Annotated in this window: 223 protein-coding genes, 4 tRNA genes and 15 pseudogenes (2 of these 242 running past the window's edge); 155 read left to right on the top strand and 87 right to left on the bottom strand. The window is 60.2% G+C overall.

The window, feature by feature from the left end; translation table 11 throughout:
• A protein-coding gene (gene argA, locus KAQ61_RS09440) for an amino-acid N-acetyltransferase (RefSeq protein ID WP_154163923.1) crosses the window boundary here: on the bottom strand, nucleotides 1-92 show its beginning. Its footprint begins 1255 nt before the window's first position; 92 of the gene's 1347 nt are visible here — the first part of the coding sequence; it begins with the start codon at nucleotides 90-92; the stop codon falls past the left edge of the window.
• A 163-nt stretch (nucleotides 93-255) separates the two neighbouring features.
• Complete coding sequence (locus KAQ61_RS18960; protein ID WP_267970562.1) at nucleotides 256-384, bottom strand: hypothetical protein; 129 nt, start codon at nucleotides 382-384, stop codon at nucleotides 256-258.
• A 459-nt stretch (nucleotides 385-843) separates the two neighbouring features.
• Here KAQ61_RS18960 and KAQ61_RS09435 point away from each other — a divergent pair, with 459 nt between their 5' ends.
• The 3 genes from KAQ61_RS09435 to phnE all read left to right on the top strand — a co-directional run bounded on the left by KAQ61_RS09435 (nucleotide 844) and on the right by phnE (nucleotide 4232).
• A complete protein-coding gene (locus KAQ61_RS09435) occupies nucleotides 844-1725 on the top strand; it encodes a putative selenate ABC transporter substrate-binding protein (protein WP_042412857.1) in 882 nt (293 codons plus the stop codon).
• A gap of 132 nt (nucleotides 1726-1857) precedes the next feature.
• Nucleotides 1858-2673, top strand: a complete 816-nt coding sequence (locus KAQ61_RS09430) for a phosphonate ABC transporter ATP-binding protein (RefSeq protein WP_210931632.1) — start codon at nucleotides 1858-1860, stop codon at nucleotides 2671-2673.
• Nucleotides 2673-4232, top strand: a complete 1560-nt coding sequence (gene phnE, locus KAQ61_RS09425) for a phosphonate ABC transporter, permease protein PhnE (protein WP_210931630.1) — start codon at nucleotides 2673-2675, stop codon at nucleotides 4230-4232. Before KAQ61_RS09430 ends, phnE begins: the two co-directional genes overlap by 1 nt.
• Nucleotides 4233-4286: 54 nt before the next feature.
• Here phnE and KAQ61_RS09420 read toward each other — a convergent pair whose 3' ends face one another.
• Nucleotides 4287-5210, bottom strand: coding sequence for an alpha/beta fold hydrolase (locus KAQ61_RS09420; protein WP_210931628.1), 924 nt, complete (start codon nucleotides 5208-5210; stop codon nucleotides 4287-4289).
• Nucleotides 5211-5387: 177 nt separating this feature from the next.
• Between KAQ61_RS09420 and KAQ61_RS09415 the strand changes: the two genes are divergently transcribed.
• Entirely contained in the window at nucleotides 5388-5918 is a 531-nt protein-coding gene (locus KAQ61_RS09415; protein WP_051519558.1) for a MarR family winged helix-turn-helix transcriptional regulator, read from the top strand.
• Complete coding sequence (locus KAQ61_RS09410; RefSeq protein ID WP_210931626.1) at nucleotides 5915-7996, top strand: FUSC family protein; 2082 nt, start codon at nucleotides 5915-5917, stop codon at nucleotides 7994-7996. The genes KAQ61_RS09415 and KAQ61_RS09410 overlap by 4 nt, the downstream gene beginning before the upstream one ends.
• Nucleotides 7997-8033: 37 nt before the next feature.
• Here the strand turns inward: KAQ61_RS09410 and KAQ61_RS09405 are convergent, their stop codons facing one another.
• Nucleotides 8034-9206 (bottom strand): metallophosphoesterase, encoded by a 1173-nt coding sequence (locus KAQ61_RS09405; RefSeq protein WP_210931624.1) that lies wholly within the window; start codon nucleotides 9204-9206, stop codon nucleotides 8034-8036.
• Between the two features lie 229 nt (nucleotides 9207-9435).
• Between KAQ61_RS09405 and KAQ61_RS09400 the strand changes: the two genes are divergently transcribed.
• Both KAQ61_RS09400 and hrpA read left to right on the top strand, forming a co-directional pair.
• Nucleotides 9436-9792 (top strand): hypothetical protein, encoded by a 357-nt coding sequence (locus tag KAQ61_RS09400; protein WP_210931622.1) that lies wholly within the window; start codon nucleotides 9436-9438, stop codon nucleotides 9790-9792.
• A 186-nt stretch (nucleotides 9793-9978) separates the two neighbouring features.
• Nucleotides 9979-14028 carry an ATP-dependent RNA helicase HrpA gene (gene hrpA, locus KAQ61_RS09395; protein WP_210931620.1) on the top strand — a complete coding sequence of 1350 codons (4050 nt, stop codon included), beginning with the start codon at nucleotides 9979-9981 and terminating at the stop codon, nucleotides 14026-14028.
• Between the two features lie 57 nt (nucleotides 14029-14085).
• Here the strand turns inward: hrpA and KAQ61_RS09390 are convergent, their stop codons facing one another.
• Nucleotides 14086-14547 (bottom strand): DUF4260 domain-containing protein, encoded by a 462-nt coding sequence (locus KAQ61_RS09390; RefSeq protein ID WP_244983044.1) that lies wholly within the window; start codon nucleotides 14545-14547, stop codon nucleotides 14086-14088.
• Nucleotides 14548-14754: 207 nt separating this feature from the next.
• Here KAQ61_RS09390 and panD point away from each other — a divergent pair, with 207 nt between their 5' ends.
• The 4 genes from panD (at nucleotide 14755) to KAQ61_RS09370 (ending at nucleotide 19078) form a co-directional block, all read left to right on the top strand.
• Nucleotides 14755-15135 (top strand): aspartate 1-decarboxylase, encoded by a 381-nt coding sequence (gene panD, locus KAQ61_RS09385; protein WP_210931615.1) that lies wholly within the window; start codon nucleotides 14755-14757, stop codon nucleotides 15133-15135.
• A 120-nt stretch (nucleotides 15136-15255) separates the two neighbouring features.
• The gene (gene panB, locus KAQ61_RS09380) at nucleotides 15256-16149 is read left to right on the top strand and encodes a 3-methyl-2-oxobutanoate hydroxymethyltransferase (protein WP_210931613.1); all 894 of its coding nucleotides are present in this window, start codon (nucleotides 15256-15258) and stop codon (nucleotides 16147-16149) included.
• A gap of 37 nt (nucleotides 16150-16186) precedes the next feature.
• The gene (panC, locus tag KAQ61_RS09375; protein WP_210931611.1) at nucleotides 16187-17035 is read left to right on the top strand and encodes a pantoate--beta-alanine ligase; all 849 of its coding nucleotides are present in this window, start codon (nucleotides 16187-16189) and stop codon (nucleotides 17033-17035) included.
• A gap of 192 nt (nucleotides 17036-17227) precedes the next feature.
• Nucleotides 17228-19078 carry a DUF4153 domain-containing protein gene (locus KAQ61_RS09370; protein ID WP_210931609.1) on the top strand — a complete coding sequence of 617 codons (1851 nt, stop codon included), beginning with the start codon at nucleotides 17228-17230 and terminating at the stop codon, nucleotides 19076-19078.
• A gap of 141 nt (nucleotides 19079-19219) precedes the next feature.
• Here the strand turns inward: KAQ61_RS09370 and KAQ61_RS09365 are convergent, their stop codons facing one another.
• Nucleotides 19220-19417, bottom strand: coding sequence for a hypothetical protein (locus KAQ61_RS09365; protein WP_210931607.1), 198 nt, complete (start codon nucleotides 19415-19417; stop codon nucleotides 19220-19222).
• A 234-nt stretch (nucleotides 19418-19651) separates the two neighbouring features.
• Here KAQ61_RS09365 and KAQ61_RS09360 point away from each other — a divergent pair, with 234 nt between their 5' ends.
• From KAQ61_RS09360 to KAQ61_RS09350, 3 genes are all read left to right on the top strand, one after another.
• Entirely contained in the window at nucleotides 19652-21343 is a 1692-nt protein-coding gene (locus KAQ61_RS09360; protein WP_210931605.1) for a long-chain fatty acid--CoA ligase, read from the top strand.
• 203 nt (nucleotides 21344-21546) lie between these two features.
• Nucleotides 21547-22317, top strand: a complete 771-nt coding sequence (locus KAQ61_RS09355; protein ID WP_210931603.1) for a 2OG-Fe dioxygenase family protein — start codon at nucleotides 21547-21549, stop codon at nucleotides 22315-22317.
• A gap of 109 nt (nucleotides 22318-22426) precedes the next feature.
• Nucleotides 22427-22864, top strand: a complete 438-nt coding sequence (locus KAQ61_RS09350) for a universal stress protein (RefSeq protein ID WP_042412834.1) — start codon at nucleotides 22427-22429, stop codon at nucleotides 22862-22864.
• Nucleotides 22865-22993: 129 nt separating this feature from the next.
• Here KAQ61_RS09350 and KAQ61_RS09345 read toward each other — a convergent pair whose 3' ends face one another.
• Together KAQ61_RS09345 and KAQ61_RS09340 are read right to left on the bottom strand one after the other, a co-directional pair.
• Nucleotides 22994-23587, bottom strand: a complete 594-nt coding sequence (locus tag KAQ61_RS09345; RefSeq protein ID WP_210931601.1) for an energy-coupling factor transporter transmembrane component T family protein — start codon at nucleotides 23585-23587, stop codon at nucleotides 22994-22996.
• Between the two features lie 2 nt (nucleotides 23588-23589).
• Nucleotides 23590-24333: an energy-coupling factor ABC transporter ATP-binding protein gene (locus KAQ61_RS09340; RefSeq protein WP_210931599.1), complete on the bottom strand. Its 744-nt coding sequence runs from the start codon at nucleotides 24331-24333 to the stop codon at nucleotides 23590-23592.
• Between the two features lie 137 nt (nucleotides 24334-24470).
• Between KAQ61_RS09340 and KAQ61_RS09335 the strand changes: the two genes are divergently transcribed.
• A complete protein-coding gene (locus KAQ61_RS09335; protein ID WP_210931597.1) occupies nucleotides 24471-25022 on the top strand; it encodes an NADPH-dependent FMN reductase in 552 nt (183 codons plus the stop codon).
• A 133-nt stretch (nucleotides 25023-25155) separates the two neighbouring features.
• Here KAQ61_RS09335 and KAQ61_RS09330 read toward each other — a convergent pair whose 3' ends face one another.
• Nucleotides 25156-25518, bottom strand: a complete 363-nt coding sequence (locus KAQ61_RS09330; RefSeq protein WP_210931595.1) for a hypothetical protein — start codon at nucleotides 25516-25518, stop codon at nucleotides 25156-25158.
• A 358-nt stretch (nucleotides 25519-25876) separates the two neighbouring features.
• Here KAQ61_RS09330 and KAQ61_RS09325 point away from each other — a divergent pair, with 358 nt between their 5' ends.
• The 7 genes from KAQ61_RS09325 to KAQ61_RS09295 all read left to right on the top strand — a co-directional run bounded on the left by KAQ61_RS09325 (nucleotide 25877) and on the right by KAQ61_RS09295 (nucleotide 31136).
• Entirely contained in the window at nucleotides 25877-26863 is a 987-nt protein-coding gene (locus tag KAQ61_RS09325; protein WP_042412828.1) for a TRAP transporter substrate-binding protein, read from the top strand.
• 214 nt (nucleotides 26864-27077) lie between these two features.
• The gene (locus KAQ61_RS09320) at nucleotides 27078-27593 is read left to right on the top strand and encodes a TRAP transporter small permease (RefSeq protein WP_043384769.1); all 516 of its coding nucleotides are present in this window, start codon (nucleotides 27078-27080) and stop codon (nucleotides 27591-27593) included.
• Between the two features lie 27 nt (nucleotides 27594-27620).
• Nucleotides 27621-28904 carry a TRAP transporter large permease gene (locus KAQ61_RS09315; protein ID WP_045266966.1) on the top strand — a complete coding sequence of 428 codons (1284 nt, stop codon included), beginning with the start codon at nucleotides 27621-27623 and terminating at the stop codon, nucleotides 28902-28904.
• 15 nt (nucleotides 28905-28919) lie between these two features.
• Nucleotides 28920-29060 carry a hypothetical protein gene (locus tag KAQ61_RS09310; protein WP_210931594.1) on the top strand — a complete coding sequence of 47 codons (141 nt, stop codon included), beginning with the start codon at nucleotides 28920-28922 and terminating at the stop codon, nucleotides 29058-29060.
• 160 nt (nucleotides 29061-29220) lie between these two features.
• The gene (locus KAQ61_RS09305) at nucleotides 29221-30411 is read left to right on the top strand and encodes a tyrosine-type recombinase/integrase (protein WP_210931592.1); all 1191 of its coding nucleotides are present in this window, start codon (nucleotides 29221-29223) and stop codon (nucleotides 30409-30411) included.
• An 81-nt stretch (nucleotides 30412-30492) separates the two neighbouring features.
• Nucleotides 30493-30783 carry a nucleotidyltransferase family protein gene (locus tag KAQ61_RS09300; protein WP_088166946.1) on the top strand — a complete coding sequence of 97 codons (291 nt, stop codon included), beginning with the start codon at nucleotides 30493-30495 and terminating at the stop codon, nucleotides 30781-30783.
• Nucleotides 30780-31136 carry a HepT-like ribonuclease domain-containing protein gene (locus KAQ61_RS09295; RefSeq protein ID WP_210931590.1) on the top strand — a complete coding sequence of 119 codons (357 nt, stop codon included), beginning with the start codon at nucleotides 30780-30782 and terminating at the stop codon, nucleotides 31134-31136. The genes KAQ61_RS09300 and KAQ61_RS09295 overlap by 4 nt, the downstream gene beginning before the upstream one ends.
• A 217-nt stretch (nucleotides 31137-31353) precedes the next feature.
• Here KAQ61_RS09295 and KAQ61_RS09290 read toward each other — a convergent pair whose 3' ends face one another.
• Nucleotides 31354-32223, bottom strand: a complete 870-nt coding sequence (locus tag KAQ61_RS09290) for a hypothetical protein (protein ID WP_210931588.1) — start codon at nucleotides 32221-32223, stop codon at nucleotides 31354-31356.
• 218 nt (nucleotides 32224-32441) lie between these two features.
• Between KAQ61_RS09290 and KAQ61_RS09285 the strand changes: the two genes are divergently transcribed.
• Both KAQ61_RS09285 and KAQ61_RS09280 read left to right on the top strand, forming a co-directional pair.
• A complete protein-coding gene (locus KAQ61_RS09285; RefSeq protein WP_244983043.1) occupies nucleotides 32442-32723 on the top strand; it encodes a helix-turn-helix transcriptional regulator in 282 nt (93 codons plus the stop codon).
• 275 nt (nucleotides 32724-32998) lie between these two features.
• The gene (locus KAQ61_RS09280; protein WP_210931586.1) at nucleotides 32999-34174 is read left to right on the top strand and encodes a hypothetical protein; all 1176 of its coding nucleotides are present in this window, start codon (nucleotides 32999-33001) and stop codon (nucleotides 34172-34174) included.
• 669 nt (nucleotides 34175-34843) lie between these two features.
• Here KAQ61_RS09280 and KAQ61_RS09275 read toward each other — a convergent pair.
• Nucleotides 34844-35776 (bottom strand): IS5-like element ISAav2 family transposase, encoded by a 933-nt coding sequence (locus tag KAQ61_RS09275; RefSeq protein ID WP_043387407.1) that lies wholly within the window; start codon nucleotides 35774-35776, stop codon nucleotides 34844-34846.
• A 46-nt stretch (nucleotides 35777-35822) separates the two neighbouring features.
• On the opposite strand from KAQ61_RS09275, the pseudogene KAQ61_RS09270 reads away from it, so the two are divergent.
• The 3 genes and pseudogenes from KAQ61_RS09270 to KAQ61_RS09260 form a co-directional block, all read left to right on the top strand.
• Nucleotides 35823-36086 (top strand): annotated as a pseudogene (locus KAQ61_RS09270) (integrase core domain-containing protein); the annotation flags it as partial.
• 138 nt (nucleotides 36087-36224) lie between these two features.
• On the top strand, nucleotides 36225-36524 hold the full coding sequence (locus KAQ61_RS09265; RefSeq protein ID WP_168941930.1) for a hypothetical protein: 300 nt from the start codon (nucleotides 36225-36227) through the stop codon (nucleotides 36522-36524).
• Complete coding sequence (locus KAQ61_RS09260; RefSeq protein WP_210931584.1) at nucleotides 36521-37399, top strand: site-specific integrase; 879 nt, start codon at nucleotides 36521-36523, stop codon at nucleotides 37397-37399. Before KAQ61_RS09265 ends, KAQ61_RS09260 begins: the two co-directional genes overlap by 4 nt.
• A 351-nt stretch (nucleotides 37400-37750) precedes the next feature.
• On the opposite strand, the gene KAQ61_RS09255 is transcribed toward KAQ61_RS09260, so the two are convergent.
• Nucleotides 37751-38116 carry a helix-turn-helix domain-containing protein gene (locus tag KAQ61_RS09255; protein ID WP_210931582.1) on the bottom strand — a complete coding sequence of 122 codons (366 nt, stop codon included), beginning with the start codon at nucleotides 38114-38116 and terminating at the stop codon, nucleotides 37751-37753.
• Between KAQ61_RS09255 and KAQ61_RS09250 the strand changes: the two genes are divergently transcribed.
• Nucleotides 38117-38443, top strand: a complete 327-nt coding sequence (locus tag KAQ61_RS09250; RefSeq protein ID WP_244983042.1) for a helix-turn-helix domain-containing protein — start codon at nucleotides 38117-38119, stop codon at nucleotides 38441-38443.
• A gap of 276 nt (nucleotides 38444-38719) precedes the next feature.
• On the opposite strand, the gene KAQ61_RS09245 is transcribed toward KAQ61_RS09250, so the two are convergent.
• Together KAQ61_RS09245 and KAQ61_RS09240 are read right to left on the bottom strand one after the other, a co-directional pair.
• Complete coding sequence (locus KAQ61_RS09245) at nucleotides 38720-39613, bottom strand: ion transporter (RefSeq protein WP_210931580.1); 894 nt, start codon at nucleotides 39611-39613, stop codon at nucleotides 38720-38722.
• A 162-nt stretch (nucleotides 39614-39775) separates the two neighbouring features.
• Nucleotides 39776-40714 carry an IS5 family transposase gene (locus KAQ61_RS09240; protein ID WP_210931578.1) on the bottom strand — a complete coding sequence of 313 codons (939 nt, stop codon included), beginning with the start codon at nucleotides 40712-40714 and terminating at the stop codon, nucleotides 39776-39778.
• A 33-nt stretch (nucleotides 40715-40747) separates the two neighbouring features.
• Here KAQ61_RS09240 and KAQ61_RS09235 point away from each other — a divergent pair, with 33 nt between their 5' ends.
• Genes KAQ61_RS09235 through KAQ61_RS09225 form a run of 3 tightly spaced genes read left to right on the top strand, consistent with a single transcriptional unit; the run spans nucleotide 40748 to nucleotide 42719 of the window.
• The gene (locus tag KAQ61_RS09235) at nucleotides 40748-40987 is read left to right on the top strand and encodes a hypothetical protein (protein WP_210931576.1); all 240 of its coding nucleotides are present in this window, start codon (nucleotides 40748-40750) and stop codon (nucleotides 40985-40987) included.
• A gap of 13 nt (nucleotides 40988-41000) precedes the next feature.
• Nucleotides 41001-41417: a TetR family transcriptional regulator gene (locus KAQ61_RS09230; protein ID WP_210931574.1), complete on the top strand. Its 417-nt coding sequence runs from the start codon at nucleotides 41001-41003 to the stop codon at nucleotides 41415-41417.
• Between the two features lie 6 nt (nucleotides 41418-41423).
• Nucleotides 41424-42719, top strand: coding sequence for a Y-family DNA polymerase (locus KAQ61_RS09225; RefSeq protein WP_210931571.1), 1296 nt, complete (start codon nucleotides 41424-41426; stop codon nucleotides 42717-42719).
• Nucleotides 42720-42954: 235 nt separating this feature from the next.
• Here KAQ61_RS09225 and KAQ61_RS09220 read toward each other — a convergent pair whose 3' ends face one another.
• The 3 genes from KAQ61_RS09220 to nhaR (KAQ61_RS09210) are packed head-to-tail and all read right to left on the bottom strand — an operon-like array spanning nucleotide 42955 to nucleotide 45261.
• A complete protein-coding gene (locus KAQ61_RS09220) occupies nucleotides 42955-43818 on the bottom strand; it encodes a mechanosensitive ion channel family protein (protein ID WP_168943198.1) in 864 nt (287 codons plus the stop codon).
• Nucleotides 43819-43823: 5 nt separating this feature from the next.
• Nucleotides 43824-44324, bottom strand: a complete 501-nt coding sequence (locus KAQ61_RS09215) for a phosphate-starvation-inducible PsiE family protein (protein WP_210931569.1) — start codon at nucleotides 44322-44324, stop codon at nucleotides 43824-43826.
• Entirely contained in the window at nucleotides 44311-45261 is a 951-nt protein-coding gene (nhaR, locus tag KAQ61_RS09210) for a transcriptional activator NhaR (protein WP_081770874.1), read from the bottom strand. Before nhaR (KAQ61_RS09210) ends, KAQ61_RS09215 begins: the two co-directional genes overlap by 14 nt.
• A gap of 107 nt (nucleotides 45262-45368) precedes the next feature.
• Here nhaR (KAQ61_RS09210) and KAQ61_RS09205 point away from each other — a divergent pair, with 107 nt between their 5' ends.
• The 6 genes and pseudogenes from KAQ61_RS09205 (at nucleotide 45369) to KAQ61_RS09180 (ending at nucleotide 49005) form a co-directional block, all read left to right on the top strand.
• Nucleotides 45369-45707, top strand: coding sequence for an HPF/RaiA family ribosome-associated protein (locus tag KAQ61_RS09205; protein ID WP_168943196.1), 339 nt, complete (start codon nucleotides 45369-45371; stop codon nucleotides 45705-45707).
• A 1-nt stretch (nucleotide 45708) separates the two neighbouring features.
• Entirely contained in the window at nucleotides 45709-46290 is a 582-nt protein-coding gene (locus KAQ61_RS09200; protein WP_051519707.1) for a hypothetical protein, read from the top strand.
• A gap of 32 nt (nucleotides 46291-46322) precedes the next feature.
• Nucleotides 46323-46874 carry a DUF3616 domain-containing protein gene (locus tag KAQ61_RS09195; RefSeq protein ID WP_210931567.1) on the top strand — a complete coding sequence of 184 codons (552 nt, stop codon included), beginning with the start codon at nucleotides 46323-46325 and terminating at the stop codon, nucleotides 46872-46874.
• Nucleotides 46831-47313 (top strand): DUF3616 domain-containing protein, encoded by a 483-nt coding sequence (locus KAQ61_RS09190; RefSeq protein ID WP_210931815.1) that lies wholly within the window; start codon nucleotides 46831-46833, stop codon nucleotides 47311-47313. Before KAQ61_RS09195 ends, KAQ61_RS09190 begins: the two co-directional genes overlap by 44 nt.
• Nucleotides 47314-47386: 73 nt before the next feature.
• Nucleotides 47387-47797: pseudogene (locus tag KAQ61_RS09185) on the top strand (transposase); the annotation flags it as partial.
• A 60-nt stretch (nucleotides 47798-47857) separates the two neighbouring features.
• Nucleotides 47858-49005 (top strand): IS3 family transposase gene (locus KAQ61_RS09180; protein ID WP_210929257.1). Its coding sequence is split into 2 segments (ribosomal slippage): nucleotides 47858-48119 and nucleotides 48119-49005, totalling 1149 coding nucleotides; the frame shifts between segments, so codons are not numbered across the junction.
• Nucleotides 49006-49329: 324 nt separating this feature from the next.
• Here the strand turns inward: KAQ61_RS09180 and KAQ61_RS09175 are convergent.
• The 3 genes from KAQ61_RS09175 to nhaR (KAQ61_RS09165) all read right to left on the bottom strand — a co-directional run bounded on the left by KAQ61_RS09175 (nucleotide 49330) and on the right by nhaR (KAQ61_RS09165) (nucleotide 51093).
• Entirely contained in the window at nucleotides 49330-49848 is a 519-nt protein-coding gene (locus KAQ61_RS09175; protein ID WP_210931565.1) for a YqhA family protein, read from the bottom strand.
• Between the two features lie 35 nt (nucleotides 49849-49883).
• Entirely contained in the window at nucleotides 49884-50045 is a 162-nt protein-coding gene (locus tag KAQ61_RS09170) for a hypothetical protein (protein WP_210931562.1), read from the bottom strand.
• Between the two features lie 115 nt (nucleotides 50046-50160).
• The gene (gene nhaR, locus KAQ61_RS09165) at nucleotides 50161-51093 is read right to left on the bottom strand and encodes a transcriptional activator NhaR (RefSeq protein ID WP_210931560.1); all 933 of its coding nucleotides are present in this window, start codon (nucleotides 51091-51093) and stop codon (nucleotides 50161-50163) included.
• Between the two features lie 139 nt (nucleotides 51094-51232).
• Between nhaR (KAQ61_RS09165) and KAQ61_RS09160 the strand changes: the two genes are divergently transcribed.
• The 13 genes from KAQ61_RS09160 to KAQ61_RS09100 all read left to right on the top strand — a co-directional run bounded on the left by KAQ61_RS09160 (nucleotide 51233) and on the right by KAQ61_RS09100 (nucleotide 62805).
• Entirely contained in the window at nucleotides 51233-51622 is a 390-nt protein-coding gene (locus tag KAQ61_RS09160; protein ID WP_276514462.1) for an HPF/RaiA family ribosome-associated protein, read from the top strand.
• Nucleotides 51619-52299 (top strand): Bax inhibitor-1/YccA family protein, encoded by a 681-nt coding sequence (locus tag KAQ61_RS09155; RefSeq protein WP_210931556.1) that lies wholly within the window; start codon nucleotides 51619-51621, stop codon nucleotides 52297-52299. Before KAQ61_RS09160 ends, KAQ61_RS09155 begins: the two co-directional genes overlap by 4 nt.
• A 306-nt stretch (nucleotides 52300-52605) precedes the next feature.
• On the top strand, nucleotides 52606-53616 hold the full coding sequence (locus KAQ61_RS09150; protein WP_210931554.1) for a TerC family protein: 1011 nt from the start codon (nucleotides 52606-52608) through the stop codon (nucleotides 53614-53616).
• 383 nt (nucleotides 53617-53999) lie between these two features.
• On the top strand, nucleotides 54000-54506 hold the full coding sequence (locus KAQ61_RS09145) for a universal stress protein (RefSeq protein WP_210931552.1): 507 nt from the start codon (nucleotides 54000-54002) through the stop codon (nucleotides 54504-54506).
• A 174-nt stretch (nucleotides 54507-54680) separates the two neighbouring features.
• A complete protein-coding gene (locus KAQ61_RS09140; RefSeq protein WP_210931550.1) occupies nucleotides 54681-55619 on the top strand; it encodes a sodium-dependent bicarbonate transport family permease in 939 nt (312 codons plus the stop codon).
• Nucleotides 55620-55647: 28 nt separating this feature from the next.
• The gene (locus tag KAQ61_RS09135; RefSeq protein ID WP_210931548.1) at nucleotides 55648-55938 is read left to right on the top strand and encodes a P-II family nitrogen regulator; all 291 of its coding nucleotides are present in this window, start codon (nucleotides 55648-55650) and stop codon (nucleotides 55936-55938) included.
• A 36-nt stretch (nucleotides 55939-55974) separates the two neighbouring features.
• Nucleotides 55975-56160, top strand: a complete 186-nt coding sequence (locus KAQ61_RS09130; RefSeq protein ID WP_210931546.1) for a hypothetical protein — start codon at nucleotides 55975-55977, stop codon at nucleotides 56158-56160.
• Nucleotides 56161-56172: 12 nt separating this feature from the next.
• The gene (locus KAQ61_RS09125) at nucleotides 56173-56880 is read left to right on the top strand and encodes a universal stress protein (protein ID WP_276514467.1); all 708 of its coding nucleotides are present in this window, start codon (nucleotides 56173-56175) and stop codon (nucleotides 56878-56880) included.
• Between the two features lie 152 nt (nucleotides 56881-57032).
• The gene (locus tag KAQ61_RS09120) at nucleotides 57033-58346 is read left to right on the top strand and encodes a site-specific integrase (RefSeq protein WP_210931542.1); all 1314 of its coding nucleotides are present in this window, start codon (nucleotides 57033-57035) and stop codon (nucleotides 58344-58346) included.
• A 42-nt stretch (nucleotides 58347-58388) separates the two neighbouring features.
• Nucleotides 58389-61382 (top strand): Tn3 family transposase, encoded by a 2994-nt coding sequence (locus KAQ61_RS09115; protein ID WP_210931540.1) that lies wholly within the window; start codon nucleotides 58389-58391, stop codon nucleotides 61380-61382.
• Between the two features lie 123 nt (nucleotides 61383-61505).
• A complete protein-coding gene (locus KAQ61_RS09110; RefSeq protein WP_210931538.1) occupies nucleotides 61506-61679 on the top strand; it encodes a hypothetical protein in 174 nt (57 codons plus the stop codon).
• Between the two features lie 284 nt (nucleotides 61680-61963).
• The gene (locus tag KAQ61_RS09105; RefSeq protein WP_210931536.1) at nucleotides 61964-62218 is read left to right on the top strand and encodes a hypothetical protein; all 255 of its coding nucleotides are present in this window, start codon (nucleotides 61964-61966) and stop codon (nucleotides 62216-62218) included.
• Nucleotides 62219-62451: 233 nt separating this feature from the next.
• The gene (locus KAQ61_RS09100) at nucleotides 62452-62805 is read left to right on the top strand and encodes a hypothetical protein (protein ID WP_210931534.1); all 354 of its coding nucleotides are present in this window, start codon (nucleotides 62452-62454) and stop codon (nucleotides 62803-62805) included.
• 55 nt (nucleotides 62806-62860) lie between these two features.
• On the opposite strand, the gene KAQ61_RS09095 is transcribed toward KAQ61_RS09100, so the two are convergent.
• Complete coding sequence (locus KAQ61_RS09095) at nucleotides 62861-63787, bottom strand: IS5 family transposase (protein ID WP_042419979.1); 927 nt, start codon at nucleotides 63785-63787, stop codon at nucleotides 62861-62863.
• A gap of 171 nt (nucleotides 63788-63958) precedes the next feature.
• On the opposite strand from KAQ61_RS09095, the gene KAQ61_RS09090 reads away from it, so the two are divergent.
• Complete coding sequence (locus KAQ61_RS09090; protein WP_210931532.1) at nucleotides 63959-64255, top strand: hypothetical protein; 297 nt, start codon at nucleotides 63959-63961, stop codon at nucleotides 64253-64255.
• 111 nt (nucleotides 64256-64366) lie between these two features.
• On the opposite strand, the gene KAQ61_RS09085 is transcribed toward KAQ61_RS09090, so the two are convergent.
• A protein-coding gene (locus tag KAQ61_RS09085; RefSeq protein WP_210929257.1) for an IS3 family transposase occupies nucleotides 64367-65514 on the bottom strand; the annotation gives its coding sequence in 2 pieces (ribosomal slippage) (nucleotides 64367-65253 and nucleotides 65253-65514; 1149 coding nt in all).
• Between the two features lie 150 nt (nucleotides 65515-65664).
• Here KAQ61_RS09085 and KAQ61_RS09080 point away from each other — a divergent pair.
• From KAQ61_RS09080 to KAQ61_RS09065, 4 genes are all read left to right on the top strand, one after another.
• A complete protein-coding gene (locus KAQ61_RS09080) occupies nucleotides 65665-66576 on the top strand; it encodes a DUF3732 domain-containing protein (RefSeq protein WP_210931530.1) in 912 nt (303 codons plus the stop codon).
• Between the two features lie 512 nt (nucleotides 66577-67088).
• Nucleotides 67089-67436: a type I restriction endonuclease subunit M gene (locus KAQ61_RS09075; RefSeq protein WP_210931528.1), complete on the top strand. Its 348-nt coding sequence runs from the start codon at nucleotides 67089-67091 to the stop codon at nucleotides 67434-67436.
• A gap of 56 nt (nucleotides 67437-67492) precedes the next feature.
• Nucleotides 67493-68059, top strand: coding sequence for a hypothetical protein (locus tag KAQ61_RS09070; protein ID WP_244983041.1), 567 nt, complete (start codon nucleotides 67493-67495; stop codon nucleotides 68057-68059).
• Between the two features lie 199 nt (nucleotides 68060-68258).
• Nucleotides 68259-69125, top strand: a complete 867-nt coding sequence (locus KAQ61_RS09065) for a hypothetical protein (RefSeq protein ID WP_244983040.1) — start codon at nucleotides 68259-68261, stop codon at nucleotides 69123-69125.
• A 144-nt stretch (nucleotides 69126-69269) separates the two neighbouring features.
• On the opposite strand, the gene KAQ61_RS09060 is transcribed toward KAQ61_RS09065, so the two are convergent.
• The 4 genes from KAQ61_RS09060 to KAQ61_RS09045 form a co-directional block, all read right to left on the bottom strand.
• Nucleotides 69270-69360 (bottom strand) — tRNA-Ser (locus tag KAQ61_RS09060).
• 62 nt (nucleotides 69361-69422) lie between these two features.
• Nucleotides 69423-69513 (bottom strand) — tRNA-Ser (locus KAQ61_RS09055).
• Between the two features lie 81 nt (nucleotides 69514-69594).
• Nucleotides 69595-70512 carry an SPFH domain-containing protein gene (locus KAQ61_RS09050; RefSeq protein ID WP_154163044.1) on the bottom strand — a complete coding sequence of 306 codons (918 nt, stop codon included), beginning with the start codon at nucleotides 70510-70512 and terminating at the stop codon, nucleotides 69595-69597.
• A gap of 57 nt (nucleotides 70513-70569) precedes the next feature.
• Complete coding sequence (locus KAQ61_RS09045) at nucleotides 70570-70995, bottom strand: NfeD family protein (RefSeq protein ID WP_043387088.1); 426 nt, start codon at nucleotides 70993-70995, stop codon at nucleotides 70570-70572.
• A 151-nt stretch (nucleotides 70996-71146) separates the two neighbouring features.
• On the opposite strand from KAQ61_RS09045, the gene KAQ61_RS09040 reads away from it, so the two are divergent.
• The gene (locus KAQ61_RS09040; protein WP_210931524.1) at nucleotides 71147-73573 is read left to right on the top strand and encodes an arginine/lysine/ornithine decarboxylase; all 2427 of its coding nucleotides are present in this window, start codon (nucleotides 71147-71149) and stop codon (nucleotides 73571-73573) included.
• 135 nt (nucleotides 73574-73708) lie between these two features.
• Here KAQ61_RS09040 and KAQ61_RS09035 read toward each other — a convergent pair whose 3' ends face one another.
• The 5 genes from KAQ61_RS09035 to fabI form a co-directional block, all read right to left on the bottom strand.
• On the bottom strand, nucleotides 73709-74581 hold the full coding sequence (locus KAQ61_RS09035) for a DNA ligase (RefSeq protein ID WP_210931522.1): 873 nt from the start codon (nucleotides 74579-74581) through the stop codon (nucleotides 73709-73711).
• Nucleotides 74582-74898: 317 nt separating this feature from the next.
• A complete protein-coding gene (locus KAQ61_RS09030) occupies nucleotides 74899-76776 on the bottom strand; it encodes a potassium transporter Kup (RefSeq protein WP_210931520.1) in 1878 nt (625 codons plus the stop codon).
• Nucleotides 76777-77250: 474 nt separating this feature from the next.
• Entirely contained in the window at nucleotides 77251-77772 is a 522-nt protein-coding gene (locus KAQ61_RS09025) for a superoxide dismutase family protein (protein WP_210931518.1), read from the bottom strand.
• 134 nt (nucleotides 77773-77906) lie between these two features.
• Nucleotides 77907-78836 carry a ZIP family metal transporter gene (locus KAQ61_RS09020; RefSeq protein ID WP_210931516.1) on the bottom strand — a complete coding sequence of 310 codons (930 nt, stop codon included), beginning with the start codon at nucleotides 78834-78836 and terminating at the stop codon, nucleotides 77907-77909.
• A 203-nt stretch (nucleotides 78837-79039) separates the two neighbouring features.
• On the bottom strand, nucleotides 79040-79840 hold the full coding sequence (gene fabI, locus KAQ61_RS09015; RefSeq protein ID WP_042418303.1) for an enoyl-ACP reductase FabI: 801 nt from the start codon (nucleotides 79838-79840) through the stop codon (nucleotides 79040-79042).
• A 97-nt stretch (nucleotides 79841-79937) separates the two neighbouring features.
• On the opposite strand from fabI, the gene KAQ61_RS09010 reads away from it, so the two are divergent.
• The 5 genes from KAQ61_RS09010 (at nucleotide 79938) to KAQ61_RS08990 (ending at nucleotide 86137) form a co-directional block, all read left to right on the top strand.
• On the top strand, nucleotides 79938-81785 hold the full coding sequence (locus tag KAQ61_RS09010; RefSeq protein ID WP_210931515.1) for an extracellular solute-binding protein: 1848 nt from the start codon (nucleotides 79938-79940) through the stop codon (nucleotides 81783-81785).
• A gap of 3 nt (nucleotides 81786-81788) precedes the next feature.
• Entirely contained in the window at nucleotides 81789-82817 is a 1029-nt protein-coding gene (locus KAQ61_RS09005) for a microcin C ABC transporter permease YejB (RefSeq protein WP_042418308.1), read from the top strand.
• 3 nt (nucleotides 82818-82820) lie between these two features.
• A complete protein-coding gene (locus tag KAQ61_RS09000; RefSeq protein ID WP_210931513.1) occupies nucleotides 82821-83939 on the top strand; it encodes an ABC transporter permease in 1119 nt (372 codons plus the stop codon).
• The gene (locus tag KAQ61_RS08995; protein WP_210931813.1) at nucleotides 83939-85552 is read left to right on the top strand and encodes an ABC transporter ATP-binding protein; all 1614 of its coding nucleotides are present in this window, start codon (nucleotides 83939-83941) and stop codon (nucleotides 85550-85552) included. The genes KAQ61_RS09000 and KAQ61_RS08995 overlap by 1 nt, the downstream gene beginning before the upstream one ends.
• Nucleotides 85553-85693: 141 nt before the next feature.
• Nucleotides 85694-86137 carry an RcnB family protein gene (locus KAQ61_RS08990; protein ID WP_244983038.1) on the top strand — a complete coding sequence of 148 codons (444 nt, stop codon included), beginning with the start codon at nucleotides 85694-85696 and terminating at the stop codon, nucleotides 86135-86137.
• A 211-nt stretch (nucleotides 86138-86348) separates the two neighbouring features.
• On the opposite strand, the gene KAQ61_RS08985 is transcribed toward KAQ61_RS08990, so the two are convergent.
• Complete coding sequence (locus KAQ61_RS08985) at nucleotides 86349-87035, bottom strand: lipocalin family protein (protein ID WP_083215311.1); 687 nt, start codon at nucleotides 87033-87035, stop codon at nucleotides 86349-86351.
• 272 nt (nucleotides 87036-87307) lie between these two features.
• On the opposite strand from KAQ61_RS08985, the gene KAQ61_RS08980 reads away from it, so the two are divergent.
• The 13 genes and pseudogenes from KAQ61_RS08980 (at nucleotide 87308) to KAQ61_RS08920 (ending at nucleotide 102170) form a co-directional block, all read left to right on the top strand.
• Nucleotides 87308-87475 carry a hypothetical protein gene (locus tag KAQ61_RS08980; RefSeq protein WP_162858917.1) on the top strand — a complete coding sequence of 56 codons (168 nt, stop codon included), beginning with the start codon at nucleotides 87308-87310 and terminating at the stop codon, nucleotides 87473-87475.
• 170 nt (nucleotides 87476-87645) lie between these two features.
• Nucleotides 87646-88038: a thioredoxin family protein gene (locus KAQ61_RS08975; RefSeq protein ID WP_210931511.1), complete on the top strand. Its 393-nt coding sequence runs from the start codon at nucleotides 87646-87648 to the stop codon at nucleotides 88036-88038.
• Nucleotides 88039-88230: 192 nt separating this feature from the next.
• Nucleotides 88231-88809 carry a ribosome maturation factor RimP gene (rimP, locus tag KAQ61_RS08970; protein WP_043387104.1) on the top strand — a complete coding sequence of 193 codons (579 nt, stop codon included), beginning with the start codon at nucleotides 88231-88233 and terminating at the stop codon, nucleotides 88807-88809.
• Nucleotides 88810-88890: 81 nt separating this feature from the next.
• Nucleotides 88891-90378, top strand: a complete 1488-nt coding sequence (nusA, locus tag KAQ61_RS08965) for a transcription termination factor NusA (RefSeq protein WP_210931509.1) — start codon at nucleotides 88891-88893, stop codon at nucleotides 90376-90378.
• Nucleotides 90379-90402: 24 nt separating this feature from the next.
• Nucleotides 90403-93249, top strand: a complete 2847-nt coding sequence (infB, locus tag KAQ61_RS08960; RefSeq protein WP_210931507.1) for a translation initiation factor IF-2 — start codon at nucleotides 90403-90405, stop codon at nucleotides 93247-93249.
• A gap of 92 nt (nucleotides 93250-93341) precedes the next feature.
• Nucleotides 93342-93725, top strand: coding sequence for a 30S ribosome-binding factor RbfA (gene rbfA / locus KAQ61_RS08955; RefSeq protein WP_042418332.1), 384 nt, complete (start codon nucleotides 93342-93344; stop codon nucleotides 93723-93725).
• A gap of 2 nt (nucleotides 93726-93727) precedes the next feature.
• Entirely contained in the window at nucleotides 93728-94693 is a 966-nt protein-coding gene (truB, locus tag KAQ61_RS08950; protein ID WP_043387110.1) for a tRNA pseudouridine(55) synthase TruB, read from the top strand.
• Between the two features lie 24 nt (nucleotides 94694-94717).
• Entirely contained in the window at nucleotides 94718-96544 is a 1827-nt protein-coding gene (gene typA, locus KAQ61_RS08945) for a translational GTPase TypA (protein ID WP_210931505.1), read from the top strand.
• 174 nt (nucleotides 96545-96718) lie between these two features.
• On the top strand, nucleotides 96719-97732 hold the full coding sequence (locus tag KAQ61_RS08940; RefSeq protein ID WP_210931503.1) for a Bug family tripartite tricarboxylate transporter substrate binding protein: 1014 nt from the start codon (nucleotides 96719-96721) through the stop codon (nucleotides 97730-97732).
• A 48-nt stretch (nucleotides 97733-97780) separates the two neighbouring features.
• Nucleotides 97781-98446: a response regulator gene (locus KAQ61_RS08935; protein ID WP_042418343.1), complete on the top strand. Its 666-nt coding sequence runs from the start codon at nucleotides 97781-97783 to the stop codon at nucleotides 98444-98446.
• Nucleotides 98427-99901: pseudogene (locus KAQ61_RS08930) on the top strand (sensor histidine kinase). Before KAQ61_RS08935 ends, KAQ61_RS08930 begins: the two are co-directional and overlap by 20 nt.
• A 13-nt stretch (nucleotides 99902-99914) precedes the next feature.
• Nucleotides 99915-100970: a Bug family tripartite tricarboxylate transporter substrate binding protein gene (locus KAQ61_RS08925; protein ID WP_210931501.1), complete on the top strand. Its 1056-nt coding sequence runs from the start codon at nucleotides 99915-99917 to the stop codon at nucleotides 100968-100970.
• Between the two features lie 102 nt (nucleotides 100971-101072).
• On the top strand, nucleotides 101073-102170 hold the full coding sequence (locus tag KAQ61_RS08920; RefSeq protein ID WP_210931499.1) for an enoyl-CoA hydratase/isomerase family protein: 1098 nt from the start codon (nucleotides 101073-101075) through the stop codon (nucleotides 102168-102170).
• A gap of 235 nt (nucleotides 102171-102405) precedes the next feature.
• Here KAQ61_RS08920 and KAQ61_RS08915 read toward each other — a convergent pair whose 3' ends face one another.
• On the bottom strand, nucleotides 102406-104019 hold the full coding sequence (locus KAQ61_RS08915; RefSeq protein WP_210931497.1) for a methyl-accepting chemotaxis protein: 1614 nt from the start codon (nucleotides 104017-104019) through the stop codon (nucleotides 102406-102408).
• 325 nt (nucleotides 104020-104344) lie between these two features.
• A complete protein-coding gene (gene smpB, locus KAQ61_RS08910; RefSeq protein WP_042418352.1) occupies nucleotides 104345-104818 on the bottom strand; it encodes an SsrA-binding protein SmpB in 474 nt (157 codons plus the stop codon).
• 151 nt (nucleotides 104819-104969) lie between these two features.
• On the opposite strand from smpB, the gene KAQ61_RS08905 reads away from it, so the two are divergent.
• Both KAQ61_RS08905 and KAQ61_RS08900 read left to right on the top strand, forming a co-directional pair.
• A complete protein-coding gene (locus tag KAQ61_RS08905) occupies nucleotides 104970-105410 on the top strand; it encodes a type II toxin-antitoxin system RatA family toxin (RefSeq protein WP_042418355.1) in 441 nt (146 codons plus the stop codon).
• Entirely contained in the window at nucleotides 105403-105732 is a 330-nt protein-coding gene (locus tag KAQ61_RS08900; RefSeq protein ID WP_210931495.1) for an RnfH family protein, read from the top strand. Before KAQ61_RS08905 ends, KAQ61_RS08900 begins: the two co-directional genes overlap by 8 nt.
• A gap of 122 nt (nucleotides 105733-105854) precedes the next feature.
• Here the strand turns inward: KAQ61_RS08900 and KAQ61_RS08895 are convergent, their stop codons facing one another.
• Nucleotides 105855-106415, bottom strand: coding sequence for a DUF4124 domain-containing protein (locus KAQ61_RS08895; RefSeq protein ID WP_210931493.1), 561 nt, complete (start codon nucleotides 106413-106415; stop codon nucleotides 105855-105857).
• 96 nt (nucleotides 106416-106511) lie between these two features.
• On the opposite strand from KAQ61_RS08895, the gene guaB reads away from it, so the two are divergent.
• The 5 genes from guaB (at nucleotide 106512) to KAQ61_RS08870 (ending at nucleotide 111067) form a co-directional block, all read left to right on the top strand.
• The gene (gene guaB, locus KAQ61_RS08890; protein WP_043386395.1) at nucleotides 106512-107987 is read left to right on the top strand and encodes an IMP dehydrogenase; all 1476 of its coding nucleotides are present in this window, start codon (nucleotides 106512-106514) and stop codon (nucleotides 107985-107987) included.
• A gap of 178 nt (nucleotides 107988-108165) precedes the next feature.
• Complete coding sequence (locus KAQ61_RS08885) at nucleotides 108166-108426, top strand: type II toxin-antitoxin system Phd/YefM family antitoxin (RefSeq protein ID WP_045266945.1); 261 nt, start codon at nucleotides 108166-108168, stop codon at nucleotides 108424-108426.
• A complete protein-coding gene (locus tag KAQ61_RS08880; protein WP_210931491.1) occupies nucleotides 108423-108857 on the top strand; it encodes a type II toxin-antitoxin system VapC family toxin in 435 nt (144 codons plus the stop codon). Before KAQ61_RS08885 ends, KAQ61_RS08880 begins: the two co-directional genes overlap by 4 nt.
• Nucleotides 108858-108892: 35 nt before the next feature.
• Nucleotides 108893-110509 carry a glutamine-hydrolyzing GMP synthase gene (gene guaA, locus KAQ61_RS08875; RefSeq protein WP_210931489.1) on the top strand — a complete coding sequence of 539 codons (1617 nt, stop codon included), beginning with the start codon at nucleotides 108893-108895 and terminating at the stop codon, nucleotides 110507-110509.
• A gap of 210 nt (nucleotides 110510-110719) precedes the next feature.
• The gene (locus tag KAQ61_RS08870) at nucleotides 110720-111067 is read left to right on the top strand and encodes an Arm DNA-binding domain-containing protein (RefSeq protein ID WP_210931487.1); all 348 of its coding nucleotides are present in this window, start codon (nucleotides 110720-110722) and stop codon (nucleotides 111065-111067) included.
• Here the strand turns inward: KAQ61_RS08870 and KAQ61_RS08865 are convergent.
• A complete protein-coding gene (locus KAQ61_RS08865; RefSeq protein ID WP_210931485.1) occupies nucleotides 111030-111995 on the bottom strand; it encodes an IS481 family transposase in 966 nt (321 codons plus the stop codon). The two genes, KAQ61_RS08870 and KAQ61_RS08865, sit on opposite strands and share 38 nt — an antisense overlap.
• Between KAQ61_RS08865 and KAQ61_RS08860 the strand changes: the two genes are divergently transcribed.
• Nucleotides 111994-113199, top strand: a complete 1206-nt coding sequence (locus tag KAQ61_RS08860) for a tyrosine-type recombinase/integrase (protein ID WP_210931483.1) — start codon at nucleotides 111994-111996, stop codon at nucleotides 113197-113199. The genes KAQ61_RS08865 and KAQ61_RS08860 overlap by 2 nt on opposite strands.
• A 19-nt stretch (nucleotides 113200-113218) precedes the next feature.
• The gene (locus KAQ61_RS08855) at nucleotides 113219-114172 is read left to right on the top strand and encodes a hypothetical protein (RefSeq protein ID WP_210931481.1); all 954 of its coding nucleotides are present in this window, start codon (nucleotides 113219-113221) and stop codon (nucleotides 114170-114172) included.
• A gap of 263 nt (nucleotides 114173-114435) precedes the next feature.
• Here the strand turns inward: KAQ61_RS08855 and KAQ61_RS08850 are convergent, their stop codons facing one another.
• On the bottom strand, nucleotides 114436-114660 hold the full coding sequence (locus KAQ61_RS08850) for a hypothetical protein (RefSeq protein WP_210931479.1): 225 nt from the start codon (nucleotides 114658-114660) through the stop codon (nucleotides 114436-114438).
• A gap of 573 nt (nucleotides 114661-115233) precedes the next feature.
• Nucleotides 115234-115389 (bottom strand): hypothetical protein, encoded by a 156-nt coding sequence (locus KAQ61_RS08845; RefSeq protein WP_210931477.1) that lies wholly within the window; start codon nucleotides 115387-115389, stop codon nucleotides 115234-115236.
• A gap of 111 nt (nucleotides 115390-115500) precedes the next feature.
• Here KAQ61_RS08845 and KAQ61_RS08840 point away from each other — a divergent pair, with 111 nt between their 5' ends.
• The 3 genes from KAQ61_RS08840 (at nucleotide 115501) to KAQ61_RS08830 (ending at nucleotide 117316) form a co-directional block, all read left to right on the top strand.
• The gene (locus KAQ61_RS08840) at nucleotides 115501-115734 is read left to right on the top strand and encodes a helix-turn-helix transcriptional regulator (RefSeq protein ID WP_080747131.1); all 234 of its coding nucleotides are present in this window, start codon (nucleotides 115501-115503) and stop codon (nucleotides 115732-115734) included.
• Entirely contained in the window at nucleotides 115731-116084 is a 354-nt protein-coding gene (locus KAQ61_RS08835; protein WP_210931474.1) for a hypothetical protein, read from the top strand. Before KAQ61_RS08840 ends, KAQ61_RS08835 begins: the two co-directional genes overlap by 4 nt.
• 266 nt (nucleotides 116085-116350) lie before the next feature.
• Nucleotides 116351-117316 (top strand): IS5 family transposase, encoded by a 966-nt coding sequence (locus KAQ61_RS08830; protein WP_129324623.1) that lies wholly within the window; start codon nucleotides 116351-116353, stop codon nucleotides 117314-117316.
• A gap of 277 nt (nucleotides 117317-117593) precedes the next feature.
• On the opposite strand, the gene KAQ61_RS08825 is transcribed toward KAQ61_RS08830, so the two are convergent.
• On the bottom strand, nucleotides 117594-118520 hold the full coding sequence (locus KAQ61_RS08825) for an IS5 family transposase (protein WP_042419979.1): 927 nt from the start codon (nucleotides 118518-118520) through the stop codon (nucleotides 117594-117596).
• Nucleotides 118521-118565: 45 nt separating this feature from the next.
• Here KAQ61_RS08825 and KAQ61_RS08820 point away from each other — a divergent pair.
• The 8 genes and pseudogenes from KAQ61_RS08820 to KAQ61_RS08785 all read left to right on the top strand — a co-directional run.
• Nucleotides 118566-118763, top strand: a pseudogene (locus KAQ61_RS08820) (IS3 family transposase); the annotation flags it as partial.
• Between the two features lie 54 nt (nucleotides 118764-118817).
• Complete coding sequence (locus KAQ61_RS08815) at nucleotides 118818-120542, top strand: sensor domain-containing diguanylate cyclase (protein WP_210931472.1); 1725 nt, start codon at nucleotides 118818-118820, stop codon at nucleotides 120540-120542.
• A gap of 216 nt (nucleotides 120543-120758) precedes the next feature.
• Nucleotides 120759-121751, top strand: coding sequence for an ion transporter (locus tag KAQ61_RS08810; protein WP_210931470.1), 993 nt, complete (start codon nucleotides 120759-120761; stop codon nucleotides 121749-121751).
• A gap of 85 nt (nucleotides 121752-121836) precedes the next feature.
• Nucleotides 121837-122421 carry a hypothetical protein gene (locus KAQ61_RS08805; RefSeq protein ID WP_210931468.1) on the top strand — a complete coding sequence of 195 codons (585 nt, stop codon included), beginning with the start codon at nucleotides 121837-121839 and terminating at the stop codon, nucleotides 122419-122421.
• Between the two features lie 325 nt (nucleotides 122422-122746).
• Nucleotides 122747-123793, top strand: coding sequence for a methionine ABC transporter ATP-binding protein (locus KAQ61_RS08800; RefSeq protein ID WP_210931810.1), 1047 nt, complete (start codon nucleotides 122747-122749; stop codon nucleotides 123791-123793).
• 11 nt (nucleotides 123794-123804) lie between these two features.
• Nucleotides 123805-124470, top strand: a complete 666-nt coding sequence (locus tag KAQ61_RS08795; protein ID WP_042419617.1) for a methionine ABC transporter permease — start codon at nucleotides 123805-123807, stop codon at nucleotides 124468-124470.
• A 294-nt stretch (nucleotides 124471-124764) separates the two neighbouring features.
• Nucleotides 124765-125286 (top strand): cupin domain-containing protein, encoded by a 522-nt coding sequence (locus KAQ61_RS08790; protein ID WP_210931466.1) that lies wholly within the window; start codon nucleotides 124765-124767, stop codon nucleotides 125284-125286.
• 308 nt (nucleotides 125287-125594) lie between these two features.
• On the top strand, nucleotides 125595-125933 hold the full coding sequence (locus KAQ61_RS08785; RefSeq protein WP_210931464.1) for a hypothetical protein: 339 nt from the start codon (nucleotides 125595-125597) through the stop codon (nucleotides 125931-125933).
• Nucleotides 125934-126114: 181 nt separating this feature from the next.
• On the opposite strand, the gene KAQ61_RS08780 is transcribed toward KAQ61_RS08785, so the two are convergent.
• From KAQ61_RS08780 to ygfZ, 5 genes are all read right to left on the bottom strand, one after another.
• Entirely contained in the window at nucleotides 126115-127506 is a 1392-nt protein-coding gene (locus KAQ61_RS08780; RefSeq protein ID WP_244983037.1) for an APC family permease, read from the bottom strand.
• A 523-nt stretch (nucleotides 127507-128029) separates the two neighbouring features.
• Nucleotides 128030-128821, bottom strand: a complete 792-nt coding sequence (locus KAQ61_RS08775) for a MetQ/NlpA family ABC transporter substrate-binding protein (protein WP_210931462.1) — start codon at nucleotides 128819-128821, stop codon at nucleotides 128030-128032.
• 116 nt (nucleotides 128822-128937) lie between these two features.
• Entirely contained in the window at nucleotides 128938-129288 is a 351-nt protein-coding gene (locus KAQ61_RS08770; protein WP_042420047.1) for a single-stranded DNA-binding protein, read from the bottom strand.
• 101 nt (nucleotides 129289-129389) lie between these two features.
• A tRNA-Pro gene (locus KAQ61_RS08765) sits at nucleotides 129390-129466 on the bottom strand.
• Between the two features lie 174 nt (nucleotides 129467-129640).
• Nucleotides 129641-130549, bottom strand: coding sequence for a CAF17-like 4Fe-4S cluster assembly/insertion protein YgfZ (gene ygfZ / locus KAQ61_RS08760; RefSeq protein ID WP_210931460.1), 909 nt, complete (start codon nucleotides 130547-130549; stop codon nucleotides 129641-129643).
• Nucleotides 130550-130642: 93 nt separating this feature from the next.
• Here ygfZ and mltG point away from each other — a divergent pair, with 93 nt between their 5' ends.
• The 6 genes from mltG to KAQ61_RS08730 all read left to right on the top strand — a co-directional run bounded on the left by mltG (nucleotide 130643) and on the right by KAQ61_RS08730 (nucleotide 135272).
• Entirely contained in the window at nucleotides 130643-131590 is a 948-nt protein-coding gene (gene mltG / locus KAQ61_RS08755) for an endolytic transglycosylase MltG (RefSeq protein WP_420839409.1), read from the top strand.
• A gap of 74 nt (nucleotides 131591-131664) precedes the next feature.
• On the top strand, nucleotides 131665-132333 hold the full coding sequence (gene tmk, locus KAQ61_RS08750) for a dTMP kinase (RefSeq protein ID WP_045266927.1): 669 nt from the start codon (nucleotides 131665-131667) through the stop codon (nucleotides 132331-132333).
• The gene (locus tag KAQ61_RS08745) at nucleotides 132330-133337 is read left to right on the top strand and encodes a DNA polymerase III subunit delta' (RefSeq protein WP_210931455.1); all 1008 of its coding nucleotides are present in this window, start codon (nucleotides 132330-132332) and stop codon (nucleotides 133335-133337) included. Before tmk ends, KAQ61_RS08745 begins: the two co-directional genes overlap by 4 nt.
• Before the next feature lie 19 nt (nucleotides 133338-133356).
• A complete protein-coding gene (locus tag KAQ61_RS08740) occupies nucleotides 133357-133716 on the top strand; it encodes a PilZ domain-containing protein (RefSeq protein ID WP_043386360.1) in 360 nt (119 codons plus the stop codon).
• A 75-nt stretch (nucleotides 133717-133791) separates the two neighbouring features.
• Entirely contained in the window at nucleotides 133792-134601 is an 810-nt protein-coding gene (locus tag KAQ61_RS08735) for a TatD family hydrolase (protein ID WP_210931453.1), read from the top strand.
• Nucleotides 134598-135272: an ankyrin repeat domain-containing protein gene (locus KAQ61_RS08730; RefSeq protein WP_210931451.1), complete on the top strand. Its 675-nt coding sequence runs from the start codon at nucleotides 134598-134600 to the stop codon at nucleotides 135270-135272. Before KAQ61_RS08735 ends, KAQ61_RS08730 begins: the two co-directional genes overlap by 4 nt.
• Nucleotides 135273-135449: 177 nt before the next feature.
• On the opposite strand, the gene msbA is transcribed toward KAQ61_RS08730, so the two are convergent.
• Nucleotides 135450-137222: a lipid A export permease/ATP-binding protein MsbA gene (gene msbA / locus KAQ61_RS08725; protein WP_210931449.1), complete on the bottom strand. Its 1773-nt coding sequence runs from the start codon at nucleotides 137220-137222 to the stop codon at nucleotides 135450-135452.
• Between the two features lie 138 nt (nucleotides 137223-137360).
• Here msbA and tolB point away from each other — a divergent pair, with 138 nt between their 5' ends.
• From tolB to KAQ61_RS08675, 10 genes are all read left to right on the top strand, one after another.
• Nucleotides 137361-138683 (top strand): Tol-Pal system beta propeller repeat protein TolB, encoded by a 1323-nt coding sequence (gene tolB / locus KAQ61_RS08720; protein ID WP_210931447.1) that lies wholly within the window; start codon nucleotides 137361-137363, stop codon nucleotides 138681-138683.
• Between the two features lie 72 nt (nucleotides 138684-138755).
• Complete coding sequence (pal, locus tag KAQ61_RS08715; RefSeq protein ID WP_043386342.1) at nucleotides 138756-139280, top strand: peptidoglycan-associated lipoprotein Pal; 525 nt, start codon at nucleotides 138756-138758, stop codon at nucleotides 139278-139280.
• A gap of 30 nt (nucleotides 139281-139310) precedes the next feature.
• Nucleotides 139311-140036: a tol-pal system protein YbgF gene (ybgF, locus tag KAQ61_RS08710; RefSeq protein WP_244983036.1), complete on the top strand. Its 726-nt coding sequence runs from the start codon at nucleotides 139311-139313 to the stop codon at nucleotides 140034-140036.
• Nucleotides 140036-140884 (top strand): tRNA threonylcarbamoyladenosine dehydratase, encoded by an 849-nt coding sequence (locus tag KAQ61_RS08705; RefSeq protein ID WP_210931443.1) that lies wholly within the window; start codon nucleotides 140036-140038, stop codon nucleotides 140882-140884. Before ybgF ends, KAQ61_RS08705 begins: the two co-directional genes overlap by 1 nt.
• 62 nt (nucleotides 140885-140946) lie before the next feature.
• Nucleotides 140947-141022, top strand: a tRNA-Lys gene (locus KAQ61_RS08700).
• Nucleotides 141023-141308: 286 nt separating this feature from the next.
• Nucleotides 141309-142403, top strand: coding sequence for a tyrosine-type recombinase/integrase (locus KAQ61_RS08695; protein ID WP_210931441.1), 1095 nt, complete (start codon nucleotides 141309-141311; stop codon nucleotides 142401-142403).
• Between the two features lie 552 nt (nucleotides 142404-142955).
• Entirely contained in the window at nucleotides 142956-143267 is a 312-nt protein-coding gene (locus tag KAQ61_RS08690) for a DNA-primase RepB domain-containing protein (protein ID WP_210931440.1), read from the top strand.
• The gene (locus KAQ61_RS08685; protein ID WP_210931439.1) at nucleotides 143264-143566 is read left to right on the top strand and encodes a hypothetical protein; all 303 of its coding nucleotides are present in this window, start codon (nucleotides 143264-143266) and stop codon (nucleotides 143564-143566) included. The genes KAQ61_RS08690 and KAQ61_RS08685 overlap by 4 nt, the downstream gene beginning before the upstream one ends.
• A gap of 5 nt (nucleotides 143567-143571) precedes the next feature.
• Complete coding sequence (locus KAQ61_RS08680) at nucleotides 143572-144798, top strand: IS256 family transposase (RefSeq protein WP_210929736.1); 1227 nt, start codon at nucleotides 143572-143574, stop codon at nucleotides 144796-144798.
• Nucleotides 144799-144856: 58 nt separating this feature from the next.
• On the top strand, nucleotides 144857-145615 hold the full coding sequence (locus tag KAQ61_RS08675; RefSeq protein WP_210931437.1) for a hypothetical protein: 759 nt from the start codon (nucleotides 144857-144859) through the stop codon (nucleotides 145613-145615).
• Between the two features lie 205 nt (nucleotides 145616-145820).
• Here the strand turns inward: KAQ61_RS08675 and KAQ61_RS08670 are convergent, their stop codons facing one another.
• From KAQ61_RS08670 to KAQ61_RS18790, 3 genes are read right to left on the bottom strand one after another with little or no spacing between them, the layout of a single operon-like run.
• Nucleotides 145821-147512: an integrase family protein gene (locus KAQ61_RS08670; RefSeq protein ID WP_244983035.1), complete on the bottom strand. Its 1692-nt coding sequence runs from the start codon at nucleotides 147510-147512 to the stop codon at nucleotides 145821-145823.
• A gap of 4 nt (nucleotides 147513-147516) precedes the next feature.
• Nucleotides 147517-148968 (bottom strand): hypothetical protein, encoded by a 1452-nt coding sequence (locus KAQ61_RS18795; protein WP_244983034.1) that lies wholly within the window; start codon nucleotides 148966-148968, stop codon nucleotides 147517-147519.
• A gap of 31 nt (nucleotides 148969-148999) precedes the next feature.
• Nucleotides 149000-150109, bottom strand: a complete 1110-nt coding sequence (locus KAQ61_RS18790; protein WP_338026779.1) for a DEAD/DEAH box helicase — start codon at nucleotides 150107-150109, stop codon at nucleotides 149000-149002.
• 42 nt (nucleotides 150110-150151) lie between these two features.
• On the opposite strand from KAQ61_RS18790, the gene KAQ61_RS18785 reads away from it, so the two are divergent.
• Nucleotides 150152-150370, top strand: coding sequence for a hypothetical protein (locus KAQ61_RS18785; protein WP_244983033.1), 219 nt, complete (start codon nucleotides 150152-150154; stop codon nucleotides 150368-150370).
• Between the two features lie 26 nt (nucleotides 150371-150396).
• Here KAQ61_RS18785 and KAQ61_RS08660 read toward each other — a convergent pair whose 3' ends face one another.
• The 9 genes and pseudogenes from KAQ61_RS08660 to KAQ61_RS08620 all read right to left on the bottom strand — a co-directional run bounded on the left by KAQ61_RS08660 (nucleotide 150397) and on the right by KAQ61_RS08620 (nucleotide 156918).
• Nucleotides 150397-151110 carry a PIN domain-containing protein gene (locus KAQ61_RS08660; RefSeq protein WP_210931435.1) on the bottom strand — a complete coding sequence of 238 codons (714 nt, stop codon included), beginning with the start codon at nucleotides 151108-151110 and terminating at the stop codon, nucleotides 150397-150399.
• Entirely contained in the window at nucleotides 151110-151691 is a 582-nt protein-coding gene (locus tag KAQ61_RS08655; protein WP_210931433.1) for a hypothetical protein, read from the bottom strand. Before KAQ61_RS08655 ends, KAQ61_RS08660 begins: the two co-directional genes overlap by 1 nt.
• Before the next feature lie 261 nt (nucleotides 151692-151952).
• Nucleotides 151953-152744, bottom strand: coding sequence for a hypothetical protein (locus tag KAQ61_RS08650; RefSeq protein WP_210931431.1), 792 nt, complete (start codon nucleotides 152742-152744; stop codon nucleotides 151953-151955).
• On the bottom strand, nucleotides 152737-153228 hold the full coding sequence (locus KAQ61_RS08645; protein WP_210931429.1) for a hypothetical protein: 492 nt from the start codon (nucleotides 153226-153228) through the stop codon (nucleotides 152737-152739). Before KAQ61_RS08645 ends, KAQ61_RS08650 begins: the two co-directional genes overlap by 8 nt.
• Complete coding sequence (locus KAQ61_RS08640; RefSeq protein ID WP_210931427.1) at nucleotides 153212-153670, bottom strand: hypothetical protein; 459 nt, start codon at nucleotides 153668-153670, stop codon at nucleotides 153212-153214. Before KAQ61_RS08640 ends, KAQ61_RS08645 begins: the two co-directional genes overlap by 17 nt.
• A 127-nt stretch (nucleotides 153671-153797) precedes the next feature.
• Nucleotides 153798-154193: pseudogene (locus tag KAQ61_RS08635) on the bottom strand (type I restriction endonuclease); the annotation flags it as partial.
• 59 nt (nucleotides 154194-154252) lie between these two features.
• On the bottom strand, nucleotides 154253-155311 hold the full coding sequence (locus tag KAQ61_RS08630; protein ID WP_210931423.1) for a Fic family protein: 1059 nt from the start codon (nucleotides 155309-155311) through the stop codon (nucleotides 154253-154255).
• Nucleotides 155312-155434: 123 nt separating this feature from the next.
• A complete protein-coding gene (locus tag KAQ61_RS08625) occupies nucleotides 155435-155980 on the bottom strand; it encodes an McrC family protein (protein ID WP_210931421.1) in 546 nt (181 codons plus the stop codon).
• On the bottom strand, nucleotides 155962-156918 hold the full coding sequence (locus KAQ61_RS08620; protein ID WP_210931419.1) for a DUF927 domain-containing protein: 957 nt from the start codon (nucleotides 156916-156918) through the stop codon (nucleotides 155962-155964). Before KAQ61_RS08620 ends, KAQ61_RS08625 begins: the two co-directional genes overlap by 19 nt.
• Between KAQ61_RS08620 and KAQ61_RS19075 the strand changes: the two genes are divergently transcribed.
• Both KAQ61_RS19075 and KAQ61_RS08610 read left to right on the top strand, forming a co-directional pair.
• Nucleotides 156836-157240 carry a transposase gene (locus tag KAQ61_RS19075; protein ID WP_420839398.1) on the top strand — a complete coding sequence of 135 codons (405 nt, stop codon included), beginning with the start codon at nucleotides 156836-156838 and terminating at the stop codon, nucleotides 157238-157240. The genes KAQ61_RS08620 and KAQ61_RS19075 overlap by 83 nt on opposite strands.
• A gap of 692 nt (nucleotides 157241-157932) precedes the next feature.
• Nucleotides 157933-158940 (top strand): transcriptional regulator domain-containing protein, encoded by a 1008-nt coding sequence (locus tag KAQ61_RS08610; RefSeq protein ID WP_210931417.1) that lies wholly within the window; start codon nucleotides 157933-157935, stop codon nucleotides 158938-158940.
• 34 nt (nucleotides 158941-158974) lie between these two features.
• Here KAQ61_RS08610 and KAQ61_RS08605 read toward each other — a convergent pair whose 3' ends face one another.
• From KAQ61_RS08605 to KAQ61_RS08575, 7 genes are all read right to left on the bottom strand, one after another.
• A complete protein-coding gene (locus KAQ61_RS08605; protein ID WP_210931415.1) occupies nucleotides 158975-159691 on the bottom strand; it encodes a M48 family metallopeptidase in 717 nt (238 codons plus the stop codon).
• Entirely contained in the window at nucleotides 159691-160347 is a 657-nt protein-coding gene (locus tag KAQ61_RS08600; RefSeq protein ID WP_210931413.1) for a hypothetical protein, read from the bottom strand. The genes KAQ61_RS08605 and KAQ61_RS08600 overlap by 1 nt, the downstream gene beginning before the upstream one ends.
• Nucleotides 160348-160388: 41 nt before the next feature.
• Nucleotides 160389-161210 (bottom strand): IS3 family transposase, encoded by an 822-nt coding sequence (locus KAQ61_RS08595; RefSeq protein WP_210931411.1) that lies wholly within the window; start codon nucleotides 161208-161210, stop codon nucleotides 160389-160391.
• A complete protein-coding gene (locus tag KAQ61_RS08590; protein ID WP_003074457.1) occupies nucleotides 161207-161524 on the bottom strand; it encodes a DUF1153 domain-containing protein in 318 nt (105 codons plus the stop codon). The genes KAQ61_RS08595 and KAQ61_RS08590 overlap by 4 nt, the downstream gene beginning before the upstream one ends.
• Nucleotides 161475-164045, bottom strand: a complete 2571-nt coding sequence (locus KAQ61_RS08585; protein ID WP_244983032.1) for a type I restriction endonuclease subunit R — start codon at nucleotides 164043-164045, stop codon at nucleotides 161475-161477. The genes KAQ61_RS08590 and KAQ61_RS08585 overlap by 50 nt, the downstream gene beginning before the upstream one ends.
• A gap of 328 nt (nucleotides 164046-164373) precedes the next feature.
• Nucleotides 164374-165630, bottom strand: coding sequence for a restriction endonuclease subunit S (locus KAQ61_RS08580; RefSeq protein ID WP_210931409.1), 1257 nt, complete (start codon nucleotides 165628-165630; stop codon nucleotides 164374-164376).
• Nucleotides 165621-166253 carry a hypothetical protein gene (locus KAQ61_RS08575; protein WP_210931407.1) on the bottom strand — a complete coding sequence of 211 codons (633 nt, stop codon included), beginning with the start codon at nucleotides 166251-166253 and terminating at the stop codon, nucleotides 165621-165623. The genes KAQ61_RS08580 and KAQ61_RS08575 overlap by 10 nt, the downstream gene beginning before the upstream one ends.
• Nucleotides 166254-166465: 212 nt before the next feature.
• Here KAQ61_RS08575 and KAQ61_RS08570 point away from each other — a divergent pair, with 212 nt between their 5' ends.
• The gene (locus KAQ61_RS08570; RefSeq protein ID WP_210931405.1) at nucleotides 166466-166669 is read left to right on the top strand and encodes a hypothetical protein; all 204 of its coding nucleotides are present in this window, start codon (nucleotides 166466-166468) and stop codon (nucleotides 166667-166669) included.
• Nucleotides 166670-166689: 20 nt separating this feature from the next.
• Here KAQ61_RS08570 and KAQ61_RS08565 read toward each other — a convergent pair whose 3' ends face one another.
• The 3 genes from KAQ61_RS08565 to KAQ61_RS08555 all read right to left on the bottom strand — a co-directional run bounded on the left by KAQ61_RS08565 (nucleotide 166690) and on the right by KAQ61_RS08555 (nucleotide 169083).
• A complete protein-coding gene (locus tag KAQ61_RS08565) occupies nucleotides 166690-168135 on the bottom strand; it encodes an IS1182 family transposase (RefSeq protein ID WP_210931403.1) in 1446 nt (481 codons plus the stop codon).
• A 111-nt stretch (nucleotides 168136-168246) separates the two neighbouring features.
• Complete coding sequence (gene cadR / locus KAQ61_RS08560) at nucleotides 168247-168729, bottom strand: Cd(II)/Pb(II)-responsive transcriptional regulator (RefSeq protein WP_210931401.1); 483 nt, start codon at nucleotides 168727-168729, stop codon at nucleotides 168247-168249.
• A gap of 15 nt (nucleotides 168730-168744) precedes the next feature.
• Nucleotides 168745-169083 carry a YnfA family protein gene (locus tag KAQ61_RS08555; protein WP_210931399.1) on the bottom strand — a complete coding sequence of 113 codons (339 nt, stop codon included), beginning with the start codon at nucleotides 169081-169083 and terminating at the stop codon, nucleotides 168745-168747.
• Nucleotides 169084-169199: 116 nt separating this feature from the next.
• On the opposite strand from KAQ61_RS08555, the gene KAQ61_RS08550 reads away from it, so the two are divergent.
• The 11 genes and pseudogenes from KAQ61_RS08550 to KAQ61_RS08500 all read left to right on the top strand — a co-directional run.
• A complete protein-coding gene (locus KAQ61_RS08550) occupies nucleotides 169200-169832 on the top strand; it encodes a cation efflux transmembrane domain-containing protein (protein WP_210931397.1) in 633 nt (210 codons plus the stop codon).
• Nucleotides 169833-169845: 13 nt separating this feature from the next.
• Entirely contained in the window at nucleotides 169846-170559 is a 714-nt protein-coding gene (locus tag KAQ61_RS08545; protein ID WP_210931395.1) for a transglutaminase-like domain-containing protein, read from the top strand.
• A gap of 64 nt (nucleotides 170560-170623) precedes the next feature.
• Entirely contained in the window at nucleotides 170624-171046 is a 423-nt protein-coding gene (locus KAQ61_RS08540; RefSeq protein ID WP_210931393.1) for a hypothetical protein, read from the top strand.
• Between the two features lie 143 nt (nucleotides 171047-171189).
• Entirely contained in the window at nucleotides 171190-172503 is a 1314-nt protein-coding gene (locus tag KAQ61_RS08535; protein ID WP_210931806.1) for a TolC family protein, read from the top strand.
• A gap of 41 nt (nucleotides 172504-172544) precedes the next feature.
• On the top strand, nucleotides 172545-173099 hold the full coding sequence (locus KAQ61_RS08530; RefSeq protein WP_210931391.1) for a hypothetical protein: 555 nt from the start codon (nucleotides 172545-172547) through the stop codon (nucleotides 173097-173099).
• The gene (locus tag KAQ61_RS08525) at nucleotides 173096-174208 is read left to right on the top strand and encodes an efflux RND transporter periplasmic adaptor subunit (RefSeq protein ID WP_210931389.1); all 1113 of its coding nucleotides are present in this window, start codon (nucleotides 173096-173098) and stop codon (nucleotides 174206-174208) included. Before KAQ61_RS08530 ends, KAQ61_RS08525 begins: the two co-directional genes overlap by 4 nt.
• Before the next feature lies 1 nt (nucleotide 174209).
• Complete coding sequence (locus KAQ61_RS08520) at nucleotides 174210-177329, top strand: efflux RND transporter permease subunit (protein WP_210931387.1); 3120 nt, start codon at nucleotides 174210-174212, stop codon at nucleotides 177327-177329.
• A 47-nt stretch (nucleotides 177330-177376) separates the two neighbouring features.
• On the top strand, nucleotides 177377-177754 hold the full coding sequence (locus KAQ61_RS08515) for a hypothetical protein (protein WP_210931385.1): 378 nt from the start codon (nucleotides 177377-177379) through the stop codon (nucleotides 177752-177754).
• Nucleotides 177755-177767: 13 nt separating this feature from the next.
• A complete protein-coding gene (locus tag KAQ61_RS08510; RefSeq protein WP_210931383.1) occupies nucleotides 177768-178331 on the top strand; it encodes a hypothetical protein in 564 nt (187 codons plus the stop codon).
• A gap of 30 nt (nucleotides 178332-178361) precedes the next feature.
• Complete coding sequence (locus KAQ61_RS08505; protein WP_274754046.1) at nucleotides 178362-179417, top strand: DMT family transporter; 1056 nt, start codon at nucleotides 178362-178364, stop codon at nucleotides 179415-179417.
• A gap of 710 nt (nucleotides 179418-180127) precedes the next feature.
• A pseudogene (locus KAQ61_RS08500) lies at nucleotides 180128-181543 on the top strand (CHASE domain-containing protein); the annotation flags it as partial.
• Nucleotides 181544-181621: 78 nt separating this feature from the next.
• On the opposite strand, the gene KAQ61_RS18780 reads toward KAQ61_RS08500, so the two are convergent.
• Nucleotides 181622-182821, bottom strand: coding sequence for an IS256 family transposase (locus KAQ61_RS18780; RefSeq protein ID WP_244983031.1), 1200 nt, complete (start codon nucleotides 182819-182821; stop codon nucleotides 181622-181624).
• A gap of 70 nt (nucleotides 182822-182891) precedes the next feature.
• On the opposite strand from KAQ61_RS18780, the pseudogene KAQ61_RS08495 reads away from it, so the two are divergent.
• Nucleotides 182892-183200: pseudogene (locus tag KAQ61_RS08495) on the top strand (transposase); the annotation flags it as partial.
• A 280-nt stretch (nucleotides 183201-183480) separates the two neighbouring features.
• Here the strand turns inward: KAQ61_RS08495 and KAQ61_RS08490 are convergent.
• A pseudogene (locus tag KAQ61_RS08490) lies at nucleotides 183481-183612 on the bottom strand (IS5/IS1182 family transposase); the annotation flags it as partial.
• A 206-nt stretch (nucleotides 183613-183818) separates the two neighbouring features.
• Here KAQ61_RS08490 and KAQ61_RS18775 point away from each other — a divergent pair.
• Nucleotides 183819-184160 (top strand): transposase, encoded by a 342-nt coding sequence (locus tag KAQ61_RS18775; RefSeq protein WP_244983030.1) that lies wholly within the window; start codon nucleotides 183819-183821, stop codon nucleotides 184158-184160.
• A 35-nt stretch (nucleotides 184161-184195) separates the two neighbouring features.
• Complete coding sequence (locus KAQ61_RS18770; RefSeq protein ID WP_244983029.1) at nucleotides 184196-184576, top strand: transposase; 381 nt, start codon at nucleotides 184196-184198, stop codon at nucleotides 184574-184576.
• Between the two features lie 131 nt (nucleotides 184577-184707).
• Here the strand turns inward: KAQ61_RS18770 and KAQ61_RS08480 are convergent, their stop codons facing one another.
• The 3 genes from KAQ61_RS08480 to KAQ61_RS08470 form a co-directional block, all read right to left on the bottom strand.
• Entirely contained in the window at nucleotides 184708-185064 is a 357-nt protein-coding gene (locus KAQ61_RS08480; protein WP_244983028.1) for an integrase core domain-containing protein, read from the bottom strand.
• Nucleotides 185065-185147: 83 nt separating this feature from the next.
• Nucleotides 185148-185360: a BrxA family protein gene (locus KAQ61_RS08475; protein ID WP_210931379.1), complete on the bottom strand. Its 213-nt coding sequence runs from the start codon at nucleotides 185358-185360 to the stop codon at nucleotides 185148-185150.
• Nucleotides 185357-186256: a helix-turn-helix transcriptional regulator gene (locus KAQ61_RS08470; RefSeq protein WP_210931377.1), complete on the bottom strand. Its 900-nt coding sequence runs from the start codon at nucleotides 186254-186256 to the stop codon at nucleotides 185357-185359. The genes KAQ61_RS08475 and KAQ61_RS08470 overlap by 4 nt, the downstream gene beginning before the upstream one ends.
• A 221-nt stretch (nucleotides 186257-186477) precedes the next feature.
• Here KAQ61_RS08470 and KAQ61_RS08465 point away from each other — a divergent pair.
• Nucleotides 186478-187131, top strand: a pseudogene (locus KAQ61_RS08465) (IS3 family transposase); the annotation flags it as partial.
• A gap of 156 nt (nucleotides 187132-187287) precedes the next feature.
• Here the strand turns inward: KAQ61_RS08465 and KAQ61_RS08460 are convergent.
• Complete coding sequence (locus tag KAQ61_RS08460) at nucleotides 187288-187659, bottom strand: hypothetical protein (RefSeq protein WP_210931375.1); 372 nt, start codon at nucleotides 187657-187659, stop codon at nucleotides 187288-187290.
• Between the two features lie 378 nt (nucleotides 187660-188037).
• Between KAQ61_RS08460 and KAQ61_RS08455 the strand changes: the two genes are divergently transcribed.
• Nucleotides 188038-188397 (top strand): hypothetical protein, encoded by a 360-nt coding sequence (locus tag KAQ61_RS08455; RefSeq protein WP_210931373.1) that lies wholly within the window; start codon nucleotides 188038-188040, stop codon nucleotides 188395-188397.
• A 52-nt stretch (nucleotides 188398-188449) separates the two neighbouring features.
• Here KAQ61_RS08455 and KAQ61_RS18955 read toward each other — a convergent pair whose 3' ends face one another.
• The 4 genes from KAQ61_RS18955 to KAQ61_RS08440 form a co-directional block, all read right to left on the bottom strand.
• A complete protein-coding gene (locus KAQ61_RS18955; RefSeq protein ID WP_276514461.1) occupies nucleotides 188450-188755 on the bottom strand; it encodes an HGGxSTG domain-containing protein in 306 nt (101 codons plus the stop codon).
• 46 nt (nucleotides 188756-188801) lie between these two features.
• On the bottom strand, nucleotides 188802-190028 hold the full coding sequence (locus KAQ61_RS08450) for a plasmid recombination protein (protein ID WP_210931371.1): 1227 nt from the start codon (nucleotides 190026-190028) through the stop codon (nucleotides 188802-188804).
• Between the two features lie 86 nt (nucleotides 190029-190114).
• Nucleotides 190115-190324, bottom strand: a complete 210-nt coding sequence (locus tag KAQ61_RS08445; RefSeq protein WP_042419516.1) for a hypothetical protein — start codon at nucleotides 190322-190324, stop codon at nucleotides 190115-190117.
• A gap of 200 nt (nucleotides 190325-190524) precedes the next feature.
• On the bottom strand, nucleotides 190525-191193 hold the full coding sequence (locus KAQ61_RS08440) for a hypothetical protein (RefSeq protein WP_210931369.1): 669 nt from the start codon (nucleotides 191191-191193) through the stop codon (nucleotides 190525-190527).
• A 400-nt stretch (nucleotides 191194-191593) separates the two neighbouring features.
• Between KAQ61_RS08440 and KAQ61_RS08435 the strand changes: the two genes are divergently transcribed.
• Both KAQ61_RS08435 and KAQ61_RS19020 read left to right on the top strand, forming a co-directional pair.
• On the top strand, nucleotides 191594-192934 hold the full coding sequence (locus tag KAQ61_RS08435) for an integrase family protein (RefSeq protein WP_210931367.1): 1341 nt from the start codon (nucleotides 191594-191596) through the stop codon (nucleotides 192932-192934).
• A gap of 136 nt (nucleotides 192935-193070) precedes the next feature.
• A pseudogene (locus KAQ61_RS19020) lies at nucleotides 193071-193196 on the top strand (helix-turn-helix domain-containing protein); the annotation flags it as partial.
• A gap of 47 nt (nucleotides 193197-193243) precedes the next feature.
• On the opposite strand, the pseudogene KAQ61_RS08425 reads toward KAQ61_RS19020, so the two are convergent.
• Nucleotides 193244-193477: pseudogene (locus tag KAQ61_RS08425) on the bottom strand (transposase); the annotation flags it as partial.
• 67 nt (nucleotides 193478-193544) lie between these two features.
• On the opposite strand from KAQ61_RS08425, the pseudogene KAQ61_RS08420 reads away from it, so the two are divergent.
• A pseudogene (locus KAQ61_RS08420) lies at nucleotides 193545-193754 on the top strand (ATP-binding protein); the annotation flags it as partial.
• Nucleotides 193755-193809: 55 nt separating this feature from the next.
• On the opposite strand, the gene KAQ61_RS08415 reads toward KAQ61_RS08420, so the two are convergent.
• Both KAQ61_RS08415 and KAQ61_RS08410 read right to left on the bottom strand, forming a co-directional pair.
• Entirely contained in the window at nucleotides 193810-195225 is a 1416-nt protein-coding gene (locus KAQ61_RS08415) for an FAD-binding oxidoreductase (RefSeq protein WP_210931365.1), read from the bottom strand.
• Between the two features lie 5 nt (nucleotides 195226-195230).
• Entirely contained in the window at nucleotides 195231-195902 is a 672-nt protein-coding gene (locus tag KAQ61_RS08410; RefSeq protein WP_210931363.1) for an aspartate/glutamate racemase family protein, read from the bottom strand.
• 127 nt (nucleotides 195903-196029) lie between these two features.
• Between KAQ61_RS08410 and KAQ61_RS08405 the strand changes: the two genes are divergently transcribed.
• From KAQ61_RS08405 to KAQ61_RS08365, 9 genes are all read left to right on the top strand, one after another.
• Nucleotides 196030-196968, top strand: coding sequence for a LysR family transcriptional regulator (locus KAQ61_RS08405; RefSeq protein ID WP_210931361.1), 939 nt, complete (start codon nucleotides 196030-196032; stop codon nucleotides 196966-196968).
• Between the two features lie 98 nt (nucleotides 196969-197066).
• A complete protein-coding gene (locus tag KAQ61_RS08400) occupies nucleotides 197067-198014 on the top strand; it encodes a dihydrodipicolinate synthase family protein (protein ID WP_210931359.1) in 948 nt (315 codons plus the stop codon).
• A 13-nt stretch (nucleotides 198015-198027) separates the two neighbouring features.
• Nucleotides 198028-198807 (top strand): SDR family oxidoreductase, encoded by a 780-nt coding sequence (locus KAQ61_RS08395; protein ID WP_210931357.1) that lies wholly within the window; start codon nucleotides 198028-198030, stop codon nucleotides 198805-198807.
• Nucleotides 198808-198818: 11 nt separating this feature from the next.
• Nucleotides 198819-200297: a dihydropyrimidinase gene (gene hydA / locus KAQ61_RS08390; protein WP_210931355.1), complete on the top strand. Its 1479-nt coding sequence runs from the start codon at nucleotides 198819-198821 to the stop codon at nucleotides 200295-200297.
• Nucleotides 200294-201259, top strand: a complete 966-nt coding sequence (locus KAQ61_RS08385; protein ID WP_210931353.1) for an N-carbamoyl-D-amino-acid hydrolase — start codon at nucleotides 200294-200296, stop codon at nucleotides 201257-201259. The genes hydA and KAQ61_RS08385 overlap by 4 nt, the downstream gene beginning before the upstream one ends.
• A gap of 11 nt (nucleotides 201260-201270) precedes the next feature.
• Nucleotides 201271-202119 (top strand): transporter substrate-binding domain-containing protein, encoded by an 849-nt coding sequence (locus tag KAQ61_RS08380; protein WP_210931351.1) that lies wholly within the window; start codon nucleotides 201271-201273, stop codon nucleotides 202117-202119.
• 80 nt (nucleotides 202120-202199) lie between these two features.
• Complete coding sequence (locus tag KAQ61_RS08375) at nucleotides 202200-202946, top strand: amino acid ABC transporter ATP-binding protein (protein WP_276514460.1); 747 nt, start codon at nucleotides 202200-202202, stop codon at nucleotides 202944-202946.
• Nucleotides 202947-202951: 5 nt separating this feature from the next.
• Nucleotides 202952-203644, top strand: a complete 693-nt coding sequence (locus KAQ61_RS08370) for an amino acid ABC transporter permease (RefSeq protein ID WP_244983027.1) — start codon at nucleotides 202952-202954, stop codon at nucleotides 203642-203644.
• 15 nt (nucleotides 203645-203659) lie between these two features.
• On the top strand, nucleotides 203660-204325 hold the full coding sequence (locus KAQ61_RS08365; protein WP_210931349.1) for an amino acid ABC transporter permease: 666 nt from the start codon (nucleotides 203660-203662) through the stop codon (nucleotides 204323-204325).
• Nucleotides 204326-204630: 305 nt separating this feature from the next.
• Here KAQ61_RS08365 and KAQ61_RS08360 read toward each other — a convergent pair.
• Both KAQ61_RS08360 and KAQ61_RS08355 read right to left on the bottom strand, forming a co-directional pair.
• A pseudogene (locus tag KAQ61_RS08360) lies at nucleotides 204631-204900 on the bottom strand (integrase core domain-containing protein); the annotation flags it as partial.
• A gap of 103 nt (nucleotides 204901-205003) precedes the next feature.
• Nucleotides 205004-205978, bottom strand: a complete 975-nt coding sequence (locus KAQ61_RS08355; protein WP_210931347.1) for a quinone oxidoreductase family protein — start codon at nucleotides 205976-205978, stop codon at nucleotides 205004-205006.
• Nucleotides 205979-206049: 71 nt separating this feature from the next.
• Here KAQ61_RS08355 and KAQ61_RS08350 point away from each other — a divergent pair, with 71 nt between their 5' ends.
• From KAQ61_RS08350 to KAQ61_RS19070, 4 genes and pseudogenes are all read left to right on the top strand, one after another.
• Nucleotides 206050-206499 (top strand): hypothetical protein, encoded by a 450-nt coding sequence (locus tag KAQ61_RS08350; protein ID WP_244983026.1) that lies wholly within the window; start codon nucleotides 206050-206052, stop codon nucleotides 206497-206499.
• A gap of 126 nt (nucleotides 206500-206625) precedes the next feature.
• Entirely contained in the window at nucleotides 206626-207045 is a 420-nt protein-coding gene (locus KAQ61_RS08345; protein ID WP_210931345.1) for a helix-turn-helix domain-containing protein, read from the top strand.
• Entirely contained in the window at nucleotides 207045-208352 is a 1308-nt protein-coding gene (locus KAQ61_RS08340; protein WP_210931343.1) for a type II toxin-antitoxin system HipA family toxin, read from the top strand. The genes KAQ61_RS08345 and KAQ61_RS08340 overlap by 1 nt, the downstream gene beginning before the upstream one ends.
• A 151-nt stretch (nucleotides 208353-208503) precedes the next feature.
• A pseudogene (locus KAQ61_RS19070) lies at nucleotides 208504-208620 on the top strand (integrase core domain-containing protein); the annotation flags it as partial.
• Nucleotides 208621-208698: 78 nt separating this feature from the next.
• On the opposite strand, the gene KAQ61_RS08330 reads toward KAQ61_RS19070, so the two are convergent.
• Nucleotides 208699-209670, bottom strand: coding sequence for an IS5 family transposase (locus KAQ61_RS08330; RefSeq protein ID WP_210931339.1), 972 nt, complete (start codon nucleotides 209668-209670; stop codon nucleotides 208699-208701).
• Nucleotides 209671-209879: 209 nt separating this feature from the next.
• Here KAQ61_RS08330 and KAQ61_RS08325 point away from each other — a divergent pair, with 209 nt between their 5' ends.
• The 7 genes from KAQ61_RS08325 to KAQ61_RS08295 all read left to right on the top strand — a co-directional run bounded on the left by KAQ61_RS08325 (nucleotide 209880) and on the right by KAQ61_RS08295 (nucleotide 217208).
• Nucleotides 209880-211613 carry an acetolactate synthase catalytic subunit gene (locus KAQ61_RS08325; protein ID WP_210931337.1) on the top strand — a complete coding sequence of 578 codons (1734 nt, stop codon included), beginning with the start codon at nucleotides 209880-209882 and terminating at the stop codon, nucleotides 211611-211613.
• A 27-nt stretch (nucleotides 211614-211640) separates the two neighbouring features.
• Nucleotides 211641-212387 (top strand): SDR family NAD(P)-dependent oxidoreductase, encoded by a 747-nt coding sequence (locus KAQ61_RS08320; protein ID WP_210931335.1) that lies wholly within the window; start codon nucleotides 211641-211643, stop codon nucleotides 212385-212387.
• A 122-nt stretch (nucleotides 212388-212509) separates the two neighbouring features.
• The gene (locus KAQ61_RS08315; RefSeq protein WP_210931333.1) at nucleotides 212510-213265 is read left to right on the top strand and encodes an SDR family NAD(P)-dependent oxidoreductase; all 756 of its coding nucleotides are present in this window, start codon (nucleotides 212510-212512) and stop codon (nucleotides 213263-213265) included.
• A gap of 58 nt (nucleotides 213266-213323) precedes the next feature.
• Entirely contained in the window at nucleotides 213324-214286 is a 963-nt protein-coding gene (locus KAQ61_RS08310; RefSeq protein WP_210931331.1) for a Bug family tripartite tricarboxylate transporter substrate binding protein, read from the top strand.
• Nucleotides 214287-214361: 75 nt separating this feature from the next.
• Nucleotides 214362-215108 carry an SDR family oxidoreductase gene (locus KAQ61_RS08305; RefSeq protein WP_210931330.1) on the top strand — a complete coding sequence of 249 codons (747 nt, stop codon included), beginning with the start codon at nucleotides 214362-214364 and terminating at the stop codon, nucleotides 215106-215108.
• 31 nt (nucleotides 215109-215139) lie between these two features.
• Complete coding sequence (locus KAQ61_RS08300; RefSeq protein WP_210931328.1) at nucleotides 215140-216105, top strand: Bug family tripartite tricarboxylate transporter substrate binding protein; 966 nt, start codon at nucleotides 215140-215142, stop codon at nucleotides 216103-216105.
• Between the two features lie 86 nt (nucleotides 216106-216191).
• Nucleotides 216192-217208: an NAD(P)H-quinone oxidoreductase gene (locus KAQ61_RS08295; RefSeq protein ID WP_210931326.1), complete on the top strand. Its 1017-nt coding sequence runs from the start codon at nucleotides 216192-216194 to the stop codon at nucleotides 217206-217208.
• A 4-nt stretch (nucleotides 217209-217212) separates the two neighbouring features.
• On the opposite strand, the gene KAQ61_RS08290 is transcribed toward KAQ61_RS08295, so the two are convergent.
• Nucleotides 217213-217965 carry a GntR family transcriptional regulator gene (locus tag KAQ61_RS08290; RefSeq protein WP_210931324.1) on the bottom strand — a complete coding sequence of 251 codons (753 nt, stop codon included), beginning with the start codon at nucleotides 217963-217965 and terminating at the stop codon, nucleotides 217213-217215.
• Nucleotides 217966-218188: 223 nt separating this feature from the next.
• Between KAQ61_RS08290 and KAQ61_RS08285 the strand changes: the two genes are divergently transcribed.
• Nucleotides 218189-219631, top strand: a complete 1443-nt coding sequence (locus KAQ61_RS08285) for an NAD-dependent succinate-semialdehyde dehydrogenase (protein WP_210931798.1) — start codon at nucleotides 218189-218191, stop codon at nucleotides 219629-219631.
• A 68-nt stretch (nucleotides 219632-219699) separates the two neighbouring features.
• Here KAQ61_RS08285 and KAQ61_RS08280 read toward each other — a convergent pair.
• The 3 genes and pseudogenes from KAQ61_RS08280 to KAQ61_RS08270 form a co-directional block, all read right to left on the bottom strand.
• Nucleotides 219700-219792: pseudogene (locus KAQ61_RS08280) on the bottom strand (IS5/IS1182 family transposase); the annotation flags it as partial.
• A gap of 108 nt (nucleotides 219793-219900) precedes the next feature.
• On the bottom strand, nucleotides 219901-220815 hold the full coding sequence (locus KAQ61_RS08275; RefSeq protein ID WP_307902412.1) for a LysR family transcriptional regulator: 915 nt from the start codon (nucleotides 220813-220815) through the stop codon (nucleotides 219901-219903).
• 69 nt (nucleotides 220816-220884) lie between these two features.
• A complete protein-coding gene (locus KAQ61_RS08270; protein ID WP_045266628.1) occupies nucleotides 220885-221907 on the bottom strand; it encodes a Bug family tripartite tricarboxylate transporter substrate binding protein in 1023 nt (340 codons plus the stop codon).
• Nucleotides 221908-222019: 112 nt separating this feature from the next.
• On the opposite strand from KAQ61_RS08270, the gene KAQ61_RS08265 reads away from it, so the two are divergent.
• On the top strand, nucleotides 222020-222030 hold the start of the coding sequence (locus KAQ61_RS08265; protein WP_210931319.1) for an IlvD/Edd family dehydratase. 1747 nt of this gene lie beyond the right edge of the window; only the first 11 of its 1758 coding nucleotides appear in the window; it begins with the start codon at nucleotides 222020-222022; its stop codon lies off the right edge, out of view.

Genomic DNA, 222030 nt, shown 5'->3' with positions numbered 1-222030 from the left:
CCCACCACAAAGGTTTGGTGTCGGAACTTGTGGATGTACGGGGCCACAGACCGGAACCAGGGAACAAAGGTGAAGTTGAAGACAGTGGACATGGGCGGCGGGAAAGCAGGCGTCAGAAGGGAAAAAAGGCTTGTCATTCCGTGGGGAATGCAAGCCAGTGCGAAGTGTAGCCGCGTGGATCAGGGTGCAGCGCTTTTTTGCGAGCGTGGGAGGATCGTGGATGGCGAAGCGTGCCGGCGTGCCGCGCCGCTGTGTTCAGGATGCACGCAGGAACCACAGGGCCACCGAGGTGGCAAAGCCTGCCAGACCTGCGAGCAGCAGCAGGGGGCTGCCGTAATACACCACCGCCTGGAGCAGGGGGTGCAGGGCGTCGAACTCGGTCATTGCGGCCTCCTTGCAGAAAGCTGGAATCACTTCATCTTCCACCGCCGGGGCCGCAGCGCGCGGCGCCCGGTCTGAAGCCATGGTTCCACGAAGCGCGTGCCGGGGGAAGGGGGGCAGGCTAAAACCCTGGTGTTGTCAGGGTGTCCTGCTGCTTTTCAAAAAAGAGAGCTTGATGCGCTGAATTCATCTTGGTTTGGCAAACAATTGGCTGTCAAAGCCTTGATTTCTATGCGCTGAGCGCTTTGATTGCCATAGCGCTGTGCCGGGCAGGACCGGCTGATGGTGCAGCGGTCTGCTGCGGCAACTGGCTTGACGGCGCTCAAGCCTGGCCCATGGGTGCGAGAATTCCGCCCAGCGGTCTGTCGTACCGCCCTTGCACCGAGGGTGCCCAGCGTGCTGGAGCACCGATTAAACCGCCGAGCAATTCCGTCCGGCGGTGGCTTTTGAAACGGAAACCACATGTCCATCTCTTCCCCACGCCGCTTGGTGATCAAGCAGGCGCTGCTTGCCGTGGCCGCCACTTCCGCGTTGGCCTCCTTCTCCACCTCCGCCGCCGAACAGGTGCTGCGCGTGTCGGCCATCCCCGACGAGGCCCCCACCGAACTGCAGCGCAAGTTCAAGCCCCTGGGCGAGTACCTGTCGCAGGAAACCGGCATGAAGGTCGTGTTCACCCCCGTGAGCGACTACGCCGCCGTGGTCGAATCGCTGGCCACCGGCAAGCTGGACATGGCCTGGCTGGGCGGCTTCACCTACGTGCAGGCCAAGATCCGCACCAAGGGCACGGCCAACCCCATCGTGCAGCGTGCCGAGGATGCGGTGTTCACCTCGCGCTTCATCACGGCCGATCCGTCGATCAAGACCCTGGAAGACCTGAAGGGCAAGACCTTCGCCTTTGGCGCGCCTTCGTCCACCTCGGGCAGCCTGATGCCCCGCTACTTCATCCAGAAGGCCGGCATCAACCCCGAGAAGGATTTCAAGAACGTGGCCTACTCCGGTGCGCACGATGCCACCGTGGCCTTCGTGGCCGCCGGCAAGGCCGACGCGGGCGTGTTGAACACCTCGGTGTGGGACAAGCTGGTCGAGACCAAGAAGGTCGACCCCGCCAAGGTGCGCGTGTTCCACACCACGCCCGAGTACTTTGACTACAACTGGACCGTGCGCGGCGACCTGGACCCCGCCATCACCAAGAAGCTGACCGAGGCCTTCCTGAAGCTGGACCCCGCCAAGCCCGAGCACAAGGCCATCATGGACCTGCAGCGCGCCTCCAAGTTCATCCCCTCCAAGCCCGAGAACTACGTGGGCATCGAAGAGGCCGCCAAGGCCGCAGGCCTGCTGAAGTAAGCCAGTGGCCGCAGCGCCGCCGCGTGGCCTGCCCGGTGCAGGCACGCGGCGGTGTGCTGCGCATATTCAGCAAAATTGGCTGGCAGCGCGCATCCATGTTGCGCTGACAGCTACAGTTTGCAGAGCATCTGTATGAGTTTTTCATTGCATGGCCTGGGCTTGGCCCATGCCAACGGCCATGTCGCCCTGGCGGACATCGACCTGCAGGCGCAGCAGGGCGAAAGCATCGCCCTGATCGGCCCCTCCGGCGCGGGCAAGACCAGCCTGCTGAACACCATTGGCACGGCGCTGCAGCCCACGGCGGGGCAGCTGACCGTGCTGCAGCAGCCGGCCTGGGCGTCCGCCGCCGCGCTGCGCGCCTTGCGCGCACGGATTGGCACCGTGCACCAGTCCGCCCCGATTCCGCCGCGCCAGCGCGTGGTGACCGCCGTGCTGGCGGGCAAGCTGGGCCAGTGGCCGGCGTGGAAGTCGCTGGCTTCGCTGCTTTACCCCCAGGACCTGCCCGGCGCGCGCCAAGCGCTGGAGCGCGTGCACCTGGCCGACAAATTGTTCGTGCGCTGCGACCAGCTGTCCGGCGGGCAGCTGCAGCGTGTCGGCATCGCCCGCGTGCTGTACCAAGAGGCGCAACTGATCCTGGCGGACGAGCCGGTGTCGGCCCTGGACCCCACGCTGGCCCTGGACACCGTGCAACTGCTGGTGCAGGAAGCCAAGGCCCGCAACGCCACCCTGGTGGCCAGCCTGCACGCGGTGGAGCTGGCGCAGCAGTGCTTCGAGCGCCTGGTGGGCATCCGCGGTGGGCGCATCGTGTTTGATCTGCCGGCCCGCCAGGTCACGCCGGCCCAGTTGCAGGCCTTGTACGCCGCCGAGGGCCTGCAGGCGCCGCCGCCACAGGACCTGCCACCCACCGCGGCCGCCAGCACGCTGGCGGCGGTGCGCAGGGGGTGCTGATGCGGGCGCTGCAACGGCCTTTGTCCGACCCGGCGGCGCGGCCCCGCCTGTGGGGCCTGCTGGTGGCCCTGGCCGTGCTGTGGCCCCTGTGGCAGGGCGCCGGCGTGCAGCCGGGGGCCTTGTTCGACCCCAACAACCTGCACGTCATCGGCGGCTTTCTGGCGGGCTTCTTGCCGCCGGACACCAGCGCCGAGTTTGGCGGCTATCTGTGGCAAGCCACGCTGGAGACGCTGGCGATCGCCACCATCGGTCTGCTGCTGGCCTTTGTGCTGGCCGTGCCGCTGTCGTACTGGGCCACCAGCGCCGTCCGCGAAAAAGCCACGCAAAACCCCATGGTCCGCGCCATCCTGACCATCCTGCGCGGCATTCCCGAGCTGGTGTGGGCGCTGGTCTTCGTGCGCGTGTTTGGCCTGGGGCCGACCGCCGGGGTGCTGGCCCTGGGGCTGACCTATGGCGGCATGCTGGGCAAGGTCTATGCCGAAATCCTGGAAAGTGAGGACGGCACCGCTGCCCGGGCCCTGGTGCGCAGCGGCAGTCCGCGCGCCCTGGCGGTGCTGTACGGGGTGCTGCCCCTGGCCTCCAAGGAACTGGTGTCCTACACCGTCTACCGCTGGGAATGCGCCATCCGCGCGTCCGTGGTCATGGGCTTTGTGGGCGCCGGCGGCCTGGGTCAGCTGATGGACCAGGCGATGAAGATGCTCAACGGCGGTGAGGCCTGCTCCATCCTGCTGGTGTTCGTGCTGCTGGTGCTGGGCGCGGATGCGTTGTCGAATGGCTTGCGCCGGGCCCTGGATGCGACGCCTGCGCCCCGCGCGGCGCCCTGGGGCAGGCGCAGCGCGGCGGTGCTGCTGGCCGTGTCGGCCGCCATCGTGGCCAGCTGGCAATTGTTGGGCATGGACTGGTCGCAGCTGTTCACCGGCCAGGCGGCCGCCGCGGTGAGGGACTTCGTCACCGGCTTCTTCCCACCGGACACCAGCGCAGCCTGGCTGTGGGCCGTGCTGGTGGGCATTGGCGAGACGCTGGCGATCTCGGTGGTGGGCACGCTGCTGGCGGCCGTTGCCGGCCTGTTGCTGGCCCTGCCCAGGTTCCGCGCGCCGTGGAACGTGGTGCTGAACCTGCTGCGCTCCGTGCCGGAGCTGGTGTGGGCCACCATCACCGCCCTGGCCGTCGGGCTGGGTCCGTTTGCTGGGGCCCTGGCCCTGGCTTTGCACACGGCCGGGGTGCTGGGGCGGCTGTATGCCGAAGCGCTGGAGAACGCCCCGCCGCAACCGGCCGAGGCCTTGCGCCGGACTGGTAGCGGGCGGGTGTTGGCCTTTCTGTACGGCACCTTGCCCGGTGCGGCGCCGCAATTGCTGGCCTACACCCTGTACCGCTGGGAAATGAACATCCGCATGGCTGCCATCCTGGGATTTGTCGGCGCCGGGGGGCTGGGGCAGCTGCTGTACGTCAAGCTGTCGCTGTTCCACTACGCCGAAGCCAGCACGGTGATCCTGGCCATGCTGGCGCTGTCGGTGGTGGTGGATCAGACCAGCGCCTGGTTGCGCCGCGCCATGCGCTGAGGGGCGCGCTGTCCAGGCTTGCAAGGCGCTGCTGGCAGCGCCTTTTTTTTCGTGTCAGCGTTGGGCATCGCGCACATGCGGCACGATCAGCTCCAGCAGCGCCGGGGTGATGGCGGCATCCAGCTGGTGCCGCATGCCGACCAGGGTGTGCAGTTGCGCCCCCGAGATGGCGCGCGCCGTGGCCTCACCGCCGCTGGGGTGGACGATGTAGTCGCGGTCACCGTGCAGCACCAGGGTCGGGGCCTGGATGCGGTGCAGCAGGCCGGTGCGGTCGCCGGAGGCCACGATGGCGGTGACCTGGCGTTCGTAGCCCTGCAGCGACAGCTCGGGCGTGGTGCGCTGCCAGGCCAGGGCCATGTGCTGGCGCCACAAGGCCTCGACGCCGGGCACCTCGGGGTTGCCGATGTGGCGCATCAGCTGCACGAACTTGTCCTGCGCCTGCGGCAGGGTCCAGGCGGGCCGGTTGGTCAGCATGCGCCAGATGGTCGACGCGGCGGGCTTGCCCACCTGCTTGTTGCCGGTGGTGGAGAAGATGGAGGTCAGCGACAGCACGCGCTGCGGGGCCTGCGCGGCCACGTTCTGGGCAATCATGCCGCCCATGGACATGCCCAGCACATGCGCCTGCTCGGCCCCCAGGTGGTCCAGCAGGGCGATCACGTCGTTGGCCATGTCGCTGATCAGGTAGTGCCCGCTGGGGATGCGGTCCAGCAGCAGCCGCCAGCGCGCCGGCGGGGTCTGCGGCAGGTAGCTGGAGCGGCCCATGTCCCGGTTGTCCAGCGTGATGACGAACAGGCCCTCGGCCACCAGACCGTCGATCAGGGCCTGGGGCCAGGACACCAGTTGCAGGCCCAGGCCGGCAATCAGCACGATGGGTGGGTGATCGGGGTGTCCATAGGTGCGAAAGCACAGTTGCAGGCCATTCGGCAGATCGGCGAAACGGTCCAGCGCGGGATCGGCCGGGGGCAGGTGGTGGTTCATGGGCCAGGGCAGCGTCCAACAAAGCCGCCAGTGTCGCGGCAACGGCGTGCGAACTCAAGCCGTGCACGGTGCCCACGCCCTGGCGCGCGCAGGGGCTTGCAGACAGGCGCTGCATGCGCAAGAGCAGTTTTCTAAAATAGTTGGCATTGCAAATCATTTATCTTGCAAAGAGTCTGCATGAACCTATCTGATGCCACGATGAACTGCCAGCCGCCGTCCTGCGACGCTGCCGATGCGCCGCAAGCGGTGCCGTTTTTTGGTCATTTGCTGGTCAGTGTGAGCCACCACTGGCGCCGTGTGCTGGAGATGCGCCTGGCGGAGCTGGGCTTGACCGATGCCACCTGGCGCCCGCTGTTTCACCTGCACCAGGCCGGCCAGGCGCTGAGCCTCAAGCAACTGGCGCAGCGCATGGGCCTGGACAGTTCCAGCCTGGTGCGCGTGGTGGACCTGCTGGAAGACCGGGGCCTGGTGCTGCGGGTCACCGATGCGGCCGATCGCCGCAGCAAGCAATTGCTGCTGACCGCCGATGGGCAGGCCATGGTGGCCGACGTGCACGGCAAGCTGCAGCGGGTGGAGCAGCAACTGCTGGAAGGCCTGCCCGCCTCGGCGGTGCAGGCCCTGGTGGCCGGACTGCTGCAACTGGACCGGCGCCTGGTGCAGGCGTCGCAGCCCCCAGCGGTCGGCACGTGCGATCCGGAGGCACCATGAGCGCATCCACCGCCACCACCTGGGCGCGGGCCCTGGGCTTTCACACCCCGGTGCTGGCGTTTGCCCTGCGCACGGCCCTGGCGGCCTTCGCCGCGTTGCTGCTGGCCTATGCCCTGGGGCTGGAGCACCCGCACTGGGCGGCCATGTCGGCCTGGGCCTGCAGCCAGCCGATGCGTGAGCATTTGCTGTCGCGCGGCATCTACCGCTTCGCCGGTTCGGTGGTCGGCGTGGCATTCGCCGTGGGCCTGGTGCTGCTGGCGCAGGAGTCGATCTGGGTGCTGGCCCTGGGCCTGGCCGCATGGAGCGCGCTGTGTGCCTTCCTGGGCAACCTGCAGCGCGGCTACATGGCCTACGGCTGCATGCTGGCGGGCTACTCGGCGGCCATGGTGATCTTGCTGCACGTGGGGCCCGTGGCTGCGATCTGGCCGTTTGCCTGGGACCGTCTGCTGACCGTGGTGACCGGGGTGCTGACCGCCGTGTGCATTTCCTGGTGCTTCGCCCCCCGGCGTCGCACCGCCGTGCTGATTGCCCAAAGCCGCCATGCGCTGGCCGGTGTGCTGCAGGCAGCCATCGCTCCGCTGCGCCCGCACGCCGCGCCTGCGCCGGCCCCGATGGCCGCGCTGCTCAGCCGTCTGGCCGAGGTGGAGGAGTTGCTGGAGCTGTACCCCGAAGGATCGCGCACGGCCCGCCACACCTCCAGGGCCATGCACTGGCAGCAGCACAGTGCCCTGGATCTGGTCTACCACCTGGGGCTGCTGCAGCGCGTCGAGATGGCGGTGGACCTTGCCCCTGAGGGCCCGGCAGAGCAGCTGGTCCAGGCGCTGGAGTCGCTCGTGCAGGCGTTGCAGGCCGCGCCCGAGTCCCAGCAGGCCCAGGCCTTGCGCCAGTGCTTGCAACAGGCGATTGCGGCCTGCGAAGCGGCGGTGGCCGCCGTGCAGGCAGCCGGGCAGGCCGTCCCGGAGGTGCTGCATGCCCTGTACCTGCTGCTGCAGGCCATGCACAGTGGCTGGGAGGCCGAGCAACGGGATCTGCAAGGCCGGCACCGACCTGTGGCCCACGAGCGGCGCATGGCACCCTTGCCGCTGCACCGCGACTGGGTGGGTGCGCGCCAGGCGGCCGTGCGCGCGGGCGGCACCTTGTTGCTGCTGGGCATGGTGTGGGCGCTCACGGAATGGCGCCTGGTGGCCTTTGGCATGCTGGGCCTGTCGGTCATGCTGCTGGTGTTTTCGGGCTTCGAGAGCCCGCACCGCACCATGGCCTTCGTGCTGCGGGGGCAGTTGATCGGCGCCGCCCTGGCGCTGCTGTGCCAGACCCTGGTCTGGCCCTGGGCCCAGTCGGGCTGGCAGATGGTGTGGATGCTGTTGCCGTTTGCCCTGCTGGGCGGGCTGGTGTTTGCCCACCAGCGCACGGCGGCGGGCGCCATGGACACCAACATGGCCATGTTCATCCTGCTGGCGCCGGTGTTTCCGCAAACCGGGGGGTGGACCCAGCACCTGAGCATGGCGCTGGCCGTGGTGTCCGGGCCGGCCCTGGCCTGGCTGGTGTACCGCGGGGTCTATCCCACCAATGCCCAGCGGCGCCTGCACACCCTGGCGCGCATGATGCTGGCCGAGGTGCCGGCCCTGGCGCGCCGCCTGCTGGAAGAAGGGCGGCCCGCCCTGTGGCCGGGCGGCTCTGCCGCCGCTGCGCTTTGGCAGGCCCAGTTGCACCACCGCCTGCTGCGGCTGGTGCGCTGGGCGGACAAGACGCAGTGGCCCGCGCGCGGGCAGCTGCACGATCTAGGGCTGTCACTGCGCGCCATGCAGACCGCGCTGCTGCAGCTGCAGCAGTGGCGCCGCGACACCATCCTGGCCACCTCGGCCTTGCGCCGCACTGAGCGGCTGGCGGTGCTGGCCCTGCAACGCACGGCAGCCTGGGGGGGCGTTGCGCGCGCCCCCCGGCAGCAGGTGCGGCTGCAGGCCGCATGGCGGGCCTTGTCGGCCCAGCCCGGGTTGCCGCCGGAGCTGGCGGCCCAGGCGCTGCAGGTGGCGCAGCGGGATATTCCGGCGCTGGAAGCCCTGCGCCAGCAGCTGCCGTGATGGCCGCCTGCGCGGCGCGCGGGTTTTGGCGCAGGTCTTACGGCGCCGCGCGGCGCAGCACCAGCACGTCGATCGAGGACGGCACGCCCAGGCGCACGGCAAATCCCGGCCACAGGCCGGCGCCGCTGCTGACGAACAGGCGCATGGCGCCCACCTCGTAGAGACCGCGCACAAAGCCATCGTTGGCCGGTGCCACGATCCACTGGTCCATGCCCCGGATGTGGCCGCCATGGGTGTGGCCGGCGATCTGCAGGTCGATGCCGTGGGGCGCATAGCTGCGGGCCATCTTGGGTTGGTGGCCCAGCAGGATGTGCAGCTCGGCGCCACCGGCCTGCGCCTGGCGGGCCACCGTTACCACATCGGGCGGCACGCCTTCGGCCACCTGCGGGTCGGCATTCTGCTGCGACAGGCGGCCGTAGGCCGGATCGCCGACGCCCGAGATCGCCAGCCTGTGCCCGCGCACGTCCAGCACCCGGGCCTCGTTGGCCAGGTAATTCAGGTTCAGGCGCTGGAACACGCGGGCCCAGGCGTCATAGCCGCTGTAGTACTCGTGGTTGCCGGGGGCCGACCACACGCCCAGCGGGGCCTGCAAGCCCGCCAGCGGCGCGATGTTGCCGGACTGCGTGGGCGCATCGCCATCGATCAGGTCGCCGGGTAGCACCACCATGTCCGGCCGCGCGGCGTTGGTGCGCTCCACCAGCCCTTGCACATAGGTGGCGTCGTTGACGGGTGTGGCGTGGATGTCGGCCAGCACGGCAATGCGCAGGCCGTCCAGGGCTGCCGGCAGGCGGGGCAGGGTAACCGTGTGCTCACGCACTTCGGGCAGCCGCGTGCCCTGGATGGTGCCGTAGGTGCTCAGCAGCACCAGGGCGACCATGCCCGTGGCCGTCCAGCGTGGCCGGCGCCAGGGCGCTGCGCTGCGGGGGCCGCGCCAGGCCCGCACGGCCAGCCACAGCAGGTCGCGCGCGATGCACAGCACCAGCCCCAGTGCGATGGCCGCGAACAAGGTGCCGCTGACCAGCTGCAGGTGCGACAGCAGGCCGAAATCCAGCACTTCGTTGCGCATGGCATAGATCAGCAGCGCGGGGGCGGTGCCCAGCACGGTGGTGATGGCCACGCACCACCAGAACGCACGGCGGTGGGACGGAATCAGTGGAGACCAGAGCCAGAGGGACAGCAGGGGCGCCAGCAGCGCAAGCAAAGAAACCATATCGAGCAGAGAAGGTGCCGCACACGGGCAGGGGATGGGGGTGCCCGCAGACACGGGCTGCAACCAGCATAGCAAGCCGATGTTGCCGCCAGATGGCTGGGCTTAGACCCTGTAAGGAAATGCGTGTGGCGTCTTGTCCGACAGGCATGCAAGGCGTGCAGGAAGGATGGGCGGCGTGGTCATCCCCAGAATGGGTCACCCACAACGCAACGACATCAGGAGGTTATGCATGCGATCACGAATCTGGATCCTCACCGGCTGCGCCCTGGCCGCCGCCACCCTGTCCACGGCGGCCCTGGCGGATGTGGGCTGGGGCGCTGGCCTGACCTGGACCTTTGGCGGGCCCAAGCCCGTCTCCGGCCCGGCGCTGGGCGTCAAGATGTTCTCCACCGACAAGGAGGACAAGGCCGCGGCGACGCTGGGCGTGGATTACTCCTTCGCCGACCGCAGCCTGCGCCCGAACGTGGGTGTGGCCTATCTGGGCAAGGACAACATCTACCTGGGCGGTGATGTTGGTTACTCCTTCGGCCAGCAGGGCCTGAACTTCGGCCTGGGCGCGGGCTACGTGGACACCCGCAAGAAATAAGCGCGCAGGCACCGCGCCCCGGCAGTGGGGGCACGCGGTCCTCGTAGCCGCCGCAGTCGAAGGGTGGGTATGACTGGAAGGCGTGCCCCCTCTCCGTACCGACCTGGCCCTGCCTGACCCGCAGGGCCTTTGTTTTGCCGCGCTGGCCTGCAGCGCCGGGGCAGTACGGGGATAATTGCGCCCCTTATGTCCTTGAAGATCACCTTTCCCGAGTCACTCCCAGTCTCCAGCCGCCGCGCCGAAATCATGGAGGCCATGGAGCGCCACCAGGTCATCATCGTCTGTGGCGAGACCGGCTCGGGCAAGACCACGCAGTTGCCCAAGATTGCCCTGGCGCTGGGGCGGGGCAAGCTGAATGCGCAGCCCGATGCCCACGGCCAGGTGCGCGGCCACCTGATCGGCCACACGCAGCCGCGCCGGATTGCGGCCAGCTCCGTGGCCAAGCGCATTGCCGAGGAACTGAACACCCCGCTGGGCGAGGTGGTGGGCTACAAGGTGCGCTTCCAGGACACGCTGCAAAAGGGCGCATCGGTCAAACTGATGACGGACGGCATCTTGCTGGCCGAGACGCAGACCGACCCCTTGCTGCGCGCCTACGACACGCTGATCATCGACGAGGCGCACGAACGCAGCCTGAACATCGACTTCCTGCTGGGCTACCTCAAGCAGATCCTGCCCAAGCGCCCGGACCTGAAGGTGGTGGTGACCTCGGCCACCATCGACGCTGACCGCTTTGCCAAGCACTTCGAAAGCGCCCAGGGGCCTGCGCCGGTGATCATGGTCTCGGGCCGCACCTACCCGGTGGAGATGCGCTGGCGGCCCTTCGAGGAAAAGAAGGACTACGACCTGCACGACGCCATCGCCGAGGGCGTGGACGAGCTGTGGCAGGGTGGCGCAGGGGGCGACATCCTGGTCTTCCTGCCGGGCGAGCGCGAGATCCGCGAGGCCGCCGACCACCTGCGCAAGCACCTGCAGAACTACCCGGCGTTGCGCAGTGCCGAGGTGCTGCCGCTGTTCTCGCGCCTGTCGCAGGCCGAGCAGGACCGCATCTTTGATGGCCACACTGGTCGGCGCATCGTGCTGGCCACCAACGTGGCCGAAACTTCGCTCACGGTACCCGGCATCCGATACGTGATTGACGCAGGCACGGCGCGCGTCAAGCGCTATTCCTTCCGTAGCAAAGTGGAGCAGTTGCTGGTCGAGCCCATCAGCCAGGCGGCCGCCAACCAGCGCGCCGGCCGTTGCGGCCGCGTGGCCCACGGCATCTGCATCCGCCTGTACGACGAGGCCGATTTCACCAGCCGCGCCCGCTTCACCGACCCGGAAATCCTGCGCAGCTCGCTGGCCGGTGTGATCCTGCGCATGAAGTCGCTGGGCCTGGGCGATGTGGTGAACTTCCCGTTCCTGGAAGCGCCCTCGGGCCGCGCCATTGCCGACGGCTACCAGCTGCTGGCCGAGCTGGGCGCGGTGGACGAACGCGGCCACCTGCTGCCCATGGGCCAGGAGCTGGCCCGCCTGCCGCTGGACCCGCGCGTGGGGCGCATGATTCTGGAGGCGCGTGCGCGCGGTGCCGTGGCCGAGGTGCTGGTGATTGCCTCGGCCCTGTCGGTGCAGGACGTGCGCGACCGGCCGCTGGAAGCCCAGCAGCAGGCCGACCAGCAGCATGCCAAGTTCGATGACGAGAAAAGCGAGTTCACCGGCTACCTGCGCCTGTGGAAATGGCTGCAGGACGCGCGCGGCGGCAAGGTGGTGGCCAAGACGCGCGCGGAGATGGCGGCGCAGCACAAGCCCGCGGCCAAGCCTTCGGCGCGCAACCAGGCCTTTCTGCCGGTCAGCCAGCGCGCCAGCGGCGCGCAGCCCGAGGGCACGGTGGAGGAGCGGCTGGCGCTGTTCAACCCATCCGAAACGGTGGAGGACGCCACGCACAAGCTCAGCAACCGCCAGTGGGAACAGTTGCTGCGCCAGAACTACATCAACATCCGCCGCGTGCGCGAGTGGCGCGACATCCATTCCCAGCTGCTGACGGTGGTCAAGGAGCACCGCTGGCAGATCAACACCGAGGCCGCCGGCTACGACGCCGTGCACCTGTCCATGCTGTCCGGTCTGCTGGGCAACATCGGCTACAAGGGCGAGGAGAGCGATGCCTACCTGGGCGCGCACGGCATCAAGTTCCACCCGCACCCCGGCGCCCACCTGAGCAAGAAGCCCGGGCGCTGGATCGTGGCGGCCGAGCAGGTCGAGACCTCGCGCCTGTATGGCCGCGGCATTGCCGCGATTGAGCCGCAGTGGCTGGAAGAGGTGGGCGCGCACCTGCTGAAAAAGCAGCTGCTGGACCCACACTGGTCCAAGAAGCAGGCCGACGTGGTGGCGCTGGAGCGCGCCACGCTCTACGGCCTGGTGGTCTACAGCGGCCGCCGCGTCAGCTACGGCCGGGTCGATCCCGATGCGGCGCGCACCCAGTTCATCCGCCAGGCGCTGGTGGAGGGCGAGTGGGACACGCACTGGCACTTCCTGGCCGCCAACCTCAAGCTGGTGCGCAAGGTCGAGGAGCTGGAGCACAAGAGCCGCCGCCAGGACGTGCTGGTGGACGACGAGCTGATCTTCGCCTTCTACGACCAGCACCTGCCGCGCGATGTGTATAGCGGCGCCACCTTCGACCAGTGGTTCCGCGCCGCGGGCAAGGGCCAGCCGGAGCTGCTGCGCCTGTCCAGGGACGAGCTGATGCGCCACGAGGCCGCCGGCATCACCACCGACAACTTCCCCAAGGTGGTCAAGCTGGGCGGTGTGGACTGCAGCGCGGCCTACCTGCACAGCCCCGGCGATGCGCGCGATGGCGTCACCGTCACCGTGCCGCTGTTCGTGCTCAACCAAGTGTCCGAGGAGCGCGCCGAGTGGCTGGTGCCCGGCATGCTCAAGGACAAGATCCAGGCCCTGCTCAAGAGCCTGCCGCAGCGCCCGCGCAGCCGTTTCGTGCCGCTGCCCGAGAACGCGGCGCGCCTGGCCGAGCTGTTCACGCAGTCCGAGCGCTGGGCCAAGGGCGGGCTGATCGAGGCCCTGCTCAAGCAGGTGCGCGACGAGACCTCGCTGGACGTCAAGCGCGCCGACTTCAAGCTGGACATGCTCAGCCCGCACCTGTTCATGAACTTCCGCGTGATCGACGAGCACGGCCGCCAGCTGGGCCAGGGCCGCAACCTGGCTTCCCTCAAGGCCGAGTGGGGCGCCAAGGCGCGCGGCGCCTTCCAGGCGCTGGCGGCGCTCAAGGTCAGCAGCACCGTCGAGGTGCCCAAGCCTTTAGAGCAAAAACAGCCTCCAGCGCAGGGGGGGAAAGCACAGGCAGCTCCTAAAAACGACAAGACCGCACCGCCCAAGTCGCCGGCCCAGAAGGCCGAGCAGCGCTACACCGCCTGGAGCTTTGGCGAGCTGCCCGAGCTGATGGAGATCAGCAAGGGCAGCACCACCCTGATCGGCTTTCCCGCGCTGATCGACCATGGCAGCGAGGTCGGCATCGAGGTGTTCGACGAGCCCGAGGTGGCAGCCGCCCGCCACCGCGTGGGCCTGCGCCGCCTGTTTGCGCTGCAGATCAAGGACGCGCTCAAGTACCTGGAAAAGAACATCCCCGACCTGCAGAAGATGGCCGTGGCCTACATGCCGCTGGGCACGCAGGAGGAGCTGCGCGCCCAGATCATCGATGTGGCGATCGACCGCGCCTTCCTGCAGGAGCCCCTGCCCGCGAATGCGGCGGATTTCCAGCAGCGCGTGCAGGACGGGCGCGGGCGCCTGACCCTGATCGCCAACGAGGTGGCCCGCATGGCCGGCACCATCCTGACCGAGTACGCCGCTGCGGCGCGCAAGATCAAGGACACAAAAAATGCCCCGGAAGCCACGAAGGACGCGGGTGAGCAGCTACAAAAGCTGATGCCTAAGAACTTCATCGCCGTGGCCCCCTGGGCGCAGCTGGGGCATTACGCGCGCTACCTCAAGGCCATCACCACACGCCTGGACAAGTACCGTGCCGATCCGGCGCGCGATGCCGCCAAGCTCAAGGAACTGCAGCCGCTGGAGCAGCGCTACTGGCGCCTGGTGGCCGAGCGCAAGGGCCAGGTGGATGCGCGCATGCAGGAGTACCGCTGGATGCTGGAGGAGCTGCGCGTGAGCTTTTTCGCGCAGGAGCTGCGCACGCCGTACCCGGTCAGTGCCAAGCGCCTGGACAAGGTCTGGGGCCAGCTGCAGCAGTGAACGGGGGCGGGGCGCCGCGTGCGCTCCGGCCCCTGTTGCGGTGGCCGGGGCCATGCCTCAGCGCTGCGCGGTGGCGCTCGGGGCCTGCGGCACAGCCTTTGTGGCCCGTGCCTGCTTGCCGATCAGGCCCAGGTGCGTGAAGCCAAAGCCTTGCGCATATTTCAGGCCGTAGCCCAGGGCCCGGTCAAAGCCGATGTGCACCGCCCAGATCAGGCCGGCCGCCAGCCACAGCGGGTGTGGCAGCAGCACGCCGGCCAGCAGGCAGGCCAGGGCGCCGATGTAGGAGTGGCTCAGGTTGTAGGCGATGGCGCCCACGCGGGCCCCGGCCAGGTAGCCCAGAAAGGCCAGGTCCGGCACCAGGAACAGCGCGGCAAACCAGCCCCAGCCCTGGCCGTAGCGGGCATAGCAGGCCGTGGCGACCAGCAGCACGCACAGCCCTTCGAGGCGCAAGGTGGTGCGCAGGGCGCCGGTGACGGCCCCGGTCATAGGGGGCGCAAGGGAGTCGGTATGGATGGACATGCCCCGCATCCTAGCGGGCCGGTGGAGGGTGGCCGCGCCATATCGCTGCACCAGCGTCAAGCTTGGCCGTCACAAACCTGGGTGTTTTGGGCTTGAGCCCCGGGGCCGGCGCGTGCACAATGCGGCGGCGCAACAAGGGACGCCGCGCAAGTGGGTGCTTGGTGACAACCCGCAGCGGCGTGCCACAGACACAGACAGGGAGACACCATGTTCCGCACACTTTTGAAGTCCAAGATCCACCGGGTCAAGACCACGCAATGCGAGCTGCACTACGAAGGCTCGTGCGCGATCGACGAGGATCTGCTGGACGCAGCCAACATCGCTGAGAACGAGCAGATCCACATCTGGAACATCGACAACGGCGAGCGCTTCGTCACCTACGCCATCAAGGGCCAGCGCGGCAGCGGCATGATTTCGGTGAATGGCTCGGCCGCGCGCCGTGCCGCCGTGGGCGATCTGCTGATCATTGCCGCCTTTGCCCAGGTGCACGAAAGCGATGTCGCGGAGCACCAGCCCCAGTTGGTGTTCGTCGACGAACACAACCGCCAGACCGAGCTGCGCCACCAGGTGCCGACGCAGACGCTGTGAACCGGCGCTGAGCCGCTTTCCATGTTCCCCGGGCGCTGGGTGCCCGGGGGCTTCGTTGAACCAGCCCGGGCGGGCAGGGCGCCAGCGCCCCCGCCACCGTGGCGCAACTGATTGGCCGACATGACTTCATTGCACATAGAGGGCGGTGTCCCCACGGGCACGCCGTACGGAACCATCCCCCCCGCATCCCCCATGCCGGCCCGCAAGCCGGTCAGCCTGCCGCGCCTGGCGCACATGCGGGCGCAGGGCGAGAAGATCGCCATGCTGACGGCCTATGACGCCACCTTCGCGGCCGTGGCCGATGCGGCGGGCGTGGACTGCATCCTGGTGGGCGACTCCCTGGGCATGGTCTGCCAGGGGCGGCACAGCACCGTGGGCGTGTCTGTGGAGGACATGGTCTACCACACGGCCAGCGTGGCGCGCGGCCTGCACCGCAGCCAGGGCACGACCTGGCTGGTGGCCGACATGCCGTATGGCAGCTACGCCGAGAGCGCCGAGCAGGCCATGCGCAATGCCTGCGCCCTGATGCAGGCCGGCGCGCACATGGTCAAGCTGGAGGGCGGCGGCTGGACGGCCCGCACGGTGGAGTTCCTGGTGGCGCGCGGGGTGCCCGTGTGCGCCCACCTGGGGCTGACACCGCAGACCGTGTACGCCCTGGGCGGCTACCGCGTCCAGGGCAAGGACGAAGCCGCCGCGCAGCTGCTGCGCCAGCAGTCGCTGGAGCTGCAGAACGCCGGCGCGGCCATGCTGGTGCTGGAGATGGTGCCGGCGGCCCTGGCCGCCAGCATCACCCAGGAGCTGGCGCACTGCCACACCATCGGCATTGGCGCCGGCAACGGCACGGCCGGGCAGGTGCTGGTGCTGCACGACATGCTGGGCATGAACCTGGGCAAGATGCCCAAGTTCGTGCACAACTTCATGCAGGAGGCCGGCAGCATCAAGGGGGCCATGCAGGCCTACGTGCAGGCCGTGAAGGCCGGCAGCTTCCCGGACAACCAATTGCACGCCTGGTAAGCCACCGGGCGTTTCCCACCCCAGAGAGATTGCTGCCATGCAGATCGTTCACACCGTCGAGGCCTTGCGCCAGACCCTGGCCGGCCGTGGTCGGCCCGCCTTTGTGCCCACCATGGGCAACCTGCACGACGGCCACCTGTCCCTGGTGCGCCATGCGCGCGGGCATGGCGATGTCACCGTCGCCAGCATCTTCGTCAACCGCCTGCAGTTCCTGCCGCACGAAGACTTCGACAGCTACCCGCGCACCTTCGAGGCCGACTGCGCCAAGCTGCAGGCGCAGGGCTGCGACGTGCTGTTCGCCCCGCTCGAGCCCGACCTGTACCCCCAGCCCCAGACTTTCAAGCTGCAGCCCGATCCGGCGCTGGCGGACATCCTGGAAGGGCATTTCCGCCCGGGCTTCTTCACCGGCGTGTGCACCGTGGTGATGAAGCTGTTCGCCTGCGTGTTCGGTGCCGCGGGCGGCGGGGTCGGGGTCTTTGGCAAGAAGGACTACCAGCAGCTGCTGGTGATCCGCCACATGGTGCAGCAGTTTGCGCTGCCGGTGCAGATCGTCGGGGTGGACACGGAGCGGGCCGGGGACGGTCTGGCCCTGAGTTCGCGCAATGCCTACCTCAGCGCCGAGCAGCGGGCCCAGGCCCGCGCGCTGTACGCGCAGCTGGAGTGGCTGGCCATCCAGGTGCGCCAGACGCAGCAGCCCCTGGCGCAGCTTGAAGCCCAGGCCATGGAACGCCTGACGGCCCTGGGCTGGCAGCCCGACTACCTGAGCGTGCGCCAGCGCGACGACCTGCTGCCCCCGGCCGCCGGCGCGGCCCCGTCGTCGCCGCTGGTGGCCCTGGGTGCCGCCCGCCTGGGCAGCACCCGCTTGATCGACAACCTCGAGTTCTAAGCACTACGTACCCCAGCCCGGGCCACCGTGGGGTGACGGGGCTTTCTGCGGCAGGCCCGCTGCGGCCTGCCAGTTGGCGGGTCGGGGTGGTGTCAGGGCCGGGCATCTGAGCGCCTGTCCGCCATGTCCCAGCGTTGGCGCACATCGCCTGTTGGTTGGCGTGGCACGGCAGGGCTGCTACGCTGGCGCACTGTGTCATCTGTCCCCGGCCCGCGCCTCTCGGCGCGGGCCATCGCCTTGCCCATGTCCTTTGCCCCATCCTCTGCCCCGGTGTCCCCGGAGGCCACGTCCTCCCTGCCTGCCTTGCCGCGCCTGACGCGCGAAATGCTGGTGCTGACCGGCTTGCTGCAAGGCGGGCTGGTCTATGCCTTTGTGCAGGGCTGGCTGGGCAGCGAGCCCCAGGTGCGCGCGCCCTGGCTGTCGCTGCTGCTGGCGGTCTCGCTGTTCGCGATGATGTCGGCGCTGCAGTTGCGCGACCGCCTGTGGTGGGCCAGCCTGGCCGTGGTCGGCGCCGTGACGGTGGGGCTGAACTTCAGCGTCGTGTGGTTCATGGGCGATCGCTGGCTGCCCCGCATCTGGTGGCCCTGGCTGCTGGCCCAGGGCGCGCTGCTGCTGGTGGCCCTGGCCTGGGTGCAGGCGCTGCTGCAGCACCGCAGCCTGCGCCACGTGCCGTATGCCAGCTTGTTCACGCACGCCTGGAACAACGCCATGGTGATTGGCTTTGTCACCAAATTTGTGGGGCTGTGCTGGTCGGTGCTGGGGCTGTGGGCGGGCTTGTTCGCGCTGCTGAAGGTGAAGTTGTTTGTCACCACCTTCACGCAGCCGCTGTTCGTCTGTCTGGCGACTGGGGGCATGGTCGGCGTGGGCCTGGTGCTGGCCCGCGGCCAGCCCAAACCGTTGCGCATGCTGTTGCAGTTGGCGCTGGCGCTGTGCAAGCTGCTGTTGCCCTTGCTTTCGCTGGTGGTGGTACTGTTCGTGCTGTTCCTGCCTTTCACGGGGGTGCAAAGTCTGTGGGAGACGCGCAAGGCCGCGCCGCTGCTGATGGGCGTGTGGCTGTGGATGCTGCTGTTTGTGAACGCCGTCTACCAGGACGGCGCGGCGAGCGAGGAACCCTATCCCGCGCCAGTGCGGGCCCTGATCGGTGCCGCCCTGGTGGCCATGCCGGTGCTGGCAGGGCTGGCCCTGTGGGCCGTCTGCCTGCGTGTGCAGCAATACGGCTGGACGCACGAGCGCGTCTGGGCGGTGGTGATTGCCGCGGTGCTGCTGGTGTATGCGCTGGGCTATGCCGTGATGGCGGTGCGCAGCTGGCAAGGTCCCTGGCTGGAGGGCGTGCAGCGCCTGAATCCGGCGATGTCCTGGCTGGTGCTGGCGCTGCTGGTGCTGCTGCACACGCCGCTGCTCGATCCCTACCGCCTGGGCGCGGCCAGCCAGCGCGAGCGCCTGCGGCAGTCCACGGCCCCGGTGTCCCTGGCCGATCTGGACAGCCTGCGCTGGGACCATGGCCGCCATGGTCTGCCCGCCCTGCAGTCCTTGCAGTCCGAAGCGCGCTTTGCCACCGGGGAGGTCGCGCAGTGGCTGGCCCAGGTGCTGGTGGCGACAGAGCGCATGACGCGCGCGCCGCGGCCCGAGGCCCCGCCGCAGCCGCTGGCCGGCCACCTGGAGCTGGCGCCAGGGCACGAACGCCCGGCGCAGGACTGGTGGGCCGCCATCGAAACGCCGCCGCTGCGCGACCATCTGGCGCATTGCCCGCGTGAGGATGTGCGCTGCCTGGTCTTGCAACTGCCGCTGGAGCGCCAGGGCCCGCCCTTGCCACTGGTCTGCCGTCTGGGGGGCTATACCACCAGCTGCCAGGTGTTTGGTCCGCAGGCGCAGGGCGGCTGGAAGCGGGTGGGGCAGTTGGCCTGGGGCGGACTGTCATCCGAGGGGCGTGCGCAGCTGGCCCAGGCCGTGCAAGAAGGTCAGCTGTCCGTGCAGACCCCGCGCTGGAACGATGTGGTGGTGACGGGGGCGCAGGACCTGCCGGCAGGGCGCCTGCGTGATTGAGGCCGGGCCGGTGTGCAACCGCCGGAGCGTGCGGCCACGGCTACGGGCTGGCAGTGGCTGTGCTGGTGGTTGATGAGCTCCTGGTTGTGTAGCTGTTAACGCAATACAGATGCGCTGCTGAAGCCGTTTTGGTCATTGAAATCAACCGGCATACAGCAGCAGGGCCAGGTGGGGCCACAGCACATACAGGTACACCGGGTGCGGGCGCCATGGGGGGCGCACGCCCGGTGCGCGCGGGCGGGGCGGAGGGGCAGGTAGCGCCGCCGCGGGATTGAGGTCCGCAATGCTGAGCAGCGAGGCCATCCAGAAACGGCAGGCTTGCGCGGGGTCGGTCACCATGCGGGGGCTCCATGCTTCAACTTGGATAGCGCATGCTGCGCCGCATATGTGACAGTTTGTCGAAGCCCGTGCCGATCGCGGCGTTGGATGACAGCGTGTTCGGTCGCAGGTTCCGCAGGGCGAAACCCGAAAACGGGTCACGCACGCGACCCCGGGTGGGGACCTACCCGAATGCGCCGCCCGGGTGGAGGCGATAGTTTCAGGGCATTCGCAACCCTCTCACGGACCTGCTTCATGCGCGCACACTTCCAACACTGGCCCCGTCGCACCCCCCGGACCTTGATGCCTCCCGCCACCTCGTTGTGGGACAACCTGGCGATCAGTGCGCGCCGTTACCCGTCCAAGCCCGCGCTGCACTTCTTTGGCCGGACCGTCAGCTACCGCGAACTGGCCGAGGGGGCCGAGCGCCTGGCCGCCCACCTGCACAGTGCCGGCGTGCGCCAGGGCGATCGCGTGATCCTGCTGATGCAGAACCTGCCCCAGCTGGTGCTGGCGCACTTTGCCATCCTGCGCGCGAACGCCGTGGTGGTGCCGGTGAATCCGATGAACCTGGCCGAGGAACTCAAGCACTACATCACCGACGGCGAGGTCCGGGTGGCCATCACCACGGCCGACCTGGGGGCGGAGCTGGTCAAGGCCAGCAATGCCTTGCCCGCCGGCCAGGGCCTGCAGCAGGTGGTGGTGACGCAGCTGGGCGACTATCTGCTGCCGCCCGCGCAGCGCGAGCCGGTGCCCGAAGTCTGGCAGGCCTGGCTGACCATGCAGCGCCCGGCCCTGCAGCTGGATGGCGGGCAGGTCGTGTCCTGGGAGCAGGCGCTGGCCTGCACTGCGCCCGCACCGGCGCTGACGGTGGGCCCGCAGGACCTGAGCGTGCTGCCCTACACCAGCGGCACCACCGGCTTGCCCAAGGGCTGCATGCACACGCACGCCAGCATCATGTTCAATGCTGTGGCCAGCGCGGTGTGGGGGGCGGCCACCAGCGAGAACGTGACCCTGGCGGTCATCCCCATGTTCCACATCACGGGCATGGTGTCCATGATGCATTCCACCATCTACGCCGGCGGCAGCATGGTGCTGATGCCGCGCTGGGACCGGGAGCTGGCCGGGCGCCTGATCTCGCAGTACAAGGTCACCAACTGGACCAACATCCCGACCATGGTGATCGACCTGTTTGCCAGCCCGAACTTCCAGCAGTTTGACCTCAGCAGCCTGACCTACATCGGCGGTGGCGGCGCCGCCATGCCCCAGGCGGTGGCGCAGCGGCTGTTGGAGGCCTATGGCCTGCGCTACCAGGAGGGCTACGGGCTGACGGAAACCGCCGCCCCCTCGCACAACAACCCGCCCGAGCATGCCAAGCAGCAGTGCCTGGGCATTCCCTTCATCAGCACCGATGCGCGCGTGGTCGACCCCGACACGCTGCAGGAAATGCCCGTGGGCGAGCAGGGCGAGATCGTGGTGTGCGGCCCGCAGGTCTTCCAGGGCTACTGGCGCAACGAGGCCGCGACCCGCGCGGTGTTTGTGGAGATCGACGGGCAGCGGTTCTTCCGCACCGGCGACCTGGGGCGCGTGGACGAGGATGGCTATTTCTTCATCACCGACCGCCTCAAGCGCATGATCAATGCCAGCGGCTTCAAGGTCTGGCCGGCCGAGGTGGAGGCGCTGATGTTCCGCCACCCGGCCATCCAGGAGGCCTGTGTGATCGCCGCCAAGGATGCCTATCGCGGCGAGACGGTCAAGGCCGTGGTGGTGCTGCGTGCCAGCCACCAGGGGCAGGAGACCGAGGAAAGCATCATCGCCTGGTGCCGCGACAACATGGCCGCCTACAAGGTGCCGCGCCTGGTGTCCTTTGTTGACGCCCTGCCCAAGAGCGGCAGCGGCAAGGTGATGTGGCGCCTGCTGCAGGAGGCCGAGACCGCCACCGCCTGAGGCCGGCGCCGGGCACCTCCAGACGAGGGTGGGCCCGGTGCGTGCAGTGGTTGGCGTTTTTCATAGCTGCCCACGCAGGTGGGGTGTGCGCTGGCAGCCATTTTCATTCAAAGGCGACATCCGCCCCGCGGCTGCGGCAGATCAAGCATTTTCTGGCGCGCCAGCCCGGCGGGGCCGCTGCCGAGGAGTAAGCTTGGGGCGCTATGGCCCATGTCACTTTTCCCCCTCCCTACCATTCCCCCAACCGCGTCGCCGACCAGTTGCGCGACCATGGCTACGCCGTGCTGCAGCCCGCGGACACAGCGGCCTGGATTGGCTGCGAGGTGGCGGACCTGATGGCGCTGACCCCGGACTGGGCGTCCCTGCCGCCCGATGAATTCCTGCGCGACGGTGGGCGCTATCGCTTTCGCCGCCATGCCAGCTTCCGGGTCCAGGGCGATGCCGTGCAGCAGGTGCCGCACCGCGCGCACTGGCAGCCGGTCAAGTACAACGCCTTGCACGGCGGCATGGAACGCTGGTTTGCGCCCATGCTGGCCCACACCACGCAACTGGCCGTGTGGCCGCAGCTGATCGCCAGGCTGGCCCAGCTGTCGCAGCAGCTGTTTGCGCCCGATCCGGCCGAGCCCTGCTTTGTGGAGGCGCACCAGTTCCGCATCGACACGGCCAGCGGCATCGGCCGCCCGACGCCCGAAGGTGCGCACCGCGACGGCGTGGACCTGGTCGCCGTGTTCCTGGTGGGGCGCGAAGGCGTGAAGGGGGGCGAGACCCGTGTGTTCGAGGCCAGCGGCCCCAGCGGGCTGCGCTTCACCCTGACCGAGCCCTGGTCGCTGATGCTGCTGGACGATGCCCGCATGATCCACGAATCCACCCCCATCCAGCCCCTGGACGAGGCCCGCCACGGCGCGCGCGACACCCTGGTGGTGACCTGCCGCCGGCAGTGCTTCCAGGGCGATGAGGGCAAGAATCCAGTCTGAGTTCCTGTCTGATTTGACACGCGTCAAGACAGTCGGTGTACTACAGGGGCAGACTGCATCCATGGGCTGGCACATGCCAGCCCCTGTTTCACACAACGAGGAGTTATCCATGTTCAAGCACATTCTGGTTCCGGTGGACGGTTCGGCCACTTCCATGCTGGCCGTGACCAAGGCCGCCGAGTTGGCCAAGGCCTTTGGCAGCGAAGTCACCGCCGTCTACGTGCTCGATCCCTATCCCTTCACGGGCGTGGGCGCCGACTTTGCCTATGGCCAGGCCCAGTACCTGAGCGCGGCCACCGCCGAAGCCAACAAGGCGCTGGAAGACGTGCAAAAGACCATGGCCGACGCCGGTGTGGCGGTCAAGACCCTGGTGGGCGAGGGCCATGCCGTGCACGAAGGCATTGCGCGCGTGGGCGAGAACGTGGGTGCCGACCTGATCGTCATGGGCTCGCACGGCCGCCGTGGCCTGGAAAAGCTGGTGCTGGGCAGCGTGGCGCAGCGCGTGCTGCAGACCGCCCACGTGCCGGTGCTGGTGGTGCGCGACTGAACACGCACACCCCGCCCCAGGCCGGCCTCATGGGCCGGTGGGGGCGAGTTGCTTGCACAACGCTGCTTCGGCAGCGTTTTTTTATGGCGGGATGGGGGACGGTGGGCCGCCGCTGCAGGCCGGGTGAACCTACTGGCCCAGGCGGGCGTACAGCGCGTCGGCCACGCGCCGTGCGGTTTGCAGCATCTGGATGCTCAGCGGGGCCAGCAGGCGGATGCCGCCGCCCTTGCCGGTGCGCAGGCGGTGGGCCTCGTCCAGGAGCTTCCACTGCACGAAGAAATGCTCGATGAAGCGCAGCATCAGCGCCAGCTGCAGGGCAAAGCGCTCGGAGGGAAAGCCCAACCGGCCCAGTGGCGCCAGCAGCTGTTCCAGCAACTGCAGCAGCTGGGTGGGGTGGGTGCTGACCGTCAGCGCCACGCCCAGGGTGGAGGCGCAGGCCAGGCGCAGGGCGCTGACGGTTGCCAGCGCGTAGTGGCCCATGACGGCGTGGAAGACGGCGATCAGCGCAGCGGCGATCAGCACCGAGGCGATCAGGCGCCGCGCCACGCGCGTGGCCGCCCCCAGGCTGAACCACAGCACGGCACAGCCTATGGCGCACAGCCCCAGGGCCCAGGGGGCCTGCAGCAGGAACAGCCCGGTGCTGAGCACGGCCATCAGCCCCAGCTTGAGGCCGGGGCGCAGGCCGTGCAGCCAGGTGTGGTGTTCGCTGTAGAGGCTGCCCATGCTCAGTTGCCCAGGGACTGCAGACGCTGGCGCACATCGGCCTCGTAGGCCGCGCAGACCGTGGCGCCGGGGCCGTCGGCACGCAGCTGGCCCGCATCCAGCCAGAGCACGCGCTCGAAATGGCGCACATGCTCCAGCAGGTGGGTGGAGACGATGATCTGCTGCGGTGCCTGCGCCATGTCGCGCGCCAGGCGTGCCTGGCCCGGCAGGTCCAGGCTGGCGTAGGGCTCGTCCAGCAACAGGCTGCGCGGGCCGGCCAGCAGCAGCGCCAGCCAGCACACCTGCTGGCGCTGGCCCTGACTGAGGCTGGTGACCGCGCGCTCGGCCCAGTCCTGCAGGCCGCGCTGCTGCAGGAAGGCCAAGGCCTGCGCCTGGGCCTGCTGCTTGCTCAGTCCCTGTGGCCGCAGGCCCAGGGCCAGCTCCTCCAGCACGGTGGGGAAGATGATCTGGTCGTCCGGGTTCTGAAACATCATGCCGACCCAGCGGGCGCGCTGGCTGCCTGCGGCATGCAGGTCCTGGCCCTGGCTCAGCACCCGGCCGGTGTCGGGCACTTCCAGGCCGCACAGCAGGCGCAGCAGACTGGTCTTGCCGGCGCCGTTGTCACCGATCAGGCCGATGCGCGGCTCGGCCAGCGACAGGCTCAGTCCGTCGAACACCGTGGTGCGGCCACGTTGCAGGCGCACCTGCTGCAGCGCCAGGTGCGGCGCAGGGGCAAAGTCGGGGGCGGCAGCGGCGGTCACGGTCATGCAGATGGGGCGAAGGGCAAGGCAGGGCGCATTGTGCCCGATGGCCCGGGCCCGGGCGGCCATGTAGGACGGTGCCCACGCGCTGGGCGCGGGTGGCTGCCCATAATGGTTGGCATTCCCAACCCAGGAGTTTTGTGATGAGCCAATACCAAATTGCGGTGATCGTGGGCAGTCTGCGCAAGGCATCGTTCAACCGCCAGTTGGCGCATGCCTTGATCAAGCTGGCCCCTGCGCAGGTGCAGTTCAAAGAGGTGGCGATCGGGGAGCTGCCCTTGTACAACCAGGACGCCGACGGCCACGAAGTGGCCGTGGTCCAGCAGTTCCGCGATGCCATCCGCAGCGCCGATGCGGTGCTGTTCGTGACGCCGGAGTACAACCGCTCCATGCCCGGCGTGCTCAAGAATGCGCTGGACCAGGGGTCGCGCCCCTATGGGCACAGCGTCTGGGACGGCAAGCCGGCTGCGGTGATCGGCATGTCGGTCGGCGCCATCGGCACGGCGCTGGCGCAGCAGCATTTGCGCAATGTGCTGGCCTACCTGAACATGCCCACGCTGGGGCAGCCGGAGATGTTCCTGCAGGCCAAGGACGGCTTTTTCAACGCCGATGGCAGCGTGGGCGAGCAAAGCCGTGCGTTCCTGCAGAAGTTTGTCGAACTGTTCGCCGGCTGGGTGGCGCAGCACAAACGTTAGGCCGACGGGCGCAGTCGCTCTGACGCGGCCCTAAAAAAAGAGCTGCCAGCGCAGGTGTTGTGTGCCTTTGCAGAGGGTTTCTCTGTAAAAAGCAGCAACCACCAGCGCTGGCAGCTCTTCTTTTTTAGTGTGTTTACGGGGCCTTGGCGCTGTCGATGGCGTCGACGATGGTCTTGCCCGTGCTCTGCACGCCAGGGCGGTTGAAGCCGGGGCCGGGGGTGACGGCCGGGTGGTCCAGCAGGTACTGGCGCACTTGCTGGGCCTGGGCCGCGCGCGATGGGGCCTCGGGCGCGGGCGACGGGGTGTTGCGCGTGTTGTACAGGTAGGTTTCGTACACGTCCGCCTGCTGGCGCAGCTCGGCCTGGTCGGCACGCTGCTGCTGCATCCAGTAGCCGCCGAGCACCAGTGCGCCGACCAGGATCGCGACGCTCAGCATCAGAAAGGAAGCCAGTTGGGAGTCATTGCTGCTGGAGGCAGCGGGTTTGCGTGCGGCCATGGTGAATGTCTGAAAAACTAGGGTTAGCCCGAATCATTGTAGACGCTGGAAACACTGTGTAACTATTTGTGGTGCGATCGGGTGGGGCTTTGTGCACACCCAGCGGGTACCAGCCTTCGTGTTTGGCTATGTGCGTACTTCTACTTAGGTGGCCAAAATCACTGTTTTGGTGCGTGCAAGTGCCTGTTTTTGCTGGTGATTTGTGGCGAATTTCCAGGGTTTGCGCCTAATCTTGGTGCGGGCCAATATTTTTAAAATGTGTGTCACATTGCTGCGGCCTGCCGCGCGCGTTCTGTTTTGCAGATGGCGTAGCTGCAGCCCCTGGCTCCACCGATTACTACCGACAACAAGGACTCCCATGGTCATGATTCGCCGTACTTTTATTGCCGCCTGCGCCACCGCTGCGCTGGCGACCGCAGCAGGCACCGCAGTGGCCGCCCCCAAAGAAGTGAAGATGGGCTATGCGCTGGCCGTGAATTCGCACTACGGTGCTGCGGCCAAGGCCTGGACGGAATCCGTGGAAAAGGCCACCGGTGGCGCCTTTGCCATCAAGCAGTTTCCTTCCAGCGCGCTGGGCGGTGAGCGCGAGTTGATCGAAGGCCTGCAACTGGGTACGGTGGAAGCCGCAATTGTCTCCACCGGTGCGCTGAGCAACTTTGTGGGCGATGTCGGTATCGTGGATATTCCCTTCCTGTTCCGTGACACCAAGCACGCCCGTGCCGTGCTGGACGGCAAGTTTGGCCAGGACCTGCTGGGCAAGTTCAAGCAGCGCGGCCTGGTGGCACTGGCCTGGGGGGAGCAGGGCTTTCGCCACCTGACCAACAACAAGGTGGCGGTCAAGGGCGTGCCCGATATGAAGGGCCTGAAGATCCGCGTGACCGAGAACCCTGTGCACATCACGGCCTTCCGCACCCTGGGTGCGTCGCCCACCCCCATGTCCTGGCCTGAAGTGATCAGCGCCCTGCAGCAGGGCACCATCGACGGCCAGGAAAATCCCATTTCCGTGCTGACCTCCTCCAAGCTGTGGGAAGTGCAAAAGCACCTGTCGCTGACGGCCCACGTGTATGCGCCCATGGTGCTGATCCTGTCGCCCACCTTCTGGGGCAGCCTGACCGACGCGCAAAAGGCCGCCTTCACCGAAGGTGCCAAGGCCGGTGGCGTAGCGTCGCGTGCCTTCGTGGACGACGTGGAAACCAAGGGCGTGGAAATGGCCAAGAGCCATGGCATGCAGGTGGTCGAGAAGGTCGACACGGCTGCCTTCCGCACGGCCCTGGAGCCCGCGTACAAGCAGTACGCGAAGAAGTTCGGCCAACAGACGCTGGATGCGATTGCCAACGTGAAGTAAGCCAGCACGGCTTGCGCGACGCCAGACCTGGCATCGGAGTGCCTGCGTGAGCCCCAGGGCCGCGCAGGCTTTTTGCCTTAGTGCAGGTGGCGCAAGACCGTGTTTGGGTGCCCGGGCAATGAAGTCCTTGCATGCCCGGGGTGTCTGCACTCTTTTCGAGAAAGAGCCGCGTGCAGGGTGGGCCGGTGGCCCGCCCCCCACGCTCTATCGACGTATGCTGAATTGCATTGAACGGTGGCTGGTGGCCGCCAACCGCTGGATTTTGATCGTGCTGCTGCTGGCCATGGCTGGCATCATCTTCACCAACGTGGTGCTGCGCTACACCACGGGCGACTCCATCATCTGGGCCGAAGAGGTGGCCCGCCACATGATGATCTGGGTGGCCTTCCTGGGCGCCGGCCTGGCCCTGCGCTTTGGCGGCCATGTCGCCATCGACAACCTGCACCGCGCCGTGAGCACGCGCATGGCGCGCGTGATGCGCTCGCTGGTGCTGCTGGGCCTGTCGGCCTTCTTCATCTTCATGGCGGTGGCCTCCAGCGACTATGTCTGGCGCACGCGTTTCCAGAGCACGGCCGCCACGGACATTCCGATTTCCTTCATCTACGCCGCGATGCCAGTGGGCTTTGTGCTGATGCTGGTGCACCTGCTGCTGATTGCCCGCCGTTATGTACTGGAGGGCGACTATGCGCGCTCCGAAGAGATTGATGGCGAAGCCGCAGGCTCGCTGTAAGCCAGGTCGGGACAGGGATTCAAAAAAATGACTTTGACTTTGATTGTGGGCCTGGTGCTGTTGATGGTGTTGGGCTTTCCGGTGGCCTTTGCCTTGGCCATCGCTTCCGCCATCGCCGTGTTTGTGGGGGGCAAGTACCCCCAACTGGTGGTGTTCAAGGAAATGTTCACCGGCATCGACAGCTTTCCGCTGATGGCCGTGCCATTCTTCATCTTTGCGGCCGAGCTGATGTCGGGCGGCGCGCTGACCCAGGTGCTGCTGCGTTTTGCCGCGCAGTTCGTGGGGCACCTGCGTGGTGGCCTGGGCTATGCCAACGTGGGGTCGTCGGTGCTGTTTGCAGGGATCTCTGGCTCTGCCCTGGCCGATGCAGCCGGGCCCGGCGCCATGATGACCAAGATGATGACCAAGGCCGGCTATGACCGTCCGTATGCGGCCGCGTTGACGGCCAATTCGGCCATCATCGGTCCCATCATTCCGCCGTCGATCAGCATGATCATCTACTCTTTGCAGGATGAGAACGTCTCGGTGGGCGCCCTGTTTATCGCGGGTTTTGTGCCGGGCCTGCTGATTGCCGCAGCGCTGTGTGCGGTGAATTGGTGGGTGAGCCGGCAGCGCGGCTACCGTTCCACCGAAGCACGTCCGTCCGGCAAGGATATGCTGCTCAACACCATCAAGGCGATCCCCGTGCTGCTGCTGGTGGCCTTGATCATCATTGGTATCCGCTTCGGGGTGTTCACCCCCACCGAGGCCTCGGTCGTGGCAGTGGTGTACGCCTTCATCTGCGGCAAGTGGATCTACCGCACGCTGCACTGGAGTGCGATCCCTGCCATCACCTCGCGTTCGGCGTTGCTGACGGCGTCGGTGTTGCTGGTGATGGCGGCCTCCCAGCCGTTCGCTTGGATTCTGACGGTGGAGGGCGTGCCCCAGTACCTGTCCGAGCTGATCATCAGTTGGGAGCTGTCGCCCATCATGTTCCTGCTGGCGGTGAACGTGCTGCTGCTGATCTTCGGCATCTTCATGGAACCACTGCCCGGCATCATGATTCTGGTGCCCATCCTGGCGCCGATTGCGAACGCCCTGGGCATCGATCCCATCCAGTTCGCCATGGTGGTGGTGGTCAACCTGACGCTGGGCATGATCACGCCGCCGGTCGGGGGCTTGCTGTTCGTGACCTGCGTGGCGACGAAAACCTCGCTGTCCGAACTCAACCGGGAGCTGCCGATCTTCCTGGTGGCTCAACTGATCGTGCTGCTGCTGCTGACCTTCGTGCCCGCCCTGTCGGTGTGGCTGCCGCACTCCCTGGGCTTCTAAGCCGCGCACCGCACCATGCAAAACGCCCGGATGTTCCGGGCGTTTTTTATGGAAGGTGGATCGCGCAAGGGCAATAAAAAAGGTCTTGATTGCTCAAGACCTTTTAAATTGGCGGAAGGGGCGGCAGTCGAACTGATGTTTCATTTTGCATCATGAAATATCAAAATTCAAAGTTTTTTCAATAGAAAACAATGAGTTATGATTTTGTTTGTCTCAAGCTGACTCATTGTGCATCGCACAATATTCTGTTTTTTCCGTATACGATTCCGTATAACGAGAGCAAAATGGACCTCCAGTTTCCGTCGAACTTAAACGTATGGTGAAAGCGAATAAATTGACGCAATTGCAAGCCAGCCGAATCAAGGTTGCTGGCATGCATGGTGATGGTGCAGGGTTGTGGCTGAAGGTCACCGAAGGGGGCTCAAAATCCTGGATCCTGCGCTACACGATGGCCGGGCGCGAGCGTTGGACGGGGCTTGGGCCGTACCCCGATGTTTCGCTGGCCGAAGCACGGGACAAAGCCATGGCATGGCGCAAGCAGGTGCGTGAAGGCGTTGATCCGATGAAGGTCAAGCAGGAGGCCATGGCGACAGCACGAGCGGAGCAAGCTAAAAAGGTCACGTTCGCCTGGTGTGCTTCGCAGTACATCGAGTCGCATCGTGCTGGTTGGAAAAATGCCAAGCATGCAGAGCAGTGGGTCAGCACGCTGGCCATGTACGCTGAACCTGTGATGGGCAAGATGGATGTGGCTCTGGTGGAGACCGAACATGTGGTGCGCGTGCTTGAGCCTATTTGGAACAGTAAGCCGGAAACGGCTTCTCGTTTGCGAGGGCGCATTGAATCCATCCTTGGCTGGGCCAGTGCCCGCCGCCTGCGCAGTGGAGACAACCCAGCGCGTTGGAAAGGGCACCTTGACTCGCTGTTTCCTGCCCGCACCAAGGTCTCTCGGACGCGCCACTTCGCGGCACTTCCGTGGAAGGACATGCGGCCGTTCATGACTTCGCTGGAGGCGCAGGCCGGAGTTGGTGCATTGGCGTTGCGCTTCACCATCCTCACTGCTGCTCGATCCGGTGAGGTGCGAGGCATGGTATGGGACGAAGTGGACTTGTCAGCTCGTCTGTGGGTTGTACCTGCTGAACGCATGAAGGCGGGGCGCGAACACCGAATTCCATTGTCAGATGCTGCCGTGGCCTTGCTGCGTCAGCAGGAACAAGTGCTTTTGGCTGGCACGAACGTCGTTTTCCCAAGTGTGCGGGACCATAAGCCTCTTTCGGATATGACGCTCACGGCGGTGCTTCGCCGGATGCAGCGCAATGATTTGACGGTGCACGGCTTTCGCTCGACCTTCCGTGACTGGGCTGCGGAAGCGACGGACTATCCCCAGGAAATGGCTGAGATGGCGCTGGCACACGTGGTCAGCAACAAGGTAGAAGCAGCTTACCGGCGAGGCGACATGTTGGAGAAGCGTCGTGAGATGATGCAGAAATGGGCTGAGTTCATTCTTTAGCGCTAAGGCTTGGGAAGTGATCGCCAGCCTTTTCTTCCCTGTGGCGCATTGCGCATAATTGAGTAGAGCAAGGAGCTTCTCATGCGACCATCACAAGCACTTGAAATTAGGCGTAGCGATGTACGCGCTGCAGTGGGCCGTTATCGCACTGAAAACCCGCGTGTATTTGGCTCCGTCGTGCATGGAACCGATCAAGAAGGCAGCGACTTGGATTTGATCGTTGATGCTCTTCCGGGTGCCACTCTCTTTGATCTGGGGGGCTTGCAGGATGAATTGGAGAGCATCCTTGGTATTCAGGTCGATTTGCTGACCCCCTACGATTTACCCGCCAAATTCCGCGATCAAGTCCTTTTGGAGGCCCGGCCTGTATGAATATGAACAGGTTGCCTGATTACATTGATCATATGCAGCAGGCGGCTGCAGATGCATGTGGCTTTGTTGTGGGCATGACCCGAGACGAATTTGAGGCAGACAAGAGGACGCAGCAAGCGGTCATCATGAGCCTCATCATTCTTGGCGAAGCAGCCACCAAGGTCATGGATGGTTATGGTGATTTTGCAGCAGCGAATCCTAATGTTCCTTGGAGAGCTATGCGCGGGATGCGCAATCGCATCGCCCATGGATATTTCGATATCAATCTAGATGTGGTCTGGGATACCGTACAAACAGCATTGCCTGAATTACAGAAACAACTAATCGCAGTTGGAAAAAATACTGATTTATGATTTCTATGTGAGTTGAATATAATTTTCAGTACTAATCTTCAGAAAAAAGGGACACATTTTGTGTCCCTTTTTTGTTTGTAAGTTATTTAAATTTCTCAGCCTGAAGGCTAAGTTTTTCGTCTGAAAATTCTTATAAATTGGAATCACTACAGCTGAAGAAAAGAGGTGTATTTTTGAGAATATAGCCATGAAATGATTGACTTAAGTGATTGTGAGATTAAATTTCATGTATTGATTTTAATGGTGTTAAAGGTTTTGTTTTTCTAAGTTTGATGATTTGAATCTGAGCAGAAGATAGATTGCATTTTTTCCGAGTCACGTTAACTAATTTAGATGAGGCTTGGCAATATGATTTGTAAGTGATGTCTAAAGAATATTTTTCAACTAATATATTGTATAGATCTTCTCTTTTTCCATAAAATAAATGTTTACCTTTATCGTGCCCATGATATGGGAGAAGATTTTTTATTTGCATATTTAAGGCGGCCTTTTTCATCATTTCTTCTAGTTTTATGAAAGCTGGCTCTCCAATATTGCAATATGGGTCTTTTTCCTTTTTTGTCTTTTTTGCGACTGTTCCTTTAATTTCTTCAAGGTGCCACTCGGAAGTTTTTAAAATTTGAGGAATCCTCTTATAACCTGTCTGTACTAGGAAGAGATCAAAAGGGATATTTTCCGATTTGCCTTTGCTTATTTTTGGTGAATAAATCAATTGTAGGTTTTTACCCTCGTCATTACGCCACTTTGAGTAATGCTCTATAACACTATCAATATTGATTTGGTATTGGTTGTGAAGAATAAATGCGATTCTCATCCAAAAAATAATAGGCAAACTCATTTCTGATGAAATGTGCGCTATGGTATTGGATAGCACTCCTACGATTCTTTCAGCCGATTCTGCTAGACAAGTATCGACTTCGTCAGGTGGCTGATAAAAATTTTCGGTAACTCTATTTTTTTTGATCTCATGAAGAATATGCTTTCTAAGCTGTTCGTCATGGATGGGTATTTTAGTTTTAATGACGATTAATCGAATGAATTCTTCAAGTGACCAGTGATGAATATCATGCTGAAAGATTTTTGTCATGGTTTTATTGGATGAATATTTTTATCTTGTTGAGCTATGAAGATCGGTACCTAACACTGTGCCTAACAGATGGCCTAACACATACCTAACAATCGTACCTCACACCTAACAGTTCAGCAAAGCAAGCACCTGCCTTGCCTGCAAATTTTCTAAATCTGTAAAGCCTGGTAGCTGGGCGACTGCATCCTGCATGTCGTCCGTAGCACTAGGAGCTTGCTATGGCATATCGCCAAAAACCTATCCTTGCTACAGGCGCTGACTGCGCAGCTGCCTCAACCAAGCTTGCCCGTCCACGCCTTGATCCTTTGCTGGACTTCGATCAGCTTCCCAATTCCGCCCATGTCCGCATAGATGTGGTGCAAGGGCTGTATGCGTGCTCACGCGCAACCGTTTGGCGTCACGTTAAAGCCGGTCATATCCCTGCCCCTGTGAAGATCTCAACGCGCATAACTGCTTGGCAGGTTGGCTCGTTGCGTAAGCACCTGATGGAGATAAATTGAGGCGAATTCATTCCCTGACTTTTGCATGTGAATAGCTGTAAAAGTCAGGTATTGAAAGGCCGCATAAATATCAGTTTTATGGCTAATCGATTAGGCGATACAGCTAGTTATAAGCCATAAAAAATAAACGAAACACTGCAGGAATAGTGGTTTATTAAGGCGATACAGATGATGGGTTGTTATCAATGATGCTACTGACACATTGAGCTAGTAATAGTGTAAATATCGTATAGCTGTAAACCACTAACCAAAACCAATTTACGAAAAGAAGAGATATGACTGATACGCTTCACATGTTGACAAAAAATAAGCCTATACCAATTAAGTTGGCTTCCAAGATGTTCGGTATTGATTTTTGGAAATCATTCATCAATGACGATGTCAGTGGGGGGAAGGTTATGACTTTGAAATCGCCTGTGACAGGGGCTGGCTTCAAAGTAACCCCTTGGCTGGATAAAGAGAAAAAGCACCTTGTTGGCTTCTTAATAAAAATCAACGTGCCAGCCTGTGTAGTAGGAAACAACGCATTTTTGCATGTACTGGTCTACGAGTCTGCAAAGCTAGCCTTGATGCTTCTAAAAGAGCATTTCAAAAGCAATGGAGTTAGTCCTAAGTATTTAAATATGATTAACTTAAAGCATGCTGTGATCAAGTACTTGGAGCTAACCTACTTGCTCAAGTGCGATGATATTGATGATGCAATGCTTAAACGCAATGAGCTTGAAGCACGTATTAATGCCATCTACCATTACATAGCTACAAAATATAGAAATCATCAAGGTGAAGGTTATGATAGAACTGTATATTTGGATCTTCGTAATCATCCATTTGTGCGTGCATACATTAAATGGCATGACATTAAGGAGAATAAGAAATACGGTTTATATGATGGTGCGGATTATTTGGGCGAAGATATAAAAGAAAAGATTTATGCTTTAAGTCAATCTGGTTTGCGTATTGAGTTGGGTGTTAGTGAAGCCTATTTGGAGAAGCATCATCCGGGTATGAGTCGCGTTATGGCTTGGAAAGATAAAGCTAAATCAGATGATGTAATTGGTAAGGTTTTTGAGAGTTTTCGGTCTATGCTTCGGTTGAACGATAACCTTCGCCACAACAAGCATCGTCCCAATGATTTGGCTAAGTTTGATCAAAAGACGCAGGATTTTCTTAAAATTTACTACGCTGGCGAGGCAGGGCCTTATCTTGAAGGGCTAACGAAAAATCAGCGCTATGAACTGAAAAAGAAGATTTTGAATGTTGCGCGGATTGACCCTAGTATTCCTCCATCTAAACATAAGCAGCTGACGCATATGAAGTGGTGTAATCAACCTCCAGCCCCAAAGTTGTTAAAAAAACATCGTGAAATTTGGCCCTATGTTTTTAATATGGAAAACATGCCAATGTTTTACGAAAATATTAAGCAAGCAGGTTTGAAATTGAATATTAAATAATTTGATGATGGTACTTCAGATATCTCAGACTTGATGGGTGATAACCATGTAGATGAGAAAGAGAAGACGATTAAATCGGAGCCTTATCGTGGCTTTGGAAGTTTGAATATTCCCAATATTTCAAATTTGGCTGATGATTGATAGGCGGATTATTTGAATTTGATGGCATGTGACCTGGCGGTTGCATGCCATTTTTTGTTTTGCAGCTTGTCGTTACTTGCTTGACGCAATACATGTCGCAATTCAAGTATTGCGTCATTTGTATTTGGAGGCTCCCAATAGTTTATGGTGCTGAGGGTGTCTGGGTAGTTGGGCAAGAGGATTCAGTGCTCTACGAGCACGGTTGTATCGCCCCTGGTGTCGCGGGCCGATGCTGCTTGAGTCAAGGTCCGTGGGCAAAGGCAAGCAAAGCGTGTGCACTACTTCCTTGGCAGACTTAGGGCCCTGTTTGCGATTGCTTCAGCAGGGGGGACAGTGCACAGGGCTCGCCTGGGACTTTTAAATCAATGAGATAGCTGCGGAATGGATGCAACCCCCGTAGGTTCAGGCACAAATGCCGCTACCATTCCGAGAGAATGAACTGCTCCCTCCAAAAAGGGGGTGTCCGAATTTTTGGGCTTTGTTGCATAAATCGGCCATAGGCCAAGGCATCCCCAATCCCAAATAGATTTACGCAGCAGCGACTGTCTGGGGCGTGCCCAGAGCGGTAAATTGATTGAGGATTGAAGCTCGGATGTGCAGCTCGGTCACCTGGCGCTCAAACGTCCTGGCCATGACCTTCTCGCCCAGGCGCTTGAAGCAATTCATCTTGGTCTCCACCAGTGACCTTCGGTGGTAGCCGCTCCAGCGTTTCCAGATAGCCCGCCCCAACTGCCTACACGCCTTGACCGCTTCATTGCGGTGAGCAAATGCCAGCCCTTTGCGCAGCTTCGCTCCTTTGCGCGGCGGGATGATTGGAATGGCTCCCCGCAGGTAGCACGCCTTATGTACATCCTGCGTGTCGTACGCCCCATCACCGGTAAAGCTAGCTATCTCTTCATTGCTTGGAATTTGACCTAGCAGGTCTGCTGCCATGGGCGAGTCGCCCACTTCATTGGTTGTTACTGCGATGGCCCGAATCTGCAGTGTCTGGGCATCAATACCCAGATGCACCTTGCGCCACTGGCGGCGGCGCTCGGCACCGTGCTTTTTGGTTTTCCACTCACCTTCGCCCAAGAACTTGATGCCCGTGGAGTCGGCCAGCATGTGCAAGCCTTTGTCACTTGCACGGTAGCGCACCTGCACATCCAAGCTCTTTTGCCTGCGACACACCGTGCTGTAGTCGGGCACTGGCCAATGCAGGCCTGCCATACCCAATAGCGACTCAACCAGGCCCAGTGTCTGGCGCAAGGGCTGGCCAAACAAGCACTTGATGGTCAGGCAAAACTGGATGGCCGCATCTGAGAACTTCTGGCAACGACCACGCTTGCCCGTGGGCCGAGCTAGCCACTGCATATCCCTATCGAGCCAAATGGTCAGCTCACCTCGCGCCTTCAACGCTGCGTTGTAAGCCTTCCAGTTCGTTGTGCGGTACTTAACCCGACCCCAGCTCGTCTCTCTCATCTCCCGAGCCTACCTCAGCTGCGACCGGCATTTGTGCAACAACGCCTCTGTGGGTAGCACTGGCGACTCCTATGACAACGCCTTGGCCGAAACCATCAACGGCTTGTACAAAACGGAGGTTATCTACAAACGAGGGCCGTGGAAAACAAGGGAATCACTGGAGCTGGCAACGCTGCAATGGGTGCACTGGTTCAACCATGACAGGCTGCTGGAATCCATAGGGCATATACCGCCAGCGGAAGCTGAGGCAAACTACTGGCGGCAAGTTGCCAATACCGTGCAGGCTAACGCCTGCACTTCAACAAACTAGCCTCCACCAAACCCGGTGTGATTCAGTTAGTTATTTGATGTGATCCCGGAGGGTGTTGGGTTTGGGTTTTTGGGGTTGATTTTCTCGTCTCTATGAGACGAGTAGCAGGAGGGGGGCCGGGGGGAGGAGTCGGCACAAATGGCATCTGTGGATAACTTGACGCTGTTGCGATGGCGGGAGATGGAGTCGATCCATGTCCTGCGCCTGTTGGCCGACCACATCAAAGAAGACCCGTCATTCCATCCTCGATCGAGTCATCGGACGACTCGTTGGCACGTATATGTAGCAGGCCGCGACTGGGAGTTCTTGTGCACCGGCCCGAAATTCTGGGATGTACGCGTGGAGCGTGGCGGTGGTGGTGCCATCGATCTGGTCATGCATCTCTATACAATCAAATTCAAGGCAGCTACGACGCTCCTGAAAGAGAGAGGTGTATGAAACTTGTCATGGCAACTGCGGATTTCTTGGTTGCTGGCCGAACTTTTGCTGGGTTTCCGTTGCTGCTCGATGATGACGGCTGGCCCATGGAACCGGCACAGTCGTTTTTATGGCACACGTTAATTACCCATGGTGGTGTCGAAAGCACACTCACCTGGGAAGCCTATGGGCGGCGTCTGTACGACTATTTTGCCTTCCTTGCTGCGAATGAACTTCAGTGGGATGAGGCGCAAAAGCCGCACGGTCTAAGTGTGGTGATGCGGTATCGCGATTGGTCGCTCGGTGAGCTGGCCCTAAGTCCCAACACGGTCAACAAGCGATTGAATTTGATCGTGCGGTTTTATGACTGGTGCAAGCGCCAGGGATACATCACCCAGCTGCCATTTGGCGTGCGCGATGTGCGAACACCCGCGCATCAGGGAATTCTTGCCCATGTTGATCGATCTGGCGGCGTCGTGCAAAAGCCAGCCATTATGGCGCGCGAGCGCAAAGCCACAATCAAATTGCTGACCAAGACGCAGGTTCGACAATGTCTCGGGACCCAACTTGACCCAAGCCACGCGCTTCTATTCAATCTGATGGTCCGCACCGGCATGCGATCGTGCGAAGCGCGCTCATTTCCTCTTGCCTATGTCTTTAATCCCAGAGCCCGCTCGGATCTGCGCACCGGCCAGATAATCCGCATTCTGCTGGAGCCTGCGGATATGCATATCAAATACAGAAAGCCCAGGAGTGTCGATGTGCCCTGGTCTCTGATGGAAGATATGTGGTCGTATTCCTTGCACCAGCGCGAGATGCGGCGTCGGCGATCCGGATTGACTCCGGCGGCCTTGGTATTGACTGAGCTTGGAAACCTAAATCTTGTAAGTCATTGATTTTAAATGACTTTTTCAAAACAAAGCTCCCCCAACCCCACGCTTCGAGGTTAAATTAGCTTTGTATTCTAACCATGAAATGCAATCAAATTGGGATTTCCCAAAGATTTCGTACTAGACAACATATCAGGACGAAACCTAGAAATACCTTAGGTTCTGCGTGACCTCCTTACATATCCAAGCCTACAAGCCCATCGTATTGATGACCTCAAAATCTCACAGCCAGTTGTAAGGCAGGCAAATTGATCAATCAATACCGCCGCTCTCACCACTCCCATATTCGGCTGCTCGAAACCCTAAAACCGCAACCCGCAAGAGGTAGAACCTCAGGAGCGCATCCTGATGCGTATATCAACTTCTACCCCGGTAGTTCAGCACGCTATCGACCTTTCTTGGTCGTCCAATCTTCTTTTGTTCTACTGGCTGCTCTTGAACAAGTTGCACTTCGCCCGTGCTTGCAGCCATCTCTTCAATCGGTGCAATAACTTCACCCATATCAGGTTGCGCTCCTGATGCATCCAAATACCTAGCAAGTTCCATAACCGTCACACGAATACGTGAGCCGGGCAATTTTGCAAAAGGAAGGGAATTCCTCGAACTCTGCACGTAGATCCACTGCTTGCTGCACCCCAACACCTTTGCAACCTCATCAATGTCCAGCACAAATTTTTCTGGAAACATCTCCCTTAGCAGTTTCAAGTGGCTTGTATCAGTCATATGCTGAAACAGCATACATCAAAATCCCAAAATGGGATATCCCGAAATGGGTTTCATGCTAACTGGATGACGCGCCCGCCCAATCATCCGAAACTTGTAGCACTGCGAAATCTCCTAGCCAAAATTCGCAAGGAGAAATCAATACTTCAAAAAGATCTTGCAACAGCCCTAGGCCGCCCACAATCTTATGTTTCAAAATATGAAAATGGCGAAAGAAGCATTGACATAGTTGAATTCATAGAAATTTGCAATGCAATGAAGTACGATCCTGAGGAAATTTTTAAAAAATATTTAAAAGCAGCATATCAAACTGATAAATATTCATAAGCCGATCATAAGATAAATATTTATTATTATATCTATCTTAAAGAAATCAAATAGATTATACTTTTTATGCCTTCACAAAGTTTTTCAAATTAATTATCCATCTGCAATTGAAGAGAAATTCTTATAAATAATTTAATTCAATTATTTAACATCATCAACTAAGCTCAACCATTTTATTAATCAAATAAATAATTAAAATATATTAATATTTTAAAGGCCTCTAATTTTCTCCATCAATCCACATAGAGATCTTCTAAAAATCATAACCTTCAATAATTATTTTTTTATAATTTCATTGCCACAGATTTTACAAAAATTCGCATCTTTATCATGCAGTTTTTCATGGCATTTATCACATTCATATTTCATACCATCAGGTCTATAGGACATATTTCTATAAAACTCCGCACCAACCAACCCTGTTGGCACAGCCAAAATACCCCAACCTATCAACATCATTATCGAAGCAAAGAAACGACCTGCACCTGTGCTAGGCGTTATATCACCATAACCGACCGTTGTAACCGTAGAAATTGCCCAGTAAATTCCAACAGGCACACTAGTAAACCCATTCTCTGGGCCTTCAATTATGTATATAAGGGTTCCCATAACAAACACAATTACTGCAACAACAGAAAGAAATACAAATATCTTTCTAGCACTACTTTTTAGTGCCCTACCAAGAAATAGATAGTCTTCCATAAACCCTTTTAGCAAGGGAAATACATGAAACGTCCTAATTAGGCGCAATGCTCTTATTGCTGATAAATAATGAGCATCAGGATAGAATATTGAAAGATAGGCTGGAATAATCGAAAGAAAATCAACAACTCCGTAGAAGCTAAAGATATAGCCCACAGGCTTTCTAACAGATATAATTCTTAAAATATACTCAGCAGTAAATATAATAGTAAAAAACCACTCCAAGCCGCTTAGTAGATTTTCAAAACTTGATTTCTGAACACTTGGCACACTATGAAAAATCAAGACCAAAAGACTTAGAGCAATTAAGATAGTAAGTATTCGGTCAAAATTCCTCCCTAATTTCGTATTGCTTTCAAATATAGTTACATAGATGCTTTTCCTCCATTTTGCAACCGGCACGCCAAGCCTCTCAGCAGAAGGGTAGCGCTGCGAAAATCTATCGATCCATTTATCAAAATTTGTCATATAAAAAAGGCCATTTATAATGAACTTTTAATTTAATTTATTGAATTTTATTTATTAAGACTTTGCTAATAGCTCCATCTTTAATTTCCGTAACTTCAAACTCCCACCGGCCTTGTTGCACAACTCCCGTCGGAGACGGCATGACCCCAACCCCAGACGGACTTACCCCAAGGCCACTGTCACCGGGCGCCCGAGTTGGCTGAATCGGTTGAGCAGCGCCACGCGGATGTGCAACTCCGTCACCTGACGCTCGAACGTCCTGGCCATGACCCGCTCGCCCAGTCGTTTGAAGCAATTCATCTTCGTCTCCACCAGGCTGCGTCGGTGGTACCCGCTCCACTTCTTCCAAATCCGGCGACCCAGCCGCTGGCAGGCACGCAGGGCTTCGTTGCGTGAGCTCGCCCCGGCTTGCGTGCCCTTCCATGCTCGCGCATTCTTGCGTGGCGGGATGATGGCTTGCGCATTGCGCAGCGCTATCGCTGCATGGCATGCCTTGGTGTCGTAAGCACCATCGCCGCCGACACTGGCAATGGGTTCATCTGGCGGTATCTGGCTGAGAAGTTCCGGCAACATGGGCGCATCGCCCGTGCCGTTGTCAGTGACCTCGATGGCACGGATGTCCAGCGTGCGGGCATCAATGGCCAAGTGTACTTTGCGCCACTGGCGCCGGTACTCGGCACCGTGCTTTTTACACTTCCATTCGCCTTCACCCAGGAACTTGATGCCGGTGCTGTCGACCAGCAAATCCAGTGCCGTTGTGCTGGGTCGGTAAGGCAGCTTAACGCTCAAGTCTTTCTGGCGCCGGCACACGGTGCTGAAGTCTGGCACCCGCCAGTCCAGGCCCGCCAAGCGCAACAGACTTTCGACCAGCCCCAAGCTTTGACGCAGGGCCAGTCCGAACAAGCATTTGATGCTCAGGCAGAACTGGATTGCCGCATCGGAGAAGGTGCGTTGACGACCACGTTTGCCGCTGACAGTGGCGTACCACTGCATGTCCTTGTCCAGCCAAACTGTCAGTGAACCTCTGGCCTTGAGTGAGGCGTTGTAGTCCGCCCAGTTTGTCGTCTTGTACTTGCCACGCGGGCGCTTACTTTCACTCATGACGTCACCCTACCAGCTGTTGCCGCTGGTTTTATGCAACAACGCCGCGCCGGACTGTACGAAGCGAGTCGATGTGTCGATTGCAGAAACGCCGTCATTGACGAGTCATTTGCCGATGTCTGGCAAGACCTCTATCAGCAGCAGCGCGAATTACTGGCCATCGACGATGCGGGGCCGGCAGTTAGGCAACGAGCCGAACGTGATGTTCGGTGGGCGCATCAGGTCATGAAAGATCTTGGTCTGCTTGCGGAATCGTCCAAATTCACAACATAGACAGGGATAGACAATGGGTGACCGAAAGGTGCACAACCGAAAACAGACGATCGACGGCATCGAGCAGGCCATTGAACAGTTACAGGCAAGCCAAGGTAAGTTGTCGATTTCCGCTGTGGCGAAGATGGCCGGGGTTACTCCTGCACTGATTCACAACACGTATCCCGATCTCGCCGAGAAGATTCGGGGCTTGGTGGGCAAGGCAACACGAACCCAGCGGGATGCCAAACATAGCGCACTGGTTCGCGAACGCGAGATCAATCGGACGCTACGGCAGGAACTTGTCGAGACTAGGGCAACAATCGCGAAGCTTGCGTCGGTCAATCAAACGTTGCTGAACGAGATGGCCGTGCTGAAAGGCATCGCCACGGGCAAAGTGGTCGCAATCCTGCGTGCTCGTGAACCGAGCAGTGAGTCCTCGCCAAGGTAGCCAGCCATGTTCGCCTTGGTAGATGGCAATAATTTCTATGTCAGTTGTGAGCGAGTATTCCAGCCCAGTCTTCAAGGACGTCCTGTCGTTGTATTGTCGTCAAATGACGGATGCGCGATTGCACGCAGCAATGAGGCGAAAGCACTGGGCATCAAGATGGGGGCCCCTTGGTTTCAGATCCGGCATCTGGAGAAGGAGGCCGGTCTGATCGGTCTGTCAGCGAACCTCGCTCTGTACGGTGACATGAGCACGCGCATGATGCGGATCACCTCGGAGTTAGGCCCGACGCAGGAGATCTACAGCATTGACGAATCATTTATCGGATTGCATGGTGTGCGCGATGACTTGGGGATGCGGGCATGGACTGTGCGCAATCGGATACTCAAATGGATCGGCATTCCGTGCGGAGTTGGGATCGGTCCGACCAAGACGCTGGCAAAACTCGCCAATCATGTCGCAAAAGCTGCGGAGCGCAAGCCAGGCAGCTACCCATCGGAGTTCGCCACGGTATGTAACCTGGCGGTCTTGTCATTGGCCTCCAGAGAGGCCCTGATGGCGGCAACGGAGGTTGGTGATGTCTGGGGTGTCGGCCCTCGGATCAGCAAGCAGTTGCGGGATGCTGGCGTATTGACGGCCCTCGATCTGGCGCGAATAAACCCAGCCTTGGTACGCGAGCGATGGAGTGTAGTGCTGGAACGTACCGTTCGCGAGTTGCAGGGTGAGTCCTGTCTGGCAATTGAGGATGCTCCGGCCCCCAAAAAGCAGATCGCCCATACACGAAGTTTCGGCCACCCGATCAGTGATCTGGATGGACTGATTGACGCAGTCAGCAGCTTCACGGTGCGTGCTGCGGAAAAGCTTCGCCAGCAAGGGAGCGTGACCCGGCATGTGAGCGTGTTCGCGCATACCTCGCCATTTCGTTCGGGGCCGAACTTCTCACGTAGCATGGTGGTTGCATTGCCACGACCAACATCTGACACCCGTGTTCTTGTCCTGGCGGCTATACGCGGGATCAAGCGGATTTACCAGCCCGGCTTCCAGTTAAGCAAGGCAGGTGTCATGCTGCTTGATCTAGCACCGGAGTCGGTGAGTCAGGGGGAATTGTTTGAGCAGAACGACTCCATCGATTCGATGGGTATTTCGAAAACGCTGGACGTGATCAATGCGCGCTTTGGACGCGGCGCAATTCAGCTGGGTTCGTCAAGCTTGAAAAATGTAAGGCGAGACTGGTCGGTAACGCGAGGGCGTCTCAGCCCGCAATACACGACCCGATGGGAGGACTTGCCGATCGTACGCGCGTAGCCCGCACGGATAGTGGCCGGGTGCGGCCAGAAGCGGCCCAAGGGCTAACTGGAGCCAACGTCTGCAACGAACCTATTGCCGCCGTTGGCGTGATGGCGTCACTGTTTCGGTAACCCAGACCGTGCCTTTCTTCGCTTCAGCCATCAGTTGGCTCAGCCCGTTGATTTGGGCAATCTGGGGCTTGGGTGCACTGGTCTTGTTCATCTTTGCAATCGCCGGACACTGGCTGGTCGGATCATTCAGCAAGACGCCCCGGCCCTGAGTCACTGGACTGAGTTAACCTCAACGCCCGCCAGGTATCGCGAAACACCGCCTGTTCGACTTTCAATCGCAAGTCACTCGGACAGGCTACCCTGACCACGAGCATCAGTTTGTCGGGGTCGGAAAAGTCCCACAGCACCTTGTTGCGACCTGACGGAAAGGCGATGAAGCTTTCGACCGAAATCCTGCGGAAATGGGCTTGGGCATCTGCCTGCCAGGCCTGGGTCGCCTGATCGGCGGCCGCCAATGCAGCAGCCTCGACTTTGTCGAGATCGTCCGTTGCTTCCTGAGGGATGGGCATGCGGAAGAGATGCAACACATATTCCCCCGTCAGGGAGGTGTTCTTCAACGGCGTCGTCAGCAACAAACCATTGGGAAACTCTGCCACCTTTCCGGTCTGTTGCCCGCCATAGCCCAGTTCAGCCAAGGTGGTGGCAAATATATCGATGTCGATGACTCGCCCGCTCAGTTGGTTGATTTCAACAAGATCGCCAACTTTGAATGGTCGAACGAAGGTGATGTAAAGGTAGCCGAGTACGCACATCAGCAGTTCCTTGCTGACGATCAGTACCGCGCCAGCCACTGCCGCAAGAGAGAGCGCAAAACCGGCGATTGTCGATGCCCAGACGGAAATGATGATGAACAAGACCAGAAACCAGATGACGTTTCTGGCCCAGACCAGATGTATCCGCCGTTTTTCCGCTGAAATCTCTCCCCGTGCCAGATAGCGTGCCCAAAGATGGGAAAGGGCCATGCCGAAGGCGATCAGTAAGAAGGTCGCGATGACCTTTTCCCATTGGCCGGGAATGGCGACAAACAGGTCATTCAGCGTGGACATGGGCGTCAACCGTTAGCAGAAGGAATGATGCTGCGTGACATTCGGCGCTTTGCGCCTTGCGCACGAATCACGATCAGGTAGTAGCCCACGGACAAGGCCAGAGTCACGGTTGCCGTCGCATAAACGTGACCAGCACCGACTTCGTTAAAGTCAAGCACGATGACTTTGCGAGCAATCGCCATCAATGCTGTTCCGAGAACAATTTCGACAGCCAGTTGCTGATTGTGGTTGTCTTCGACATACAGAATGATGTTGTGAAAAATTTCAATGGCAATCAGCACCGCCATAAAGGCACCAAATGTCGCCATGATGTCCTTGATTTCTAGCAGCATGAAGGGCGGTGCGATCAAACGCTGATGGAGCACATAAACCACATCTACCACTCCCCAGATGATGACCATCACCATGATTGCGGCAAGGACTCGGGAAACCTGGGCGATCACCCGGTTAAAGAACAACAAGACGGGGTCTTTCGTTTGGTGAGTCGAATTTTCATTTGCTTGCATGAGGGTCTCCGATTGGGCTGGCTGAAGTGCCTGGATGTTGATGGGATAGATCGGGAGTGAGTGCTGTACGGGCGGAATCGATGATCGTCGCGATTGATGGATGGCTGATCCGCCGCTCGGCGGTAATCGCCCAGAAGCTTTCATGAATCTCCTCTACGCGACCGACACAAGGCGTGTTGTAGCGTGAGTGGATCTCATCAGCCAGCACCGCCGGCCCCGGGAAGAAACCGGCACCGGCTTGCCCGAATGCCTTCATTAGCGCGCCATCATCGAACTCGCCCATCAACCGTGGGGTTAGCCGCTGGTCACTGAACCAGCGATCAATCAGGCCACGAACTGCGGCATGCCCGCCGGGCAGGAGTAGTGGTGCATTGTTCAGACATTCCGGGAAAGCGGGCGGCTCGGGGCACAGGGATTCGGCCGCAAAAAAGGCCAGGGCGCTTTCACCCAGCTTATGGCTGTGACCGCGAATGGCCAGTCCCGATGGCATCGGGCGATCGGCCACGACCATGTCGAGGTGGTGCAGGGCCAGTTCGGCGAGCAGCATGTCGATACTGCCTTCCCGGCAAACCAGTCTGACCGGTTCCGGCAGTTTGCCAACGGGGGCCAGCAAGCGGTAGGCAAACGATTTCGGGACAACATCTGCGATGCCGATGCGCAGGATCGGCATCGGGCGTTGCTGGCGCGCCAGCAACGCCTGCTTCATCTCGCTTTCGAGATGCAGTATTTCATCGGCGTAGGACAGAGCCATCCGTCCGGCATCGGTCAGTTCAAGACCGCGGCCTGAAGGGCGGAAAAGCGCGGCCCCCAATTCATTTTCAAGCTGACGCAGTTGCCCGCTAATGGTTTGTGGCGTGAGGTCAAGTTGCTCCGCCGCCCGGCTGACGCCACCAAGCCGGGCTACCGTCCAGAAGTAATGAAGGTGTTTGTGATTCATGCTGACATTTCGGAAATTTACGAAATATTATCCACAAAAAATTGTGTTTTTTAAATATTCGTCCTTGTTTATCTTGAAGCCCTATTTCACTATCTGAGGAACAGGGAATGAAGATCGACATCCGCAGCCAAGGGATCACAGTGTCTGACGATTTGCGAGAGCACATCGAGCGTTGTGTGAATTTTGGTCTGGATTGGGCCGAGCACGATGTCGATCGAATCGTCGTCAGCCTGTCCGACATCAATGGTCCGCGTGGCGGCAACGACAAGCGCTGTCATCTGCGTATTCCGCTGTCGCGGATGCGGGATGTGGTGATCGAGGAAGTTGCCTGCGATCTGCAGGCGGCGATTGCGCATGCCGTCGATCGTGCCGCAGGCAGCCTCGAACGCCGCTTGTCCCGGCAACGGGAGTTTGGGCCGACCCCCGTGTTTTCGGCGGAGGAATGACGTGAGCCCATTATCCAATCCCCTCTTGCGCGGTCTCCTGAGCCGTATCTTTTCGATCAGCCGCCGAACCTGGATTTTCCTGTCGGTGACCTTTCTGGTGCTTGTCGCATTATTCATCTGGGCGGCGATCAGCACTGCCGGATGGTTGTTCGGTATGGCCAGAGATGGGGTCAACGCTGCACCGGAAGCTGTACGTGCCGCCACCGCTCAGGTCGAGCAGGTCATCCCGGGCGTCCAGGAAAAACTGGGCGTCCTGGTTCCAGGATTCAAGCCGGAAAGTCCGCTGCGCGAAGTCTCGGGTACCGATCCGGCGCCGGTTGCACGTTATCCCGGCCTGGCGCGAGTTCAGTGGCAACGCGATGAGCAGCAAGTGCAAGTGCGTTACCAGGGCAAGGCTGATTTCACCGAAGTTCTAAACCACTATATCCAGGGCTTCGCCGCACTGGGGTACCAGCAGACGCTTCGCTCAGCCTCACCCTCGGAAGAGCGCCATGAGTTCGTCAAGGACGGCGAGCACTTCACACTGGTTTTTTCGGTCCAGGAGAAAGATGTTGTCACCATCGACCTGAGCTCTCGCCGATGACCGTTTTAGATAACGCAAATTAAGGAAAGATCATGATGACCTTGCAAGCCCGTGAGTGGTCAAATCGCACCCCGCAGCTGACGAATAAGCCAACCGAAGATGGCACTTGTCAATCAGTAGGGCGACCAACGCAACATCTTTTCCAGAAACCCCATCCCATGCCCAAAACCCGAATCCCGAATGCCGTTCGTCTTGAGTTCGCACCTGACTCCCTGGTTCATAACAACCTGTCGGGAGCAGCCTTCACCGGCGATTGGCTCTGGGTGGCAGGCGACGAAGCCAGTGGTCTGGATCGCCTGCGCCGCCTTGACGCCGTAGGCGGCGAGTCCTTGCATTTTGGCGAAGTCCGCGATTTTCCGCTGGCTGAGCTGCTGGACCTGCCCGGTGCAGACGATGATGAGGCCGACCTGGAAGGCATGGCGGTGGCCGATGGCTACCTCTGGGTGGTTGGTTCGCATGGCCTCAAGCGCAAGAACATCAAGCCGGACCGAGGTCACGCCGACAACGCCAAACGGCTGGCAAAAGTGACGCTCGACGCCAATCGCCAGCCTGCTGGCATGTCTGCCCATCGAGCCCGATGCTAAGGGTGAGCCCTGCCTGGTACGTCAGGCTCAAGACGGCCGCCAGGCACTGCGGCTCAAAGGCGATGCGCAGGCGAACCTGCTCACCCGCATCCTGGCCGACGATCCCCACTTTGGCCCCTACATGGCGATCCCGGGCAAGGACAACGGCTTTGACATCGAAGGTCTGGCGGTGGACGGACAGCGGCTGCTGCTCGGCCTGCGTGGCCCGGTGCTGCGCGGCTGGTCGGCGTTGCTCGAAATCGCAGTCGAGGCGCATCGGGATCAACTCCGCCTGGTACCCCTTGACGAGAGCGGCACGCTGCTGCGCAAACATTTCCTGCAACTTGACGGCCTGGGCGTGCGCGACCTGCATTTCTCCGGTGACGATCTTTACATCCTGGCCGGTCCGACAATGGTGCTCAATGGTGATATCCGTGTCTTCAAATGGCCATTCTGTTGATTTCCAACCAGAATTGACCCACTAGCCCCCGGTGGAGATGCGGACAAAAACTTGGACTACCAGGAGGTAGTTCATGTACTCATACGCAGACAGGATTCGTGCAGTTGAGCTTTGCATCAAGCTTGGCTTGCGTGTCAGGGCCACGATCCGCCAGTTGGGATACCCAACGAAGAACGCATTAAAAGGTTGGTATCAGCAGTACCTGAAGCATCAGGATTTGCCTGAGAACAAAGCACCAAGAGCGCAGAAATACTCACTGGAGCAAAGACAGGCGGCAGTCGCTTATTACCGTGCCCATGATCGCTGTATTGCTGCAACGATGAGGGCTTTAGGCTACCCAGGCCGAGGTACGTTGACTGCCTGGGTTCGGCAAGACTGTCCTGAGACGAGCAAATCGATAGTGGGTAGAGCTTGGCCGGCTGCCAAGCCTGATGCGCTGATGTGTGAGGGGGTTGTGCAACTGTGTGCCCGGCAATCGACAGCTGGGCTGCTGCCGGTTTCAAAGACACCTTGTTAAGGTGGAAGATGAAACCGGAGGTGGTTCATGGAGACAAGAAGGACATTCAGCCGCGAGTTCAAGCTCGAGGCGGTCAGGTTGGTCACCGAGCGTGGCGTGGCTGTGGCCCAGGCAGCCAAGGACCTGGACGTTCACGAGAACGTGCTGCGCAAGTGGGTTCGTGAGTTGCGAGAGGAGCCCCAGGAGGCGTACCCTGGCAACGGCAAGCAGAAGGCCCAGGACGCGGAGATAGCGCGACTGCGCAAGGAGGTTGCCAAGCTCAAGATGGAGCGCGACATCCTGAAAAAAGCCGCGGCCTACTTCGCGAAGGAGTCGATGTGAAGTTCGGCTTCGTGGCGAAACACCGAGGGGCCTGGCCGGTCAATCTGATGTGCGAGGCGCTCGGTGTCTCGCGGGGTGGCTTCTACGCGTGGCTCACACGGCCCAGGAGCCAGCGCAGCCTCAGCGATGAAGTGCTGGGCGCGCAAGTCCACCAGAGCTTCGTGCGCAGCGACCGCACCTACGGCGCGCGCCGTGTGTGGCACGACGTGCTGGAGCAAGGTCAAGCCTGTGGTCTGCACCGCATCGAGCGACTCATGCGAGAGCAGGCACTACGAGCCAGGCCCCGACGACGTGGACTGCCCAAGGACCGGGGCACGCGCAGCGCGGTGGCCGACAACGTGCTGGACCGCCAGTTCCGGGCCGATGGCCCGAACCAGAAGTGGGTAGCCGACTTCACCTACATCTGGACAGCCGAGGGCTGGCTGTACGTGGCGGCGGTGCTGGACCTGTACTCGCGGCGCATCGTGGGCTGGTCGATGCAGGAGAGCATGACCTCGCAGCTCGTGGTGGATGCGCTGATGATGGCAGTGTGGCGTCGAGGCAAGACGGTGGCCTTGTTGCATCACTCGGACCAGGGCAGCCAGTACACCAGCGAGCACTTCCAGAAGCTGCTGGATGAACAAGGCATCACTTGCAGCATGAGCCGGGCTGGTGAGGTCTGGGACAACTCGGCCATGGAGAGCTTCTTCAGTTCCCTCAAGACCGAGCGCACGGCCAGGAAGGTGTACCGCACACGAGGGCAGGCCCGTTCAGATGTGTTCGACTACATCGAGTGCTTCTACAACCCGACGCGCCGGCATTCGACGCTCGGCTATCTCAGTCCCGTACAGTTCGAGAAAGCTCAAGAAGCTTAGGTCGGTGTCAACGGAACCGGCAGCAGCCCATTCCTCCACACTGGTTGCGTAGAACAAGCATCGGGCTCGCGTCGCGTGCCCGATGATGGCCGAACATCGAGAGGAAAAAGCACGGGATTACTCGACATCTGCAGGAGGCGCACGCTGAGGCCTTCGCCAGGTTGAGTCCAAGGCAGCGATCCCTGCTGCTGCAACATTCGTCGGCTGAGTTGGCCCGAAGCGAAATGAACTTTCAAACAATCACGACGCGCAAAACTTGTTCGCGTCGGGCAGACCATGGGTGGTTCAGTCTGCGCGTGTGTTGAACACGATTTCGAGAAGCCTCTATGCCTTTTCTCGCGTCAACCGCTCGGCAAAAGAGATTCCTATGGCGGAAAGTACGAACATAAAGTGGATCACAGCCACCATCGTCACGACCTGTATGTTTTCCAAACTCAGATCGCCACTCAAGTAGGTCTTCAATGCATGTACGCCTGAAATAGAAATGATGGCGAAGGCAAGCTTCAGCTTGAGGTTGTAGGTATTGACGTGGTCCAGCCAGTCAGGCTTCTTCATGTCGTTCTTGTCAAAGTGCCCGGTGGTCACAAAGAGCGATACACCCGCCAGCGCCACAACCCAAACAAGCTGCGCCACCATCGTCATGTCCACCAGTTCAAGCACCTTGATGATGAGGTCGATCTTTTCGAGTTGGCCAAACAGCAAGGTATTCATCAGCTTGTAGGTTTCCAGGAGGAACTTTCCCAGAATGCCGAAAATGATCGCTACCAGACCCACATAGAAGAACAGCATGGTGAATCGCATGCCGTAAAGCAGCGACCCGACCCCTGATAGTAGTTTTTTCATTGTTAATTGCCTTGAAACAGAGCTGACAGGGTACATCAAGCAGCGGTGTGGCCGCAGCTTCCTGCACCATCCGCCACTATGCCCATGCGTTTGGAGCATACCGGGCCACACGTTTCAATCGTGGCGCAGCAGACGTACAGCACGAGCCAGCGCGCCTTGCCGCCCGGCAGCGCCGGCAGTCGCAATGTCTTCGGCATGGGTGGTCCTACTTCCGTACGGAGGGACGACGTCTTGGAGCTGCCGAACCGGATGGTCCTCTCCTGTGCGATGCCTTTTTGCTAAGTCTTGTGTGGGCACTGGTGCCTGACGCGCTCAGGCCGACGCTCGGGCGGACGGGCGCCGCCGCGTCGGAGGCGCGAACAACTCATTGCGTGCCGCCTCGGTGATGGCGGTCACACACGGGTGAGTGATGCGGCGTTCGACGGAGATTGCGAAGAACTCCTCAACGACTTCGTGCGTCGCGCCGATCGCGCGAACGCCGTATTGCTTTTCGATGTCACGTTGGAGCACGGTTGGACCCGCGAAGATGCCCATTCCTCGTCGCCCAAACTCCTTGGCCAGGGCACTGTCATCGCACTGGCCCACCACCCTGGGGTGCAGCGACCGCGCATGCAGCCAGGCACGAAGGCGCTGGCCAACTGCGGATTCCTCCGCTGGCATGATCAGGGGTGCGCCGTCCAGACAGCCCGGAAATCTTCCGGTGCACCACGCGAGTATCGAAGGCGCTGCGAAGAAGCTCACTCCGCAGCTGCCCAGCTTGTGATTGAAGGCGCGGATGCTGACGGTGGAGGGAATCGGCGCATCGGAGATCACGAGGTCGAGACGGTGCAAGGCCAACTCGCCCAGCAACGTGTCCAGCTTCCACTCGCGGCATACGATGCGAACCGGCTCTGGCAATTGAGAGGCTGGCTCGATCAGTCGGCAGGCGATCGTCTTCGGTACAGCGTCTACCACACCCACTCGAAACTCAAGCAGCATGTCTTTGCGGGGGTGCTCACGCACGGCTTCCTCGAGCTCGGCCCCCGTCGAGAAGATGTCCTCGGCATAGCCAAGCGCCACACGTCCGACATCGGTAAGCACCAAGCCGCGTCCGCTCTTGGAAAACAACGGCTTCCCAAGCGCCTCCTCAAGCAACTGTATCTGCCCGCTGATGGTCTGCGGTGACAGGTGCAGCCGCTCGCTGGCACGCTGCACGCTGCCGAGTTTGGCGACCTGCAGGAAGTAGTGGAGGTGCTTGTAGTTCATGATCCGGGCCCGGACGCTTGCTGACGCAATTGTGCCGTTTTTTCGGATGATGGCTACAAAACAATCTGATTTTCAAGCGCAACGCCCGGCCCTAAATTCTGGGCATCTTCACTAACGACGAAACGCGAGGTGCAAATTGATGGTTGACATTCATTCTCAAGGATTTGCGATGACGGATGCGTTGGCCCAGCACGTGCGGCGTCGGCTTGGCTTCATGCTGACACGCCACAGCCACCGCATCAAACGGGTCCTGGTCCGTATCGGGGACGAGAACGGGCCGCGTGGCGGGCCCGACAAGTTCTGCCGAATGCAGGTCTACCTGCTCAATGCGTCGGCCGCCGTGGTCGAAGAGGTCGGCGTCGATCTTTACGCCACCATCGACCGGGCCGCCGAGCGCGTCGGGCGGGAGGTGGTCAAGCACCTCGATCGCACCCATCCGCTGCGAAACACTTCACGCCAAGGTCCTCGGCCCTCACGCAACCGGTACGTGCCCCTTGATACCGTCTACCTCCAAGGAGACAGGGCATGACCAGTGAGCGCGCCCAAACTTTGGTTGTTTCCCGGCAGGACACGCCGAGCCTGATCAGCACGCATGCCGTGCTGCGCAACACCTACGGCCTGTTGTCCCTAACGCTTATTTTCAGCGCCGCGACGGCTGGGGCAAGCGCGAGCTTGGGGCTCCCGCACCCCGGCCTGATGCTGACGCTGGTTGGCTTCTTCGGCCTGCTGTACCTGACCAACAAGCTGCGTGCCAGCGGCTGGGGTGTGCTGTCGATGTTCGGGCTCACAGGCTTCATGGGCTACACCCTGGGTCCGATCCTCGGGCAGCAGTTGGCGTTGCCCGACGGGCATCAGGTAGTGATGATGGCCATGGGTGGCACTGCGACCATCTTCCTCGTGCTGTCAGCCTATGCACTGATCACCCGCAAGGACTTCAGCTTCATGGGTGGGTTCCTGCTGGCAGGCATCGTGGTGGCATTCCTGGCTGGCCTGGGAGCACTGCTTCTTGACGTGCCAGCGCTGTCGCTTACCGTGTCAGCCGCCTTCGTTCTCCTGATGGGCGGTCTGATCGTGTTCGAGACCAGTCGCATCGTCCACGGTGGCGAAACCAACTATGTCCTGGCCACCGTCGGGCTCTATGTCGCCATCTTCAACCTGTTCACGAGTCTGCTTAGCCTCTTCGGCATGGGTGGCTCGAATGAATGATCCCTCCAGAAGGAGTGTTACTTGAAATGCGCAACCCGCCCTGACACGGTGCTCACACAACTGCCGTTCGCGGATTCTTGCTTTGAGCACCGCCGAAGTCGGCAGGACAGCGCAGGCATTGCTGGCTGAGCGACACATTTCTTATCTGCGCCGTGACAGATGGGTCCCTCGCATACTGGTGTGCGCATATCGCGGGTGCAACCCAAGAGTCAGCGCTTGGGCCACGAACCTCTATAATCGCCCGTCCTGTCCCCGTCGTCGTTCTCAAATCTGGGCGACTCTCTGCAACTCACTTCAATGGCGGTCATGCAATCTATCGGCTCTCCACTCATGTGGTCCTTGTTCACGGCTTTTGTGCTGGTCGCACTGCTGGTCGATTTCTTTGCGATGAGCAAACAGGGCGCACACCGCGTCAGCACCCGCGAGGCTGCCATCTGGTCGCTCGTCTGGGTCGGCGTGTCTTTCGTCTTCATGGGATGGCTGTGGTGGCACCTTGGCGGCACCGGAACGGATGAGGCCGCGCGCTCGCTGGCCAATGCCAAATCGCTGGAGTTCCTGACCGGCTACTTGATCGAAAAGGCGCTTGCTGTCGACAACATCTTCGTGTTCTTGATGTTGTTCACCTACTTCGCAGTGCCGGCAGAGTTCCAAAAGCGCGTACTCATGATCGGCATCCTCGGCGCGCTCGTGCTGCGCGCGGTGATGATTCTCGTGGGCGCCTGGCTGATTGCTCAGTTCCATTGGATCCTGTATCTGTTTGGCGCCTTCCTGCTGTTCACTGGCATCAAGATGTGGTGGGCCGCCGGCCAAGAGCCCGACCTGGACAACAATCCAGCTCTCAAGTGGATTCGCAGCCGCTTCAAGATTGCGCCGGACTATGACGGCGAGAAATTCTTCACCATGTTTGGCGGCGTCAGGATGGCCACGCCTTTGCTGGTGGTGATACTGCTCATCGGTATCGTTGACATTGTGTTCGCAGTGGACTCGATCCCGGCCATCTTTGCGATCACGACCGACCCATTCATCGTGCTCACCTCCAACGTGTTTGCGATCCTGGGCCTGCGCGCGATGTACTTTCTTCTGGCCAACATGCACGAGCGCTTCCACCTGCTCAGCTATGGGCTGGCGATCGTACTGGTGTTCATCGGTGCAAAGATGTTGTTGATCGACGTCTATAAGATCCCGGTGGTTTTTTCGCTCGGATTCACCGCAGTCACGCTGGCAGTGACGATGATCCTGTCACTCAAGATTCCGCCCAAGGGGACACCAGGCGGCGCCTATCCGTTTGATGTGAAGAAGCGGGATGACCAGGCATAAGAACCGACGGACGCGCGGTAGCGTTCGTGACGCGCGCGCATCCTCCATGCTTGACATGAGCCGCCAGCAGCCATGTCGCGCAGCCACGATTGATGGCTCTGCTTTTTCGGATACTTGCATCAGAACAATCTGATTTTCATGATCCCCCGATCACATTAAATTCAACCAGACAGCACAGTCAACAAATCGCAAGGTGTAGAGAGACGATGAACACTCAGGCTCACGGTTTCACTGACAAGCGGGCGCTGCCCCAGAACCTTCGGCGACAGCAGCAATTGGATGCCTGCGATCACGCTGCCAATAACGGCGGCGTGAGCTCACCTACAGCGATGGGATCGTGGGGCAAGCACCCAACCAAATAAACAGCTTATGTAAAGATCTCCATGGCCACGCTCCTGCTACCTTGCGACGGAACAGCCAGCGCGCTGCTTGCCGTGCGGCATGTCATATCTGCATACTCTTGCGGCGAAGTGAGGATGATTCACTTGCTGAACGTGCAGCCGCCTTTCTCTCCCAACGTTGTTCGCCACATCAGTCGCGATCAATGCGCTGAATTCCAGCAAGAGCGCGCGGATGAGGCGCTCGCCGTCGCGCGGCAGCTTCTCGATACTGCCGGCGTCCCTTACCGCGCTCATCTGGAAATTGGTGACAAGGCTCACTGCATCGCCGCCGCCGCCCGCCACCTGTGTTGCCACCGCATCGTCATCGGCACGGCGCGCAAGAGTGCATTCGTGCGCGCTGTCCAGAATTCGCTCACCAGCCAGCTCATGGAGAACTGCACGGTGCCTGTCGAGGTGATCAGCGGGGCACCCGCGGGACTCCTGGAGCGAGTCGGGATCCCCGCCAGCGTGGGCACAGGCATGGCATTGGCATGGGTGGGTGAATCGTGAACCCGCGTCTCGCCTCACGGGCCGTTATCTTCCGATCCCAGTCTTCACCATCTTCGCCTCCCATGTTCTCGTACAGCTTGATAGCTACGAAGTCGCTTCACCCCGACTCGGAGGCCTACATAGTCGCGTATCTCGGCATCTTGCCGGTGCTGATCGCGCGTTGATCGCTACACGATGCCGCACTTCGAACCCGTTATCCTTTTCTTCCTCCTTGGGGTGCTGGCCGGTTTCGTGCGGTCGGACCTGCGCATCCCTGGCGTCCTCTACGAGTCGCTGAGCATTTTCCTGCTCCTGGCCATCGGCCTGAAGGGCGGGGTGGAGTTGGCGCGCCATCCGCTCTCTTCCGTTGCGCTGCCCACCCTGGTAGTGGTCGCTGCGGGCGCGCTGATCCCGCTGGTGGCCTACCCGGTGCTGCGCCGCCTGGGTCGGCTGTCCCGCGCCGACGCCGGTTCGATCGCCGGCCACTACGGATCCGTTAGCGTGGTCACGTTTGCAGTCGGCACAACCTACCTCGCCCGCCTTGGCCAGGAGTTCGAAGGCTACATGACGGTGCTTCTGGTGTTGTTGGAGTTTCCGGCCCTGGTAATCGGCGTCCTGCTCGCGCGGCGCGGCGAGCTTGGCACACCCTGGGGCAAGGTGCTTCATGAAGTGTTCGCGGGCAAAAGTATTGTGTTGCTGCTCGGCGGGTTGGCGATCGGCTGGATCGCTGGGCCAGGTGGCATCGAGCCACTGGACCTCTTGTTCTTCGACCTGTTCAAAGGCGTGCTCGCTTTCTTCTTGCTCGAGATGGGCTTGGTGGCAGCGAGCCGCTTCGGCGAGTTGCGCCGTGCCGGGCCGTTCCTCCTTGTTTTCGCGACCGTTATGCCACTCTTCTCCGCCGGCCTGGGACTGGTGACCGGCACGTTGCTGGGCTTGTCCGTCGGTGGCGTTACGCTGCTGGCCACGCTTTACGCCAGCGCGTCCTACATCGCAGCACCTGCTGCCATGCGTCTGGCAGTTCCACAGGCCAATCCAGCCCTATCAATCGGTGCGGCGCTGGGCATTACCTTTCCCTTCAACCTGTTGGTCGGCATCCCTCTGTATCACCGGCTCGCACAGCAAGTCGTACAGTGAGGACGCACGGCCAATTGAGGAGACTTGAATGATCAAACTGGTGACCGTCGTGTGTGAAGCCACGCTTGAGACCACACTCCTGCGCGACTTGGAGACGTTGGGTGCGCGTGGCTACACGGTGACAGAGGCTCGCGGCAAGGGAAGTCGAGGCCGGCGCGACGCCACCTGGGGCCCGCACGCCAACATCCGGATTGAGGTGCTATGCAGTGCGCACATCGCCGTCGCAATCGGCGAGGCACTGCGGGAGCGCTACTACGACAACTACTCGATGGTGATGTTCATCGCCGACGTCGAGGTGCTTCGACCCGAAAAATTCTAGGCCGTCCATTCCATCCAATCAACCAAAGGAGTTCCGATGCGTATCCTCATGCCTGTCGATGGCAGCAAGTACAGCAAATCTTCCGTAGCGTTCGTCGCGTCGCGCACCACCTTGCTAAAAACGCCTACCGAAGTTGAACTGGTCAATATTCAGTATCCCGTGCCCCCACGCGCGGCGCGTGCACTGGGGCGAGAGATGGTGCACTCGTTCCACGAGGCATAGGCCGCTAAGGCGCTGAGATCCACAGTAGCGACACTAAAACGCGCCGGCGCGAACGCCACGGCACGGTACGTTGTTGGCAACGTCGCGCGGGAGCTGACGTCAATCGTTGCAAACGACCGGGCCGATCTGATCGTGATGGGATCACACGGCGATACAGGGCTGAAAAAGCTGCTGCTAGGCTCGGTGGCTAGCGCGGTGGCGCTCTCGTGCACCAAGCCGCTGCTCATCATGCGCGGGGCCGCAATGAACAAGCGCGATTCACTCAAAGTCGGCATTGCGCTGGATGGTAGCCCCTACGGACTGGCCGTCGCGCGCTTTGTGGCCAGCAACCGCGACCTTTTCGGCGCGTCGCCCTCGGTGAGCCTGATCCACGTCGTTCCTGACCTGACGAAGATCACTGTGCCAGGGTGGATAGAGCGGGAGGTTCCGACCGGCATCAAGCCGGAGCAGGTCAATGCCATGCAAATGGCTGCGTTCGAGAATGTATTCAAGCCGGCCCATGAACTGCTTGCCCGCGTCGGCATCACGGCGGGAGAAGTGCGATTGATCGGGGCAGATCCAGGCGCTTCAATTGCCGCACAGGCCGGCAAAAGCAGATGGGATGTGCTGGCGATGGGCTCACTCGGCTTTGGAACAGCACGGCACACCTTAATGGGCTCGGTTGCATCACGCGTGGCCTCACGTTGCAAGACGGCGCTTCTATTGGTGCGGGAGAAGTAGCGGAATTGGCCCCAACTCATGACCACATGAAGCCAATGCAAAGTTGCGTGGTTACGCCTTGCTTCGGCAAGTGCGCTCCATAGCCTGATGCGATGGCTCCGCAAAAACCATCGACAGGCGCCGGACGTACTGACGGAGCAACATCCCTGACGATGGGTCTTGCCCAATACATCGAGGCAGCCGAGAGCGACAACACGCGCCGAAGCTACGCCTCGGCGATTCGCCACTTTGAAGTCGAGTGGAAAGGTTTGCTGCCATCCACAGCGGACGCCATGGCCCGCTACCTGGCCGACCACGCGGCTACCCTGGCCATCAACACCCTGCGCCAGCGGCTGGCGGCGTTGTCGAGGTGGCACACCGATCAAGGCTTTCCCGATCCCACCAAATCGGCCTTGGTGCGCCAGGTCCTCAAAGGCATTCGCGCTGTCCACAGCGTGCCAGAAAAGCGTGCCCGCCCGCTGGAACTGACCGTGCTTCAGCAGATCGATCAGTGGCTCGATACCGCCATCAGCAATGCGCAGCGGTCCGGCGACCGGCCAGCCGTTCTGCGCCACACGCGCGACCGCAGCCTGATGCTGCTGGGATTTTGGCGTGGGTTCCGCTCCGACGAACTGGTCAATCTGCGTGTGGAGAACATCGAGATCACCACTGGCCAGGGCATGGCCTGCTACCTGGGCCGCAGCAAAGGCGACAGGCAACTGCAGGGCCGTGTCTTCAAATGCCCGGCGCTGACCCGCCTGTGTCCCGTGACGGCATTCAATACCTGGATCAGTCTCGCTGGATTGACCGGGGGCCCTGTGTTCCGAAAGATTGACCGCTGGGGTCATGTGGCCGAGGGGAGCTTGCACGTCAACAGCCTGATCCCCTTGCTGCGCAGCCTGTTCGCCGTATCCGGCGTTGCGTCGCCAGAAGAATACAGCAGCCATTCCATGCGCCGCGGCTTTGCCGGATGGGCCCGCGCCAGCGGCTGGGACATCAAGGAGCTGATGGAGTACGTCGGCTGGAAGGATGTCAAATCGGCCATGCGCTACCTGGATGCATCGAGCTCAAGTCTGCAGGCGCGTTTCGAGCAGGGACTGACTGCATTGGCGCAGCAAGCTCAGTTGCTACCGCCACCATTGCTCCTGGTGACTTCGCAAGCGGGCGCTGCACACCCACCCGCCCAAGAAGCAATGCCTGTGGCTGTCCTGCATGTCACGATGACCTTGGCTCGGTTCAGCAAACACTCGCGCGGCCTGGCCCGCTCCCACCGGCTGATCGAGCAGACCTGCTTTGAGCGTTTTGCGATGCAGCGACTGAACAAGGAAGGCACGCTGTACGAGCTCTCGATTCCTCATTTGTCCCGCGACGCACTGGACGAGGTCATCGCCACGCTTTTGGACGATATGTACCGCATCGCCGAAGACAACCAGTGCCTGTTGGAAACCTCGTTTCATGAGCCGGCGACCGATTCGCACTGGGATTGAGGCGATGGGTAGACAAGCATCCAGGCGGGGCAGTCCCCGCCCATGACCACGCTCCATGAGACGGCCTATCCCAGCCTGCGGCCCGATCCGACACCCCGTGAGTTGGCGGAGCTTTACACGCCGTCCGCAGAGGAACAACGCTTGGCTTGCGACATCGGCAAGCGCGCCTTGCTGCGCATGGCGGCGCTGATCCACCTGAAGGTATTTCAGCGTCTGGGATATTTCATCCCACTGACCGAGGTGCCCCAGGTGATTCGAGAGCACATTGCGCTGCAGGCGGGCGTGATTCGGCCACCCTTGATGGCAGACCTCAAGCGCGTAGAGGCCTCGGGCGCTCGCTCGGCGCTTTTCATGGCGTTGCGCCGCCACCTGAATGTGAGGCCGCTGGACCCTGCAGGCCATGACTGGTTGGCCGTCGTGGCGGACGCAGCGGCCGAGACGAAACATGCCGTGGCCGACATCATCAACGTGATGCTGGAGGAGTTGGTCCACCATCGCTATGAATTGCCCGCCTTCTCGACGCTGGACCGGATGGCGTTTCGCGCCCGGGAAAAGAGCAATAACCAGTATTTCTCCGCCATCGCGGGTCAGCTGACCGCACAGACCAGGGCCCTGATCGACGGTTTGCTCAAAACTTCCACGGGCGAGTCGGTGTCTCCCTGGCAGATGCTCAAACGCGAGCCCAAGAGGCCCACCAACAAGGAGACGCGTACCTACATCCAGCACATCCGACGCTTGCAGCACCTGGTAGAGCAGCTTCCAAAACCCGACGTGCCGGTGCCCAAGCTCAAGCAGTTCCGACTCCTGGCGCGTGCCCTCAATGCGACCGAGATGGCCGAGCTCAAGCCACAAAAACGTTATGCGCTGGCGGTAATCTTGATCCGGGCTCAGCATGCCCAGTCTCTGGACGATGCCGCAGACCTGTTCATCCGCCTCATGCAGAACCTGGAGAACAATGCCAGGCAGAAACTGCTGTCGTTCCAGCAGGAGCGCGTCCACAAAACCGACATGCTGGTTGGCCAACTCCGGGACATCCTGGGCGCGTATCAGTTGAAGGGCTCGGACGAACAGCGCGTGCAAGCCATCAGCACGGCCTTGGTGGGCGAGGTGGACGAGTTGCTCAACGAATGCGACCAGCACCTGGCCTACGCCGGACGCAACCACCTACCGTTCCTGCTGCAGCCGTTCAAGATGGTGAGAGCACAGTTGCTCAACTGCATCGACATCGCCTCCCCCAAAGCCAGCAGCGAGGACCTGGTGGTTGAGCGTTTGATTCAGGCCCTTGCCACACTGCGCGACAACCGTGCTGACACCGTGCCCCTGGCCATGCTGGGCCTGAGCGAAGAGAAAGATATTCGCTGGATGTCAGCGCAGTGGAGAAAACTGGTGTTGGTCAAGCCAGTCGGCAAGGGCCGGCCCGAGGCTGTCCACCGCCGGTATTTTGAGCTGGCGGTCATGCATGCGGTCAAGGACGACCTGAAGTCGGGCGACCTCTTCATCAAGTACGGGGAGCGCTACGACGACTACCGCGAGCAGTTGGTCGATGACGAAACCTATGAAAAGGAAGTGGGCGACTATGGTCAGGTTACGGGCATCGAGACAGATCCCAGCGTCTTTGTGTCAAAGCTGAAATCAGCCCTGTCTCAGCGAGCGAAGGAAATCGATGCAAATTTTCCGGAGAACGCCCATGCAGAAATCGTCGATGGACGTCTGATCCTCAGCAAGCCGCCGCGCTCCGACATCGTCGAGGCGGCCGCGCGCATCGACGGCATGATCACCGAAAGGATGAAAGCAGCCAGCATCGTGGACCTCATGATCGACACCGAGCGCTGGTTGGACCTTCACAAGCTGTTTCGCCCACTGGCGGGGACCGACAGCCGCCTTGAGGACTTGCGCATGCGGGTGATCACGACCTTGTTCTGCTATGGCTGCAACCTGGGCCCCGTTCAGACCGCGAAATCGATCAAAGGGCTGAGCCGGCGCCAGATCTCCTGGTTGAACCTGAAATACGTCAGCGAAGACCTTCTGGACAGTGCCATCGTCAAGGTGATCAAAGCCTACAACAAGTTTGAACTGCCCGGGTACTGGGGCACGGGCAAACACGCATCGGCCGATGGCACCAAATGGAACCTGTACGAGCAGAACCTGCTGTCTGAGCACCACATCCGCTATGGCGGCTACGGCGGCATCGGCTACTACCATGTCTCCGACAAGTTCATCGCGCTCTTCAGCCACTTCATCTCGTGTGGCACCTATGAGGGCATCCATATCCTCGACGGACTGATGAGCAACGAGTCCGACATCCGGCCCGACACGATCCACGGGGACACACAGGCCCAGAGTTACCCGGTTTTTGCGCTGGCTCACTTGCTTGGCATCCAGCTCATGCCGCGCATCCGGGGCATCCAGGACCTGAAATTCCATCGCCCGGAGTCGAGCGCCGCTTACCAGAACATCAATGCGTTGTTCAGCGACGTGATCGACTGGGCGCTGATTGAACTGCATTTGCCGGCGATGTTGCGAGTGGCTGTGTCCATCAAGACCGGCAAGATAACGCCGTCGGCCATCCTGCGCCGGCTCGGCACTTACAGCCGCAAGAACAAGCTGTACTTTGCGTTCGTCGAACTCGGCAAAGTCATCCGCACCATGTTCCTGCTCAGCTACATCGGCGATGTCGGATTGCGCAAGGTGATCCACGCCGAGACCAATAAGAGCGAGCAGTTCAACGGCTTTGCCGGCTGGTCCTTCTTTGGGGGCGAGGGGATCATTGCCGAGAACATCCGACACGAGCAGCGCAAGGTGATCAAGTACAACCACCTCGTGGCCAACATGATCATCCTGCACAACGTGGTGGGCATGACACGTGTACTGCGAGAGCTTCGCGACGAAGGTACCGAGATCACGCCGGAGATCCTGGGTGGTCTCGCTCCGTTCCGCACGGCACATATCAACCGGTTTGGGGACTACACGCTCGACTTCCGGCGGAAAATCGGGCCGTTGGATTTTGATGTCAGCATATTTCCAATGAAATCATAGAGTTATATCCATTTCTGCTGTCTTTTACATGAATCCCTGCCGACCCTCAATGGCTATCCTGTGTTGTCACACTCACTAGGGTGCCATTTGGTCGGTGCAGGGAAGTTGCAAAAGCATCTACGAGTGAATGTCTCTGATGACCCTCATGGCTGGATCTTTTTGGAAGAAAAGGATGTCCGTCGCTCCACCTTTGCCGGTGATGTGATGGTGATCCAAGATGACAGTGGCAAGCCAATTACTTTCGAGATCCGAAAGTGGCGACAGTCGGGCGACTTTAAGCCCCTCGGTACAAATTAGCCTGGCCACAGCGCACGGCGGTGCACAGTTCCCACTGTGCACCGTTCCTGCATAGGCATGAATCTACATTACATGAAGTAGGTACTCTTGCCTAAAAACCTTCACCTCATTGGTGCACACCTGCTTGTAGTCCGGCTGCAGGGGCTCCAGGCGAGGGCAGAGCAAGCTAAAAATTGGGGCACATATCGTTAATTCGCCGTTCAGGGCATTAAGAGAGAGTGCCATTTGAATGGAGCTCCGCAGAATAGGTCATCACGAACTATGACCGTCTAAGGATGCAAGGAATGAACGATAGCTCTAAGCCAGCTAGTCAAATACTGTTTGTTGAGCGAGGCTCTCCCGTATGGAAGAAGCTTGGTACAGCATTGGCTCAGATGCCTATTAATGAAGGTGACAAAGTCTGCTTCAACTCAGTTTATGACGCCTGTTGGGAGTACCTTGGCTTTTGGAGTTCTGAACATCACTTCAAGCACAAGATGCATCCAAAAACCAAAAAAGTCGAAACAGTGAGTTTTTCAGAATTATCACTAGGCCATTAAAAAAACTCGGAGCAAGTTCAAAGCTTGCTTTTCAATGCAACCCGATGCATCGAAAAGTTAGTTTTGTTCCCTAGGAACGAAGTGAGAACGCGGATCTCTTAAATCACCCGCTTTTACTTTGCATTTGTCACTTTCGTGGCTTTTGCATTTCATCGCTTTGCAGCTTTGCAAAGTTTCTCCCAACCGGGGTCTACGCCCGGCAGGGTGTGGCTCCGTTCTACTGGAACTTAACCATGCCTACTGTCAAAACTGGGCTCTTAGAAGAGTTCTTGCTTGCGCAATTAAGTTTCGATTTCGAAGCCGATTGCAGTATTCAAGAACCTACTCATCCATCTTTACCTACCCGGTATGAGTGGACTGACGATGACATAGACAAATTGCGTTTTGGAATTCTCCAACAAACAATTTCGTCTGTAGCTGACCAGAGAACTTCACAGCAAGTACGTGATGAAGCATATGAATGGGTAATGTCTGATGATATGCACCTGCCATTTTCATTCCGTGTGTGTTGTGCTTATGAGAATCTGAACTATCAAAAACTCAGGGACGGTGTTCTTGAAGTGATACGTCGCAATTCTCGTTCTTAACGGCGCTGTTGCATAAATCCAATTTGAGGCGATTGACCCCAACCCCCAGCCGTGGCTATGCCACGGCTGCCGTCTGAGGACGGCCAAGTTCAGTAAATCGATTCAAGATGGCTGCTCGGATATGCAGCTCGTTCACTTGGCGTTCAAAGGTGCGGGACATCACCCGCTCGCCCAAACGTTTGATGCAGTTCATCTTGGCTTCCACCAAGCTTCGCCGGTGGTAGCCAATCCAGCGTTTCCATATACTTCGCCCCAGCCGCCTGCACGCAGCAATCGCTGCATTGCGGCGCTCGAACACAGCACCCCTGCGCACTCGTGCATTCTTGCGGGGAGGAATGATGGGGATTGCACCGTGCCTGATGACCGCTTCATAGGCGGGCTGTGTATCGTAGGCGCCATCACCGATAAGACTTTGAAGCGTTTCATCGGGCGGCAGTTGCTCCAGCAAGTCGCTGAGCACTGAGGCATCACTGACGTTATTACTCGTCACGCAGATGGCCCGAATCTGCAAGGTATCCGCATCGATACCAATGTGCAGCTTACGCCATTGACGGCGGTATTCAGCGCCGTGCTTTTTGCATTTCCACTCGCCTTCACCCAGAAACTTGATGCCTGTCGAATCAACCAGCAGGTGCAAGCCTGCTTTACTGCGGGTGTACGGAATCTGGACATCCAAATCTCGCTGCCGCCTGCACAGGGTGCTGAAGTCTGGAGAGGACCAGGCAAGGCCACACAGTTGCAGCACCGACTCCACCAAGCCTGTAGTTTGTCTCAGCGCCAAGCCAAACAGGTTCTTGAGCGTCAAACAGAATTGAATGGCAGCATCCGAGAACTTCGGGCTTCGCCCGCGTTTGCCGCTTGCAGCGGCAAACCAACACATGCGCTTGTCCAGCCACACCGTCAAAGAGCCGCGGGCCTTGAGAGCTGCGTTGTACTGTTTCCAGTTTGTGGTGCGGTAGCGGGGCTTACGGGAGTGGCTCATGCCGCAAGCCTACCGCTTGCTGAGCAACGATTTATGCAACAACGCCGTTCTTAACTAAACCCTATAGGGGCTCCTTGCGAGCCCAATTTAACTATCCATGAGGGGGTTTCATTAAGTCCCCGTTGGGGACTTATTGAAGCCCCTTTACTGGTTTCAAACTTGGAGATCATCATGGCTCAATATGACAAGAAAGAAGTTTTGGAGCGAGTAGAGGGTAAATGGATTTACGTCTATTCAAGCCTTGCTCCCCAATTGCACACTGCACTTTCCCGCATTGGTAGGCACGTTCCGTGTCCTAAAAACAATCAAGGAAAAACCCGCTTCCGTTTACTTCCAGCTGTGAATGAAACTGGGGCGGGGTTCAGTAATGATGGTGGTGTTGGTATCCGTGGGTTTATTTCTAGTGGCGTTGATATGCTGATGTGGCTTAATGAATCGCACCGGCTTCCGTGGAGGCTCAACTCCTGAGAGGATTGAGTCATGAACACTAAAGCTGCTCGTTTTAGCCCTGAGGTACGTGAACGTGCCGTACGTTTGGTGCAGGAATGCTGGGCTGCTGCCGGTTCCGTTGACACCGACCTAAGCTTCTTGAGCTTTCTCGAACTGTACGGGACTGAGATAGCCGAGCGTCGAATGCCGGCGCGTCGGGTTGTAGAAGCACTCGATGTAGTCGAACACATCTGAACGGGCCTGCCCTCGTGTGCGGTACACCTTCCTGGCCGTGCGCTCGGTCTTGAGGGAACTGAAGAAGCTCTCCATGGCCGAGTTGTCCCAGACCTCACCAGCCCGGCTCATGCTGCAAGTGATGCCTTGTTCATCCAGCAGCTTCTGGAAGTGCTCGCTGGTGTACTGGCTGCCCTGGTCCGAGTGATGCAACAAGGCCACCGTCTTGCCTCGACGCCACACTGCCATCATCAGCGCATCCACCACGAGCTGCGAGGTCATGCTCTCCTGCATCGACCAGCCCACGATGCGCCGCGAGTACAGGTCCAGCACCGCCGCCACGTACAGCCAGCCCTCGGCTGTCCAGATGTAGGTGAAGTCGGCTACCCACTTCTGGTTCGGGCCATCGGCCCGGAACTGGCGGTCCAGCACGTTGTCGGCCACCGCGCTGCGCGTGCCCCGGTCCTTGGGCAGTCCACGTCGTCGGGGCCTGGCTCGTAGTGCCTGCTCTCGCATGAGTCGCTCGATGCGGTGCAGACCACAGGCTTGACCTTGCTCCAGCACGTCGTGCCACACACGGCGCGCGCCGTAGGTGCGGTCGCTGCGCACGAAGCTCTGGTGGACTTGCGCGCCCAGCACTTCATCGCTGAGGCTGCGCTGGCTCCTGGGCCGTGTGAGCCACGCGTAGAAGCCACCCCGCGAGACACCGAGCGCCTCGCACATCAGATTGACCGGCCAGGCCCCTCGGTGTTTCGCCACGAAGCCGAACTTCACATCGACTCCTTCGCGAAGTAGGCCGCGGCTTTTTTCAGGATGTCGCGCTCCATCTTGAGCTTGGCAACCTCCTTGCGCAGTCGCGCTATCTCCGCGTCCTGGGCCTTCTGCTTGCCGTTGCCAGGGTACGCCTCCTGGGGCTCCTCTCGCAACTCACGAACCCACTTGCGCAGCACGTTCTCGTGAACGTCCAGGTCCTTGGCTGCCTGGGCCACAGCCACGCCACGCTCGGTGACCAACCTGACCGCCTCGAGCTTGAACTCGCGGCTGAATGTCCTTCTTGTCTCCATGAACCACCTCCGGTTTCATCTTCCACCTTAACAAGGTGTCTTTGAAACCGGCAGCAGCCCAATTGGCTCAACGGCGAGCTTAGGTTGTCTGCGTATGCACGAGAGGGCTTCGGTCAAGAACGCCGTGAGATCGACGAGTCGATTAAGACCGTGCGCAAAGCACTGCGGCAGGTAGAGAACACGTTGCGGCCTCTAGAGCAGGAAGCCGACCGCCTGAAGCGGTCTAAATCCGCCGACGCTGCAGCACAAAAGGCCAAGCTTAAGTTGGAGCTAGCGATTGAGCGAAGGATTGACAATCCTCCCACAGAGACCACTGAGCTGGTGCGGACGCTCTCGGAGCGGGTCGCAGTGCTGAAATCGAAGAAGGCGCTGTTCGATGTCGCGCCTAAGCTGGTGGCGTTGCAAAACAACATCAACAAGCGTATGGCCATCATTGGCCCACATTTCGACTTCGAGGAATCCTACAAAACTGGTGCCTTGAAATTCGACATCGATTCCTTCGATCTTTGGCACGAGACGCCTGGGGTGAACGGAGCTCCCGCCAAGAAGGTATACCTGCGGTCCATGGGCAGCGGGGCTAACTGGCTCTATTCTCACCTGACGCTGTTCCTGTCCTTGCACTATCAGTTTGCCGCCTATGCCGACAGCAAGCTGCCACCGGTGCTGTTTCTCGACCAGCCGACGCAGGTGTATTTTCCCTCGGCTGATCATGGAGCTGAGTTCATTGCAGCCAAGTTGCGCGGCAACCTAGAAGACCCGCAGCCTGTGGATCCATCGACCGAGCCGGCTGGCACGGCCTCAGGCGCCCCCGCACCCGCACCCGCAGGCGCGGTGCCAGGTCAGGCTGTCAGCGCTGCGTCCACTACACCCGACGACGACCTAGACGCCGTCGCTAGGATGTTCACCGTCCTGGCCAAGTTTTGCGATGACACCGCAAAGGACGTTGGCAACAAGCCTCAGATCATCGTCTGCGACCATGCAGACAATCTGAAGTTGGGCGAAGGCTATGACTTTGAGAGGCTCGTAGCAGCCAGGTGGCGTGACCGGGGCTTTATCGTCTGAGTCTTGCCGTTTGCATATTCCCCACAGTTAGACAATCGGGTGCGATGCTGGGATAAACGGCATAAAACGTTGCACAGTGGGCAGTATTTGATTCACTTTGACTGACTGCTAAGTGCCTACAGCCTTCTCCCGATTTGTTTCGCTAAATGGCTCATATCAACTTGAAGCGGCCTTTTAGCCTGCTTCCCACTGGTCAACTTTGTTTTAAATATCCATTTAAATATATCAAATATATTTGATATGCAAATATTGGCATTGTTTATAATAAGTATGCGCTTGTATTGCATAGCGCAATCGGCCGCTCGATCATTGATCAGCTGCTTCTCTCGCTCGACATCCTGAGCTTCCCTCCCCCCGTTTTGTGCGCCTGATTTGATCAGGTAGCTTGCTAGCGCATGCGTTTTGAACGCTTGTGCGGCGTAGCCATGCCTGTCAATTTGGGGTCGTGAGCCTCGGGGAAGTATTTGGCAGCACAGGGCATTTCTTTCCCACTTTTCATTTTGGAGCTTTCTATGACTGATACAGGTCAGGCCGCCGCATGCCCGAACGATTCTTCTCCTGCTTCTCGACACAAGGTTGATGCTGGTACGCCCTTGTTTGCCTTGGGCCAGGTACTGGCCACACCTGGGGCATTGGAGCTATTGGAAACCCATGAACTGACAGCACTGCCGTTTGTGCTGCGCCATGTGTCGGGTGATTGGGGTGATATCTGCGCCGAAGACAGGCAAAGTAATGCTGATGCTTTGCAGTACGGCTACAGGCTGATGTCGGTGTATGAGCTTTCCAAGACAGAACGCCTGTGGATCATCACAGAAGCTGACCGCAGTAGCACCACGCTGTTGTTGCCCGAGGAGTACTGATGCTGGGGCGGCACTTTGTGGTGCACTCGCAGCTGAGTGTTGGCCGCTCAGGTGCAATGGCCTATCAAAACAAGCTGCTGCTGCGCCAGGGCGAGAACGACATGGCTTGCGGGCACCACTGCGTGTTGATGGCCTTGATGCTGTTGGGCCAGGTGTCACGCGATGACCTGTATGAAAGCGACCTTGATGCACGGCTGATGGAGGTCAGCGCCATGGGCCAAGCTTTGTACTTTAGCGGCTGTAGCAGTGCAGCCATCAGAGAGCAGTTTGCACCGTTTTCTGAGCAACTGCAGTGCCGCCAACTGCGCCGCAATGTCGAGGCCCGCACGGTGGCTGCGCTGGAATCTGACCATGTGTGCCTGGTGCGTTTTACTTCGCCCAGCTACAGCCATTGGGTGCTGGCAGTGGGTGTGATGTATGCCGATGGCAAGCCACATTCCTTGCTGGTGCTCGACCCCTTGATGGAAGGTGTGCCGCTCACTCCCTGGAATGCCTTGCTGGAGCATTGGGGCAGCAAAAAGCTGCGCAACACCAACGCCCGCTGGTCAGAAAAAGCCACCTTGGACAAGGTGGTGCAAGTCGGATTGCGCAGTCGCCGTGGCACAACCATTGCGCTGGCTTGAGTTTCAGTTTCTCGCTCTCTTTTTCCTGATTTCCCTTTGTGCACGTTGTGCGCCTGGTGCTTGGCTTTTGAAGCTGCACTCAGGTGCCGTTGCGGCGTGCCTGTTTTGAAAGTTTGACCATGCACCCTTATCACTTGAGGTGGTACCGCTACCGGCGTTTGTTGGCGGCAGTGATGACATTGCCTGCACTGGACAGCGTTTGCGCCGCCTGGTCGCATTCTTGCAAAGCCAGGGCATCACGGATGCAGCCCGTTGGTTGCAGTGGCGGGATTCGGCAGATGCGCAAGCGGTTGTGCTTGGTGCGCCGCATCAAGCACCAGAAACGATCCACGCTTTGCTGTGGCACTTGGACAGCGGGCGCTGTGATGTGCCTTGGGTGCTGATGTTTGCAAGGCGGGTGCTCGGTCAAGCTCCTGCGCATGGTCACGTCATGCTCGCTATTCAAGAAATGGCTGAGGCCATGAACCTGAATGCCAAGGCTTTAGCCAGGCGCATTGCTTGGCATGAACGGCTGTTTCAAGCTTTGGGCGATGTGCCTGAGCTGCTGCTGGCGTGGTGGCGGTGCGTGAAGCGCACTTTGCAAGCCCAACTGACCAACACCACGTCGGCCAAACTGCAAGTGCAGGGGGTGAGAGATCCCGTGCCGCTGTCACTGGCCGTGCACCTGCACCAGGGGCAACCCATGCTGACGATTCAGCTGCCCCGTGCATTTGGTGCTGCGCCAGCATGGCCCAACTTGACCATGGTGCAGCTACGGCAAGAGGGCTGGGGGACTGGGCTGGGGCTACGCTTGCTGCTGCAAGGCGAAGGCGTGTTGCCAGCTCAGCTGCAGTTGGACATAGCCAAACGCTGGAAAGCAGCGCAACTGCAGCAGCCCGTGTTTGAGCGCATCAGTGCCACCAAGTGGGAAATCAGCTGCTGTTGGTGCGATGGGCTGTGGAAGCCTTCAAGCCTTGATCATGCTGAAGTTACGACTTGGGCCATCGACACGGCGCTGCAGGTGTTGGAATATGTGCTGGTGCTCAAGGGCATGCTCACCGAGTTTCAGGCAAGAAAAAAGCCCTGAGCGGTCGGGGCTCAGGGCTTTGCTTGCACGGTAGCTAAGGAATGGTTGCTTATATTTTATGCAAACAATTCCGTATAACCAAGCGTATAACGGTATGTTGATTTTTAAAAATATCGTTATAAATCAACAAATTACACTGGATCTTGGCGGAAGGGGCGGGATTCGAACCCGCGGTGGGCTATTAACCCACACACGCTTTCCAGGCGTGCGACTTAAACCGCTCATCCACCCTTCCTGGCTGCACAGCCAGGCTGTGAGCTGAATTGAAAAGCCAAGCATTTAGCTTGGCTTGCTATCTGGCGGAGAGGGCGGGATTCGAACCCGCGGTGGGCTATTAACCCACACACGCTTTCCAGGCGTGCGACTTAAACCGCTCATCCACCTCTCCGTGAAGCTGGAATTCTAACCTGCTTTTGCAGCCTCAAATGGAGAAAGCCGCAAAACTTTGCAGGCGGCCGCGATTTCGCATTCAGCCGCGCGAGCCGCCTTGCTGCACCACGCGCATGGCGGAAGCGATGAGGCCGGAGACTTCGGAGATGTTGCTGGGCACGATCAGCGTGGTGTTGGCATCCTGGGCCACCTTGCTGTAGGCATCGACGGCACTTTCGGCCACCTTGAGTTGCACGGCCTGCTCGCCACCCGGTTGCTGGATGGCCTGGGCCACACGCTCCAGCGCCTGGGCGGTGGCTTCGGCGACGGTGGTGATGGCGGCGGCTTCACCCTGGGCCTTGTTGATGGCGGCCTGCTTTTCACCTTCGGAGCGGGCGATGAAGGCTTCGCGTTCGCCGGTGGCGATGTTGATCTGCTCCTGGCGGCGGCCTTCGGAAGCCGCGATCAGCGCGCGCTTCTCGCGCTCGGCGGTGATCTGGGCCTGCATGGCGCGCAGGATTTCGTTGGGCGGGGTCAGGTCCTTGATTTCGTAGCGCAGCACTTTCACGCCCCAGTTCAGCGCGGCTTCGTCGATCGCATTGACGACCTGGGCATTGATCATGTCGCGCTCTTCAAAGGTCTTGTCCAGTTCCAGCTTGCCGATCACGCTGCGCAGCGAGGTCTGGGCCAGCTGCGTCACCGCCATGATGTAGTTGGACGAGCCGTAGCTGGCGCGCATGGGGTCGGTCACCTGGAAATACAGGATGCCGTCGACTTGCAGCTGCGTGTTGTCGCGCGTGATGCAGACCTGGCTGGGCACATCGAGCGGGATTTCCTTGAGGCTGTGCTTGTACGACACCTTCTCGATGAAGGGGATGATGATGCGCAGACCGGGGCTCAGCGTGCCGGCATATTTGCCGAAGCGTTCCTTGATCCAGGCGTGCTGCTGGGGAACGATCTTGACCGACATGCTGATGAAGATGGCGGCAATCACTAAACCGATGATGGCAATTTCCATGGTCCAAACCTTTTGAAGAGAAAAACGAAAGACAACAAAACAAGGGACCAGGCCAGGTCAGGCCTTGTCCACGATCAGGCGGTTGCCCTGTACCTCGATCACGCGGTACAGGCCTGTCGACGGCAGGCTGCCGGGGCGCAGCACCACGGTCCATTGGCTGCCGCGGTAGGGGATGCGCGCCGTGCCGTCGCTGTTCCACTCGGGCACGTGCAGGGTTTCGCCAATGTCCAGATTCAGGTCGGGGTTGGCAGCGGCAGGCAACTCGGGCATGCGGCGGCCACGGATGCGGCGGCACAGCAAAACGGCCAGCACGCCGATGATGGCGGCCGTGCTGATCTGTGCGGGCAGGCCCAGCCCCAGGTGGGCGGCGATGGCGCCCGCGGCCAGCCCGGTGGAAATCATCAGTAGGTAGATGCCCCCCGTCAGAAGCTCGGCGGCAATCGCAATGCCGGCCAAAATCCACCAAATAGTACTTGCCTCCACGGCGTCACTCCCTAGGCTATGTGTGCGGCGCAGTGGTGAAACTGCCCGTAAATTTAGGAAAAGCGTCTGCAATTTGCAGGCTGAACCTAGATATTACTTACACTGCGCGCCTATCTGACTTTTATTGGTTCCCGACTGCAAGGGGTTGCGCATGAAATTCCGTTTTCCCATCGTCATCATCGACGAGGATTACCGCTCCGACAACACGTCTGGCCTGGGCATCCGTGCCCTGGCGCAGGCCATTGAGGATGAGGGCTTTGAAGTCCTTGGGGTGACCAGTTATGGTGACCTGAGTCAGTTTGCGCAACAGCAAAGTCGTGCCAGTGCGTTCATCTTGTCGATCGACGACGAAGAGCTGACCGGCGACAACGACGACCCCATCATTCACAGCCTGCGCAGCTTCATTGGCGAAGTGCGGCGCAAGAATGAAGAGGTGCCGATCTACATCTACGGCGAGACCAAGACCAGCCGCCACCTGCCCAACGACATCCTGCGTGAGCTGCATGGCTTCATCCACATGTTCGAGGACACGCCCGAGTTCGTGGCCAAGCACATCATCCGCGAAGCCAAGGCCTACCTGGAAAGCGTGCAACCCCCATTCTTCAAGGCGCTGCTGGACTATGCCGAAGACGGTTCGTACAGCTGGCACTGCCCCGGTCACTCGGGGGGTGTAGCCTTCCTGAAGACGCCCGTGGGCCAGATGTACCACCAGTTCTATGGCGAGAACATGCTGCGCGCCGACGTGTGCAATGCCGTGGAAGAGCTGGGCCAACTGCTGGACCACAACGGCGCGATTGGTGAGTCCGAGCGCAATGCCGCACGCATCTTCAATGCCGACCACTGCTACTTTGTGACCAACGGCACCTCCACCTCAAACAAGATCGTCTGGCACCACACCGTGGCGCCCGGTGACGTGGTGGTGGTGGACCGCAATTGCCACAAGTCCATCCTGCACTCCATCATCATGACGGGTGCGATTCCGGTGTTCTTGAAGCCCACGCGCAACCACTTCGGCATCATCGGCCCGATCCCGCAAAGCGAATTCAGCATTGCGTCGATCCAGGCCAAGATTGCCGCCAACCCCTTGCTCAAGGGCGTGGACGCGCAGGCCGTCAAGCCGCGCGTGCTGACGCTGACGCAGTCCACCTATGACGGCGTGCTGTACAACACCGAGACCATCAAGACCATGCTGGATGGCTACGTGGCCAACCTGCATTTCGACGAGGCGTGGCTGCCGCACGCGGCCTTCCACCCCTTCTATGGCACCTACCATGCCATGGGCAAGAAGCGCCAGCGTCCCAAGGAGTCCGTGGTCTACGCCACGCAGTCCATCCACAAGCTGCTGGCCGGTATCAGCCAGGCCTCGCACGTGCTGGTGCAGGACTCGCAGAACGAGAAGCTGGACCACCACCTGTTCAACGAGGCGTACCTGATGCACACCTCGACCAGCCCGCAGTACAGCATCATTGCCAGCTGCGACGTGGCGGCCGCCATGATGGAGCCGCCCGGCGGCACGGCGCTGGTGGAAGAGTCCATCCTGGAGGCACTGAACTTCCGCCGTGCCATGCGCAAGGTGGACGACGAGTTCGGCGACGACGACTGGTGGTTCCAGGTCTGGGGTCCGGAGAAGCTGGCCGAAGAGGGCGTGGGCCGTGCGGACGACTGGATCATCCGCGGCAAGGATGCCGCGCCCAAGACCAAGTCCAAGCAAAAGAACGGCAAGGAATTCGACAACTGGCACGGCTTTGGCGACCTGGCCGATGGCTTCAACATGCTGGACCCTATCAAGTCCACCATCGTCACGCCCGGCCTGGACCTGGACGGTGACTTTGCCGACACCGGCATTCCCGCCTCCATCGTCACCAAGTACCTGGCCGAGCACGGCGTGGTGGTGGAGAAGACCGGTCTGTACTCGTTCTTCATCATGTTCACCATCGGCATCACCAAGGGCCGCTGGAACACCATGCTGACGGCGTTGCAGCAGTTCAAGGACGACTACGACCGCAACCAGCCGCTGGCGCGCATCCTGCCGGAGTTCGTGCAGCAGCACCGCCGCTACGAGCGCATGGGCCTCAAGGACCTGTGCCAGCACGTGCACGAGCTGTACGCCAAGTACGACATCGCCCGCCTGACGACGGAGATGTACCTGTCGGACCTGCAGCCCGCAATGAAGCCTTCGGACGCCTACGCCCACATTGCCCAGCGCAAGACCGAGCGGGTCGAGATCGACCACCTGGAAGGCCGCATCACCGTGGGCCTGGTGACGCCTTACCCTCCCGGCATTCCGTTGCTGATCCCCGGCGAAGTCTTCAACAAGAAGATCGTGGACTACCTGCTGTTCGCGCGCGAGTTCGCCAAGGAGTGCCCCGGCTTTGAAACCGACATCCACGGCCTGGTGGAGATCGAGGACGACCAGGGCAATGTGCGCTTCTACGCCGACTGCGTGGTGCAGGCCCAGCCGGCCCAGGCTGCGCCCAAGCCCCGCGCAGCACGCGCCAAGGCGGCACCGGTGGCCAAGCCTGGGGTGAAGGCGGCCACGACCAAGGCTGCCGCCAAGACCGTGGTCAAGAAGGCCTGAGTCTGGATGAGCGGACCCTGGCCACGGCCGTGGCGGAGTCCATGAAAAAGAGAGCAAGCAGCGCACGTTCTGCCTGGGATTAGGATGTCAAACCATCTGAAGTCCTTGCAAAACGAGCGCAAGCAGCTCTCTTTTTTATGGCTGATCGCTTGTGCGCAGCCGCCAGTAGCGCGCAAAGCGTGGCAGGCCGCTGGGGTGGGTGCCGTTGAAGCGGTAGGTGATGGTGCTGCCAATCGGCGGTGGCTGGCGGCGGTCGGCATCGCTCAGGCCGCTGCCCAGCTTGAAACGCTGCCCGCCGGGGGCCTCGACCAGCAGCGCGCCGGTCATGCCGCGGTATTTGCCCTGGCCCGGCAGGTGGGCCACGACCACGGCCTCGGCGTCCTCGAACAGCTTCAGCTTGATCAGGTCCTCGCTGCGCCCGCCCCGGTAGGGCGCCTGGGCGTGGCGCAGCATCAAGCCCTCGGCGCCCGCCTGGCTGTAGCTGCGAAGCTGGCGCTGCAGGGCGTCATGGCTGGGCACCTGCCATTGCGGGGCCACCTGTACCCAATCCTGGCCGATGGCTGCCACGGTGCGCTGCAACTGCTGCTGGCGCTGGGTGAACGGCCCGGGGTGCTGGGGCACATCAAACACCATGTAGCGCAACCGACGCCAGCCAGCATCGTCCTGCGCGCCCTGGGCCACGGTCGATTGCACCGCGGCAAACTGGCCGCGCCCGGCCCACAGCTCGCCGTCCAGCGGGGTGCGCGGCCAGCCGCGCACAAACCAGGCAGGCGCTTCGATCGGCAGGCCCTGGCGGCTGAGCAGTTGCTGGCCCGTCCAGTGCGCACGGATGCCGTCATATTTCTCGCTGACCCAGTAGGCCTGGATGTCCAACTGGCGGTGGTAGGGGGCGGCCAGGGTCAGCGTCTGGCCCCAGGCGCCGGAGAGCGCCAGCCACCCGCCGAGCAGCAGGGCCCATGCCGCGCGCCGGACCGCGCGCGGGCGTGTGAGGCGGTCGGCAAACGGCATGGCGGGCCTAGGTCCGCGCCAGCAGTTGGACCGCACGGCAGGGGCGGACATTGCGCCCAAGGCGTGTGAACACTGCCGAATCACGGGCTTGGTATGCCCCAGTAGGGGGCAAGAGGGTGGCATTCACCGCATCGTGGGGCGGCGCTGTGCGGAAGGTGTCGCGCATGGTGTCTCCACAGCCAAGGGTGGCAGACAGCATAGCCGGCACCGGCCTGTGCAGGGCGGCCTTGCATCGGGGTGGATGACCGCACCTCGGTCAGCCGGGGGCGGATCGATCCAGGCCGGGGGCGCGCTGCACGGGACAGGTGCCCCGGGGTTCAGATCACGATCTGGCTGCCCAGCTCCACCACGCTGCGGTGTGGCAGGTGCAGGAAGTCGGCGGCCGAGCCGGCGTTGCGGTACATCTGGGCGAACAGCTTTTCGCGCCACAGCACCATGCCATGGCCGCGTTGCGCCACGATGATGTCGCGCGACAGGAAGTAGCTGGTCTCCATGTCGCTCAGCGAAGGGATGGTCTGGCGGCTGGCCAGCAGGTACAGGGCGGCCGGGACATGCGGTTCGTCCTTGAAGCCGAAGTGCAGGATGACCTGCCAGCACTCGTGGCCCAGGTCGGTGGCGTTGAAGCGCTGCGACACCGGGATGTGCGCGACCTCGTGGTGGCGCACGGTCACGAACAAGTTGCGCGCGTGCAGCACCTTGTTGTGCTTGAGGTTGTGCAGCAGGGCACTGGGCACGGTGCCGGCCTGCGACGACAGGAACACCGCCGTGCCGGCCACGCGCGTGACGTTGCTGTCATGGCGCAGCATGTCCAGAAAGCTGGCCAGCGGCAGCGCGTGGTGCTCCATGGCCGCTGTGATCAGCTGGCGCCCGGTGTGCCAGGTGCGCATCAGCACGAACATGGCGCCGCCAATGGCCAGCGGGAACCAGCCGCCGTCCGGCAGCTTGATCAGGTTGGAGGCAAAGAAGCTGACATCCACGACCAGGAAGAACAGCGTGGCGGCGGCCACGGGCAGCAGGGGATAGCGCCAGCCCCAGCGCACCACGAAGAAGGTGAGGATGGTGGTGATCAGCATGTCCAGCGTCACGGCAATGCCGTAGGCGGCGGCCAGCGCGCCGGAGGACTGAAAGAAGATCACGGCCAGGGCGATGCCCACGCACAGGCCCCAGTTGACCAGGGGCATGTAGATCTGTCCGGTGTCAGTCTCGCTGGTGTGCAGCACCTGCAGGCGCGGCAGATAGCCCAGCTGGATCACCTGCTTGGTCACGCTGAAGGCGCCGGTGATCAGTGCCTGGGAGGCAATCACCGTGGCCGCCGTGGCCAGCACCACCAGGGGCAGCAGCAGCGCGCGTGGTGCCATGGCGAAGAAGGGGTTGCTGACGGCCTCGGGTTGTTGCAGCAGCAGGGCGCCCTGGCCCAGGTAGTTCAGCAGCAGCGCGGGCATGGCCACGCCAAACCAGGCGTGGCGGATCGGGCGTTTGCCAAAGTGGCCCAGGTCGGCATACAGGGCCTCCGCGCCGGTGACGCACAGCACCACGGCACCCAGCAGCAAAAAGGCAATGCCGGGTTCGTCCCAGATGAACTGCAGCGCATGGTGCGGGCTCAGCGCCCACAGGATGGTGGGGTGGTGGGCGATGTGCCAGATGCCCAGACCGGCCAGGCTCAGGAACCACACCAGCATGATCGGGCCAAACCACCGGCCGATGCCGGCCGTGCCGCGTTTTTGCACGGCGAACAGGGCCAGTAGGATGGCCAGGGTCAGCGGGACCACCGAGGATTCAAAGCGGGGCGACAGCACGGCCAGGCCTTCGACGGCCGAGAGCACGGAAATGGCCGGGGTGATGACCCCGTCGCCATAGAACAGGCAGGTGCCAAAGATGCCAATCGCCATCAGCACCTTGCGCAGGCGGGGGTAGCCTTCGACCGCCTGGGCCGCCAGGGCCAGCATGGCCACCAGGCCGCCTTCGCCGCGGTTGTCGGCCCGCAGCACCAGCGTGACGTATTTGAGGGAAACGATGACCGTGACCGTCCAGACCACGAGCGACAGCACGCCGTACACATGCTCGGGTGTCAGGCTGATGTGGCCGGAGTTGAAGACTTCCTTGAGCGCGTACAGAACGCTGGTGCCGATGTCGCCATACACCACACCGAGGGCGCCCAGGGTGAGGGCTGTGAGAGAAGATTTTGCGGAGTGCACAAACAATGCGGACAACTGAGATGTGCGCGATTGTGCGAGTTCGCCAAATACGCGTCGATTCCAGGTCAAACCTGTGCACGCAGCATGGACATCGCTTGACGGGGCTTGCAGTCTGTGGATTTTTTAAAAATAGAGCAGTCTGCGCTTGCCTGGTGTGCGTTGGAGGCCAAAAACACTGCTAAAAATCTGTGCATCCCGCATCGGTCTGGGGGGCTTGCGCCTGAATTTGTGGTTGGCGATGCCGCTGTTGCACGCCCAGCGCACACGGTGGCTGCTGTGTGCACTCGCCTGGAATGTGGCGAGTCGCCCACGTCACGATGCATGAACCATCCCGCCTCCGTGCAATGCTGCGGTGTGACCTGGGCGGTGCCGTCATTCAAGGCTGTAAACACCACCGGTGCCGGTTGCCAGGCGCCGGTGGACAAGCCGGGAGCCGACGCACGGTGGCGTGCAGCGGTCGGGTGCGAGGGGGCTTTACTGGCGCTTGATGACGGCGCAGGCCAGGCGGGCACCGGCGTTGCCGGTGGGCTGGGTGGTGTAGTCGTCGGGGTTGGCGTGCACGATCAGGCCACGGTCCGTGACGTCGTTGTCGCCGCTGCCCAGGCTGATCTGGGCGGTTTCATAGTTCACGATGGCCACGCCATCGGCGTTGGCACGCAGGCTGGGCAGGTCGCCGGCGTGTTGGGGCGCATGGCCGTACTTGCCGTGGGCGGTGTTGCCGGGGTTGAAGTGCCCGCCCGCGCTGGTGCCGTCGGGGCTGGAGCAGTCACCCTTCTCATGGATGTGGAAGCCGTGCTCGGAGTTGGGCTTGAGGCCGCTGATCTGGCCGGACACCTTGACCATGCCGTGCTTGTGCTGCATGAAGTGCACTTTCCCCGTCACCGTGTTGCCGGCTGTGGGTTGCAGCTCTGCGGTGGCGGCCGGGTCATTGGCGAGGCCTGCGCAGCCGGCCAGTGCTGCTGCGGCGATGCTTGAGAGCAAAAGGCGGTAGGTCATAGGATTTCCTTGGGGTGTGGTGGTTGCTGATAGCAGCAATTTTTCACGTCGAAGCGGGTTGTCGCGTGCGCCGTGTCTGAGCTTGGCGTAGTGTTTTGTCCTATTCCGGCCCGGCGCTGCCTCCTGCCGGCACGCTAGCCCAGTGCGGTGTCCATGACCATCATCAGCACAAAGCCCAGCATCAGTCCCCCGGTGGCAAAGGTCTCGTGACCCTTGCGGTGGGATTCGGGAATGATTTCATGGCTGATGACAAACAGCATCGCCCCTGCCGCAAACCCCAGCCCCCAGGGCAGCAGCCCCAGCGAGGTGCTGACCACGGCCGCGCCCAGCACGGCGCCGATCGGCTCCAGCAGGCCGCTGAGCATGCCCAGGGTCACGGCCAGGCGCCGGCGGTAGCCTGCGGCCAGCAGGGCCACGGCCACCACCAGCCCTTCGGGCACGTCCTGGATGGCAATGCCCATGGCCAGCGCGTTGGCCGCCAGGCTGTCGTTGCCGGCGTAGCCCACGCCAATCGCCAGCCCTTCGGGCAGGTTGTGCAGGGCAATCGCAAATACAAACAGCCAGGTGCGCTGCAGCTTGCGGGCCGTGTCGGCGTCGCGGCCTTCGCGGCCCTTGATGAAGTGCTCGTGGGGCAGCAGGCGGTCCATGCCTAGCATCACGGTCGCCCCGAGCAGGATGGCGGCTGCCAGCACGCCGGCGGCCATCCAGTCGGAGCCGCCTTGCTGGCGCACGGCCTCCATGCCGGGCAGGATCAGCGAGAACGCGCAGGCGGCCAGCATCACCCCGGCGCCAAAACCGTACATGGTGTCCTGGGTGCGATCGCTCATGCTCTGCGACAGCATCACCGGCACGGTGCCCAGCGCAGTCGCCAGTGCGGCGACCATGCCACCCCCCAGTGCCTGCAGCACGACCGGTTGCGTCTGGGCGAAGGCCCAGAACTGCGCAAACAGTGCCCAGATGCCCAGCGCGGAAATGGCAAAACCAATCCACAGGCGCACGCTGTGCCGGGCGCCAGGCACACCCAGGGCATGCGGCAGGGGGTGATCGGGGTCGGTATGTTTCATAGGCCAGGGCGCAGGCGGTCGGTTGGGTACAGGGTGCGACGGACCATCCCCTGCGGGTGTCAGTCAAGCACTGATTTGCAATGCATGAGAATTATTCTCATTATCAAATTTCAATGCAAATTGCCGGTGAATGGGCCGCGCCGGGCATGAAAAAACCCCGCAGGCCTTGCGACCTGCGGGGTGGGCTGTGCAGCGCGGGGGGCTTACACCTGGTCGGCCGACAGACCAGCAGTCTGGCTGAAGCCGCCGTCCACGTAGGTGATCTCGGCGGTCACGCCCGAGGCCAGGTCGGACAGCAGGAAGGCGGCGACATTGCCCACGTCTTCAATCGTGACGTTGCGGCGCAGGGGCGCGGCATCGGCCACGCGGCCCAGCAGCTTGCCGAAGTCCTTGATGCCCGAGGCGGCCAGGGTCTTGATGGGGCCGGCGGAAATGCCGTTGGCGCGGATCGCGCGGCCGTCGGCGGTGCGGCCCACGGCCTCGGCCAGGTAGCGCACGGAGGCTTCCAGGGACGCCTTGGCCAGGCCCATGGTGTTGTAGTTGGGGATGGAGCGCAGGGCACCCAGGTACGACAGGGTCAGCAGCGAGGACTTGTCGTTCAGGTAAGGCAGGGCGGCCTTGGCCATCGCGGGGAAGCTGTAGGCGCTGATGTCGTGGGCGATCTTGAAGGACTCGCGGCTCAGGCCGTCCAGGAAGTTGCCGGCAATCGCTTCGCGGGGGGCGAAACCGATGGAGTGCACGAAACCGTCGAACTTGCCCCAGGCGTCGCCCAGGCCCTTGAACATGGCTTCAATCTGTGCGTCATCCGAGACGTCGCAGTCGAAAATCAGCGTGGAATTGAATTCGGCGGCGAATTCGGTGATGCGGTCCTTGAAGCGCTCCCCCACATAGCTGAAGGCCAGTTCGGCGCCTTGCTCGTGGCAGGCCTTGGCGATGCCGTAAGCGATGGAACGGTTGGACAGCACGCCCGTGATCAGCAGCTTCTTGCCGGTCAGAAAACCCATTGTTCTTCTCCTAGAGGAAATTCAGTGAAGGCCACTCCCTGCGTTGGCGTTGTCGAAAAAGCCGGGTGGGAGGGCCGCCGTGGTGCAGAATTGTCGCATGCGCTTTTGGAAGTTCTGTTGCTTGCTCGCAGGAGCCTCTGTGGTTGCCCCGGCTTGGGCCGACCATGCCTATGCCTTGTGGGGCCAGCCCAAGTACCCCCAGGGTTTTGCGCACTTTGACTATGTCAACCCGCAGGCCCCCAAGGGCGGCGAGCTGCGGCTGGTCAGCAACCTGCGCACGTCCACGTTCGACAAGTACAACCCCTTCACCATCAAAGGCAGTGCGCCCGCCTACCTGTCGGACCTGCTGTTTGACACCCTGCTGGCTGGCAGCATGGATGAAACCGCCACCGGCTATGGCCTGTTGGCCGAGGACGTGCAGGTGGCGGCCGATGGCCTGTCGGCCAGCTTCCGCCTGCGCCGCGAGGCGCGCTTTCACAACGGCAAGCCGGTGCTGGCGCAGGATGTGAAGCACAGCTTCGACACCCTGGTGGGGCCGCACACCTCACCGGCCTACAAGACCATGCTGGCCGAGGTGGTGGCCTGCGAGGTGGTGAACGAGCGCACCGTGCGCTTTGTCTTCAAGGCCCCCAACCGCGAGCTGCCACTGCGCGTTGGTGGCCTGCCCATCTTCAGCCGCGGCTGGGGGGCGGGCAAGCCCTTCAACGAGGTGGTGATGGAGCAGCCTATCGGCAGCGGGCCTTACAGAATCGGCCCCGTGAACTTCGGCAAGGACATCACCTATGTGCGCGATGCCCAATACTGGGCCAGGGATTTGCCGGTGCGCCGCGGCTCGGCCAACTTCGACCGCATCAGTGTCAAGATCTACAAGGACAACACCGCCCGGCTGGAAGCGCTGAAAGCGGGCGAGTTTGACCTGATGCGCTTTTTCAGCGCCGGCGACTGGGCGCGCCGCGTGACGGGGCGCAAATTCAACACCGGGGAGCTGGTCAAGGGCGAGTTCACGCACAAGCAGCCCACGGGGTTCCAGAGCTATGTGCTCAACACCCGCCGCCCGCTGCTGCAGGACGTGCGCGTGCGCGAGGCACTGGGCCTGGCCCTGGACTATGAATGGATGAACCGCCAGATGTTCTACGGCGCCTACCAGCGCGTGAACGGCATCTTTGGCAATACCGTGTGCCAGACCAGTGGCCTGCCGGGCACGCAGGAGCTGGCGCTGATGCAGCCCTTCGGCAAGGATTTGCCGCCTGCTGCGTTCGGCCCCATGACCGTGCCGCCGCGCACCGATGGCGACGGCAGCCTGCGCGCCAACTTGCGCAAGGCCCAGGGCCTGCTGGCTGCTGCCGGCTGGACGGTGCAGGGTGGTGTGCTGCGCAACAGCGAAGGCCAGGCCATGGTGCTGGAGTACATGGACAGCGGCGAGGGCGGGCAGCGCACCGTGGCCCCCTGGCAGCGCAATCTGCAGAAGCTGGGCATCACGCTGCAGTACCGGTCGGTGGACTTTGCGCTGTACCAGCAGCGCCTGCAGAAGTTCGACTTCGACATCACCTCCATTGCCTACCAGGGCACGAACAACCCGGGCCAGGAGTTTGCCGACCTGTTCGGCAGCGCGGCGGCGGATCAGGAGGATTCGGGCAATTTCCCCGGTGTGAAAAGCCCGGCGGTCGATGCCTTCATCCGGGCCATGGTGTCGGCCAAGACACAAGAGCAGCTCCTGCCTGCCTGCCATGCGCTGGAGCGGGCGATTGCCCACGGCCATTACCTGATCCCCCAGTGGTCGGCCAACACGCACCGCATGGCCTACAACGCCTGGCGCCTGGCGCACCCGAGCATCATCCCGCCGTACTCGAATGGCGAAGGCTGGGTGATGGACACCTGGTGGGCGCGCATGCCGCCCTTGAACGCGCAGACCGCCCCGGCGGTGCTGGCGCAGGAGGGCTCCTGAGCCATGCTGGCCTATATCCTCAAACGCATCTTGCTGATGGTCCCGACGCTGCTGGGCGTGCTGTTGCTCACCTTCGTGGTGATCCAGTTTGTGCCCGGCGGGCCGGTCGAGCAGTACCTGGCCGAGGCCAAGGCCGGCCTGGGCGGCAGCGCCGAAGGCGGTGGCATGGCCTACCGTGGCGCGCAGGGGGTGGACCCGCAGCGCATCGAGCAGATCAAGGCCTTGTATGGCTTTGACAAGCCCGCGCACGAACGGTTTGTGCAGATGCTGGGCCAGTTCGCGCGCTTCGACCTGGGCCAGAGCTTCTTCCAGAACAAACCGGTGTGGACCTTGATTGCCGAGAAGCTGCCGGTGTCCATCAGCCTGGGGCTGTGGACCTTCTTCATCAGCTACCTGGTGGCCGTGCCCCTGGGCATCGCCAAGGCGGTGCGCGCCGGCTCGCGCTTCGATCTGGTGACCACGCTGTTGATCCTGGTGGGCTATGCCATCCCGGGCTTCGTGTTGGGCGTGGCCTTGCTGGTGATCTTTGGCGGGCAGCTGCAGTGGTTCCCGCTGCGCGGGCTGACGTCGGCGAACTGGGACGAGTTGACGCTGCTGGGCAAGGTGGTGGACTACCTGTGGCACATCGCGCTGCCGGTCACGGCCATGGTGGCGGGCAGCTTTGCCGTGACGGCCATGCTGACCAAGAACGCCTTCCTCGAGGAAATCCGCAAGCAGTACGTGCTGACGGCCAGGGCCAAGGGCCTGTCCGAGCGCCAGGTGCTGTGGAAGCATGTGCTGCGCAATGCGCTGATTCCCATCATCACCGGCTTTCCGGCGGCCTTCATCGGGGCCTTCTTCGCCGGCTCGCTGCTGATCGAGACCCTGTTCTCGCTCGACGGGCTGGGACTGCTCAGCTATGAGAGCGTGATCCGCCGCGACTATCCGGTGGTGCTGGGCTCGCTCTACCTGTTCACCCTGATCGGCCTGGTGACCAAGCTGATCAGCGACCTGTGCTACGTCTGGGTCGATCCCCGTGTGAAATTTGATTGAAATATGGCTCCAGCGCCCACCCAGTCTGCGCAAGCAGCTACTTCTTTGCAAGCGCCAGCATTGCTGCCGGCCGCTCCGGTGTCGCCCAGCCGGCGCGCCTGGCAGCGCTTCAAGCGCAACCCGTTGGGCTTTTACAGCCTGGTGATCTTTGGCGTGCTGCTACTGCTGAGCCTGTGCGCCGAGCTGGTCAGCAACGACAAGCCGCTGCTGGTGCGCTATGAGGGGCAGACCTATGTCCCCCTGCTCAAGGACTATCCCGAGACGGTGTTTGGTGGCGACTTCGAGACGCCCACCGACTACCTGGACCCCTTCATCCAGCAGCAACTGCGCACCGGCAGCAACTGGGCGCTGTTTCCCCCCAACCGCTATGGCGCGGGCACGATCAACTACTTTGCCGAAGCCCCCAATCCCGCGCCGCCATCGGCCGCCAACTGGCTGGGGACGGACGATCGCGGGCGTGACCTCTTGGCGCAGCTGATCTACGGCTTTCGCGTCAGCGTGCTGTTTGCGCTGGCGCTGACGGCCGTGGGCGTGGTGCTGGGTGTGGTGACCGGGGCCATCCAGGGCTTTTTCGGCGGCAAGACCGATCTGGCCTTCCAGCGCTTCATCGAGATCTGGGGCTCCATGCCCGAGCTGTACCTGCTCATCATCTTCAGCGCCGTGCTGGCGCCCAGCATCAGCCTGCTGCTCATCCTTTTGAGTCTGTTTGGATGGATGGGGCTGTCGGACTATGTGCGCGCCGAATTCCTGCGCAACCGCCAGCTCGACTACGTCAAGGCCGCGCGCGCCCTGGGCGTGCCCAACGGGCAGATCATCTGGCGCCACATCCTGCCCAACAGCCTGACGCCGGTGGTCACCTTCCTGCCGTTCCGCATGAGCGCGGCCATCCTGGCGCTGACCTCGCTGGACTTCCTGGGCCTGGGCGTGCCGCCGGGCACCCCCAGCCTGGGCGAGCTGCTGAGCCAGGGCAAGAACAGTATCGACGCGTGGTGGATCTCGCTGGGCACCTTTGCCGTGCTGGTCACCACCTTGCTGCTGCTGACTTTCATGGGCGATGCGCTGCGTGATGCGCTGGACCCGCGCAAGGCCCAGGTGAGCGAAGCGAAAGAGGGGGCACGATGATGCACGCACCCCAAACCCCGGTGCCCCTGCTGTCGGTGCACGAGCTGTCGGTGCGCTTTGGCCACAAACAGGTGGTGCAGGGCGTGAGCTTCGAGGTGCAGGCGGGCGAGAAGCTGGCTCTGGTGGGCGAGTCCGGCTCGGGCAAGACCATCACGGCGCTCAGTTTGCTGCGCCTGGCCGGTGATGCTCAGATCAGCGGCCAGGCCTTGCTGAACGGGCGTGACCTGCTCACATTGCCGGAGCGCCAGATGCGCGCCGTGCGCGGCAGCGACGTGGCCATGATCTTCCAGGAGCCGATGACCGCGCTCAACCCGCTGATGCCCGTGGGCGCGCAGGTGGCCGAGGTGCTGCAGCTCAAGCAAGGGCTGAGCCAGGCCCAGGCCTGGGCGCAGTCGGTGGAGCTGCTGGCCACCACCGGCATCCCCGATCCGCAGCGCCGCGCCCAGGCCTATCCGCACCAGCTCAGCGGCGGCCAGCGCCAGCGCGCCATGATCGCCATGGCCCTGGCCTCGCAGCCCAAGCTGCTGCTGGCCGACGAGCCCACCACGGCGCTGGACGTGACGCTGCGCACGCAGATCCTGGAGCTGCTGGGCGACCTGCAGCGGCAGACCGGGATGGCGATCGTGCTGATCACGCACGACCTGCACCTGGTGCGCCGCTTTGCCGACCGCGCCGCCGTCATGGAGCAGGGCATGCTGGTGGAGCAGGGCCCGGTGGCGCAGCTGTTTGAGCACCCACAGCACCCCTACACCCACAAGCTGCTGCACAGCCAGCCGGTGCGCGAGGTGCAGCCGCCCCATCCGGATGCCAAGCCGGTGGTGCAGGCCACAGGCCTGCGCGTGGCCTACCCGGTGGCGCTGCCCGGCATCCGCGGCTGGTTCCGCAAAGGTGAGTTTGTAGCCGTGCAGGGCGCTGATGTCTGCCTGCGCGAGGGGCAGACCCTGGGCGTGGTGGGCGAATCCGGCTCGGGCAAGTCCACGCTGGCGCAGGCCATCCTGGGCCTGCTGCCCAGCCAGGGGGCGCTGCAGATCACGGGCCACAGCTGGCAGCAGCCGGCCATGCGCAACACCGCGGCCAACCAGGCGCTGCGCCGCCAGGTGCAGGTGGTGTTCCAGGACCCGTTTTCCTCGCTGTCGCCGCGCATGACGGTGGAAGAGATCGTCGGCGAGGGCCTGCGCGTGCACGCCCCGGACATCAGCGAAGCCGGGCGGCGCGAGCAGGTTTTGTCCGTGCTGCTGAGCGTGGGGCTGAGCGAGCAGCAGTTCCCCGGCCTGCTGCAGCGCTATCCGCACGAGTTTTCCGGCGGCCAGCGCCAACGCCTGGCCGTGGCGCGCGCGCTGATCCTGCGGCCCAAGGTGCTGGTGCTGGACGAGCCGACCAGTGCGCTCGACGTCACCATCCAGAAGCAGGTGCTGGGCCTGCTGCAGCGACTGCAGCGTGAGCTGGGCCTGAGCTATGTGCTCATCACCCACGACATGGACGTGATCCGCGCCATGGCGCACGAGGTGATGGTCATGCACAGCGGCGAGGTGGTCGAGGCTGGCCCGGTCGACGAGGTGCTGCTGCGCCCGCAGCACCCCTACACCCTCCAGCTGGTGCAGGCCACCTTGTAGGCGCGCTCCTGCACGCTGCCCAGCAATTGGCGGAGGTGCCGTGTCGGCGGCGGGCGCCTGGGTTTGTGCCCGCTGGCTGGCAGGCGGCGGGATTGGCATGCCTAGGATGGCGGCATGCATGTTCACAAAGAAAGGCAGTTTATGCAGATCCCGAAAGCAAGCGTGTGGGCCATGGCTCTGGCGATGGGTCTGGGCAGCGTCGCCGCGGTGGCGCAGCCTCGCCACGGCCAAGGGCAGGGCCAAGGCCCCGATGGGCCCCAGCAGCGCCACGGGCACGGCGGCAAGGGCTCCGGGCCCAAGCACCAGCAGGGGCCGCACATGCAGGCACAGCCTGGCCACCCCGGCCATCCCCACGGCATGCCGCCCGGGCAGGCCAAGCGCATGGGCGCCGGGCCCAACCACCAATGGGTCAAGGGCAGCCGCGTGCCGGCGCAGTACCGCACCTCGCACTACGTGGTGGCCGACTGGCGCGGGCATGGTCTGCGCCAACCCCCACGTGGCTACCACTGGATGCAGTACGGCGGGGACTACCTGCTGGTGGCCATCGGCTCGGGGGTGATCCTGCAACTGATCCTGAATGACTGAACCTCGCCACGGCGATGGCCGGAAGGTGGTCCTCCAACGGTTGCAGGGTGAGTGACTGTGGCCAGCTATAAAAAACGGTGCATGGCACCGTTTTTTATAGGGCAGCACAGCGATGTTTTTATTTTTTAGAGCATCTGGCGCACGTCTATCAAGGATGTTGCGCAGATAAATCGATAAGCGCCTGAAACAGCAAACGCCATATGCTCATTTTTTAGGAATAGCTGCCCGTGGGGTTGACGCCATCCTGGTGCACCCACACCAGTTTTTGCGTATCCACGCCCAGGCGCTCGGCCTGGCGCACCAGGCGGCCTTCCACCCCGTCGGGCAAGGTCGGGGTGCGCGACAGGATCCAGCAATGTTCCAGGCTGGAACCGATCACCATCGCCCACTGGTAGCTTTCGCCCAGGGCCACGACGTTGTAGCCCCCATAGAACGGGCCGAAGAACGTCACCTTCAGTGCGGCCACATCGGGGGCAATCGTGGGCTTGGCCTTGCCGTGTGCCACCTTCCATTCGCCGCGCCGGGCATCGAAGCCGCGGTTGATGACCTGCACGCTGCCATCCGGGCGGCGGCTGTATTCGGCCTGGGTGCGCTGCAGGCCTTTTTCGAAACTGTGCTCGATGCGGGCCAGCTCGTACCATTTGCCCAGGTAGCGGTCCAGGTCAAACCCCTCGACTGGGTGCACACCCTCGGGAATGCGGGGATTGCGTGCGGCATAGATGGCGCCGCCGGCCAGCGCAGCCAGACCGATCGCGCACCACACGGCGGTGCTGGTCTTGGCAGGCAGGTGGCTGGACAAGGCCTGCTGGCGTTGCTCCAGCACGGTCTTCAGGTGCTGCACGGCATGGTGCAGTGTGTCCGGGTGGTCGGTCTTGCGAGAGCGGTCGAAGAAGGACATGGGCAAAAATCCTGTAGCAAAAGACACAAACGCAGGGCGAGGGCCTTGCGCTGGATGCACTGAGTATTTGTAGCAGAAGGAGGGCCTGGTTGTAGGTCGCGCACGTGAATGTGTGTCCTGATGGCCCGGGGATGTGGCATTCGTGCTTAAAAAATCAGCAAATCCCAGGGTTTGCATCACCGCGGGACAAATTTTTGGGCCTTGCTGCCACGCAACATGGCAGTGTGTGGAAAAATGCAGGGCTTACTCAAACCTCAACTGGAGAGATTGCCATGGGCAACAAGATCGTTACCGAAGCTGATCGCAAGCGCACACCCCGTCCCGTTGCTCCCAACGGCGTGACTCTGCTGGCCCAAGGCCGTGGCCAGCGCCTGAGCCTGGAGCGTGGTTCGCACACGCGCAGCAAGAAGAACCCTGGCAAGCGCGCCCACTCGGGTTGATTGCTGCTGCAGCTCGGGCTGGAATCCGCCCGGGCCTGCCTTCCGAAGCCCCAGGCCCTGCTTGGGGCTTTGTCGTTTGGGGTGTGCGGCCGGGTTCCATGCGGGGCGGCCGCTACCATGTGCGCTGGTGAAGCCAGTAAAACTGCCGGGAGCAGTGGGAGTGAGTCGGTATGAGCAGTGACAAGCTGGTCGAGGTGGTGCAGTCGGTGGCCGTGCCCAGCGCGCAGGCGTGGAGCGTGGTGTGTTTGTGTGCTGCGTGGTGCGGGGTCTGCCGCCAGTACGAGGTCGACTTTCGTGCGCTGCAGCAGCAGTTCCCGCAGGTGCGCTTCGTGTGGCTGGATGTGGAGAATGAGGAGGAGCTGGTCGGTGACCTCGACGTCGAAACCTTCCCCACACTGTTGATCGCACACCTGGATCGCCCCATGTTTCTGGGGCCGCTGCTGCCGCAAATCAAGGTGCTGGAGCGCTTGCTGGCCTCGCTGCAAGAGGCGCAGGCCGCTTCCCCAGGGCTGCCTGCCGAGGCGGCCGCGCTGTGGCGCCGCATTGCGGCGCAGCTGGCTTGAATCCTCTTGGTATTTGCAACGCTTGACATTGCGAATCAATGCTTTGCGGCTACAATACGGCATTCACGACCAAACGGGCGGGTATTCACCGCCCTTTTTTTTTGGTCGCTTGCATTTGGAGCTCGAAGCCGCCGGCAAGCAATTGCAGGATGGTTATCGGGTTTTTTGTACTTCCGGGATTGAACTGAACACGTGGCACTACAGCAAATTGTTGAACAAACCGTGACGGGTCTGGGCTATGACCTGGTGGAGATCGAGCGGTCCGCAGGCGGGCTGCTGCGCATCACCATCGACCTGCCTTGGCAGGCGCCAGCAGAGGATGCTGAGCCTGTGCCCGAGGCCTTTGTGACCGTGGAAGACTGCGAGAAGGTCACGCGCCAACTGCAATTTGCGCTGGAAGTGGATGGTGTTGACTACAACCGGCTGGAAGTGTCTTCTCCCGGCATTGATCGCCCGTTGCGCCATGAAATGGACTTTGTCCGATTCGTCGGTGCCGAAATCGACATTACCCTGAAGGAAGCGATTGGTGCGGCCGGCGGTGGTGTGGTGAATGCCAATCGCAAGAAATTTCGGGGCACGCTGGAGCGTGCGGAAGCCGGTGGCTGGCAGATCGTGTGGAGCGACGAGCCCCCACGCAAGCCCGGACAAAAGGTGAGCAAAAAGCGTGAGCCCGCGCCCCTGCAGGCCATGGGTTTCACGCTGGATGAATTGCGCGAGGCGCGCCTGGCCCCCGTTGTGAACTTTAAGGGGCGTGGCGCCAAGCCCGCGTGACAGGCAAGTCAGTTAGCTAACAAGGTGAAGGTGCCTGTCCGGTGCCACCGCTTGAAAGATTGAAATTAGGAGAGTCATCGCATGAACCGCGAACTGTTGATGTTGGTTGAAGCCATTTCGCGCGAGAAGAACGTAGAACGCGATGTGGTGTTTGGCGCAGTGGAGCTGGCCTTGGCGCAAGCGACCAAGAAGCTGTACGAAGGCGAAGTGGACATCCGCGTGGCGATTGACCGCGAAAGCGGTGAATACGACACCTTCCGCCGCTGGGTGGTGGTGCCGGACGATGCCGGCCTGCAAAATCCCGAAGCCGAGGAAATGCTGATGGATGCCGAAGAGCGCGTGCCCGGCATCCAGGTGGGTGAGTTCATCGAAGAACAGATCGAATCGCTGCCCATCGGTCGCATTGGTGCGATGACTGCCAAGCAGGTGATCCTGCAGAAGATCCGCGATGCCGAGCGCGAAATGCTGCTCAATGAATTCATGGCCCGCGGCGAGAAGATTTTCACCGGCACCGTCAAGCGCATGGACAAGGGCGACATCATTGTCGAATCCGGTCGCGTGGAAGGCCGCCTGCGCCGCAGCGAGATGATCCCCAAGGAAAATCTGCGCAACGGCGACCGCGTGCGCGCCATGATCATGGAAGTGGACCTGACCCTGCGTGGCGCACCCATCGTGCTGTCGCGCTCGGCGCCCGAGTTCATGATCGAGCTGTTCCGCAACGAAGTGCCAGAAATCGAGCAAGGTCTACTGGAAATCAAGAGCTGCGCACGCGATCCCGGCAGCCGTGCCAAGATCGCGGTGATTTCGCACGACAAGCGCGTCGATCCCATCGGCACCTGCGTGGGCGTGCGTGGTACCCGCGTGAACGCTGTGACGACCGAGCTGGCCGGTGAGCGCGTGGACATCGTGCTGTGGTCGGAAGACCCCGCACAGTTCGTGATCGGTGCGCTGGCCCCCGCGAATGTCTCTTCTATCGTTGTGGATGAAGAGAAGCACGCGATGGATGTGGTGGTGGATGAGGAGAACCTCGCCATCGCCATCGGCCGTGGTGGTCAGAACGTGCGCTTGGCTTCCGAGCTGACCGGCTGGAAGATCAACATCATGGACGCGGCGGAGTCGGCGCAAAAGCACGCGGAAGAAACCGATTCCGCACGCAAGCTGTTCATGGAAAAGCTGGACGTGGACGAAGAGCTGGCTTCCATCCTGGTGGAAGAGGGCTTCAGCAGCCTGGAAGAAGTGGCCTATGTGCCGCTGTCCGAGATGCTGGAAATCGAGGCTTTCGATGAGGAAACCGTGAGCGAGTTGCGTGCCCGTGCCAAGGATGCGCTGCTGACCATGGAAATTGCTCAGGAAGAAAGCGTCAGCGAGGTCTCCCAGGACCTGCGTGAGTTGGAGGGTCTGACACCTGAGCTGGTGGCCAAGCTGGCCGCTGGTGGCGTGCAGACACGTGATGATTTGGCCGATTTGGCCATCGATGAACTGACCGAATTGACCGGTCAAACCGCTGACGAGGCCAAGGCCTTGATCATGAAGGCGCGTGAACATTGGTTCACGGACGGTCAGGAATAAGGGTCAGGGAGGATCGAACGGAGTATGTCTTTGAACACTGTTGCAGAGTTCGCCAGCGAACTGAAAAAATCCCCTGAGACCCTGTTGGAACAACTGAAGGCCGCCGGAGTGGCCAAGAGTTCCAGCACTGACGCCTTGACCGATACGGACAAGCAGATGCTGCTGTCGTACCTGAAGGCCAGCCATGGCTCCGAGGCCGATGGCAAGAAGAAGATCACGCTGACCAAGAAGTCCACCAGCGAGATCAAGCAGGCCGATGCCACTGGCAAGGCCCGCACCATCCAGGTGGAAGTGCGCAAGAAGCGCACCTTCATCAAGCGCGACGACACCCCCGAGGTAGCTGCGGAAGCGGCCGCCCGCTCTGCACAAGCTGCGCAAGTCACCCAGGACCTGGTTCGCCGGGAAGAGGAAGTGCGCAAGCAGGCAGAGATGATCAATCAACAGGAACAGGAATTGGCCAAAGAACGCCAAGAACGCGAAGAGCGCGAAGAGCGCGAACGCAAGGAACGCGAAGCTGAAGAGCGTGCGCGCGCCTATGCCGAAGCTGAGGCTGCCAAGCAGCGTCAAGCCAAGGAAGCCCAAAAGGAAGCCGCTGCAGGCAACGCAGCGTTTGCAGAAGCCCGTGCCAAGGCGCAAGCCGATGCCCGTGCCAAGGCCGACGAAGAGTCGCGCCTGCGCCAGGCCGAAGAAGCGGCACGTGCCAAGGACCTGGAAGACCGTCGCCGCAAGGCGCTGGCTGAGGCCGAAGCTATCCGCGCCATGATGGCTGCCCCCAAGAAGGTGCTGGTGGCCAAGAAGCCTGAAGAGCCCAAGAAGGCAGCCCCTGCGGCCGATGCCAAGAAGGCCGCGCCGTCCAAGGATGCCAAGCCCGCAGTGGCTGGTGCCGCCAAGGACAAGGATGCGGCCGGTGCAGCGCGCGGTGGCAAGGACAAGGAAGTTAAGTCGTCCAAGCTGTCTTCGAGCTGGAGCAACGATGCGCCCGGCAAGAAGAAGGAAATCAAGACCCGTGGCGACAGCTCCGGTGGCGTGGGTGGCCGCTCCAACTGGCGCGGTGGTCCCAAGGGTCGCCGTGGCGATCGCAACGACCAGCAGCAACAGCAGCAGCAAGAATTCCGCGCACTGGAAATTTCCGTGCCCGAGACCATCACCGTGGCCGAATTGGCCCACAAGATGGCCGTGAAGGCGTCCGAGCTGATCAAGGTGCTGATGAAGATGGGCCAGATGGTCACCATCAACCAGCCGCTGGACCAGGACACCGCCATGATCGTGGTGGAAGAAATGGGCCACACCGCGAAGATCGCGGCGCTGGATTCTCCGGAAGCCTTCAGCGAAGAGGACACCTCCAAGTACACCGGCGAGCTGCTGCCACGCGCTCCTGTGGTGACCGTGATGGGCCACGTGGACCACGGCAAGACCTCGCTGCTGGACTACATCCGTCGCTCCAAGGTGGCGTCGGGCGAAGCCGGTGGTATCACCCAGCACATCGGTGCCTACCACGTGGAAACACCCCGCGGCATCGTGACCTTCCTGGACACTCCCGGCCACGAGGCGTTCACCGCCATGCGTGCCCGCGGTGCACAGTCCACGGACATCGTGATTCTGGTGTGCGCGGCCGACGACGGCGTGATGCCCCAGACCAAGGAAGCCATCAAGCACGCCAAGGCAGCGGGTGTTCCCATCGTGGTGGCCATCACCAAGGCCGACAAGCCTGAAGCCAACCCTGACAAGGTCAAGCAGGAGCTGGTGGTGGAAGAGGTGCTGCCCGAAGAGTACGGCGGTGACTCGCCCTTCGTGGCCGTGTCGTCCAAGACCGGCATGGGCATCGACGAGCTGCTGGAGCAGGTGCTGCTGCAGGCCGAAGTGCTGGAACTGCGCGCCCCTGTGGACGCTTCCGCCAAGGGCCTGGTCATCGAAGCCCAACTGGACAAGGGCCGCGGCTCCGTGGCCACCGTGCTGGTGCAGTCGGGTACGCTGAATGTCGGCGATGTGGTGCTGGCCGGTCAGACCTATGGCCGTGTGCGCGCCATGCTGGACGAAAACGGCAAGAACACCAAGTCGGCCGGTCCTTCCATCCCCGTGGAAATCCAGGGCCTGTCCGACGTGCCTTTGGCCGGCGACGACTTCATGGTCATGGCCGACGAGCGCCGTGCCCGTGAAATCGCCACCTACCGTGCCGGTAAGTTCCGCAACACCAAGCTGGCCAAGCAGCAAGCCGCCAAGCTGGAGAACATGTTCTCCGACATGACCGCAGGCAACGTGCAGACCCTGCCGCTGATCATCAAGGCCGACGTGCAAGGCTCGCAGGAAGCGCTGGCGACCTCGCTGCTCAAGCTGTCGACCGACGAAGTCAAGGTGCAGATCGTCTACTCCGGCGTGGGAGGTATCTCCGAATCCGACGTCAACCTGGCGCTGGCTTCCAAGGCCATCATCATCGGCTTCAACGTGCGTGCCGACGCCCAGGCCCGCAAGACGGCCGAAGGCAATGACGTGGATCTGCGCTACTACAACATCATCTACGACGCCGTGGATGAGGTGAAGTCCGCCATGTCCGGCATGCTGGCCCCCGAGAAGCGCGAAGAGATCATCGGTATGGCCGAGATCCGCACCGTGTTCGTGGCCTCCAAGATCGGTACCGTGGCCGGTTCGTACATCACGCAGGGTCACGTCACCCGCAGTGCGCACTTCCGCCTGCTGCGCGACAACGTGGTCATCTACACGGGCGAAATCGAATCGCTGCGCCGTCTGAAGGACGATGTCAAGGAAGTCAAGGAAGGCTTCGAGTGCGGTATCAAGCTGCGCAACTACAACGACATCCGCGAAGGCGACGTGCTGGAAGTGTTCGAAATCAAGGAAATCGCGCGTACGCTGTAAACCATAGCTGCCAGCGCTGATGAATAAAGGGTTTGAAGGTCGAAAGACTTTCAAACCCTTATCTGACTAGCGCTACAAGCTCATAATTTTTAATGGCACCCAAACGTAAATCTGCTGCCCCCAATCGCAGCTTCAAAGTTTCCGACCAGATCCAGCGTGATCTGGCGGAGCTGATCGCGCGCGAGTTGAAGGACCCGCGCGTGGGCATGGTCACCCTGCAAGGCGTGGAAGTCACGCCCGACTATGCGCACGCCAAGGTGTACTTCAGCCTGCTGATCGGTGATCCGGATGAGACGCAGGCTGCGCTTAATCAGGCCGCAGGCTTTCTGCGCAACGGCTTGTTCAAGCGCCTGCACATCCACACCGTGCCCACCTTGCATTTCATCTACGACCGCACGACCGAGCGGGCCGCCGACATGAATGCCTTGATTGCCAAGGCTGTGGCGTCACGCGGACCGGAAGACGAGGTCCAGTAAGCATGACTGCCACTCGCACACGGGTGCAGCGGCGCCCTGTGCACGGGGTGGTGCTGCTCGACAAACCGCTGGGCCTTTCCAGCAACGACGCTTTGCAGAAGGTGAAGTGGTTGTTGCGTGCCGAAAAGGCCGGCCACACTGGAACTTTGGACCCCCTGGCCACCGGCGTGCTGCCGCTGTGCTTCGGGGCGGCCACCAAATTCAGCCAACTGCAGCTGGACGCGCCCAAGACCTATATCGCCATCGCCCGCCTGGGACAGACCACGACCACGGCCGATGCCGAGGGCGAGGTGCTGCGTGAGCGTGCCGTGGACCTGCCCGCCATCACCCCCGAGGTGCTGGCCCAGGTGCGCGCGCGCTTCACCGGACCCATCCAGCAAGTGCCGCCCATGTACAGCGCACTGAAGAAGGATGGCAAGGCACTGTATGAATATGCGCGCGCCGGCATTGAAATCGAACGCCCTGCACGCGACGTGACCATTCATGCACTGGACATCGTTTTGTGCAAGGATGCCGACGGTCGGGATGCGTTGCAACTGACCGTGACCTGCAGCAAAGGCACATACATTCGTACGCTGGCAGAGGACGTGGGCGAGGCGCTGGGTTGCGGCGCTCACCTGCGTTCGCTGCGTCGTACCGATACGGGCGGCATTGGTGTCGATCGTTGCATCACTTTGGATGCCTTGATCGCCATGCCCGAAGCAGAGCGCATGCACGTGGTGCAGCCGGCAGATTGCCTGCTGCATGCCCACACCCGCATCACGCTCGATGCGCGCGAAAGCGGCCGGTTTCTGACCGGGCTGCGTCGCCGTGGTGATTGGCCCGATGCCGAGGCCGTTGCCATTTACGGAGATGAACCGCGCGCCTTGCTGGGTGTGGGGCACATCACAAGTGGGGAGCTGATACCCGATCGCCTGCTCAGCCCCCTAGAAATTCAACAAATTTTGGAAGGCACGCCGCGCGCATAAGTGCCGTGGCAATTTGGAAACCCTATGAGCAAAGAAATCCGCAACATCGCCATCATTGCGCACGTTGACCATGGCAAGACCACCATGGTGGACCAGCTGCTGCGCCAGTCCGGTACTTTCGCCGAGCACGAAAAAGTCGTCGACACCGTGATGGACAACCACGCCATCGAACGTGAGCGCGGCATCACCATCCTGGCCAAGAACTGCGCCGTGTCCTGGAAGGACACCCACATCAACATCCTCGACACACCCGGCCACGCGGACTTCGGTGGTGAAGTGGAACGTGCCCTGTCCATGGTGGACGGTGTCGTGCTGCTGATCGACGCGCAGGAAGGCCCCATGCCCCAGACACGCTTCGTGACCAAGAAGGCCCTGGCCCTGGGCTTGCGCCCCATTGTCGTGGTGAACAAGGTGGACAAGCCCGGTGCCAACCCCGACAAGGTGATCAACGCCGCGTTCGACCTGTTCGACAAGCTGGGTGCCACCGACGAGCAGTTGGACTTCCCCGTGGTGTATGCCTCGGGCATCAACGGCTGGTCCTCCAAGGTCGAGGGTGAGCCCGGCGCCAAGTGGGGCGAGGACATGTCCGCCCTGTTCGACACCATCCTGGAGCACGTGCCTTCCGTGAAGGGTGACGCTGCGGCGCCGCTGCAGCTGCAGATCTCGGCGCTGGACTACTCCACGTTCGTGGGCCGTATCGGCGTGGGCCGCATCACCCAGGGCACGATCAAGCCTGGTCAGCAAGTGACCGTGATGGCGGGCCCTGAAGGCAAGCCCTACACCGGCAAGATCAACCAGGTGCACACCTTCCAGGGTCTGGACCGCGTGCAAGCGGCTGAAGCCGGTCCTTCCGAGATCGTGCTGATCAGCGGTATCGAAAACATCGGTATCGGCGAAACCGTGACCGACACGGCCAATCCCCAGCCTCTGCCGATGCTGAAGATTGACGAGCCCACGCTGACCATGAACTTCTGCGTGAACACCTCGCCCCTGGCCGGTCGTGAAGGCAAGTTCGTGACCAGCCGCCAGATCTGGGACCGCCTGCAAAAGGAACTGCGCTCCAACGTGGCCCTGCGCGTCAAGGAAACCGACGAAGACGGTATCTTTGAAGTGTCTGGCCGTGGCGAACTGCACCTGACCATCCTGCTGGAAGAAATGCGCCGCGAAGGCTACGAGCTGGCCGTGTCCAAGCCCCGCGTCGTGATGCAAACCATCAATGGCGAAAAGCACGAGCCCATCGAGCTGGTGACGGCCGACATCGAAGAAAGCCACCAAGGCGGCGTGATGCAAGCCCTGGGCGAGCGCAAGGGCGAGCTGGTGAACATGGAACCCGATGGCCGTGGTCGCGTCCGTCTGGAATACCGCATCCCTGCGCGTGGTCTGATCGGTTTCACCAACGAATTCCTGAACCTGACCCGTGGTTCCGGCCTGATCGCCAACATCTTCGACAGCTACGAACCCCACAAGGGCGACATCGGTGGCCGCAAGAACGGCGTGCTGATTTCCATGGACGACGGTGAAATCTTCACCTACGCCCTGGGCAAGCTGGACGACCGTGGCCGCATGTTCGTCAAGGCCGGCGACCCCGTGTACGAAGGCATGATCATCGGCATCCACAGCCGCGACAACGACCTGGTGGTGAACGCCACGCGTACCAAGCAGCTGACCAACTTCCGTGTGTCCGGCAAGGAAGACGCGATCAAGATCACGCCCCCCATCGACCTGTCGCTGGAATACGGTGTGGAATTCATCGAAGACGACGAGCTGCTGGAAATCACCCCCACCAGCTTGCGCGTGCGCAAGCGCCACCTGAAGGAACACGACCGCAAGCGCGCCAGCCGTGAATCCTGATCTGGGGCCTGAACAGGCCGCAGCATCGTTACGGTAACGGAACGACACTCCCAACGCCATGCAACCGCATGGCGTTGTGCTTTGTGGGGGCAATGCGGGGGGGGGGCTGACAGCTTCCAGACAGCACGGCATCGGCAAGATGGAACTCCTATAAGCATATTTGGAGACAACGCCATGCAGCCTTCGAGCATTTCCCCTTTGCATACCTTTTCCCAGCAACGTCGCGACTGCCTGCGCGCCGGTGGTGCCTTGGCCTTGGGCGGCTTGCTGCCTGGCGTCCATGCCGAAGAGTCGTGGCCCAGCCGCTCGGTGCGTTTTGTGGTGCCGTTTGCGCCCGGCGGAAGCTCGGAAATCGTGGCCCGGTCCACGGCGGTGGAGCTGACCAAGACCCTGGGGCAGAGCGTGTTCGTGGACAACAAGCCCGGCGCGGCAGGCAACATCGCGATGTCGGAGGTGGCGCGCAGCACTGACCAGCACACCCTGGTCCTGGGGCATATCGGCACTTTGGCGGTGAATCCCTACATCTTCCCCAAGCTGCCCTACGATCCGGTCAAGGACTTCAAGCCGGTCAGCTTGCTGGCGAAGGTGCCCAGCCTGTACGTGGTGCATCCGGACTTGCCGGTGAAGAACCTCAAGGAGTTCATCGCGTACGCCAAGGCCCGCCCCGGCAACCTCAGCTACGGCTCGGCAGGGAATGGCAGTGCGGGGCATCTGGCGTTTGAATACCTCAAGATGACGGCCGAGATCTTCATGCTGCACGTGCCCTATCGCGGCACCGGCCCGATGGTGAACGACCTGCTGTCCGGGCGTGTACCGGCTTCGGCCATCGGCGCGGCAGCCGTCATTCCCTTCATCAAGGCGGGCAAGCTGCGCTGCATTGCCACGGGCTCGGTCCAACGCCTGCCCCAGTTGCCCGACGTACCGACGGTGGCCGAGCAAGGGTTCCCGGGCTTCGAAATGACGCAGTGGTACGGGATGATGGCGCCGTCCAATCTGAGCGATGCACAGATCGCCAAACTGTCGGCGGAAACCATGAAGGCGGTGAAGGCGCCGGAGGCACTCAAGCGCTTGACGGGCGACGCCGCCGAGGCGATTGGCGGAACGCCAGAGCAGTTTACGCAGTTCATCGCCAGCGAACAGGTGCGCTGGAAGAAGGTGATCGCGCGCGCCGCCATTCAGCCGAGCTGATGTGGCCAGTCGCGTGCGCGCAGCCACCAGGCATTAGCATTGCCATCTATGCGAATCCTGCTGGTTGAAGATGAACAAGCCCTGGGCACCTGGCTGAGCAAGGCGCTGGAGCATGCGGGGATCCAGGTCGACTGGCTGGACAACGGCCTGCTGGCCGATCGCGCCCTGCAGCACGGCGATTACGACGCCTTGGTGCTGGACCTGGGGCTGCCCAGCATGGATGGCCGCATGGTGCTGCAGCGCCTGCGGGCGCGTGACCAGCGGCTGCCCACGTTGATTTTGACGGCACAGGATGCGCTGGACATCCGGGTGGCCGCGCTGCATGCGGGGGCGGACGATTTCCTGCTCAAGCCTTTCGCCCTGGCGGAGCTGGAGGCACGGTTGCACGCCTTGGTGCGCCGTGCCCGGGGCAGCGAGCATGCGCGCCATGCCTGCGGCCCCCTGATCTACGACAGTGGCCGCAAGCAGTTCCAGCTGGCCGGGCAGGTGCTGACTTTGTCGCCCCGCGAGCTGAGCGTGCTGCGGGTGCTGATCCTGCGCAGCGGTGAGCCACTGTCCAAGGCGCAGATTCTGGAGCGCGTGTTTTCCGACGACGAGGATGTGCACCCGGAAGCGGTCGAGGTTTTCATCTACCGGCTGCGCAAGCGCCTGGACGGCAAGGGCGTGCGCATCGTCACGCTGCGGGGGCTGGGCTATGTGCTGGAAGCGGATTAAGCGTCCGGCACAGTCCACCGGAGGCTGGTGGCTGCAGCGTTGGTGGCGGCGCAGCACCCTGTGGCAGCGCCTGGCGCTGTGGCTGTTGCCGGCCTTGCTGCTGGTGATGAGCCTGGAGCTGTGGATGACACGCCAGGATGCCTTGGCGGCGGCCAATGCGGCCTATGACCGCTCTTTGCTGGGGGCGCTCAAGTCCATCGATGCCAACATCTCCACGGCCTCGGGGGGACTGTCGGTGGAGCTGCCGTACCGCATGTTCGAGTTCTTTGAGCTGACGGCCAGTGGCCAGGTGTTTTTTCGGGTGGCGACATCGGACGGCCTGGTGGAACTGGGCAGCGCCGACCTGCCCGAACCCGCGCAACCGCCTGATCTGGCAACCCCCGTGTTCTATGACGCCGTGTACTTTGGCGAGCCCTTGCGGGTCGCCGCTTATCGCCGCGCCTTGGGTGGCGTGCAGGACGCGCCCAGCCAGGCCAGCGTGTTGCTGCAGATTGGCGAAAGCACGCGCTCGCGCCAGGAGTTCAGCGACCGCTTCGTGCGCGGTGCGATGCGCCACGATGCCCTGGTCTTGCTGCTGCTGCTGTGTGGCTCGGCCGTGGTGCTGATGGTGGCCTTGCGGCCATTGGCCCGCTTGGCGCGCGAGGTGCAGTCGCGCTCGGCGAATGACCTGACGCACATCGATGATGGCGACCTGCCCGCCGATGTGCGGCCCCTGGTGGCGGCGGTCAATCAGCAGATGCGGCGCAGCCAGGAGCTGATCGCCGTGCAGCGCGAATTCCTCGACGATGCGTCGCACCAGCTGCGCACCCACCTGACCACCTTGCAGATGCAGGTGGACTACGCGCGCCGCACGGACGATGCGGCGCAGGTGCGCACGGCGCTGACGCGCTGGCCAACGAGATCGGCCGGGCCACGCGCAGCGCCCAGCAGTTGCTGGCCTTGGGGCGCAGCGATACGGCGGCGGTGGCGATGGGGCCCGTGGATCTGCAGGCACTGCTGCGGGCTGTGGCCCTGCAGTGGTTGCCGCAGGCGCGGGCCAAACGCATCGATTTGGGCTTGCAGCCGTCGGCAGCGCCTGCGCTGGTGGCCGTGGGCGATCCCGGCCTGCTGCACGAGGCCCTGTCGAATTTGGTGGCCAACGCGATTGCGTACACCCCGGTGCAGGGTAGCATCACCTTGTCTGCGGCCGCCGATGCCCATGACTGGTCTCTGCAGGTGGAGGACAGCGGGCCAGGTCTGACGGAGGCCGAACGCGCGGCGCTGGGGCAGCGTTTCCGGCGCGGTTCGAATGCCGGGCAGGGCGGTTTTGGCCTGGGCTTGTCGATCGTGCGCACAATCGCCCAGCGCCACGGCGGCCACCTGCTGCTGGCGGCCCGCAGCGCAGGCCCAGGGCTGCATGCCATGATCGTGTGGCCACGCAGCACCGCCGCTGCCGATACAGTCGCTGCACCTTGACGTCCGCTTGCCCATGCCGAAGCAATCACTTTCCATTGACCACCCGTCCCGCCGTCGCGTGCTGCGTGATTGGGCGCTGCTGCCATGGGCCGGCAGCTGGGTGGCGGCGCCAGGCCTGGCACAGGCGCAGAGCGCCGCAGCGGTCGACCCCAGTCTGCTGGCTGCCGACTGCGTGATCCCGGCGCGTGCCGGGGGCGGCTTCGCCTTGACCTGCGCCCTGGCGCGCGATGCCTTGCAGGCGGTGCGCCCGCAGCGGCCGCCGTTGGGGCAGCGTTACCTGCCCGGGGGCATTGGCGCCGTGGCGTTCGACCGGGTGGCGTCGGGCCAGCTGGGCGGCAGCCACACGCTGGTGGCGTTTTCCAGCGGCTCCTTGCTGAATCTGGCCCAGGGGCGTTTTGGCCCGCATGCGCCGACGGCGGTGCACTGGCTGGTCACGCTGGGCACGGACTATGGCGTGGTGGCCGTGCACCAGGATGCGCCGTGGAAAACATTGCAGGAGTTGTTGGCGGCACTGCGCCACGATGTGTCGCGCGTGGTGTTTGGCGCTGGCGGCACCGTGGGCAGCCAGGACTGGGTCAAGACCGCCTTGCTGGTGCGGGCAGCAGTCCGGGACCACAAGGCCATGCGTTTCGTGGCCTTTGAAGGCGGGGGCGAGGCCTTGGAGGCCTTGCAAGGCAAGCATGTGCAAGTCTGCTGCGGGGATGCGGCCGAGGTGCACCAGCGCATCAGGGGCGGTGCCCCCATCCGTTTGCTGGCGGTGTTTGCCCCCCAGCGGTTGCCGGGTGACTGGGCGGCTGTGCCAACGGCCCTTGAGCAGGGGGTGGAGCTGGTGTGGCCCACGGTGCGGGGGCTGTACCTGAGTGCCAATGTGTCTGCCGAGGTGGCGCAGGCTTGGACGCGGGCCTTCCAGGAGGCCGTGACCGCACCCGGCTATGCGCGCCTGCAGGCGCGCCATGGCCTGTTCCCGCTGGAGCTGACGGGCAAGCCCTTGCAGAACCACGTGGAAAACCAGCTGCAGTCCTTTCGCCAACTGGCCGACGAACTGGGGCTGCGGCGCTGGGCGCGCTGAAGGCGCGGCGTGGGTCCTGGTGCGTCGGAGACGTGCAGCCCCTGGGCGCTGGGGCACAATGCGGGCCACTGATTCCCCCTGAACAAGAACCAAGGAGACACAATGCGCGAGGTTGAGCAACATATCGTCAGTGAAGTGCACGGGCAGGTCGGCTTCATCACCCTGAACCGCCCCAAGGCCATCAACGCCCTGTCCCTGGGCATGGTGCGCGACCTGTTGGCCCAGTTGCTGGCCTGGAAGGACGACCCCACCGTGCTGGCCGTGGCCATCCGCGGCAGCCACAAGGAAGGTGTGTTCGGCCACTTCTGCGCCGGCGGCGACATCCGCTTCCTGCACCAGGCTGGCAGCACGGGCAATCCGCAGCTGGAGGACTTCTTCACCGAGGAATACGCCCTCAACCACCTGATCTTCACCTACCCCAAGCCCTACATCGCCTTCATGGACGGCATCGTCATGGGCGGTGGCATGGGCATCAGCCAGGGCGCCAGCCTGCGCGTGGTGACCGAGAAGACCAAGATGGCCATGCCCGAGACCATCATCGGCCTGTTCCCCGATGTGGGCGGCGGCTACTTCCTGTCGCGCTGCCCCGGTGCCGTGGGCGAGTGGCTGGCGCTGACGGGCGACACCATCGGCGCGGCCGAGGCGATCGCCTTCCAGCTGGCCGATACCTACCTGCCTGCGAGCGAGCAGGGCGCCGTCTGGGAGGCCCTGGCGCAGCAGACCTTTGCCAGTGGCGAGGCCGTGCAGGCCTTTGTGCAGTCCCGCACGCAGGCCCAGGCGCCCGGTGCGGTGCGCAGCACGGCCGACATCGACCGCGTGTTTGGCCTGCCCACGCTGCAGGCCATGATCGACACGCTGGAGGCCGACACCGCCAGCGAGTGGGCACAGGCCACGGCCGCGGCACTGCGCAAGCGTTCGCCCCTGATGCTGTGGGTGGTGCTGGAACAGATCCGCCGCGCGCGCGGCATGGATGTGGCCACCGACCTGCGCATGGAGCGCGACATGGTGCGCCACTGCTTCTACCTGCGCCCCGGCCAGTCGGAAACCGTAGAAGGCATCCGCGCGCTGGCCGTGGACAAGGACCAGAGCCCGCAGTGGAACCCCGCGCGCATCGAGGACGTGCCCGAGGCCCTGTGGCGCGCGTTCTTCGTCAGCCCCTGGCCGGCGCATTCGCACCCGTTGGCCAGCCTGAAGGACTGAGGCGGCCACACCCCGCCGCACCACGGCCCCGGCGGCCAGCCCCCACGCGGGTGCCGCTGTGCGCGGCCCGCGCCTGGCCGGCCCGCTGTGGCCTGGGGCGTGGCGTTAAAAAAGCCACGCGGCGCGGCCGGTGGCTAGGCTATTAATTCTGTGAGCGGTTGGCGCTTGTCTGGCAAGGGTTTCAGGGCTTTTAGCGGCTGAAACCTTGTGCCGGCAAGCGCCAGCCGCTCATTTTTTATCCTGACAGCAACGCGGGCTCGCGGCTGCGGGGCAGGGTGGGCGCGTGCTGCGCCGTGGGCTGCTGCGACAGCTTGAAGGCCTCGACCACCTCGCGCAGCTGGCTGGCCTGGGCGTGCAGGTGGGCGGCCGCGGCGTTGGATTCTTCGACCAGGGCGGCGTTCTGCTGCGTCATCTGGTCCAGCTGGGCAATCGCCTGGTTGACCTGGGCCGCGCCCTGGCTTTGCTCGTTGGTGGCGGCGTTGACCTCGGCCACGATGTCCTGCACGCGGTTGACGTTGTCCAGGATGGCCTGCATGGCCTGGCTGGCATCGTGCACCTGCGCGGTGCCGGCGCTGACGCTGTGCAGGTTGGTGTCGATCAGCTGGCGGATTTCCTTGGCGGCGGTGGCGCTGCGCTGGGCCAGGGTGCGCACTTCGCCGGCCACCACGGCAAAGCCGCGGCCTTGCTCGCCGGCGCGCGCCGCTTCAACCGCCGCGTTCAGCGCCAGGATGTTGGTCTGGAAGGCGATGCCGTCGATCACGCCGATGATGTCGCCGATCTTGCGGCTGCTGGCGGGGATCTGCTCCATGGTCTGCTGCACGTGCTGGGTCTTGTCATAGCCCTGCTGCGTGGCCAGCGAGGAGTTGCGCGTCAGCGCCTCGGCCTGGCGCGTGGCCTCCGTGCACTGCTGGGCACTGCTGCTGAGCTGCTCGATCGCGCTGGCGCTTTGCTCCAGGTTGGCGGCCGTGGTCTCGGTGCGGCTGCTCAGGTCGTTGCTGCCGCTGGCCACCTGTTCGCTGGCGGTGGAGATGCTTTGTGCCGACTGCAGCACCTGGCCCATGGTGCGGTTCAGGGTGCTGCGCATCTCGTCCAGGCTGCGCAGCAGCTGCCCGGTTTCATCGCTGTGGTAATGGGCCTGGGGCGTGCCGCTCAGGTCCAGCGCCGCCACCTCGCGCGCGGCCTGCTGGGCCAGATGCAGGGGGCGGGTGATGCTGCGCGTGACCAGCACGGCAAACAGCAGGCCCAGGGCCAAGGCCACGCTGGTGAATACGCCCAGCTGCCACATGCTGGCGGTACGCGACTGGCGGCTTTGGGCCGACAGCTGGTCGAACAGCGAACGCTGCGCGTCCGCCAGGTCGGCCACGGATTGCAGGTAGGCCGTCATGGTGGGTTCGAACTGCTGGGTGAAGACGCGGTGCGCCCCCTCGGCATTGCCGGCGGCCTTGAGCGCGGCGATCTCCTTGCGCTGCGCCAGGTAGGCATCGCGCAGCTTGGAGGATTTTTCCAGCAGGGCCAGCTGCGCCGGATCACGCAGGTGGGCGTTGATGATCTTCATCTGTACGGCGGTGTCGGCCGTGGCTTCCTTGGTGGCCTTGTCGAAGTACTGCACCAGGCTGGCATCGTCGCTTTTGGCAATCGCCGCAGCGCGTTGCACCCCGGCGGTGACGTTCATGGACCAGTTCTTGAGGGCGCGCTCGGTCACCAGCACCTCGTCCATCATGTGCGACAGCATGCGGTCCTGCTGCAGGGACTGGTAGATGGCCAGGCCGCTGCTGCTGACGAAGAGCAGCAGGATGCTGCCGAGCACGGCCGCGAGCTTGCGGCCAATCGGCCAGTTGCCATAAGACATGGTGGTTTCCTCGAAATCCGTTGGGTCGCAGGCTGGCTGCGGGTTTTTGTGTATTGACGGTGTGAATGCGCCTTCGAAATTTTAGAGATGAAGTTTTTGTGACAGCGTTGAGATGGTGCAAATGGCACGAATTTGGTGCAAACCGTTGGTGTTCTGCATCACAGGGGGCGGTCATCGCGGGCCGCGCAGATAGTGCCGCGGCGCAAGGCCCCAACAAAAAGAGAGCTGCCAGCGCTTGCCTATGCAAGGATTCCCAGTCATTGCGACCTGAAAACCTTGCCAAGACAGCGCTGGCAGCTCTTTTTATTGAAAGTGTGCTGCCGATTCAGCGGTTGCGGCTCTTCATCGCGCGCTCGACCTCGCGCTTGCCTTCGCGGTCCTTGATCACGTCGCGCTTGTCGTGCTCGCCCTTGCCCTTGGCCAGGGCCACGTCGCACTTGACCAGGCCGTTCTTCCAGTACAGCTTGGTGGGCACCAGGGTGTAGCCTTTTTGTTCCACCTTGCCGATGAGGCGACGGATTTCGTCCTTCTTCATCAGCAGCTTCTTGATGCGTGCGGCGTCCGGGTTGACGTGGGTGGAGGCGGTTTTCAGCGGCTGGATCTGGCAGCCGATGAGGTACAGCTCGCCTTCCTTGATGATGACGTAGCCCTCGCTGATCTGCGCCTTGCCGCTGCGCAAGGCCTTGACTTCCCAGCCGTGCAGCACGATGCCGGCCTCATGGCGTTCCTCGAAGAAATAGTTGAACGCCGCTTTCTTGTTCTCCGCGATGCGGGATGGTGTTTCTGGTTTTTTTGCCATGGGTCTTTCTGGGCGGGTGACCCGCAGATGCCGGGCTCTACCTACAATGGGCGTTTCTCCCGCTAAGCAGCAATTCTAGTTTCTTCAGCCTCGCGCCACCCGTTTGCCGGTGCAATGCCCCAGGGCGTGCGCCACGCAGGCTTTCGCTTTCATGAAAAACGTCAACAAGTCCGTCCTCATTTGGTATAGCCCCGAAGAAATGTTCGCCCTGGTGGCCGACGTGGCGCGCTATCCAGAATTTTTGCCCTGGTGCTCGCACACCCAGGTGCTGGAGCAGGACGAACACAGCATGACGGCCGAGGTGGGCATGTCCATGGGGGCCTTGCGCAAGTCTTTCGTGACCCGCAACGTGCACGAAGGCCAGCACAAGATCAGCATGCGCCTGATCAAGGGGCCGTTCTCGCGCCTGGAGGGGCACTGGATGTTCCACCCGGTTGGCGATGGCTCGCAGCGCGCCTGCAAGGTGCAGCTGCAGCTGGACTATGGCTTCGACAGCAACGCGGTGGCGGCCCTGATCGGCCCCATCTTCGACCGGATTGCCAACTCCATGGTCGATGCCTTCATCAAGCGCGCCGAAAAAGTCTATGGCTGAGGCCGGCATGCTGGCGGTGCAGGTGGTCTGGGTGGATGCCCAGGCCCAGGTGCAGGAACGCAGCGTGGCGCTGCCCGCCGGCGTCCGGATCCACGATGCCTTGCGCGCCTGCGGGCTGGAGCTGGGCACGCACGCCGCCTGCGGTGTCTGGGGACGTACCCAGGCGCTGGACCATGGCCTGCAGGACGGCGATCGTGTGGAGCTGTACCAGCCGCTGAAGGTGGACCCCAAGGTGGCGCGCCGCGAGCGCTTTGCCCAGCAGGGTGCCCGGGGGGCTGGCCTGTTTGCCAGCCGCAGGCCCAACAGCAAATCGGGGTATTGACCGCGGCGCCAGGGGGAGGGCGCTCTAGCGCGCTGCACAGCGCCAGGTCTTGCCCAGCTTGCGCGTGGAACTGCTGGCGGCTGGGGTTGGCCTGCCGCCAGGACCTGCGGCTGTGTGCTCGGTCAGGGGCAGTTGCTCTTGATCGCTTCCTGGGCGCGCTGCAACTCGGCCTGGCGCTGCTGTTCGGTCATGTAGCTGCGCTCGCCTTTTTCATTCGTGTACACCAGGCGCATGCCGGACTGCATGGTGCTGTGGGTGGACTTGGCGCGCTGGCAGTTCTCCTGCCGCACCTTGGCCACTTCCTGCTCCTTTTTCTTGCGTTCGGCTTCCTCTGCCTTGCGCTGGGCTTCCTCTTTCTTGCTGTCTTCCTGGGCCTTGGCTTCTGCGGCCTTGTGGGCCTCTTGCTCGGCCTTCAGGGCCTGGGCCTTGGCAGCGGCCTCCGCTTCCTTGGGGTCGATGACCGCGCCGGGGGCGGAGCCGTTCTCGGCCGGGTAGATGATGCGCTGGGTGGCTGCGGAGGCAGGCCGCGGCTGCTGCAGGATCTGGTGCGGCGCGATGTGCGCTGGCGGCGGTCGGTCGCTGAACACTTTGCGGCCACTTTCATCCACCCATTGCCATTGGGCGAAAGCGGCCTGGGAGCACACGAGCAGCGTTGTGGTGAGACAGAAGTGCAGGGCGTTCATGGGATCAGTGTAGCTGCCAGTTGCAAGGTTTCTTGTTGCGTGCGCGGCACGTGCATGCACGGAGAAAGCTACAATCTTTCTTTTGGAGCCTTCACAATGCGCCTTCTCGGAAAAGCACTGACCTTCGACGACGTCCTGCTCGTTCCCGCCTACTCCGAAGTCCTGCCCAAGGACGTTTCTCTTTCCACCCAGTTCACGCGCAACATCACGTTGAACCTGCCCCTGGTCTCCGCGGCCATGGACACGGTCACCGAAGCGCGTTTGGCGATTGCCATTGCCCAGGAAGGCGGCATTGGCGTGATCCACAAGAACATGACGGCCCAGGAGCAAGCGGCTGAAGTGTCCAAGGTCAAGCGCCATGAATCCGGTGTGGTGCATGACCCCATCGTGATCACCCCCGAACACACCGTGCTGCAGGTGCTGCAGCTGTCGGAAGAGCGTGGCATCTCCGGTTTCCCCGTGTGCGATGGCGGCAAGGTGATCGGTATCGTGACCAGCCGTGACGTGCGCTTCGAAACCCGTTACGACGTCAAGGTCCGCGAGATCATGACGCCCCGCGAGAAGCTCATCACCGTCAACGAAAAGGACGGTACTACCCCTGCCCAGGCCAAGGTTTTGCTGAACAAACACAAGCTGGAGCGCCTGCTGGTGGTCAACGATGCGTTCGAGCTCAAGGGCCTGATCACCGTCAAGGACATCAACAAGCAGACCAACTTCCCCAATGCCGCGCGTGATGCGGCTGGCCGCCTGCGCGTGGCGGCTGCGGTGGGCGTGGGCGCTGGTACCGAAGAGCGTGTCGAGCTGCTGGCCAAGGCAGGTGTGGACGCCATCGTGGTGGACACGGCCCACGGCCATTCCAAGGGCGTGATTGACCGCGTGCGCTGGGTCAAGCAGAACTACCCCCAGATCGACGTGATCGGCGGCAACATCGCCACCGGCGCTGCCGCCCTGGCCCTGGTGGAGGCAGGTGCCGACGCGGTCAAGGTGGGTATTGGCCCTGGCTCCATCTGCACCACACGCATCGTGGCCGGTGTGGGCGTGCCCCAGATCATGGCGATCTCCAACGTGGCCGATGCCCTGAAGGGCACGGGCGTGCCGCTGATCGGTGATGGCGGCATCCGTTTCTCCGGCGACATCTCCAAGGCCCTGGCGGCAGGTGCCTCCACCATCATGATGGGTGGCATGTTCGCCGGTACCGAAGAAGCGCCCGGCGAAGTGATCCTGTACCAGGGTCGTTCGTACAAGAGCTACCGCGGCATGGGCTCCATCGGTGCCATGCAGCAGGGCTCTGCCGACCGTTACTTCCAGGAATCGTCCACCGGCAACCCGAATGCCGACAAGCTGGTGCCTGAAGGCATTGAAGGCCGCGTGCCCTACAAGGGCTCGATGGTCTCCATCGTCTACCAGATGGCCGGCGGCGTGCGCGCCTCCATGGGCTACTGCGGTTGCGCCACCATCAAGGAGATGAACGAGAAGGCAGAGTTCGTGGAAATCACGGCCGCCGGCATCCGTGAGTCCCACGTGCACGACGTGCAGATCACCAAGGAAGCGCCCAACTACCGCGCCGACTGATCGTCGATCACCCTTGGGCCGCTGCGCGGCATCCCCTCAGCGGGATGGCTGTGTCACTGCAAGGCGGCGCTGGCCCGGCGTGGGGTGATTTCAACAGACCAGAACCACAAAGTTCTGGTCAGAATGCTAAAATCTGGTCCGAACTTCTGGTTCGGCCAGATTTTTTTATTTCCACCCCATGCAATCTGTCGGTATCTACGAAGCCAAGACCCGTTTCTCTGCCCTGATCGAACTGGTCGAGGCCGGCGAAGAGGTGCGCATCACGCGCCACGGCAAGGAAGTGGTGCGCATGCTGCCGGTGCGCCGCCGGCCGGTGATCACCGACGAGCAGATTGCGCGGGAGTTGGAGCAAATTCAGGCCTTACAGCGCACCATACAAGCGCCAGCAGCTACAGTTTCTGTAGTTGATTTGCGTCACGCCGGCCGGAGCTGCGCATGACCGCCTTTGTGCTGGACGCCTCCGTCACCGCTGCCTGGCTGCTGCCCGATCAGGCCAGCGCCCACACCCAGCGCCTGTATGCCTGCATCCGCCGTGACGAGGTGGAGCCGCAAGCCCCCAACCTCTGGCAGTGGGAGTGTGGCAACCTGATCGCATCGGGCGTGCACCAGGGCCGTATTCCGCATGGCTCCGTCGAGGGGCTGTGGGGCGTGCTGGAAGCCATCCGCCACCGCGTGGAGCTGCACGAGCTGGCGCCCGCCCAGCACAAGGCTGTGCTGGACGTGGCGCTGGATACCGGCCTGTCCACCTACGATGCCGCTTACCTGTGGCTGGCGCAGTCGTTGCGACTGCCGCTGGCCACGTTCGATACCGCCCAGATCGCTGCCGCCCGCCAACGTGGGATCGCGCTGTGGGCGGCCGAAGATTTCTGACCCCGAATCCTTTCCTCTTGCCCTTGGATAACACCATGCAACACGACAAGATCCTCATCCTTGACTTCGGCTCCCAGGTCACGCAGCTGATTGCCCGCCGCGTGCGCGAAGCCCATGTGTACTGCGAAGTCCACCCCTGCGACGTCAGCAGCGAGTGGGTGCGTGAATTTGCCGCCGACGGCCGCCTCAAGGGCGTGATCCTGTCGGGCAGCCACGCGTCGGTCTACGAAGTGGACGACCGTGCCCCGGATGCCGTGTTCGAGCTGGGCATTCCCGTGCTGGGCATCTGCTACGGCATGCAGACCATGGCCACCCAACTGGGCGGCAAGGTCGAAGGCTCGGACAGCCGCGAATTCGGCTATGCCGAAGTGCGTGCCCATGGCCACACCCAGCTGCTGCAAGGCATCGAAGACTTCGTGACCGCCGAAGGCCACGGCATGCTCAAGGTCTGGATGAGCCACGGCGACAAGGTCACCCAGCTGCCCGAAGGCTTCAAGGTGATGGCCTCGACCCCCTCCTGCCCCATCGCTGGCATGGCCGATGAAGCCCGCCGTTTCTACGCCGTGCAGTTCCACCCCGAAGTGACACACACCGTGCAGGGCGCCGCCATGCTAAATCGCTTTGTGCTGGACATCTGCGGCACCCAGGCGGACTGGATCATGGGCGACTACATCGAAGAAGCCGTGGCCAAGATCCGCGAGCAGGTCGGTGATGAAGAGGTCATCCTGGGCCTGTCCGGTGGCGTGGATTCGTCCGTGGCGGCCGCGCTGATCCACCGCGCCATCGGCGACCAGCTGACCTGCGTGTTCGTGGACCACGGCCTGCTGCGCCTGAACGAAGGCGACATGGTCATGGACATGTTCGCCGGCAAGCTGCACGCCAAGGTGATTCGTGTGGATGCTTCCGAGCTGTTCCTGGGCAAGCTGGCCGGCGTGAGCGAGCCGGAAGCCAAGCGCAAGATCATCGGCGGCCTGTTTGTGGACGTTTTCAAGGCCGAAGCGGCCAAGCTCAAGGCCGCAACTGCTGGCTCCAAGGGCGCGACCTTCCTGGCCCAGGGCACCATCTACCCCGACGTGATCGAGTCGGGTGGCGCCAAGTCCAAGAAGGCGGTCACCATCAAGAGCCACCACAACGTCGGTGGCCTGCCCGAGCAACTGGGCCTGAAGCTGCTGGAGCCCCTGCGCGACCTGTTCAAGGACGAAGTGCGCGAACTGGGCGTGGCCCTGGGCCTGCCCCGTGGCATGGTCTACCGCCACCCCTTCCCCGGTCCTGGCCTGGGCGTGCGCATCCTGGGTGAAGTGAAGAAGGAATACGCCGACCTGCTGCGCCGCGCCGACGCCATCTTCATCGAAGAGCTGAGCAACTGGGTGGACGAGGCCACGGGCAAGACCTGGTACGACCTGACCAGCCAGGCCTTTACCGTCTTCCTGCCCGTCAAGAGCGTGGGCGTGATGGGCGATGGCCGCACCTACGACTACGTCGTGGCCCTGCGTGCCGTGGTGACTAGCGACTTCATGACCGCGGAATGGGCCGAGCTGCCCTACGGCCTGCTGAAGAAGGTGTCCGGCCGCATCATCAACGAGGTGCGCGGCATCAACCGTGTGACCTACGACGTGAGCACCAAGCCACCAGCGACCATCGAGTGGGAATAATTTAAAGTTTCCAGCAACGTATGGCAACGTTCTGGAAGCTATTGATTCTATTGAAAGAATCGTGGGTTGTCCGTCCAAGGACAACCCACAGCATGCCAAACAAGCCGCAAATTCATGCGGTACACCTGACGGTAAAGCTGTAACATTTCGGAACGTTGCTTTCCCATACCGACACCCCTAGTGACGGTATCAACGAAAGCCCACCCTGAAATGATCACTGACACCGAACTGCGCAGACTGCGCCCTCAAGAAAAAGCCTACAAAGTCACGGATCGCGATGGCATGTATGTCATGGTGACAACCGCTGGCACCAAGTCATTTCGCTATGACTATCGCCTCAATGGCAGGCGCGAAACCCTCACCATTGGCAAGTACGACAACACTGCGGGCGCTAAACACCCAAGAAACCCAGAGCAACTTGAATTTGGCATGACGGTATCGTTGGCTGAAGCTAGGTCGCTACTGACGGTAGCGCGACGGTATGTTGAACGTGGACAGTCGCCAGCGAAAACTAAGGCGGTTACATGTCAGGTCCCGGATGATTACGCACGTTCTTGACGAATAAATCAGGTGCTTTCATCTTCCATTTTTTGAGTGCTTGGACTGGGGCTTCATGCCCCAGTGCCTTTTGTGGCAAGTGGTGGTTGTACAGCCAGACAAACCTGTGCAGTGTCTTCTCCAAATCCTCTGCGCTGTTGAAGTGATGCGAGCGCAGCACCTGGCTCAGGCGGCCATTGAAGCGCTCAACCATGCCGTTGGTTTGTGGCGTCTTTGGCTTGGTCAGCCGATGCTCTATCCCCAATGCTTGGCATAACTGGTCGAATTCGTGCTCGCCTGAGGGCTGACGTGTGCGGCTTCCAAACAATCGGTCTGTGAACTCTTTGCCGTTGTCGGTGAGGATGGTGTGGATCTTGAACGCTGCAGCTTTGCGTACGGCAGCCAAGAAGGCTTTGGCGGATGCTGCCGTCTTGTGCTGCTTGATATCAATGAACACCCAGCGTGTAGCTCGATCGATGGCAACAAAAACATAGCGGCGCTTGTCCTCATCGTGCATCTGGGGCAGGTACTTCACATCTACATGTACATAGCCAGGCTCATACGCCTTGAAGGGTTTGTGCTCGCCCTCAGGCTTGGGCTGTACGGGCAATCTGGAGTGGCCTCGTCTGCGCAGCAAGCGATCCAGCGCCGAGCGGCTCATGGCAGGCTCAATGAACTCTCGCACCACCGCCAATAAGTCATCCAGAGGTAGCCGCAGCTGGCTGCGCAGATAAATAACCAGCTCTTCCTGCCCTGCATTGAGAGTCGTTTGCAGGCGGTGGGCCGTGTGGCTGGCGTCATGCACCGTGGTTCTGCCCCGCCACTTACGCACGGTCCCTATGCCAATGCCGTATTGCTGCGCCAACTCTCGATCAGTACCACTGGCTTGCTGCAATGCCAAACGGGTGGCAGGTGTGGTCGTAGCGTTCTTATGAAGGCTGATCAGCATGGCAACTCCTTGGCACGGGATTGCCATGTTGCCAGAACTGCTTGCAGTACCTCTCGGCCATGCAGCATCAGCATGGCAACTCCTTGGCACGGGATTGCCATGTTGCCAGAACTGCTTGCAGTACCTCTCGGCCATGCAGCAACGGACGCTTGTTTTTAAGCAGCCAATCGTCCGGGACCCGACAGTTACAAAGCTAGAAGCCGCAAATGCTTTGACTTTTGGATCATGGGCTGAACGCTATTTCGAGGACAAAGCCGACCCGGAAAACGGCGCGAGACTTGCGGATTCAACGCTCGCAATGCGACGTTCTGTCTACAACCGCTACTTAGCGAGTACGTTCGGCAAGCTGAAGCTCGATGAGATCACTCCTGCGCTGTTGATGCAGTTGTGTGAAAAGATCAAAAAAAATGGCGCACCTGCCCCAGCAGTTCAAGTGCGAGAGATTGTTTTGCTTGTTTATAGATATGCATTATCTAAAGACAAAAATCTTCAATTAAAGAATCCTGCAATCGAAATCAGGCCAAGCGATATAGCGAGCTTTAAACCTCGTGACCGTGCTTTAACCCCCAGTGAGATAAAGATATTTTTTGCAAGCCTCGAGAAAATTGGAACCACGCCAACACTGCGTCTAGCAATTAAGTTTCTTCTTTTGACGATGGTAAGAAAGGGAGAGTTCTTAAATGCCACTTGGGATGAGGTGGATTTTGAGAATGCAACCTGGATAATTCCCAAGGAAAGAATGAAAGCATCGAGGGCACATATAGTTTACTTGAGTAATCAAACCTTGGATATTTTGGTTAGCTTTAAAGCTTGTTTCTCTGCTTCAAAATATTTACACCCAGGTAGATATGACTCTAACAACCCACTGAGCAATGCCACTTTAAATAGAGTCATTGATGCCGCTGTGAAGAAAGCAAAAGATGATGGCTTTGATTTGGAAAGCTTTACCGTTCATGATTTACGAAGAACAGCCTCATCGCTGCTAAATGAATACGGCTTCAATAGAGACTGGATTGAGAAGTGTTTGGCCCACGAGGAAAATAGTGTGCGTAGCATCTACAACAAAGCAGAATACTCATTTCAACGAAAGGTTATGCTGCAAGCATGGGCGGACATGGTCAATTGCTTTATTGATTCACGTGATCCATGGCTGGTTGTAAAAAACGCAAAACTAAATTTATTGAATATTGTTGAATCAATTTAAAAGCTGATTATTATCTATTATGCAAAATAATTTTTCCAACTACGACTCCTCTATTGATGGAATTGAAAATCAAGTGACTGCTGATGCTGATGCTGATGCTGATGCTGATGCTGATGCTGATGCTGATGCTGATGCTGATGCTGATGCTGATGCTGATGCTGATGCTGATGCTGATGCTGATGCTGATGCTGATGCTGATGCTGATGCTGATGCTGATGCTGATGCTGATGCTGATGCTGATGCTGATGCTGATGCTGATGCTGATGCTGATGCTGATGCTGAAATTGCCCCAGTTAGATTGGAGAACTTACAGCTAACTGAGGCACAATGGAAGATGTGGAGTGAGGGGCGTAATGCTGAATATTGGCAAGCAGCAATGCTATCCTTGAAGCTACAACCATCACGCTTAAATAAATATAAATTAAGGCGTTATTTTCCAGATTTATATCAAAATTATTTGATGCGTTATGACGTATTAAAACGTAGAGCTAGCACGCGATCTATAATAAAACCAATCAGAAATCTTTTGGGGAAATCATCGGAAAAACTTGTTTCTTTACCAGGAGTAGCGAAAATTGCCGTGGAGTGCGATTGGGAATACAGCGAAGAATTTCAGATAAAAATATCTCTTCCCAGAAAAATTAAAACCATTGATGGAAGCTACATTAACAGTTTTGATGATGAAGATGAACTGAGTAATGGCGATTTAAATACTAGAGTAAGATATGCAGCACTAGTAGAAATAATTCGCATGTTTCTTTCGAGATCAGATGATTTTAATGAATTTCATAAAAACGTATTCAAAAGATCTACAGTTTCAAATCAAGAGCTAGGTGAAGCTGTAGAGAGAGTCATTGCAAAAATGGCAAAAGACAATAATCTAAAATCAATATATGGATTTGCTAAAGAAAAAAATGCAAAAGAAATTGGTGAAATAGATAAAATTGCAAAAAATTTTTTCACAAGCAAATAATTTATATGGTTTTTTATCTAAGAGTCACCAACTTTAGTATCTGGATTGATACGCATGTTATTGACAAATAAATCTGCCACTTTTTCTTCAATTTTTGCATACTTGCATCTGGCTTCGTGGCCAAGCGCCTGTTATGGGCGTTGGTGATTTCACAGTCACGCAAGCCGGTGCAGGTTTTTTTCCAAGCCCTAATCGCTGTTGGCGTGATGTGAGCGCAGCACTTGGCTGAGCCTGCTATTGAAACGCTCGACCATGCCGTTCGCTTACGGTACCTTGGGCTTGGTCAAACGGTGCTCCATGCCCAATACCAAGCACAACGGAAAACTCATGCTCGCCCATCGCTGGCAACTCCCAAATAATTTGTCTGTGAACTCTTTGCCATTGCCCGTGAAGGTGGTGAAGGTCTTGAACGGCGCAGCCTTGCGCACGGCTGCGAGGAAGGCTCTAGCAGACGCAGCCGCCTTATGTTGCTTGGTAGCGATGGACACCAGCGTGTCGCCCGCTCGATGGCCACGAACACGTAGCGGCGCTGGTCTTCAGCCTGCATCTGCGGCAGGTACTTCACATCTACGTGCACTTAGCCAGGCTGATACGCCTTGAAGGGTTTGTGCTCGTCGTCTGGCTTGGATGACGCAGGCAATCTGGAGTGGCCACGCCTGCGCCGCAACCTGTCGAGCGCAGAGCGGCTCATAGCGGGCTCAAGGAACAACCACACTAACTAACACCACGAGCGGCAGCAACAAGTGCTAGCCCCCCGGCTCTTCCTGCGCAACATTGAGGGGGTTGGCGACTGTAGCACTCTATGACAGGTACACGATATCCATCTCACTGCCGTACTACTGAACCAATTATCGGTCAGTGTCGTTGGCTTGCTGCAGCGCCAAGCATGTAGCTGGTGTAGCTGTTGCGTTCTTGTGCAGAGTGAAAGCACCGCAACTCCTGCGCAAAGGCTCGCCAAAGCTGCCTACAGGGCCTCTTGGCCACGGATCAAGAGGATCTTGTTTTAAGACCCCCCTCAATCCGACCGGTACCGAGCAACGATCACTGACAACTGGAACTGTTCAGCTCAATTCCTTAGCACGCAGCTCAGTGGTGTTCATAGACTCCGCCATTTTTATGCCAGCAACCTCATGCAGAAGCTGGAAAGCAGACTTCTGTTTCTGGAAACTTTCATACTTTTTTTGGAAAATTTTAGAAAAGCGGGAAAGTTTTTGCACGTCATTTTAATTTGAAGACATAGTTATATCCATCGCGATACAGATGAAAGCAAGCAGGGACGCCTGGCCTTCATCAAAGCTTTGAAAAACTGAATTTGATGGAAAATTTGAATGCAAGAAAATATTGATAACCTGCAGAAGAGCGTTAAATATGAAATTCTGCTGCGTAAACCAGAAGTACTTCGTATGATTGGTTTATCTAATAGTTCTTTCTACCAACTCATTAAGGATGGAAAAGTTCCTCGTGGGGTTCCTATCGGCATTCGCTCTCGTGCTTGGCCCGCCAGTGAAATTAATGCATATATTGAAAAATGCATTGCTCAACGCGATGGAGAAAAAGTATGAAAATAAAATCTCTGGGTACAAGCACAAAAACTTTTTTGTCAATGCAAGCTATTAAATCTGCTAACGGAGATGATAAACAGCACTTTGAGTTTTTTGGTGTAAATAGATATGGACAATTTCGCGTAAAGGTGTTTGGAACAAAATTTTTGGTTGATGGAGCAATCTATATTTGTAAGGAGATGATTGACCATCAGGGAAAGAAGAAAGTGGAGAAATTTTTGCTCGAAGTAAGCCCAGGTTTTAAGTTGAGTGCGGACCAAGATCTTTACAAGATGACTTGCTCCGAAACTGGTCAACCAATGTTGGTTGCAGGTAATTTCACTCTGATCACGGAAAAAATCAAGCAATAAAGCAAAAAACGAGATGCAGGGCGATGGCGATGAAAACGCTTTTGAGCTGCACTTTAATCACCATTTATTGCCTATTGTAACCACAAGGCTTAGGTAAGCATCCTCAATGCTATTGGCAATACCTGTAAACACTTTGTAGCAAGGGGGAATTTGCAGTTTTTTGTGTGTTCAGAGGGGTCAGGTCATGCTCACTTCCCTAGGGATGGTGTTCAAAACTCTGCCGCTGGCGCTGTCTGAAGTACGGCGCCGCGCCTGACAATACGCTCATGAAGCAACAAGACCTCGGCCTGAATCTGAGCAAGCGACGCACGCGCAAAGCGGTATTCTTGGACGAGATGAACCTGGTGGTGCCGTGGTCTGAGTTGCTGGCATTGATTGCTCCGCGCGCACCGCGAGCCAAAACCGGCAGACCTCCGTTCGAGTTGGAGACCATGCTGCGCATTCACTTCGTCCAGCAGTGGTTCGGCCTGTCCGACCTGGCGATGGAAGAAGCCCTCTTCGAGACCGCGCTGTACCGGGAGTTTGTGGGTCTGTCCAGCGTCGAACGTATTCCCGACCGGGTCAGCATCCTGCGCTTTCGCCATCTGCTCGAAGAGCACCAGTTGGCCCAACGCATCCTGGCTACCGTCAACGCCACGCTCACCGACAAAGGTCTGATGCTGCGCGAAGGCACGGTGGTCGATGCCACCCTGATTGCCGCGCCCAGTTCGACCAAGAACAAGGGTGGTGAACGCGACCCCGAGATGCACCAGACCAAGAAGGGGAATCAGTGGCATTTTGGGATGAAAGCCCACATCGGCGTGGATGCCGATTCCGGCCTGGTTCATACCGTGGTGGGCACGGCGGCCAACGTCAACGACGTGACTCAGGCCAGCAAGCTGGTCCATGGTGACGAAGCCGATGTGTTTGCCGATGCGGGTTACCAGGGCGTGGCCAAGCGCGAAGAGACGCAAGACATCACTGCCCAGTGGCATGTGGCCATGCGCCCTGGCAAGCGCCGTGCGCTGGACAAGAGCACGCCCATGGGCGCCATCCTGGACAAGCTGGAGCAGGTCAAGGCACGTATCCGGGCCAAAGTGGAGCACCCATTTCGCGTCATCAAACGGCAGTTCGGCTACACCAAGGTCAAGTACCGTGGCCTGGCCAAAAACACGGCCAACCTGGTAACGCTGTTTGCGCTGAGCAATCTGTGGATGGCGCGGCGCAAGCTTTTGCAGGGTCTGCATGGATGAGTGCGTCCACAACCGACCAAAGGGCCAGCGGCAAGGGTGAAATGCCCCTTATTTGCAGCCCAAAAAACGCCGAATTCGTCATCATGTGGAATATATCGACTCAGTGGCCACCGCCACGGGTGTTTTGAACACCATCCCTAGTAATGCCACTGCCCCTCGCCACAACGTAAACACCACTTGCTCATTGTCCAGGCTTCACTGTCATTCGCAACTGTAGCCAAGCGGCGCTGTTGCATAAATCCAATTTGAGGCGATTGACCCCAACCCCCAGCCGTGGCTATGCCACGGCTGCCGTCTGAGGACGGCCAAGTTCAGTAAATCGATTCAAGATGGCTGCTCGGATATGCAGCTCGTTCACTTGGCGTTCAAAGGTGCGGGACATCACCCGCTCGCCCAAACGTTTGATGCAGTTCATCTTGGCTTCCACCAAGCTTCGCCGGTGGTAGCCAATCCAGCGTTTCCATATACTTCGCCCCAGCCGCCTGCACGCAGCAATCGCTGCATTGCGGCGCTCGAACACAGCACCCCTGCGCACTCGTGCATTCTTGCGGGGAGGAATGATGGGGATTGCACCGTGCCTGATGACCGCTTCATAGGCGGGCTGTGTATCGTAGGCGCCATCACCGATAAGACTTTGAAGCGTTTCATCGGGCGGCAGTTGCTCCAGCAAGTCGCTGAGCACTGAGGCATCACTGACGTTATTACTCGTCACGCAGATGGCCCGAATCTGCAAGGTATCCGCATCGATACCAATGTGCAGCTTACGCCATTGACGGCGGTATTCAGCGCCGTGCTTTTTGCATTTCCACTCGCCTTCACCCAGAAACTTGATGCCTGTCGAATCAACCAGCAGGTGCAAGCCTGCTTTACTGCGGGTGTACGGAATCTGGACATCCAAATCTCGCTGCCGCCTGCACAGGGTGCTGAAGTCTGGAGAGGACCAGGCAAGGCCACACAGTTGCAGCACCGACTCCACCAAGCCTGTAGTTTGTCTCAGCGCCAAGCCAAACAGGTTCTTGAGCGTCAAACAGAATTGAATGGCAGCATCCGAGAACTTCGGGCTTCGCCCGCGTTTGCCGCTTGCAGCGGCAAACCAACACATGCGCTTGTCCAGCCACACCGTCAAAGAGCCGCGGGCCTTGAGAGCTGCGTTGTACTGTTTCCAGTTTGTGGTGCGGTAGCGGGGCTTACGGGAGTGGCTCATGCCGCAAGCCTACCGCTTGCTGAGCAACGATTTATGCAACAACGCCATGCAGCATGCGAAGGCTTCTTTGGCAGGCTAAAGATTGAGCTGTTCTATCCGGGTAACTGGCAATCAACGACGATTGAGCAGTTCATTGAAGCCGTAGATACCTACATCCGTTGGTACAACGAAAAACGTATCAAGGTATCTCTGGGGCGTTTGAGCCCTGTGCAATACCGGCAAAAACTTGGTCTAGCCGCATAAAACCAGTCCAAGTTTTTATCCGCATCCCCGCCCCAGCCAGAGCAGGATGGGGCTTTGCTGTGGCATGGCTACATCCTGGACGTGACCCAGGACGAGGCCTTGCAAAATGCCTTGCGCCAAAGTGAGGAGCGCCTGCGCCTGACGATCGGTGCGGTGCGGGACGGCCTGTGGCAATCGGATTGCGAGAAGGACACGGTGGTGTGGGATGCGCGTTGCTACGAGATCGTGGGGCGTCCCGACCAGTCGCTGGGGGCTTTGGGACTCAGCGGCTTTGTGGAGCAGTTGCACCCCGCCGATCGTGCCAGGGTGTGCGCGCGGCTGGAGCAGCACCTGGCGGAGGGTGAACCGTTTCGGGTGGAGATGCGTTTGCGCCAGCAGGATGGCGGCTGGCGCTGGGTGGAATCGCGGGGGGAGGTCACGCTGCGGGATGCGCAGGGCCGCGCGCTGCGCATGCTGGGCATGCACAGCGACATCCAGGAACGCGTGGACCAGACGCACCTGGTCAGCGCCTTGCTGGACAGGGGTAGTGCGCTGGTGCTGGTGGCCAGCTATGAACGCCAGATGGTCTATGCCAACCAGCGGGCGGCGGAGTACTTCGGGCTGGACCCGCACCGACTGCCGGAGTCGCGGTCGTTCAGCGCGATGCATGGCTCGCAGGAGAGCTTCGAGCGCTTTGGCCCCTTGTACCAGCGGCTGAAGACCGATGGGGTGGTGCGCGCCGAGTGGGAGCTGCGCGGCAGCGACGGCCATCTGTGCTGGTTCGACATGCAGGGAACATTGCTGGCCCCCTCGGATCCCGAGGGCAATGTCATCTGGACCTTGTTCGATGTGGATGCGCGCCACCGTGCGGAGGCTGAATTGGCGCAGACCCGCTTGCGCATGGCGGCCGTGATTGATCGCTTCCCCTCCGGCATTCTGGTGAGCGACAGCAGGGGGCAGACGATTTTGGCGGCCAACGACATGCTGGTTTCCATGCTGGATGTGCCACTGCCGGTGTCGGATCTGGTGGGCCAGCGCCTGCAGCATCTGGTGGAGCATCTGCCGGCCGATTTGGCGGAGCTTGTCAACGCAGACGCGCAGTGCGCAGGGCAGGCGGAGGGCGAGCCTGGCCGCATGCTGTACGCCTTGCCCAGTGGCCGGCATCTGGAAGTCGACCGTTGGCCGCTGCGCAAGGACCAGCGCGACCTGGGCTGGTGCTGGGTGTTCCATGACGTGACCGACTACAAGCAGCGCGAATCGCAGCTGGAAGCACTGGCGACCTCCGATCCGCTGACCGGGGCGCGCAACCGCCGAGCCTTCCTGGCCCAGATGGACATGAAGCTGGAGCGGCTGCGCCTGAGCATGGGGCGCTCGTTCGCGTTGATCATGCTGGACGTGGACCACTTCAAGCGTGTGAACGACACCTATGGCCACGCCGTGGGGGATGAGGTGCTCAAGCACCTGGTGGTGGCCGTCACCAAGGAGCTGCGCAAGGAGGACATGCTGGGGCGCCTGGGCGGGGAAGAGTTCGCCGTTTTGCTGGCAGGGCTGGACCAGGACGTGGCCCTCAGGCGCGCCGAAAGTCTGCGCCAAACCGTGGAGCGCCTGCGGGTCGAGGTGCCTGGGCAGGCGCCCATCCGTTTCACCGTCAGCCTGGGGGTGTGCGTGGTGGCGCACAGCGATGTGTCCGTGGCGCTGTGTCTGGAGCGTGCCGATGCCGCGATGTACCACGCCAAGCGCCATGGCCGCAATCGCGTGACCTGCTGGTCGCCGAGCCTGTCGGAGCTCGATGCCGCCTGAGGGCCGGGTGGGGGGATGTGGCCCTGCCTGGGGTCCTGCCGCTGGTGAGTATCAAGACGTGCGCAGGTGCGGGGCCTTTGGGGTCCGCCCGGGCGCAGTGGTTTTCTACAATACGGGCCAGCGGGGCTACGCCAAGTGGATGCACAGGCGTGGCCCTTTTTCTTGTGGTGCACTTGCCAGTCTTGCGGCACTGCCACGGCTGGCCAACCTGTTTTCATGCGTTTGTTTGCTTCGATTTCCGAATTTTTCCGCGACAACTACCCTTCTGCCGACCGGCTGGGCGTGCCGGTGGCGCGCTGGCGGCAGAGCATCTACCGCACGGTGTTCGAGAGCAACACCGAGATGGGCAAGCGCTTCGAGCGCCGTTTGACCCTGGCCATCGTGCTGAGCCTGTGCGTGGTGATTGCGCACAGCATCCCGGCGATTGCGCAGGACTGGCGCATGTACTACCTGCTGCGGGGGCTGGAGTGGCTGTTTACCATCGGCTTCACGGTGGAATACGCGCTGCGCCTGATCTCGGTGCGCCGGCCCTGGCGCTACGCGCTGAGCTTTTACGGGCTGGTTGACCTGCTGTCCATCGTGCCCACCTACCTGGCCATCTTCTACCCGGAGGCGCACTTCCTGGCGGCGGTGCGGGCGCTGCGCCTGGTGCGCACCTTCCACATCTTCCCCATCTTTCGCAACTTCCTGAACGAGTACCTGATGCTGGGGCAGGCGCTGCGGGCCAGCGGGCGCAAGATTTTCGTCTTCCTGAGCGTGGTGGCCCTGATCGTCTTCGTGATGGGGGCGCTGATCTTCGTGATCGAGGGGCCGGAGCATGGCTTCACCAGCGTGCCCATGGGCATTTACTGGGCGATTTCGACCGTCACCACCGTGGGCTACGGCGATGTGACACCGTCCACGCCGCTGGGGCGGATCTTTGCCTCCATCATGATGCTGCTGGGCTGGGGCGTGCTGGCCGTGCCCACCGGCATTGTGGGGGCCGAGCTGTCGCGCAATGTGGGCACCAAGGCCAGCCTCAAGGGGGTGGACTGCGAGGCCTGCGGGCTGGAGCGGCACGAGGACGATTCGCGCTTTTGCCGCCGTTGCGGCACGCGCCTGGTGCTGCCGGGCAGTGCGCCGCGTTCCATGGGCGCGGCCGCGGCGGCCACCCGGCCCGAGGACGACACGGCGGCGTCTGGCGTGGACCGTGCCGAGGCCCGGGCGTGAGTCGCGCGGCGCGCTTCATGGCAACATGTGGTGTGGCCGCCGCAGCAAGTGCCGGCGGGCAAGTTTTTGACACAAGAAGGTGCGTATGAAACAGTGGATAGGGGTGGCCCTGGGGGCCTTGGTGCTGGCCGGTTGTGCCAGCAGTGGCAAAGGCGGCACCGAGGCGGTGGTGCAGGTGCAGGAAGACAAGGCCACGCAGGTGAAAACCGTGGCCTTCGCCCCGCTGCCCATGGACTGTGGGCGCGTGGCGCACTGCCCGACGCTGGGCGTGCGCTGGAGCAGCACCGCGCCGAACCGTGCCACCTTGCTGGTAGGTACCTGGGGCGGACAGGCCCAGATCGAGGCGATTGAGTTCAATGCACGGCCACATGCACCGTTGCGGGTGCGCTCCAAGGCCAAGGATGCGTCGGGACTGCCCGGCGTGACCGCCTTCGACGTGCCCATGGACACGCTGGAGCGCGTGGCGCTGGGCTCGGCCGCCTGGGTGCGGCTTACCACCACGGGCGCGGTGATCGAGGAGAATCTGTACAGCGGCGAGCGCTCCAGCCGCGCCGCCGATGCACTCAAGCGTCTGATGTACGAAGCCTACAAAGGCACGGACAAGGAGCTGTCCCTGGGCCTGATCGGTGTCTTCACCGACAAGCCCTACGAGCCCAATTACTACAAATAAGAGCAGCTGGCGCTGATGCTGTCTGTATTTCAGGTGTCAACGCATCTGAAAAGCAGGCACATCGAGCGCTGGATGCATCGATTTGTGTAGCACATCGTCGTGCCGACATGCGCTGGCGCCATGGTTTTCACCCGCGGCTTGTGACTGGGCGGCCGCATTTCAGGCATCATTGCGGGTTAGCCCCAGGCTCGCCGATATAACCAATGCATCTTATTACTTGAGCATTGATTCTTTTGCTGTTTTATATCGGCACGTTACATTCCACCATTCCAATTTTTTCGGGCATGCCGCAGGCCATGGGCGGGCGCGTGCCGTGGCTGACTACATGATCGACATTCGGGATCTGACCCTGACTTACCAAGGCCCCAAGGGGCCTGTCGAAGCGCTCAAGCACATCAACCTGCACATCGAGCAGGGCGAAATCTTCGGCATCATCGGGCGCTCCGGCGCGGGCAAGAGCTCGCTGGTGCGCTGCATCAACCTGCTCAACCGTCCCACCTCGGGGCAGATGATTGTCGACGGCCGCGATTTGATGACGCTTGGCGATGCGCAGCTGCGCGCCGCGCGCCATGAGATCGGCATGGTGTTCCAGCACTTCAATCTGCTGTCTTCGCGCACCGTGTACGACAACGCCGCGCTGCCGCTGGAGCTGGCGGGCATGAACAAGGCGCAGATTCAGGAGCGCATCAACCCGCTGCTGGAGCTGGTGGGCCTGTCGCACCTGGCGGACCGCTATCCCGCGCAGATCTCTGGGGGCCAGAAGCAGCGCGTGGGCATTGCGCGCGCGCTGGCGTCCAACCCCAAGGTGCTGCTGTCGGACGAGGCCACCTCGGCCCTGGATCCCGAAACCACACGCTCCATCCTGGACCTGCTGCGCAAGGTCAACCGCGAGCTGGGCGTGACCGTGGTGCTGATCACGCACCAGATGCAGGTGATCAAGCAGATTGCCGACCGCGTGGCCGTGATCGATGCTGGCGAAATTGCCGAGATGGGCTCGGTCATCGATGTGTTCACCCGTCCCCAGCAGGCCATCACCAAGAGCTTGATCGACGAGATCGTGCCCCAGGAGCTGCCCGACAGCGTGCTGGCGCGCGTGCAGTCTTTGGCCGCCAAGCTGCCTGCCGGGCAAAGCGGCAAGCTGCTGCGCCTGTCGTATGCCGGCGAGAGCGCCTACGAGCCCATCCTGTCGCACCTGATCCGCGAGCTGGGGCTGGACCTGTCCATCCTGCACGGTCAGATCGACGAGATCCAGGAGCAGACGTTCGGTTCGCTGGCGGTGTATGCCAGCGGCGATGCGGCCAGGATTGAATCGGCCATCGCCCACCTGCGTGACAGCGGTGTGGTGGTGCAGGTGGTGGAAGTGAAGGCGTAAGGGGCGAAGCGATGTTCGAGAATTTTTCGGAAATGATGATCGAGTTGTTCATCGACTCGTTCTGGGAGACGCTGATCATGGTCGGCATCTCGGGTCTGCTGGGCGGCCTGATCGGCATCCCGCTGGGCGTGTTCCTGCGCCTGACCGACAAGGGCGGCGTGCTGGAAAACGCACCGCTGAACAACACCGTGGGCTGGATCGTCAACGCCATCCGCTCCACGCCCTTCATCATCTTGCTGGTGGCCATCATCCCGTTCACACGCTTGGTGACCGGTTCGTCCATTGGCACCTGGGCGGCCGTGGTGCCTCTGACGATTGCGGCAGCCCCCTTCATCGCGCGCCTGGTGGAAACCTCGCTGCGCGAAGTGGACAACGGCTTGGTGGAAGCCGCCCAGTCCATGGGCGCCACCACCAGCCAGATCGTCTGGAAGGTGCTGCTGCCCGAGGCCCTGCCGGGTATCGTGGCCGGCCTGACCATCAGCTTCGTCAGCCTGACAGGCTACTCGGCCATGGCCGGAGCCATCGGCGGCGGTGGCCTGGGCGACCTGGGCATCCGCTACGGCTACCAGCGCTTCCTGCCGGACATCATGCTGGCCGTGGTGATCCTGCTGATCTTCTTCGTGCAGGCCATCCAGAGCTTTGGCGACTGGATCGTGCGCCGCATCAGCCACAAGTAAGCTGCTGTGCTCCCACTGCAAGCCGTGCCCTGTGCACGGCTTTTTTCATGGCGGGTGCCGCCTGCTGGGTGGCAGCTTCCGGTGGCCTGGCCACCGGTCGGGCCCAGGCCTTTGCGGGCGCGCACAGCATAAGCATATGCGTGTTTACCCTGGGGTGGATTTGCGCTAATTTTGTGCGTACACCTGCTGCCAGGCGCAGCAGGGCACAAGCACCGGGGGCATGCACGGGCGCTGCAGAGCGCCAGCACCTCCTGTGTGATGGAGCGTTGGGGCCTGACTTCCCAAGGAAATGCCATGAACCGTCCGATATTGTCCGATCTTGAATTTGTTGCAGGCCTGGGGGTGCAATGGTTGCACCGCCCGGTGCCCACTACGCCTGGCCTGGCTGCATTGCTGGCCCAGGATGCGCTGAATGCTGAGGAGCAGGCCACGGTGGTGCAGGCCGTGGGGGCCAGCGTGGCCGATGCCTGTGCCACCCATGGCTACCACAGCATGGATCTGGTGGTGCTGCACCCGACCACGCCGGGGCTGGAGGCGGCACTGCAGCGTTTTGACGAGCCCCACACCCATGCCGACGATGAGGTGCGCTACATCCTGGAAGGCGAGGGGATCTTCGGCTTTCTGGACGCGCAGGGCGAGGAGCGCGTGGTCTGCGTGCGGGCTGGCGACTACCTGCGCGTGCCTGAGGGGGTGGAGCACCGCTTCACACTGACTGCGGCGCGCCGCATCAAGGCCCTGCGCCTGTTTGCCGACACCGCTGGCTGGGCCGCGCACTACACCCAGCGGCCCGTGGGCCCCCTGGTGATCAAGGCCTAAACCTGCCGGGGGTTGTGTGGGCCATGGTACCGGCATGCGCCCCATCTGGCCCCATCCGCGGCCTCGTCAGTTCGATCAACGCCTGGAGGTGTCCACCTCGGGTGCCGCGCCAGCCAGGCATGGGGTGTGTGAGGGGAGAGATGGGCATAACGCCCGTGGCAAACACGCCACCAGTGTGCGTCAAAGCTGAGGCGTGTGCTGTGCTGGCTGACAGCGGCAGGCCGTCTTGGCTTGCAGGCGGTGGTGGGGCAGGGGCGTACAACCGGAGCTGTGCATGGCGTGTCTGCACGCCAGCCAGGAGGTACCCCATGAAAGACCATCCATCCCAGGGCGTCACGGCCCGTTCCACCGATCCGGATCTGCTGGAGCAGGCCCGGCCAGGCTGCGGTGTGCCATCGCAGGGCCCGGACCCTGCGGCCCAGGTGGGCCTGGATGATGCCGAGATGGCGCGCGAGGTGCGTTCGGCACTGACCGGGGGCGGCATGATCGCCGGGGCCGTGCTGGGCTGCGCCCTGGGCGCGTTGATGGCGGGCGGGGTGGGCGTGGTGCTGGGCGGGGTGGCGGGCAGCGTGCTGGGCGCGCTCAGCGCCATGGCCGCGGGCGTGCGCGTGCAGCAGGAAGGCGACCACGTGTTTCTGCACTACTGAGTCTTGGACGTGGTTGGTGCCGCAGGCTGGTGGCAAGGCAAGGCCACACCAGCCGCGACTGCTGACTGCGGCCTGGACCCGTGCGGGCGCAGGCAAAAAAAAGCCCGGGGCTTGCCCGGGCTGTGAATACCTGTGACCGTGTGTCGCACATGCCGTCAGCCGCATGCGCGGCGGGGCTGGTTCAGAGCTTTTCCTCGTGCAGCTGGGGGGCCGCCTTGCGGAAACCCTTGGTCAGCCAGGCCAGGTAGATGATGCCCACAGCGGCCCAGGTGATGCCGGCCTTGAGCGAGGTGTCTTCCACCTCCAGCCACAGCGCGCCGATGGAGATGAAGCCCAGCAGTGGCACGACGAAGAAGTTCAGGATGTCCTTGGGCGTCTTCAGGCGGCCATCGCGGAAGCCGTAGCTGCAGATCACCGACAGGTTCACGAAGCTGAAGGCCGTCAGTGCGCCAAAGCTGATCAGCGCCACCACGAACTCCAGGCTCAGGAAGCCAGCGGTCAGGCAGATCACGCCCGCCAGCCAGATGTTGAAGGCGGGGGTGAAGCTCTTGGGGCTGATGAAGCCGAAGTACTTCTTGGGCAGCACGCCATCGCGGCCCATCACGTACATCAGGCGCGACACGCCGGCGTGGGCGGAAATGCCCGAGGCCATCACGGTCACGATGGCGAAGCTCAGCACCACGGACTGGAAGAAGGCGCCGCCGACCAGCAGCAGGATTTCAGGCTGGGTTTCGTCGACCAGCTCGAAGTACTGCTCCGGGTTGCCGGGGAAGTACAGCTGCATGAAGTAGGTAGCGGCCACGAAGATCACACCCGAGATCAGCGCGGTCAAGAAGATGGCGCGCGGCAAGGTCTTCTTCACGTCCTTGGTTTCTTCGGCCAGCGAGCTCAGCGAGTCGAAGCCGGTGAACGAGAAGCACAGGATGGTGGCGCCGGTGATCAGGGCGCCGATTTCGGTGCTGGCGCTCCAGAAGGGGTTGAAGCTCCACAGCGCGTCGTGGCCGTGCTGGGCAATGTCGCCCAGGGCATTCTGGCCAGCGGACAGCTTCTGGTAGATCAGCACGGTGAAGAAGCCGATGATCAGCACCTGCAGCAGCACGATCAGACTGTTGAAGTTGGCGACGAAGCGCACGCCGCGCAGGTTCACGCCCACCATGATCAGCGACAGGCCGATGATCCAGACCCAGTGGTTGACGTCGGGGAAGAGTTCGGTGAGGTAGATGTTTGCCAGCAGGATGTTGACCATGGGGGACAACAGGTAGTCCAGCAAGGAGGACCAGCCCACCATGAAACCCGCGTTCGGGTGGATGGACTTTTGCACATAGGTGTACGCAGACCCCGAGGAGGGGTACTTGCGGATCATGTGACCGTAGCTGAGCGAGGTCAGCAGCACGGCGATCAACGCAATCATGTAAGACGTGGGTACGTGCTGCAGGCTGTCTCGCGACACCATGCCGAACGTATCCAGCAGCGTCATGGGCTGGATGTAGGCCAGGCCGATGATGATGACTTGCCACAGGACAAGTGTCTTTTGGAGTTTAGCGACTCCATGCGAATCATGAGGGGTGGTCAATTTATCTACCTCTACAGGAAATCAAGGGGTGGTGAACTCGGGCGGCTTGGCCTGGGGGCGTGCAGGCCGCTGGGTCAGCAGCAGCGCGTGGTTGGAAAAACGGTGTGGACTGTCATCAGGCATAAAAATGGGCCTCTGCGGGCCGGTTTACTTCGTCAAGATCGGGATGCCGATGCGCCATCGTGCGATGATGCAGTGAAATCACGATGTAAAAGCCCCGCTATGTGGGGCATAGCGGGGCCGTGGGGCCACCTGGCGCCCGCCGCCAGGGCGTGGGCAAGAGTGACGGGGGCGCATTCTAGCACCCCGGGTTACATCCGTAACGCGGCGGCTGGGGCGGCGGCGTTCGGGTGGCGATGGCTAATTTGATAGCGGTTGGCGCCTGCGTTTGCTGCAAGTTGCACCGAAAACGGGTTGAAGTCCAGGTGTAGCAAGCGCTGCCAGCTATGGAGTTTGCTGCGCCACCCCATGAAAAAGCCCCTGACCAAGGCCAGGGGCTGGATGGCGGCGGTGCGGCCCAGGACTAGAAGCCCAGCAGCACCGAGCCCTGGAATTGCTTTTCCACAAACTCGCGGGTCGAAGGCGATTGGTAGGCCTTCACCAGCTTGCTGGCCCAGGCCTGCTTTTCGTCGCCGGCGCGCACGACCAGGATGTTGACGTAGGGGCCATCGGCACGCTCCAGTGCGATCGCGTCCTTCTTGGGGTTCAGGCCGGCCGACATGGCGAAGTTGGTGTTGATCGCCGAGGCGTCCAGGTCATCCAGCGAACGCGGCAGCTGGGCGGCGTCCAGTTCCACGAAGCGCAGTTTCTTGGGGTTCTCGATCACGTCCAGTGGTGTGGCCTTCAGACCGGCGTTGGGCTTGAGCTTGATCAGGCCCTGGTCCTGCAGCAGCAGCAGCACGCGGCCGCCGTTGGTGGGATCGTTGGGGATGCCGAACTTGGCGCCGGTCTTGAGTTCGTTCAGCTTCTTGACCTTCTTGGAGTACAGGCCGATGGGGAAGTTGACGGTGTTGGCCAGCTTCACCAGCTTGTAGCCGCGGTCCTTGACCTGGGCATCCAGGTAGGGGCTGTGCTGGTAGCTGTTGGCCTGCAGGTCGCCTGCGGCCAGGGCGGCATTCGGCTGCACGTAGTCGCTGAATTCGACGATCTGGATCTTCAGGCCGTCTTTCTCGGCGACCTGCTTGACGTGCTCCATGATCTGGGCGTGGGGGCCGGCGGTGACGCCCACCTTGATGGCGTCCTGGGCGTGCACGCTGAAGGCACCGGCAGTTGCAACCGCCAGTGCAGCTTGGATAAATAGGCGTTTGTTCACCATCTCACACTCTCAAAGAATTGATGCAGCACTGTAATATGGCATCCATATTCTTTGTGAGAATTAATTATTATTTTTATATGACTTTTTGAGATGACAGGCATCGCCCGGTGGGTGCATCAGCCCTGGTAATCCGGCGTGGCGGGGCGGGGCAAGGCCATCACCCGGTAGGCCACCACGTCCAGGGCGGGGTAGCTGATGTCCTGGCGGTCGGTCCAGACCTTGGGGGTCAGGGGGCCGACCAGCGACACCACATCGCCTTCCTGCAACTCGCGCAGCTGGTTGCAGGGCACGGGGTCGAACGCCACCACGTTCACGAACAGGCTGCTGGGGCCGTCACCCGTATTGGCGCGCAGGCCGCCGTCGCCCACGGTGGCACGCATGCGCGCCACCATGAAGGTCTTGCCAAAGCGGTCGGTGCGTTCGCTGGGGTCGGTGGTCAGGCGTCCGGTAATCAAACCTTCGATCATTTTTTTGCTCGGTCGATGCCCAGGTGCTGGGCGAAAAATAGAAATGAATTCGGCATCAAAAAAGGGCTAACAGCATGCTGTTAGCCCTTTTCCTATATCAATGGTCGGCGTGGCGGGATTCGAACTCGCGACCCCTTGCACCCCATGCAAGTGCGCTACCAGGCTGCGCTACACGCCGACAAGACCTAGATTATATGCTGAAAAAACCGGGTTCCTGAGAATTTGGATTTTTTCGCATGCTGGCCAACGGCCAGAAGCCCAGTTCCTCAGCGCGAACACTGCGGAGCTTGGACATAGGCCAGCCGAGAATTTTAGTCCACTTGCACCCGCGCGCCGTACGCGGAATTGCGTATCAGATGTCGTCCAGCAGGGTGTAGGGCAGGGCTTGCAGCTGCAGGGCCTCGCCGCTGGCGCTGCCCGCGGTCAGGGTTTCGCCGGCGGCGCTGATCTGCATGCTGACGATGGCGGCCCAGCCACCGTCCGGGCGCGGGGCGGCCTGCACCACAGTGCCTGTGGCTTGCTCGGCATCGCTGGCCGCAAACACTTCGGCGCCGGCCGACAGAGGGCCGGCGGCATGCACGATGAAGGCGCGGCGCTTGAGCGTGCCGCGGAACTGGCTGCGCGCCACCACTTCCTGGCCGGGGTAGCAGCCCTTTTTGAAGTTCACGCCGCCGACGGACTCATAGTTCAGCATCTGGGGCACGAACTGCTCGAACACCGGCTGCGAGACGGTGGCCACGCCGCTGGCCACTTCGCTCCACAGCCAGGCCTCGGCGCTCAGCGCCGCCCCGGTGGGGGCCGGGGTGGCCACAGGTGCCACCCACAGCGCGCGGGGTTGCTGGGCCGCGGGGTACAGCTGCACGAGGTGGGCGCCGTCGGCCATGGTCTGCAGGCTCCAGGGCGCCTGCAGGCCGCCGGGCACGGCATCGCCGGCCAGACCCAGCAGCTGAAAGTCGGCGCTGGCATCGCTCAATTTCGCCTTGGCGCGCAGCACGAACATGGACAGGCGCTTGAGGGCCGGCGCCAGCAGATCGCGGCTGCAGACCAGCAGGATGTCGTCCGCGGCGCGCTTGAAGCCGATGAAGCTGGCCTGCATCCGGCCCTTGGCCGAGCAGAAGGCGGCCAGGCGCGCGTGCTGCAGATCCAGCAGCGCAAAGTCATTGGTCAGTTGGTTGTGCAGAAACTGGGCAGCGTCTTCACCCTGTACGCGGATGATGCCGAGGTGCGAAATGGGGGCTATGCCTTGAAGAGTCTGGGTCATGGGTGAATTATGATCCCCGATCTTTTTCATGGGACGCAAAAGGTTGTGCGACGCTTACTCATAGTGCTGTTGTTTTTGGCCGGTCTGGCGGCGATGGTGGCCGGTGCGGCAGCCTGGTGGCTGGGGCAGCCCCTGCGCATGGCCAGCCAGAGCATCGAGTTCGAGGTGGAGCCCGGCACCACGCCACGCGGCGTGGCGCAGGCGGTGGTCCGCGCCGGGGTGCAGACCGATGCGCGTCTGCTGTATTACTGGTTCCGCCTGTCGCAGCAGGATCGCCAGATCCGCGCCGGCAACTACGAAATCACGGCCGGCACCACGCCGCGCAGCCTGCTGCAGAAGCTGGTGCGTGGCGAGGAAAGCCTGCGCGCCATCACCTTTGTCGAGGGCTGGACCTTCCGCCAAATGCGCGCGGCGATCGCACAGGATGAATTCCTCAAGCACGACACCGCGCAGATGAGCGAGGCCGAGATCATGGCCGCGCTGGAGCGGCCGGGCGTGGCCGCCGAAGGGCGCTTCTTCCCCGACACCTACACCTACGCCCGGGGCAGCAGCGAGCTGGCGGTGCTGCGCCGCGCCCTGCGTTCCATGGAGCGCCACCTGGAACAGGCCTGGGAGCAGCGCACGCCCGACACCCCGCTGAAGAGCGTGGACGAGGCGCTGATCCTGGCCAGCATCGTGGAAAAGGAAACCGGTCGCGCCAGCGACCGCGGGCTGGTGGCCGGCGTGTTCACCAACCGCCTGCGCGTCGGCATGCGGCTGCAGACCGACCCCACGGTGATCTATGGCCTGGGCGAGGCGTTCGATGGCAACCTGCGTCGCCGCGACCTGCAGGCCGACACGCCCTGGAACACCTACACCCGTGCCGGCCTGCCGCCCACGCCGATTGCCATGCCGGGCAAGGCCTCGCTGATGGCCGCCGTGCGGCCCGAGCCCACCAAGGCCTTCTATTTCGTGGCGCGTGGTGACGGCAGCAGCCATTTCAGCCCGACGCTGGACGAGCACAACCGTGCCGTCAACCGCTACATCCGCGGCACCCCCTAAACTGTGGCGTGCCGCTGTGCGGTGGGGCCCGTGCTGGGCCGCCGCACCCTTTTGATCTGTATTGAGACCTTGTTGTGACCCTCGCTGCACCTTCCGGACTTTTCATCACTTTTGAAGGCATCGACGGCGCCGGCAAGTCTTCGCACATCGACGCGCTGGCCCAGGCCTTCCGCCAGGCCGGGCGCACGGTGACCCTGACGCGCGAGCCCGGTGGCACGCCGCTGGCGGAAAAGCTGCGCCAGTTGCTGCTGCACGATGCCATGGACCCGCTGACCGAGGCCCTGGTGGTGTTTGCCGCCCGCCGTGACCACCTGGTCCAGGTGATCGAGCCCGCGCTGGCGCGCGGCGAGGTGGTCATCAGCGACCGTTTCACCGATGCCACCTTCGCCTACCAGGGTGCGGGGCGGGGCTTCGACTGGCAAAAGCTCCTGGTTTTGGAGCGCATGGCGCAGACGGGGTGCGGGTTGGAGGCCAGTTTGATGCGTGAACCCGATCTGACCATCTGGTTCGACCTGCCCGCCGCTGTGGCGGCCGAGCGCCTGGCCACCGCGCGCGTGCCCGACCGTTTTGAAGCCCAGCCCCAGGCGTTCTTTGCCGCGGTGGCGGATGGCTATGCCCGCCGCTGTGCCCAGGCGCCGGGGCGGTTTGCGCGCATTGACGCGCACCAGAGCCGCGAGGCCGTGTGGCAGCAGGTGACCGCGGTGCTGCAGGCGCGCGGCTGGCTGGCAGGAGGTGCTGCGTGAGCGACGCCGTCACCCCCCTGGCCCCCTGGCTGCAGGCACAGCACCAATCCCTGCTGGCCCAGCGCGGCCATGCCTGGCTGCTGCAGGGTCCTTCGGGCATGGGGCAGTTCGAGCTGGGCATGGTCCTGGTGCGGGCCTGGCTGTGCGAGCAGCCCGGCGCGCACGGGGCCTGCGGCCACTGCGCCAGCTGCCACAGCATCGACGTGCATGCCCATGCCGACCTGTGCGTGCTGATGCCCGAGGCCGACATGCTGGCGCGTGGCTGGCCGCTGAGCGAAAAGGCCCAGGCCGAGATCGACGACAAGAAGCGCAAGCCCAGCAAGGAAATCCGTGTCGACGCCATGCGCGATGCGGTGGAGTTTACGCAGCGCACCAGCGCACGTGGCCGTGGCAAGGCGGTGCTGGTCTACCCGGCCGAGCAGATGAACGCCATTACGGCCAATGCCTTGCTCAAGACGCTGGAAGAGCCCCCGGGCGACGTGCGCTTCGTGCTGGCCACGGAAGCCGCGCACCAGCTGCTGCCCACCATCCGCAGCCGCTGCCTGACCCACACCATGCTGTGGCCGCACGAGGCGCAGATGCTGCAGTGGCTGCAGGCCCAGGGCTTGGCCGAGGGGCCGGCCCAGGCCTGGCTGCGTGCCGCCGGCGGCCGCCCGCTGGATGCGTTGGCCATGGCCCAGGCGGGCAAGGGGCTGGAGCTGTTCCAGCGCCTGCCCAAGGCCGTGGCGGCCGGCGACGCAGCCATTTTTGCGGACATGAGCCAGCCCGATGTGGTGCAGTGGCTGCAAAAGCTCTGCCACGACCTGATGTGCGTGGCCCAGGGGGCGGCCCCGCGCTACTTTGCCGCGCAGGACCTGCCGGCGCCGCCATCGGCCATGATCCTGGCGCGCTGGGCCAAGTCCCTGGCCCAGGAGGTGCGCACCGCTGAGCACCCGTTCAACGCCGGTTTGATGACCGAGGCGCTTGTCGCCCAGGCCCGCACGGTTCTACACTCCAAGGCCTGACGCCACTTATTTCAGCCACATGAGCATGCAGCCATCACCACCCCGTCCCAGTGTGTTGCAACTGGCCCTCAAGGAGAAAGGGGCTTTGTACGCGGCCTACATCTCCCTGTTTGCCGAAGGCGGTATCTTCGTCGCCACGCCGCGGGAGTTCCGCCTGGGGGACGATGTCTATGTGCTGCTGACCCTGCCCGAAGACCCCCAGCGCTACCCGATTGCCGGCAAGGTCGGCTGGGTGACACCCGCGGGCGCGGGGGGCAACCGCACGCAAGGCATTGGCGTGCGCTTCCCCAAGGACGACAAGTCGGCCCAGCTCAAGGTCAAGATCGAGCAGATGCTGGGCACGGCCATTGCTTCGGACCGACCCACGCAGACCCTGTAAGGCCGCACCGCTTTTTCTGCCATGCCGGCTGGGGCGTGCCCCGGTCGGCATTGTTTTTTGTACGATAGCCTGCTGATGTTTACCGATTCCCACTGCCACCTGAATTTTCCGGAACTGTCGGCCCAGCTGCCGACCATCCTGGAGGCCATGTCCGCCGCCCAGGTGACGCGCGCGCTGTGCATTTCCTGCACCATGGAAGAGTTTCCCGATGTGCACGCACTGGCGCTGGCGCATGGCAATCTGTGGTGCACCGTGGGCGTGCACCCCGACACCGAGCACATGACCGAGCCCAGCGTGCAGGACCTGGTCGAACGGGCCGCGCTGCCGCGCGTGGTGGGCATTGGCGAGACCGGCCTGGACTACTACGGCATGGAAGACCGCAAGGGGGGGCGCACGATCGCCGACATGGTGTGGCAGCGCGAACGCTTTCGCACCCACATCCGTGCGGCCCAGCAGTGCTGCAAGCCCCTGGTGATCCACACCCGCGCGGCGCAGGAGGACACGCTGCGCATCTTGCGCGAAGAGGGCGAGGACGGCCGCGCGGGCAGCGCCGGCGGGGTGTTCCATTGTTTCACCGAAAGCCTGGAGGTGGCCAAGGCCGCGCTGGACCTGGGCTTCTACATTTCGCTGTCGGGCATCGTCACCTTCAAGAGCGCGCAGTACCTGCGCGATGTGGCGGCCTATGTCCCGGCTGAGCGTTTGCTGATCGAAACCGACAGCCCCTACCTGGCGCCTGTGCCGTTCCGGGGCAAGACCAACACCCCGGCGCTGGTGCCGTATGTGGCCCAGCAGGTGGCGCAGGTGCGGGGTCTGCGTGTGGAGGAGGTGGCCCAGATGACCAGTGACAACTTTGATCGCCTGTTCACGGGCGTGGTGGGCGGATGAAGCGCCGCGCCCTGTTGCAAGCCGCCGGCGCCAGTGCGCTGGTGTGGGCCTGGCCCGCGCAGGCCAGCCTGGCTGCGGATTTCGAGACCGCCATCATCCGCGACGACTTTGTGCGCGTGCGCGAGCTGCTGCAGCGTGGGTTGGACCCGAACACGCGGGACAGCCACGGCAACCCCGGGGTGGTGCGCGCCATGCGCAACGATTCCTGGCGCGTGGCGCAGGTGCTGCTGCAGGCGCCCGGCCTGCGGGTCAACGATGCCAATCCGCAGGGCGAGACCCCGCTGATGCTGGCCTGCATCAAGGGCCAGCTGGATCTGGTGCGCGAACTGCTGTCGCTGGGCGCGCGCATCAACCAGCCCGGATGGACACCGCTGCACTATGCCGCCAGCGCCGACGCGCCGCACAGCCTGGCGATTGCGCAGCTGCTGCTGGACGAGCACGCCTACATCGATGCCGAGTCACCCAACGGCAGCACGCCGCTGATGCTGGCGGCGCAGTATGGTTCGCAGGCCATGGTGGAGCTGCTGCTGAATGCCGGTGCCGACGTGCAGTTGCGCAACCAGCTGGGCCTGACGGCGGTGGACTTTGCGCGCCGCTCGGACCGCGACTTCATGGTGCGCATCCTGCAGACGGCGTTTGACGCCACGCGCCGGTCCAAGGCCACGTGGTAGTTTGACGCAGCAATAAGAAGAGCGCCTAGCGCTTGTCTCACCTAGGTTTTCAATGTTTTTTGCATTGAAAACCAGGCTGGGTAAGCGCCAGGCGCTCTTTTTTTGTAAGTGTTGGGCCACGCCCTGCAGCGCGGGCACAGAGGGCGTGGCCCGCGCCGTGCCGCGGTGTCTGCGGGCTCAGTGGCCCGTCACATGCGCCTGCAGGCGGGCGTACAGGCCGTTGAGCGCCAGCAGTTCGGCGTGCGTGCCCTGTTCGGCAATCCGGCCGCGCTCCATCACCACCACGCGGTCGGCGTGCTCGATGGTGGACAGGCGGTGGGCAATCACCAGGGTGGTGCGCCCCTGCATCAGGGTCTGCAGGGCTTGCTGCACCAGGCGCTCGGATTCGGTGTCCAGCGCCGAGGTGGCCTCGTCCAGGATCAGCACCGGCGCGTCCTTGTACAGCGCGCGGGCAATGGCCAGGCGCTGGCGCTGGCCGCCGGACAGCTGGGTGGCGTTGTGGCCCACTTCGGTGTGGATGCCCTGGGGCATCTGGCGCACGTGCTCGGCCAGGTTGGCGGCTTCCAGGCAGGACCAGACGCGGGCATCGTCCACGTCGGCGCCCAGGGCCACGTTGGCGGCGACGCTGTCGTTGAACATCACCACATCCTGGCTGACCATGGCGAACTGCTGGCGCAGGTAGTGCAGGTCCCAGTCCGGCAGCGCCACGCCATCCATCAGCACCTCGCCGGCCGTGGGGTCCAGAAAGCGGGGCAGCAGGTTGACCAGGGTGGTCTTGCCGGCGCCGGAGGGGCCGACCAGGGCCACCACTTCGCCGGGTTGCACCTGCAGGCTGACCTGTTGCAGGGCGGGGGCCTTGTCATCGCCAAAGGACACGCTGATGTCCCGCAGGGTGATGGCGCCGCGCACCTCGGCAGGGCGCTGCGTGCCGCTGGGCTCGGCGCTGCTGTCTTCCATCAGGGCCAGGCCCCGCTCCAGGGCCGCCACGCCGCGTGTGATGGGGTTGGCCACGTCCGCCATGCGGCGCAGCGGGGCAATCAGCATCAGCATGGCGCTGATGAAGGCCACGAAGCTGCCCACGCTCACGTTCTCGCTGCGCCCTTGCCACAGGGCGATGCAGATCACCGCCGACAGGGCGATGGCCGCCATCAGCTGGGTGGTGGGCGTCATCGCGGCGGAGGCGATCGTGGACTTGATGTTGAGCTTGCGCAGCTCGCGACTCAGGCCCACAAAGCGCTGGGCCTGGGCCTGCTGGGCACCGTGCAGGCGCACCATGCGGTGGGCCAGCACGTTTTCCTCGACCACATAGGCCAGGGCATCGGTGGCCTGCTGGCTGCTCTTGGTGATGCGGTACAGGCGCTTGGACAGCGTCTTCATGATCCAGCCCACGGCGGGCACGATGAAGGCCACGGCCAGGGTCAGCTGCCAGTTCAGGTACAGCAGATAGCCCAGCAGCGCCACCAGGGTGAAGCCGTCGCGCGAGATGGCCAAAAAGGCCTGGACCAGTTGCGTGGCCCCGGTCTGCACCTCGTACACCACGGTGTTGGACAGCGCACTGGCCGATTGCTTGGCAAACAGGTCCATCTGCGCGACCTGGATGCGGGTGAACAGGTCTTTGCGCAGGCGCAGCATGCCTTCGTTGGCAATCCGCGAGAGGGCATACTGGCCCGCGAACTGCGCCACGCCACGCACTAGGAACAGTCCGATAATGAATAAGGGCACCATCCACAGGTTGAGCGTGCCTTTGGTGAAGCCGCTGTCGAGCAAGGGCTGCAAAAGCGCCGGAATCAGGGGTTCCGTGGCAGCGCCCACCAGCGTGGCCAGGATGGCAATCCCCCAGGCCATGCGCTGCTGACCAAAATAGGGCGCCACCCGCACGAGCCGCTGGCGCAGGGTCAGGTCGCTGCTGGCGGGGGCCGCCATGCGAATGTTTTTGTCGGTGTTTTGCATGTGGGCCAGGATTCTACGTGCCCGCTGTACCCACCCTCTTAAACACATTGACACAGCGACTATGTGTCCAGACCCGCACAAGTGTGTGTAACATCCTAGGGAGCACCCGGAGCCTAATCCGGCACATGATGGCTGCGCATGAATACTGAACACCAATCCCCCCTCCATACCCTGCAGGCGCTCACGCCGCTTGCTTCACGCCGCTCTCTGCTGGCCGCACTGGCCGCATCCCCTGTCCTGCCTGCACTGGCCCAGTTCCGGGTCGAAGTGACCGGCGTGGGCCTGACCCAGCTGCCGATTGCTTTGCCGAGCTTTCGCGGTGAAGAGGGCGCCCCCCAGAAGATTTCGCAAATCGTGCGCGCTGACCTGGAGCGCAGCGGCCAGTTCCGCAACGTCGATGCCAGCAGCGAGCGCTTGGACGAAACCTCGCGCCCCGACATGGCGCAATGGCGCCAGCGCGCCGCCGACGCCTTGGTGACCGGCAGCATCACACGCATGGCCGATGGCCGTTTCGATGTGCGCTTTCGCCTGTGGGATGTGGTCAAGGGGCAGGATCTGGGTGGCCAGGGCTTTGCCGTCACCCAGGCGGACCTGCGTCTGGTGGCACACCGCATTTCGGACTTCATCTATGAAAAGCTGACCGGCGAGCGCGGCATTTTCTCGACCCGCATCGCCTACGTGACCAAGGCCGCCAAGCGCTATGTGCTGTGGGTGGCCGATGCCGATGGCGAGAACGCCCAGTCGGCGCTGTCCAGCACCGAGCCCATCATCTCGCCCGCCTGGTCGCCCAACGGTGGCGAGCTGGCCTATGTGTCGTTCGAAGCGCGCAAGCCCGTGGTGTATGTGCATGAGGTTGCCAGCGGCCGCCGCCGCCTGGTGGCGAACTTCCGCGGCTCGAACAGTGCACCGGCTTGGTCGCCCGATGGCGCCTCGCTGGCGGTGACTCTGACGCGCGATGGTTTGTCGCAGCTGTACCGCATCAGCTCGCAGGGCGGCCAGCCCACCCGCCTGACGCAGAGCAATGGCATCGACACCGAGCCCGCCTTCTCGGCCGATGGCAAGACCATCTACTTCGTCAGCGACCGTGGCGGCTCCCCCCAGATCTACAAGGTTGGCGCAGGCGGCGGTGCCGCCCAGCGTGTGACCTTCACCGGGAACTACAACATCTCTCCAGCAGTCAGTCCAGATGGCCGCTGGTTGGCCTACATCTCGCGCGTCGGCGGTGCCTTCAAGCTGTACGTGATGGACTTGGATGGTGGCACTGCCACCGCTGTCACAGACACCAGCGATGATGAAAGCCCGAGTTTTGCGCCCAACAGCCGCCTGATCGTGTACGCGACCAAGCAAGGCGGGCGCGAAGCCTTGATGACGACCACCTTGGACGGCAAGATCAAGGCGCGTTTGGCAGGGCAGGGTGGTGAGATTCGGGAACCCGATTGGGGCCCTTATCAAAAATATTGAATTGACGTAAACCTTTGTTAGCGGGTTGCGTTCTATTAATTACCTAGTAATTCCTAGGCAAGGAGAATTTTGATGATTACGTTTAAGCGAGTTTCTATCGCATTGTCCGTGGCCGCCCTGATGGCTGGCTGCTCTTCCGGCGTCAAGCTGGACGAAAACGCCAACGCTGGCAACAACAACGGTGGCGCCAACACTTCCGGCTCCGCCAGCGGTGTGGCCGGTGTGGATCTGACAGGCGGTCAAATCGCTGCCGATGGCGGCCCCAAGGGTGTGGGTCGCGTGGTGTACTTCGACTTCGACAGCTTTGTCGTGAAGTCCGAAGCCCAAGGCCTGGTGGATGCCAATGCGCGCTTCATCAAGGCTGACGCTGCTCGCAAGGTCACCATTGAAGGTCACACCGACGAGCGCGGTGGTCGTGAATACAACCTGGCTCTGGGCCAAAAGCGTGCAGAAGCTGTGCGCCGTTCCCTGAACCTGCTGGGTGTGAGCGACAGCCAAGTGGAAGCCGTGAGCTTTGGTGAAGAAAAGCCTGCTGCCGCTGGCAGCAACGAAGCTGCGTACTCGCAGAACCGTCGCGCTGAAATCTCCTACCGTTAAAGCATGAGCATTCGCAATGGATCTTTGCGGATGAGTGTCCGTGTACTGGCCGCTCTGGGCCTGTGCACGGTCCTGGTTCATCCGGCATATGCCTTCCTGGAAGATGCGGAAGCACGCCGTGCCATTCTGGAATTGCGCCAACGCTTTGACACCAGCACCCAGGAAACGGCCCAGATGCGTCGCAGCCTGCTGGACTTGCAGTCGCAAATTGAATCCATGCGGCGCGAAATCGCTCAGCTCACCGGCGCCAATGAGCAGCTGGAACGTCAGGTGGCGGAGCTGCAAAGTCGCCAGAAAGATCTGGCCAAGGGCTTGGACGATCGTTTGCGCAGGTTTGAGCCCGTGCAGGTGCAGGTCGATGGCCTGGAGTTCTCGGCGGATCCTGCGGAAAAGCGTGACTTTGATGCCGCGCTGGAGCAGTTTCGGGCTGGTGACTTTGCTGGTGCACGCAAAGCCTTTGCGAACTTCGTGAACAGCTACCCCAACAGCGGGTACATGCCTTCTGCGCGGTTCTGGCTGGGCAACACTCAATATGCCGGCCGTGACTACAAGGAAGCGATTGCCAATTTCCGCTCCATGCTCAAGGCCGCGCCGCAGCACACCCGTGCCGCCGATGCCTTGCTGTCCATTGCGAACTGCCAGCTCGAATTGAAAGACACCAAGGGGGCGGTCAAAACCCTGCAAGACTTGGTGCGCGACTACCCGGCCTCGGAAGCGGCAAGCACCGCCAAAGAGCGCCTGCAACGTTTGAAGTGATGACGGCACCAAACCCTGTGCACAACTCCATCGCCGGCCCTGCCGGCGATGATTTTTTGGGCGCTGCAGATCTGCAGCGTCGCTTTGCCGGGCTGGAGCGCCTGTATGGCGTGCAGGGCGCAGCCCGCATCCGGCAGTCCCATGTCGCCGTGATCGGTGTGGGCGGCGTGGGTTCCTGGGCGGCCGAGGCGTTGGCGCGCAGTGGTGTGGGCACCTTGACGCTGATTGACCTGGACAACGTGGCGGAGTCCAACATCAATCGCCAGATTCATGCCCTCACCGGCACGGTGGGGCAGGCCAAGGTGGATGCCATGCGCGACCGGATCGCGCAAATCAACCCGGCGTGCGTGGTGCATGGGATCGAGGAATTCGTGGAGCCGGCAAACTGGCCTGGCATCCTGCCGGATGGGGTCGATGCGGTCATTGATGCCTGTGACCAGGTCAAGGCCAAAGTGGCGATGGCCCAGTGGGCGCGCCGTGCCAAGCGGTGCTTCATCAGCGTGGGGGCGGCAGGCGGTAAGCGCCTGGCGCACAAGGTCGAGGTGGATGACCTGTCCCAGACCACGCACGACCCCTTGCTGGCGCAACTGCGTTACCGCCTGCGCAAGGAGTTCAACGCCCCGAAGGAAGGCAAGAAGATGGGCGTGATGACGGTGTTCAGCCGCGAATCGGTGACCCCTCCGGATGCCTCCTGCCAGCTTTCGGGTGCAGCGGACAGCAGCCTCAACTGCAGTGGCTATGGCTCGGTGGTGGCGGTGACGGCCACCTTTGGGCAGTGCGCGGCAGGCTGGGTGCTCGACGAGATCGCGCGTTCTTCAAAAAATGGTGCAATTTCCCAGAGCGTCTGAAAACCGATGCTACAATCTAGGTCTTCGCTAGCTAAGCAGCTTGTTTTGCAAAGCGACAGGTCGGGTCTTTAGCTCAGTCGGTAGAGCAGCGGACTTTTAATCCGTTGGTCGCGAGTTCGAATCTCGCAGGACCCACCAAAGAAAACGCCTCAAGGCACAACGCGCAGATGCTATTATAAAAGTAGCATCTGCGTTTTTGTTTTGGGCCCGTGGGACACTCATGGGACACTAACCCACAACAACGGGCTTAAAACAGCCACCACAGACAACACAAGCTTGGGTAATATCCTAAGCGTGCATCAAGTAGCACTGCGATGAAGCCGATGGCCAGCATGGCCGGGAGTGGAGCGACGCTGCTGGCATTCAGTGCGTTCTACGCCGACGAATGCTGGCTCTGTCAGACCATTTTTTTAGGCATCGCAGAATGGCAACGATTGAAACCCGCAAATCCTCTGATGGCACAGTCACTTACCGTGCAAAAGTGCGTCTCCGAGGCTTCCCCGTAGAGTGCGCAAGCTTCAAGCGCAAGACAGATGCTGTCCAGTGGGCACGTGGCACAGAAGCCTCTATGCAAGAAGGGCGCTACAGCCAGACGTCTGAGGCTAAACGTCATACCTTCAGTGAGTTGGCGCAGCGTTATGAGCAAGAGGTGGTCCCCTTACGGCCCAAAAATGCAGCAAACACCCTGCGTCATTTACGTTACTGGACAGGCAAGCTTGGGCACCTGCTGCTCAGCGATGTGACGCCAGCGTTGCTAGTGCAATGCCGTAATGAATTGCTGGCAGGTACAACATCCCGAAACACGAAACGCTCGCCAGCTACCGTGGTGCGTTATTTGGCCACGATCTCGCACGTGTTCACGATGGCCATGAAAGAGTGGCAATGGGTCAACGACAACCCTGCACGCAAAATCTCCAAACCCCGTCAATCGCGTGGGCGGGAGCGCTTTTTATCCGATGAAGAACGTGTACGTTTGCTTGATGCATGCCGTCACTCAACGTGTCGTTATCTCTTGCCTGTGGTCGTGCTGGCCATCTCTACGGGTATGCGCCGTGGAGAAATCATGCATTTACGTTGGCGGGATGTGGATCTGGTGCGTGGGAGCATTTTGCTCACTGAAACCAAAAACGGTAGCTCGCGCTCCGTTCCCTTGGTAGGTCCCGCACTGGAGTTGCTTAATGACATGAGCAAGATCCGGCACCTGGCAAGTGATTTGATTTTTTATGGTGGCATCCCATCCAAGCCGATGGACATTGAAAAGCACTGGAAGGCAGCCTTAGAGATGGCCTCTATTGAGGACTTTCGCTTCCATGACCTGCGCCACACCGCAGCCTCCTATCTAGCCATGAATGGGGCCACCACGATGGAAATTGCAGCTGTGCTCGGACACAAGACGCTGCAGATGGTCAAACGCTACAGCCACCTCACAGACATGCACACCGCCCGAGTGCTGACTGCGATGAATGCCAAGGTGTTTGCTGATCTGAAATGCGTTGATATGTCTGCATCAATAGGCTAAAAGGCCTCGTGCACAGGCAACAAACGACAAACGTAAAAAAATAACAAAAATACTTGGCAACTTACTGCGGCATTGTTAAGATGAGTTCGACGCGCAGTAATTGCGCGTATGACTGTGAAGCCATGCAATCCTGCCTTGGTGGAGTTGATCTCAAAGTTCAGCTCCCTAAAGGTTTGTTGTATGGCTTTTTCTCATTCCAGTGCACCTCGCACTGCCCCTGTGACGCGCAAAGCGTCATCCAAAGCGGGGCGCCAGCATCCCTTAGTCCCTTCGTGTGAATTAGCTTCCCAGCCAGTGGTCCGCACAGCGCGTGAAAAGCATGGCCGGCTTATTCCAGTGCCTGCGTGGCCGGAGCACCATGCCTGGCCCCCTATCGGAGGGCTGCGCCACCTCATCTTTTACGCCTCCACCAACGGCTTCGACCAGGTAATTCGTCGCGTTGGCCGCCGTGTGCTGATTGATGAAGACGCCTTTTTTGCCTGGGTTGAAAGCAACGGAGGTCGTGATGTATCTGCTTGATTTCTTGATGGTATCCGGCGACGCAATGAAAGCGTGGTTGCGATCCGTAGCTATTTCGTGGATCTGGACGGTGCGCCTATCGATCCCGTGTTGGGCGCTGAAGCACCACCTCACATCGTTGTGGAATCCAGTCCAGGGAAATGGCATGCCTACTGGACCGTGCAAGAAGGCGAGAGCCTAGCCGACTTCAAATCTTGTCAAAAGGCATTGGCGGCGAAGTTCAATGGCGATTCTGCTGTTTGTGATCTGGCTCGGGTCATGCGTGTACCAGGTTTTTGGCACCTCAAAGCAGACCCCTTTCAAACGCGTCTTGTCATTCCTAACGTAGAGGTCACCATCCCATGAATTGCACCACCACTTCAGCTGCCTATACATGGGCCGAATTGGCCCGAAAATTAGGCATATCTACAGATCAAGCCAATTCCCAGCTTTCAGCGCAGCCCCGTTCTAAAGGAACGTCACAAGGCGATGCTATGCAACTCGAAGATCTCATGCTGCGCCGCTGTAAGGACGGCGAGCGGACGGAGCACCTGACCAAGTTGGTTGGCAAACTGCTGGCTGCAGGTGTTCCTGCAGAACCGAGGGTGTGCAGAATTTTGTGTAAACGGACAATCCACCGCCGGCGCAAGCCGGGCTGTCCGTAAACACAATGAACACCAAGAAACACGACGTACCCGAAGAACTGCTGTCTGGCCTGCTGGCCAACTACAAGAAGCCTGAAGACCTCATCGGCGAGAACGGCCTGCTCAAGCAACTGACCAAGCTGCTGGTCGAGCGAGCTTTGGACGCTGAGCTGACTGAGCACCTGGGCCATGAACGCAACGAGGCGGTGGCCAACCCCGCTGGCAACACCCGCAACGGCAAGAGCAAGAAGACCCTCAAGGGCGAGTTCGGCGAATTGCCCATCGAAGTGCCACGCGACCGCCATGGCAGCTTCGAGCCTCAGCTCATCCCCAAGCACCAGACCCGCTGGGCCGGCTTCGACGACAAAATCATCTCGCTGTACGCCCGTGGCATGACGGTGCGCGAGATACAGGCCCACCTCGAAGAGATGTACGGCACCGAGGTCTCACCCAGCCTGATTTCCTCGGTGACAGATGCCGTGGCCGACGAGGTCAAGGCCTGGCAGGCCCGGCCGCTGGAGCCGATTTACCCCATCGTCTATCTGGACTGCATCCACGTGAAGGTGCGCGAGGGCGCGGTGCGGGTCAAGGCGGTGTACCTGGCCATCGGCATCACCATGACGGGCGAGAAGGAGGTGCTGGGTCTGTGGCTGGCGCAAACCGAGGGAGCCAAGTTCTGGCTGCAGGTCGTGACCGAACTGCGCAACCGGGGCGTGCAGGACATCTTCATTGCCTGTGTCGATGGGCTCAAGGGTTTCCCTGACGCCATCGAGGCGGTGTTCCCCAAGGCGGTGGTGCAACTGTGCATCGTTCACATGGTGCGCCACAGCCTGAACTACGTCTCATGGAAGCGCCGCAAGGAAGTGGCGGCCGACCTGCGCCGCATCTACACGGCCGCCACCGCCGAGGAGGCCGAACTGATGCTCGCAGAGTTCGAGGCCCGATGGGATGCCGAGTACCTGCCCATCGGCCAGTCCTGGCGCAGGAACTGGAGCCGCTTGACCCCGTTCTTTGACTACCCGCCGGAAATCCGCAAGGTCATCTACACCACCAATGCCATCGAGTCGGTGAACATGAGCCTGAGGAAGCTGAGCAAGAACCGGGGCTCGTTCCCCAGTGACGAGGCGCTGACCAAGCTGTTCTACCTGGCGCTGCGCAACATCAGCCAGAAGTGGACCATGCCCATCCGGGATTGGAAGGCCGCACTGACCCGCTTTACCATTCAGTTCGGAGACCGCATCTCCGTCAATTGAAGTCCGACCCGTTTACACAAAAATTCGGACACCCCCCATTCTTCCGGACTTCGAATACATGACTGACACACAAAATTTACTATTATCGGCAGCGAATGACGTCGCCAAGGCCCACGTGGAGACTATTAAGCAAGCTGTGATAGCGGCCATGTCGCAGTCAGATGCAACGGGAATGATGGGCGACTTTGCCTCGCGCCATCTCTGGGATGACTATTGCTGGCACATTCAAGAAGGGCCTTTCGACAATGACGATATTGGGTTTGGCTCAACCGATTCAAACTTTCAAATCACAACAGAGACTTTTATTGAAGCCGAACTTGAAAAACTCGCCCCGTCGATTCTTCATCTCTTGGGCGTTTACATCTGTGATGCGGAGGGTATGTGTGAAGGCTGCGTAGCTGGAGGTTACTCCTTGGAAGAGCTGACAGCCTTCATCTTGCAACGCCTCGATGAAACTGCTTCCCGCCGCAACTTAGGTTTGATTGGACCGGACCGTGCCGATGTCATTTGCTATGACCACACACTGAATGGCTTGGTTGGCGAAGCACTTAATGAAGCCGAGGAGCGCTCGGATTTGCTCAGCCAACATGCTGATGCCCTTCTCTCAGATGACCCAGCAATCCATAAGCAAGTGTCGCACGAACTTTTGGAGCGTTACATGCAATTGCTCCACGAAGCGGCTGAAGATAGCTTCGCACTAACTGACTTGCTATCAAAATTCAACGCTGAAATCCGTCAGCTAGTCTTAGAACGTGACTTGGTTCCTCACCTAGAGGATTTGATTGGCCAACTCCAAGAGTCCTTGGATGACTACTAACATCTGTCCCTCTTGAGTAAAGCTGTAACGGCTTTCTTAGCTCTGTTTTATTGGGCGCAACAAAAAATAGCGCTTGAAATCAATGCTGTAACGCCTTTAACGCCAGTAACGCCACCTTCCAAGAATCAGTACTTTGATAGCTGCCGCAAAAGAAGCAACCATTGACCAGGTCATTCTCCTTGGATATGTGGCTGGTGTGAGGTTGTCAGCTCGCAATGCGCAATTTTCCAGGCTGCGCAGTTGAATCAAACTGTACCTGTGCCAAATCCAGAATATACGCTTCTATGCGCTCCAGGAATGGGCGCAATGCATCCACACTTCGCGGCCTATAGCCTTCAGCGGTGGCGCTGGGTTTATGCCCCATAACCTGGGCAATTGCTCCCGCTGGCGCACCAGCCGCCTCCCCTAGCAGTGAGAAGCTGCGGCGCAAGCCGTGGAAAGTCAGGTGTTCAATAGCGGCAGCTTTCAAAGCCTTTTCATGGCAAGAGCGCACGTCCACAATACGCCCAGTCTTCCCGGTGCTCGCGAAAACATATTCGCCATACCTTGGCAGGCTGGCAATCAAGTGGTGCAGGTAAGGCGTGAGCGGAATAGTTCGACTTTTTTCCACCTTGTCTGCCAGGGTCAGCTTACGCCAGCGAAAGTCCACATCGGCCCAGCGCAGCGCAGCCATTTCCTCACGACGGGCACCAGTCAGCAGAAGCGCACGCAAATAAGCACTGGCGGTCTGATTACTCAGTTGCTCCACTCCAGACCACCAGCCAGCGACCTGAGCAGCCTCCAAGGCATCAGTCCTGCGAGTGGTTGCTGGTAAGTTTTGTACGATTGCCGGTGCCTGCCCTGCCTCCCTATCTACCAGAGTGCGGTATTCAGGCTGACTCGCACACCAGCGTAGAAAGCCCCGAAACATCATTAGTGCACGAGCTGCTTGATGCTTGCCTGCCTTGGCTTCACGGTCAAACCACACCTTGAGCGTATCTTCGGTCACTCCTGACAACGGCAGAGCTAACAAGGGGTATAGAGGACCAGGGCGCGTCACCCCTGCTCCCCTCTTTTTTGGCACTCCTCCTGGTGAAACCATTACATGCAGGTCTGCTAAGTAACGCGGCTTCCAAGCATCACGACGCTTGGGCCTGCCGTTCTCCAAGTACAGTGGCCACACCTCACCTACAGTTAGTGCTTGAGCTTTTGCCTGTTGACGCAGAGCCTCTTGCTCCGCTTGTTGCAGACGTGCCACCTCACGTGGATCTTGCCCACTATCAAGCATCACAGCTAGGCGACGGGCCTCCACTCGTGCCTGCTCGATAGTCCATGCTTTGACATCGCCAATAGTGCGGCGAATGGTCTGCCTGTTTAGTTTTGCCTCGAAGACAAATGATTTGGCTCCCCGAACGAAACCGAGCAACTCTTGCGGCACACCGAGGCTCATCAGTTCCCGGTCTTCAAGGCCTGCAAAGAGCGCTGGTGCCGCCTCGGCAGCGGACGCGTCCACGGTACCTTCGGCTGACCCAACATTGGCGCTGTGTGCTTCCTCCGGAGCCTGCTCAGTGATGCTCTCGAATGTCAGCATCTGCATCGCCCCGGTGACCGGGTTGATGGTCAGCTTGCGGTTTTCGGCCCAGCGGTAGGCGTCGTCGTGGTGGTCCACATACAGCAGCACATACACGTCACCGGCGGAAGGCTTGAAAACGATACCGCGCCAGTCGCCGTCAATCCGAACCGACTTGAGATTCGGGTCGCGTGCGCCATTGATGTTCTCGTAATTGATGCCAGGGCTCTTAGGGTCGGCCTGAAACTGGATGGCCCACTTCATCACCTTGGTGTGAACCTTGGCGGACAACTTGGCCAGCTGAAGCAGAAAGTCGTTGCTTAACGCAACCTTGGGTTTGAAGCTCACAGTTCTACTCCTGGTTTTCTATGGTCAGACCCAAGGCCGTCGCAGCAGCATTCTCCCAAGGCTGCGCCGTGCACTGTGTCAGGTCCTCATCCAGACACAACACCGTCCACCCCTGTGCGGTCCACTCCTGCACCATATCTGCCTGGTCCGGCCGAAGAACCGCTAGGTGGGCAGGTGCCCAAATCATCTCGGCGTCGGCCACAACGCGGCCTTTGTCGTCCGCCAGTTCGGGGCCGATTTCGGGCACAGCCGCGCCGGCATGCGCCAACCGAACCATACCTGGCTTGAGAGGGTCCAATAGCTGTTCAAGGACCTCCAACCACGCGCCGTTCAAAGACGTTTGCTCAGACGGCTGCGCGGCCGCAGGTGCGGGCAAGGGGGTCAGGCCGTCGTAATCGTGCTGGTCCAGTCCGCTGGCGGTGACAAGCCACATTCCTGGCAGCGACTGCGCCGTGTTGAACAGTTGCAGCCACTGGCGCCAAGCTAGGTGAAGGGCCGTGTCATCTTCTGCCTTTGCCTCGTCCAGCACCAGAACGCCAGGCGCCATCCAGTTCGCATCCTGTGGAAGACCCTTGGCGGCAACCAACGGCCACCAGCCAACCTGCTGACAAACTCCCGACACCTTGGAGAGGCTGTGCGCAAAACCTTTGCCCGGTTCCTTGACGTGCGCAGGCAGCCGGTGAATCCATTGCCCGAGCTGATGCTCACATGTGGATTTCTCCTGTTCGTTGTGCGGCACCATCAAAAAACCCAGCCACAGGGCGTTGCGTTGCAACTGCTCGATTGCAGGGTCGCCAGCGGGTCCATCCGCCGGGGTGGCAAGCCAATGCAACAAGCTGGCGACCGCATGCTGCATGAAGGCTTTCTCCTGCGCGCGTGGAACCGTTGCCGGAGCCTTGGCACCGTTATGTCGGGACAGGCTCATCAGCGGCGACTCTAGGTCGGTGTCCACTTTCCCTGCAAGCGCATCCATCACATCGTTGTGCGTCACAGACCAACACCAGAACCGGCCACTGGCCACCAGTGCGCTGCGCTTTAATGCATCGTCGTTGCAAGAGCAACTGGTGACCGCCTGCAGCGCCATCTTGAGCACATCAGACAAGGTGTCTGCCTCTACCGTCAAGTTTTGCATGTGATGGCAGGACGGGCAGAAACGCCAGTCTTCCGTCTTGGCCAAATTCATGTTGATTTGGTCCACCTCCACGCGCCGCTGGTTGGCATAGAAGCGGTTCTCGGGCGCAAACTCCGAGAGGGCAGATTGCGCCGGGCGTTCGTACTTCTGCGTGGTCAGCGTGACATAGGCGCCTTGGCCTGGCTCGTCCGAGGCCCGCTTGCGCCACAAAACAGACTTGAGCTCCACGCCGGCCTCTGGGAAGGCGTAGTTGGGAATCAGCCCCGCATCGGTCAGCGTGTTCAGCAAGTCACGCGTGTTGATTTCTTTAATCAGCTCCAGCAACTTGTCCCGCTCACGCAGCAGGTTGTCGATTTCAGCGCGCGTCGCATCGTCCTGAGGCTTTTGCTGTGCCCACCATGCGACGCAGCTCGCGCACCCACAGCTGAAGCCGCAAGGTGACCAAGGGCTGTTTACCATCGCGCAGCGCCCAGGCCACCAACACCAACAGCGCATCCAGCACTTGAGTGACCTGCGCCGGACCGGCGGCGGGCATATTGCGCGCAAAGGCTTCTGTCAGCTCGGAGTAGCTCACCACTCCACCCTTGGCCAGCTTGAGCAGGTTCACGAAAAGCTGGTGGCGCTTGAGCAACTGGCCCAGCCCGCGGCGCCACGCCAGCGCATTCACATCGTCTGGAACAGGCTCGTCCGGGAAGAACAGGGCAAACCACGCTTGCACCGCAGCCTGTGGCGTGGGGTACTGCGATGGCTCCAGCAGCGGCGCCTGCTCTGCCCGGAATAAGAACATGTAGTCCACCGTGGCGTCTTCCAGAAACCGCCCCACCGATTGGCGGCTCTCGGTCACCACAGCCTCTTCGCCAAACGGCACACCAAAAATCTGCCGCGCATATTCGCGCAAAGGCGCCGTGTCTGCGGCGTTGCCCAAGGTGGCCGATGTGCCAGCACAAATGAGGTGCCCGGTGGGAGTTTTGAGTCGTGCGCGCAAACGGCGCAGCAGCAAGGCCAGGTCAGTGCCCTGGGCGCCATCAAAAGTGTGAAGCTCGTCCACCACCACATAGCGCAGCGTGGTGGGTAGGTTGGCGGCCCATAACTGGCGGTCCTTGGGCCGCAGCATCAGGTAGTCGAGCATCTTGTAGTTGGTCAGCAAGATGTCGGGCGGGTGCTTGCGCAGGGTGTCGCGGTCAGTGATGACGGCGCCCTGCGTCATTACCATGCCTTCGCCCGGTGCCCCGGCGTTGCCACCCACATACAGCCCCACGCGCAACCCTGCAAACGCAGCAGTAGAGGCCACCAGCTCGGCAATGCGACGCGCTTGGTCGGTGGCCAAGGCATTCATGGGGTAAATGACCAGGGCCTTCACACCGGCCTCGCCCGCCGCGCGGGCGCGAGCGCAGTGGTCCAGCACCGGGTACAAAAAACACTCTGTCTTACCGCTACCCGTACCGGTGGCCACCAAAGTGCTCACGCCTTGGCGGTGACTAGACAGCCGCTCCCAGGCGTGTTCCTGATGGCTGAAACCAGGGTACGCGGTCTCGAACGTGTCAAAAAACGTCTTTCCACTTTTGCCCGCCACAAACGGCAGGCCCACCTGCACAAACGGGCCTTTAAGCCACGCCGCCTCGTCATCGACAAAGCGGCTCATCAAACCGTGGTTGAACGCGTCGGCGGGCTCGAAGGCAGAAACCAGAAACTGCTTCAGAGCCGTTTGTATGTCGTTGGCGAGTAGTGACGGGAGCATGTATTTCTTACTTCTCAGCGCGAGCGCTGCTTGGTCCGGGCCTTGGTAGTGCCTTGCGCCGCCCCAGGCACTGCAAGCTCCCAGCGCACAGCCAGCTCGGCTGCCAGCTCTTGGTTGTCAAACTGCTGTGGGCTTTTGATGGACGCAAGCATGTCCAACAGCGAGAAAGCGGGGTTCTTGAAATCCGCAGCCGTCTTTTGCAAGCTGCTGGCGGTCCCTTCAGGGTCCATCTGATACACCAGCTGCAAGACGTCGCCGGGGTGCAAAGGGACCACGCCAAACGGCGCCAGTACCTTGGCCGGCAAGTCTTTCAGGTTGTCTGTGGCCAGCACTACGTCGCGCCCAGTGGCCTGCGCCCAATCTGCCGCAGCCAAAGCCACATGCACATCGTCAGGGTCCGGCAATCGCAAAAGGGGCGCCAATGCCTTGTTGCTGCGCAACAGCTCCAGCCGGTCGCCATCATCGTCCCAGCCCGGCAACTGGAAACCGGGCACCAGGTGCTTTTTGATGGTTGCCAAGCGCTTTTGAGCCCAAACCAGGTCGTCCGCTGTGCTCTCGCGCTGATTGGCCCCGGCTCGAAGTCGCGCCCGGTGCTTTGCGTACTCCACCTCAATCTGCGGGGTCCAACGCAGGTCGATAGCCCCGGCCCTGGCAAGGTCGAGGAATGCGAATGACACCACGTCCTTGACCAGAACATTGGCGTCCGCAAGGACGATAAGCGGCGGCATCAGGTGGTGATGCCCAGCTTTTTGGCCAATGCCTGCGCCCGGGCGCGTGACCTCTTGCGCTCTGTCAGGGGCACCGCCTGAGCGTTGTCCTGCTGCGGCTTCAAATCAACCGCTTTGCGTGCTTGGGCCAAAGTCTTGGGGGCTTCCGCAGAAGCCTTGGCCATCAGCGCTTCAAACTCACCGGCCAACACCTTGCGGTGTCCGCCTGCAGTGCGGTTCACTCGGCCCTTGTACGCTCCCGAATCGAGCAGGGCGGCCACAAAGGGCCGCGAAAAACCGCTGCGATTGGCGGCCTCCTGGGTGGTAATCCACTCCTCCTGGGCCAATGCCTGCGCCTTGCGCGGCTTCGAAACAGGCGATGTATCCACCAGCTTCGCTATCTGGCGTGCCAATGCATCGGCCATTGCATCAATTTCTGCCATCGGCAGGTCAGCGCCATGTGCTTTCAACTCAACGGGCAATGCATTGCGCAAGACCGACGAATACTGCTGCAGCACTGACGCACGCGCACTCTGGGCCTGGCGAGCGCTGGGCTGCTTGGCGGGTTGGCCCAGTTTGGATGGATAGGTGGCGATGCCCATGGTCATGACTCCTTGGTCTTGGATGGCGCTTCAGAGAGTGTAAAAATCGAAAAAATCGAAGTAATTATGCGACAATCTCGCCACAGGCGCAAATACCGCGGCCTGAGGCTGGCTTCAGAGGCTGCGAGGAGTCACTTCACAGGTACGGCCTTTTTCAATTTCTCCAGAAGTGGCTGAGACATCGCCTTCACACGGTCGTGGCAGTCGCTCTCTTCTTTCGGTAATCGCAGCAGTACACACTCAGCTTGCGCGCGAGCACCGTCAAAACTCGACAGTCACCGAGAGCTTGAGGGCACTGCTTCCCTTCTCTAACGCTTTTTTTACCGAATCAATTTCAATGCGTCCCGAGTAAAGTTCGCTCATTACCTTGACTTTCGCTTTCAAAGAAGCATTCATCACCTTCTTGATATCTGAGGTCAAGTCGAGAGAAAACTCTTGCTTGGTAAGTCGATTCGATGAAACGCTGCGCATGTCGAAAATACTTCGAAACATGTTGTCCCCCTGAAGGCCATGTCTTTTAAGAATACGCTCTGCTTCCACCAGGTTCGGCTCGCTCCCCTCTGCAACAGCATTGAGTCGCATGATTGACTGGCGTGCCTGCCTGTGCTGTTCTGAATCAGTTTTCTTGAATCCAGCCTCGCCTTCAATCAAAGGGGCCTTACCAGAGATGCTTGCGGACAATTCAGACTTCGCATCCGACTCAATCGTAATTTCTTCAATATTTGTAATGCTTACCGATTTTGCACCCAGTGCGAGGCAAAGCTGAACCCAAAGTCGATATTTTTCAACTGCGCAATCTTCGGTAAAGGCATCCAAAGGAATGAATTGGTCAATATATGGAGCCCTCACCATTACCTCGCCTGCCCTGATGTCCGAGGAAGACATGCAAGAAACCAACTCGGAAATTTCCGAAGAGTTTGCCGGCAAGGTTATGATTTTTGTATCCAGGTCAGGGGCTTCAAATTGCTGATATCCAGAAATCGACCGATGTCTTAAATCCTCAAGAAAAGAATCGTCAACAAATATTATCTTTCTGATATAAGGCTCAATCATTTTTCAAACTCCGGCTGAATATTAGTATGTTTAAAAAAATCAACCACTGAGGCCATCTCAGCATCCGGGCTAAATGAGTCACGGCACTTTTATCTTCTTGCGCTAGCTCACGGCGCAAATAGGTTTTAATGCTTTCCCAAGCCAGTAAAATTTGATTTTCCTGCGTCGAAAATACGTTGCAGATTAAAAGCACAGGTGATATGCGACCGTCCGCGTCGCGGGTCGTCGGGCGGAAATTAATGACACAATCCCCTGACCAAGACACCCGGCAAGTTATGCCGCCACCAAATATGGGCCAGTTGCGGCCTGTAGCCTGCAGTTTGTCAATTGAATCTTGAATGGCGCGTCTGCGCACATCTTCAGGCTCCAGAAGCCGCAACCCAGCGGCTCGGTCTGAAATATGCCAACATTCTGATTTACCAGAGTTGTCCAGTGCTTGGGCATACAAAAATGCATCGCCTGAAAAATCAAGCTTGGCAGTCATCGACAATACTCTGAAGTAACTGCATGAAGCTAGATTCTCCCATCAGATTGGCTGTGTAGATGTAGCCAGATACCTCCTCAGTCTCCATGGATTCGTATACTTGGCGAATAAAATTATCGTCCTGAATTATATTGCCCACATCTGCGGGGTCGCGAGTGCTCCATTTAGATTTATCCAAATGGGAAAAAATCAAATGAATGCGCTTATCTTTCTTATCGGACTCCTTCAGCGCATTGATAGTGACTTTGACATCCGAACGCACAGCCGCTTCGTAATCACGTTCTGATGCACGCTCCAAGTTGACGATGTAAAAGACATGGTCTTTGGTTTGAACAAGGCGAATCCAGTCTTGCCTTCGGTCATCTGTGCCCGGCATGTCAATGATTTCATCAACGATGAACGGACCACCGCGCAAATCAGCTAACTGAATATTTGAGTACACCTTCTTCGAAGTGGTTGCTTCTTTTTCACTTGACGCTGGTGGAGCACCTCGTAGGCGGTTAAGACCTCGGTGCCGTACATCTCTTCGAGGTGGGCCTGTATCTCGCGCACCGTCATGCCACGGGCTGGCCCTTCACGCTGAACTGGTTCACCGCCCAAAACTGGTTGTTGGCTGAATGGTTCCAGTCCACCAGCTTGGCAAAGTCGCCGCGGGTTTCGCCGTCGACCTGATAGCTCACCGGCACGCCATTGACTAGCAGCTTGTGAAACGCCCGGTTCGATGCCAACAGTGCAGGCACACCCAAGTCCAACACCTGCGCCAGTGCATCCTCACGCGCAGCTTGGGGGATGCCGGGGTTCAGCCGTTGCAGGGCCTCACGCAGATTGTCTTGCAGCGCCACTTGCTGATAGTTGCTGCGCAGCGGGGTGTCGCCATCGGGCGCGATGTCCAGACCATAACGAACGGTGTAGCCCACCTCCGCCAGCCATTGCAAGGTTTCTTGCTCGAGTTGGTCTTCGGTCATTGCACGCTCCCTCGTGTCCTGTGTTGTATCTCTGTCGCTTGCTTAGTCACGCAAGTAGGCTACGGGGCCATCAAGATACCTGTCAACGCATGGTTGATGTAGTAATTGCTGCGGCCAATCTTCTGCTTTTCCAGAAAGCCCGATTCGGTAAGCGTTTCCAGATACTTGGTGGCTGTCAGCCTTGAAACCTTCAGGTCCTTCTGCAAAAACTCAATCTTGGTGTATGGGTGCATGAACAAGCTGTTGATGAGGTCTTGGCTGTAGAACTTGTGCTGGTCTCGGATGCGGTGCTTGTAGTCAAGCAGGGCGTCGCGAATGGCAATCACCGTTTTTACCGTCTGCTGTGCAGTTTGCTCTACAGCATCCAGCATATACAGCACCCAGTCTTCCCAGACATCGTGGTCACGCACGGCTTGCAGCAGGCGGTAATAGTCGGCCTTGGTTTGCACGATATGGCGGCTCAGGTACAACACCGGAATGTCCAGCAGCCCTTCCTTGACCAAATACAGCACATTCAAAATACGCCCCGTGCGGCCATTGCCGTCATAGAAGGGGTGAATGCTCTCAAACTGGTGGTGAATCAGCGCCATCTTGATAAGCGGGTCTACCGGAACTGCATCCGGGTCGTTGATGACCTGCTCCAGGTCACGCATCAGCGCCACAATCGCATCCGGCTCCTGTGGCGGCGTGTACACCGTGCGCCCTGCACCATCTTTCAGCGCAGTACCCGGTAGCTTGCGAAAGCCCGCATGGTTGCGCTCCAGCTCGCGCTGAATGTCAATCAGATGGTTCGCAGTGAGTAGTCCCGTCTCCCTGACCAATCGGAAGCCCGTATACAAAGCCTGTCGGTAACTCAGCACCTCCTTGCTGGCAGCGGACATCTGGCTCTCAGGCGACAAATCGTCCTTGAACAGCTCATCGTGCGTAGTCACGATGTTCTCAATCTCCGAGCTGTCCTTCGCTTCTTGCAAACCAAGGGTGTTGATGAGAATGCCTTGGTTGGGGATAGACGCAGCAATCCCCTTGAGCTCAGCCAGCTTGCGGCTGGCGCTGGCCAGCTTCTTCAGAATGGGGGCGGTGTCAAAGCGTTCTGGCTGTAAAGCGGAAAGATTTTGCATCCCAAGGACATGTATAGAAAACTTAGATTTTTATACATAAGCTGCAGGACTTGTATAGAAAAGTGCAAATACTGCACATTTCAGCCCCCTGTGTGGTGAACATGCATAGCAAACAACGGATTTCTATACATGTGCACTGACGATGCTGTCGGTCATGTTCTCCGCCCAACCATGTCCAAGTGCTAACAGCTGCCGCTCAAAGTCCTCAGCAGAGCCCATCAAATCAATGGTCTTAAACCGCAGACGATGTCCTTGCATGTCCACATAGGCATCCACGGCCTCACCACAGTGCGGGTGCAACAACATGCCTTCACTGCACCAGCCTTGCCCCAAGGTCGTAGCTTCTTGCGTGCGCAAATAGGCATAGAGCTGGTACAGGTAGCCACTGCGCAGCATCTGCTCCTTGTACTGTGACGAAGTAAAGATGTGGGTGAACTTGGTATCAACCACCAGCTTGCGCTTGCTGGCAGGGTGTAGCAGCTCGATATCCGTCGTCATACCCGGCAAGTGGTCCCGTAGGCCTTGCTCCAGCAACTGCCCCGATACCGTCGCCAGCACATCAATGCGCCCCCGCACGCGCGAGAGCACCGCGTGTCTGGGCTGGTAACCACGGCTCAAATTGCGGCGTAGGCGCTGCTGGACCACCTTCGTCAGCAGCCTGGCCAGCAAACCACCTCGCCCACATCACGTGGGTCGCACTCACTGATTTCATCCAGCGCCAGCAAACCATCGTTGAAGAGGGCTGCAGCACCCTCTAGCCCATTGGCCGTGGTGCGCCAACTGCGGCGAAAGTTATCTCCGCCCCAGACGCTCGCGGCTGCCTGCAAGGCGGTGGTTTTGCCGGTCGAGCTGTCACCAATCAGGTGCAAGCCGCCTGAATCCATACCCACGCGTGCCAGCAAAGGACCAGAAAATGCCGTGCTCAATGCCAACACCAGCATGGGATTGCCGTCAGCCAGCATCGAGATGCTTTGCTGCCAGCCTTCCAAGGTGCCGCGTTGTGTGTACTCATCCGTAGTTTTGGCATCGGTTTGAAAGGTGACGCGGATAGCATCCGGGCCAATCACCGTATCAGGCAAGGCATAGGCTTTGAATTCGCTTCCTGCCCAGCCTGTCTGTATGACAGCTTCCATGCGACGCTGTGGAGCTTGGCTTTGCAAATAGGTCGCCAGCATGCGAGGGCCAGAACGGCTGGGGTCCAGATGCACGCCCATGCTCAGCAGCATGCCACGCAGGTCAGAACCATCACTGCGCAGCATTTCCATAGGCATGCTCCACAGAACCCACTTGCCCAAGGTATTGCGCAAGCGCAGCAAACGGCCGAAGTTGCCGCCATGGGCATCGAATGTGACGGCATCCACATGCAGCGGACTGCATACCCAGTGCTGCTCCAAAGTACTGGAGGCGTCGTCTTTCGCCGGTTTGACACCGAAGTGCCAAACGCCTGGACGGTAGCGGCAGCCATCAGACGTTGTAAACGCTTCATCCAGTACCACAAAGCAAGGACGGTCTTGTTCGGATGGAATGGGGTTAAAGCTTTCGGTAGCCACTGCGGTAGTGGTATCACCTTTTTTCAAAGGTGGCTGGAAGCTGAGTGGCTTATTCATAGTGCAAGCCCTCCAGTACTTCCGCGAAGCATGTGGCTACGGCATGTTTGCCTTCCAACTGCGCCAAATCATTGAAGTCTGTGGCTACCCGCCGGAAATCCGCAAGGTCATCTACACCACCAATGCCATCGAGTCGGTGAACATGAGCCTGAGGAAGCTGAGCAAGAACCGGGGCTCGTTCCCCAGTGACGAGGCGCTGACCAAGCTGTTCTACCTGGCGCTGCGCAACATCAGCCAGAAGTGGACCATGCCCATCCGGGATTGGAAGGCCGCACTGACCCGCTTTACCATTCAGTTCGGAGACCGCATCTCCGTCAATTGAAGTCCGACCCGTTTACACAAAAATTCGGACACCCCCACTGATTTTTAATGATGTAACGTCTGTTACGTCAGAATCATCAAGGCCAATAAGTCCTAAACTTTTACCAATTTGCAGTGGCTTTCTCAGTTCTTATGCATGAGGGGTGAGTCAGAAAAGCTTAAGTTGTAGAAGTTGCGTTCTTCATAAGAATCCAGCGACGTCGCCAGCGCACTATTCGTTCATAGTGCACTAGCAATCCTCAAAAGGAAGCTCAGCGTAATGCTTCTCTGATGTGGCGCTGGAGTTGCGCAGCAACTTCGAGTGAGCTGCACGGAAGCTAGCGCAGATGGGGGGCTGTGTTGGGGAGAAAATAAAGTACCACTGGCTACACACTGGCTACACGGAGCAAAAACAAAAAAAGCCTGCTACTTTTTCAGTAGCAGGCTTTCCTTTATCTCATTGGTGCCGGAGACATGAATCGAACACGCGACCTTCTCATTACGAACTCTGGCGCGAAGTATCGTCGATTGATGCTCACTACTGTCTTCACTCGAGACAGCTCAATTTTAGCATCCCGCATTGATGCCGAATAGTGCCGAAAATTTTCCCCAACTGTGACATAGCTGTGACACGGATGGCTTGCATCCGGGCCTTGTTTTGGCAGGATTCGGACCACCTGATACGACTATAGATTTTCAACTTGGGAGGGCATGATGAGCACAGAGCAAGAAGGTGAAGAGCAAGTGGGGCCAAAGTCATCTCGGCAGTGGGCCTGGGAATTTCTTCGACGCAACCCTGCTTACCGAGAGGCTTATGCGCAATGGCTGGAGCTTCCGGAGGTTGTTCGTAGCTTGAAGCTCAACACACAGGAGCTGTCTCGATCACTGCTCGAAGACATTCCTATGTCGTATTTCGTTGTCGAAGAACATCAGCAGCTCGATGACAAGTGGCATGAAAAGTTGAGCAGCAAGAGTAAGACGGAAGATTTTGCGAATCTCAGTCCATTCCATCCAAAGAAAGGGGTGGAGCCATTGCTTGGGGAAAATTTAAAGGAATGGCATGAGCGTACTCTTGATATAAGAAAAGAGGTGGGATTCACAATTAGCCATTCTTCATCCATCTTACCGAGAGAAAATTTTGGCTTGAAAAAATGGGTTGACCCAGAGGTGTCACCACTTCCTGAGCCAGATGCTAATATTTTTGCAGAATTAAAATTTGAGGTATACGCAGAGTTTTGCAAATCGGAAAATTTTCGTCAAAAGCCATGCTCTGTATCTGTAAGTGAAATTAAGAGAACGGAGGTTGTGCTGAAAATAGATGTGATGCAGCCAATTGGGTACTTGAAAAATGAAATAGAGATACTAATAAAAGAGCAAAGAAAATTTATCGAAAAAATTATGAAAGATAAGCCTCAGTACTTTTTAAAAGAGGTTGATGATATTTATCATGTTTATGAAGGGCAGGATAAATTCAATAGAGGTGGAATTTATGGGGAATATCTTAAATTATTGGATAGAATTCTGAAGGGGGAGAGTGAGGATAACATCGTTCATGTGGAACCTGGATTTGCTAGAGTTCCTTCTAGTGATAATTATGCTAAAAAAATGAGGTATAGATTCGATACCGCTATCGAACTTAGAGATAAAGGTTATCGTAAAATTGCCTATTTTGATGATTATACTGGTTCGATTATTGATTATGAAAAAAATACCCAAACTTAGTTTGATTTATATAAATATATTTTTCAAATCCCATTTAATAATCCCAGTTTTCATGCCGTACAGGCAGGTTATTTAGCTCTTCCCTGAAATACTCCCACTTTGGCATAAATAAATTCATTACTGAGACAAATCGGGCATTGTGGCTGGGCTCAATCAAGTGAGCCAGCTCGTGCACGATGATGTATTCCAGACATTCGGGCGGCTTCTTTGCTAGATCGGTGTTCAACCGAATGGCGTGGCTGTTGGGGTTACAGCTTCCCCATTTGGTTTTCATGCGTTGCACAAAGACCTTGGAGGTTTTCACGTTCATCAATGCTTCCCACTTTTCCAGCAACGGCGGCAATGCCATCTTGAGCTGTTCGCGATACCAAGCATCCAGCAGCTCTTCACGGCGTTCTGTGCTGGTGCCTGGACGTACACCAAGCACGATTCGCTTGTGCTGGAGGTCAATGGTGGGTGCTGCATCGCGCTCGATCACGGTCAGCAAATACCGCTTGCCCCACAGATAGTGACTCTCGCGGTCTATGTAATCGCGCGGGGCTTCGCGTTTCTGTGCGCGCACTTTGCGCTGCTGGCTTTTGATCCATGGCAGCTTGGAAATCGCAAACACCCGGATCGTATCCAAGGCCATGTGCTCGGGCGCAGAAATTCGTATGTGACCTGCGGGCGGGTACACGCTCAAGTGAACATGCTTGATGCGCTTTCTGATCACCTCAGCAGCGATGCCGCCCAGGTCAATGCTTTCCGGCATCAGTATTCCTGCTGCGCGTTGACGACGAGAAACAGACGCTCGACTTCGTCCACGTTCTTGAGTGTGTCGTACAGCGCACGTTTAATCACCAACTCTTTGGCCTGTACGCCCCTCCAGCCATCTGGCCGGGCCAGTCGAACCGCTTTGTCGATTTTTAGTGCAAGGGAAACGGCAGGGTCTTCATTGCTGTCTGCGGGGTCATAAGGTGCATCCGCTTCTGCTACTTTCACTGCATGCAGCACCGGCGAGTTCTGCAAGTTGTTGAAGATGGCACGCTTGCCCGGTGAATCAAGCTTGCCTGATGTGGGGTCTGCTGGACCTGTCTGCACTTTGTTGGCAATGTCAGCAATGCGCTTCAAATACTCTTCGTACTCAATGGCGCGCTCCTTGCGCAGCTTGATGATTTCATTGAGCAGGGCAGACATTTTTTCAAAGTAGGCCGGGTCGGTCAGGCTGTCTTTGATGATCTTGCTGCGAACGTTGTTTTCAATTGTCTCGGCAATGGCTTGCTGGTTGCCCTGCATGTCGGCCAGCTTGTTGGCAATCGCATCCGCAATGCCTGTCTTCACGATCAAGTCCAGCAATCCAATGCCGTCAAATGGCGAAATCTTGCGTGGCTCGCTGGCTTCGATATAGGTGTCGATCAAGTGCCGCATGTCTGCCTCAAAATGTATTGACCCAGCGGTTTCTGCACAGGTCAGGCTGCTAAAGCATAAGCCTCAGCGGGGGTCTTCATGCCCAGCGCCTGATGAGGGCGCCGGTGGTTATAAAAGCCGATCCAATCTGCGATCACACGACTGGCGTGCTGCAGTGTCTCGAAGCGGTGGCGGTGCACGCATTGGTCTTTGAGCGTTCTGATCACGCGCTCGACCATGCCGTTTTGCTCCGGGCTGTACGGGGTGATGAACTCCTGCTGCAGGCCATAGCTTTTGACCAAGGCCGTGTAGCTGCGGCTGGTGAACACCAGACCGTTGTCTGACCTCAACAGGAACGGGTGCCGGACCTTGCCCAGACAGCCGTACCTGGCAATCAACGCCTGCTCCAGCGCCGCTTCAGCGGTCTTGGATCGGCCACTTCGGCTGAGGTGCCAGCCCAGCAGCTCGCGGCTGTAGCAGTCGATCACCAGGGCCAGCGAAGCCCAGCCATCACGCCCTGTCCACACGCGGCACAGATCGGTGGCCCAGCGCTCATCTGGCGCCTTGGCCACAGAAGGCAATGCCTGGATGCGAGGCCTGAAGCCCACCGGGCGCTTGCGCACCTGCCAGCCCTTGAGCTGGAAGACCCGCTGCACGGTGTTCTTGTTGAAGCCAAGCAGGTGCGCCACGGTGCGATAGCCGAACGACGGGTTCTCTTCGATCATGGCCTTGATGGGCTTGACGAAGTGTTCCTGAACCTTCGGTGGTGCCTTGGCGCTGCGGTAGTACACCGTGCGCCGGGGCATCTCGAACCAATGGCACAGCTTGACCAGGCTGACTTTGAATCCGTCTTGGGCCAGTCCCTGCTGAAGGCTGAGGATCATTTCTCGTCCTCGTTGCCCAGCAGGGACGCCAGCTTTTTTCTGGCACGCAGCTCCAACATGGCTTCGCCATAGGCCTGCTGAAGTTCGCGCAGTTGCTTCTCGTACTGCTCTTTGACTTCCAAGGGCTTGGTGCGCAGGGCGTTCTCCATGCCACGCTTGCCTTCATCGACCCATTGCTCAACCTCCGAGGGGTTGAGGTCGAAGGCCCGGCTGGCCTCCGAGATCGTGGTCTTGCCCTGGATGATGTCCAGGACAAGGGCCGTCTTACGCTTGGCTGTCCAGCGCTTGATGTCGTCTTCCATCAGGGTGCTCATCGTCGTTTCCTTCAACGTTAACACTTGAGCAGGAATTCACTGGGTCAATACAAAAAGGCTTGAGGTCCAAGGTCTCGCCGCTGGCCTTGCGGATGATCTCGCGGATGGCAAGGTACCGATCCAGCTTGGTCTTGATGGACTTGGCATCGGCATCGCTGTACCCGGCTGCAGCCATTTCATCGGCCACATTGGCATAGGCACGCAGCAGCGCAACCACACCCTTGTAGAAAGCCACGCGCTGCGGTTCGTGGGTTTTCAGGTCGTCGGCAATCTCGGTATTGCCGCAGAAGTAGTGAATGTGCTCCAGCTCGCCCTTGGGCGGCTGTACTGGCTCGCACAGCAAGAACAAGGCTTCCAGCGCAGCATCCAGCCGTTCCCGGCCCAGTGTCAGCCGGTCCTGCAGCATCACCTCGGGGTCAGCGCCGCCTGCACTGTGGTCGATCTCCGAGGTGTACACCGCAATGGCTTTTTCCACCTTCTTGAACAAGTCCTTGTAATCGACGATGTAGCCAAAGTCCTTGTCATCGCCATCCAGTCGGTTGGTGCGGCATATTGCCTGGAACAGACCGTGGTCCTGCATGGACTTGTCGATGTACAGGTAAGAGCAGGGCGGCGCATCAAAGCCGGTCAGCAGCTTGTCCACCACGACGAGCAGGCGCATGTTGGCAGGCTCTTTGACGAACAGGGCCTTGGCTTGGTCTTCGTAGGTTTCTGTTTTGGACTTGCCCGGCTTGGGCTGCACATTGCTCAGCAGTTCGGTATAGGTGTTGTAGATGAACTGCTTGTCGGTCTCTGTACCGGCGCCAATCTCTTCGAGCGTCACATCCTTGGCCTGCGGGTTGTACGAGGTAATGACCGCGCACCGGCCCTTGAACAGCGTCTTCTGGAACAGCGCGAAGTATTTGCAGGCCTCGTAGATGCTGGAAGCAACCAAGATGGCATTGCCGCGTTCACTGGACAGGCGCGGTTTGACGCTGAAGTCAAAAATAATGTCCGCTACTACCCGGTCCATGCGGGCTTTGGAGCTGAGCACGTTCTGCATCGTGCCCCATTGCTTCTTCAGCTCTTCTTTCTGCCAGTCGTTCAGTGCCTTGGTCTTGGCATCAAACCACTGGTCGATCTTGTCTTGCGAGCCCAGCTTCTGGTCAATGTCTCGGGCTTCGTACACCAGGTCCAGCACCACGCCATCTTCCACGGCTTCGCTGAATTTATAGGTATGGATATAGCCGCCAAACACCTCCAGGCTGGTGGCCTTGTCTTTTTTGAGCAGGGGCGTGCCAGTGAAGCCGATGAATACCGCATTGGGCATCAGCGCCTTCATCACGCGGTTGAGCTTGCCGCCCTGTGTGCGGTGGCATTCGTCCACAAACACTAATACCTCGCCCACTGTCGGGCTGGGCTGCGCCTGTAGGTCTTTGATGAAGGCGTCAAAGTCCGCATCGGCATTTTTGGCAGTCGTGCCAAATTTGTGCACCAGCGAGCACAGCAGCCGGGGCGTGGCCTGACCCAGCTGGCTCATTAAATCGCTCCCGCTGCTGGTGCGGCAAATGGTCTCACCGGCATCGGTAAATACGCGCTCGATCTGTTTGTCCAGCTCATCGCGGTCGGTGATGATGGCTACCCGCGCCTGCGGCTTGTTTTCCAGAATCCACTTGGCCAGCAGCACCATCAAAATGCTTTTGCCGGCCCCCTGCGTATGCCAGATGATGCCGCCCTGGTGCTGGTGCACATGTTCTTGCGCGGCCTTGATGCCGAAATACTGGTGCACGCGAGGCAGCTTCTTCACGCCGCCGTCGAACAGCACAAAGTCGTGCATCAACTCGATGAGCCGTGCCTTGTTGCACATCTTCAGCAGATACTTGTCCAGCTTGTAGCGGCTGTTGTCGGCATCGTCTTCCTTCCAGGTTAGGAAGAATTTCTCTGGCGTGCCAATGGTGCCGTACTGCATGCCTTCGGAATCGTTGCCCGCCATCACCAACTGCACGGTGCTGAAGAACCAGGCGTTGAATTCCGGCTGCTGGTTCGACAGGCTTTGCCTGATGCCATCGCCAATGCTCACGCGGCTGTTTTTGAGTTCCAGTACGCCGATGGCAATGCCGTTGACATACAGAACCACATCGGGCCGCCTCTGCAGCTTTCCTTTGAGGGTCACTTCTTCGGCAATCGCAAAGTGATTGCTGGCGGGTGCTTTCCAGTTGATCAGGTGCACAGTTTCCGTCACCTTGCCCGCTTCGGTCTTCACCGGCACGCCATAGCGAAGCAACTGGTACACCGCCTGGTTGTTGCCGTACAGGCTGCGGTCGGGGTGATTGGCCTCCGTGCGCAGCTTGTACAGCGCCACGCTGATCTGCGCCGGACTGTAGCCAGCGCTGGTCAGATACTCGGTCAGCAAGCCTTCTTCAATGTTGCTGTTGCTTTTGCGGTCGGCCCAGTCGCCCAGGTAGATGTAACCCAGCTCGTCACAAAACAACTTGACCACGCGGTTTTGCGTGGCACGCTCAGGCTTGCCAATATCGCTCATATGGATGTGTTCTCCCTCTACGCCAGATCAACCCTGCACACTGTACCGAGTGCCACGAAACTTCATCATGCAAAAGCGCAACGCACCACCCCCAAAGCCTTTTACGCCCAGCCCGCAATCGGTGCGGCGAGCCGTGGCCAGTTCCACCGCGCTGGAAACGGGGCAGACCGTGCAACAACTGGAGCAAAAATTGCTCAGCTGCCGCCAGAGTCGATTTGCCCACATCAAGCTGGAGGACTGATACCAGAAGCTGCTCAACAACGCTTCGTGAATATGAAGTAAAAGCGTCCTCTGGCGCTTATCCATAAAGCGCAAGCAGCTATGCTATTTATAGTAAACGAATCCTGCCGGTCAGCAGCTCCTGCATCATGCCTTGCTTAATGCTCCGGGCCTTGGCTAGCCGGGACTCTAGCGCGACGAGTTCTTCATCCATAGCGAATAGAACCTCGGCAATTGCGGTTTGCTCCTTTGGCTGAGGGACCTTAACTGCAATGCTTCTAAATTTACTCAAGGAAATAACATACCTGGTTCCGCTGCCATCACAAAGAGTTTCGGCTTGGCTAAGAAAATCACGCGTTTTGAATGCATATGCACGAAAACGCAAGTCCCAAGCCTCGTTTAATCGCAGTCTAACTAAGTGGTAACTGTACGCGGCATCAGGGATGTCCTCCAGAGATACAGCAGAATTTGCTATGTCATCTCTCGTCTCCGAAGATGGAGTGAAAAAAATATCTCCTTTCTGGACTAAGCAGCGCCTTGCTTGATGAAGTGGGGCCGTAACCCAGTGATTGAGATTGTTAGAGGAAATAAAGTCATTCCGATAAGTATCCATGTAGTTCACCAATCGGACTGGCACCTCACCAGAGCGAATTTTTTTGTCAACGCCAGCGCCGGAAACTTCGCCTATTTGGTCCAGCGTTTTTACATCCCACCCCCCACTAAATCCCGGAAGCCGCCGCTTTCCGGTGAGTAATTCCTGTATGGCACCTTGTTTGATCTGACGTTTTTTGGCGATTAGTTGATCAAGGGATTCGATGAGGGCATCGGTATCGCTCAAGGCTTCAGCGATGGCTTGTTGTTCAGCTATCGTTGGGGGAATCGCTACCGGCATTCGGTTAACGATTGTGATGTATATGTGCTTTATCGTTGATCCACCTGCATCTTGCAGCATACGTTCTTGATAAATAGGTGCTTCAAGAAGTACTTTTAGAAAGCGCGGGACAACCTTATTGTTGGGGCGAAGAATTGCAACAGACTGATTAATGCAAATCGTCTCTTTACCCACGAGTGCTAGCCTTCCAAGAGTTCCATCTTTGGTTAGCAAAAGGTCATTTTTTTTAGGCCGACTTTTGTCCGTCAATAGCGTTTTGTACGCTTCCGTTGTCGTGTAGCGGGCAGTTTCAAAATTAATATGTCCAAGATTTATGTCTTTGGCCGTGACCATGCAGACACCACTGTGTGAGGTCGGCATAGGATTTGTGAAACCGTATGAAATATAAGAAGTGAAATCTTCAAGCGGTGATACCAGCCAATCTTCTGGAATTACGCCAACTTCAGTCTGCTTGTAACCCACCTTCAGTTCCATACAAACCCCATTTTTTCCAGATGTTGGTTCACCTTGGCCTCCAGTTCAGCCACGCAGTTAGCCATCTGCGGCATGGGTGCGTCGTAACGCTCTGCCAGTTCCTTGACCCGCTGGGTCAGTGCCTGGCTGATGCGGTCCATTTCGCCGTGGATGGCAGTACGGAGCGCAGCCAGCCATTTGTCATCCACCACAAGCGCTTGGGTGTTAACTTCGCAAAGTTTTGGATATTGAGCAAGTGCCTTGGTGTCTAGCGCGGCCTCGGCATCTCGGAGCTGCCTTTTTAGGTCGGCCTCTTGCTTGGCAAGCTTGAGCCAGAGGTTCAGTACTTCGGCTTCGTCCCAAGCATCCAAGTCGCCTTTGATCTCTTGTAGTCGGTCGGTAACGCTAGCTTTGTTGATTTTTTCAAAACCGCAGAACGCCGCATCGTCACCGCTGTGCTCTTCTTCCAGCTCGGTGAGTTGAGCGGTGATGTTGTTCAGGCTAGCCGCCAATTCATCAATGGCAGCTTGATCCTCTGCAAAGTAGCGCGCCACGATTAATGGCTTGGGGATCAGATCACAGGCCCAGCCCTTGTCCGTGGTTTTGGTGACCTTGCCGTCCTTATTCTTCTTCACTTCAATCACGCGATAGGTCTCTGCCTTCCAGCCATCGGCGGCAATCAGATACGGCTACAGCGCAGCCGACATCATGAAGTCTCAAGAGATCCGCAGACAGTTACGTCCCTTGTGGGCGCGGTTGCTCGACGAGATAGCTGAGTAAGGCCTGCCTAGATTGCGGGTGCCTTGGCGGATCGGACCGTCCTTGCACAACGTGAAATGGCTGGGATGCGCGAGCCATGGAAGCAGTCGTTCATCAGTGGCAAGACGTGACCGCTATTGACCGTCTGAAATCGACCGAGGCTGTGTGGAAACACAAAAACTTCATCAGCATCTTGGCCAACGAATCGATAGATTTCCTGCATTTCCTGGCGTCGAAGATTTTCCCCGCCAAGAACGATCTCCCCCTCCAAAACGGCCTTTCAAGGCCCTTTGAGACCTAATTTCACCGCATAAAAAGGGCTCATCCGCCCACCAGACGCATCGCCGCCATCGTTCTCTCAAACCCAAGAATGCAAAGCACTCGCTTGAAGTTGTAGGCCAGCACATTCAAGCTCATCTCAGTGCCGACATTGGGCAGCCGCTTGGTCAAGAAGTGCGTGTAACCCATCCAATGCTTAAGCGTGCCGAACACATGCTCTACCGTTCGCCTTCTCACCATCATGGCGTCTGGCATTTGATCTAAACGCTGCTGTGCACGTTCCACTACGTCTTCGTGCTCCCATCGACTGATGCGTCGGTAATCGCTGGGCGTGCACTTGGATTTGATAGCGCATTGCGTACAGGCGCTGCTCCAGTAGCGCCTCATTTGCAAACCACCTTCCTCGCGGGTAAAGCGGTAGATGGCACGCTGTCCTGCTGGGCACTGGTATTCGTCATCTTTCTGGATGTAGATGAAGTCTGAGCGATCGAAGCGTCCTTGGGCACGTGCACCGGATGTATTGGGCTTGGGAAGAATGGCCGCAACGCCAGTGTCTTCACATGCTTTGATCTGCTCGCCGCTGTAGTAGCCTCGATCAGCAATGGCTTGCAGTTTGCGTTTGCCCATGGCCTTGCGTGCAGCCAGTGCCATGCAGGCCAGAGCACTTCTGTCATACCCTTGGTTGATCACTTCATGGGCGACGATCAAGTGATGTTTGGCATCTACTGCCAATTGAACGTTATAGGCCACCATGCCAGAACCTCGGCCACTGGTGGCCATAGATCTGGCGTCAGGGTCTGTCGTTGATAGCTGCTTGTCTGGTTGCTCTTTGAGTTGTTCCTTCACTTCATCGAGCGCCTGCATTTGCTTTCTCAGCATCGCAATCTTGTCTTGGAGCCTGGTGGTTCTGGCTTCCAGTTCCGCAGGCTGTGTGCGGTCGGCCGTATCGAGAGCCGACAGATAGCGCTGAATGCTTTCTTCAATCTGTTGCTGTCGCTTGTCGATCTTGCCCATGGTGAAGTTCTTGTCACGGGTGTTGACGGCTTTGAACTTGCTGCCATCAATCGCTACCAGCGCCTGGCTGAACAGCTTCAGATCACGGCACAGAACGACGAATCGGCGGCACACATTGCGGATGCCCGAGCCGTTGTTCCGCCGGAAGTCAGCGATCGTTTTGAAGTCAGGCGCCAAGCGCCCTGTGAGCCACATGAGCTCCAGATTGCGCTGGGCTTCACGCTCCAGGCGGCGACTGGATTGGATGCGATTGAGATACCCGTAGATGTAGACCTTGAGCATTACCGCAGGGTGGTAGGCCGGGCGGCCTGTGGCTGCGGGTGTTGACCCATCAAAGCCCAGAGAAGGCAGGTCCAACTCCTCAACGAACGCATCGACAATGCGCACTGGATTGTCTACACCCACAAAATCATCGAGACACTCAGGCAGCAAAGTCACTTGCTCGCGGGATTGGCCTTCAATGAATCGCTTCATGAGTCACCTCGCTCAAAACGGGTGCTGTGAGTTTAATTTTTGAAGCGTGGCCAGCCAAGCGTTTTCACACAGCCTCGACCCTCAGGAGCCGTTGGTGCTGTAGTAGAGCGGTCATTCAGGCGTCGAGCTGTTAGCGCGACGCCCGCGGTTGCCATGGGCCCCTGACACATGAGGGCTTGCCGACCTGATGCTCGTCGCTGACGACGCCTGCACCAGTTCGTTCAGGATGCCGCACTTTGCCGCCTCACGAACGCCGGTGCACTGGTCCCGAAGCTTTTTCAATTGCTTCTCCAGCTGCCGAAGTTCGCGGATGCGCTTGGCGACATGACCGATGTGCTCATCGAGCAGCACGTTGACCTCCCCACATTCCGCTTGCGGTTCGTCCTTGAACCGCAGCAGCACACGGATCTCGTCCAGCGTCATGTCCAGCGACCGGCAGTGGCGCACGAAGGCCAGCCGCTCGACATGCTCAGGCCCGTAGATGCGGTAGTTGCCTTCGCTGCGCGGCGCCTGCGGCAGCAGGCCTTCGCGCTCGTAGTAGCGGATGGTCTCGACTTGGGTCTGCGCCGCCAGCGCCAGTTCACCGATCTTCATGCCCGTGTCCTTTCCTCAGCTTGCTGCCCTGGGCTGCAGGGCAATGATCGCCATGCCGACCAGGCAGATGCCTCCACCGACAAGGTCCCATCGCGTCGGGACCACACCGTCGACGCGCCACAGCCAGATCAGGGCCACGACGACATACACACCGCCGTAGGCCGCGTAGGTTCGGCCTGCGGCACTGGGATGCAGCGTCAACAGCCACGCGAACACCGCCAGCGATACGGCCGCCGGCAGCAGCCACCAGACCGGCCGACCTTGCGTGAGCACCAACCAGGGCAGGTAGCACCCGACGATTTCGGCAACAGCGGTGACGAAGAACAGTCCGGTGACGCGAAGGAAGTCGAACATGGATCGAAGCTCTCTACGTTTATGACGGGGGGCGCCCAACACTCGGCAGCATAGCCGCTTGACTCTGGAGCCGCTACAGGGTTTCAAATGCCGGCATCGACATTCGAAAGCCCCTCATGAGCGACTCCTGCGGCAGCCACGGCTGCGCCACCCCTGCGGCCAGCCAGAGCCCGCGCTACCGGCGCGTGCTGTGGGCGGCGCTGATCATCAACCTGGCCATGTTCGGGGTCGAACTGGCCGGCGGCCTGAGCTCGGGATCGGTGTCGCTGCTGGCCGACGCCGTGGACTTCTTCGGCGATGCGGCCAACTACGGCATCTCGCTGCTTGTGCTCGGCATGGCGCTGACCTGGCGGGCTCGGGCTGCGCTCTTCAAGGGCCTGACCATGGGCGCCTTCGGTATGTTCGTTCTCGGACGGGCCGCATGGTCGGCCGCTTCCGGCACCGTGCCCGAGCCGGTGACGATGGGCGCCATCGGCGCCCTGGCGCTGCTGGCCAACGTGTCGGTCGCCGCAATGCTCTACGCCTGGCGCGAGGGCGACGCCAACATGCGCTCGGTGTGGCTGTGCAGCCGCAACGACGCGATCGGCAACGTGGCGGTGATGGCCGCCGCGCTGGGCGTCTTCGGTGCCGGAAGCGGCTGGCCCGACCTTGCGGTCGCCTCAGTCATGGGCGTGCTGGCGCTGACCGCCGCGCGCTCGGTCATTCAGCAGGCAAGGGCTGAGCTTCGCCCCGTGCCGGCGCACGCCTGACAGGAGCGACACCATGTCCGACGCAATGCACACCCTGCTGGCCGCGACCCCGCTGCTGGATGTCCACCACCCCGACATCGAGGCGCTCGTCGCCGCCCGTGGCTGGCGCGCCCTGCGCCCCTACGACCGCATCGGTGCCGCCTACGAATTCGTCCGCAACGAGGTCGCCTTCGGCTACAACGAGGGCGACGAGCTGCCGGCATCCAGCGTGCTGGCCGACGGCATCGGCCAGTGCAACACCAAAAGCACGCTGCTGATGACCTTGCTTCGCGCGGTGGGCATCCCCTGCCGCTTCCACGGTTTCACCATCGACAAGACCTTGCAGAAGGGTGCAATCACGGGACTGGCCTACTGGCTGGCCCCGCAACGCATCATCCACAGCTGGGTCGAGGTCAGCCTCGAAGGCCGCTGGATCGCGCTGGAAGGCTTCATCCTCGATGCGACCTACCTCGCCAGCCTGCAGCGCCGGTTTCCGCAGGCCCGCCGCTTCTGCGGCTACGGTGCTGCCACGGCCGACCTGTCGGCGCCCGGCGTCGAATGGCGCGGCCAGGACACCTACATCCAGAAGGAAGGCATCGCCGACGACTTCGGTGTTTTCGACAGCCCGGATGCCTTTTACGCGCGCCACGGCTCCAATCTCTCCGGCCTCAAACGCTGGCTGTACCGGCGCGTCATCCGCCATGCGATGAACCGCAACGTCGCCCGCATCCGCGAGTCAAAGTGGTGAAACCCCACGACCTGCTCGCCTTGCATGCGCCTGGACAAACCCTGTAGCAGCTATACTCTCGGTGATGCGTCGCTTCCTCGCCATTTTCCTGCTCACCATGCTTCCGCTCCAGTTCAGCTGGGCAGCGGTGGCGACTTATTGCGGGCATGAGAGTCAGGCGAGCACGGGACACTTTGGTCACCATGACCATGACCATGACCATGAGCACCACGCCGACGCCGGCAGCGATGCCGGGCCGGCTGTTGATGCGGGTGCAGATCTGACCTCGTCCCCGGACGAGGTCGGTGGCGCGAACGGCGACAAGGCGCCAAGCGCCATGGACCTGGACTGCGGTCACTGCCACGGCACCTGCAGCGCGATGCTGACATTGCCTATGGGTCTGCCGGGTGCGCTTTCGACCGCGCTGCCCAGCGTCACCGTCGACAAAACGGGTGGTGCACACGCACCGACCCGACCCGAACGCCCTCAGTGGCTGCCCCTCGCCTGATCGGCGAGGCGGGTCTCTTCCCTTTCTGACGCCCGTTCGCGCCTGAGTGCGCGCCGCAGCCCGCGGCGCCGTCGGGCACGGCGCGACCTGTTGGTCGCCGCTTGCCGATCTCCCGTGGGTTGTTTTCAACACTGGAGCATTGGATGAGAAATCGAACTCGAACGAAGGTCTGGCTGTTGCGCGCCAGTGTGGCGGGCGCTGCGACCCTGTGCGGCACGGCCGTGGTGGCGCAGGCAGCTGCGGATGCCGCAAATGCCGCTGTGGCGCCCGCAGCAGGCAGCACGGAAGCCGCTGCAAGCCCGTTGAATCTGCGACAGGCATTCGACGCTGCCTGGTCACGCCAGCCTGAGGCGATGGCGCTGCAGGCGCGACGTGACGCCACCCGCGCCAAGCAGACAGCCGCCAAGGCCTGGACGCCGGAGCCGGCGGCACTGGAAGTCTCGAACAGGACCGACCGCCTGGGCAGCAACCAGGGCGCGCGTGAACTCGAAGTTGGCATCGCCGTGCCGCTGTGGCTGCCCGGTGAACGTGGCCGCAGCGCAGCGCTGGCCGACGCCGAGGGTGCAGCCCTCGAAAGCCGGGCCCACGCAGCGCAACTGCGCGTGGCTGCCGCGGTGCGCGATGCATGGTGGCAGTGGCAGCGTGCGCGCATCGAGGTGGCCACGGCCCGCGCGCAGCTTGACAGCACCCGCCTGATCGCCGCCGACGTGGCCCGGCGTGCGAAGGCCGGCGATCTGGCCCGCGCCGATCAGCACCAGGCCGAGGGCGCGGTGGCCAGCGGAGAGGCTGCTGTTGCGCAAGCTGAAGCAGGCCTTGCGGCGGCTCGTCAGCATATGCGAGCACTGGCTGGCGTCGCCCCGGCCTTGTCGGGTGCTGACGACACGCCGGCAGAGCCGGACCCCGGCACCACGGCAACTGAAACCGAAGCGCATGCTGCTCTGCAAGAGCTCAAGGACCGTGCCGCCATGGCGCAGCGTTCCGTCGAACTCACTGCCACCCAGTCTCGCGCCAACCCTGAGCTGACGCTGACGACCACGCGCGACCGCGGTGCGCGCGGAGACGCGTCCCAGCAGACCATCACGCTTGGCATCCGCATCCCTTTCGGCGCCGGCCCGCGTTTCGATGCCCGCAGCGCCAACGCACGCGCCGAAGCTGCCGAGATCCAGGCCCTGCTGGCCCTGGAACGTGAGCGGCTCGCTGCAGAACGGGAAGCGGCGCGCGCGCGGGTCGAGGCCTCGCGCACGCAGCTGATGGCCGCCGAACGGCGCGCGCAACTGGCCCGCGAGTCGCGCGACTTCTTCGACAAGTCCTTCCGGCTGGGCGAAACCGATCTGCCGACACGCCTGCGCATTGAGGCCGAAGCCGCCGAGGCAGAGCGCCAGGCCGCACGCACCCGCATCGAGCTCGCTTCGGCGATCTCTGCGTGGCGCCAGGCCCTGGGCCTTCTGCCCCAGTAACCGCCCGTGACGCCATTCAACGAATCCTTCAGGACATCCCCATGAACTTCCCGAATCTCCCGGCTGCACTGTGTGCTGCGGCCATCCTTGCTGCATCCCCGGCCTGGGCCGGCCCAGGCCACGACCACGGTGACGCGGCGCCCGCGGCCGTCGGCCAGGCGCTGCCGCGCTTCTCGGCCGTGTCCGAGACCTTCGAACTCGTCGGCGTGCTCAGCGGCAAGCAGATCACGCTGTACCTCGATCGCTTTGCCGACAACAGCCCCGTGCGCGGCGCGCAGATCGAGCTCGAGATCGGCGGGGCCAAGTTCAAGGCTGAGAAGCATGGCGACGACGAATACGAGGTCGTGCTGCCCGAGGCCCCCAAAGCCGGCGTTTTGCCGGTGACCGCCACGGTGACCGCCGGCAACGAGGCCGACCTGCTGGCAGGTGAACTCGACCTCCACGAGGCGGCGCACACCGAGGAGGCTGCACACGCGCACTCGTGGACGGAATACGCGGGATGGGCGGCGGCCGGCATCGCCGCACTGGCGTTGCTCGGATGGGGCGGACGTCGTGTGATGAATGCGCGCAGCGCCCGCGCAGGAGCTGCAGCATGAAGCGCACCCTGATCGCCTCCAGCTTGGGGCTGCTGATCGCCCTCACAGGGCTGGGCTCCGCCCATGCCGGCCCAGGCCACGACCACGGCGACGCCCCCGCCGCGCCCAGCGCCAACGGACCGCAGCGACAGCCTGATGGCAGCGTCTTCCTGCCCAAGCCCGCGCAGCGCCAGCTGGGTGTGCGAACCGTCGTCACCGAAGCGGCCGAACTGCCCCGCACGGTGGAACTGGGCGCCAAGGTGCTGATGGACCCGAACGCCGGTGGCAAGGTGCAGCCGCTGAACGCGGGCCGCATCGAACCCGGGCCGCGTGGCTTGCCCAACCCCGGGCAGACGGTGCGCAAGGGCGAGGTGCTCGCCTACGTCGTGCCATCGGCGGCGCCCATCGAGCGCTCCAACCAGACCGCGCAGCTCGCCGAGCTGCGTGCCGCGAAGGCCCTTGTCGACAAGCGCATCGCGCGTCTGCAGGAACTGGCCGACACCGTGCCGCGCAAGGAGATCGAAGCCGCCGAGAGCGAAGCCGCCAGCCTGTCGGCGCGGATCGCAGCGGTGGGTGGTGGCTTGTCCACGCGCGAGGCGCTGCTGGCGCCCGTATCGGGCGTGATCGCCTCGGCCAACGTCGTGGCCGGCCAGGTGGTGGATGCACGCGAACTCGTCTTCGAGATCGTTGATCCCTCGCGCCTGCGCATCGAGGCATTGGCCTTTGATGCCACCATCGCTGCCAACGTCGGCACCGCGACGATGGCCCTGGGCAACCAACGTGTGCCGCTCAGCTTCATCGGGGCCTCGCGCAGCCTGCGTGAGCAGGCGCTGCCCCTGGCCTTCCGCGCCCAAGGCGCTGCACTCAACCAGCTGGCCGTCGGCCAGCCGGTGCGCGTGTTCGTGCAGACGAAGGACAAGGTCAAGGGCATCCCGCTGCCAGTGGCCGCGCTGATGAAGAACCCGGCCAACCAGACGGTGGTCTGGGTGAAGACGGCGCCGGAACGCTTCGAACCCCGAACCGTCACCACCGAGCCCCTGGACGGTGTCAACGCCGCAGTCACCTCCGGGCTCGAACCCGGTGACCGTGTCGCGACACAAGGCGCCACCTTGATCAACCAGGTGCGCTGACATGTTCAAGTGGCTACTCGAAAACAGCCTGGCCAACAGGCTGCTGGTGCTGATCGCGGCCGTCGTGCTGATGGTCTATGGCGCGTTCACGCTGACGCGCACGCCGGTGGACGTGTTCCCCGACCTCAACAAGCCCACGGTCACGATCATGACCGAGGCCGGCGGCATGGCCGCCGAAGAGGTGGAGCAGCTGATCACCTTCCCGCTGGAGACGACGATGAACGGCCTGCCGGGTGTGGAGAGCGTGCGCTCCACCTCGTCGGCTGGCCTGTCCTTCCTCTACGTTACCTTCGACTGGAGCGTGGACATCTATCGCGCCCGCCAGCTGGTCGCCGAGCGCTTGTCGGCGATGGAAGAAGGCCTGCCCGAAGGCCTGGTGCCGCGCATGGGGCCGATCAGCTCGATCATGGGCGAGATCATGCAGATCGCGATACCGGTCGACGAGAAGAAGATCAGCCCGATGGCCGTGCGCGAGTACGCCGACTGGGTGCTTCGGCCCCGGCTGCTGGCGGTGCCCGGCGTCGCGCAGGTCATCCCCATCGGCGGCGAGGTGCGGCAGTTCCAGGTGCAGCCGAACACGGCACGCATGGCCGAACTCGGTATCACGCACGACCAGCTGGCGGCGGCGCTGCGCGGCTTCTCGGCCAACACCTCAGGCGGCTTCCTGGAGCTCAACGGGCGCGAGTACCTCATCCGCCACCTGGGCCGCACCTCGCGGCTGGAAGACCTGAGCAACCTGGCCGTGGGCAGCAACCGTGGTCAAGCGATCCTGCTGCGGCAGATCGCCGAGGTGACTTTCGCCGCGGCCATCAAGCGCGGCGAGGGCGGCTTCGAAGGCAAGCCGGCGGTCATCCTGGGCATCCAGAAGCAGCCCACCGCCGACACCATCGCGCTCACGCGCACCATCGAAGAAGCGCTCACAGGGCTGAAGGCTTCGCTACCCGCGGGCATGGAAGCACCGCGCGTGACGTTCCGGCAGGCCAGCTTCATCGAGGCCTCGATCACCACGCTGCAAGGCAAGCTGATCGGCGCGTCGGTTTTCGTCGCGGTGATCCTGTTCTTCTTCCTCGGCACGGTCCGGCCCACCGTGATCGCGCTGACGGCGATCCCGGTGTCGATCTTCATCACCGCGCTGGTCTTCCGCTACTTCGGCCTGTCGATCAACACGATGACGCTGGGTGGCCTGGCGATCGCCATCGGCGGCCTGGTGGACGACGCCGTGGTGGATGTGGAAAACATCATGCGCCGGCTGAAGGAGGACCGGGCGCGCCACCCACAGCACCGCCTGCACCCGCTGCAGCTGGTGGCCAAGGCCTCCATGGAGGTGCGTTCGGGCATCCTGTACGCCACCGTCATCATCGTGCTGGTGTTCCTGCCGCTGTTCGCGCTGCCAGGCATTGAAGGGCGGCTGTTCGTGCCGCTGGGCGTGGCCTTCATCGCCTCGACGCTGGCGTCGCTGCTGGTGTCGGTGACGGTGACGCCGGTGCTCAGCTACTACCTGCTGCCCCGCCTGAAGACGCTGGACCACGGTGACACGCGCGCCCTGGCCTGGTTGAAGAAGCGCTACCGCGGCGGCCTGCAGGCGGTGCTGAACCGCCCCAAGGCTGCCCTGACAGCCGCCGGCATGGCGGTGCTGGTGGCGGGTGCCGCCGTGCCCTTCTTCCCCACGACCTTCCTGCCGCCCTTCAACGAAGGCACATTGCTGGTGGGCATCCGCCTGAACCCCGGTGTCACGCTCACCGAGAGCTCGGCGTTGGCGCGGCAGGCCGAGGTGCTGATCTCGCAAGTGCCGGAGGTCACGCACGTCGGCCGGCGCAGCGGTCGGGCTGAACTCGACGAACACGCCGAGGGTGTGCACGTCAGCGAGCTCGATGTCGGCATCGTTCCAGCGGAGCAGCTGACGCGCACCATGGACGAGGTCCGGGCCGACATCCGCAGTCGACTGGTCAACCTGCCTGCTGCCATCGAGGTCGGCCAACCAATCTCGCACCGCATCGACCACATGCTCTCGGGTGTGCGCTCGCAGATCGCGATCAAGATCTACGGCGAAGACCTGGACGCCCTGCGCGGCCAGGCTGATGCACTGCGTGCCAAGCTGGCCACCATCCCGGGCATTGCTGACCTGCAGATCGAGAAGCAGGTGCTCGCGCCACAGATCAAGGTGCGCGTGGACTACGCGGCCGCGGCGCAGTATGGCGTGCCGGCGCCGCAGATTCTGGCCACGCTGCAGGGCCTGGTGGAAGGTGAGCGAGTGGCGCAGATCGTCGAGGGCAACCGCCGCTTTGCGCTCGTGGTGCGGCTGCCGGAGTCGGCGCGTTCGATCGAGGGTTTGAGCCAGATCCTCATCGAGACCCCCAGCGGGCGGATCCCGCTGTCGAAGGTGGCGAGCGTCGAAGACAGCGACGGCCCCAACCAGATCAGCCGCGACGACGGCAAACGGCGCATCGTGCTGTCGGCCAACGCCTCGGGCCGGCCGCTGTCGGAGATCGTGGCCGACATCCGCAAGGTGGCCGCCGAGACGAAGCTGCCCGAGGGCATGTTCATCACGCTGGGTGGGCAGTTTCAGGCGCAGGAGGAAGCATCGCGACTGATCGGATTGCTGTCCATCGTGTCGCTGACGCTGATGTTCGTGGTGCTGTACACGCGCTACCAGAGCGCCGTGCTCTCGGCTTTGATCATGGTGAACATCCCGCTGGCACTGGTGGGCGCGGTGATCGGGCTGTGGTTGTCGGGCCAACCGCTCAGCGTGGCCGCCATGGTCGGCTTCGTCACGCTGGCCGGCATCTCGGTGCGCAACGGCATCCTGAAGGTCAGCCACTACATCAACCTGATGCGCTTCGAGGGCGAGCACTTCGACCAGAAGATGATCGTGCGCGGCTCGCTGGAGCGGCTGAGCCCGGTGCTGATGACGGCGCTGGTCACGGCCTTTGCGCTGGCACCGCTGCTGTTCGAGGCCGAACGTCCCGGCACAGAGGTGCTGCACCCGGTAGCCGTGGTGATCTTCTCCGGGCTCATCAGCTCGACCCTGCTCGACACCTTCCTCACGCCCGCCATGTTCTGGCTGTTCGGCCGCAAGCCGGCAGAGAAGCTCATGGATGCCAAGGACGCCGAAGCGCTGTGAGCGCGATCTCAACGATTCCCTGTTCCCACTCCACTGAAAGGAAACTCATGAAAGCCAAGCTCTACGCTGCCGCCGTCATCGCTCTCGCCTTGGCCAGCGCCGCCCATGCCGGAGGCGCACACGATCACAGCCCCAAGCATGGCGGCGTGGTCACCGAGGCCAAGGACATGGACTACGAACTGGTCGCCAAGCCGGCTGCGATCCAGTTGCACCTGCGTGACCACGGCAAGCCGGTCGACGTGTCCAAGGCCAGCGCCAAGCTGACACTGCTCAGCGGCACCGAGAAGCAGGAGGTCGAACTCAAGCCGGCCGGCGACAAGCTGGAGGCCACGGGCAGCTTCAAGGTGGGCCCTGGCACCAAGGTGGTCGCCATCGTCACGATCGCCGGCAAGCCGTCAGGAACCGTGCGGTTTGCGCTGAAGTAGGGCGGGCTCGAACATGAGCAAAGCCCAACTCCCCCAGCGCAGGACCCTGCTGATCGGCCTGGCGGCAGCGGGCCTCGTGCCCCTGTCCGGTTGCATGACGAAGCCCCTCCGCCCGGTCAATGCCGACGGCACCTACTGCTATCGCATCGGCAAGAGCTACCGCCCCAAACTGACCTGCACACCGACGGCGGTTCCGACCGATGCCGTCGAAGCCGATGCCAAGCGCTTCGAGGCCGATCCGGCGTCCCTGACCGTGTACGTGCTGCGCCGCCGCTGGGCGGATGCCAGCCTGATGGTGCCCGTGACGGTGGACGGCGCGGCCAGCATCGCAACCATTCCCGAGTCTCTGGCCCGCCTGCGCCTGAAGCCGGGCGAACACCGCCTGTCGGCGCAATGGGAGGGCCGAAGCGTGGACATCAGTGTCCAGGGACGAGCCGGTGACCTGCGCGTCGTCGAACTCATTGGTTCGGGTTGGACCTGGGGAACGAGCTTCAGCTGGGAGGCCGCTCAGACCGATGAGGTCAAATCGCGGGCGCAGGCGTCGAAACTCGTGGCCGATCTCGACCTCCGGCGTTGACGCGAACGCATCCCGACACCTGACACCACCGTGACCCCCACGATCCGAAGCTCCTTGTTTCATCCGGGTGTCGCCGCAGCGCTGGCGGCTGCGGCGCTGTTTGGCGCCGGCACGCCGATGGCCAAGCAGCTGCTGGGCACCGTGGATCCCTGGCTGCTCGCGGGACTGTTGTACCTGGGCTCCGGCGTCGGGCTGGCGCTGTGGCGCCTTTTCACGCGCGCTGAACCGGTGAAGCTAGCAGCCAATCAACGGGGCTGGCTCGCCTGCGCTGTGGTCGCGGGCGGGGTCGTAGGCCCGCTGTTGCTGATGTTCGGCTTGTCGCGCATGCCCGCGTCGGGCGCATCCTTGCTGTTGAATGCAGAGGGCGTGTTCACGGCCTTGCTGGCGTGGTCTGTCTTCAAGGAGAACTTCGATCGGCGCATTGCACTCGGGATGGTGGCCATCGTCGCCGGCGCGCTGGTGTTGAGCTGGCCCGGCGAGGCGCGCATCGGCGAGGCCTGGCCTGCGCTGGCCGTGCTGGGCGCCTGCGCGGCCTGGGCGGTGGACAATAACCTGACCCGCAAGGTGGCGCTCGCCGAGGCGACGTGGATTGCGTCGATCAAGGGGCTTGTCGCGGGCAGCGTGAACCTGGCACTCGGACTGGCCGTCGGCGCGTCCTTGCCGCCAGTGCCGTGGCTGGCCGGTGCGTTGCTGCTCGGACTCGGGGCCTACGGCATCAGCCTGACCCTGTTCGTGGTGGCGCTGCGGTACCTGGGTACCGCCCGCACGGGAGCGTACTTTTCGGTGGCACCCTTCTTTGGCGCAGCGCTTGCGGTGGCTTGGCTTGGCGAGCCGGTCACGCCGGGTCTGCTGTTGGCGGGTGCCTTGATGGCCGCTGGGGTGTGGCTGCATCTGACCGAGCGTCATGACCACGCGCATGCCCACCATGCCGAGGAGCATGACCATGAGCACGAGCACGACGAGCACCACCAGCACGAGCACGCAGAGGGTACCGTCGCTGGCCGCCACTCACATCCCCATCGGCACGAACCCCTGACCCACGCGCACGCACACTTCCCGGACGCGCACCATCGGCACGGCCACTGAGTCTGCGGGTGCACCAAGCCTGGATCGTGAGGCTTGTGGACTGACTGCTTCAGGTGATCGAGGCCTCCGTCCGCTTCTGGCCGATTGCTGCTGGTCAGCGGCGCAGTGGTGGACCAGATGGTCGTTGAGGTCGAGACCTTCTTCGATGTAGTCCGTAGCCGGGAATTGAAATCCCGCCTGCACGCGGTTCAAGACTAGCCGCAGCGGTGGCGAAAAACTGTCAAGCGTAATCGCTTCCTGAACCTGTGAGGCGATATGCGCAAGTCCCATCTCGGGACCAAGATGGGGTAGCGTTGAAAGGACGGCAGGTGGGTGGTATGACAGCCTGCTAGTAAATTCTGTTTATTTATACAGTATTTCGGATGTGTAGCAAACTCCCCGCCCGTGCCAGCCAACTTGGTGGCTTTCAAACGAGTCTTACTTTCACGTGTTCAGGGGTTTTACTGACCAGGACGAGCCCATACCAAAGAAAGCTTTGCAGCCTGGGCAAGTCTCAGCATAAACGCTGATCTTGGCGTCGCAGTTTGGGCAGATACCTTGGGGAGCTGCCGCATCTGCAATACGCCTGCGCTCGGCATCCTCTTGCCTGCGCAGAGCCTCTTCAGCTATGGGGTGAGGGTGTGCAGAATTTTGTGTAAACGGCCAATCAACAGCCGGCGCAAGCCGGCCTAGCGTTTAAGCTTTGGAAAATCAACAAGACGGCATAGCGAATGATCCCCTCTGGCAAACCAAGCCGACTGTCGCCGAGGCTAATCCCTCTTGTGGTTTTTTTGATCGGCCTGTGCTCCACCGTAGTGCTTTACCAACTCATCGTCGAGTCCGTCGATCAACGACAACAGGTCTACTTCGACTTCCGCGCCCGGGAGGCTGCTGAGCGCATCGAGAACCGCATGGCCACCTACCGGCAGGTCCTGCGGGGCACGGCCGGGTTCTTTGATGTGCATGATGATGTCGGACGTGAAGATTTCCGAAGGTATTCCGATCGCCAGGCTCTGGACCAGTACCTGCCTGGCATCCAAGGCGTGGGCTTCGCCAGGGCCATCCGGCCTGCCGATCTGCAAACCCACATCGATCAGGTCCGCGCCGAAGGCTTTCCCTCTTACACGGTGCAACCAGCAGGCCAACGAGACCTGTATTCCTCGATCGTGTATCTGGAGCCGTTTTCGGGACGCAACCTGCGTGCCTTCGGCTTCGACATGTATTCAGAACCCGTGCGGCGCGAGGCCATGCAGCGCTCGGTAGATACGGGTGCCATCGCGCTTTCGGGGCGTGTGCGTCTCCAGCAGGAAACGGGGGTTCAGGAGCAGTCGGGGTTCCTGATCTACCAGGCGATCTACGCTACTGACCAGCCAGCGGCAACCGTAGCAGAGCGCCGGGAACAACTGCGCGGCTGGGTCTATGCACCGTTTCGCATGACAGACTTCCTGCAGGGTCTCCTCGGAGAGCAGGAGCGTGACCTGATCATCGACATCTTCGACGGCGAAGAGATGGTTGAAGCGACACGAACTCACTTTGGCAGTTCAGGGCGTACCGATATCCGTCCAGGGTTTGAATCGGTGCATCGGCTGCGCATGATGGGACAAACCTGGACCGTTCGCCTGCATGGCAGCACGAGCCTTCTGCAACGGGTGGACAGAGGGCTACCGATCGTGATCGCGGTAACCGGTGTCTTGCTCAGTGCCATGCTGGCTGGGCTGATGTTTTTGCTGGTGTCGGGTCGGTCCCGGGCAGAAGCGGCGGCCCGCGCGATGACAGAAGACCTGTCTCTGGAGAGGTCTCGATTGAGTGCCATTCTTGAAGGCACCCGGGTCGGCACCTGGGAGTGGAATGTCCAGAGCGGTGAAACCGTCTTCAATGAGGAATGGGCGAGGATCGTTGGATACAAGCTCCAAGAGCTTGAGCCGATCTCCATCGTCACCTGGGCAAAGCTCACGCATCCGGAAGATCTGCAAAAGTCAGAACAGCTGCTCAAGCAGCACTTTGCGGGGGAGTTACCGTTCTACGAGTGTGAGGCCAGGATGCGCCACAAGGATGGGCACTGGATCTGGGTGCTGGACCGCGGGAAGGTGGGGAAATGGGATCGGGATGGCAAGCCTCTCATCATGTACGGTACCCATCAGGACATCAGCCGGTCCAGACAGGAGCTGGATACCTATCACCATCGAGCGCATCATGACGTATTGACCGATCTACCCAACCGGGTCTTACTCGGTGAAGCGGGTCAGGGCAGCCTTCCAATCCCGGATGGGCAGGGTCCACTTCTGGCTGATGTTGCGCAGGGCCAAGTAGAACAGCTTGGTCAGCGCCTCGTCGCTGGGGAACGAGCCCCGGTTCTTGGTCAGCTTCCTCAGGCCCATGTTCACCGACTCGATGGCATTGGTGGTGTAGATGACCTTGCGGATTTGCGGCGGGTAGTCAAAGAACGGGGTCAAGCGGCTCCAGTTCCTGCGCCAGGACTGGCCGATGGGTAGGTACTCGGCATTCCAGCGCTGCTCGAATTCACCGAGCATCAGCTCGGCCTCCTCGGCGGTGGCGGCCGTGTAGATACGGCGCAGGTCGGCAGCTACTTCTTTGCGGCGCTTCCAGGACACGTAGTTCAGGCTGTGGCGCACCATGTGAACGATGCACAGCTGCACCACCGCCTTGGGGAACACCGCTTCAATCGCTTCGGGGAAACCTTTGAGCCCGTCGACACAGGCAATGAAGATGTCCTGCACGCCCCGGTTGCGCAGTTCGGTGACCACCTGCAGCCAGAACTTGGCACCCTCGGTCTGCGCCAGCCACAGGCCCAGCACCTCCTTGTCGCCCGTCATGGTGATGCCAATGGCCAGGTACACCGCCTTGACCCGCACAGCGCCCTCGCGCACCTTCACGTGGATGCAGTCCAGGTAAACGATTGGGTAAAGCGGCTCCAGCGGCCGGGCCTGCCAGGCCTTGACCTCATCGGCCACGGCGTCGGTCACCGAGGAAATCAGGCTGGGTAAGACTTCGGTGCCGTACATCTCTTCGAGGTGGGCCTGTATCTCGCGCACCGTCATGCCGCGGGCGTACAGCGAGATGATTTTGTCGTCGAAGCCGGCCCAGCGGGTCTGGTGCTTGGGAATGAGCTGAGGCTCGAAGCTGCCATGGCGGTCGCGGGGTACCTCGATGGGCAGTTCACCGAAATCGCCCTTGAGGGTCTTCTTGCTCTTGCCGTTGCGGGTATTGCCAACGGGGTTGGACACTGCCTCGTTGCGTTCGTGGCCCAAGTGTTCGGTCAGTTCGGCGTCCAGGGCTCGCTCCACCAGCAGCTTGGTCAACTGTTTGAGCAGGCCGTTCTCGCCGATGAGGTCTTCGGGCCTCTTGTAGTTGGCCAGCAGGCCGGACAGCAGTTCTTCGGGTACGTCGTGTTTCTTGGTGTTCATTGTGCTCACGGATAGGCCGGCTTGCGCCGGCTGTTGATTGGCCGTTTACACAAAATTCTGCACACCCTCCATTGGCATTGATGCCCAGACGCTACAGGTCAGGGCTATCTGCGTGACATCCAACAACGTCAGTGATGCAGCAGTGATACCGGATTTGCTGCAGCAATTGCCAGAAGATGAGGTGCTGGAGAGCCTAACGGGCGACGGCGCTTACGACACGCAACCAGTCCATGAAGAAGTCATCAAGCGAGGAGGTATTCCCATTATTCCTCCTCGCAAGAATGCTCGAATACGCAAAGGCAAAGCCTTTGTGCATCGAAATGCGGCGATCGCTGCATGTCGAAGGCTGGGGCGAAGTATCTGGAAACGTTGGATCGGGTAACCACGGCTCAAATTGCGGCGTAGGCGTTGCTGGACCACCTTCGTCAGCAGCCTGGCCAGCAACTCTGGCAAATTGCGGGCGTTCTCTGCCTCTACCTTGGTGGCATCTTTGAATTGCACCAAATCGGCCGCATACAAAAACAGCAGCCAAATATTGCGCAAAGGTATGGGGCTTGCCATGGCTGCCTTCTGGACTGCGGTGGGGTTGTAGAACATTTCGATGTAGCTGGGCGCTGTTGCATAAATTTGAGGCGAGCAACCCCAAACCTCAACCGTGGCTACGCCACCCCTACCGTCTGAGGACGGCCCAGTTCTGCAAATCGATTCAACATGGCTGCCCGAATATGCAGCTCATTGACTTGGCGCTCAAATGTTCTGGACATGACCTGTCCGCCCAGTCGTTTGATGCAATCCTGGGCGTGTCCAAGTTTTTGTGTAAACGGTTCGGACTTCAGTTGACGGAGATGCGGTCCCCAAACTGAATGGTAAAGCGGGTCAGCGCAGCCTTCCAATCCCGGATAGGCATGCTCCACTTCTGGCTGATGTTGCGCAGGGTTAGGGCGTGTTCACATTAATAGTTGACTGCTCATGCAGGCACTGACAATCCAGCCCCTGCATGTACATCTCTCGCTCTCAATTCAAGCGCATCCGCCACCTGTTACCCAAGCCCCGGGGCAGTCGCCGTATCAGTCACTATCGCTTGCTCAATGCGCTGGCTTACATGGCCAGTAACGGCTGTAAATGGCGCGCACTGCCAACTCGATTCGGCCCATGGCATACGATTTACATGCGTCTGTACCGATGGGCGCACAGCGGTGTCTTGGTAGAAGTACTTGCACATTTGCAGCAGGACCGACTTAGTCAGTGGTGTGTCCAAGCGTTAAGTCTGGATTCAACCATCGTCAAAGTTCACCCCGATGGCTGTGGGGCTCGCAAAAAAACGGTCCACAAGCCATAGGCAGGAGCCGGGGTGGCTGGAGCAGCAAGATTCACATGGTGGCCGCCAGCTGCCGGGATGCTTTGGTATGGAGCCTGACAGCAGGTCAAGCCGGTGATGGGCCCGAAGGCCGTCACCTCATTGAAGCCATTAGCGTCCAAGATGCACCTGTGTATCTGCTGATGGACAGCGCCTATGGCGGCGATGAGTTACGAGCTGAGGCACTGGAGCGCAACTTGATACCTGTCGTCCCTGCGCACCCACTGCGCAAACGCCCTTGGCAACTAGACAAACGACGATACAGCCAGCGCAATGAGATCGAGCGCTTGTTCCGGCGGATCAAGGCTTACCGGCGCGTCTTCACGCGCTATGACAAGCTCGATGTTGTGTACGTGACCTTCGTCTCAATGGCTTTGATTTGCGAACATCTGAGGTAATCTGAACAGGCCTTAGCAATCCTCAAAAGGAAGCTCAGCGTAATGCTTCTCTGATGTGGCGCTGGAGTTGCGCAGCAACTTCGAGTGAGCTGCACGGAAGCTATGTATTGACCCAGCGGTTTCTGCACAGGTCAGGCTGCTAAAGCATAAGCCTCAGCGGGGGTCTTCATGCCCAGCGCCTGATGAGGGCGCCGGTGGTTATAAAAGCCGATCCAATCTGCGATCACACGACTGGCGTGCTGCAGTGTCTCGAAGCGGTGGCGGTGCACGCATTGGTCTTTGAGCGTTCTGATCACGCGCTCGACCATGCCGTTTTGCTCCGGGCTGTACGGGGTGATGAACTCCTGCTGCAGGCCATAGCTTTTGACCAAGGCCGTGTAGCTGCGGCTGGTGAACACCAGACCGTTGTCTGACCTCAACAGGAACGGGTGCCGGACCTTGCCCAGACAGCCGTACCTGGCAATCAACGCCTGCCTGACAAAAAGCAAGCCTTCCTGTGGGACTCCACGTCCCCAGGACTGGGGTTGCGCGCGACACCCAATGGCAAGCCTTCTTATGTTTTCCAGGGCAGTTATGCGGGCAAAGACATTCGCATCACGATTGGCAGCCCCGATGCTTGGCGGATTGCCGCAGCCGATGTGCGTACCTGCAGCAGGTTCTCAACCCGGAGTTGAGCGCGCGTAGCTGTCCAGTCACCCAGCTGCAAAAAGGACGCAGCGGCGATGGCGGACTCTTGCAAGAAGAGTCCGCCAGTTGTGAAGGACAGCCGGTAGCGCTCGGTCATGTGGCGCTGCCTTTGCTGCTGGGATAGCCAGGCGCCAGCACAGCGGTCTCGACGCCGTACAAGGCAAGGTGGTCCTTCAACCAGAGGCGGTACTCGGGCCCTCTCAGGCTATGACCCGGGGAGCAGTCCACGCTCCATTTGCGCAGGGCATACCCAGCCAGTGCTGCTCGCAATTTCAGCCGCAACACGCCCTCTGGCATGTCGTAGTCCATGTGCGTGACTTCGGGATGAGGTTGATCCGGGTGAGGCACCAAGTCCAACTCGACGATGCGTGTCCACTGAACGTCTTGCTCTGGGAGCTCATGGCGCGCTGCCTCGTCGCCCAGCTTTGGAGTGGGCTTGCTGATACGGGTCAGAACAAAGTCTCGGAAAGTCTGCGACTTGCGATCGAACGCGCGCACATGCCAACGAAGGCCCGTGTCCAGCAGCGCAAAGGGCACGATTTCACGTGAAGACTCGCCGCTGCTCACCGAGTGGTAGTAGATGCTGAGCACCTGCCCCATGTGAATGGCGCGCGTGATGCAGGCCAGGGTTTCCAGCCCCGGGTAGGAGAGCCTGGAGGGCATGAGGCACGGCAGCAGGGCTTCAGACGAGGGGGCGGTAGCGTCCCCCAGCTGCTCAGTCAGCCAGCCTAGAACTTGGGCCGATGGCACGGCAAACAGTGGCGAGAACCCGGCCCCTAGGAGGTAGCGTTTGCCACGGTTTTCGTAGTCAACGTTCTCTGGTGCCAGCTCTTTGTACAGCGCCAGATCCCGCGAAGCTGCCGCCGACTGGATGCCAAAGCGCTGCATCAAATCAGGCCGTCGAACCTCGCCAAGGAAGCGTAACCGCAGCTCGATGTGCTTGAGCCGGTCCCTTTGGGATTGGGGCAGTTCGGCTGCCGGATCAGCTTGCATGGTGGGGGAGGCGACTCTGAGGAAGAAAGATCTCAATATTCTATCCTAAAGAAGTCATTTTGGTATCAAAAAGATACGAACATGACGACCAAATGGCTGCAGACTTGAGCTGCTGAACCACGTTCGGCGACGCGCTTTGAAGGCGAGCCTCAAAACTCGCGTGGCAACAGCTTTGAAATGGGGCAACGGCGCCTGCTATGGCCCCAATGACAGGCGCCGTTATCCGGGTAGGCAAAGACCGAGTTCGCAAGCTCATGCAGCAACACTGCATCAAGGTCAGGACGAAACGCAAGTTCGTGGTCACCACCGACAGTCGCCATAGCCTGCCGGTCGAGCCCGACCTGGTTCAGCGACGCTTCAATCCCGAGGCGCCCAGCCAGCTCTGGAGTGGCGACATCACCTACATCGCCACCGACGAGGGCTGGCTGTACCTGGCCGCTGTCATCGACCTGTTTGGCCGCCAGGTTGTGGGCTGGAGCCTGCAGCCCAATATGCAGACCAGCCTGGTCAAGGACGCACTTGCCATGGCTTGGTGGCGCCGGCGCCCAGCGGCTGGTTTGATATTCCACAGCGACAGGGGCAGCCAATATTGCAGCGCAGAGTTCCAGGGTGCCTTGAGGGGCTGGGGCATGCGCTCATCGATGAGCAGAAAGGGCAATTGCTAGGATAACGCCCCGACGGAAAGCTTCTGGGGCCGGCTGAAAACTGCCAGCGTCCATGGTCACAAATTCGCCACCCGTGAGGAGGTCAGGCGGGCTGTAATGGACTGGATGGCTTTCTACAATCACCGCAGGTTGCATTCGTCGCTGGGCTATCTCAGCCCGATGCAGTTCGAGCAACGCTGGTACGAGGCACAGCGAAAAAAGGCCGCGTAACCGTTGGGCTAAGAACTACACGGGACACGGGCAAGGTCAGTCTCAGTTTGCTGGTTTCTCGCAATCCAGTTTGCTGGTTTCCAGCAAACTAGGTTGCTGCTTTTCTGCAATCTGGAATGCAGGGTGAAGCGGATCAAAGAAGCGCCGTCGGCACCCCTACCCGGTTGGAGCCTGCCTACCGCTGCCCAGCCCCCGATACAGGTCAAGCGCTGCGTTCTGCCGGTCCAGCAGCAGCGAAACAAACTGGACCTGGGCCGAGAACAGGCTGTTGCGCGCGCAAATCTCAACCAGCACCGTGCTTTGCAAGCGGCTGAACACTGCATTGCAAGCATCTGAGCTGTCCGCGACAATATTTCCAGTGCTCGCTCCCAGGCCGTCACGCTTAGGTGTAGTGGCGGTTTGCGTAGGCTTCTTGGAATCAAATCCTTCCTTTTGGCCACCGGGCACCCGAATCTGAAAGCCGGTCAGCAGCCATGCATTGTTGCCACCTGACCGGACCCAAATAGCGCGCTGCCCCTGGTAGTCCAAGTGCAGGGACGTAGAGTTACCCACCTCGATCCGGCGCGCTTCCTCCCCCTTCGCAATGGTCTGAACAAGGCCTTCTTCCAGCAGCTGGATCGCCCTTGACGTGTCATGCCGTCCTTGGCCTGACGTTGCGCCAGAATGTGGGCGATCCCGCGCTTGTCATCCCCCCACACGAAGTCCACCGAGCCCAAGCCCGCGCGGTGCATGGCGCGGTGCTGGTCCGCCTTTTCCAAGATGGCCTTGTTCATGGCCTCGCTGCCGCGGGCAATGTTGGCATCGACTGACTTCATGGTGCTGCGGCTGAAACTGGGCTCGACCCGCTGGCCACCACCAGGGCCGCTACGCTCCACAAAGGCGCGGGCCGGCAGGATGTAGTCGCTGATGATTTCGGCGTCGGACAGCGCCAGCGCACGGAAGCCGGGCACATGCTGGCGCAGTCAGGAGCGAATCGCGACGATGGCGCGGTTGCACGAAATTCAGCTTGTGCGTGGTCTGCGCCATTTCGGCCAGGACTTCTTCGACCGCCACGCGGCAGCACAGGTCGATACCACCACGCAGGCAGTATTCCTGAATCTTGGCATCCACCAGGGCACGCCGCATCGTGGCGATCTGGTTCAGGCTGGGGGCCAGCTGCTGGTCAAACAATCCATCGTGTCCAAGCACCCCACTCGCCAGCATGCGGTCGGTGTCGTTCAGCTTGATTTCCATCTCACAGTGACCCACCAGCCACCAACAATCTAGCGCAGCATTTTCAAGTTTTTGTACCTTGGAAATGTCAAGTTTTGTCTGGTTCTCATGGGGTTGGGTTTTTCGCAGTGCCTTTGCGTTCAGTTTGTCGGTTCTTCCTGGGGCGCCCACCTTTCTTTCCATTACGGCGGCTGGCAGCCTTGCCCTTTTTGGTTTTGGGTCCCGTGGACAAGCCGCCGTGCAACTTGCAGCGTCCGCCGCGATACAGGACCCTGCTTTTGCAGGGAGTGCCCTTGCGCGTCCTCGCGCCACAGCAGTCGCTGTGGAGATGGACGGACGCAGGTTCGTGATCAGCGCTCTGATTGCCAGATGCTGGCGCCGGTATGGCATGTCGTTGAGTGGGTTGGTGCATGGGGGCCTTTGTCTTGCAATTGAACGAATTTGTGCGTCGTCCAATCTCAGGGCACTCGCGCTTTGAGCAGCCACCATTGCAAAAGCATGCAGTTCAGCGGCACTGTCGCCACCAGCCAACTGGTGCGTTGAAGAGTCGGTTGCGGGTACTTTGCGGCCGGCCACGATGGGATTGGTGCTGCCCGTACCCTGGAGATGCTTGCCTGGAATGCCGGTCGAGGCTGGGCCAGGATGCCAAGGCTGGCATGGATGGGCCAAGTGGGACCAGCGCCAACGAACCCTACAGAGCATAGGGTTCGCTGCGGCAAGGCGGGCAGTTTCAGTGCAGTCACAACATGCACGGGAGGCGAGGAACTGCGCGAGGCGTCTGAGATGCCACGGGTGCCCACCATGCTGGCAGCAGGCTTGGGCCGTGCAGGTGCCGTGATGTGGGCACGCTGGTATTCCGGGCTTTGGCGGTAGCGCTCCGCAGCCGCGCCACGGAGCTTGGCAATCGGCTTGGTAAAAAACTCAGCCATCGTTTTCGTGCGCTTGGGGCGGCAACGAGGGCGAGGCGGGCTCAGGGTGTCGGCGGGCCCCAACATCGGCGCCAGGGCTGCATAAAACGCCTGGGGAGCTTCTTCGATGCAGTTGCGAAGCAGTTGGGCCACGCAGCTTTTCCACATCGGGTCTTTGCAGTGCTGGAGTGCGCGAATGACTTCCCCGGCCATTTGTTCTGCCGTCAGCGCCATCTCGGAATGGTCCAGCAGGCCTAAAGCGGCTGCGTGGGGCTGCATGGCTTGTTCAAAGCGCGCCAAGCGCGCACGCAGCTGTGCTTTACCGCCCAGTAAATCCGAGCCTTGCATCCGCCCGTGGACCAGGGGAACGATCAGCACATGCATGTGCTGTGCGCTTTCATCCTTGTGCACGACCGCGCTCAGGAGGTTGGCGCTGCCAAACTCTGTGGCCATCCAGTCCAAAGCAGCTTGGAAGTACGCGCATTCGTCATCGTGGATGCCCACAGGCAGGCTGACCAAGGCCTCGATCAGGCGCACGGCATCCACGCGCAGCTTGTCGATGCCTGCTGCTTCCAGCTGTGCTTTGTAGGCGGCGTTGACCGCATCAGCCGTCTGGTGCCCGAGCAAGACGAAGTTGAGATGCTGCTGGCCTGGGGTGATGTTGGGCGTCAAGGCCAGCTCGCGCAGATTGTGCCGAGCCGCCCGCAGCGCTGCCGTGGGGCCCTTGAGCTTGGCAAAGCGCACCAGCAGGTTGGCAGGGCGTGTTCGGCGGTCCATCTGCACGCGTGCCCCTCAAATGAACCCAGCCGTGACAAGCACGGCTGGGTGGGAGAGGGCCAGCGAACGCATGGCGGGGCAGCGGTTTAGTGGATACCCAAAACGCGGCGCAGCTCGGCGACCGACCAGGCCAAGCGGTTGTTGATGCGGGCAGGGCGCAGCGGCCCCGTTTCCTTGCAGGCCCACAGGCGCAGAGTCTGCTCGGAGCGGTTGAGGTGGAAAGCCGCCTCGGCGGTAGTGATGTGGGAGCGGGTTTCTTCGTCCAGGCGGACGGGGTGTGCAACAAAGTAGGCCATCGTTGTATTCCTCTGAGTTGAAGAAGTTGTGATGGCCGCGACTTTGAAAGTCACGACGAACATGAGCCCCCTACATGTTCGTATTTTTGTGATGGCAACAGAGATTCAGATTGCAGGTGCTCACCGATCCAAGCCCTGCAATTCAGTCGGCAGAAAACCTGCCATCGAGCTGGCAGGGGCCGCTCTAAACGAAGCGTCTGTTATGTGGCGGCATTCAGCTTGCGGCGGATGGTCGTCGGCGTGACGTCGTAGCGCTTGGCCAAAATACCTGCCACGTCCTGCTTCGCATAGTGGCTGGCCATCAACTTGTCTGCTTCACGCTTGAGATCTTGTGGCGCAGGTACCTTGGATTGCTTGCGCCGCGTGTGCGCTGATTTGTCAGCCCCTTTGCGGGCGCCTGCTTTGATGCGGGCTTCTTTGTCTCTCAGCTGTCGGATGTAAGGGCTCAACGCCTTGGCGGATGCTTGGACGCCTTCTTTGTGCGACAAATATTGAATCAAGATGGCCACATGCTGGTACGGGCAGATCTGGATGGCATACAGCAGCAGTTCTTTAACGGAGCACTGGGCGAGTGAGGCTGTTTCCTCGGCGCAATTGGCTAGCGTCAGCAGGGCAGGCCAGGGCAACTGCTCGGCAAGCACCTGCTCGCTAGTTTCTGGCTTGAGCGGAAAACCCCTGGGCGGCAGATACACCGGAGTGCCCCACAAAGGGTCTTGTCGCAGTGTTTGCTTGAGCTGCTCGGTCTTGGCCTGGATGGCCAGCATGGTGCGCGCTTGTTGTTCCGTGAGTTCGAGGTCCACATGTGGGGCGCACTCGATGGGCAAACTCGGCAGTTCGGTGGTGGTACGGGTCTTGTCAAACGGGGGCACGAATCCAGTCTCCTTGCGCGGTTTGGGTTGAGTGGCTGGCGCAGGCCAGCGCCAGCCATCTAAAAAATCGTCTTACATCCGCCCTTACATCGTCGGAAAAAACAAAACCCCGCTATGCAAAACATAGCGGGGTTTCTTTATTTCAATGGTGCCGGAGACATGAATCGAACACGCGACCTTCTCATTACGAATGACGGGGATTGAACGTTTGGTTGTGTTTGTTTGTGTTGATATTTTTATATAAATCAATGACTTATTGAAATTGATCTGTGCTTAAATACAGTTGTTGTGTTGATTGGAGTTCGCCAAAATATAGTGAATTGGTATGCATGAGGGATGCATGATGGATGTATGAGTGCAGGCAGCCCCTTTGTTTACTGTATGAGAAAGATTGGTGACTATGGCCCGACCCAAGAAAGATGCGCCTATAGACCTGAGTCAGCGCCACGCACTTACCGCTGGGCTGATCGAGCGGCTGAGCTGCCCTGAAGGTAAGGCGAAAGTGTTTTTACGTGACAGTGAAGTGCCTGGCCTAGCGGTTCGTGCTACTGATAAAGGTGCAAAGGCTTTTGTTTTTCAGCGTAAAACCAAAGAGGGCAGCTTCTTGAGTAAGACTATCGGCCCCCCAGCTGTATGGAGCATCGAGCAAGCGCGCACTGAGGCGCGGAAATTGGCATTGACAGTTGACCAAGGCCAAGACCCACGCGAGCTGGAGCGTCAGCACAGGGCAGAGCAGGACGCCCAGCGACAGCAGGCCAAAGCCAAAGCTCTGACAGTAGGAGATATCTGGCCGTTGTATTTGGAGAACGGTAGACCAAAGCGCCGGGATGCTTGGAAGCCGCGCTACTTGGCAGACCTTCATGCAATGGCGCTCCCCGGTGGAGAGCCAAAAAAGCGCGGTACTGGACTGACGCGCCCCGGCCCACTTTTTCCTCTTCTGGCATTGCCCCTGTCTGGTGTGACAGAAGATGCGCTGAAGGTGTGGTTTGACCGGGAAGCAATCACAGGTAAGCACCAAGCTGCACGTGCCTTGATGATGTTTCGTGGCTTTCTTCGCTGGTGTGCAGCTCAAACCGAATATCGGGCGTTGGTGGACCGTGATGCCGGCAAAGCCCCTGCGATTGTGGAAAGCTTGCCTGCTAGTGTTCGGCGGACCGATGCTTTGGAGGCAGCGCAGGTGCAAAGCTGGTGGAGTGGGGTCGAGCAGTTGTCCAACCAAACCGCCAGCGCTTATTTAAGAACTTTGCTCCTGACAGGGGCACGCCGCGAAGAAGTGGCCGCTTTGACGTGGCAGCAGGTGGATTTCCGCTGGAGCAAGTTGACCTTGGCCGACAAGGTGGATGAGGTCCGCGTCATTCCGCTGACCCCGTATTTGGCGCAACTACTCATGCGTTTACCGCGTGTCGGTACGTATGTGTTCGCCAGTACCGGTAAAGCGGGGCGGATTACAGACGCTCGCGCAAGCCATGCCTTGGCGCTACGCAGTGCGGGAATTGGTCATTTGACATTCCACGGCTTGCGTCGCTCTTTTTCGTTGCTGGGGGAAGCCGCAGGTGCACCTGCAGGTGCAATTGCGCAGATCATGGGGCACAAGCCCAGTGCCACGGCAGAGGGCTATCGGCCGCGCAGTATTGATGCGTTGCGGCCGTTTGCGCAGCGCATCGAAGCGTACATCCTGGAGCTGGCCAACGTCCAATTTGAAGCGCCTCAGGAGGCGGCCAGGTTGCGCATCGTGAAGTGATCTACTTGGTTGCCACAGCGCGAGATCCTATCGCCGGGCCCTATGAGCATCACTCTTGAGTGATTATTTGCAAAAATCACTTAAAAGTGATAATTTGCATTTATCACTTTGAAATGATTTTGCTCGTGGGGGGGAGATGGACTACACATTGAATTTTCCGCAGCACCTTGGTTTGCACCTGAAGTCGCTGCGTAAAGCCAAAGGCATGAGCCAAGCTGGATTGGCGAGCTTGCTCCAAGTCACGCAATCCAGAATCGCTGCGATTGAGAAGGACCCTTCCGCCGTCAGCTTGGGGCAGATGATGGCCATCCTGAGCGTCTTCCTGCTCTTGCCGTTGCGAGTGTTGCCGCCGGTGTTGACCACAGGTTCGAGTCGGTCGTGGCCGAGGTGCTCGGTCAGTTCGGCGTCCAGCGCCTTTTCTACCAGCAGCTTGGTCAGCTGCTTGAGCAGGCCGTTCTCGCCGATCAGGTCTTCAGGTTTCTTGTAATCAGCCAGCAGTTTCGCCAGCAGTTCTTCAGGGACTTCGTGTTTCTTGGTTGTCATTGTGCTTACGGACATGCAGACTTGCGCCTGCGGTGAATTGTCCGTTTACACAAAATTCTGCACACCCTCCCACAGGCTGGTGCATACGGATCTGGTGATACTCGATGAGCTGGGCTATCTGCCCTTCAGCTCATCTGGTGGTGCGCTACTGTTTCATCTGCTCTCGACGCTTTACGAACGCACCAGCGTGGTGATCACCACCAACCTGAGCTTTAGCGAATGGGCCAGCGTGTTTGGCGACGCCAAGATGACCACGGCCCTGCTGGACCGCTTGACTGAGGGGCAACTACCCCGACATTCCGTGATGAACCTTTTTTTATGGGGCAAATCCGTTACAGCAACTTGCCAGGGTTCATGATGAGGTTGGGATCCAGCGCTCTTTTAATGTGCAGCATCAGATCCATTTCTTCCGGGTTTTTATAGCGGCGATTGTCTTCACGACGCAATTGCCCAATGCCATGCTCTGCACTGATGCTGCCGCCCAGGTGGTGCACCAGATCATGCACATAGCGGTTGATCTGTCGTACCAGTGTGGCCTTGTCTTCAGGACATGCATGGTGCGGTAGCAAGACATTGAAGTGCAGATTGCCATCGCCCAAATGGCCAAAATTGATCAGCTGTGCTTCATAAGCTGCTGGTAAATTTTTGACATACGCGGTTGCGCTGGAACAGAAGCTCTCTAATGCAGAAACTGGCAGCGCAATGTCATGTTTGATGGCAAAACCAAATTGTTTTTGTGCCAAAGAAATGCCTTCGCGCAGCTTCCACATCTGCTGTATCTGTGAAGCATTGTGGGCCATGACTGCCTGGCGCTTGTCATCCTTTTCGAGCCATTGCACAAGCGCGTCTTCCAGTCGGGTCTGCAAGTCCAAAGTGTCTGGCGAGGCAAGCTCCACCAGGGTATGAAAACCATGGTCACTTGGGATGGGGCAACGCATGTCAGACAGCTGCGATTGGATCAGCTGTATGGCCTGGTGCTCCAGCATTTCAAAGGCACAGAGGTTGGCACCGCATTGGCTGCGCAGCAGGCTCAAGGCTTCGGTCAAATCGCTCAGCTGTGATGCATGCAGCCATGCACAGGCTCGCTTCTTGTCTGCAGGCTGTAACTGCAGCACAGCGCATGTGATGGTTCCCAGCGTTCCTTCGGAACCTATAAACAAATGCTTCAAGTCATAGCCGGTGTTGTCCTTGCGCAGCCCGCGCAAGCCATTCCAGATACGCCCGTCAGGCAACACCACTTCCAGACCCAGTACCAAATTGCGCATCGTGCCCCAGCGCAGGGCATGAATGCCTCCTGCATTGGTGGCAATATTCCCTCCTATGGTGCAGCTGCCTTCGGAACCAAGGGCCATGGGTAGCTGCATGCCAACGTTGCAGGCTGCCTCTCGCGCATGGGCCAGCAACAGGCCGGCATCTACCGTCATGGTCTGGTTCAGAGGATCGATGCTGCGTATGCGCTGCATGCGGGTCATGCTGATGACGACCTGGTCGCCGCTGTCGTTGGGGGTTGCACCACCACTCATGCCGGTATTGCCACCTTGGGTCACGATAGGAATACGCAACTCAGCGCACATCTTGTGGACATACGCAACCTGCTGGGTGTTCTGAGGGCGCACGACCATGGCTGCTTTACCGTGCCATTTGTTCAGCCAGTCGGTGCAGTAAGGTGCGGTGTCTGCAGCATCGCTCAGCAGTGCATCAGTGCCGAGGGCACCGAGCAAATGCTTGCGCAAACGTTCAATGGCCATAGATATCACCACCCCAGCAAGATACGGCCCATGGCCATGCTGACCGCAGCCTGTGTGGGCTCCACCACTGGCACGCCGGTAGCGGCCTGCAATTCGTCGCGGAAATCGGCCATGCCGGCGCAACCCATAACCAGAACCTGGGCACCATGGTTGTGTACCAGATCATTGCCAACGGCCACCATGCGCTGCAAGGTGGTGGCCTTGTCCGCCATTTCGGTGACGCCCAGACCAATGGCTTTTTCACCTGCGAGCCGATCGTTGATACCCATGGCGCCATAGGTGCGCAAATGGCGGGGAATCGACGTTTGCAAAATGGCAATCACCCCAAATTTCTGTCCCATTGTCATGGCCGTCAGCAAGCCGCATTCGCTGATGCCAAAAACGGGAACACCTCGCTCCTTGAGCATGACTTCTCGCACCACGTGCAGACCTGGATCGCTGAAGCAGGCAATCACCACGGCTGCGCAATCGTCGGGTAGCTCGCAGCACATTTGCACCAAGGGCAGCGTGACACTTTCCACATCCAGCTGGGTTTGCACCCCTGCGGGGCCGCTTTCCAAGGTAAGACATTGAATGCGCGGCCCTCCAGGAACACGCAAGCGCTCCAGTGCCTGATCAAAGCCTTGTGTGACGGCTTTGGTGCTGTTGGGGTTGATGACATAAATCGTAGAAGCCACGGCAATCTTTCAAAGTCCAGCAAGTGCTTTAAATCTACCGACAACCTTCAGGCATGGAGATTGCTCTTATGTGCGCATGGCTTAACTTTTTGTTAAGGCCAAGATGATGTGAAAGCCAGGTAAGCGCATGAGTGCATTGAATTTGCGACAGATCGAAGTCTTCCGCGCCGTGATGACCACAGGCACGATTGCAGGTGCAGCGCAGATGCTGTTTGTTTCGCAGCCTGCAGTCAGCAGGCTTCTGGCACATACCGAGCAACGGGTGGGTTTTGCACTGTTTGAGCGCATCAAGGGCCGCTTGTTCGCTACACCGGAAGCCAAGAAACTGTTCCATGAGGTAGAAGCGGTGTACCGCGCAGTGCAGCGCGTGAATGAGCTGGCCAGTGATCTCAGCAGCAACCGCAGCGGCATGCTCAATATCGTCTCCAGCCCCAGTGTTGGACAGAGTTTCATCCCGCAGGCCATGGCACTTTTTCATGCCAAGCATCCGGATTGCAAGCTCACTTTTGCGTGTTACAGCTATGAGCATCTGAAAGAGCGTTTATTGAACCGCCAAGCCGATCTGGGCGTCATCATCTTGCCCATGGAGCACCCAAATTTGGAGGTCACCCCACTGGCCAGCAACCGGCTGGTATGTGCAATGCCCTACAACCATCCTCTGGCGGGCAAGGCTTGCGTGACGCTCAGTGACCTTATCAAGTGGCCACTGATCGGCTATGGCTACGACACCCCATTGGGCAAGATGATCCGCGCCTATTCACAGGCGCAGAACACCGAAGTGGTACATGCCGTGGAAGTAGGTTCCCCTCAGAACGTTGGTGTGCTGGTGGAAAGTGGAATGGGACTGGCCTTGGTGGACGAATTTTCGGTTCGCAGCTGGTCGTCTTCACACTCCATTGTTGTGCGTCCTCTGGATCAAGCACCTGTTTTGCAAGCCAACTTGGTGCATCTTCGCTACGAGCCTTTGTCTCAAATTAGCCAGTCATTTATTTCCGTGTTGCAAAACCTGGTGGCGCAGCAGGGGCTGGGTGTCAGCACTGGCACGGCAGTTATGGCGGAGGCTTAACTTCTTGTTAATGGCTCGCAATAAAACGGTCAGCGACAAGCGCTGAATGACACAGAAGAATCTGTTCAACACCAACCCATTCTTCTGAGAGACGGTTTATGCACAGCACCAATGCTTCTGTCGCGATGCAGGCCCGCGGCCCATTCCACGGTATCTACACCATTTGCCCTACGCCATTTCATGCCGATATGAGTGTGGATGTAGACAGCATCCGCAGCCTGACAGAGTTTCAGATTCAGGCTGGTGTCAAAGGGCTGGCTATTTTGGGTTTTCTGGGTGAACTGCACAAACTCTCCAATGCCGAGCGCAAGCAAGTCATTCAAGCCTATGTAGCTGCTGCAGCTGGCCGTGTGCCCGTGTGGACCGGCGTACGTGCCTTGGGTATTGCTGGCGCGGTCGAGCAGTGTCAGGAGGCACAAGCGCTGGGCGCCTCGGCGGTGTTTGCAGCGCCACTGGATACGACCTCTGACGCGATGCAGTTTGAGTACTACCAGACGCTGGCCAAATCGGTTGATATTCCCGTGGTGATCCATGACTTCCCCGACTCGTTCTCGACCGAGATCAAGGCCGAAGTGATTGCACGTCTGGCCAAGGAAGGTGGCGTCAACATCATCAAGATGGAGGAGCCTCCCGTAGGCCAGAAGATCAGCCGTATTCTCGAACTGTCGGACAACCAGGTGCAGGTCTTTGGTGGCCTCGGTGGTGTGTACTTTCTGGAAGAGTTGCAGCGCGGCGCCGTCGGCACCATGACGGGCTTTGCCTTCCCTGAAATTCTGGTGCGCATTTTCGATAAATACGCTGCCGGTGACTATGCGGGTGCAGCAGCAACTTTTGACAAGTACTGCCCGCTGATTCGCTATGAATTCCAGCCCAAGATGGGCCTGGCCATGCGCAAGTATGTCTATGAGCAGCGCGGTGTCATTTCCAGCCAGGCACTGCGCAGCCCAGGCATGCGCATGGACCCTATCACTGCACGCGAGCTGGAAGGCGTGATTGCCCGTGTGGGGCTGGATATCCGCAGCAGCAAGCCCTTGCTGATCGACTGAGACGGAACGCAGCATGGACTTACAAATTCGTGGGCGCACTGCCATCGTGTGCGGTGCCAGCAAAGGCCTGGGCAAGGCATGCGCACTGTCGCTGGCCAAGGAGGGAGTGGCTGTCACCATCGTGGCCCGCAATGCCCAGGTACTGGAAGCTACGGCGCAGGAAATTCGTGCTCTCACCGGCACTGCCGTGACGGCAGTCGCCTGCGACATCACCACCGAAGCAGGACGTGCACAGGTGCTGTCGGTCACACCACGTCCAGACATTCTGGTTACCAACGCAGGCGGGCCTAAGACCGGCGACTTCCGTGACTGGGACCGTGACACCTGGCTGGCTGCCATCGACGCCAACATGCTCACACCGATTGCGTTGATCAAAGCCACGGTGGACCACATGCAGCAGCAGCGTTTTGGTCGCATCGTGAACATCACTTCTGCGGCCGTGAAGGCTCCGATTGACATCCTCGGCCTGTCCAACGGTGCACGCAGCGGACTCACCGGTTTTGTGGCAGGGCTGGCGCGCAAAACCGTGCGTGACAACGTGACCATCAACAACCTGCTGCCCGGACCTTTCGAGACCGATCGCCTGCTGGAAACCGCTGCCCAGTGGGCGCGCAATTCCGGCAAAAGCATTGATCAGGTGCTGGCTGACCGGCGTGCCGCCAATCCGGCCGGGCGTCTGGGCGATCCACAGGAATTCGGTGATGCCTGCGCCTTTTTGTGCGGCGCCAATGCCGGTTTCATCACGGGGCAAAACCTGCTGCTCGACGGCGGTCTGTACCCCGGTACTTTCTAAGGAGCTTCGCGATGGAATTCGATCTGACCATTCGCAACGGACGCATTACCACGTCCAAGGAAACGTTCTTTGCCGATATCGGCGTCAAGGACGGAAAGATTGCCGCCATCGCCCCCCAGCTGCCTGCAGCGGCCAAGGACATTGACGCTACAGGCCAGTGGGTGATGCCTGGCGGCATCGACAGCCATGCACACATTGAGCAGTTTTCCGGCATGGGTGTGATGTGTGCAGATGACTTCTACAGTGGCACCGTATCGGCTGCGTTTGGTGGTACCACCACCATTATTCCGTTCGCAGCGCAGCACAAAGGGATGCGCATTCCAGACGTGCTGGCCGACTATGCGCAGCGTGCACGTTCTAAGGCTGTGATTGACTATGGCTTTCACCTGATCCTGTCGGAAGCTACGCCCGAGAACCTGCAAAGCGATCTGGTGCAGGCCATTGCCGATGGCGTGACTTCCCTCAAGGTCTACATGACCTACGACGCGCTCAAGCTCGATGATTTTCAGCTGCTGGATGTGATGGAAGTGGCGGGCCGCGAAGGTGCCATGCTGATGATCCACGCCGAGAACCACGACGTGATTCGCTGGATTGCCCGCAAGCTGCTCGCCAGTGGCAAAACGGCCCCCAAGTTCCATGCGGTGGCACACGACTATCTGGCCGAAGGCGAAGCCAGCAACCGTGCGATTGCGCTGTCGCGCCTGCTGGATGTGCCGATTTTGCTGGTCCATGTATCGGCCACCGAAGCCATTGATGTGATCCGCGCAGCGCGCCAGCTGGGCAGCAAGGTGCATGCAGAAAGCTGCCCGCAGTACCTGTTTCTGACCGCAGAAGATCTGGATGCGGAAGGCTTGGAAGGAGCCAAATTCTGTTGCAGCCCGCCACCACGCGACCCACGTGCACAAGAGGCCGTGTGGCAAGGCTTTCAGGATGGCACCTTGGGTGTCTACAGCTCTGACCATGCCCCGTATCGCTTTGACACCACAGGCAAACTGCCCAAGGGCGAGGCCACCACGTTCAAGGAAATGGCCAACGGTGTACCGGGCATTGAGCTGCGCCTGCCGTTGATGTTTTCTGAAGGTGTGCTCAAAGGCCGCATTACCCCTGAGAAGTTCGTACAGCTGACCGCCACCAACCATGCGCAGATGTATGGGCTGGAGCACTGCAAGGGCGACATTGCCGTGGGTCTGGATGCCGATATCGCCATCTGGGATCCGCAGTTGCAACGCACCATCACCTGGAGCGATCTGCACGACAACGTGGGCTACACCCCCTATGAGGGCAAACAGATCACCGGCTGGCCGGTCACCGTCATCAGCCGTGGTGCGGTCGTGGTGCAGGACCAGCAGCTGCATGCGCAGCCCGGGCAGGGCCAGTACATCCCACGCCGTTGCCCACAACCCCTTCTCAACAACCCTTTACAACCCCAACCCTCCAGCGCAGCGCGCTGGTTAGGCCTCAAAGGCAAAGCATGGAGCGGCCAAGCATGAGCGACGCAAACCGTTTCTTCAATCTCGCCGTCGCCCAGATGGGCCCGGTTCACCTGCGTGACAGCCGCGAAAGTGTGGTCAAGCGCCTGATCGAGATGCTGCGTGAAGCCGCATCACGCGGTGCCAAGATGGTGGTGTTTCCGGAGCTGGCATTGACCACCTTCTTCCCTCGTTATTGGTACGAGGATGAAGCCGAAGTCAACGCACGTTTCTTTGAAACGCAGATGCCTGGGCCGGTCACCCAGCCGCTGTTTGACCTGGCGCGTGAACTGGGTGTTGGCTTCTATCTGGGCTATGCCGAGCTGACGCCAGAAGGGCGCCGCTTCAATACCTCCATCTTGGTCAATGAGCGCGCGGAAATTGTGGCCAAGTACCGCAAGATCCACCTGCCTGGCCATTCGGACCACAAGCCCGATGCGCCATTCCAGCACCTGGAGAAAAAGTATTTTGAGGTCGGGAACGGTGGCTATGTGGTCAGCGACATGCTGGGCACGCGCATCAGCCAGTGCCTGTGCAACGACCGCCGCTGGCCCGAGACCTACCGCATGATGAGCCTGCAAAGTGCGCGCATCGTAGCGCTGGGCTACAACACGCCTTCGCACAACATCCATTGGGATGAGCCTGTGCACCTTCGCATGTTCCACCACCTGCTGTCGCTGCAGGCCAATGCCTACCAGAACGGTCTGTGGGTGGCCGCCGCTGCCAAGTGCGGCAAGGAAGATGGCTTCCACATGATTGGTGGCTCGGCCATCGTGGCACCTACCGGTGAAATCGTCGCTCAGTCTCGTGGTGAAGAAGACGAAGTGATTTTTGCGCGCTGCGATCTGGAGATGGGCGAGAAATTCCTGCAGAACGTCTTCAACTTTGCCAAGCACCGCCGCCCTGAGCACTACCGCCTGATTACCGAGCGCGTGGGCGCCGGTCTGCCTTTGTCCCCTGAAGCCCTGTCCACTGAAATCTGAGGAGTCCATCCATGCGTAAAGCTATTGTGAATGCCGCGTTGTCGGTATCTGCCGTGATCTCGATCCTGGGAGCGGGCACTGCCGCCGCTTCAACCCCTTTGCGTACGGGCGTCGATGCCACATTTGCCCCCCATGCCATGGTCAAGCTCGATGGCGGTTTGCAAGGCTTCAACATCGATCTGGGGAATGCACTGGCCAAGCAATTGGGCCGCGAGATTCAGATCGAAGGCACGGAGTTTTCGGGCCTGATTCCCGGCCTGAACGCGAAGAAGTACGACTTTGTGCTGGCACCAGTCACCGCCAATGCCGAGCGTGCCAAAAGCGTGTTGTTCACCGAAGGCTATCTGAACACCGACTTCATCTTTGTGCAGAAGAAAACCGCTGCCGATATCAAGTCGCTGGAAGAGCTCAAGGGCAAGACCATTGCCGTGAACAAGGGCTCCGCCTACGAACAGTGGGTGCGTGAAAACGCTGACAAATACGGCTTCAAGTTCGACGTCTACGGCAGCAACGCCGATGCAGTCCAGGCCGTGCAGTCGGGCCGTGCCGATGCCAATCTGGCAGGCAATACCGTGTCCATGTGGGCCGCCAAGCAAAACCCCACACTCAAGACCACTTACACCATCGAAACCGGTCTGGTCTGGGCACTGGCGTTCCGTGTGGATGACAAGACTGGCCGTGACCAGATGGGCAATGCCCTCAAGTGCCTCAAGCTCGACGGAACGGTTTCCAAGCTGGCGCAAAAGTGGTTTGGCTTCACGCCCCAGCCCGGTAGCGCTGCAGTCACTGTAGCTGCTGGCCAGGGCATTGAAGGCCTGGACGGCTACGACGCGACCCCTGCACCTGCACAGTGCAAATAAGCCAGTAATGCAGCACCTGCACAGCCTGTCTGTGCAGGTGGTCTGCATGCGAGAAGTTTTTAGTTTTTGCCTTGTCTGCCATGAACCCAGCCACCATCCTTGAAATCGTCGGACTTGAAAAGTCTTATGGCAGCACACCGGTGCTGCGCGATGTGAATCTGCGCGTGCGCCAAGGGGAGCTGGTATCTGTGATCGGCCCCTCCGGTTCAGGCAAAAGCACCATGCTGCGCTGCTGCAATTTGCTGGAAGTGCCCAGCAAAGGGCAGATCGTGATCGATGGTGTCGATCTGATGCACCCCAACACCAATGTCAACCATGTGCGCCAGCGCATTGGCATGGTGTTTCAGCAATTCAATCTGTACCCGCACCTCAATGTGCTGGGCAATGTCACGCTGGCACTGCGCAAGGTGCAGGGCAAAAGCAAGGAGGAAGCGCAGGTGCTGGCCATGCAGGCGCTGGAGTCCGTAGGCCTGGCCCACAAAGCCAACAGCTACCCCGGCGAACTGTCGGGAGGGCAGCAGCAGCGCGTGGCCATCGCCCGTGCGGTGGCTCTCAAACCGCAGGTGATGCTGTTTGACGAACCTACCAGTGCGCTGGACCCGGAGCTGGTGGGCAGCGTGCTCAACGCGATGCGTGCTTTGCGTGAAAGTGGCATGACCATGCTGGTGGTGACACACGAGATGGCGTTTGCGCGTGCTGCTTCGGACAAAGTGGTGTTCATGGATGACGGCTATGTGGTGGAAGAAGGTGCGCCTGAACAGGTGTTCGGCAACCCGATCCACGCACGCACGCGGCAGTTTGTCAGCCGCTTCACCGAAGGGGGCTGAGCACCATGGATGTACCCCGTTCTGGTTTGGAAAATTTCATCTTCACCTTCTTCAATGCGGAGGTGGCGCAGAAGTACCTGCCCGACCTGCTGCAAGGCTTGGTCATTACCGCCGCGCTCAGCGTGTGCATCACGTTGAGCGGCGTGCTGATAGGGCTGTTGCTGGCCATGGTGCGCTCCAGTGGCAAACGCTGGGCCAGCGTGCCGGTGGTGATGTTTGCGGACGTGTTTCGTGCGCTGCCGCCGCTGGTGCTGCTGATGGTGTTCTTCTTCGCGTTTCCCTTCATCAACCTGTCCATGTCGGCGTTCACGGCCACCTGTCTGGCACTGTCGCTGGTGCTGGCGGCATATGCGGAAGAAAGCATCTGGGCCGGTTTGCGTTCGCTGCCTGTGGGACAGCGTGAGGCTGCGCGCTCGTGCGGCATGACGGCATTGCAGGCGCTGGTGTACGTGCAGATTCCGCAGGCACTGCGTGTGGCCGTGCCACCGCTGACCAACCGCGTGATTTCGGTCATCAAGAACACCGCGCTGGGTTCGGTGATTGCGCTCAGTGAGGTGCTCAACATCGCCCACTCGGCCACCAGCAATTCCGGCAATCCTACGCCGCTGGTGCTTGGCGCGGCGCTGTACCTGCTGTTCTTCATTCCCATCATTGCACTGGCGCGGTGGCTGGAAACCACCTGGCAGTACAAGCGTTAAACCGAGGAGCGCAAGGTGCAAGACATTCTGGACAATTTTTTCAACTGGGACGTGTTCGTCCAAGTCTTTCCGTTCCTGCTCAAGGGCCTGTGGACCACGCTGTGGCTGTCGGCCCTGGTAATTCCCATCGGTCTGCTTTCAGGGCTGCTGCTGGCGCTGTGGATCACCCATACCCGCTCGCGCACGGGGTGCTGGATCGCCAATGTGTACGTGGATTTTTTCCGTGCCTTTCCGCCGCTGGTATTGCTGATCCTGATTTACTTCGGCATCCCCTTCACGGGCTGGGAAATTCCCAAAGTGATGGCGGTGTGCGTGGGCTTCATGCTCAACAACTCGAGCTACTTTTGCGAGGTGTTTCGCGCTGGCATTGAAGCCGTGCCCAAGGGGCAGACCGAGGCCGCGCGTTCTACGGGGCTGACGCAGTGGCAGACGCTGGCGCATGTGGTGATTCCGCAGGCCACCCGCAAGGTGCTGCCGGATCTGATGGGCAACTGCATTGAAGTGGTCAAGCTCACCACCATTGCCAGCGTGGTCGCAATGCCCGAGTTGCTGCGCGTGGCGCGCGATGCGCAGTCGCTGGTCTACAACCCGTCGCCCATCATCTTGGCAGCGCTCATGTACCTGGCCTTGCTGTGGCCGCTGGTGCGCTGGATCAGCGTGATGGAAGCGCGCCGCAAGTAATACGCCATTCCGGTAAGCGCAGGCAATGGTTGCTGCGCCTTGATCGCGCCAGAGGGCTTTAAACGGCCTCTGGCGCGTAATGCCGTTCACTTAGGGAACCTCTGCATAACTCGATTTCAAGCGTGATAGTGCTTGAACGAGTGTGATGTTCCCTTGCCCCTGGCACTCAAGATGCCCGCGTTTCGCGGGCATCTTGCTTTTTATGCACCCACACCAGGCTTGGATTGGCTGTTTTTCAGCAAACGGCCACGGGCCATCCACAAGTTTGACCTTGCCCCTGTTTCGTGGAGTTCTTAACCCACGGTTCACACGGCCTTTTTACGCTGTGCCTCGTACCAGCGTTGTTCATACTGCATGGGACTGACGTAACCCAGCGTTGAATGCAGCCTGCGGTGATTGTAGAAGGCTATCCAGTCCATCACCGCCTGCCTTGCCTGCTCACGGGTGGCGAATTTTTGCCCATGCACGCTGGCCGTTTTCAGTCGCCCCCAGAAGCTCTCGGTCGGTGCGTTGTCCCAACAGTTGCCCTTCCTGCTCATGGACGAACGCACGCCCCAGCCCTTGAGCGCATCCTGTGTAGCCGCTGTCGCACAACAGGCTTTGCTCCCTGCCCAAGGCCTGCCTGCCTGCCTGCCGGGTGGGCCGGGAACGGATCTCGTGGCCGGCGGCCCGTGTGGACTATGGAATGAGCACGATCGACTGCGTGCGCTCGCGTGCCTGCAAGGCCGTGTGAGCGGCCGCAGCATCGGCCAGTGCAAATTCCATGCTGGGCGCAATGTGGAGCGTGCCGTTGAGCATGGCTTCAAACAACTGGATGGCCGCGCGCTGCAGCAGTGCAGGCGTGCGCACATGCTGAAAGACGCTGGCGCGCGACAGCACGTTGGACTTGGCAAACAGCATGGACACTTCAATGGGTGCAATGGGGCCGGAGGACTGGCCAAAGTTGGCCAGGTGGCCACATGGCGCCAGGCACTCCAGCGAGCCTAAAAAAGTGTCTTTACCGACCGAGTCATAAGCCACTTGCACCCCGCCACCTGCCGTGAGTGTTTTCACGCGCTGCACGAAATTTTCTTCGCGGTAGTTGATGACATGGCGGCAGCCGGCTGCTTCGGCCAAGGCGATTTTTTCAGCTGAACCCACTGTTCCAATGACGCGTGCGCCCAACTGGCTGGCCCATTGGCACAGCAAGCTGCCCACGCCGCCGGCCGCGGCATGCACCAGCACCCAGTCGCCAGCTTGCACGGGGTAGACCGTGCGCACCAGCACTTGTGCAGTCAGACCTTTGAGGAATGAGGAGGCGGCCACGCCATCGCTGATGCCTTCGGGCAAGGGCACGAGCAGGTCTGCGGCGATGGTGCGCTCTTGCGCGTAGGCGCCGTATTGGCGTGTCATATAGGCCACGCGATCACCTGTGCGCAGCCCAGTCACGGCACTGCCCAGCTCTTGCACCACCCCCACGGCCTCAATGCCCGGAATGCCTGGCAGCTTCAGGGTCTGGTACAGGCCTGAGCGCACGTACACGTCATGGAAATTGACCCCGATGGCGGTGTGCCGCAGGCGCACCTCATGGGGTTGTGGGGCGCCCACGGTGGCGGGCTCGAGTTGCAGCACCTCGGGCCCTCCGGGGGTGCGCATGACAATGGCGTGGGGCATGGGCGAATCCTGTGTGTGATGGCAGGGCACAAGACCTGTGTGAGGCCTTGTGGGAAAGGCGCTAGTGTGTCGTGAAAATCAGCGAGCCCACGGCGCTTGCAGGACAGGGCCTGAGCCATGCCCTTGCGCAGCGTGGTGGCCGCCATCAGAAATGGATGCCAAAACCTCCATCCACTTTGAGGGTCGGTGCCTATGTGTTTGCCAGTACAGGTAAAGCGGGGCGGATTACAGACGCTCGCGCAAGCCATGCCTTGGTGCTACGCAGTGCGGGAATTGGTCATTTGACATTCCACGGCTTGCGTCGCTCCTTTTCGTTGCTGGGGGAAGCCGCAGGCGCTCCTGCCGGTGCAATTGCGCAGATCATGGGGCACAAGCCCAGTGCCACGGCAGAGGGCTATCGGCCGCGCAGTATCGATGCGTTGCGGCCGTTTGCGCAGCGCATCGAAGCGCACATCCTGGAGCTGGCCAACGTCCAATTTGAAGCATCTCAAGAGGTTGCCAAGTTGCGCATCGTGAAGTGACTTACTCAGGGGGGGGACCTACCGCCAGGCGTATGAACATCACTCTTGAGTGATAACTTGCAAAAATCACATTAAAGTGATAATTTGCATTTATCACTTAGAAATGATTTTGGCCGTGGGGGTGAGATGGACTACGCACTGAATTTTCCGCAGCACCTGGGCTTGTACCTCAAGTCGCTGCGTAAAGCCAAAGGCATGAGCCAAGCTGGATTGGCGAGCTTGCTCCAAGTCACGCAATCCAGAATCGCCGCGATTGAGAAGGACCCTTCCGCCGTCAGCGTGGGGCAGATGATGGCCATCCTGGAATTGTTGGGAGCGCAGTTGGTGCTGCGGGCTCAAACGCTGCCCCCAGAGGCCGCGCTCTCAGACGCAGCATCCGTCCCAGTGCAAGCCGGTGAATCCACGTCAAAAAGCAAGCAGGCGAGGGTAGTAGCCAGTCAGGCAGCGCCAGCCCAGCACCTTGAGCCAAGGCCGAGCGCGCAGCCGCTGAAACACACGGTACTCGCAGATGGCTGGCAGAGTCACAAGCCACAAGGGCGTTGGTAATGCGCGCGCTCGGTATTTGGATGAACGGTTTGCGTGTAGGTCGCTGGGAGATCTCGCGCACGGGTACGCACAGTGTGGTGTATGACCCAGGCTGGCTGGCGAGCAAACATGTGCGCCCTTTGTCGCTGTCGCTGCCATTTACGCCGGACCTGCGTGTCACCGGCGAGGTGGTCGAGAACTTTTTTGACAACCTATTGCCTGACAACACCGGCATTCGCAAGCGCATTCGGCAACGGTACGGGCTGCGCAAGCCGGACGTGTTTACCTTGCTAGAAGCGATTGGCCGTGATTGCGTGGGTGCCGTGCAATTACTGCCCGAGGGTGTTGAGCCTGATGGCTTTGATCAGATCCGTGGCCAGCGATTGGATGAAGCCGCGATCAGCGCGCACTTGAGCTCTCTGGGGGCTTCATTTGGCAGCCTGGATGCAGATGTCGACTTCCGCATTTCCATTGCTGGCGCACAAGAGAAAACAGCGCTGCTGCGCGTGGACTCAAAGTGGTATGTGCCCGAAGGCGCTACGCCGACCACCCACATACTCAAGCCCAACATCGGTGTGGTGCCGGGTACTGAGCTGGATTTCACACAGTCGGTACAAAACGAGTGGTTGTGCAATCAATTGCTTAAAGCGCTGGGATTGCCGGTAGCGAACTGCAGCATTGAAACTTTTGGCCCACACACGGTGCTGTGTGTCGAGCGCTTTGATCGGGCATGGACACCAGATGGCTGGTTGGCACGTTTGCCGCAAGAAGATTTATGCCAGTCCTTGGGGGTCGCCAGCACTCAGAAGTACGAAGCGGATGGTGGCCCAGGGATAGCGCAATGCTTGCAAGTGTTGAGCAAGAGCCAGGCGTCTGCGCAAGATTGCGCACGCTTCGTCATGGCACAGCTGGCGTTTTGGCTTTTGGGTGCTATCGACGGCCACGCCAAAAACTTCTCCATCTTCATGCAACCTGGCGGGGGCTATATCGCTACGCCTTTGTATGACGTGTTGTCGGCATGGCCAGTAATAGGCCATGGTCACGGAAAGATTGCTTGGCAGAAAGCCAAGATGGCCATGGCTGTTCCAGGGACCCAAAGCCGCCACTACCACCTGCAAAAAATCCAGCGTCGGCACTGGAAAGCTTTGGCAGACTTGACGCGGGTTGACGGGCTGTGGCCCGCGATGCTGGAGATGCTGGCGCAGCTGGACACCGCGATTGAGCGAGTTAATGTTGATCTGCATCCCAGCGTGTCACCGAGTATGGCGAAGCAAATCTACGACGGAGCACGTGCGCAAGCACACCGTTTTTTGGCAGCACCTGATTGATGAGGTCTAAGGTATTGGCCTCCATTCCAGTTTGCTGGATTTCAGCAAACTAGATTGCTGGATTCCCGCAAACTGGATTGCTGGATTTCAGCAAACTAGATTACAGCTTTCCGGCAAACTAGATTGCTGGGTTTCCGCAATTTACTGCCCCAGCCTGGCACATGCCCGGGTCGTCGTCGAAACTTGGAGACGGGAATACAACGAGGAAAGACCTAAGGAACCTCTGCATAACCCGAATTCAAGCGTGGTAGTGCTTGAACTAGCGTGAGGTCCGCTGGCCTCTGGCACTCAAGATGCCCGCATTTGGCGGGCATCTTGCTTTTTCAGCGCCCACAACAGGCTGCAATTAGCTGTTTGCCAGCAAGCGGCCACGAGCCATCCACAAGTTCGCCAAAGCAAACAAGGTGTGCAATTGCTGGGTGTTCTTTCTCAAGCCTCGGTAGCGAACTTTGATGTGACCAAACTGGTGTTTGATGACTCTGAATGGGTGCTCGACTTTGGCCCGGATTTTGGATTTCACCTGCTCGAGCTGCTCTTGCATGGCCGATATCGGCTGCTGAGGATCCAGGGCCTTGCGCTGGCTGCGCTTCATGGCGATATGCCACTGGAATTTGCGCTCGGGTGTTGGCTCTGGCATGTCGGGGCGTTTGTCTGCACCCTGATAGCCAGCATCGGCGTATCCATCGATTTCTTGCCCATGCAGCAGGCTGTTAGCTTCAACGACATCGTTGACGTTGGCTGATGTGCCCCGCACGGTGTGCACCAAGCCAGAATCCGCATCCACGCCGATATGGGCCTTCATACCAAAGTACCACTGGTTGCCTGTCTTGGTCTGGTGCATCTCAGGGTCACGCGATTTGGTGCTGTTTTTCGTAGAGCTGGGCGCTGCAATCAACGTGGCATCCACGATGGTGCCCGTGCGTAGCAGCAACTTTTTGCTCTCCAGTAAGTCCGTGACCCTCTGCAGAATTTGCTCGGCCAGCTTGTGTGTCTCCAGTAAATGGCGGAAACGCAAGATGGTGCTCTCGTCGGGGACGGCACTGTCCCATGACAAGCCTACGAAGTCCCGAAACAGCGGCATATCGTGCAACGCCTCTTCCATGGCCGGGTCGCTGAGGGTGAACCACTGCTGCATGAAGTGAATGCGCAGCAGCATCTCTACGGGAAACGGTGGCCGCCCTTTACGCCCTTCAGGGGCGTAAGGTGCAATCAATGCCACCAGATCCTTCCAAGGCACCACCTGTTGCATCTGCTCAAGGAATTCGCGTTTGCGTGTTTTCTTGGTGGAAAGGTTCAAGCCGAGATCGAATTGCTGCATGAGCCGGGATGCTGCCGCACCCGGCACGCATGTGCAAGCACATGCGTTGAGGAGTTATGCAGAGGTTCCCTAGCGCGATTTATGCAACAACGCCCCCTCTGGATGGAAATCAACAAGCGTGCTCAAGTAGGGAGAAACGAGTAATTAATTTATAAAATAATGCTCATACACTGTCTGCGTTGGTTCTATGAAAACTGCGGAGGCAATATATGACAAGTCCCTTGAAGGTCACCGGATTCACCAAACAAAATACGGTTGCACAGCAAATTGCGGCCATCTTAAAAAAACACGGCGTAACGCACTTCTTCGGCCAGAGTTTGCCGAGTATGTTCGTGCTGTCTGCAGAGCAGATCGGGATCAAACAAGTTTCGTATCGCACGGAAAATGCGGGTGGTTACATGGCTGATGCGTATGCACGTATCAGCGGAAAAGTTGGTATCGTGACGGCGCAAAATGGCCCTGCCGCTGCACTGCTGGTTGCGCCTTTGGCTGAAGCACTGAAGGTGTCGATCCCCATGATCGCACTAGTGCAAGACGTCAATCGTGATCAGCACGACAAGAATGCGTTCCAGGATTTGGACCACATGAACATGTTGGGCTCGGTGTGCAAGTGGGTGCGCCGTGTCGACCAAGCCTCTCGCGTTGAAGACTATCTGGATCAAGCCATGGTGCAGGCCACCTCGGGCCGTCCTGGTCCTGTGGCGCTACTGCTGCCTGCAGATTTGCTGGCTGAGCCAGCCGTAGCTGGCGCGCAAAAGCGCACCTCGGCGCTTGGTAGCTTCCCGCTAGACCGTCCCGTGGCCAACCATGCTGCGATTGAACAAGCCTTGCAACTGTTGATCAATGCCAAGCGTCCTGTGATCGTGGCCGGTGGTGGAGTGCATGTCTCTGGTGCAAGTGAAGAAATAGTGGCGCTGGCCGATCGTCTAAACGTGCCCTTGGCCACGACCAATATGGGCAAGGGTGTCATGCGCGATGACCATGAATTGTCGCTGGGCGTGATTGCCAACTGCCTGGGGCCCAATGGTTCGGGACGTTATCTGAAGCCTTTTGTAAGCCAGGCTGATGTGGTGCTGCTGGTGGGTAACCGCACCAACCAAAATGGCACCGATAGCTGGACCCTGTATCCCAAGGATGCTACCTATATCCATTTGGACATCGATCCCAATGAAATCGGTCGCAACTATGACACTCAAGTACGCTTGGTGGGTGATGCCAAGGCCACACTGCAAGTGGCGCTGGACATGGTCGAAAGCTTTGATATATCGGCCAGTGAAGCCAATCGTGCGCAAGTTGTGAGCGGTATTAAGGAAGGTCGCGCCAAGTACCAAGCTGAAGTGGCTCATCTGCTGACTAGCAATGAAACGCCGATACGTCCTGAGCGCATCATGGCCGAACTCGATAAATTACTCACCGGTAATGACATCGTGGCAACGGATGCCAGCTACTCGACTTTGTGGGTGACCAATTACCTGAAAGTGCGCAAAAACGGCCAGCGTTTCTTGACACCCCGCGGCCTCGCTGGCCTGGGTTGGGGGATGCCGATGGCAATGGGTGCCCGCGTGGCTACCGAAAAGGGCGTGGTTTATGCCTTGGTGGGTGATGGTGGTTTTGGCCACGTCTGGTCGGAGATGGAAACTGCTGCTCGTATGGGCATCAAGGTGGTGACCATCCTGATCAACAACGGCATCCTGGGTTACCAAAAGCACGCTGAATGCCTGAAGTACGGCGACCACACCTCTGCTGTGCACTTTGCCGATGTGGACCACGCCGCCGTGGCACGTGCCAGCGGTATCAATGGTGTTCGCGTGACCGATCCTGCCGAGCTTGCAAAGGTGCTGGCCGAAGCGGCTGCTGCAGACAAGAGCACTCTCGTGGAAGTGATGTGCACCAACCAGGCACATCCACCCATCACGTTCTATAGCCCTGACGCGCTGGTTTAAGCGCAGCACCCGTAGGAGAGACATACCATGAGTAAAGTCGCAGTTATTACGGGTGCGGCTGGTGGCATTGGTTTTGCCACCAGCATTGAACTGCTTAAAGCAGGGCATCTGGTGTATTTAATTGATCGTCAAGAAACCAAGCTGGACGCTATTCCTGAAGAGTTGCGCGATAACGCCCGGGCGGTGGTGCTGGACTTGGCGCACAGCGACCAGATTGACAGCGTCATGCGCACCATCTTGAGCGCGCACGAACGTGTGGACATTTTGGTCAACAACGCCGGCATGACTATCAAGGGCAAGGATGGCAAGCCTCAGAGCATTTTGGATGCGGATGAAGCCAGCTTTGAGCAAATGATGCGTGTCAATGTACTTGCCATGATGCTCATGACACAAAAGGTATTGCCGGGCATGCAGCAAGCCCGCTGGGGGCGCATTGTCAATGTGGCGTCGCTTGCTGGACGCAGCAAGTCCATCGTTTCGGGGCCGCTGTACATGATGAGCAAGGCTGCCGTGCTGGGCCTGACGCGCTGCACAGCGGCTGAGATGGGGCCCTTTGGTATCACATGCAATGCTGTGGCGCCTGGCCGCGTTCTGTCTCCTATGACAGAAAACGCCGCACCTGGTGTCAACGAAAGCTATGCCATCCAAATTCCGGTACGCCGCATTGGGGAGCCGATTGAAGTCGCTGGTGCAATTGCATATCTGTGTTCGGATATCGCAGGATTTACCAATGGTGCAGTCATAGATATCAATGGTGGATTTTTCATGAGTTAACCAAAGCGGTTATTTACATCGCCGCTACTCATTAATTAACTATAGTTTTGACGGTTACATAATTACCATCAATTTATTTAAATATTTCAAAACTTGATCTATTAATAGATCCATAAACCGCCATGAATCAAGATAATCTAAAAGTTGCATTAGTGACAGGTGCTGCAGGTGGCATTGGAGCGGCAACAGCGCAAGTCCTTTATGAGCAGGGTTTTAAATTAGTTCTTTGGGATGTCACAGATAAATTCGATGAACTGTTAATCAATGACCAAGATCGAGTAATAACGCAGCAGGTCGATGTAACGAATCTCGATCAAATACAACAAGCATTGCAGAACGTACGTGCTCGTTGGGGTGGTGTTTCTGTTTTGATCAATAACGCTGGCATTTCACCCAAGAAGCCGGATGGAACGGGTTATGGGATCTTGGATGTTTCCCCCCAGGAATGGAAAAAGGTGGTGGATATCAACCTGACGTCATTGCTGACACTGATTCAGCAGACTGCTCCGGACATGATGGCACAAGGCTGGGGCCGGATTGTGAACCTGTCGTCGCAAGCAGCGCGCACCCGGGCGACAGTGCCAGGTGTGGCCTATGTCTGCACGAAAACAGCGGTGTTGGGGCTGACGCGCTACGCCGCGGAAGAGTTGGGCCCACACGGCATCACCTGCAATGCGGTTACCCCTGGCCGCATTGCTACTCCTATGACAGCCTCTGCGCCTGCTGAAGTCACGGCACGACTAAACAACAACACGCCGCTACGCCGCATGGGAACTGTGCGCGAAGTAGCTAACTCGATCGCATTCTTTTGCTCACCACAAGCAGACTTCATCTCTGGTGCGGTACTGGATGTTGGTGGTGGTTTGTTCATGCAGTAATGCATGAGCGGGTCGCTTTGATTCTTTGGGTTTGCAACAAAAAAATGGAGACAACAAAATGAATTTGAAAGCTGTCAGCAAACTTTTCGTCGTTACCGCTTTGGCGGCTTGTGCCACGTTTGCACATGCGCAAAATTACCCCTCACGCCCCATTGAGTTGAGCGTGCCGTATGGCGCCGGAGGGGCTACCGATGTCATGTCGCGCAAATTCGCTCAGTTGCTAGAAAAAGAGCTAGGCGCCTCCATTGTGGTTGTGAACAAGACAGGGGCTCAAGGTACGCTTCAAATGCAACAACTGGCCAAGGCCAAGCCTGATGGATACACCTTAGGGGTTGCTGGCTACAACGCGCTGACATACACCGCGCAGCGCATGAGTAAGGCTCCTTTTAAGATCGATGACTTTGTGTTTCTCGGTGAAGTGGGTACCTTCTCCTATGGCCTGGTCGTTCCTGCATCTTCGAACATCCACAACCTCAAGGATTATGTTGAGGCATCCAAAAATCCCAAGGGCATTACCTATGGTGTGACCGGCGCGCCCAATAACATTCCGTATGCCACGCTGGGCAAGATCCCCGGTACCAAGTTTGAGGAAGTCAACTACAAATCAGGCTTGGAAGCAGTGACTGCAACTGCAGGTAACCATGTGGAGTCGGCATTGCAAAATCCGCAAGATCTAATCCCCATGGTTCAGTCCGGCCAAGTGCGTCTGATCTCGTCGATGACTGATAAACGCATCATGGGTCACGAAAACGTGCCTACAGCCAAAGAGCAGGGCTTTGATGTCTCCGTCTATAGCAGCCTGGGTCTGGCTGCGCCTGCAGGTCTGCCTGCCGATGTCAAGGCAAAAATCGAAGCGGCCACTGCCAAGGTGCTGCAAAACCCCGAGTTCGTGGACTTCATGAAGACCCAGCACATGTATGTGAATTTGGTCAGTGGCAATGACTACACCAAGAAGGTCAAGGACGGCTATGTGCAGATGGGCAAGTTCATCAAAGAGATGAACATCCCGATGCTCAACTGATTACGTGCTTCATGTGCAAGGGGGCAGTCCCCTTGCGATTTGTTTTAAGCCAAGCCAATGAAGGACATAGTCAAGATGCAAAAACTCGCTTTGGTCACCGGCGGAACCCGAGGCATCGGATTTGCCACAACGCTGCGGCTATTGCAGCAAGGGCACCGCGTAATTGCTTGCAGTCGCACAGGCGAACTCGATGGTCAAGTGCCACATGAGTTTTTACCGCATTTGCATGTGATTGCGTTTGATCTGGAGGATGTAGGCGACATTGAAGCATTTGCACAGCGCATCAAGAACGAATTTGGTGACGTGCAAATACTTGTCAACAATGCTGGAGTGAGCCTGAAAAATGAGCAAGGCCACTCCAATACCTCACTGACAACCGGCGTGCAGGAATTTCACCGCACGATGCAAATTAATGCGCTGTCTCCCATGCTTTTGACCCAGCAGCTTTTGCCGGGCATGCAAAAACTAGGTTGGGGACGAATCGTAAATGTGGCTTCACTGGCTGGGCGCAGCAAGACTGCGGTATCTGGTCCTGCCTACATGATGAGCAAGGCAGCGCTTTTGGCATGGACCCGGGCCGTGGCGCTGGAGATGGCACCTTACGGTATTGCATGCAATGCCGTGGCACCGGGGCGTGTGCAAACCAAGATGGCCATGCAAGGTGGCGAAGAGGTTAACGAGCGCATCGCCAAATCCATCCCCATAGGGCGTATTGGTCAGGCACATGAAATTGCGTATGCAGTTGCGATGCTGTGTACGGACGAGGCGGCATTCACTATTGGTGCGTGCTTGGATATCAACGGCGGCGTCTTCATGAACTGATGCATCGCCACCCTGAAGTGAGGAAAAGCATATGAAGAAACGACGCACTCTTGTAGCCATGTTGGCCTGCGCAGCAGCCTTACCCATGGTCGTCTTTGCCCAAAATGCAGCCCTGTACCCAGAACGTGAAGTGAACATGTTCGTCAACTATGGTGCTGGCGGCAATACCGATGTGGCCGCACGTGGCTTGGCCAAAGGCATGGAACCCATGCTGCGCAAGCCTATTGTGATTCAGAACAAGGCCGGGGCCCAAGGAACACTGGGGGTATCTCAACTGGCCAAGCAAAAAGCCGATGGCTATACGTTCGGTATCGTGACGTATTCTACGGTCGCCATCACGCCGCACATGATGAAGGTCGATTACACCGAGAAGGATTTCGATTTCATCGCAGGCGTGGGCAGATTCAAGTACGGTGTCGCTGTGCGCGCCGACTCGCCATATAAGACCGTGCAAGACTTGGTGGATGCGGCAAAGAAAGGCAAGAGCGTCTTCTTTGGTGCGCCCTCAGCGCCTAACAACATCGCCATGTATGAACTGGGCCGTAAAACAGGTGGCAAGTTCGAGCAAGTCTCGTACAAGTCCGGTGCTGAAACTGTCAATGCACTGCTGGGTGGCCATGTGGAAGTGATTGTGCAAAATCCTTCAGACATCATCCCGCACGTGCAGGCCGGCAAGATGCGCATGCTGGCCAGCGCGAGCCCCATGCGCTGGACTGAGATGCCAGAGATCCCCACACTCAAAGAGCAAGGATTTGATGTGGAAGTGGACTCTTGGGTGGGCCTGGCCTTCCCTAAGGGGGTAGACAAGGGCGTGCGCGACAAGATGGAAAAAATTGCCATGACTGCGATTAATTCGCCAGAAACCTCAAAGATATTCTCTCTGGGTGGACTGGAGCCGGTGGCCGTAAATGGCGCTGAGTATCGCAAGATGCTTGTCGATGGCCACCAGTTTATGGGCGCAGCGATCAAGGCTGCCAACATTCCGCAAAATAATTAAGCCCGCGGCAGCAGTTTAGGCTGCGTTTGCATGTGAGCCAGCCATCGTGCTGGCTTTTTCTTGAGACAAATGGAATCAAAAAATCCATGAATAAAGAGACATTACCTTTGACGATGCTGGCAGCGATTGCTCAGGAATTTGGCGCACCTTCCGTACTCAAGCCACAACAAGTTGCACTGCCGCAGTTGCGTCCTACGGATGTGCTGGTGCGCGTTGCCGCTGCGGGCCTGAACCGCGCTGAAATCTTCTGGCGCGAGGGGCGCTATGGCGCCAAGCCTGGATACGGGGACTGCGATGAGATCATCGGCCTTGAATTGGCCGGCACAGTCGTGGACATCGGCAGTGCGGTCACTGATGTGTGCGTGGGAGATACCGTGATGGGGTTGGTCGGCGGCGGCTCCTACGCGGAATACGCACGTATGGATCATCGCCTGTGCATGCCAGTGCCCAGCAATCTGACCATGGTCGAAGCGGGTTCTATTCCCGAAGTCATGATCACAGCGCACCAGATGCTGATGCACCTGGGTCAAATGAACCCGGGCGATCGCGTGCTCATCCATGGCGCGGGCGGCGGAGTGGGCACCACGATGATCCAGATGGCCAAGGCTGCAGGTGCGGCCTGGATTGGCACTACCTCCAGTAGCGGCAAGCATGAGCAGCTCAAGGCGCTTGGCGTGGATAGCACGATCGACTATGCCTCGCAAGATTTTGAGCAGGAAATTGCCAGCCAGGCACCGGGTGGCAAGGTTGATGTGATCGTTTGCAATATGGGCGGCAGCTATTTTGAGCGCAATATGCGTAGTCTGGCGCTGTACGGCAGACTGGTACAGCTGGGTCTGCAAGAAGGGCCCAAAGGGGCCATGCCGATTGACTTGCTGCTCCGCAACTGTTTGAGTGTGCGTGGATCGGTGATGAAGTCGCAGAGCATCGAGGAAAAGCAAGCAATGACGCGCCGCTTTTGTAATCGATGGTTCGATGCATTAATTGATGGTAGCTTGCAAATTCACGTCGACAAGGTCTATTCCTTACGCTATGCCGATCAGGCACATGAGCACCTGCAAAATGGCAAGCCATTTGGCAAGGTGGTACTCGATTGCCGTTAACCGGCTAACTGGCTCCGTATTTGATCTGACGGCCTTCTCTGGTGCGCACGCGCACCAGATCCATGGGCTTGAAAGGTTGTAGTGCCAAAGCCTCGGGTGAGAGCTTTTGCTTGAGGACTTCTATGATGCGCGTGCCGGTGCTGCTGAGGTCCTTGATCAGCGCACGTTCGAGCAAGCGTGAATTTTTCTCGCGCAGTGCTTTCAAAATTTCTTCGTGCGGATGAATACCTGTAAAGACTGAGGTCGAGCCTTTGCCATATAGGTAACCCACCGAGGGACCAGTGATTGCCCACAGAGTCTGAATCATGCTTTTGAGATACGACTCTTGCTCCATATGGCATAAGCGCATGTGAAACATTGCGTTGTAGCGCAATTGGTTTTTAACGTCTTTGACGCTTTTGGCTTGCGCCATGGAGTGATGCAAAGCTTCCAGCTCCAAGAGTGATTCTTCATCCCAATCATCAAAATGCTGCAGCGCAGCCATGACTTCTAAATGTGAGCGCAGGGCACGTACTTCGATCAGGTGTTCGGCGCTGGGGATAGGGACTCGCACACTGAAGCCACGTTGGCCTATCAGGATGTTTGCAGCTACAAGTTGCAGCAGCGCTTCGCGGATAGGGGTTTGGCTCATTCCTTCGAACTCAGGATCTTGCAATAGTTCGCGCAAAACAAAGCTGTGGCCTGGGTAGTATTCACCATAGGTCAACTTCGTCAGTAGCGTTTTGCGAACAAGATCAGTGTGATTGACTTTAGACATTGTAATCCTTAGGTATTTGCCCTAGTGCATTTATAGTCATTATTTTATAAAAAGATGAAAGTCGAAGATGCTTTTTTAGGACTTGGATAAGTTCTGATATTTTAAATTAATCAGTATTGAATATTGAATTTAAACAAGCAATCGTAGAAATGTGGTGAAACCATTTTCTAAAAAAGGTTTCACTTGTTGGATAAATCTTTTACAAAATCATAAAGGAGACAAAATGCCACAAACAAATCATGAAGTTCAACTACTTATCGACGGTCAGTGGCGCAGCGCTGCTTCCGGCAAGACTATTGAGGTGCGCAATCCTGCCAACGGCGTAGTTATCGGTCATGTCGCTCATTCCGATGTGGTTGATTTGGACGCAGCGCTGCAGGCGGCGCAAAAAGGTTTTGGCATCTGGCGCAATATGCCCGCGATTGAGCGTTCGGCCATCATGCGCCGCGCTGCTGGCCTTCTGCGTGAACGCGCAGACTCCATTGCAGCATTGATGACGCAAGAGCAGGGCAAGCCTCTGGCAGAGGCCAAGGCGGAAGTGTTGGCTGGTGTGGGCATCATTGAGTGGTTTGCGGACGAAGCTATCCGTGTTTATGGCCGCATCGTACCTGCGCGCCGTATGGACGTGCAGCAGCTGGTGATCAAGGAGCCTGTGGGTGTCGTAGCAGCTTTCACGCCCTGGAACTTCCCCGTCAATCAGATCGTGCGCAAGCTAGGCGCAGCGCTGTCTACCGGCTGTGCTTTCTTGTGCAAAGCCCCCGAAGAAACTCCCGCATCGCCTGCAGCCTTGCTCGAATGCTTTGTGGATGCCGGTATTCCAGCTGGAGTGGTGGGCTTAGTCTATGGTAATCCCGCACAGATTTCCGAGTACCTGATTGCACATCCAATCATCAAGAAGATCACGTTCACGGGCTCTACCCAGGTGGGCAAGCAATTAGCGGCTCTGGCAGGCAAGCACATGAAGCGCTGTACCATGGAACTTGGAGGCCATGCACCCGTTATCGTGGCCGAAGATGCAGATGTGGCGTTGGCCGTACAAGCGTCCAGTGCCTCCAAGTTCCGCAATGCCGGCCAGGTGTGTATTGCTCCCACGCGCTTTTTGGTGCACAGGTCCATCCAAACGCAATTTACGCAGGCTATGCTTGATCGCGTCGCGCAGATCCAAGTCGGTGATGGCATGAATGTCCGTAGCTCTATGGGTGCTCTGGCCAACAGCCGCCGTATCACTGCCATGGAGCAAGTGGTTCAAGATGCACAGCACAAGGGCGCCAAGTTGCTCGCTGGCGGCACTAAGCTGGGCGAAGTGGGTAACTTTTTCGCGCCCACAGTGTTGGCCGATGTGCCACTGGATGCCGATGTATTCAACAACGAACCTTTTGGGCCAGTGGTATCCATGCGCTCGTTTGACAAGCTGGAAGAGGCGATTGCGGAGGCCAACCGTCTGCCTTATGGCCTCGCAGCCTATGCATTCACAAGTTCGCTAAAGACAGCACATACGCTGACTCACCAATTGGAAACTGGCATGTTGTGGATCAATCAGCCAGCCGTGGCTTCGGCGGAGATGCCATTTGGCGGGGTCAAGGACTCCGGTTATGGCTCCGAAGGAGGGCCAGAGGCGTTGGAAGCCTATCTAGTGTCAAAAGCAGTATCGATTGCGATGGTCTAGTCTAAATCGGCGTTGTTGCATAAATCTCTGATTTAGTTTTGCTTGACGCTCAAGAACCTGTTTGGCCTGGCTATCGCCGCGTGACATGCCTTGGTGTCGTAGGCCCCATCGCCGCCCACGCTGGCAATCGGCTCATCTGCGGGTATCTGGCTGAGCAGTTCAAGGCCGGCTTGCGCCGGTAGTTGATTGGCCGTTTACACAAAATTCTGCACACCCTCGCTTCTGAACTTGATGTTTCTGAGGCGTTCAATGCCAGTCTTGCTAGGCAGTTAACGACTTGCGTTGCTGGCTGTGGCGCTATGGCCCAAAGCTTGTTTGATGAGTTCAATCAGCGCTTGAGCGGCATAGCTCAGCGGTGCGTGGCGCCGCGTCACCACGCCCAGCGGGCGCTGAATGCCCGGCGCTTGCAGGGGCAGGTAATGGATGGCTTCAGATTTGAGCAATGACACTGCCGTTTCTGGCAGGGCACTGATGCCCAGTCCATGCGCGACGAGCGCGCCAATGGTGGCGATGTGGTCGACTTCAAAAGCTGGCGTGAAGGTATGACCATGTTGATGCAACTCAGCATCTAAATACTGGCGCACACTGGCTGAAGCACTCATGGAGATGTGCGGGTACTGCAGCGTCTCGTGCAAGGCAATGGCTTGTGCGTGGTTGCACAGCGGATGGCCAGTGGGGCAGATCAGCACAAACTCATCGGTCGTGAGCTGCTCGTAGGCTAAGTCTTCTTGCTTGGGGTCTGCGGCCGTGAGCGCCAGATCGACTTTGCCGCTGCGGACCAAATCAAAAGCTGGGCCAGACAAGGTGTCCAGCAGGGACAGACGCACCCCGGGGTGGATCTGTCTGAATGTGGCAAATACTTCCGGCACTGTGGATGCTGCCAGCGAGGGTAAGGCCGCCACCGACACGGCTCCGGTTTTCAGCTGGACGGCATCCGCTACTGCTTGCACAGCGCGCTGGGTGTCGCGTACCAGTTCTTGGGCATGGGAGACGAAAATTTGCCCTGCATCGGTCAGTTCAACCGCGCGGGTGGTGCGCTCAAACAGTCGGGCGCCAATGTGGGTTTCCACGCGGGCAATCAGTGCTGACAAAGCCGATTGCGACAAATGCATTTGCAGTGCCGCTTGGCCAAAACTGCGGGTTTGGCTCAAGGCCAGCACGGCCTTGAGTTCTTTGGTCGACAAGTTGGGTTCCACCGGCCCGAGTATAGACAGCAGGGCCTGCGCAGCCTGCGAGACCCTGGCTGTCATCGCTTACTCAGGCTTGATGTTGCCATCCTTGATCAACTTGGCCCACTTGGTGAACTCATCATTGATGATTTTCGAAGACTCTTCAGGTGTGTTGTACGTGGCAATCGTGCCTTGGGCCAGCATGGAGTCCTTGACTTCTTGCCTGGACAAAATGTCCTTCAGCGCCGCATTGAGCTTTTGAACGATGGCATCGGGCGTGCCTGCAGGGGCTGAAATGCCAAACATCGAGCTCACCAACATGTCAGGGAAACCGGCTTCACCCACGGTAGGCACATCGGGCAGCGAGGCCACGCGTTCCTTGGTGGTGGTGGCCAGTGCGCGCAGCTTGCCCGCCTTGATTTGGCTTTGTGCGGCAGGCACGGTGTCAATCATGGCGTTGACCTGGCCGCCCAACAAGTCAGCAATGGCAGGGCCGCTGCCTTTGTAGGGCACATGAACGGCATCAATTTTGGTTTGCAGCTTGAGCATCTCAATAGCCAGGTGCTGGGGCGAGCCATTGCCTGCCGATGCAAATGTGACAGTGCCGGGCTTGGCCTTGGCCAGATCCACCAGCTCCTTCACGCTCTTGGCAGGCACGGTGGGGTTGACCACAAACACCAGTGGCACGGTGCCCACCAGCGAAATGTGCGCAAAGCTCTTTTGGATATCAAACGGCGTGAGGGCCGGTGTCAGCGCGGCATTGATGGTGTGGCTGGTAAATGCGCCCATGAGCAAGGTGTAGCCATCGGCGGGCGATTTGCTGACCTGGCCTGCACCCAAGCTACCGCCTGCACCGGCACGGTTTTCCACGATGAACTGCTGGCCCAGTTGGTCTGACAGGTGTTTGGCCAGCACGCGGCCAATCACATCAGTGGCACCGCCGGGTGCATAGGGCACCACCAGCTTGACGGGCTTGTTGGGATAGTCGCTTTGTGCGTGGGCTACGCCCAGCGAGCCGCATGCCAGCCAGACACCTGCAGCAATGGCCGCAATGGTTTGGCGGCGGTTGGTGTTGGTGGTTTTGATAAAAGAAAAGGTGGTCTTCATACAGTCTCCTATAGGGTTTGTAGGTACGCTTTTTCTTGAAGGAACGCTCGATTTTTTTTGTAATCAACAATATTATTAATAATCTAATTCATCAACCGTGGTAAACCCTCCCATGTCAGATAA

The organism is Comamonas aquatica (genome assembly GCF_018064205.1).
Taxonomy (GTDB): Bacteria; Pseudomonadota; Gammaproteobacteria; order Burkholderiales; family Burkholderiaceae_C; genus Comamonas; species Comamonas aquatica.
This window is presented reverse-complemented; position numbering and strand designations above follow the sequence as displayed.

Excerpts from the sequence above, each read along its gene's own strand:
- KAQ61_RS09355 (WP_210931603.1), top strand. The coding sequence starts at position 21,547 with ATGGCCCATGTCACTTTTCCCCCTCCCTACCATTCCCCCAACCGCGTC.
- KAQ61_RS08935 (WP_042418343.1), top strand. The coding sequence starts at position 97,781 with ATGCGAATCCTGCTGGTTGAAGATGAACAAGCCCTGGGCACCTGGCTG.
- KAQ61_RS08325 (WP_210931337.1), top strand. The coding sequence starts at position 209,880 with ATGACAAGTCCCTTGAAGGTCACCGGATTCACCAAACAAAATACGGTT.
- KAQ61_RS08415 (WP_210931365.1), bottom strand. The coding sequence starts at position 195,225 with ATGGCCATTGAACGTTTGCGCAAGCATTTGCTCGGTGCCCTCGGCACT.
- KAQ61_RS08730 (WP_210931451.1), top strand. The coding sequence starts at position 134,598 with ATGAAGCGCCGCGCCCTGTTGCAAGCCGCCGGCGCCAGTGCGCTGGTG.
- KAQ61_RS09225 (WP_210931571.1), top strand. The coding sequence starts at position 41,424 with ATGTTCGCCTTGGTAGATGGCAATAATTTCTATGTCAGTTGTGAGCGA.
- KAQ61_RS09170 (WP_210931562.1), bottom strand. The coding sequence starts at position 50,045 with ATGCCGAAGACATTGCGACTGCCGGCGCTGCCGGGCGGCAAGGCGCGC.
- panC (WP_210931611.1), top strand. The coding sequence starts at position 16,187 with ATGCAGATCGTTCACACCGTCGAGGCCTTGCGCCAGACCCTGGCCGGC.
- hydA (WP_210931355.1), top strand. The coding sequence starts at position 198,819 with ATGGAATTCGATCTGACCATTCGCAACGGACGCATTACCACGTCCAAG.
- KAQ61_RS09435 (WP_042412857.1), top strand. The coding sequence starts at position 844 with ATGTCCATCTCTTCCCCACGCCGCTTGGTGATCAAGCAGGCGCTGCTT.
- KAQ61_RS08310 (WP_210931331.1), top strand. The coding sequence starts at position 213,324 with ATGAATTTGAAAGCTGTCAGCAAACTTTTCGTCGTTACCGCTTTGGCG.
- KAQ61_RS08795 (WP_042419617.1), top strand. The coding sequence starts at position 123,805 with ATGTTCGAGAATTTTTCGGAAATGATGATCGAGTTGTTCATCGACTCG.
- ygfZ (WP_210931460.1), bottom strand. The coding sequence starts at position 130,549 with ATGACCCAGACTCTTCAAGGCATAGCCCCCATTTCGCACCTCGGCATC.
- KAQ61_RS08540 (WP_210931393.1), top strand. The coding sequence starts at position 170,624 with ATGCGTCGCTTCCTCGCCATTTTCCTGCTCACCATGCTTCCGCTCCAG.
- KAQ61_RS08590 (WP_003074457.1), bottom strand. The coding sequence starts at position 161,524 with ATGAGCACCCTGATGGAAGACGACATCAAGCGCTGGACAGCCAAGCGT.
- KAQ61_RS09160 (WP_276514462.1), top strand. The coding sequence starts at position 51,233 with ATGGTTGACATTCATTCTCAAGGATTTGCGATGACGGATGCGTTGGCC.
- KAQ61_RS09175 (WP_210931565.1), bottom strand. The coding sequence starts at position 49,848 with ATGAAAAAACTACTATCAGGGGTCGGGTCGCTGCTTTACGGCATGCGA.
- KAQ61_RS09105 (WP_210931536.1), top strand. The coding sequence starts at position 61,964 with ATGAACGATAGCTCTAAGCCAGCTAGTCAAATACTGTTTGTTGAGCGA.
- typA (WP_210931505.1), top strand. The coding sequence starts at position 94,718 with ATGAGCAAAGAAATCCGCAACATCGCCATCATTGCGCACGTTGACCAT.
- KAQ61_RS08400 (WP_210931359.1), top strand. The coding sequence starts at position 197,067 with ATGCACAGCACCAATGCTTCTGTCGCGATGCAGGCCCGCGGCCCATTC.
- KAQ61_RS08295 (WP_210931326.1), top strand. The coding sequence starts at position 216,192 with ATGAATAAAGAGACATTACCTTTGACGATGCTGGCAGCGATTGCTCAG.
- KAQ61_RS08285 (WP_210931798.1), top strand. The coding sequence starts at position 218,189 with ATGCCACAAACAAATCATGAAGTTCAACTACTTATCGACGGTCAGTGG.
- KAQ61_RS08470 (WP_210931377.1), bottom strand. The coding sequence starts at position 186,256 with ATGCAAGCTGATCCGGCAGCCGAACTGCCCCAATCCCAAAGGGACCGG.
- KAQ61_RS09300 (WP_088166946.1), top strand. The coding sequence starts at position 30,493 with ATGCGACCATCACAAGCACTTGAAATTAGGCGTAGCGATGTACGCGCT.
- KAQ61_RS09140 (WP_210931550.1), top strand. The coding sequence starts at position 54,681 with ATGCCGCACTTCGAACCCGTTATCCTTTTCTTCCTCCTTGGGGTGCTG.
- KAQ61_RS08885 (WP_045266945.1), top strand. The coding sequence starts at position 108,166 with ATGCAATCTGTCGGTATCTACGAAGCCAAGACCCGTTTCTCTGCCCTG.
- KAQ61_RS08475 (WP_210931379.1), bottom strand. The coding sequence starts at position 185,360 with ATGACCGAGCGCTACCGGCTGTCCTTCACAACTGGCGGACTCTTCTTG.
- KAQ61_RS08340 (WP_210931343.1), top strand. The coding sequence starts at position 207,045 with ATGCGCGCGCTCGGTATTTGGATGAACGGTTTGCGTGTAGGTCGCTGG.
- truB (WP_043387110.1), top strand. The coding sequence starts at position 93,728 with ATGACTGCCACTCGCACACGGGTGCAGCGGCGCCCTGTGCACGGGGTG.
- KAQ61_RS09220 (WP_168943198.1), bottom strand. The coding sequence starts at position 43,818 with ATGTCCACGCTGAATGACCTGTTTGTCGCCATTCCCGGCCAATGGGAA.
- KAQ61_RS09150 (WP_210931554.1), top strand. The coding sequence starts at position 52,606 with ATGCAATCTATCGGCTCTCCACTCATGTGGTCCTTGTTCACGGCTTTT.
- KAQ61_RS09275 (WP_043387407.1), bottom strand. The coding sequence starts at position 35,776 with ATGAGAGAGACGAGCTGGGGTCGGGTTAAGTACCGCACAACGAACTGG.
- KAQ61_RS09280 (WP_210931586.1), top strand. The coding sequence starts at position 32,999 with ATGACTGATACGCTTCACATGTTGACAAAAAATAAGCCTATACCAATT.
- KAQ61_RS09415 (WP_051519558.1), top strand. The coding sequence starts at position 5,388 with ATGAACCTATCTGATGCCACGATGAACTGCCAGCCGCCGTCCTGCGAC.
- KAQ61_RS08645 (WP_210931429.1), bottom strand. The coding sequence starts at position 153,228 with ATGACTGCCAAGCTTGATTTTTCAGGCGATGCATTTTTGTATGCCCAA.
- KAQ61_RS08840 (WP_080747131.1), top strand. The coding sequence starts at position 115,501 with ATGCAAGAAAATATTGATAACCTGCAGAAGAGCGTTAAATATGAAATT.
- KAQ61_RS08855 (WP_210931481.1), top strand. The coding sequence starts at position 113,219 with ATGCAAAATAATTTTTCCAACTACGACTCCTCTATTGATGGAATTGAA.
- KAQ61_RS09235 (WP_210931576.1), top strand. The coding sequence starts at position 40,748 with ATGCAACAACGCCGCGCCGGACTGTACGAAGCGAGTCGATGTGTCGAT.
- KAQ61_RS08530 (WP_210931391.1), top strand. The coding sequence starts at position 172,545 with ATGAACTTCCCGAATCTCCCGGCTGCACTGTGTGCTGCGGCCATCCTT.
- KAQ61_RS09420 (WP_210931628.1), bottom strand. The coding sequence starts at position 5,210 with ATGAACCACCACCTGCCCCCGGCCGATCCCGCGCTGGACCGTTTCGCC.
- smpB (WP_042418352.1), bottom strand. The coding sequence starts at position 104,818 with ATGGCAAAAAAACCAGAAACACCATCCCGCATCGCGGAGAACAAGAAA.
- KAQ61_RS08520 (WP_210931387.1), top strand. The coding sequence starts at position 174,210 with ATGTTCAAGTGGCTACTCGAAAACAGCCTGGCCAACAGGCTGCTGGTG.
- nhaR (WP_210931560.1), bottom strand. The coding sequence starts at position 51,093 with ATGAACTACAAGCACCTCCACTACTTCCTGCAGGTCGCCAAACTCGGC.
- KAQ61_RS09400 (WP_210931622.1), top strand. The coding sequence starts at position 9,436 with ATGCGATCACGAATCTGGATCCTCACCGGCTGCGCCCTGGCCGCCGCC.
- KAQ61_RS08580 (WP_210931409.1), bottom strand. The coding sequence starts at position 165,630 with ATGGAACTGAAGGTGGGTTACAAGCAGACTGAAGTTGGCGTAATTCCA.
- KAQ61_RS09410 (WP_210931626.1), top strand. The coding sequence starts at position 5,915 with ATGAGCGCATCCACCGCCACCACCTGGGCGCGGGCCCTGGGCTTTCAC.
- KAQ61_RS08305 (WP_210931330.1), top strand. The coding sequence starts at position 214,362 with ATGCAAAAACTCGCTTTGGTCACCGGCGGAACCCGAGGCATCGGATTT.
- KAQ61_RS08595 (WP_210931411.1), bottom strand. The coding sequence starts at position 161,210 with ATGATCCTCAGCCTTCAGCAGGGACTGGCCCAAGACGGATTCAAAGTC.
- KAQ61_RS09215 (WP_210931569.1), bottom strand. The coding sequence starts at position 44,324 with ATGCAAGCAAATGAAAATTCGACTCACCAAACGAAAGACCCCGTCTTG.
- KAQ61_RS09155 (WP_210931556.1), top strand. The coding sequence starts at position 51,619 with ATGACCAGTGAGCGCGCCCAAACTTTGGTTGTTTCCCGGCAGGACACG.
- KAQ61_RS09025 (WP_210931518.1), bottom strand. The coding sequence starts at position 77,772 with ATGACCTACCGCCTTTTGCTCTCAAGCATCGCCGCAGCAGCACTGGCC.
- KAQ61_RS08900 (WP_210931495.1), top strand. The coding sequence starts at position 105,403 with ATGGCTGAGGCCGGCATGCTGGCGGTGCAGGTGGTCTGGGTGGATGCC.
- KAQ61_RS09115 (WP_210931540.1), top strand. The coding sequence starts at position 58,389 with ATGACCACGCTCCATGAGACGGCCTATCCCAGCCTGCGGCCCGATCCG.
- KAQ61_RS09075 (WP_210931528.1), top strand. The coding sequence starts at position 67,089 with ATGACTGATACAGGTCAGGCCGCCGCATGCCCGAACGATTCTTCTCCT.
- KAQ61_RS09020 (WP_210931516.1), bottom strand. The coding sequence starts at position 78,836 with ATGAAACATACCGACCCCGATCACCCCCTGCCGCATGCCCTGGGTGTG.
- KAQ61_RS09100 (WP_210931534.1), top strand. The coding sequence starts at position 62,452 with ATGCCTACTGTCAAAACTGGGCTCTTAGAAGAGTTCTTGCTTGCGCAA.
- KAQ61_RS08535 (WP_210931806.1), top strand. The coding sequence starts at position 171,190 with ATGAGAAATCGAACTCGAACGAAGGTCTGGCTGTTGCGCGCCAGTGTG.
- KAQ61_RS08980 (WP_162858917.1), top strand. The coding sequence starts at position 87,308 with ATGGGCAACAAGATCGTTACCGAAGCTGATCGCAAGCGCACACCCCGT.
- KAQ61_RS08435 (WP_210931367.1), top strand. The coding sequence starts at position 191,594 with ATGGCCCGACCCAAGAAAGATGCGCCTATAGACCTGAGTCAGCGCCAC.
- KAQ61_RS08870 (WP_210931487.1), top strand. The coding sequence starts at position 110,720 with ATGATCACTGACACCGAACTGCGCAGACTGCGCCCTCAAGAAAAAGCC.
- KAQ61_RS08565 (WP_210931403.1), bottom strand. The coding sequence starts at position 168,135 with ATGAAGCGATTCATTGAAGGCCAATCCCGCGAGCAAGTGACTTTGCTG.
- KAQ61_RS09255 (WP_210931582.1), bottom strand. The coding sequence starts at position 38,116 with ATGACTGATACAAGCCACTTGAAACTGCTAAGGGAGATGTTTCCAGAA.
- KAQ61_RS08455 (WP_210931373.1), top strand. The coding sequence starts at position 188,038 with ATGATTTCGGCGTCGGACAGCGCCAGCGCACGGAAGCCGGGCACATGC.
- KAQ61_RS08355 (WP_210931347.1), bottom strand. The coding sequence starts at position 205,978 with ATGCCCCACGCCATTGTCATGCGCACCCCCGGAGGGCCCGAGGTGCTG.
- KAQ61_RS08860 (WP_210931483.1), top strand. The coding sequence starts at position 111,994 with ATGGCAACTCCTTGGCACGGGATTGCCATGTTGCCAGAACTGCTTGCA.
- KAQ61_RS08555 (WP_210931399.1), bottom strand. The coding sequence starts at position 169,083 with ATGTTCGACTTCCTTCGCGTCACCGGACTGTTCTTCGTCACCGCTGTT.
- KAQ61_RS08630 (WP_210931423.1), bottom strand. The coding sequence starts at position 155,311 with ATGCAAAATCTTTCCGCTTTACAGCCAGAACGCTTTGACACCGCCCCC.
- KAQ61_RS08330 (WP_210931339.1), bottom strand. The coding sequence starts at position 209,670 with ATGCAGCAATTCGATCTCGGCTTGAACCTTTCCACCAAGAAAACACGC.
- KAQ61_RS09005 (WP_042418308.1), top strand. The coding sequence starts at position 81,789 with ATGCTGGCCTATATCCTCAAACGCATCTTGCTGATGGTCCCGACGCTG.
- cadR (WP_210931401.1), bottom strand. The coding sequence starts at position 168,729 with ATGAAGATCGGTGAACTGGCGCTGGCGGCGCAGACCCAAGTCGAGACC.
- KAQ61_RS09205 (WP_168943196.1), top strand. The coding sequence starts at position 45,369 with ATGAAGATCGACATCCGCAGCCAAGGGATCACAGTGTCTGACGATTTG.
- KAQ61_RS09305 (WP_210931592.1), top strand. The coding sequence starts at position 29,221 with ATGGTGAAAGCGAATAAATTGACGCAATTGCAAGCCAGCCGAATCAAG.
- KAQ61_RS09035 (WP_210931522.1), bottom strand. The coding sequence starts at position 74,581 with ATGCCGTTTGCCGACCGCCTCACACGCCCGCGCGCGGTCCGGCGCGCG.
- KAQ61_RS09130 (WP_210931546.1), top strand. The coding sequence starts at position 55,975 with ATGCGTATCCTCATGCCTGTCGATGGCAGCAAGTACAGCAAATCTTCC.
- KAQ61_RS09095 (WP_042419979.1), bottom strand. The coding sequence starts at position 63,787 with ATGAGCCACTCCCGTAAGCCCCGCTACCGCACCACAAACTGGAAACAG.
- KAQ61_RS08315 (WP_210931333.1), top strand. The coding sequence starts at position 212,510 with ATGAATCAAGATAATCTAAAAGTTGCATTAGTGACAGGTGCTGCAGGT.
- KAQ61_RS18955 (WP_276514461.1), bottom strand. The coding sequence starts at position 188,755 with ATGCACCAACCCACTCAACGACATGCCATACCGGCGCCAGCATCTGGC.
- KAQ61_RS08695 (WP_210931441.1), top strand. The coding sequence starts at position 141,309 with ATGGCAACGATTGAAACCCGCAAATCCTCTGATGGCACAGTCACTTAC.
- KAQ61_RS08880 (WP_210931491.1), top strand. The coding sequence starts at position 108,423 with ATGACCGCCTTTGTGCTGGACGCCTCCGTCACCGCTGCCTGGCTGCTG.
- KAQ61_RS08985 (WP_083215311.1), bottom strand. The coding sequence starts at position 87,035 with ATGTCCTTCTTCGACCGCTCTCGCAAGACCGACCACCCGGACACACTG.
- KAQ61_RS09295 (WP_210931590.1), top strand. The coding sequence starts at position 30,780 with ATGAATATGAACAGGTTGCCTGATTACATTGATCATATGCAGCAGGCG.
- KAQ61_RS08620 (WP_210931419.1), bottom strand. The coding sequence starts at position 156,918 with ATGAATAAGCCACTCAGCTTCCAGCCACCTTTGAAAAAAGGTGATACC.
- KAQ61_RS08810 (WP_210931470.1), top strand. The coding sequence starts at position 120,759 with ATGCGTTTGTTTGCTTCGATTTCCGAATTTTTCCGCGACAACTACCCT.
- fabI (WP_042418303.1), bottom strand. The coding sequence starts at position 79,840 with ATGGGTTTTCTGACCGGCAAGAAGCTGCTGATCACGGGCGTGCTGTCC.
- KAQ61_RS08775 (WP_210931462.1), bottom strand. The coding sequence starts at position 128,821 with ATGGTGAACAAACGCCTATTTATCCAAGCTGCACTGGCGGTTGCAACT.
- KAQ61_RS08770 (WP_042420047.1), bottom strand. The coding sequence starts at position 129,288 with ATGATCGAAGGTTTGATTACCGGACGCCTGACCACCGACCCCAGCGAA.
- KAQ61_RS19075 (WP_420839398.1), top strand. The coding sequence starts at position 156,836 with ATGGGGTTAAAGCTTTCGGTAGCCACTGCGGTAGTGGTATCACCTTTT.
- KAQ61_RS08655 (WP_210931433.1), bottom strand. The coding sequence starts at position 151,691 with ATGGGCATCGCCACCTATCCATCCAAACTGGGCCAACCCGCCAAGCAG.
- KAQ61_RS09050 (WP_154163044.1), bottom strand. The coding sequence starts at position 70,512 with ATGGAAATTGCCATCATCGGTTTAGTGATTGCCGCCATCTTCATCAGC.
- KAQ61_RS08585 (WP_244983032.1), bottom strand. The coding sequence starts at position 164,045 with ATGAGCGATATTGGCAAGCCTGAGCGTGCCACGCAAAACCGCGTGGTC.
- KAQ61_RS08680 (WP_210929736.1), top strand. The coding sequence starts at position 143,572 with ATGAACACCAAGAAACACGACGTACCCGAAGAACTGCTGTCTGGCCTG.
- phnE (WP_210931630.1), top strand. The coding sequence starts at position 2,673 with ATGCGGGCGCTGCAACGGCCTTTGTCCGACCCGGCGGCGCGGCCCCGC.
- KAQ61_RS08790 (WP_210931466.1), top strand. The coding sequence starts at position 124,765 with ATGAACCGTCCGATATTGTCCGATCTTGAATTTGTTGCAGGCCTGGGG.
- KAQ61_RS08570 (WP_210931405.1), top strand. The coding sequence starts at position 166,466 with ATGGAAGCAGTCGTTCATCAGTGGCAAGACGTGACCGCTATTGACCGT.
- KAQ61_RS09335 (WP_210931597.1), top strand. The coding sequence starts at position 24,471 with ATGAGCCAATACCAAATTGCGGTGATCGTGGGCAGTCTGCGCAAGGCA.
- KAQ61_RS09390 (WP_244983044.1), bottom strand. The coding sequence starts at position 14,547 with ATGTCCATCCATACCGACTCCCTTGCGCCCCCTATGACCGGGGCCGTC.
- KAQ61_RS09120 (WP_210931542.1), top strand. The coding sequence starts at position 57,033 with ATGGGTCTTGCCCAATACATCGAGGCAGCCGAGAGCGACAACACGCGC.
- panD (WP_210931615.1), top strand. The coding sequence starts at position 14,755 with ATGTTCCGCACACTTTTGAAGTCCAAGATCCACCGGGTCAAGACCACG.
- KAQ61_RS09195 (WP_210931567.1), top strand. The coding sequence starts at position 46,323 with ATGATGACCTTGCAAGCCCGTGAGTGGTCAAATCGCACCCCGCAGCTG.
- KAQ61_RS08990 (WP_244983038.1), top strand. The coding sequence starts at position 85,694 with ATGCAGATCCCGAAAGCAAGCGTGTGGGCCATGGCTCTGGCGATGGGT.
- KAQ61_RS09365 (WP_210931607.1), bottom strand. The coding sequence starts at position 19,417 with ATGGTGACCGACCCCGCGCAAGCCTGCCGTTTCTGGATGGCCTCGCTG.
- KAQ61_RS08835 (WP_210931474.1), top strand. The coding sequence starts at position 115,731 with ATGAAAATAAAATCTCTGGGTACAAGCACAAAAACTTTTTTGTCAATG.
- KAQ61_RS18960 (WP_267970562.1), bottom strand. The coding sequence starts at position 384 with ATGACCGAGTTCGACGCCCTGCACCCCCTGCTCCAGGCGGTGGTGTAT.
- KAQ61_RS08300 (WP_210931328.1), top strand. The coding sequence starts at position 215,140 with ATGAAGAAACGACGCACTCTTGTAGCCATGTTGGCCTGCGCAGCAGCC.
- KAQ61_RS09245 (WP_210931580.1), bottom strand. The coding sequence starts at position 39,613 with ATGACAAATTTTGATAAATGGATCGATAGATTTTCGCAGCGCTACCCT.
- KAQ61_RS08995 (WP_210931813.1), top strand. The coding sequence starts at position 83,939 with ATGCACGCACCCCAAACCCCGGTGCCCCTGCTGTCGGTGCACGAGCTG.
- KAQ61_RS08865 (WP_210931485.1), bottom strand. The coding sequence starts at position 111,995 with ATGCTGATCAGCCTTCATAAGAACGCTACGACCACACCTGCCACCCGT.
- KAQ61_RS08385 (WP_210931353.1), top strand. The coding sequence starts at position 200,294 with ATGAGCGACGCAAACCGTTTCTTCAATCTCGCCGTCGCCCAGATGGGC.
- KAQ61_RS08515 (WP_210931385.1), top strand. The coding sequence starts at position 177,377 with ATGAAAGCCAAGCTCTACGCTGCCGCCGTCATCGCTCTCGCCTTGGCC.
- KAQ61_RS09315 (WP_045266966.1), top strand. The coding sequence starts at position 27,621 with ATGACTTTGACTTTGATTGTGGGCCTGGTGCTGTTGATGGTGTTGGGC.
- KAQ61_RS09325 (WP_042412828.1), top strand. The coding sequence starts at position 25,877 with ATGGTCATGATTCGCCGTACTTTTATTGCCGCCTGCGCCACCGCTGCG.
- KAQ61_RS09070 (WP_244983041.1), top strand. The coding sequence starts at position 67,493 with ATGGCCTATCAAAACAAGCTGCTGCTGCGCCAGGGCGAGAACGACATG.
- hrpA (WP_210931620.1), top strand. The coding sequence starts at position 9,979 with ATGTCCTTGAAGATCACCTTTCCCGAGTCACTCCCAGTCTCCAGCCGC.
- KAQ61_RS18775 (WP_244983030.1), top strand. The coding sequence starts at position 183,819 with ATGTACATCTCTCGCTCTCAATTCAAGCGCATCCGCCACCTGTTACCC.
- KAQ61_RS09230 (WP_210931574.1), top strand. The coding sequence starts at position 41,001 with ATGGGTGACCGAAAGGTGCACAACCGAAAACAGACGATCGACGGCATC.
- KAQ61_RS09360 (WP_210931605.1), top strand. The coding sequence starts at position 19,652 with ATGCGCGCACACTTCCAACACTGGCCCCGTCGCACCCCCCGGACCTTG.
- KAQ61_RS08925 (WP_210931501.1), top strand. The coding sequence starts at position 99,915 with ATGCCGAAGCAATCACTTTCCATTGACCACCCGTCCCGCCGTCGCGTG.
- KAQ61_RS08805 (WP_210931468.1), top strand. The coding sequence starts at position 121,837 with ATGAAACAGTGGATAGGGGTGGCCCTGGGGGCCTTGGTGCTGGCCGGT.
- KAQ61_RS08915 (WP_210931497.1), bottom strand. The coding sequence starts at position 104,019 with ATGTCTTATGGCAACTGGCCGATTGGCCGCAAGCTCGCGGCCGTGCTC.
- KAQ61_RS08380 (WP_210931351.1), top strand. The coding sequence starts at position 201,271 with ATGCGTAAAGCTATTGTGAATGCCGCGTTGTCGGTATCTGCCGTGATC.
- KAQ61_RS08610 (WP_210931417.1), top strand. The coding sequence starts at position 157,933 with ATGAGCACAGAGCAAGAAGGTGAAGAGCAAGTGGGGCCAAAGTCATCT.
- KAQ61_RS08650 (WP_210931431.1), bottom strand. The coding sequence starts at position 152,744 with ATGATTGAGCCTTATATCAGAAAGATAATATTTGTTGACGATTCTTTT.
- KAQ61_RS09350 (WP_042412834.1), top strand. The coding sequence starts at position 22,427 with ATGTTCAAGCACATTCTGGTTCCGGTGGACGGTTCGGCCACTTCCATG.
- KAQ61_RS09135 (WP_210931548.1), top strand. The coding sequence starts at position 55,648 with ATGATCAAACTGGTGACCGTCGTGTGTGAAGCCACGCTTGAGACCACA.
- KAQ61_RS08395 (WP_210931357.1), top strand. The coding sequence starts at position 198,028 with ATGGACTTACAAATTCGTGGGCGCACTGCCATCGTGTGCGGTGCCAGC.
- KAQ61_RS09320 (WP_043384769.1), top strand. The coding sequence starts at position 27,078 with ATGCTGAATTGCATTGAACGGTGGCTGGTGGCCGCCAACCGCTGGATT.
- KAQ61_RS08800 (WP_210931810.1), top strand. The coding sequence starts at position 122,747 with ATGATCGACATTCGGGATCTGACCCTGACTTACCAAGGCCCCAAGGGG.
- KAQ61_RS08320 (WP_210931335.1), top strand. The coding sequence starts at position 211,641 with ATGAGTAAAGTCGCAGTTATTACGGGTGCGGCTGGTGGCATTGGTTTT.
- KAQ61_RS08405 (WP_210931361.1), top strand. The coding sequence starts at position 196,030 with ATGAGTGCATTGAATTTGCGACAGATCGAAGTCTTCCGCGCCGTGATG.
- KAQ61_RS08270 (WP_045266628.1), bottom strand. The coding sequence starts at position 221,907 with ATGAAGACCACCTTTTCTTTTATCAAAACCACCAACACCAACCGCCGC.
- KAQ61_RS09145 (WP_210931552.1), top strand. The coding sequence starts at position 54,000 with ATGGCCACGCTCCTGCTACCTTGCGACGGAACAGCCAGCGCGCTGCTT.
- KAQ61_RS08735 (WP_210931453.1), top strand. The coding sequence starts at position 133,792 with ATGTTTACCGATTCCCACTGCCACCTGAATTTTCCGGAACTGTCGGCC.
- KAQ61_RS09250 (WP_244983042.1), top strand. The coding sequence starts at position 38,117 with ATGCTGAAACAGCATACATCAAAATCCCAAAATGGGATATCCCGAAAT.
- infB (WP_210931507.1), top strand. The coding sequence starts at position 90,403 with ATGTCTTTGAACACTGTTGCAGAGTTCGCCAGCGAACTGAAAAAATCC.
- KAQ61_RS08545 (WP_210931395.1), top strand. The coding sequence starts at position 169,846 with ATGTCCGACGCAATGCACACCCTGCTGGCCGCGACCCCGCTGCTGGAT.
- KAQ61_RS09405 (WP_210931624.1), bottom strand. The coding sequence starts at position 9,206 with ATGGTTTCTTTGCTTGCGCTGCTGGCGCCCCTGCTGTCCCTCTGGCTC.
- KAQ61_RS08445 (WP_042419516.1), bottom strand. The coding sequence starts at position 190,324 with ATGGCCTACTTTGTTGCACACCCCGTCCGCCTGGACGAAGAAACCCGC.
- KAQ61_RS08705 (WP_210931443.1), top strand. The coding sequence starts at position 140,036 with ATGACGGCACCAAACCCTGTGCACAACTCCATCGCCGGCCCTGCCGGC.
- KAQ61_RS08825 (WP_042419979.1), bottom strand. The coding sequence starts at position 118,520 with ATGAGCCACTCCCGTAAGCCCCGCTACCGCACCACAAACTGGAAACAG.
- KAQ61_RS08895 (WP_210931493.1), bottom strand. The coding sequence starts at position 106,415 with ATGAACGCCCTGCACTTCTGTCTCACCACAACGCTGCTCGTGTGCTCC.
- guaA (WP_210931489.1), top strand. The coding sequence starts at position 108,893 with ATGCAACACGACAAGATCCTCATCCTTGACTTCGGCTCCCAGGTCACG.
- KAQ61_RS08685 (WP_210931439.1), top strand. The coding sequence starts at position 143,264 with ATGAATTGCACCACCACTTCAGCTGCCTATACATGGGCCGAATTGGCC.
- KAQ61_RS08785 (WP_210931464.1), top strand. The coding sequence starts at position 125,595 with ATGAAAGACCATCCATCCCAGGGCGTCACGGCCCGTTCCACCGATCCG.
- KAQ61_RS08510 (WP_210931383.1), top strand. The coding sequence starts at position 177,768 with ATGAGCAAAGCCCAACTCCCCCAGCGCAGGACCCTGCTGATCGGCCTG.
- msbA (WP_210931449.1), bottom strand. The coding sequence starts at position 137,222 with ATGCAAAACACCGACAAAAACATTCGCATGGCGGCCCCCGCCAGCAGC.
- KAQ61_RS08345 (WP_210931345.1), top strand. The coding sequence starts at position 206,626 with ATGGACTACGCACTGAATTTTCCGCAGCACCTGGGCTTGTACCTCAAG.
- KAQ61_RS08920 (WP_210931499.1), top strand. The coding sequence starts at position 101,073 with ATGCGCGAGGTTGAGCAACATATCGTCAGTGAAGTGCACGGGCAGGTC.
- KAQ61_RS08675 (WP_210931437.1), top strand. The coding sequence starts at position 144,857 with ATGACTGACACACAAAATTTACTATTATCGGCAGCGAATGACGTCGCC.
- KAQ61_RS08740 (WP_043386360.1), top strand. The coding sequence starts at position 133,357 with ATGAGCATGCAGCCATCACCACCCCGTCCCAGTGTGTTGCAACTGGCC.
- KAQ61_RS09310 (WP_210931594.1), top strand. The coding sequence starts at position 28,920 with ATGCAAAACGCCCGGATGTTCCGGGCGTTTTTTATGGAAGGTGGATCG.
- KAQ61_RS09040 (WP_210931524.1), top strand. The coding sequence starts at position 71,147 with ATGAAATTCCGTTTTCCCATCGTCATCATCGACGAGGATTACCGCTCC.
- KAQ61_RS09340 (WP_210931599.1), bottom strand. The coding sequence starts at position 24,333 with ATGACCGTGACCGCCGCTGCCGCCCCCGACTTTGCCCCTGCGCCGCAC.
- KAQ61_RS09290 (WP_210931588.1), bottom strand. The coding sequence starts at position 32,223 with ATGACAAAAATCTTTCAGCATGATATTCATCACTGGTCACTTGAAGAA.
- nusA (WP_210931509.1), top strand. The coding sequence starts at position 88,891 with ATGAACCGCGAACTGTTGATGTTGGTTGAAGCCATTTCGCGCGAGAAG.
- KAQ61_RS08290 (WP_210931324.1), bottom strand. The coding sequence starts at position 217,965 with ATGTCTAAAGTCAATCACACTGATCTTGTTCGCAAAACGCTACTGACG.
- KAQ61_RS08370 (WP_244983027.1), top strand. The coding sequence starts at position 202,952 with ATGGATGTACCCCGTTCTGGTTTGGAAAATTTCATCTTCACCTTCTTC.
- KAQ61_RS09000 (WP_210931513.1), top strand. The coding sequence starts at position 82,821 with ATGGCTCCAGCGCCCACCCAGTCTGCGCAAGCAGCTACTTCTTTGCAA.
- KAQ61_RS08975 (WP_210931511.1), top strand. The coding sequence starts at position 87,646 with ATGAGCAGTGACAAGCTGGTCGAGGTGGTGCAGTCGGTGGCCGTGCCC.
- ybgF (WP_244983036.1), top strand. The coding sequence starts at position 139,311 with ATGAGTGTCCGTGTACTGGCCGCTCTGGGCCTGTGCACGGTCCTGGTT.
- KAQ61_RS08375 (WP_276514460.1), top strand. The coding sequence starts at position 202,200 with ATGAACCCAGCCACCATCCTTGAAATCGTCGGACTTGAAAAGTCTTAT.
- KAQ61_RS09010 (WP_210931515.1), top strand. The coding sequence starts at position 79,938 with ATGCGCTTTTGGAAGTTCTGTTGCTTGCTCGCAGGAGCCTCTGTGGTT.
- KAQ61_RS09265 (WP_168941930.1), top strand. The coding sequence starts at position 36,225 with ATGGCATCTGTGGATAACTTGACGCTGTTGCGATGGCGGGAGATGGAG.
- rbfA (WP_042418332.1), top strand. The coding sequence starts at position 93,342 with ATGGCACCCAAACGTAAATCTGCTGCCCCCAATCGCAGCTTCAAAGTT.
- mltG (WP_420839409.1), top strand. The coding sequence starts at position 130,643 with ATGGTGGCCGGTGCGGCAGCCTGGTGGCTGGGGCAGCCCCTGCGCATG.
- KAQ61_RS08605 (WP_210931415.1), bottom strand. The coding sequence starts at position 159,691 with ATGCCGGAAAGCATTGACCTGGGCGGCATCGCTGCTGAGGTGATCAGA.
- KAQ61_RS08660 (WP_210931435.1), bottom strand. The coding sequence starts at position 151,110 with ATGCCGCCGCTTATCGTCCTTGCGGACGCCAATGTTCTGGTCAAGGAC.
- KAQ61_RS18780 (WP_244983031.1), bottom strand. The coding sequence starts at position 182,821 with ATGAACACCAAGAAACACGACGTACCCGAAGAACTGCTGTCCGGCCTG.
- KAQ61_RS08450 (WP_210931371.1), bottom strand. The coding sequence starts at position 190,028 with ATGGACCGCCGAACACGCCCTGCCAACCTGCTGGTGCGCTTTGCCAAG.
- KAQ61_RS09430 (WP_210931632.1), top strand. The coding sequence starts at position 1,858 with ATGAGTTTTTCATTGCATGGCCTGGGCTTGGCCCATGCCAACGGCCAT.
- KAQ61_RS09240 (WP_210931578.1), bottom strand. The coding sequence starts at position 40,714 with ATGAGTGAAAGTAAGCGCCCGCGTGGCAAGTACAAGACGACAAACTGG.
- KAQ61_RS09285 (WP_244983043.1), top strand. The coding sequence starts at position 32,442 with ATGGCATATCGCCAAAAACCTATCCTTGCTACAGGCGCTGACTGCGCA.
- pal (WP_043386342.1), top strand. The coding sequence starts at position 138,756 with ATGATTACGTTTAAGCGAGTTTCTATCGCATTGTCCGTGGCCGCCCTG.
- KAQ61_RS08600 (WP_210931413.1), bottom strand. The coding sequence starts at position 160,347 with ATGCGGCACTTGATCGACACCTATATCGAAGCCAGCGAGCCACGCAAG.
- KAQ61_RS08830 (WP_129324623.1), top strand. The coding sequence starts at position 116,351 with ATGAAGCAACAAGACCTCGGCCTGAATCTGAGCAAGCGACGCACGCGC.
- KAQ61_RS08525 (WP_210931389.1), top strand. The coding sequence starts at position 173,096 with ATGAAGCGCACCCTGATCGCCTCCAGCTTGGGGCTGCTGATCGCCCTC.
- KAQ61_RS09345 (WP_210931601.1), bottom strand. The coding sequence starts at position 23,587 with ATGGGCAGCCTCTACAGCGAACACCACACCTGGCTGCACGGCCTGCGC.
- KAQ61_RS08905 (WP_042418355.1), top strand. The coding sequence starts at position 104,970 with ATGAAAAACGTCAACAAGTCCGTCCTCATTTGGTATAGCCCCGAAGAA.
- KAQ61_RS08940 (WP_210931503.1), top strand. The coding sequence starts at position 96,719 with ATGCAGCCTTCGAGCATTTCCCCTTTGCATACCTTTTCCCAGCAACGT.
- nhaR (WP_081770874.1), bottom strand. The coding sequence starts at position 45,261 with ATGAATCACAAACACCTTCATTACTTCTGGACGGTAGCCCGGCTTGGT.
- KAQ61_RS18770 (WP_244983029.1), top strand. The coding sequence starts at position 184,196 with ATGGTGGCCGCCAGCTGCCGGGATGCTTTGGTATGGAGCCTGACAGCA.
- tolB (WP_210931447.1), top strand. The coding sequence starts at position 137,361 with ATGAATACTGAACACCAATCCCCCCTCCATACCCTGCAGGCGCTCACG.
- panB (WP_210931613.1), top strand. The coding sequence starts at position 15,256 with ATGACTTCATTGCACATAGAGGGCGGTGTCCCCACGGGCACGCCGTAC.
- KAQ61_RS09090 (WP_210931532.1), top strand. The coding sequence starts at position 63,959 with ATGGCTCAATATGACAAGAAAGAAGTTTTGGAGCGAGTAGAGGGTAAA.
- KAQ61_RS09330 (WP_210931595.1), bottom strand. The coding sequence starts at position 25,518 with ATGGCCGCACGCAAACCCGCTGCCTCCAGCAGCAATGACTCCCAACTG.
- KAQ61_RS09260 (WP_210931584.1), top strand. The coding sequence starts at position 36,521 with ATGAAACTTGTCATGGCAACTGCGGATTTCTTGGTTGCTGGCCGAACT.
- KAQ61_RS18785 (WP_244983033.1), top strand. The coding sequence starts at position 150,152 with ATGGCTGAAACCAGGGTACGCGGTCTCGAACGTGTCAAAAAACGTCTT.
- KAQ61_RS08550 (WP_210931397.1), top strand. The coding sequence starts at position 169,200 with ATGAGCGACTCCTGCGGCAGCCACGGCTGCGCCACCCCTGCGGCCAGC.
- guaB (WP_043386395.1), top strand. The coding sequence starts at position 106,512 with ATGCGCCTTCTCGGAAAAGCACTGACCTTCGACGACGTCCTGCTCGTT.